This window comes from Arthrobacter sp. LAR12-1-1.1 (assembly GCF_040676555.1).
Lineage (GTDB): Bacteria > Actinomycetota > Actinomycetes > Actinomycetales > Micrococcaceae > Arthrobacter.
On the sequence record NZ_JBEGIG010000012.1, the window covers coordinates 392,791 to 623,476 of the forward strand.

Consider the following 230,686-nt stretch of genomic DNA (forward strand, 5'->3'; position numbering starts at 1 on the left):
AGACCCCGGAACGGAACTCCTGATGCTGATCCTCGCCATCGACACCTCGGCCGTCGCCAGCGCCGCGCTGGTCTCCGATGACGCGCCGGAATCCGTGCTCGCCAGCTTCGCCACCGCAGACACGCGCACCCACGCGGAGGTCCTGGCCCCGGGGATCGACGAGCTCCTGGCCGAGGCCGGCGTCAGCGGCCGCGACGTCGACGCAATCGTCACCGGCGTCGGCCCCGGACCGTTCACGGGACTGCGTTCCGGGATCGTCACCGCCCGCACCCTCGCCTTTGTCTGGGGCAAGCCGCTGTACGGCGTCATGAGCCTGGACGCGATCGCCCTGGAAGTAGCCGAATCCACCGACTCGGCCGCGGAGTTCATTGTCGCCACCGATGCGCGCCGCAAGGAAGTGTACTGGGCCCGGTATACCCTCTCCGATGCCCAGCTGCCGCACCTGGCGGACGGGCCGCACGTGGGATTCGCCGCGGATCTGCCGGACCTGCCCGTCTACGGTGCCGGGGCCGGAATCTACTCCGACGTCGTCAAGGCGGTCACCGAATTCAGCACCCGGCAGCCGGAGGCCCTCTCGCTGGGCCAGTTCGCGCTCGCCCGGCTCGCAGCGGGGGAACAGCTCCTGGACTCCACCCCCCTGTACCTGCGCGAATCCGACGCCCAGGTGCCCGGACCAAGGAAGCGTGCCCTGTGAGCCCGGAACGCGCCGCGCCGCGCAGGCTGCCCGGCGGGGTTACCCTGCGGGACATGGACGCCGCGGACATCCCCGCCGTCCACGCGCTGGAACGCCGGCTCTTTCCCGTGGATGCTTGGCCGCTGCAGATGTTCCACGACGAGCTGGCGCAGACGGACACCCGCCGCTACCTCGTGGCGGAGGTCCACGGAGGGATCGTGGGCTACGCCGGACTCATGTGCATCGAACCGATCTCGGACGTCCAGACCATCGCCGTGGTGCCCGAGCAGGAAGGAAAGGGCATCGGCTCTGCCCTGCTCACCGAGCTGATCGTGGAGAGCCGACGCCGCCGCGCCCAGGACGTGCTGCTGGAGGTCAGGGCGGACAACCCCCGCGCCCAGGAGCTCTACCGACGCTTCGGCTTCGAACAGATCCACGTCCGGCCCCGCTATTACCGCGACGGCGTCGACGCCCTGATCATGCGGCTCCAGCTGCCCCGCGAACCACTTAGCCCCCAGCCAGAGGAAGCAGGCCGACCATGAACCGCACCCAGCCGCTCGTGCTCGGCATCGAGTCCTCCTGTGACGAAACCGGCGTCGGCATCGTCCGGGGGACCGCTCTGCTGACGAACACCGTCTCGTCCTCCATGGACGAACACGTCCGCTTCGGCGGGGTGATTCCCGAGATCGCCTCCCGGGCCCACCTCGACGCGTTCGTCCCCACCCTCGAGGAGGCCCTCGCCGAGGCGGACGTAACGCTCGCGGACATCGACGCGATCGCCGTCACCTCCGGGCCGGGCCTGGCGGGGGCCCTCATGGTGGGGGTGTGCGCGGCCAAGGCGCTCGCCGTCGCCACCGGAAAACCCCTCTACGCCATCAACCACCTGGTCGCGCATGTCGGCGTCGGACTCCTGCAACAGCGCGCCGGCACAATGACGCTGTCCGGCAACGCGACGCCGTCCGGCGCGCCGTCGCCGCAAACCCCGCCGCACGCCCTGCCGGAGAACATGGGCGCGCTGCTGGTGTCCGGCGGCCACACCGAGATCCTGCGGATCCGGAGCATTACGGACGACGTCGAGCTGCTGGGCTCCACGATCGACGACGCAGCCGGCGAAGCGTATGACAAGGTGGCGCGGCTCCTGGGCCTGGGCTACCCGGGCGGTCCGGCGATCGACAAACTCGCGCGCACCGGCAACGCCAAGGCCATCCGGTTCCCGCGCGGCCTCACCCAGCCCAAGTACATGGGGACCGCCGAGGCGCCCGGGCCGCACCGCTACGACTGGTCCTTCAGCGGGCTCAAGACCGCCGTCGCCCGCTGCGTTGAACAGTTCGAGGCCAGCGGCGAGGAGGTCCCCGTGGCGGACATCGCCGCGGCCTTCCAGGAAGCCGTGGTGGACGTCATTACCTCCAAAGCGGTGCTCGCCTGCCGCGAAAACGGGATCACGGAGGTCCTTCTGGGTGGAGGCGTCGCCGCCAACTCGCGGCTGCGCCAGCTCACCGAGCAACGCTGCAGTGCCGCCGGGATCCGGCTGACGGTGCCGCCGCTGCCGCTGTGCACCGACAACGGCGCGATGGTGGCGGCCCTCGGGGCCCAACTGGTCATGGCCGGAGTGGAACCGAGCGGAATCGGTTTTGCCCCGGACTCCTCGATGCCGGTCACCACAGTCTCCGCCTGAGGCCTCGACCGCCTAAAGCCGGGTCCGGCCTAAAGCCTGGTCCGGGCGAATCTGAGTCCGCCTCCGTGGAGGCTGCAACAGTCCGGAGCTAGGCGTCCGGCCCCTGCCGCATCTGCTTGACCAGATCCAGGACGACCGCGCGCAGGTCCCCGCCGTGCTCGGCGGCGACCCGGCGTTGGCGCTCGTAGCCGGCGCCGCGCTCGATGATCTTCTCGACGTCGGCCAGTTCGGCGCTGCAGCCGAGCTTCGCCGCCACGGGCTCAAGCCGCTTGAGTGTCTCGCGCAGGTGCTCGGTGACGAGCTGCTCGTTGCCTTCGGCGTCGAGGATGATGATTGCGTCCAGGCCGTACCGGGCCGCGCGCCACTTGTTTTCCTGGACGTGCCACGGCGGCATGGTGGGAATGGTGCCGCCGTTCTCCAGCGTGGTGGAAAATTCGTCGACCAGGCACTGCGTCAATGCCGCGATCGCCCCGACGTCCTCGAGGGTCGCCAGGCCGTCGCAAATGCGCATCTCGATGGTGCCGAGGGCCGGAACGGGGCGGATGTCCCACCGGATCTCGGAGAGGGTGTCGATCACACCGGTGGTGAACATGTCCTGCACGTAGGACTCGTAGTCCTCCCAGCTGGCGAACTGGAACGGCAGCCCGGCGGTGGGCAGCTGCTGGAACATGAGGGCGCGGTGCGAGGCGTAGCCGGTGTCCTCGCCGCCCCAAAACGGGCTGGACGCGGAGAGCGCCTGGAAGTGCGGGAAGTAATTGACCAGGCCGTCCAGAACCGGAAGGACCTTGTCCCGGCTGTCCAGTCCGACGTGCACGTGGACGCCGTAAATGACCATCTGCCGGCCCCACCACTGGGTCCGGTCAATGAGCTTGGCGTAGCGTTCCTTGTCCGTGACGGGCTGGAGCTGTGGCGGGCTGAAGGGATGGCTTCCGGCACAAAAGATCTCCACGCCCATGGGATCGGTAACGTCCCGGACGGCCGCGAGCGAGCTGCTCAGGTCCGCTTTGGCTTCCGCGACGGTGGTGCAGATGCCCGTGACGAGCTCCACGGTGTTGAGCAGCAGTTCCTGCTTGATGTGCGGGTGCTCGTCGTCCTCATTGAGTTCGGGATGCCGGGCAGCGACTCCGCGGAGCACCTGGTTCGCCACGGAGGCCAGCTCACCGGTTTCGGCGTCGACGAGCGCCAGCTCCCATTCCACGCCAAGAGTCGACTGCCTGGATGAAGCGAACTCGATCTTCATGTGGTCCCTTCACTGTTTTGCTGTCACTGGCCGCGGTCCTGGTGGGAAATGCGCTGGCAAACACCCTCGGACGTGCCACCGGCGGTGGCACGTGACATTTCCCATCAAGGCGCCGGGCGGGCGGCTGACAGGGCTACGGGTGGTCCAAGTCTAGTGCAGGGGCGCCGCCGCGACGCGTGTCATAGTTACCGCTGGTGCGTGAGTGTATTCACAAAGTGGCTGGTCAGCGACGGTTCATGTTACGACATGGGGCCGGCGGCCGGGGGGTGACCGGACCCGTCCTGGCGTTTAATGGAGCTGTGCCCATTCTGAACAAAGACATGACCCTGTGTATCTCGCTCTCGGCCCGGCCCAGCAACAACGGGACGCGCTTCCACAACCACTTGTACGAACAGCTGGGCCTGAACTGGATCTATAAGGCCTTCGCCCCCACCGATCTCGCCCAGGCAATCGCCGGCGTGCGCGGTCTCGGCATCCGGGGCTGCGCGGTGTCCATGCCCTACAAGGAGGACGTGATCGCCCTCGTTGACGTCATGGACCCGTCGGCGAAGGCCATCGATTCGGTCAACACCATCGTCAACGACGGCGGCCGGCTCACGGCCTACAACACCGACTACACGGCCATCGAGCAGCTCCTGCACAGCAACGCCGTCCCCACGGACTACTCGGTGCTGGTCCTGGGCTCCGGCGGCATGGCCAAAGCCACTGTGGCCGCGCTGCGGGATGCCGGCTTCAAAGACGTGACCGTCGTGGCCCGCAACGAAGACTCCGGCCGCGCCCTGGCCGAACAGTACGGCTTCACCTGGAGCGCGGAACTGGGCTCCAGGGAGTCCGGCACCGGCACGGCCGACCTGCTCATCAACGTCACACCGGTCGGCATGGCCGGCGGACCGGACGCGGCGGCGCTGTCCTTCCCGCAGGAGGCCATCGACGCCGCGAAGGTGGTGTTCGACGTCGTCGCCCTCCCGGCCGAGACGCCTCTCATCAAGGCCGCCCGCGCGGCCGGCAAGACCGTGATCACGGGAGCCGAGGTAGCCACGATCCAGGCGCTGGAGCAGTTTGTGCTCTACACCGGGATCCGGCCCACGGACGAACAGATCAGGTCCGCCGAGGAGTTCATGCGGGCCCAGTAGCCCAATACTGCAATAGGCCGGCGGCCCGGCCGCTTAGCCCCGGGATCCTGCTCGGGCGGTGCCTAGACGGGCTCCACCGAGATGGCCACCCGGTCCTCGCCGATCCTGGTGAGGACCAGGGTGGCTGATTTCTTGCCCTTGTGCTTTGCGCTTCCGCCGGCCAGGAGTTGCTTGCGCAGTTCTTCCGGTGTGACGGCCGTGCCGCGCTTCTTGATATCCAGGACGCCGATCCCTTCGTCCTTGACCCATGACTTGAGCGCTTTGACGTTGAACGGCATCACGTCGAGGACCTTGTAGGCCTTGGCGAACGGGGTGTCCCGCAGGTCCGGGGCACAGATGTAGGCGATGTGCTCGTCCACGAGGTGCCCGCCCAGCTGGAGGGCGACGTCGGCCACCAGCCCGGCGCGGATCACCGCTCCATCGGGCTCGTACAGATAGCCCTCCACGGGTCCCACGGGCGCCACCGGGCCGCCGTCGAAGTCCTCGCCGCTGGTGAGTTCGGCCGCACCCTGCGGGCCGAGCAGGAGGGCTGCGCGCCGCACGCCGGGACGCCGCACCGCGTTGAACCACAGGGCCACCTCGGTCACGTCCCCGCCGACGGAGACCCACTGGGCCTCGCAATCCGCGGGCACGGAATCGTGCGGCATGCCCGGCCCCATCTTCACTCCGACGGCGCGGCCGGAGCCGGCCAGCGACGCCACGAAGGACAGGGGAGGGGAGAAATCCTCCGGATCCCAGATCCGTTTGGTGCCCGACGTGGACGTGGTGCGCCGGGCCGGGTCCAGCCAGACGCCGTCGACCCCCTCGAGCGACACCAAGGTGGCATCCGCATGGACCACGGTGGCATTGCGGAACGGGATCAGGTTCATCGTGGCGCAGGCGGCCGTGGCCTCGTCCATTTCCACTGCGGTGACCATCAGGTCCAGGGACGCCAGGGCCATCGCATCCGCTCCGAGCCCGCAGCCGAGATCCGCGACGTGGCCGATCCCGGCCTCCGCGAACCGCTGCGCGTGCCGCGCCGCCACCGTGAGCCGGGTGGCCTGCTCCAGGCCGGCTTTGGTAAAGATCATCTGCCGCGCGAACTCCCCGAACTTGGCCTCGGCCTTGGTCCGCAGCCGGGACTGCGTGAGGACCGCCGAGACCATTTCGGGGGAGTGGCCGGCCTTGCGCAACGCCGCGGTGAGGCGGAAGGCCTCGTCCTCACGGTACGGGCCCAGCGACGCCAGCAGCTCCCAGCCCTCGGGCGTGAGGATCGGGGCAATATGTTCCTGCGGTGCGTCAGTCATGCCATCCAGCGTAGTTGAGCTCCGCGGGCACGCTGTGACCGGACCGCGGGGGCTAGGCTTGACGGCATGGAAGACAGCGGGACAGGCGACAGCATCGCAGAGGACACAGCCGGGCAAGACACAGCCGGGAACGACTACTCCGGGCAGGGGCGCCGGCGCCCGCAGGGTCTCGCAAGCTACGCCCGGCCGGCGCTGATCGCCGGCGCCGTGATCGCCGTCGTGTGCATTGCCCTTTTGGTGATCATTTTCTTCCTCGACTCCTTCAACGCCACCGTGTATTCCGTCGGTGGCAAGAACGTCCAGGACGCCACGGACGAGGCCCGGGCCATCCGCGACACCTACGCCGCTGCCCGGCTCGGCGGCATCATCTTCCTCATCGCAGGCATCCTGCTGGCCGCCGCCGGCGCCGTGCTGATGTACCGACACCGCAACGACGAGGGCCAGGACGTGGACGAAGACGACGGCGAGGACGTGGACTTCGAAGACCTCGCAGGCCAGTAGGCGCGGGCCCGCAAGGCCCGATCGTCCATGGGACATGCCCAGCACCCGGCATCAGGAGTGGGCATGTCCTCCCGGGCAGCCCGCACCCGTGGGGCATGTCCATAGGTCAGCGCCAGGAATGGGCTTGTCCTCCCGGGCAGCCCGCACCCGTGGGGCATGTCCATCGCTCAGCGCGGGCAGAGAGCATGATGCCCAAGTGTCCACCGGACGCCGCGAAAATTGGGCATGTCCCTCTGGCCCGCCCGCACCCGTGGGGTATGTGCAGCGTCCAGCGCCAGGAATGGGCTTGTCCTCCCGGGCAGCCCGCACCCGTGGGGCATGTCCAGCGCTCAGCCCGGGCAGAGAGCGTGATGCCCAAGTGTCCACCGGCCGCCACGAAAATTGGGCATGTCCCTCTGGGCAGCCCGCACCCGTGGGGCATGTCCATCGCTCAGCCTGGGCAGAGAGCATGATCCCCAAGTGCCCACCGGACGCCGCGAAAATTGGGCATGTCCCGCCGTGGAAATGTTCACCCGGAACGAATTTCTGGCACTCGCCTTGACCGAGTGCTAACCATTTACATAGAGTCGTCATTAGCACTCTCCCTAGGAGGGTGCTAACACATGAAGCGCGTTCCGCCAGGCACGCTGCCGGCACCGCGACGACGGTCTGCGCGCCTGGGCATCACCGCTTCATAGTCCACGAATTTGCTGACGAAAAGGAGAGGTCCGAGTGTCGGTCTCTATTAAGCCTCTTGAGGATCGTATTGTTGTCCGCCCGCTCGAAGCCGAGCAGACCACGGCTTCCGGCCTGGTTATCCCGGACTCCGCACAGGAGAAGCCGCAGGAAGGCGAAGTTGTTGCAGTAGGCCCCGGCCGCTTTGATGACAACGGCAACCGCGTTCCCATTGACGTTGCCGTTGGCGACGTCGTCATCTACTCCAAGTACGGTGGAACCGAAGTCAAGACCGGCGGCACCGAGTACCTCGTGCTCTCCGCCCGCGACGTTCTGGCGATCGTCGTAAAGTAACTCTCTTGGACCCCCGCGCAGCCGATCCTTTCGCATTGAATGGATCAGTTGCGCGGGGTTCTGTCTTGAAAGGACAAAACCATGGCAAAGCAGCTTGCGTTTAACGACGCTGCCCGCCGGTCGCTTGAAGCCGGCATCGATAAGCTCGCCAACACCGTCAAGGTCACGCTGGGCCCGCGCGGCCGCAACGTCGTACTGGACAAGAAGTGGGGCGCCCCCACGATCACCAACGATGGCGTGACCATCGCCCGTGAAATCGAGCTGGATGACCCCTACGAGAACCTTGGCGCGCAGCTTGCCAAGGAGGTCGCCACCAAGACCAACGATGTTGCCGGTGACGGCACCACCACCGCCACCGTCCTGGCCCAGGCCCTGGTCAAGGAAGGCCTGCGCAACGTAGCGGCAGGCGCCGCACCGGGCGAGATCAAGCGCGGCATCGAGGTTTCGGTCGAGGCCGTCGCCGCCCGGCTGCTGGAGAACGCGCGCCCGGTTGAGGGCACGCAGGTTGCCAACGTTGCCGCAATCTCCGCCCAGAGCGACGAGGTCGGCGAGCTGCTGGCCGAGGCGTTCGGCAAGGTCGGCAAGGATGGTGTGATCACCATCGAGGAATCCTCCACCACGCAGACCGAGCTGGTCCTCACCGAGGGCATGCAGTTCGACAAGGGCTACCTGTCCCCGTACTTCGTCACCGACGCGGAACGCCAGGAGGCCGTCCTCGAGGACGCCCTGATCCTGATCAACCAGGGCAAGATCTCCTCGGTGCAGGACTTCTTGCCCCTGCTGGAAAAGGCGCTGCAGAGCTCCAAGCCGCTCTTCATCATTGCCGAAGACGTCGAGGGCGAGGCCCTGTCCACGCTCATCGTCAACCGCATCCGCGGCACGCTGAACGTCGTCGCCGTCAAGGCGCCGGGCTTCGGTGACCGCCGCAAGGCCATGCTCCAGGACATCGCGACCCTCACCGGTGCGCAGGTTGTCTCCCCGGAGCTGGGCCTGAGCCTGGACACCGTTGGCCTCGAGGTGCTGGGCACCGCACGCCGCATCACGATCACCAAGGACAACACCACAATCGTCGACGGCGCCGGTTCGGCCGAGGACGTCGCCGCCCGTGTTGCCCAGCTGCGCGCCGAGCTGACCCGCACCGATTCGGACTGGGACAAGGAAAAGCTGCAGGAACGCCTGGCCAAGCTGGCCGGCGGCATCGGCGTGATCAAGGTCGGCGCTGCCACCGAGGTTGAGCTGAAGGAAAAGAAGCACCGCATCGAGGACGCCGTGTCCTCGACCCGCGCTGCCCTCGAAGAAGGCATCGTGGCCGGCGGCGGTTCCGCCCTCATCCACGCGCTGAAGGCGCTCGACGAGGACGCTGCCGTCCAGGCCCTCGAAGGTGACGCGGCTGCGGCCGTCGGCATCGTCCGCCGCGCCCTGGTCCAGCCGCTGCGCTGGATCGCCCAGAACGCCGGCTTCGACGGCTATGTCGTGGCTGCCAAGGTGGCCGAATCCTCCGTGAACCAGGGCTTCAACGCCAAGTCCGGAGAATACGAAGACCTGATCGCGGCCGGCGTCATCGACCCCGTGAAGGTGACGCGTGCGGCTCTGCGCAACGCGGCCTCCATCGCGGCGCTGGTCCTCACCACGGAAACTCTCGTGGTGGAGAAGCCGGCTGACGAAGACGAGCACGCAGGCCACAGGCACTAGGTTCTGCCCGCAAAGGGGACGGCCCGGCATCTTGCCGGGCCGTCTTTTTTCTGCCCTTTTTCTGCCGCCGCCCTACCGCCGCCGGACGCACGTCTGCTGCATACCCGCCGCGGTTCTGCCGGGATTCTGGCGGCAAATTGCCCGGATTCCGGCGCCTTGACCAGGCAGGCGCCGCACCGGCGCCGAGAATTCACTGGAAACTCACACCCTGGCGTGCCTCAATGGAGATCGGTGGCTGCTGCGACGATTGGCCATCAAAATTACGTTTTGGTAACATGGACGCTTTGGTTATCTGGTTGAGGGGTTGTTCTATGACACAGCAAAGAACCTCGCCCCTGCCTGCCCGCAATAGTGCCGCGCACAGGGCCAGCCCCGCCGCACCCAAGGCCGGCCGAAAATCCACGTTCAGGCCAGAAATCCAAGGACTCCGGTCCCTGGCCGTGCTGATGGTCATGAGCTACCACATCTGGCTGGGCCGGGTCTCCGGCGGCGTGGACGTGTTCTTGCTGATCTCGGCCTTCCTCATGACGCTGCAGTTCGTCGGCCGCTACGAGCAGGGCCGGCCCATGGCTTTGCTCAAGCATTGGCTGCACCTTTTCCGGCGCCTGATTCCGGCTGCCGTCACCGTCATGGTGGCCGTACTCGCCGCAAGTATCCTGTTCCTGCCCCGGACCCGCTGGCTGGAAGTCATCAACCAGGGCTGGGCCTCCCTGTTCTACGCCGAGAACTGGCTCCTGCAGTCCGAAGCCACGAACTACTACGCCTCGGACCACAGCCTGGCCAGCCCCTTCCAGCACTTCTGGTCCCTCTCGATCCAAGGGCAGGTCTTTATCCTGTGGCCGCTCATCTTCGCAGGAGCGGCAATCCTCGCCAGGCACTTCAGGCTCCGCTACCGCGTGCTGCTGTGCTACATATTCGCCCTGATCTTCGTTGTTTCGCTCGTCTACTCAATCGTCTTCACCCAGACGTCCCAGACGGTGGCGTACTTCGATACCTGGGCACGGCTGTGGGAGTTCGCGCTCGGCACCCTGGTGGCACTGGCCCTTCCCGGCCTGCGGCTTTCCCGGGGCTGGCGCCTGGCCCTTGGCTGGCTGGGCATTGTGGCCATGCTCAGCTGCGGCCTCCTGCTCAATGTCCAGGCGTCCTTCCCCGGGTTCGTGGCCCTCTGGCCCACCCTGGCGGCGGCCTGCGTCATGGCCGCCGGGCAGTCCGGCAGCAAGCTGGGCGTCGACCGGATCCTCAGTTCAAAGCCATTGGTCCGGCTGGGCGACATCTCGTACGCCCTGTACCTGTGGCACTGGCCGGTCCTGGTCATCTCCCTCGCCGCGACGCACCGGGACCGTGCGGGGCCGATCACCGGCGCCGTCATCGTCACCGTGTCGCTGGTGCTCGCCTATCTCACCACCCGCTTTGTGGAGAAACCCTGGCGGGAATGGAAGTGGCCGGAGGTGCGGCGGCGCCGCGCATTCATTGCCATCGCCGCGGCTGTGGTCACTGCCGTCGTGCCGCTGGCCGGCTGGCAGCTTCAGCTCAACATCGCCACGGCAGCCGCGGCGAGCCAAGCCTGGGCCAACAATCCGGGTGCCCGGTCGTTGGACCCCGCCTACGTCGACGGGGCTGACAAGTCTGCCCCGCTCCTTCCCACCCTCGCCACGGCAGCGGAGGAATGGCCCGAGTACGCGGGCGGCTGTAAAGCGGACGAGAAGGAACTCACCAACGTCTGCAACAACGGCAAGCAGAATCCCACCAAGACCGTGCTGATCATTGGCAACTCGCATGCCCACGTGTGGGCGACCCCCATCCTCACCATGGCCGATAAGTACGGCTGGAGGGTGGAGGCCATCACCAAGGGGTACTGCCCCGTGACGGACCACCAGGCCGCGGGGCTCTCGGAGGGCTGCCTGGACTTCAACAAGGACACCCTCAAGAAGGTGCTCGAGATGAAGCCGGATGTCGTGGTGACAACAAGCACCCGGACTGACCCCGACCCGAGCAACACCGAATTCATGGACCCGGGCTGGGTTCCGCCGATCAAATCCATCAATGACGCCGGCATCCCCGTGGTGGCGCTGCGGGACACCCCGCGCTTGCACGAAGCCGTTCCCGCCTGCCTCGAGAGCAACACCGAAAACTACGCCGCCTGCGGGACGATGACCGCGGAAAACTACCAGGCAGCGTCGCCCGATGCAGCCGTGGCCGGGCAGCTGCCGGCCACCAAGTTTCTGGACTTCAGCCGGTTCTTCTGCCCGGACAAACTCTGCCCGGCCGTAATCGGCAATGTGATGGTCTACAAGGATGACAACCACGTCACCCGGACCTACATGGAGAGCCTCACTCCGTACTTTGAGACCAAGTTCATGGCAGCTACCGGCTGGAAGGCCGGGTAACGACCGTACGGTCCTTTGGGACGGCTGACTGACTGACTGACTGACGGGCTGACTGACTGCCGGCACGCGGCCGGCCGTCAGCGCCGGGCCGTCAGCGCCGTGAACGGTCCGCCCGGCGCCGCAGCCGGATTGCGGCGTCCGGGGGCAGCCGCTTGGTCACCAGCCGGTAGAAGATGAGAACCCCGACGGCGGCCACCACGATTCCCAGCAGGTTCAGGAACAGCTGCAGGGCGGAGCCGGCCGCCTTCTGGTACTCGCCCAGGACCAGTGCCACAGCCACGAACCCCGCCGCCGGCACCGTGGTGACCGAGATGAACACCCCGACCAGCGCCGCTGAACGCCGGCTGATGACCGACAGCATCCCGGCTATGCCGGCCAGCACGGCGACGATCAGGGAATACGGGCCCGGGTGGTAAATGAATTCAACCGCTGAACCGCGGTCCAGCGCGTCACGCGGAAACAGCCCGAGCGGCACGGACAGCCATGCGGCCAGGGCGGCAGCCAGCATCGCGACGGGAAAGCCGACGCCGAGGGCCAGCGCCGCGTCGCGTCCGAGCCGGCGCTGGCGCCGGACCAGGGCCACGGCCAGCGCAGCCAGCGGGCCGAACTCCGGGCCCACGGCCATGGCACCGACGATCGCAATGGTGGAGTCCGTGACGATGCCGATGGCCGCCAGTTGGGTCGCCAGGACCAGGAAGGTCAGAAACGTCCACGTCAGGCGCGAATCTTCGCCGGACTGCCGCGACACCTCGTCCCAGATCACGGCGTCCGCGCCCTCACCCGGTGCCTCCGCCTCCGCCTTGTCGGACCGGTCCGAGAGCACCAGGTCCGGCTCGGTGACCGAAATTGATCCCCGCTGCTGGACATCGAGGACGTGGAGCTTCTCCACGAGCCCCTCCACGGATTCGCGCGCCAGCAGGACCTCGATAACGTCCCCGGGCGGCATGACGGAAGCGCCCTTGGCCAGCGCGACTTCCGAGACGCCGACGTGACTTGTACAACTTTCGACAACAACTCCGGACAACTCACCCGGGACACAAATGCGCAGCTGCACGATCACTTAGCGGCCTCCTCAGACTCGTCCAGCCTAGCTTCCGCGCCACGACCGCGCCGGGGCCGGCGCCGCCGGCCGGCTCCGCGGGTGCGCCGTCCTCCGGGCGCGGGAAGGCTGCCGCCAGGGCCGCGGGAAGGCTTCCCGCGGGCGCCGGCGATTGGCCAAGAAAATTACGTTTCGGTAACATTGATGTTTTGGAAACTGGCCGGAAGGGTTATTTGTGTCGAGCGAGCGAACCATCGTCACCCCGCCAAGGGCAGACGCCGGTTCTCCGTCGAGCCGAAAAACAAGCTACCGACCCGAAGTCCAGGGCCTTCGCGCCCTCGCGGTCCTCATGGTGGTCACCTACCATGTGTGGCTGGGGCGGGTCTCCGGCGGCGTAGACATCTTCCTTCTGATTTCGGCATTCCTGATGACGCTCAGCTTCACGCGGAAGGTCGAGAGCGGCGCGCCGCTCCGGCTGCTGAGCCACTGGATGCATCTGCTCAAGCGCCTGCTGCCCGCCGTCGTCGTCGTGATTCTCGGCGTCCTCGCCGGCACCTGGGCCATCCTGCCGCAAAGCCGCTGGCCCGAGGTCCTTGAGCAGGCCTGGGCCTCCCTGTTGTACCGGCAGAACTGGCTTCTGGCGGATAGCGCCGTGGACTACTACGCCCAGGACCATTCGGGCGCGAGCCCGCTCCAGCACTTCTGGTCACTCTCGATCCAGGGCCAGGTGTTCGTGCTCTGGCCTCTCGTCTTTGCCGGCACGGCACTTCTTTCCAGCCTGCTCCGGCGCGTGTACAGCTGCCGGAACGGAAAGAACCACGTGCTGCTGCGCTACCGGTCCCTGCTGGCAGCGGCCTTCGGCGCCATCTTCGCCGTGTCCCTCGCGTACTCGATTCAACAGACCGCAACGAACCAGGCCCACGCGTACTTCGATACCGGCGCCCGGCTCTGGGAGTTCGCCCTCGGCTCGCTCCTGGCCCTCGCCCTGCCGTACATGAAGCCGGGCAAGATCCTGCGCATCGTACTGGGCTGGGCCGGCCTGGTGGCCATGCTCTCCTGCGGGCTGCTGCTGACCGTGGACCGTTCCTTCCCCGGATTCATCGCGCTGTGGCCCACGCTGGCCGCCGCCGCGATCATCACCGCCGGCCAAAGCGGCAGCCGCTTCGGCGTCGACCGCTTCCTGACCTGGAAACCCCTGGTGGCGCTGGGAGACAACTCCTACGCGCTCTACCTCTGGCACTGGCCGCTGCTGGTCCTGGCCCTCGCCGGGGCGGGCATCACGGCGCCGAACCTGTTTCAGGGGCTGTGCATCGTTGCCGCGTCCGTCGTTTTGGCCGTGCTCACCACCCGCTTCGTCGAGAAGCCGCTGCGCGAATGGCACTGGCCCAAGCGCCGGGCGTGGCGTACCGCCGTCGTGATTGCCGCCTGTGGTGCGCTGCTGGCCGGTCCCGTCGCCGTCTGGCAGAGCCAGCTCGTCGCCGACGAGGCCGAGGCGGCATCCCAGCCCAAGGAGCTGACCCCCGGCGCGGCCGCCCTGGCACCGGAAAACGCCGGCAAACCCACGCCGGAGGCGAGAATCATCCCCGCACCGGCAGCGATGAAGAACGAGTGGGCCGACATTGACGGGCTGTGCACGGACGGAAACGTCCCCAGCGACCCCTTGCTGCAGGGCTGCCTGCAGAACAACAAGTCGGAGAAGGTCACCAAACGGATCGTGGTGCTCGGTGACTCGCATGCCCAGCAGTACATGGCGGCGCTGGGCCCCATTGCGAAGAGCCACGGCTGGGAAGTGGTCACCCTCCTGAAGGGCAACTGCCGCTTCGGCGGGGAATCCCCGGAGCGGGACGCGGACTGCAACGCCTTCAACAGGGCCAGCGCGCAGTACGTACTGGACCACCACCCCGACGCCGTTTTCACGGTTGCGTCCCTGACCCACAAGGAAGCACCGTTCGAGACCGAAGTGCCCCAGTACCTGGAGGGCATCAAACCCTTCACCGACGCCGGCATGGACGTGGTGGGCATCCGCGACAACCCCCGCTTTAACATCAACATGCCCGAGTGCGTCCAGAAGAACGGCGAGGACGCGGCGGAATGCAACGTGCCGGAGCAGGAATCGCTCGCGGGGTCCTCGCCGCTTGACGCCTACCGCGGCCAGGTGCCCAGGCTGCACCTGATGGACATGAGCGATTTCATCTGCGCCAACGGAACCTGCCCCGCTGTGGTGGGCAACGTGTACGTCTACAAGGACGACAACCACCTGACCAAGACCTACGTCCAGACCATGATCCCCATGTTCGAAAAGCGGCTGCTCGCCGCCACCGGCTGGAAATAGGCCGGCCGATCCCGGCGGGGGCGGCCGATCCCGGCTGGGGCGGCCGCAGGGCCGGTTTGGGCGGTCGGGGAGACGTGCGGGCATGGGACGGCTCACATTGAGCCGCACATTACTGCCCCGGAATATGGCTATCGCCGCCAAGGTTCTACTATTTATTCAGGACTTCTGCACAACCTGCTGCACAACCTTCTGCACAGACCAGACCCGTAATGACGGGCTGGTCATCTGTTGCAACCCCTACCCGTGAACCCCGTAACCCAAGGTAAGAGGCGCACTCATGACCCAGCCCGAACACAATCCCTTCGGCTTCATCGGCCTGACGTACGACGACGTCCTGCTCCTGCCCGGCCACACCGACGTGATCCCCTCGGAAGCGGACACGTCCTCCCGGATCTCCAAGCGCATCACGGTCCAGACCCCGCTGCTCTCCGCCGCGATGGACACCGTCACGGAGTCTCGCATGGCCATCGCCATGGCGCGCCAGGGCGGCCTCGGCGTCGTCCACCGCAACCTTTCCATCGCCGACCAGGCCGACCAGGTGGACCGGGTCAAGCGCAGCGAATCCGGCATGATCACCAACCCCCTGACCATCGGCCCCGAGGCCACGCTGGCCGAGCTGGACGACATCTGCGCACGCTACCGCGTCTCCGGTCTCCCGGTGGTGGACGAGGGCAACAGGCTGCTGGGCATCGTCACGAACCGCGACACCCGCTTCGTGCCCGAATCCGACTTCCCGCTGCGGCTGGTCAGCGACGTCATGACCAAGATGCCGCTCGTCACCGGGCACGTCGGCATCAGCCGCGAGGAAGCCTCGCACAAGCTGGCCACGAACAAGATCGAGAAGCTGCCGCTCGTTGACGAGCAGGGCCGGCTCAAGGGCCTGATCACCACCAAGGACTTCACCAAGGCCGAGCAGTACCCGCTCGCCACCAAGGACGACGAAGGCCGCCTGCGCGTCGGCGCGGCGATCGGCTTCTTCGGCGACGGCTGGGAACGCGCCATGACGCTCGTGGACGCCGGCGTGGATGCCCTCTTCGTGGACACCGCTAACGGCCACTCCCAGGGTGTGCTGGAGATGATCCGCCGGCTCAAGTCCGATCCCGTTGCGGCGCACGTGGACATCATCGGCGGCCAGGCAGCCACCCGCGAAGGTGCCCAGGCACTGATCGACGCCGGTGCCGACGGCATCAAGGTCGGCGTCGGTCCCGGGTCCATCTGCACCACCCGCGTGGTTGCCGGTGTGGGCGTCCCGCAGATCACGGCCATCTACGAGTCTGCGAAGGCTGCCATCCCGGCCGGCGTCCCGCTGATCGCCGACGGCGGCCTGCAGTACTCCGGTGACATCGGCAAGGCGCTCGTCGCCGGCGCCGACACCGTGATGCTCGGCTCCCTCCTGGCCGGTTGCGACGAATCACCGGGTGACCTGATTTTCGTCAACGGCAAGCAGTTCAAGAGCTACCGCGGCATGGGCTCCCTTGGGGCCATGCAGACCCGCGGGAAGAACACCTCCTACTCCAAGGACCGCTATTTCCAGGCGGACGTCTCCGGCGACGACAAGCTCATCCCGGAAGGCATCGAGGGCCGGGTCGCGTACCGCGGTCCGTTGTCGTCGGTGGCGTACCAGCTGGTCGGCGGCCTCCGCCAGACCATGTTCTACACGGGCGCACCAACCGTGGCCGAGCTGAAGGCGCGCGGCAAGTTCGTCCGCATCACCCCGGCCGGGCTCAAGGAATCGCACCCGCACGACATCCAGATGACGGTCGAAGCCCCGAACTACGGGTCGCGCTAAGACCCTCTGCCAGAACGGGTGAGCCCGCCGAAACCACAGTTTCGGCGGGCTCACCCCCTTAAGGGGCAGGCTCACCCTTCTTAGGGCGGCTTACGGCGGCCCGTTTCCAGCGGCGGTGCCGCTCACGCCGGCTCCGGGCCGCGGAACTAGGCTGGAGGCATGTCCGAACTCCTGCCGGCACGTGCGCCCAAACGCAAGCTCGCGCTCAAGCCCTACGCCCGCGCCGTGGCGCAGGTGCTGCGGGTCAGCTTCCGGGCCTCGCCCGCCGCCGTCGTCATGAAGGTCCTCGGCTCGCTGATCTCGGCGCTCCTGCCGCTGGTCACGACGTACTTTGCCGCCCTGACCACCACGGCGCTGGCCGCCGCCTACGCGGGCGACGCCGACGCCGGCGGCCAGGCCGTCGTCTACGTCATCATCACCGCGGCACTCGGGCTCTTCTGGGGATCGTTCAGCAGCGTGGACCGCTACATCCAACAGCTCATGAGCTTCCGGGTCGGCGCGATAGTCGGGGATCTCATGTACGAGCGCTTCCTGACCCTGGACTTCTGGCGCTACGACGACAAAGAGACCGTGGACCTGTACGACCGCGCCAAGCGCTTCTCCGATTCCTATGCCCGCGTCCTGGACCGGATCGCCGCCATCTTCACCCAGCTCGTCTCCGTGCTCCTGGCCATCGGCGCGCTGCTGCTGGTCAGCTGGTGGATCGCCGTGATCGTCCTGATCGCGATCGTCCCCAGCGTCTACCTGCAGTTCAAGCTCTCCCGCGAACAGATCGCGCACTGGAACACCCAAGTCGATTCCCGCAGGCAGCGCAGGATGATTGAAACCAACCTCCTGCGCCCGCAGCACATCGCCGAGATGCGGCTCTACGGGATCGTCGGCTACCTCATGGGGCTGCGCTCCCGGCTGCGGGACGCCGACGAAAAGCGCCGGCTGGACTTTCAGAAACGCTACATTCCCAAACAGCTCGCGGCCGATGCCCTGCAGTACGGCGCCGAGGTCGTCTCCCTGATCTGGGTGGTGGGCCAGATCATCGCCCGCGCCCAGCCGGTGGGGCAGTTTCTCTATGTCCAGCAGATTGTCAGCCGCGCCCTGTCCACCGCCAACAACCTCGTCTCCTCGCTCAGCTCGATCGACGAGGACCTGGCGAACCTCAAGGACTACGAGCTCTTCATGGCGCTGCCGGTGCAGTCCGGCCACGCCCCGCCCCTGCTGCAGGCGCCGAAAACGGTGGACCTGCGGGACATCCGCTTCACCTACACCGGCAGCGAACTGGAAGTGATCCGCGGCATTTCGCTGACCATCAGGCAGGGCCAGCACATCGCGATCGTCGGGGAGAACGGTGCCGGCAAGTCCACCCTGATCCGCATCCTGGCCGGGTTGTACCGTCCCGATTCCGGGCAGGTGATGCTCGACGGCGTGGACCTCGCCGCCGTCGACGTCACGTCCTGGCACCGGCACCTGGCGGTGCTCAGCCAGGAGTTCCTCAAATACGAATTCGCCACCGCGGCGGAAAACATCTTCTTCGGCGACGTCGATTCGCCCCGCGATGACGGTCGGGTCCGTCGCTCCGCCGCGGATGCCGAAGCCCTCGAGTTCATCAACAAACTGCCCAACGGCCTGGACAACCATGTCAGCAACTGGATGGAGGACCCGCGCGGTCGGAAGGGTTCCGGCCTTTCCGGCGGGCAGTGGCAGCGCCTGGCGATGGCGCGGAACTTCTACCGCAACGCCTCGTTCATGGTGATGGACGAGCCGACGTCGGCCATCGACGCGCTGGCCGAGCACCGGATCTTCACGAGGCTCTTCGCTGACCGCGCCAGTACCATCATCGCCATCAGCCACCGCCTCGCCACGATCGAGAAGGCTGACGTGGTCTACATGCTCGAGGACGGCAGCATCGTCGAACAGGGCACCCACAAGGAACTCGTGGCGCTCCGCGGCCGCTACTTCCGGATGTTCGAATCCCAGCTGACCGTCCCGGATACCGAGAACGTCAGCGGCGAGTGAGGGGAGGGCCTTCGATGGTGGTCCGCACGCGGGCCAGGCTGGGTCGCGGCGGGACACTGCTGAAACCGAAGCCGACGGCGGGCCGGACGGCGGCGAACGGGGACTGCGCCCACAGCCCCACCACCGCGCGCAGGCCCGAGCCCGTGCCGATCCCGGCAATGTGCCCGTCGAAAATCCACCGCTGCCCGTGGTGCCAAAGCATGACGGACACAGTACGCCGAAGCGGCGCCCCGCGTCGGCTGGGATAACCTAGAGCAGTGACTTACGAGATTGAGATTGGCCGAGGCAAGCGTGGGCGTCGTGCCTACTCCCTGGATGACATTGCGATCGTCCCCAACCGGCGCACACGTGACCCCAAGGACGTCTCCGTCTCCTGGCAGATCGATGCCTACAAGTTCGACATGCCGGTCATCGCGGCGCCGATGGATTCGGCCATGTCGCCGGAAACCGTCATCGCCCTGGGCCGCCTCGGCGGACTCGGCGTGCTCGACCTCGAAGGCCTGTGGACCAGGTACGAGAACCCGCAGTCCGTGCTGGACGAGATCGGGGGCCTCGCGGACGAGACCAACAGTCCCGCCGTTACCCGGCGCATGCAGGAGCTCTACCAGGCGCCGATCCAGCCCGAGCTGATCACCTCGCGCCTCGCCGAGATCCGCGCCGCCGGTGTTACGGTGGCCGGCTCCCTGACCCCGCAGCGGACGCAGGAGCACTATAAGACCGTGGTGGCCGCCGGCGTCGACATCTTCGTCATCCGCGGAACCACCGTCTCGGCAGAGCACGTCTCCAAGGACCACGAGCCGCTGAACCTCAAGCAGTTCATCTACGAGCTCGACGTCCCCGTAATCGTCGGCGGGGCGGCCGGCTACACCCCGGCCCTGCACCTGATGCGCACCGGTGCCGCCGGCGTGCTGGTCGGCTTCGGCGGCGGAGCCACCACCACCACCCGCCGCGCCCTGGGCATCCACTCGCCGATGGCCTCGGCCATCTCCGATGTCGCGGCCGCCCGCCGCGATTACATGGACGAGTCCGGCGGACGCTACGTCCATGTGATCGCCGACGGCGGCATGGGATCCTCCGGTGACATCGTCAAGGCCATCGCCATGGGCGCCGACGCCGTGATGCTGGGCAGCGCCTTGGCCCGCACCGACGAAGCCCCCGGCAAGGGCTGGCACTGGGGCCAGGAAGCCCACCACGTCGAACTGCCCCGCGGCGACAGGGTCAACGTCGGGACAGTGGGGCCGCTCGAAGAGGTCCTGTTTGGGCCGGGCCACCACACCAACGGCACCTCCAACCTCATCGGGGCGCTGCGCCGTTCCATGGCGACCACCGGCTACTCGGACCTGAAGGAATTCCAGCGCGTCGACGTCGTCGTCTCGCCGTACGCCGGAAACTGAACGCCACACCGGCCTTTGTTTGGCCCTGCCCATCCGGGAAACTTGGACGTAGTCTGGTGCCCTACGAGGTTTGACCCGGATGGAGGCGTGACATGAACAGTTTTGCCGGCGGTTCTGCCGTGGCCGGAGGTGCCCTTGGGCCTGCGGAACGCGAGGCTTCAATCACTGTGCTCAGGGGCAGCACCGCCCCCGGCAAAGAGCTCGACATCCTGATCGTGGGCGGAGGCATCGTGGGCGCCGGCGCCGCCCTCGACGCCGTCACCCGCGGGCTCACCGTAGGCATCGTAGAGGCGAATGACTGGGCCGCGGGGACGTCGTCGCGTTCCTCGAAGCTTATCCATGGTGGCCTCCGGTACCTCGAAATGCTCGACTTCGGCCTGGTCAAGGAGGCACTGCACGAACGCGGCCTCATTCTCTCCGTGCTGGCACCGCACCTGGCCCGGCCGGTCCCGTTCCTGTACCCGCTCCACAAGCCGTTCCTGGAACGGCCCTACGTCGGCGCCGGAATCGCCCTGTACGACGCGATGTCCATCACCGGCGGGCACAGCCGCGGCGTCCCCTTCCACAAACACCTGACCCGGCGCGGAACCCTGCGCGCCGCCCCCAGCCTCAAGGACGACGCCTTCGTCGGGTCCATCCGCTACTACGACGGGCAAGTCGACGACGCCAAGTACGTCGCCAACCTCGTGCGCACCGCGGCGCACTACGGCGCCCACGCGGTCAACCAGATGTCGGTGGTGGACTTCGTGCGCGAAGGCGAGCGCGTGGTCGGCGCCAAGGTGGTCAACCACGAGGACGGCTCCAGCTTCAACATCCGGGCCAAGCAGGTCATCAACGCCACCGGAGTCTGGACCGACGAAACGCAGGCCATGGTGACAGACCGCGGGCAGCTCAAGGTGCGGGCCTCCAAAGGCATCCACCTGGTAGTGCCTCGCGACCGGATCCAGTCCACGGTAGGGCTGATCCTGCGGACCGAGAAATCCGTCCTGTTCGTGATCCCCTGGGGCAGGCACTGGATCATCGGGACCACGGATACCGACTGGCACCTCGACAAGGCCCACCCGGCGGCCTCCTCCAAGGACATCGACTACCTGCTGGAGCACGTCAACAAGGTCCTCAAGCGCCCGCTGACCCGCGAGGACGTCGAGGGCGTCTACGCGGGGCTGCGCCCGCTGCTGGCCGGGGAAAGCGATTCCACCGCGAAGCTCTCCCGGGAACACGTGGTGGCCCACCCCGTGCCGGGTCTCGTGGTGGTGGCAGGCGGCAAATGGACCACCTACCGGGTGATGGCCAAGGATGCCGTCGACGAGGCAACGCGCAGCATGGACGAGCGCGTCCCGCCCAGCTGCACGGAGTCCATCCCCCTGCTGGGAGCGAGCGGCTTCAAGGCCGCATGGAACCAGCGGAACCGGATGGCGGAGGAGACCGGCGTCCACGTGGCCCGGATCGAACACCTGCTCAACCGCTACGGTGCCATGGCTCCGGAGGTGCTGGCGATCATCGCCGACAGCCCGGAACTGGCCGAGCCCCTGCCGGGCGCGGACGACTATCTGGCCGCCGAAGCCGTCTACGCGGCCACTCACGAGGGCGCCCGGCATGTCCAGGACGTCCTGACCCGCCGCACCCGGATTTCGATTGAGGCGTGGGACCGCGGTGTGTCCGCCGCCCCGGTAGTCGCTAAACTAATGGGAGACGTTCTCGGCTGGAGTGATGCGCAGCGCGAGGGCGAAATCAAGCACTATCTGGCCCGGGTTGATGCCGAGCGCCTGAGCCAGCAGCAGCCGGACGACGAATCCGCCGACGCCGCACGGCTGGGCGTGGAGGACATCGTGCCCCTGCGCTGAGACGCAGCACCGGCCGGCAGTGGAGATTACAACGCTAGTCATTGGACTGCCGGCCGGCGTGCACTGACGCCACTTCGAAGGGACATCTCTTGGCGGAACCACTGGACCGGTACGACGCCGAGCTCACCACGCCCGAGATGGTGATCCTCGAAATGGATGCCACGGACAAGCTCGACGCCACTTCCCAGCTCGCCGAACGCATGCATGCGGCCGGACGAATTTCCGATCTCGAGGGATTTCTCCAACAGGTCAATGCCAGGGAGCACCAGCTCGCCACCGGCCTGCCCGGCGGCGTGGGGCTGCCGCATGCCCGCAGCGAGCTGGTCTCCCAGACCTCCATCGCTGTCGGCATCACGAAGTACGGCAGGGCGCTGGACTTCGGGGCGGCGGACGGCCCGGCCACTGTGATTCTGCTCATCGCCACTCCGGCGAGTTCCTTTTCCGATCACCTCGAAGTGCTTGCGACGCTGGCACGCTCACTGTCGAAGGAGTCCTTCCGCGAGTCGCTGCGCCGCGCCTACGACGCCGAAGTGATCGCCGAACTCATCAATTCCAGCCTGGTGTTCTTCGACCACTGAGATTGGGGCAGGGCCTTTCGTGTCGACTCCGTCGCCACGCAGGGACCCGGCTGCCCCACTCTGGGCAGGGCCTTTCGTGTCGACTCCGTCGCCACGCAGGGACCCGGCTGCCCCACTCTGGGCAGGCCTTTCGTGTCGACTCCGTCGCCACGCAGGGACCCGGCTGCCCCACTGGTCAGGGCCTTTCGTGTCGACTCCGTCGCCACGCAGGGACCCGGCTGCCCCACTGGTCAGGGCCTTTCGTGTCGACTCCGTCGCCACGCAGGGACCCGGCTGCCCCACTCTGGGCAGGGCCTTTCGTGTCGACTCCGTCGCCACGCAGGGACCCGGCTGCCCCACTCTGGTCAGGCCCAACTGCTGCCCCGTTTCGCTGTTCTACACAGGGACGAAGTACGGTTAAGAGGTGCTGAAAACTGCCCTCAAACCCCGCTGGATCGCAGGACTCGTGTTCGCGATCGCCATTTCCGGGGTCTTTGTGCTGCTCAGCCAGTGGCAGTTTGGCCGTTCAACGCAGGCGGAAGCCCCAGTCTCCACCACAACAGAGGAGACGCGCCCGCTCACCTCGGTCCTGCAACCCGGGGGGTTCTTCCCCGGATCGGTGGCTGACCAGATGGTCTCCGCCACCGGCAGCTACGACCCCCAGAAGCAGGTCTTGGTCCCGGGACGGCTCAACGACGGGGCGAAGGGCTACTGGATCGTTTCCGCTTTCGCCGTCAAGGATGCCCCGGCCCTGTTGGGCCGCGGGGCCACGCCGCAGACCTGGATTCCGGTCGCGCGCGGCTGGGTCGCGGATCCCGCGGACGCCGTGGCGCCGCCGCCGGGCACCATCGAACTGACCGGACGGCTCCTTCCGTCCGAGTCCCCGCTGCCGCAAACCGATCCCGGGCCCGGCCGCGCCAGCGCCGTCTCAGTCGCCGAACTCATCAACGACTGGAACATCAGCAGCTACCCGGGCTTTGTCGCGGCGAGCACCGAACTGGCCGGCGGCACCGACGTCGGGGCCTCAGCCACCGGCGACGTCAAACCCCTCCGGATCGGCCCGCAGCCGCCCGTGCAGCAGGTCAACTGGCTAAACCTCTTCTATTCCGTGGAATGGGTGGTCTTCGCCGGCTTCGCGTTGTTCATCTGGTGGCGGCTCGTCAAGGACGACTACCGCCGGGACCTCGAAGACGAGCTCGACGAGGAACTCGCCGGGGACGAACCACCGGCCCAACACCCACCGGCCCAACACCCCACGGCCCAACACACGGCCGAACAGGCCACCGACCCGCATCCCACAGCCCCCCACCCCACAGACCCGAGAGTGCAATCATGATCGAGCCCCAGCCCGCCATCCAGCCGCAGACAACCAACGGCACGGGGAAAACCGGCAAGAAGCGCCGCTTCGGCGGCACCGAGGCCCAAATCCGGTCCGCCCTGAAGTTCTACAAGGTGCTCGCCTACCTGACAGGTTCGATGCTGCTGCTGCTGTGTGCCGAACTGGTCGCCCGGTACGGCTTCGGGCAGTACCTCTACGCCGGCGGCACCAACGCCATCACCGGCCAGCCGTTCGGCCTCGGATTTGCCGACGCCGAGCCGCCAGGGGTGATCGGGGGCGTCAACCTCTCCGTCGCGGTCCTGATCGTGCACGGCTGGATGTACGTCGTGTACCTCATTTCCAACTTCCGGCTGTGGTCCCTCATGCGCTGGCCGTTCACCAAGCTGGTGGTTATGGCCTTGGGCGGCGTGGTGCCGTTCCTGTCCTTCTTCGTTGAGAAGAAGTTCCACGCGGAGGTCGAGGCCGAACTCGCCGCCAACCCGCAGGCACCCCAGCGGTACTGAACCCCGGCGGCTCTAAACAGCGTCACGACGCCGGCAGCCGCCGTCGGGCGTGTGAGTTCGCTTACCTCCGCCCTCGATTCGGGGCCCGCGCCGGCTTCTCAATGTGCGGGCGGGCAGCGGCGCAAAGTAGGCTAGTGGGGTGACTACTCCCTCTGCATCCCAGACGTCCCACAGGCCCGTTCTGGTCGTTGACTACGGTGCCCAGTACGCGCAGCTGATTGCCCGCCGCGTCCGGGAAGCGAATGTGTATTCGGAAGTGGTTCCGCATACCTACAGCACCGAGCAGCTGCTGGCTAAGAACCCCTCCGCGATCATCCTCTCGGGCGGCCCCTCGAGCGTCTACGCCGACGGCGCGCCCAGCGTCGGCGCTGACCTCTTCGAGGCCGGTGTCCCGGTCTTCGGCATCTGCTACGGCTTCCAGGCCATGGCCAACGCCCTCGGCGGCAAGGTGGCCCAGACGGGGCTCCGCGAATACGGCGCCACCGAGACCACCACCCTGGGGGAGGGCCGCTCCATCCTGGCCGGCATGCCCCAGCACCAGAGCACCTGGATGAGCCACGGCGACTCCGTCCATGAAGCCCCCGAGGGCTTTGAGGTCCTCGCGACGACGGCGGGCGCCGACGTCGCCGCGTTCGCCAACGAGGACAAGCGCCTTTACGGTGTCCAGTGGCACCCCGAGGTCAAGCACTCGGCCTACGGCCAGCAGGTCCTGGAAAACTTCCTCTTCAGGGGCGCCGGGCTGGAACCGAACTGGACCACCGGCAATATTCTGGAAGAACAGGTCCAGCGCATCCGCGAACAGATCGGCGACTCCAAGGTTATCTGCGGCCTTTCCGGCGGCGTCGACTCGGCAGTGGCCGCGGCCCTGGTCCAGCGTGCAGTCGGCGACCAGCTGACCTGCGTTTTCGTAGACCACGGGCTGTTGCGCGAGGGCGAGGCCGAACAGGTCGAACGTGACTTCGTGGCCGCCACCGGCGTCAAGCTCTATGTCGCCAACGAGCAGGAGCGCTTCCTGAGCGCACTTGCCGGCGTCAGCGATCCCGAGACCAAGCGCAAGATCATCGGCCGCGAATTCATCCGCGCCTTCGAGGAAGCCGAACTGGCGATCATCGCCGAAGCCGCGGCGCACGGTGAAAAGATCAAGTTCCTCGTCCAGGGCACCCTGTACCCCGACGTCGTCGAATCCGGCGGCGGCGAAGGTGCGGCCAACATCAAGAGCCACCACAACGTGGGCGGGCTGCCCGAGGACCTGCAGTTTGAACTCGTTGAACCGCTGCGCGCCCTGTTCAAGGACGAGGTCCGCGCGGTCGGTGCGCAGCTCGGCCTGCCGCAGGAAATCGTCGGACGCCAGCCCTTCCCCGGACCGGGCCTCGGCATCAGGATCGTCGGCGACGTCACCAAGGAACGCCTGGACCTGCTCCGCAAGGCCGACGCGATCGCCCGCGCCGAGCTGACCGCCGCCGGACTGGATGACGAAGTGTGGCAGATGCCCGTGGTGCTGCTGGCGGACGTCCGCAGCGTCGGCGTCCAGGGCGACGGCCGCACCTACGGACACCCGATTGTCCTGCGCCCCGTGTCTTCCGAGGACGCCATGACCGCCGACTGGTCGCGGCTGCCCTACGATCTCCTGGCCCGGATTTCCAACCGGATCACGAACGAGGTGGACGGCGTCAACCGCGTGGTGCTGGATGTGACCAGCAAGCCGCCGGGAACCATCGAGTGGGAATAGCAATGTGAATGGCCGGCCTTTCGAGGCCGGCCATTTCATTTTGTTCCTGACAATTCGAGCCGAATTTCGCACCGCCCAGTGTTGCGGCCCCGCACGTGCCGGGGATTCGGGCTACCCTCGAAAGCATGCCGGTATGGTCCAAGGCGTCCCGCGCCAGCCAGACAACCGCGAGCACCCACAACGCGGCCAGGGAAAGCGCGGACGCAACACAGACGAGCGTTGATACGTCGAACGCGCTAGAGTCGAGCCCGCCACGGTCCGGCGCAGAGAAATCGAGCACAGAAAAGAAGGCAGCAGTGTCAGTTGGTCAAGGCCACCCCGAGGGCTCCGAGGAGTTCAGGAAATGGCTGTCGGAGCTCAAGCCCGTCACCGGAGCAGATACCATGCTGCGCTTCACCAAAACGCCTGAAGGCTCGATCGACCTGACCCATGCCCATCCGTCCGGGCTTGCCCAGCTGATGGCAGGCCGGCGCACCCGGCTCTCGACGTTGATCCGCGACCGCCAGCAGTATGTTGTTGCGGCCAGGGCATCGCGGAACCTGCGCTCCAAGATTTTCGAACTCGCCAATGACCGCGGCATCGACGCGGGGTATTTCTCCGCCGGCACGGTCGTCTGGACGTCCGCCGTCGGGGGTAAGCCGCAACGGATCTCGGCCCCGGTCATGCTCACCGCCATTTCCCTCACCGTGCGCCCCGGCGAGGACGACTACGAACTTCAACTCACCGAACAGGCGCAGATCAACCCGGCGCTGGTTCGGCACCTCAAGTCAGTCCACGGGATCGTCTTTGACGTCAACGCGGTCACGCGGATGGCGTACAGCACGGCCCGTTATGACCCCCAGCCGGTTCTGGACCGTCTTGGCACCCTGGTCCAGCCGATCCACGGCGCGGAAGTCGAGCACAACCTGCTCGTCTCCACCTTTGCGGACCTCTCCGGCAACCTGGATGATCCGTGGATCAACCAGAACAACCCCCTTGTCACCGCGCTGGCACGGTCCGGTTCCGGCGAACGGGTCGACGTGCCCGCGCTTGAGCCCGGCCGCTTCCCCAGTACGGATGAGCGGGACCCGGCCGAGGAGCTTTTGCTGCTCGACGCCGACACGGACCAGCAGTATGTCATCGACGCCGTCCGGGCGGGTGACTCGTTGGTGGTCAGCAGCCCGCCGGGCACCGGCCAGACCCAAACCGTCATCAACACCATCGGCGCCCTCGTGGACGAGGGCAAGTCCGTCCTGGTGGTGGGTGACCGGCGTGCCAGCCTCGCCGAGATCTCCGCGCAGCTGGACGGCCTTGGCTTGGATTCGGTGCTCTTGCAGCTCACCGGCAACGCCAGCCCGCTGCAGCTCAAGGGCCAGCTGGTCCGGGCGATCGTCCGCAACGAGAAGTCTCTCCAGCCGCAGCTGAGCAACCTGCACGCCACGCTGACCGGGCACCGCCACGCCCTGATGGACCACGTCGCATCCCTGCACAATGTCCGGGCCCGCTGGGGCTGCTCGCCGTACGAGGCCATGCAGTCGCTGGCAGAACTGACCTCCATCCAGCCGGCGCCGGCCACGACGGTCCGGCTCAAGCGCAGCGTACTGGACAACATCCGGGACCGCGAGGAACTCGCCGGCCGGCTCCGCCGAGCCGCCGAGCTCGGCAGCTTCAGCCGCGCGTCCACCACCAGCCCCTGGCACGGCGCGCGTCTGCTCACCCGCAAGGAAACGCAGGAAGCGCAGAACGTTGCCCAGTCCGTGGCGGAGAAACTGCCGTTGCTGCGCGGGCGCATGGACGCCGTGGCGGAACACGCAGAGATCCGGCTCGGCGGGACGTTCGCCGAATGGGGCGAGCAGATCGAACTTCTCGTGGCCGTCCGCGAAAGCCTGGACAAGTTCACTCCCGACATCTTTGACCGGCCGGTCCATGACCTGATCTCCGCCACGGCGTCCTCCGCCTGGCGCCGGGAACGCGGGATCGAGATGCCGTCCATGCAGCGCTCGCGCCTGCGCCGGGTGGCCAAGGAATACGTCCGGCCCGGCGTGCACATCGCGGACCTGCACAGTTCCCTGGTCCTCGTGCAGGAGCAGCGCGCCGCCTGGTCCGGCTACGCCACCACGCAGCGGCACCCGGCCGTGCCGTCCGGGCTGGGCGAAATCACGGGCCTGTACCGGGAGCTCGCAGCGGAACTGGCTGAACTCGGCCAGGCGGTCAAGCAGACCGCCGCCGGCGGCGATGTGGATCGCGCGCCGTACGATGAACTCCTGCCCCGGGTGCGGCGGCTCGTCGCCGACACCGCGACCCTGGAAACCCTGCCCGAGCGCACCCTGCTGGTCGAAAGCATGCGTGAGCACGGCCTCGGCGAGCTCCTCGCTGACCTTGCAGAGCGCGAGGTTCCGGAGGGGTCGGTGACCGCCGAGCTGGAGCTGGCCTGGTGGCAGTCGGCCCTGGAAGCCATGATCAGCGGCGATGACTACCTCGCCATGTCCGACGGCGACGCCCTGCGCCAGCTTGAGGCGGAGTACCGGCTCGCGGACAATGCCCATATCGCCAGTGGTGCTGCCCGGCTGCGGTGGAACCTGTCCGAGCGGTGGCGTACGGCAATCGCGGCGTACCCCCGCCAGGCCGAGCTGTTGCGCAGCCTGCTCAAGGACGGCCGGGTGACCCTGGCAGCCCTGAGCGGCCAGGCGCAGGAGCTGCTGCCCACCCTTGTCCCGGTATGGTCCGTCAGCCCCTATCTCCTGACGGGCCTCCTGCCGATCGAGCAGACCTTCGACGCCGTCGTGATCCTCGACGCGGAGACGACTTCGCTGCAGGCAGTCCTTCCGGCCATCGCCCGGTCCCGGCAGGTCATCGCCTTCGGCGACGAACAGGTTGCCAGCCCCCGGACCTTTACCGTGGGCGTCGAACGGCTCGCGGCCGGGGAGAGCTCCTCCCAAAGCGTTGAGAGCTCGTACCGGGCACTCTCCGCTGTGCTTCCGGTCTGGAACCTGAGGACCGTGTACCGTGCGGTCGATGAAGACCTGGTGCGCCAGCTCAGCAAGGGTTTCTACGCCGGGGAACTTTCCCGGCTCCCTGAGGGGCAATCCGCCACGGGCCTTGACCGTACCCTCAGCGTGGAGTACCTGCCCGACGGCACGGGGCTGCCCAGCGCTGACCACGACGGCGTTGAATCGGTTGTTGCCGAGGTGAACCGTGCGGTGGAGCTCGTCTTCGAGCACGCCCGGCTCCGGCCGCGGACCTCGCTGGCCGTGGTGACCGGCAGCCTTCGCCACGCCGCCCGAATCGGCGAGGCCATCAGGGCGCAGCTGCCCAACTACCCTATGCTCGGCAGCTTCTTCACGGCGGGGGACGAGTCCTTCCGCGTGGTGGATCTGGAACGGGCCCAGGGCCTGGTCCGCGACCACGTCATTTTTTCCCCGGGCTATGGCCGCACCCCGCATGGGCGCACCCTCCACAGCCTCGGGCCGCTCTCCGCCGACGGCGGCCGGGCCAAATTCGCGCTGGCGATGACGCGAGCCCGCCGGTCCCTGCACGTGCTCAGTTGCTTCCGCCCCGAAGACCTCGATGTCAGCCGCCTCAGCCACGGCGCCGTGGACTTCTATGAACTGCTGGACCGTGAGATCGCGGGCAATACAGATCTTGGCAGCCCCGCGTCCCGGGCCGCGGCCAGCGAGCAGGCGCTCGGCGCCGATCCGCTCGTGGCCGACCTGGGCGACCGGCTCCGGGCACGTGGGGCACGGGTATGGCACCAGTACGACGGCGTCCTGAACATGGTGGCGGCCGCCGATCCGATGACCACGATCGGCCAGGACGATGCTGATATTCCCCGTCCGGTAGCAATCGAGTCAGATGGCACCGGCCACTACCGGCGGATGAGCGTCCGGGAACGCAGCAGGCTCCGGCCGCAGCTCCTGGAGCGGCTTGGCTGGCGCTACATGCCACTATGGACCATAGAGGTCTTCACAGATCCCTCGGCCTGTGCCGATCGGATTGGCGGCTACCTCGGGTTGGAGAAACCTGCCGTGTCCGGCCGGCTCCGGACATCGCACGGGTTCTTCGATGACGACATCGACCACCTGGCGATTGACCAGGCGCGGGCCGCTGAGTACCACGTGGCGGACGAACCCGCGGGGCAGGTATTTCGAGGCCGCGGAACTGCGGGCCAGGACTACCGCCGGCAGGAACCAGCAACAGGAATGACAGGCAATTCAGGCAGTAAGGAGGCCGGCGGCATGAGTGCGGACGGCGACATCCGAGACAACACCGGCGCCAAGAGGGACGACGCGACCAGCGCCACTGAGCCCAAGACCGCTGAGCCCAAGACCGCTGAGCCGAAGTCCGGCGAGTTGACCGGTGACGGGCCGGACCAGGAAACGGCGAAGGAGCCGTCCCGCCGTTCGGAGGCGCCGGCCACGGTCCCCGAAGGCGTGCTGCCGAACAAGGCGGCGGAAGATGACCCCCGGCGCTGGGGTGACCAGCCTGACAATTACGATCACGACGCATGGCTCCAGGAGCAGAAGCCACCGCACTGGGGCTGACGTTGTGTGGCCGGCACCGCGGAGCCTGCGGTGCCGGCATCACCCGGCGGACGGGCTGCCCGGGGCCCAGCGCGGCGCGCTGCCCAGGCCTAGCCCGGCGCGGCCGCCACAAGGACGAAGAACAGCTTGCCTTGGGTAGAGGCGCCCGCCAGTCTGCGTGCCTGGTCGGCCGCCGCTGCCACGACTATCAGCCCGTCCGTCTCCGCGGTGGCGGGCCACGGCGAAGCATTGCCGCCCTGCACTGACGTCCAGAGCACCGGAACGGCTTCGGCCAGGATTTGGCTTTCGCCGGGTTGGTCAAAGCCGTTGCCGCCGGTGAGCACCACGTTGACGAGCTGCCCGGGGGAGACCAGCTGGATGGAGGCCGGATCCGCCATCCTGAGCGGCACGGCCGCAGAGCCGGGCGGGCTTCCCGCGAGCAGGCCCGGGCCAAGGATCTGGGCATCGGTGAGGAGTTGGCCCTGGCGCAGCGGTGCGGCCAGTTGTTTTCCCTCGAACGCGGTCTCGCTGCCGGGGTTGCCGGCAGGCACAAGGCCCGGCGGGACACTGATGCTGCTGACATCGCCGGGTTCCAGGGTCTTTCCGGCGGGAAGATCCGCCGCTGCGGCGAAAGCAACCACCGTGGCAGTGGGCGCGGGAGCTAGCTGCTGAACCGTGAGGCCGGCCGGGATGCAGAACAGGAGGGCCGCGATAAGTCGCCGGTTCCCGTTCATCCAGCCGCGCAGGCGGCGCCGTGACGGACGGCGGCCGGGAGGCCGTTGCCGGCGGGTCTTCGCCGGGCCCCGGCTCCGGAACGGGCGGCCCGCCGCGGACAACGTGGCGGCGGGAAGGTTGGCGGCGCGGATCCCGGCGCGTGCCCAGCGGCCGGAGCCTTCGACGGGCGTGGGGAGGGACGGCAGGGACGACGCCGTGGAGGGTGCCCCGGACGAAGGGGTGGATGACGTCCAGGGCCAAGGCGGGGAAACCGCGCTGAGTGAAAGGGCCATGCCGTCACGCTACGGACCCGGGCGCATCGACGGGAGCCGCAGAACCGCCTATGTGGACAATGGCCACCGGCCCAAGGATTACGCTGACTCAGCCAGCAGAGGCCCACCTGACGGGCCGGCGCCGAACAGGCCGGCGTCTGACGGGCCCGCCCTAAGCAGGCGGGTGTCCTGCTAGAGCGCGGGGGCGGGTGCGGGGGTGGCCGCAGGAGCTGCAGGAGCCGGGGAAACCGTGCTGCCCTTGGCGTCGCGGGAATCGGTCCGGTAGAAGCCGGAGCCCTTGAACACTACGCCGACGCTGTTGAACTTCTTGCGCAGCGTGCCCTGGCACTCGGGGCAGGACGTCAGGGAGTTGTCGCTGAACGACTGCACGATCTCGAAGGCATGGCTGCAGTCCTTGCAGGCGTATGCATACGTGGGCACTGGAAATCCTCACTCTGGGGCAAACGAGCAGGTCCCGTGCTGCCGAGCCGGAATCACTGCCGATATGCCTATCGACCGGTTCCGCCCTTAGCAGTCGCAGGGCCTGAGTGCCAATTCTATCACCTTGGCAGGAACCCACATCAGCCGGGGCGGCATCAGCCGAGCCGGATGATCCCGCCCGGGGTCAGCGCCACGTCGACCTTCCGGTCGAACGACTCGGCGGGAATGCTGCCCGCGGGCAGCACCTCCGTGTCATAGACGACGGCCGCAGTCGGCAACGCGACAGCGTCGGACGCTGCGCCGGACGCGGGGGACATGGCGGCCAGGGCGGCAAGGAACTTGTCGTAGTAGCCGCCGCCTTGTCCGATGCGGTTGCCCGAGAAATCCACGGCGGTGGCCGGGAGGATGACTGCCGTGGCGTCGCGCATTACGGCGGTGCTGTGGCGTTCTCCGACAGGCTCCTGGATGGGGGCGTATCGGCTGCGTACAAACCCGGACTGCGGAGTCCAATACACCCAGCTGAGCGAGATATCGGGTTCGCACACCGGAAGCAGCACCCGGTGCCCGGCAACGGTCATGGCCGTCAACAGCGGCAGCGTGGGCGGTTCGGCGCCCACACCGAGGTACACCGCGAAGATGCCTTGGCGGCCGCGGGCCTGCCCGGAGGCCCACTCGAGCCCGTGGCGGGCGATGCCCGCCGCGGCAGCATCCTGTGCGGCCGGCGGGAGTGCGGAACGCTTCGCCCTGTGGCTGGAGCGTATTTCCTCTTTAGACGCCAAGCTGGCCTGTCCTCTGCCTCTTCCGGCCGCCAGGTGTCGGGAGGGCCTGCCGGGCGGTTCGAATAAAAATTACGCAATGATTGGTCCCTCCGTTAGATTAGTCGAGTGAATACACTGAACGCTTCCGTCCGTAAGGCCGTCATCCCCGCCGCGGGCCTTGGTACCAGGTTTCTTCCGGCCACTAAGGCCATGCCCAAGGAAATGCTGCCTGTAGTTGACAAGCCGGCCATCCAGTACGTCGTTGAGGAGGCCGTGAATGTTGGCCTGAACGACATCCTGATGATCACGGGCCGCAACAAGCGGGCGTTGGAGGACCACTTCGACCGCGTCCCGGCGCTGGAGTCCACCCTCAAGGCGAAGGGTGACACGGCGAAGCTCGAGTCCATCCAGGCCGCCAGCAACCTAGGGGACATTCACTATGTCCGCCAGGGCGATCCCATGGGCCTTGGCCACGCCGTCCTCCGGGCCAAGCAGCACGTCGGGCAGGAGCCGTTCGCCGTCCTCCTGGGCGATGACCTCATCGATGCCCGCGATGAGCTGCTCAGCACCATGATCGAAGTCCAGGCCAAGACCGGCGGGTCGGTGATCGCCCTGATCGAGGTGGATCCGTCCCAGATCAGTGCCTACGGCTGCGCCGACGTTGAGGCAATCGTTGGTGAGGACTACGTCCGCGTCAATCAGCTCGTGGAGAAGCCCGACGTCGAGGACGCCCCGTCCAACCTCGCCGTGATTGGCCGCTACGTGTTGCACCCGGCCGTCTTTGAAGTGCTTGAGCGCACCGCGCCCGGCCGTGGCGGAGAAATCCAGCTCACGGACGCGCTGCAGGAGCTCTCGGCCGGCACCGGCGAGGGCTACGGCGTGTACGGCGTCGTCTTCCGCGGCCGCCGCTACGACACCGGCGACAAGCTCAGCTACCTCAAGGCCTGCGTACAGCTCGCCTGCGACAGTGAGGACCTCGGCCCGGGTCTGCGCGAATGGCTGCCCGGCTTCGCGTCCAGCCTGGCCCCCAGCCTCGCAAAGTAACTCCCGTGGGGGGCAGCTTCACCTGGCCGGTGACCCTGGAGAGTGGCGAGATCGTGTTGCGCCCGATCCGGTACCGGGACCGCAAGGAGTGGACAGCACTCCGGTCCCGTAACTGCGAGTGGCTGGCCCCCTGGGAGGCGTCAAACCCGGTCCCCGGCGGCGGCCTGCCGGACTACCGGCAGATGGTGCGTTCGCTCAAGGCCCAGGCCGCGCAGGCCACTGCCCTGCCCTTCGTGATCGCGGAATGGACGCCCGGCCACCAGGCACCGGTGATCGTGGGGCAGTTGACTGTGTCCTCGATCGTGTGGGGATCGGCCATGATGGCGACGCTTGGCTATTGGGTCGACAAGGAACGGGCCGGGCGGGGAATCGCCCCGACCGCCGTGGCCATGGCAACGGACTATTGCTTTGGCACCCTTGGGCTGCACCGCATGGAGATCAACATCAGGCCGGAGAACGCGCCGAGCCTGCGGGTGGTGGAGAAACTTGGGTTTCGCGACGAGGGATTCCGGCCCAGGTTCCTGCACATCAACGGCGAATGGGCGGACCACCGGACCTTCGCGCTCACGGCTGAGGAAGTGCCGGAAGGCCTCCTCGCACGGTGGCTGAGGACGCGCCAGGCCTGAACCTGTGACGCCGCCTGACCATCCACGGTGCCCCGGCGCCGGCCACTGGCCGGCGCGCGCGACACACCCCTGACAATGCGGGGCAGCACCCCATATACCTCATACGGTTTTGAGTGTGGACTTCCCTCTTAGCAGCTCTGTGATCCTTGTCATTGCTGTTGCGCTCTGGATCGTGTGGGTGGCGCCTTACGTTCTCCGGAACGGGCGCCACCAGCTGCAGCCTGCAGGCGAATTCCTGGCGGACGTCATGGACATGGAACCAGCAGATCCACATGCGGGGAAGGTTATGAAAATGACAGCGCAGCAGGAGAAACCCATGACCAGCACCCAGCGCGCAGTACCGGCCGGCGGCACCGCAGGCCATGGTCCAAGCAGCGGGGCGGCGGCCGGAAGGAACCCGAATTCTGCAGCGACCTCCCCGGCGTTCCGGATTCGGTGGGGACGGCTGGTGCTGGCGGTAGCCGGCCTCCTGGCCCTCCTCACAGGAGTGGTATCCGCGGCCCTTCGACTTTTCGGTATTGGTTCCGGCTGGCTCCCCGTGACGGCCCTGCTGGGCGCCGTCGCCGCCGTGGCGCTGCTCCGCCGCCTCGCTGTCCGCGACCGCCGGCGGAAGATGAACGCCGCATTCCGTGCCGCCATGGGCAGCCCGGAACGCACTACTGCGCGGCCTTCCGCGCCCGAACAGGTCCCCACCCTTCCTGCCGGCCGTCCCGCTGCCCGGCCGGAAAGCCCGCTCTTCGACGCCGAGGCGGACCGGGTCACTCCCAAGCCTGCACCGAAGCCGTTGACCGCACTGGAGCTCCGCCAGGCCGCCCTCGCCGAAGCGGCAGCCTCGGGGGATACCTCGGCGGCTTTGGCAGCCGAAACTGCGGCGGCCGCGGAGGGCTCCAGCTGGGAGCCCGTCGATGTTCCCAAGCCCACCTACGTCGAAGCGGCGAAGGCCGAACGCGCTGCTCCCATGCCGCTCGACCTGCCTGAAGCGCCGAAAGCCGTCGGGAAGCCGTCTCTCAAGCAGGGCGCGCGGCCGGCCGCATCCGATCCGCGGGCCGCGGACGATTCCGAGTCAAAGCAGCTCAGCAAGGCCCAGAGTGCTTTGAGCAACCTGGACGATGTCCTCCAGCGGCGACGCGCCTGATCCGCTCCGTTCCTCCGGAGATTTCGCCCCGGGCAGCCAGCGATGGCTGCCCGGGGTTTTCATTTCCCCGGGGCGTCGCGGGCGGGCTTCGTTGCGGTAGCCTCGGGTCATGACAAGGATCTGTGTCGCCGGCGGAACCGGCCAAGTAGGCCGTGAAGTGGTGCGCAGGGCTGTCGATGCCGGGCACTCGGTGGCCGTCCTCAGCCGCAACCAGCCGGCGGCCGGCACTGCCGCCAACATCAGCGGCGCGGAATACTTCCGCGCGGACGTGACGACGGGAGAAGGTGTCGCGGCCGCCCTGGCCGGTGCCGACGTCGTGATCGATTGCCTGGAGGGACGCTCCGGGACGGCGCGCAAGAACTTCGCCGACGGCGGCGCGCGTCTTCTGGCCGCCGCTCGGGATGGGGGTACGGCGAGGGCCGTCATGCTGTCCATCGTGAACTGTGGTCGCAGTAAGGCAGCCTTCTACCGGTCGAAGGCTGCCAAAGAACACGTCTACGAGCTGTCCGGACTGGAGACAGTGGTGGTCCGGGCCACCCAGTTTCATTCGTTGCTGGCAATGATGTTCGGCGCCGGCTCGAGAGTGCGGATCATCCCCGTGGTGCGAGGCGCCCGGTTCCAGCCGGTGTCGCCGGCCGACGCGGCCGCGGTGCTCCTGGAAACCGCACTGGAACCGGGGCCGGTTCCGGCCGCAGGACCGCGGCACCGGGTGCTGAACCTCGGCGGCCCGGAATCCAAGGACATGGCCGACTTTGCCCGGGAGTGGCAGCGGGCCACGGGCGTCAAGGGCCAACTGGTGCGCCTGCCGCTGCCCGGCGCGACGGGCCGCTATTTGCGCGAGGGGCTGAACCTGGTGCCGGAGGCACGACACGGCAACGAGACATTCCGGGGCTGGCTGGAAAACAGCGCAGATAGTTTGTAGCCTAGGGACACCGGCAACGCCGTTCCCTCAGGACCGGCGTTGCTTCGGGGCTATAGCTCAGTTGGTAGAGCGCTTCGTTCGCATCGAAGAGGTCAGGAGTTCGAATCTCCTTAGCTCCACAGTTTGCAGGGGTTTTTGAACCCTTGAATGATGAAATAAACACTTTGCCAGGTGAAATCACTAAGAGCGCCTCGCCGAAAGGTGCGGTGCCGTCACCGGAACCGAATACGTCAACAAGATATTGTCAAGGAAGCCGCCCCGGGTCGATTTCGCGTGCTAGGTTAGCGGCAAAGCCGCGGCGATTGCCAGCAGCTTCCGTACTCTTGGGGGAGAGTGACGATGATCCCGAACAACAGGCAGCTCATCAATCTCATGGCCGGCGCCGATCCGGTTTTTCTTGCCAGCCGATTCGCTACCGATTTTTCGGCAGCCCTCGGTCTGGAGGGGGAGCGGGGCACTTTCCGGTACTTCGGGGGAGGCTATTGGGACATCAGGATTGACGGAGGCCCTGCGTTCCAGTTGACCCCTCACGGATCGAGAGTCGTCCGGGCCAACGGGTCGGCCGAAGATGGCCCGGTCATGACGAGCCCGCGGCTCCGACCGCCGTGGTCCCTGGTGCTGCCCTGTCATTCGACATCGACCGGACCGAACCCACGGATGAGGACCTGGCGGAGCTGGAATCTTTGAAATCCAGTGTCCAGAACTTTCCCGGAACGACCTGAGCCGGAAGATAAGGGATCGTCATGACGGAAACATCCGCCGAGAACCCCACCACCGCCCGGCGAACGTCGCGACGGACAGGCCCAAACCGACGCATGATTAACGCATGAGAGGGTCAATGATCGACCCGCTCCGGACCGGACTCCGCAGCCCGCATTTCTCTTGGGGGACAACTTGAATTCACGCATCACCGGCCTGCTGTTCACCGCGGCACTGACGGGGGTCCTGCTCACTGCCGCGGCGTGCGCCGTCCCGCAGGCGAGCACGGAGCCGAACGCCACGCCTCTGAGCGCGCCGGCCACTACTGTGGAGCCCTCGCCCAGTGCCGCAGCCACAACAGCGGCAACCCTCACCCCGGCAGTCAGTGAGACGGCGGCGGCGCCTGCTCCGGAGACCCGACAGTCTGCACCGATGCAGACGTTCACGTTTCCGGACGGCCACATTTCCTTCACCCACCCGGCGGGCTGGACCGTCACGGTCAAGCCCGGTCCGGTAAACAACGCTGAAGAGCAGAAGATCTCCTTCGAGGCGACCATCTCGGACGAGTCGGGCGCAGAATTGGCCCGCGTTTACAGCGGTAAGTACGGCGACGGCGCCGCGGGTCCGGCCAAGCGGACCGTTCTGGACCACAGCCCCGTATCAGGAATCACGGACAAGTCAGGGGAAACCGCGCAGTTCGGCTTCGCCTACGATGAGGACCTGGCGGGCGGTCTCCACTACTTCATGGATGTCCGGGAAGCTCACGAGTTCCTGGCACATGACGGCAGCTCCGGGTCCAACCAGATCGCGCTGCCCGACAGGATCATGAACGCTTACGTCGTCCTCACTGATTCACCGTCCACACTGGCCTTCACTTCGCCGGCCGCCGCGAAAGCCTGGATGGAATCCGGACGGTACGCCCAGCTCAAAACGATGCTGCTCAGCCTGAAATACGCGTAGCCGGATAAGATCCCGGCGTTCCGACCTGGCACCGCCGGACCGTCCTGCAAGCCCAGGCGACGCCATGGTGCGTGACTACCCCGTGAAGAGGACCAATATGACAGCTACAGCGATCAGCACCCGGACGGCGTCGGACGTCAATCTGCACGTCGGCGCACCGGGACCCGCCGTGGCCACCGAAGCGGCAGCGCTCCTCAACGAATCCCTCGGCTCTGGATTCATCCGCCCTTCCGAGCTGGCTGAACTCACGGCAGGCCACGGGGGAGTCCTCATCCGCGCCCGCAACCGGCCCGGCCAGCTCTTCGGCGCGGCCACGGCCCGCCTCCTGGGCCGGGAAGACGTCAATGCGCTGCAGGACCTCCTGAGCCGTGCCGGCGTCGAGGCCGGCCTGGACGGGCACCGGATCGGTGAGCTGAAGTCCATTGTCGTCTCGCCCGCAGCCCGGGGGATGGGCCTCGGCACCACCATGCTTGCGGCCAGTCTCGATTTTCTGAAGGCCTGCGGTTGCCGCTATGTTGTGTCCGCGTCGTGGGTCTCGGCCGATCCACAGCAATCTTCTCTCGGGATGCTGGAACGGGCCGGATTCGCGCAGAAGGCGGGCGGTTACCTGTGCCCCGAGTGCGGCGCCGAGTGCGTCTGCGCGGCCATCATCCTCGTGCTGCCACTCGAGGATTGGCCGGTGGGCCCCGGCGGCACGTGACCTAACTCGTGGGGGCTGCCGTGGCGACTGGTTGTCAAGGCCTGCTGGATGATCTGTTGGTCGGCCGTCAGAGCCTCGGGCGGCCGGGCGCCAACGCCGAACAGGGCTAGCGCGGCCGCTAGAGCTCTTCCTCGGCGAGGGCCGTGGTGCCGGGAGGAGTCGGCCGTCCGAGGCGCTTGTCGAGTCTGGCGCGCAGCCTGGCGGCGGTGACCTGAACCCGGTGCTGCGGGATGGCCGCACGGTGGGAAACCTTCGCCGAGACGTGCGGCCCGCCGTCCGTAATTTCCGCAAGCCCGTTCACGGACTTCCACGCGATGTCCAGGAGTTCAAGCTCTTCGTTCCGTGCCAACTCGCTGCCGGCGAGCACATCCAGCGCTGCGAGCCCTAGGGCTTTGATGTCCTCGTCCTCGTCCAGGGCACGTTCCAGTGCCCATTGTGTCCGTTTCCACCACTCGGCCCGGTCGTCGGAGATGGCCTTCTGGCGCAGTGTCTGCCAGGCCATAAACGCTCCAACTGCCGCCGCTATGAGTACCGCAACAGGGGCAAGCGCGGCAACGATCTGCCACCACTCGGCCGGACTTGAGTGGAGAAGGACTTCAACTGGAACTGGAGTCGGGGCAGGCGTTGGCGGCATGCGATCAGCCTAAGCCGCAGCCCGGACAGTGTCAGGCGACGAGGCGGGCGCGGCGTGGTTTCGGCGCTCGCGCGCCATCACCGCGGGACACCGGTGTCCGGCCACCGGTGTCCGTGGTCTCCCGGTGGGCGCCCCGGCGTGGATGCCGCCCTTGACGGTCCGCTCACCGGCTCTTCCAACCGGCAGCTTGCCCACCGGCTGTTGCCGGAGGAGCCGTTCTGAATATCCCCTCGGGCGGCGCGGAACGTCCCGTCGGCGACGCCCTTCTGGTGCTTCCCACCCGTAAGGATGAACAGGACAGCCCGGACAAGTAGCCGCGGTACCCTCCGGTCACAGCGAAGCGTAGAGCCGGCCGAGTGATGTCAGCTGGCCGTTGGTTTTGTAGAGGGCTGACGGGCCCATGGCAGGGTCGCTGGGTTCCCTGGATTTCCACGCAAACCGTTCGACGAAGGGCATCACACGCATGCCGGCTACCGCAACCTGCATGAAGTATGCGATTTCGCGGGTCGTGTATTTGGACGGATGTGCCGGGGTTGCCGACCAGTCCGCAACCGCAAATTCGGTAACCCAGACCGGCCTTCCGTACCTGTGATGCAAGTACCAAACTTTTGCGAGGAAGCTCTCTGGGTTCGGCGAACCGTAGGAATGCATCGTCATGAAATCGACCCGGAGATTCGCCTTCCGCGCCCTGGCCATGAACTGGTCCAACCATGGGCTCCTGACACCGACAGTGGCCGGAGATCCCAGCCGCAGGCCGGTGGACTGAAGGTGGGGCCACAACCGGATGGCCTCATCGACAGACATGCTGGCTTGGCCAGGGTGGTCCGGCTCGTTGAAAGCGAGGAGGTGTCTGGTCCTCGTCTGGGGAAGTTGCCTGGCCACGTCGCCAAGGGCGTCCTTTCGGAGCAAAGCATTCGCGCTCCACACCATCGGGACAAAGGCCGGGTTGGTCGTGACGGTATACGCGGATCCCCAGGAGTAGTACCAGTTGGCGTTGAGGCTCCGGATTTGTCTCAATGCCAACGCATCGTCTCCGCCGTGGGCTGCGCCTTTAAGAGCCCTTGGGGCAGAGATGGCCGTCCGGGCAAGGGATGGTGCGGACGGGGCCGGAACCGGCCCTGGGGGTGGTGTGGCGGCGAAACTGGCCCCGGCCGCAGCCGGGGCAGCCAGCATTGCAGTGAGAAATGTCCGGCGATCCATGGATTCCTTCTTCCGAAGCGAAGCGGGCCGATACCAATCCTCAACCGGATGTGACCAAGATCACGCTACGCCACTCTCTCGGCATTTGGAACAGCCGCAACGTGTCGCAATACCGGCGGCTTCGCGTGCGGGGCAAAAGAGTTTTCATGAGATGGTGTGAACATGCGTGATCGGCGCCGTGGCCGCGCCGGCGCTGCCATCTGCGCGGCGGAACCCAAAACGCAAATCAACGGCAAACCAGCCGAAATCCACTGCAGACATCCACGGCAGAATCCCACAGCAGAATCCCAGTGCAGAAACACAGTGCAGACGAGGCCACCAACCATGAAGAACATGATCGTGATTGCGATTGCCCTGCTGACGCTTCTGCTGACCGCAGCCTGCTCCGCCTCGCCGAATCCCGAGCCGTCCGCCGGGAGCGCGTCCGCGGGCCTGCCGGCGTCGCTTCCCAAACCGGACGCGGCCGAGCAGGAAGCCCTCCTGGCCTCGCTCGCCGCGATTGACCCCCGGCTGCCAAGCGATACGGCAGTCGATAAGGCCCGCAGGCTCTGCGGCCGCCTTCTGGGGCAGTCGCCGGAAGACCAGCTCATCGCCGCCGCAAAAGCGGAGTTCACCGGCGGCGACGTCCCGGCCGTCTCGGACGAGGACGCGCAGCGGGTACTCTCGGCGATCGGGGCCAACGGGTTCTGCCGCTAGCCTTGTTAATAACACGAGGAGAACTATGACCACCCTGAAAGAACGCCTGCACGCCGACGTCGTGAGCCACATGAAGGACCGCAACAAGGTTGCCCTCACCACTGTGCGCAACGTCCTGGGCGAGATCGAAACCCGCGAGAAATCGGGTAAGACGCCAATCGTGCTGGACGACGCACAGGTGACCGCCCTCCTGCAGAAGGAAGCCGCCAAGCGCCGCGACACTGCCCGCATCTACACCGAAGCCGGCGAAGCCGAGCGTGCCGCTGCCGAGATCGCCGAGGCCGAGGTGATCGAAGCCTACCTGCCCAAGCCACTCACCGCAGCCGAAGTCGAGACGATCGTGGACGAGACCATCGCGGCGCTCAAGGCCGACGGGGTCGAGCTGTCCCTGCGTCAGCTGGGAGCAGTGATGAAGCCCGTCACCGCCACGGTGGCCGGACGTTTTGACGGCAAAGCCGTCAGCGAAATCGTCCGCAACCGTCTCGCGCAGCAATGAGCCTGATCCGGCTGCACGACGTCGGCGTCCGTTTCGACAACACACAGATCCTTCGCGAGGCGTTCTTCCGCTTGGAACCCGGGGACCGGGTGGGCCTGATCGGCAAAAACGGCTCGGGGAAGACCTCCATACTCAAGCTCATCCTGGACCAGGTGTCCCCGGACACCGGAACGGTCACCGTGGAGCAGGGAACCAGGGTGGGGTATTTCTCCCAGTTTTCCGAGCTGGACGGCGAGGCGACCATCCTCGAGGTCCTTGACGGACTGTTCGTCCAGATCAAGGCTGCCGAGGCCGAGCTGGCAGGCATCGACGCCGCCATTGCGGCAGACCCCGCCGAAGCAGAGCTGGACCGGCTGATCCGGCGCCAGGCCGAGCTGTTCGAGGACATGGACCGTCTCGACGGATGGGACTACAAGCGGCGCATCGACACCGTCCTGACCACGCTGGGGTTCAGCGAGGCGCACCGCACGTGCGCGATTGACGAACTCTCCGGCGGGTGGCGCAACCGCGCTGCTTTGGCGAAGATCCTGTTGGAGGGTCCGGACGTATTGCTGCTGGATGAACCCACCAACTACCTCGACGTGGCCGGCGTCGAATGGCTGGAAAGCTGGTTCCGCGACTACCGGGGTGCCGCGATCATCGTCTCGCACGACCGGAAGTTCCTCGATGCGGTGGTCAACCGGATTATCGAGGTGGAGAACTTCCATCTGCACGAATACCCGGGAAACTTCGCCGAGTACGTTGTCCAGAAGCAGTTCCGGCTCAAAACACTCGAGGCGCAGTTCGTCCACGAGTCCGAGCTCCTCGCCTTTGAAGCGGAGGGCATCGCCGACCGCCGCGAGGCCGCCAAGGCAGCCAGCCGCGGGCTGGGGAACCAGTTGGCCAAGATCAAGAAGGCGCGCACACCCCGGCCCGTCGACCAGATCGTCACCGAGATCTACGGCGGGCTGCACGTGAAGGATGTCCTCTGCCGGGTCGAGGGGCTGGGCAAATCCTATGGCGACAAAGTGTTGTTCGAGGACCTCAGCTTTGAGATCCGCCGTGGCAACAGGATTGTGGTCCTGGGCTCCAACGGCAGTGGCAAGTCCACGCTGCTGAAAGTGCTGACCGGGGAGGAACCGACTGATTCCGGTGATGTGGTCTGGGCCAAGGGGCCCGGTTTTGTTTCGTACAACAAAATGCTGGAACAGCTCGACGACGCCGACACCGTCTCGCACGCGGTCAACGCGCTGCCGGACAGCCTCGCCTTCAGCGCCACGAAGAAGTCCGTGAACAGGTTCCTCGCGATGTTCCAGTTCTCCGAGGCCGACCTCAAACAGAAGATCGGCAACCTATCCGGCGGACAGAAAGCCCGCGTCGCCATGGCTCAGTGCCTGTTGTCCGGTGCCTCGGTGCTGCTCCTGGACGAGCCCACCAACCACCTGGACATGTCCAGCACCCAGGTGATGGAACGGGCACTGCTCCACTTCCCCGGGGCGGTCGTCGTGGTCAGCCACGACCGGTTCTTCACCGAGAAAATCGCCACTCGTCGGCTGGTCTTCGGCAGCGACGGCGCGGAACCCGGCGAGGTCGACGTGCGCGCGGCCTAGCAAACGCAAGATGAACCTTTGCTCAGCGTTGGCTCAGCATTGGCTCAGGTTGTGGCAGAAGCGCGTGAACGGCCGAAACGTGCTGGGTTCTGTCCGGTAACGTGGCGCTGGCTGCCGATGGGGGACCGGCAGCGGTCTCACTCGCCGCGTTGAAAGGTATCTCTCTCATGGCAGGAATCTTCGGCTGGCTTGGTGCGTTGGGCACCACCGGCAAAGCAGTAGTTGTTGCGTCCGTCGTCGTCACCGGCGGCGCAGGCGCCGCAGCCGCTACCGTGACCCCAGATCTTCCGGCTGACCCGACGTCGACCACGACGTCGACCGGCACCGCGACGGCTGAGCCGGACGATCCGGCTCAGCCTGAGACGCCGGGAGCGGACGACCAGGAGTCCGCCGAGTCGGGCGGTCCGGCTGGGGCCGAAACTCCCGAAGCCGACGACGAGGAAGCCGATGATCGAGAGTCCGCCGAGTCGGGCGATCCGGCCGGGCCGGAGACTCCCGAAGCCGACGGCCAGGACGCGGACGATCAGGGCACGGACCAGGACTCCGACGGCCAGGACGCGGACGATCAGGGCACGGACGAGGACTCCGACGAGAATGGACCTGCTGCCCCCGCCCCCGCCGCTCCCGAGTCTCCAGCACCCGCCGCTCCGGAGTCTCCGGCACCGGCCGAAGATGATGAGCAGGACTCGGCCGATGCGCTGGAATCCGACGGCTCGCACCAGTGGAATGGCAACAGCGGATGGGCGCACCAGAATGCCAACGAGCACCGCGCCGCTGGCCAGGCCAACGCCTCCGAACACCGCGGCGACGCTGAGGACCGCGGAAGCGATCACTCCGGCAAGTCCAAGGAGCACGGCGGCTCCGGCGAACACCGCCACAACAAGTAGCGCGAACAGCTCTGAAACGGCGGCCCGGACCATTGGTCCGGGCCGCCGTCGCTGTGACGGCGCGAAAATGGGATGCCGCGAATAACGTCACGGCCGGCCGCCTTCAGGGGCGCGACGGTCCGGTCCGCGAGATAATAAGAACATGACCAACCAGGAGCAGGACCGCGACCCGTGGGAGGAGTTCGACCAGCTCAAGCCCGCAGGCCCGGACAGGGTCGCCGGCTACCCCGGCGGGGAACCGCAGGGCTTCGGCTTCCGCACGGGCGTCCGCAGCGCCAAGGTTGCCCTCGGATTTGCCGTCTACTCCCTAGCGCTTGGCAGCATTCTGGTTCTCATCGGGGCCATCGTATTCATTGGCAGCGGGAAGTGGCTGCTGCTCGGGCTCATGGTACTGGCCGAGGTCGTCTTTATCCTGGCGTTCCGGCGGCTTATGGCCCAGGTCCGGGACCGCCGCGCTTCCGGCTAGAGCCAGCCCTTCTTCTTGAAGATGGTGTACATCAGCGCCGCCGTGGCGGCCATGAGCGCGACTGCCATCGGGTAGCCGAACGTCCAGTGCAGTTCCGGCATGTGGTCGAAGTTCATGCCGTACAGTCCGGCCACAAATGTCGGTGCGAAGAGGATCGCGGCCCACGACGAGATCTTCTTGACCTGCTCGTTTTGTTCCGCGCTGGCCTCGTTCTGGCGGTTGGCGGTCAGGGTCCCGTCCAGGGTGAGCGCGTTCTGCAGCAGGTCACGGAAGGAATCGGCGCGGGAGATCAGCCGCTCCACGTGGTCCTCGACGTCGCGGAGGCTGTGCTGCAGTTCCGTGTCCACCCGGTACTTCTCGAAGCCCCGCCGGAGCTGTTGCATCATTGCAGGGAGCGGGTGGATGGCGCGCTGGAAATGGATGACTTCCCGGGCGAGTTCGTAGATCCGCCGGGACACCAGCGGGTCGCCGCTGAAGAGCTGGTCCTCTATCTCGTCGATGTCGTTTTCGAGCCCGGCCACCACGGGCCCGTAGTCATCCACCACCTGGTCCATGAGTGCGTACAGGACGGCCTCGGGGCCGTGGCGCAGCAGGTCGGGTCGGTCCTCCAGCCGGCGCCGGACCTGGCCCACGACTTTCGTCTCGGCGTGCCGGACGGTGACCACGAAGTTCCTGCCCGTGAAGATGTGCAGTTCGCCGAACTCCACGGTCTCGGTCTCGTCCAGGTACCGGGCAGGCCGGAGAACAGTGAACAGGTTGTCGTCGTAGCGTTCCAGTTTGGGGCGCTGATGGGCAGAAATTGCATCCTCGACCGCCAGCCCGTGCAGGCCGAATTCCGCCGCCACAGCCGCCATTTCACCGGGCGTGGGCCGGTAGAGCCCGATCCAGGCCATGCCCCCGCGCTCGGTCAGGGTCTCGAAAGTCTGCTCGAGGTTCCGCGGCTCGGCGCTGCGTATTCCGTCCACGTAGACGGCGTTGTCGATGATAGTCACCGGGACATTATCCTTTGTTCATCTGGGGTTCGGCGGGATCGGCCCGCCGCGGCGCGGACCGGCCGGGGGTCAGCGCGTTGCCCTGGGCGAGCCGGCTGATCAAAGGTTCGGTCCGGTAGGGGATATGGGTGTGCAGCGCCAGTACGGTCTCGGTGCGGATGACGCCCTTGATCCGAAGGATCGACCGGAGGGCCGCCTGGAGGTTGTGCGTATCCGTTGCCACCACCCGGCACCAGACGTCGCCGCGCCCGGAGATCTCATGGACTTCCAGGACTTGGGCGATCAGCCGCAGGGCCCCGACGACGCCGTCGAGTTCCCGGTGGTTGACCTCGATCGTCACGAAGGCGACGACGTCGTACCCCACCGCTTCCAGGTCGATTTCGCGGCCGCCGTCGTGCAACACGCCCGAGCGCAGCATGCGCCGCACGCGCGACTGGGCGGTGTTCCGGGCGATGCCCAGGGCATCACTGAGGTCGCCGATCTGGATCCGCGGATCCCGGATCAGCTCCAGCAGAATTTTGAGGTCGGTGGGGTCCAGACTGTTCAAATCATCACTCCAGTTCACTTCAACAGCCAGAGAATGACTGTTTTGCTCAATTTTGACACAGAATTTGGCCATGTAGATCATTGGTATTGCATTCTGTAGGTACGAATCTTTCAACCAGGCCGGGTGTTTCCCCCACAACAGGGAAAGCCCGGCCTGCACTTTGCAAGGGCACGGCCATGACAGTCTTCAGCGAACTTCGCATGCGCCCGGCCACAGCTGACCGCTGGGGCTGGGACGCTTCCACCACCGCACGGCTCGTAATGGCCGGCGTCGTGATCTTTACGCTGCTCGTCGGCGCGAATCTGGCGACTCCGCTGTACCCCTTGCTGCAGGCAAAACTGGGAATTACGGCGCTCGACGTCACGGTGGCGTTCTCGGCCTACGTCCTGGCGCTCGTGGCCACCCTGGTCCTGGCCGGTCACTGGTCCGACCACATCGGACGCCGCGCCGCCCTCGTGCTGGCGGTACTGGTGGGCCTGACCGGCGGCTTTGTCTTCGCCACCGCGGACAGCCTCGTGGCGCTCTGCGCCGGGCGCGCGCTGCAGGGCGTCGCCGTGGCGCTCGCCACCGGCGCCAGCTCGGCTGCCCTGCGCGAACTCCTGCCCAGCCGTCCGGAGTGGGCCTCCCGGTTCACGCTCCTGGCCTCGGCCGGGGGCGTCGCGGCCGGTCCCGCGATCGGCGGATTGCTTTCACTCCTGCCGGGCCCGACGACGACCCCGTACTACCTGCACTCCGTCGTCCTCGCGGCCGTGCTGGTGCCCCTCTACCTGCTCAAGGCGCGGCCCGCCATCAGCCTGCATGCCGGACCCCAGCCGCTGCGTGTCCTGGCGCCGCGGCGGCCTTCGGTCTCCAGCGACGCGCGCGGCGCCTTCTGGCTGGCGTCCTCCGTGGGCTTTCTGAGCTTTACGGTCTTCGGCTTCTGCCTCTCGCTCGCGCCTGGCTATTTCGCCCAGATTGTCCACGCCGACTCACGGCCGCTGATCGGCCTGCTGGCCGGGCTGACGCTGGGTTCCTCGGCCCTGAGCCAGCTGCTGGCCGTCCGGGGCCGGTTTGCCGTGTCCGCCGGTCTGGCTGTCTTGGGCGTCTCCGTCCTGCTGATCGCTGCGGCCGCTGCCTGGAGCAGCCCGTGGCTGCTGATATTGGCCAGCATCACTGCCGGCGTGGGGCAGGGCGTGGCCTTCCGGACCGTCTTCAACGACGTCGCCGGCAAGGTGGAGGCCGCCCGGCACGCCCAGATCATCAGCACCGTCTATGTCATCACGTACCTTGGCAGCGCCTTCCCCGTGATCGGACTGGGGCTCGCGGCCGGTATGGTCGGGCTGCAGGCCGCCGTCGCCGGTTTCGTCACGCTGTGCGCCGCCGCCGCGCTGACGCTGGCGGCCGTAACGCTGCGGACCGCCCTGCGCCAGCCGGTCTATGTGCGCCAGCCGGTCCATGTGCGCCAGCAGGTCTAGTGCGCCGGCAAGTGCGCGGTCGGCAACGGGCGCGCCGTCGCCCCGGTTACGGCAACGGGCCGTGGTTGCCCTGGATGTGGTCAAAGACCAGCGTGGTTTCGGTGTGGCCCACTACGGGGTCGGTGGCCAGGTTGTCCAGCACCCAGTCCCGAAGGTCCTCGGTGGTGGCCACGGCGATGTGCAGCAGATAGTCCACCGACCCGGACGTGTGGAAGGTCGAGAGCACTGCCGGGAGCTTGGGCACCCGGGCTGTGAACCGGTCGATCTGCTCGCGGTCGTGGGCCCGGAGCCGGACCGCAATGAGGGCCTGGACCGAGCGTCCGATCGCGGACAGGCTCAGATTGGCCTCGAAGCCCTCGATGATGCCGCGCTCCGACAGGGCGCGGGTGCGCATCAGCGCGGTCGACGGCGCGATCCCCACGAGCTCTGCCAGCTGCTTGTTCGAGATGCGGGCGTCCGCGACGAGGGCAGCGAGCAGGCGCTCGTCGATCGCGTCCAGCGGCTCGCTGGCTCCCGGCCGAACATTCTTCGCACTGCTGCTCACGGATCCTCCTCGTAGTGTGGTCTATTCATCATAAACGGCACTATCCGACAGTTCCATTCACATGCCCTACAAAAGCTCGAATTATTGCCAGATACTTGCGGAATTCAATGGCGAATATTCGTAAGGAGTAAGGGTGCTCTCTCAAGATTCATTGGCGGTCCACGCAGGCCGGAACGGGCTCACGGAACTGGGCGTCCATGCGGTGCCCATCGATTTGTCCACGACGGCACCCCTGCCGTCCGTGCACGACGGAGGCCTTGCCTACGAGCACATGGCCACGGGCGGGTCGCATGTGGAGGGGCAAAGTACCGTGTACCAGCGGCTGTGGAACCCCACGGTGGCACGCTTCGAAGAAGGCGTCGCCGTCCTGGAAGGGACCCCCGAGTCTGTCGCCTTCGCCACCGGCATGGCGGCGCTGAGCGCGGTGCTCCTCGCAGTTGTGGCGGCAGGCAAGAAGCACGTTGTCGCCGTGCGGCCTCTTTACGGCGGCAGCGACTACCTGCTCGCCTCCGGCGTCCTCGGCAACGAGGTCACCTTTACGACGCCGGAAGGCGTCCGCGCCGCCCTGCGGCCGGACACCGGCCTGGTGATCCTGGAGACGCCGGCGAACCCGACCCTCGAGCTGGTGGACATCGCCCGCGTGGCTGACGCCGCCGACGGCGTGCCGCTCCTGGTGGACAACACCTTCGCCAGCCCGGTGCTGCAGCAGCCCTTCATGCGCGGTGCCGCCATGGTGCTGCACAGCGCCACGAAGTTCCTCGGCGGCCACGGTGACGCCATGGGCGGCGTAGTGGCCGCCGGCTCTGAATGGGCGGTGCGCCTGCGCCAGATCCGGGCCGTGACCGGCGGAATCCTGACACCGTGGCCGGCCTACCTGCTGCACCGCGGGTTGGCGACGCTGCCTGTGCGTGTCCGCGCCCAGCAGGCCAGCGCTGAAAAGGTCGCGGTTGCCCTGGCCGGGCACGGGCTTGTGAAGCAGGTCTACTACCCGGGACTGGCTGAATGCGACCCGCAGGGCCTTGTGGGCACGCAGATGTCCGGGCCGGGGTCGCTGATGGCCTTCGAGCTCGCCAGCGCCGAGCACGCCGAGCGGATCCCGGCCGCCGTCGGCATGATCACGCACGCCGTCTCCCTCGGCGGGATCGATACCCTCATCCAGCACCCGGCCGGCCTGACCCACCGGCCGGTCGAAGCCGCGGCCAAGCCGCACGCGAGCCTGCTGCGGATCTCGGTGGGGCTGGAGGACCCGGCCGACATCGTCGCCGACCTCGTGCAGGCGATCGAGGCAACCCGGTAGCCGGCGGACCCGGCGCCTAGCCGGAAAGGGCATCTAGCCGGTTACTGTGGCTCCGCCGCCGGCGGCTTCGGTTCCGCGCGCCGCTCCGGTTGCGGACGCGGGCGCAGGATGCGCGACGGCGGTGATTGCCGCCGTCGCGCCGGCCAGTCCGATGACTGTCAGGGCAAGGGCCGTCCAGCCGAACCGCTGGAAGATCAGGCCGCCGGCCCAGCCAAGCACACTGGAGCCGAGGTAGTAGGCGAGGTTGTACAGTGAGGCTGCCTGCGCCCGGCCCGTCGTGGCGATCAGTCCGGTCCAGCCGGAACCGATGCTGTGGGCCGCGAAGAAGCCGCCCGTGAACAGCAGCAATCCCACCAGGATCGGGACCAGCAGCTCCGTGAGCGTCAGCGCCAGGCCGCCCGCCATCAGTACGGTGCCGGCGATCAGGACGGTGCGCCGGCCGAACCGTGACGTCAGCCCCGCTGCCCAGCGCGCCGAGACGGTTCCGGAGAGGTAGGCCAGGAAGATCAGGCTGATAGCGGTGGCCGGCAGGCTGAACGGTTCCCCGGACAGCCTGAATCCCAGATAGTTGTAGACAGCCACGAAGCCGCCCATGAGCAGGAAGGCCTGGACGTACAGGGCCAGCAGCCGGGGATTGCGGGCATGGCCGGCCAGCGTGCACCAGGCCCCGCGGATGCCGCCCGCGGCCGCGGCGGTGAACCCCTGGGCCCGCGGCACGAGGACGAGGAACAGGACAGCTGCTCCGGTGGCCAAAACGGAGACGGCCAGGGCCGCGGCCCGCCATCCCCACAGTTCCCCGACCGGTCCGGCGACCAGCCGGCCGGCAAGGCCGCCCAGGGTGGTCCCGGCGACATAACTACCGGCGGCAAGGGCAGCATGGGCCTTGTTGACCTCTTCGTTGAGGTAGGCAATCGCGATGGCGGGGATGCCGCCGAGGGCCATTCCCTCGAGCATCCGCAGACTGAGCAGCACGGGGAAGCTCGGGGCCAGGGGGACCAGCAGTCCCAGGATGGTGGCCGCGGAGATGCCCCACATCATTGCCCGGACGCGGCCGATCCGGTCGGCCAGGAAGGACCACGGGAGCACCGTCAGGGCGAGCCCCACCGTCGCCAGGGAAATCGTCAGCGCGGCCTCGGCGGCCGAGATGTGGAGATCCGCCGCCAGGAGGGGGAGCACCGCCTGGGTGGAGTAAAGCTGGGCGAAGGTCGCGACGCCGGCAAAGGCAAGCCCGGCGAGGATCCGGCGGTAGGCCGCGGAGCCCTTCGGATGGCCAGCCCAGGCAGCAGCGTTAGCTGCAGGATCAGCTGCAGGATTGGACACTGGACTGGGACCGGCGCCGGAGGGTGCGGAAAAGCGTGGCATGCCCTCAGGCTAAAGCCTGCCCGGGGCATGCTTCCAATGCATGATTTCCATAGAATAGATAGCAAATATGGAACAGTGCACGGAGGAAGGGCCCATGGACGTCGAACACAGGCAGCTCGTGCAGCTGCTGCCCCTCCTGCCGCTGCTGGCGGAACTCGGGCGGACGGAGCACATTACCGAGACGGCTGAGCTCCTGGGCCTGCCGCAGTCGACGGTGAGCCGTGCAATAGCGCGCGCCAGCGCCATCGTGGGGACTGAGCTGTTGATCCGGGACGGCCGCGGCGTGCGGCTGACGCCCGCGGCGAAGACGCTCCTGCCCCACATCGAGGCCGCTCTCGACGAATTCCAGACGGGGCTGGATCGTGTCCGGCACGAATCGGAAGTGGTCCGCGGCCGGATTGCTGTGTCGTTCCAGCACACCTTCGGCGAGGCGATGCTGCCGCTGCTCATCAGTGCGTTCCGGAGCCGGCACCCGCAGACCGCCTTTGACCTCAGCCAGGGCGCACGGGACGGCTGCCTCGCGGAACTGGCCGAGGGCTCCGCCGACGTGGCGCTCACCGCACCCGTGGCCGCGCCAAGCAAGAGAATCGGTTCGGCTGCGCTGTACCGGGAACCGCTGCGCCTGGTGGTGCACCACCGGCATCCCCTGGCCGGCCGCCGTCGGGTCCGGGTCGCCGAAATCCGGCAGGAGCCGTTCGTGGCGATGGGGTCCGGCTACGGCATGCGCTCGCTGACCGATGCGCTGTTCCGGGAGGCGGGGTTCCGCCCCCGGATTGCCTTCGAGAGCCAGGACTCGCACACCGTCCGCGGACTTGTCTCGGCCGGGCTCGGCGTCAGCATCCTGCCGCCGGGCGGTTCCGCGCCGGGGCGGCAGCTCCCGTCGCCGGGGGCCGGCGCCGATGACGGCGGGCCCGGGTGGGTGGAGATTCCCCTGGATTCGGCCCTGGCGTTCCGCGAGATCGGCCTCGCGTGGCGGGAGCCGGTTTCGCGGAATGCCGGGGCCGATGCCGAACCTGATCCCGTGCGCTTGTTCCGCGAACTCGTGCTGCGCGACGGGCCCGCACTCCTGGCTGGTTTCGTGCGCGAACGCTCGGGAGGCTGAGCCGGGCCGACGGGCGCGCCGAGGTCGCCGGTTGGCCGCGAGATCGCCGTAAGAGGACCGCGGTTTCGCACGTTTCCGGCGATCTCGGGGTTCAGGGGCCCGCGAGGTTCTGGGGGCCTGCGGCGGTCAGCGGCCGGCGAGCAGCCCGTGCACGACGTCGGCGACGGGTCCGGCCTGCGCTTGGCGCCAACCCGTGCCCGCCCACAGGTTCAGGCGCTCCGCGTCGCCGGCTGCTGCCGCCGCGGCCCGGAGGGGAGCCGTCAGGTGGTGGACCGCCGGGTAGGCCTCAGGTGCCTCGGGGTGGTCGCGGACAAATTCGTTCTCCAAGGCCCGGGCCTGCCGGCCGGTGAAGGCGCGCGTCAGCCGGGTACGCGTGAAATGCGGATCCGCCAGGGCATCCTTGTGCAGCTGCCTGGCGCCGCTTTGGTCCGTACGGAGAAACGCGGTGCCCAGCTGGGCAGCAACAGCCCCGGCGCGCAGCACGGCGTCGAGCCCGGCCGCATCCATAATGCCCCCCGCGGCCACCAGCGGGACGCCGACGACGGACCGCACCTCCGCGAGCAGCTCCGCCGTCGTGCCGCCCGGCACTGCCCCGCCCGGCACTGCCCCCGAGGCCGGAAGGAACGCCGCGCTGTGTCCGCCGGCGCTCGTGTGCTGCACCACCAGGGCATCCACGCCCTGCTCTGCCGCCTGAACGGCCTCGGCCGCGGTGGTGACAGTGGCAAGCACCGCCGATCCCGCCCGCTGCAGAGCGCGGACGACGTCGAGGCCGGGTAGCCCGAAGGCGAAACTGACCAGCTCCACGGGGTCCGCCAGCAGGGCATCGATCTTTGCCTGCCACTCGTCGTCGTCATCCAGCCGCAACTGCGGGAGCTCCACGCCGTATCGCCGGGCATCGGCCCGCAACTGCAGCCGGTAGTCCTCGAGCTCCGCCAACACCGCCGCGGACGGCGGCAGTTGGGCCGGATCCGGGACGAACACATTCATGCCGAAGCGGGCGCCGGACTCCCGGATGGTGCGGACTTCCGCCTGCATGGCCGCCACGCTCTTGTACCCGGTGGCCAGGAAGCCAAGCCCGCCGGCGCGGTGCACGGCCTCGACGAAGGCCGGCGTTGAGGTTCCTCCGGCCATGGGCGCCGCGATGACGGGTGTGCCGAAAAGATCCTGGGGCATTGCGGGCTCCTTGCAGGGGTTCAGTAACCTGTTCCAGTGACTAACACTGACTTCCCGCCGGCGGCGGACTCCGTTCCATCTTCCACCACGCCATCCACCCCGGCAGCGACGACGGGCGCTGTGATCGGCCTGGACATCGGCGGCACCAAAACCAGGGGCGTCCGGTTCGAAGGAGGCACGCCCGTGGCCGACGAATCGGTGGGCAGCTCCAACGTCCAGAACGTCAGCCCTGAGGAAGCCGCCCGCAACCTGGCGGAACTCTTCGGCAGGATCGGCGGGGGAGAAGTGGCCCAGGTCTACGCGGGGGCCGGCGGCATCGACACCGACGACGACGCCGCGGCGCTCGCGGCACTGATCGCCCCCCACGTACCCGGCGCACGGATCACAGTGGTCCATGACTCCCGGCTGCTGCTCGCCGCAGGCGGCGCCAGCACCGGCGTCGCCGTGATCGCCGGCACTGGCTCGGCCGCGTGGGGCAGGAACGGCCGTGGTGAGGAAGCCCGGGCCGGGGGCTGGGGCTACTTGCTCGGCGACGAGGGCAGCGGCTACTGGCTGGGCCGGGAGGCCGTCCGCCACAGCCTGCGGCGGATGAACCAGGGGCTGGAACCGGACGAACTCACCCGGGCCCTGCTGGCCTCCTGCGGGGCGGATGACCCGAACAAGCTGATCGCCATGTTCCACTCGCCCGCGACCGGACGCCGCTTCTGGGCCCAGCAGGCCCGGCTCGTGGTGGAAGCCGCAGACGCCGGCCACGCGCCGAGCCAGGCCCTCATTGATCAGGCTGGGCGCGACCTCGCCGACCTGGCCGCGCAGTCCGTCAGGCAGCTCGGCATCGAGGGTCCCGTCATCCTGGGCAGCGGTCTGGGCATGAACGTGCCGCGGTTGCAGGAGTCCTTCCGCGCGGCACTGGCCGTCGCGGGGATCACCGATGTCCGGGTCCTGGCGCAGGAGCCCGTCTTCGGGGTGCTCCAGCTGGTGGCGGAACAGGACTAGCCGGGGGCAATCCTCCGGCCACTACGCTGGAGGCATGAGCATGCAATTCGACACCCGGCCCGCCGCCTACGCCGTCATCATCCGCGACGCCGAGATCCTCCTGGCGTACTGGAAGCAGGACGGCCGCGAGGGCTGGACGCTGCCCGGCGGCGGCCTGGACCTCGCCGAACACCCTGTTGACGGTTGCCGCCGCGAAATCCACGAGGAAACCGGCTACGACGCCGAGGTTGGCGCCATGCTGGGGATCGACGTCGGGCACTGGCCGTCCGAAGTCCGGCTCGACGGCGGCGAGCGGGACTTCCAGTCGCTCCGGCTGGTCTACGAGGCGGCGATCACGGGCGGGGACCTGCGCCACGAAGTGAACGGGAGCACCACCCACGCGGCCTGGATTCCGCTGCATGCGGTGGCGGAGCTGAACCGGGTCTCGCTGGTGGACGCCGGGCTGCGCCTGTACCGCGAGAGGCCGCTGAACGGAAAACTTTCCGGCTAGATCGCTAGCCAGGCGCAGGCGCCATGGCTATTCTGTAGAAACCGCAGCGCAAAGTAGACGACACAGCGCAGTAGACGGGATCAGCCAGGAGCCGGCCGCAGCAAGCCGGCCGACGATGGGGAGGTGGAAGCAATGAATGCGATATTTCTGAGCGCGCAGCGCACCGATACAAGCCAAATCATTACTCCTGCCCCGTCCCACGGCGCAGCCTAGCCATCCAGCGCTAGTCTCCACGCGCGCGGCGTCCCTTGCCGCCGCAGCGCACCTGCACCGCACCACGGGCCCCATCAAAGGGTTTTCGTTGACCACTCATGCTGCATCGCCCGGCGCCCGTGGCGCCCTCTTCACCGATTCATCTGTTGCCAGTTCATCCGTCCCTACTGCAGCCATCCCCAATTCAGCCACCACTAATTCAGCCACCACTAATTCAGCCCTGCACTCCAATGCGGCTGGCCCCGAGGGGCCGGTCCACTACGGTTACACGGCGGGCATCGCGGAGCGTTTCGCGGCACATCCCGTGCCAGGAGGCCACCGCCGGGGCCGAGTCATCCGGGTGGACCGCAACCTCGTCCTGGTGGCCGACGGCGACGGGGCCGCCCACCTGCCCTACCCCCGCGGCGGGGAGCTTCCCGTCACCGGGGACTGGGTCTGGCTGGGCTCGAACGCGGCGGGGGAGCCCGCCATCGCGGGCATACTGCCGCGCCACTCGGAGCTGAGCCGCAAGCGTGCCTTCGAAGCCTCCTCTGAAGCACAGGTCCTTGGCGCGAACATGGACGTCGTGGGAATCGTCGTTCCGGTGGACCGCCCGCTCACGCACAACCGGCTCGAACGGACGCTGGTCGCGGCTTGGGACTCCGGCGCCACTCCGCTCGTGATCATCACGAAGGCGGACATCGCGGATCTCGCGGACGACGTCGTGGGGACGGTCGTGCGCCAATCGGCCGGCGTCGACGTCGTCACCACCTCTGCCGAGAACGGCGACGGCCTCGACGAACTGCTGGGCCATCTGCCACCCGGCGGCACGCTGGTGCTGCTGGGGCCCTCGGGCGCCGGCAAATCCACGCTCATCAATGCCCTCGCCGGCGTCGCGGCCCAGGAGATCGGGACCGTTCGCGCCGGTGACGGGAAGGGCAGGCACACCACCACGTCCCGCGCGCTCGTTCCCCTGCCCGGCGGCGCCGTCCTGATGGACACGCCCGGGGTGCGCGGCTTCGGGATCTTCGACGCCGACGAAGGAATGGAGGAGATGTTCGGCGACCTAGAAGAGCTCTTCGAGCACTGCCGCTTCTCGGACTGCGCGCATGGCCGGGAGCCCGGCTGCGCCGTGCAGGCCGCGCTCGCCGACGGCGGACTCGACGACCGCCGCTGGGCCAGTTACCTGAAGCTGCAGCGCGAACTCGCCGCCCTGGCCCGCCGCCACGACGCGGCCGCGCGGCGGGCCTACCAGCGCGAATGGCACCAGAAGATCGCGGTGGCGGGCAAGAGCCAGCGGTCGGCCGAACGTGACAACCATGAGAACGCGCGCGACCGGGGCGGCAAAGCCAGCGGCGCCAAGGGCGGCCGGCGGCGGCCCCGCTGAGGCGCACCGCGCGGTGACTCAACGGTCCCGGTGGCGCGCCGGGAGCTCTTCCGGCGCGCCACCCATCCAAAATCGTTGTGCTTCCGAAGCCTTACGGGAGCCGCGCGCCGCTGACATAGGCCGGGGCGCTGGTTAGTCTATGAGCTAACTGCTTTATGGCCAGTACACTGATGAGCAGTTGGCTGGTCCCTGTCGATGTTGCCGCCAACAGTTAGGTAAGCCCGGAAATGGCCGAAGCCATGATCGAGTTCCAGAACGTCACGAAGCAGTACCAGGGTGGCCAGCCCGCCGTTGACGGACTGACCATGTCCATCGACAAAGGCGCCATCACGGTCTTCGTCGGACCTTCCGGCTGCGGAAAGACCACCTCCCTGCGGATGATCAACCGCATGGTGGAACCCACGTCCGGCATCATCACCGTCGGCGGGGCCGACGTCACGTCAGTGCCCGCCGCGCAGCTGCGCCGGTCCATGGGCTACGTCATGCAGTCCTCCGGTTTGATGCCGCACCGCTCCGTGCTGGACAACATCGCCACCGTTCCCCGGCTTAATGGGGTGTCCAAAGGGGACGCCCGCAAGCGCGCGCAGGAACTGCTCGACGTCGTCGGGCTGGCCTCCTCCCTCGGCAAGCGTTACCCCTCCCAGCTTTCGGGCGGCCAGCAGCAGCGCGTCGGCGTGGCCCGGGCGCTCGCGGCCGATCCGCCCGTGCTGCTCATGGACGAGCCCTTCAGTGCCGTGGACCCCGTGGTCCGCGATGAACTCCAGAGGGAGTTGCTGCGGCTCCAGCGAGACCTGGCCAAGACGATCGTCTTCGTCACCCATGACATCGATGAGGCCACTGTCCTGGGCGACAAAGTGGCCGTGTTCGGCATCGGCGGCAAACTGGCGCAGTACGCCGCCCCTGCCGAGATCCTGCGGGCCCCGGCCAACGAGTTCGTGGCGTCCTTCGTGGGCCGCGACCGCGGGTTCCGGCACCTTGCGTTCAGCCCCTCCGACGGCGTCACCATCCACCCCGTCCCCACCATCACGCTCGAACAGCTCCAGGCGGAGGGCAGCTCCGACGACTGGCAGCTGGTGGTCGACGGCGCGCTGCGTCCGCTGGGCTGGGCCGGGCCCGGCAGCGCCAGCGGAGCCGGCGCGGAAATGGTTCCCGGAGGCTCCCTCTTCCGCAAGGGGGACACCCTCCGCCGGGCACTGGACGCGGCCCTGTCCTCGCCGTCAGGGCTTGGCGTCACCGTGGACGACGACGGCCGGGCAGCGGGGGTCATTGTCGCCGCCGAGGTTCTCGAAGTGATCGAATCGGACCGCAACGTCCGTCACGGGGTCCTCTAATGGAGTGGTTCCTGGCCAACAAGGAGCAGGTCTTCACGCTCGCCGGCCAGCATCTTGTCCTCGCCGTCCTGCCGATGATCTTAGGCCTGCTGATCGCCATCCCGCTGGCCCAAGTTGCCCGGCAGAGCCGTGCCCGGCGCTCCGTGGTGCTCACCGGGTCCTCGCTGCTGTACACGATCCCCTCGCTGGCGCTCTTCATCATTCTGCCGACCGTCCTCGGTACCCGGATCCTGGATCCCGTCAACGTGGTGGTCGCCCTGACCATTTACGCGGTGGCACTGCTGGTCCGCGCCGCCCTGGATGCCTTCGATTCGGTGGACGAGGACCTCCGCCAGGCCGCCGTCGCCATGGGCTTCAAACCATTTGCCAGGTTCCTCCAGATTGACCTGCCGCTTTCCCTGCCGGTGATGTTCGCCGGGCTGCGCGTGGTCTCCGTCAGCAACATCTCGCTGGTCAGCGTCGCGGCCCTGCTCGGGATCGGCAACCTCGGGATGCTGTTCACCTCGGGACTGCAGCGGGACTTCGTCACCGAGGTCGTGGTGGGCATCATCGCGATCCTGATCCTCGCGCTCTTCATGGACGCCGTCCTGGTGCTGATGGAACGGCTGCTGACCCCTTGGACCCGCGCCTCGGCGGCCACGGGCGGCAGCACCGATTCAGGCGCCGGCCCGGACAAGACCGGCCCCGCTGCCGCGGCGATGCGGCTTTCGCGTCCCAAGACCGGAGGGGGAAACGCATGAGCAACGTCGTCACGGACACCGCCGACTGGCTCACCGATCCGGCGAACTGGAGCGGCAGCAGCGGAATCCCGGTGCGGCTTCTCGAGCACCTGGCCTACACCGGGCTCGTCATGCTGATCGCCATGGCCATCGCCATTCCGGTGGGACTGTATGTGGGCCACACCGGCCGCGGGCGGGTTGCCGTCGTGGCACTCGCCGGCGCCCTGCGGGCCCTGCCCACCCTCGGCCTGCTGACCCTGTTCGTCCTGATCGCCGGCATCGGGCTGATGCCGCCGATCTGGGCGCTCGTGATCCTGACCGTCCCGCCCCTGCTGGCCGGCACCTACGCCGGGATCTCCAGCGTTGACCGCAACGTGGTGGACGCCGCCCGCGCCATGGGCATGACCGAGTGGCAGGTCCTGTTCCGGGCGGAATTCCCCAACGGGCTGCACGTCATGTACGGCGGGTTCCGGACCGGGGTGCTGCAGGTGATCGCCACCGTCTCGGTGGTCGCGTACATCAACCTGGGCGGTCTGGGCCGCTACCTGTTCGACGGGCTGGTGCTTTCCGATTTCCCGCAGATGCTGGGCGGTTCGCTGCTGATCGCGGGCCTCGCGATCAGCGTCGACCTTGTCCTGGCCCTTATTCAGAGGCTGTTCCTGTCACGGGGTGCCTCGTTCCAGCCGAACCGCAGCCAGAAGGCTGCGGTTGATCTCACAGACTCCGTATACACGGAGACTGCTGTTCAAGGAGGTACGTCATGAACGAATCCCGCCAACGAGCGCTCGGCAGGCGCGCATTCGGCGGCCTGGCCGCCGGCGTGGGCCTGGCCCTGGCACTGTCCGCCTGTGGAGGCTCATCCAACCCGCTGAGCTCGGCACCGGCCAGCAGCGGCGGCGCCTCCGGTTCCGGCGGCGCCCTGGTGATCGGCTCCGCTGATTTCCCCGAGAGCCAGATCCTGGCCGAGGTCTATGCCGGCGCCCTGAACGCCGCGGGCGTTACGGCCAGCACCAAGCCGAACATCGGCTCGCGCGAGGTCTACTTCAAAGCCGTCCAGGACGGCTCGGTGGACGTCGTTCCCGACTACAGCGGCAACCTGCTGCTGTACGTAAACAAGGACGCCACCGAGGTCTCGGCCGATGACATCGCGAAGGCGCTCCCGACCAAGCTCCCGCAGGGCCTGGCCGTGCTGGATGCCTCCAAGGCCGAGAACAAGGACGCCATGGTGGTCACCAAGGCCACTGCCGAGAAGCACCAGCTGAAGTCCATCGAAGACATGGCGAAGGTCTGCAGCGAGCTTGTAATCGGCGCCCCGGCGACCTTCGCCGAACGCGCGTACGGCCTGCCCGGCCTGGCGAAGAACTACAACTGCGTGCCCAAAAAGCTGGAGCCGTTCAGCGACGGCGGCGGCGCCGTCACGCTCAAGGCACTGCTCTCGGACCAGGTCCAGGTCGCGGACATCTACACCACCACCCCGTCCATCCCGGACAACGACCTCGTGGTGCTGGAGGATCCGAAGAACAACTTCATCGCCCAGCAGGTGCTGCCGCTGTACAACTCGGCCAAGATGACGGACAAGGCGAAGGAAGCCCTCAACTCCGTGTCCAAGGTCCTCACCACCGAAGACCTCATCAACCTCAACCGTGCCGTCAGCGGCAGCCAGAAGCAGAACCCGAAGGACGCCGCGGACGTGTGGCTGAAGGAAAAGGGCATCGTCAAGCAGTAGCCGGCAGGGCGGGGGAGCGCGGCGGCTACATGCCGCGGCGAACCCCGCCGGCCAGTGACCACGGCTGACCTGCCGTCGACGCCGGTGCCCGGGCTTGCAGCCCGGGCACCGGCGTCGTTGTTGTTACTGCCGCGTCCGCGTGTGAGTCATGTCTCAGCGGAAGTACATCCTCCATATGGCATATTTGATGAATGGCAGAATTCAAGCAGTCCACCAAGCTTCATAATGTCCTTTACGACATCCGTGGACCGATTCTTCAGGCCGCCCAGCAGATGGAGGCGGAGGGTCATCGCATCCTCAAACTGAACATCGGAAACCCGGCCCCGTTCGGGTTTGAAGCGCCGGACGCGATCCTGGTGGACATGATCCGCCACCTGCCGCATGCCCAGGGCTACAGTGACTCGCGCGGCATTTTCTCGGCCCGCACCGCCGTCTCGCAGTACTACCAGACCCGCGGGATCCAGAACATCCACGTGGATGACATCTATCTCGGCAACGGCGTCAGCGAGCTGATCACGATGTCGCTCATGGCCCTGCTCGACGACGGCGACGAGGTCCTCATCCCCACCCCGGACTACCCCCTGTGGACCGCCTCGGTTGCCCTGGCCGGCGGGAAGCCCGTGCACTACCTCTGCGATGAGGAAACCGGCTGGCAGCCCGACCTCGAGGACATGGAAGCGAAGATCACTCCGCGCACCAAGGGGATCGTGGTCATCAACCCGAACAACCCCACGGGTGCGGTGTACCCCAAAGCGACGCTGAAAAAGATCGTCGCCCTCGCCGAGAAGCACGGCCTCGTGCTCTTCGCCGACGAAATCTACGAGAAGATCCTCTACGAAGATGCGGTGCACGTAAACCTCGCCTCGCTCACCGGCGACGACGTCCTGTGCCTGACCTTCAGCGGGCTCTCCAAGGCCTACCGGGTCTGCGGTTTTCGGGCCGGCTGGATGGCCATCTCCGGGCCGAAAAAAGACGCCGCGGACTACCTCGAGGGCATCAACCTGCTCGCCAACATGCGCCTCTGCGCCAATGTTCCTGCCCAGCACGCCATCCAGACTGCCCTCGGCGGCTACCAGAGCATCAACGACCTGATCCTGCCCGGGGGACGTCTCCTGGAGCAGCGGAACAAGGCCTACGACATGCTCAACGCCATCCCGGGCGTCAGCACGCAGCAGGCCCGCGGGGCGATGTATCTGTTCCCGAAGCTGGACCCCGAGGTTTATCACATCCGCGACGACGAGAAATTCGTCCTGGACCTGCTCCGCGAGCAGAAGATCCTCCTGTCCCACGGCAGGGCGTTCAACTGGGTCCGGCCGGACCACTTCCGGATGGTGACGCTGCCAAACGTCAAGGACCTCGAGGAAGCGATCAACCGCATGGCGGACTTCCTGAGCCGGTACAAGGGGAACTAGGCTTCGGTCAGCAGCGCAACGGGGCTCCTGCTCCGCCTACTGCGGCTGCGTCAACCGGAAAGAGGCATTGATGGCAGACTCTGCGACGTTCGATGACCAACCCTCGAAACTCCTCAAGGTAGGGAAGGGCTTCAGCCTGGAATCGCTGGACCCGGGCTCGACGCCGGGCTACGACGGCGGCAAGGCCGACGGCGAGCAGCTGCTCGGCGAACTCGACGGCAAGCTCACACAGCTGCAGGAGCAGCTGTTCGCCGAGTCCAGGACCGGCGGCAAGAAACGCGTGCTGCTGGTCCTGCAGGCCATGGACACTGCGGGCAAGGGCGGCATCGTCAACCACGTGATGGGCCAGATGAATCCGCAGGGCGTGCAGCTGAAGTCGTTCAAGGCGCCCACGCCCGAGGAACAGTCCTACGACTTCCTATGGCGGATCGAAAAGGAAGTGCCAGCGGCCGGCATGGTTGGGGTCTTCGACCGTTCCCACTATGAGGACGTCCTGATCCACCGGGTGCACCACTGGGCGGACGCCGAGGAACTGGAGCGCCGCTACCGGGCCATCAATGAATTCGAGGCCCGGCAGGCGGCCGCCGGAACGAAGATCGTCAAGGTCATGCTGCACATCAGCCGCGATGAGCAAAAGAACCGGCTGCTGGCCCGTCTGGAGGACCCCGCCAAACAATGGAAGTACAGCAGTGGGGACCTTAAGGAACGGGCCTTCTGGGCCGACTATATGGACGCTTACCAGACGGCCCTGGACAAGACCAGCACGGAGCTGGCGCCGTGGCATGTCGTGCCGGCCAACAAGAAGTGGTACGCCCGCATCGTGGTGCAGCAGCTCCTACTGGAGGCCCTCGAAGGCCTGAATCTCAAATGGCCGGTTCCGGACTTGGACATGGACATGGAACGCGAACTGGTGCAGCGGTCCTGACCGGCGGTCTTTGAAAAGCAGGTGTTTAGTTCTTGTCCGCAGCCTGGTCCCGGGCGGCGGCGAGCCGCTTGCGGGCGCCTTCCAGCCACTGTTCGCAGCGCTTGGCCAGTGCCTCGCCGCGCTCCCACAGCGCGAGTGATTCTTCCAGGCTGGCGCCGCCGGCCTCCAGCTTGCCCACCACCGCGACCAGCTGCTCGCGGGCGTCCTCGTAGCTGAGGGCCTCGATGTCGGCGTTCGGGCTGGATTCTGCTGCCATGTGGATGCTCCTTGGTTGATGCGGTTACTGCGTCCGCGGTGTCTGTTGCGTGCCGTCTGGTGCTGTTGTTTGGTCCGGGCGGGTTATTCCTCGGCCGGCTCCTGGCCGCCGGTGGACTGGGCGGTGAACCGGCCGCCGGCCACCCGTACCGTAAGGTCCGTGCCGGCGGGCGCCTGCGTGGGGTGCCGAACCACGTCCCGGTGCGTCGCGGCGGACGCTCCGGAGCCGGCGAGCTGGACCACCGCGTAGCCGCGGTCCAGCGTCTTTTGCGGTGAGAGCGCGCGCACCTGCGCCTTGAGGTGGACCAGCTGGTCCGCTGCCCGGACGACGGCGGCGCTGATGGCCGAGTGCGAGCGGACTTTGAGCCGTTCGACGTCGTCGTGGCGCTGGGTGATCATGACGTCGGGGGAGAGCAGCACGGGGCGGGAGCGCAGGGCCGCCAGCCGGTCGCCCTCGCGTTCAACGAGTCGGGTGACCCCGCGACGGAGCTGGTCCCGTGCCTGCCGGACCCGGACGAGCTCTTCCGCGACATCCGGAACGATCCTCTTCGCCGCGTCTGTGGGCGTTGAAGCCCTGAGGTCTGCGACGTCGTCGAGGATGGGCCGGTCCGCTTCGTGCCCGATCGCGCTCACCACGGGGGTGGACGCGTTCGCGACAGCCCGGATGAGCTCCTCGCTGCTGAACGGCAACAGGTCCTCGAGGGCGCCTCCGCCGCGGGCGATGACGATGACGTCGACCCCGGGGTGGGCGTCGAGCTCCCGCAATGCCGCGATCATCTGGGCCACGGCGGTGTTGCCCTGGACCGCTACTTCGCGGATCTCGAATTCGACGGCCGGCCAGCGCAGGGCAGCGTTGCGCAGCACATCCTTCTTGGCGTCAGAGTCGCGGCCGGTGATCAGGCCGATCCGGTGCGGGAGCAGGGGGAGGCGTTTTTTGCGGGAATCGGCAAAAAGCCCTTCGGCGGCGAGGGCGTGGCGCAGCCGCTCAATCCTGGCGAGGAGGTCGCCGAGCCCCACGGGCCGGATGTCCTTCACGGACATGTTCAGCCGGCCCGTCTTGAGCCAAAATTCGGCCTTGATCAGGGCAACAACCCGGGAGCCGCGTTCCAGCGGAGCGTCCTGGCGGTCCAGCACGGTGGTCCAGACCGACGCCGGCAGCGAGATTTCGGCGTCGATGTCCCGGAGCGTCAAGTAGGCGTTGCTGCCACGCCGGTTGAGCTCGATCACCTGCCCCTCAACCCATGCCGAGGGCGCGCGGTCGATGTGCATCTTGAGCTTCTGGGACAGCAACTGCAGAGGCCAGGGGTTGTCCGGGCTGGTTTGAGCCGCGGTGGCCGGTAGCGTGGTGGCCGCCGCCGCGTCCTCAGGCATGCGTGGGCTCCATGGCCGAGAGTGCCCTGTGGAGTGCCTTGTGCATATGCGTGCGTGTCCTTTTGCCCGAGGGGACTGCCGGCGGCCCGCTCCCCGGCGGGTGGGCCGGCCGGCAGCCGGAAGTTGTCTCTGTCAACTCTATCCATAGCTCTACCACCGGGGCCCGACTTTATGGCCGCGCCCGGCCCCGCCCTAGGATGGGAGGGACGCCATCAACCTCCTAGGAATCCCTTGCGCACTTTTGTCTCCGCCGCCGCCGTCCTTATCGGGCTTCTGATGGCAGCCGTCGCCGTTCCAGCCATGTGGGTTGACCGCAACATCGTCCAGGAAGACGGCTTCGTAGCCCTGACCGCACCGCTGGGCAAGGACCCGGCGTTCCAGCAACGGCTCGCCACGGCCGCCGTCGATGGCGTGGCTTCCAGCGCCGGCATCCCTCAGGCCCTCACGGAGCTTGCCCGGCCGGTCCTGGACAACGCGGCACAATCGCTCACGGGGCTGCCCGGCTACTCCGAGGCGTGGGCCGAAACCCTTCGCAAGAGCCACCGCCTCACGTTCGCCGACCCCAGCACGCTGCCGCCGGAAATTGACGGCACCTCGTCGCTCACCCTGGATGTCGCACCGCTTGCCGGGCTGGTGGCCAAGCAGGTAACCGAGGCGACCACCCTTCCGCTGGAGGCGCCCGGCCAGGTGCTGATCCATATCGGGCAGTCCAACCAGCGCCAGCTGATCGAACGCGTCACCGTCTACGCCCCGATGGGCTACGCCGTTGCCGTCGGCGCGGGCATCGCCTTCGTGCTGGCGTTCGTTGCGGCCCGACGCCGGTGGACCGTCCTGGTCGGCATGGGCGTCGGCGCGCTGGTGGTCGCCGGTGTGTGGAAGCTGGCCAGCGATGCCGCCAGCACCGCCGTCGCAGGGACCTCGAGCGGCAACGATGTGGCGGAGCTCTTCAAGAACGAGTTCGTCGCGGCGTGCTCTGCCAGCTTCGGCCAGTGGATCGTCGCTGCCGCTGTTGCGGGAGCAGCACTGCTGGCCACAGGCGTGGCTGTCCGCGTCGCCGGGGGCCGCAAACGGGGCAAGATTGAACACCGGTAGCATGGGAGCATGACCTCCACCGCTGTTTCCGTTCCGATGCCATCTGTTCCGCGCCGACGGCGTTCACCGGAAGACGTTCTGGCGGCCGCCCCTGTCGCCGGTCCCAAAAAAGTCCTGCTGGCAGCCCCGCGCGGCTACTGCGCCGGCGTTGACCGTGCGGTCATCGCGGTGGAAAAAGCCCTGGAGCACTACGGCCCCCCGGTCTACGTCCGCAAGCAGATCGTGCACAACGTCCACGTGGTCAGCTCCCTGGAGGAGAAGGGCGCCATCTTCGTCGATGAGACCGACGAGGTCCCGGAAGGTGCCCTCGTGATCTTTTCCGCGCACGGTGTCTCGCCCGCCGTCGTCCAGTCCGCCGAGGACCGCGGGCTGCGCACCATTGACGCGACCTGCCCGCTGGTCACCAAGGTGCACCGCGAAGCCGTCCGGTTCGCCAAGGATGACTTCGACATCCTGTTGATCGGCCACGACGGCCATGAGGAAGTGGAAGGCACCGCCGGCGAGGCTCCCGAGCACATCCAGATCATCAACGGCCCGCACGAGGTCGACAAGGTCACGGTCCGCGACCCGGAGAAGGTCATCTGGCTCTCGCAGACCACCCTCAGCGTGGACGAAACCATGGAGACTGTGCGCCTGCTCAAGGAGCGGTTCCCCACCCTGCAGGATCCGCCCAGCGACGACATCTGCTACGCCACCACCAACCGCCAGGTGGCCATCAAGAAGATCTCGCCCCAGGCGGAACTCGTGATCGTGGTGGGCTCCGCCAACTCCTCGAACTCCGTCCGCCTCGTGGAGGTGGCATTGGAATACGGCGCCAAGGCCTCCTACCGGGTCGACTTCGCGAACGAGGTCGACGAGACCTGGTTCGAGGGCGTCGCCACGGTGGGTGTGACATCGGGGGCCTCCGTCCCTGAAGTCCTCGTCAAGGACGTGCTCCGGCTCCTGGCCGACTACGGCTACGGATCGGTCGAGGAAGTCGTCACGGCCGAGGAAGACCTCCTGTTCTCCCTGCCCAAGGAGCTCCGGGCCACGCTGAAGCAGGCCGGCGACGTCACCCGCGCCCTCGGCGGCCGCGGCACCCGCCCCGAACAGTCCTAGGAACTGGACCGTCCCAGGAGCTGCACAGCCCTGGGAACTGGACCCTCCCAGGAGCTGCACAGCCCTGGGAGCCGCACAGTCCGAGGAACTGGACAGTCCCGGGCACTTAGCCGTCGGAACTGACCCGTCTTAGGCCGCGGACTCTTCGGACTCGTCCCGGGGCTGCAGTTCCGGGGCTGCGACTGCGCGCGGCGCGACCTCGACGGCGGGCGGAGTGGCCAGACCGGCGGATTCCAGGGTGTTCAGCTTCCTGGCGGTGGGCAGGACCCGGGCCTCAAGGGTCCCGACCATGGAGTTGTACCTTTCCACCGAGGTCTTCAGCGAGGACCCCAGCTTGGTGACGTTCTCGCCCAGCGTGCCCATCCGGTCATAGAGCTGCCGCGCGAGCTCGAAGAGTTCCCGGGCGCTGTCCGTCAAGACGTCCTGGCGCCACGTGAACGCCACCGACTTCAGCACCGCAAGCAAGGTCCCGGGGGAGGCCAGGACCACGTTCTTGGACAGGGCATAGTCCAGCAGGGCCGGGTCCGCCGAGAGCGCGGCGGCCAGAATGGACTCCGCCGGCAGGAAACACACCACCAGCTCCGGAGAGTTGCCGGGGATGTCCCAGTACTTCTTGCTGCCCAGCGCGTCCACGTGGGCCTTGAGGGCCTTGGCATGGGCGGCGAGGTGCGCCTGCTGGCTGCCGGGCAGCTGCGAGGACTGCTGGCCTGTCTGGGAGGCGCCGAGGTCCTGGGCGGCGAGGTACGACGCCAGCGGGACCTTTGCGTCGACTACGAGCTGCTTGGCGCCGGGCAGTTGCACCACGAGGTCGGGCCGGAGGCTGCCGTCCGGGCCGGAGCCGTGGGCCTGCCCGCTGTGGACCTGTTCGTGGAAATCCACGTGCCGCAGCATGCCTGCTGCCTCGACCACACGGCGCAGCTGGACCTCGCCCCACTGGCCGCGCGCGCTGTTGGAGCGCAGGGCAGACTCGAGCGCATGTGTGGAGCGCAGCAGCTGCTCATCGGACAGGCGGGCCTCCTGCAGTTGCTGGGCAAGCTGGCCGTACTGCTCCAGCCGGTCGCGTTCGAGTAGGGACACCTGCTGCTGCACGGCAGTGAGCTTCTCCGCCACCGGCGCCAGCGCACGGAGAACACTGCCGTCCTGGTTCCGGGACTCACCCAGCTCCCGGTTCTGGGCCGCGAGAAGGCGCCTCTCGGCGTCGGCCGCGGCGAACTGGGCGCTGACGTCGGACAGCCGGGCCGATACGCCGTCGAAGTCCTGTTCCACGGCAAGGTACCGCCGGTGCAGCAGGAAATAGACGGCGGCGGCCCCGGCGACGGCGCCGGTGAGCAGCATGAGCAGGGCAAGAATCAGTGCAAAAGCATCCATGACTTCACTGTGGCATGCCCCTGTGACAGTTTTGGCTTCGACGCCCGGAACACCGGCGATTTACACCGGTCTTACGGCCGGAACCCCCGCGCGGGCCGCCGCCCAAGCCTTGGCACGGGCCGCCGAAGCAGACCCCGCGCGGGCCCACACGCCGGCCTCCATACGGCCCCAGCACCGGCCGCCGCAACGATCGCCGGCGCGTGCGGGTAGAATATATGCTCGTGGCACTTACTATTGGCATCGTCGGACTGCCCAACGTCGGCAAATCAACCCTTTTCAACGCACTGACCCGCAACCAGGTCCTCGCGGCGAACTACCCGTTCGCCACGATCGAGCCCAACATCGGCGTCGTGAACCTGCCGGATTCCCGGCTTGAAAAGCTGGCCGGCATCTTCGGCTCCGCGCGCCTGCTGCCCGCCGCGGTGTCCTTCGTGGACATCGCCGGCATCGTCAAGGGCGCCTCCGAGGGCGAGGGCCTCGGTAACCAGTTCCTCGCCAACATCCGCGAGGCCGAGGCCATCGCGCAGGTTGTCCGCGTGTTCGATGACCCGGACGTCATCCACGTCGATGGCAAGGTCGATCCCAGCTCCGACATGGAGACGATCAACACCGAGCTGATCCTGGCCGATCTGCAGACCATCGAAAAGGCCATCCCCCGGATCGAAAAAGAAGTAAAGATCAAGAAGCGGGATGCGGCCGAGCTGGCAGCCATCCTGGCGGCGCAGGCGGTGCTGGAGCGCGGCGACACCATCTTCTCCTCCATCAAGAGCGACAAGCTGGAGATGGAGCACCTCAAGGAACTCGGCCTGCTGACGGCCAAGCCCTTCATCTACGTCTTCAACTCCGACGAGGGCATCCTGGGCAGCCCGGAGAAGCAGGCGGAACTGCGTGCCCTGGTGGCTCCGGCCGACGCCATCTTCCTGGACGCCAAGCTTGAGTCCGACCTGGTGGAGCTCGACGAGGCAGAAGCCCGCGAGATGCTGGAAATGAACGGCCAGGATGAATCCGGGCTGGACCAGTTGGCCCGCGTCGGCTTCCACACCCTCGGACTGCAGACCTACCTCACGGCCGGCCCCAAGGAAACCCGCGCGTGGACCATCCGCCAGGGCGACACCGCCCCGCAGGCCGCCGGTGTGATCCACTCCGATTTCCAGCGCGGCTTCATCAAGGCCGAGGTCGTCTCCTTCGAAGACCTCATCGAGGCCGGCTCCATGGCCGAGGCGAAGGCCCGCGGCAAGGTCCGGATCGAAGGCAAGGAATACATCATGGCCGACGGCGACGTCGTCGAATTCCGTTTCAACGTTTGACGGCCGCCGCCCGGCAGCGCGGTAATTCTGCCAAGTAATTAACGATTAACTGGAGGAGCCTCGATTTTCGGATCGGGGCTTTTCCTGTGTGCGGCTCTTTTATCTTTTTGTTACGCCGCCGTCAACGTTTCTGTGGAAAGCTGGCCCTGCGGAACCTGTCCAATGTTGCAGCTCGGTAACGAACTTTACAGTCGGTCAACTTTGGTGGCTCCGAGCGGGCTTTGGGGTTTACGCTTCATGCCATGTGAGACGGGCCACACTGCCGCTGGGGGAGTGTGGACGTCTGTCTGGCGCTTTTGGCGCCGGTCTCACCCACACCACAGAAACAAGGAGGCGGAATGCGCTTGGGTCGTATTTCCAAAGCAGTGGGCGTGGCGGCAGCAGCTGCCATCGCCCTCAGCGCCTGCGCGGGCAACAGCGGCGGGACAACCCCGACCACTGCGGCCGCAGCAAGCAAGCAAGGCGGATCGGCAACCGTAGTAGAGGTCAACGCGTTCAATACGTTCAACCCGAACACGGCCGATGGAAACACTGACATTAACTCAAAGGTCAGCTACGCCACGCACTCAGGGTTCTTCTACATCGACAACAAGCTCAACGTTGTTCGCAATGAGAAGTTCGGCAAGATGGAAAAGGTCTCCGACGATCCGCTGACGGTGAAGTACACCATCAACGACGGCGTGAAGTGGTCGGACGGCACGCCTGTCACCGCGGCCGACCTTGTGCTCCAGTGGGCTGCTTTCTCCGGTTACTACAACGACGCCGATGCGGACGGGAAGACCGGAACGTCCTACTTCTCCTACGCAGGTGACCCGACCGGCATTGCCCTCACCGATTTCCCGGAACTCGGTGACGACGGCCGCAGCATGACGCTGAAGTACTCCAAGCCGTTCGCCGACTGGGAAATCGCCATCGGCGGCCCCGGCATCGACATCCCGGCCCACGTCCTCGCCAAGAAGGCGGGCCTGGCTGACACCAAGGCGTTCATTGACCTGCTGAAGGGCATGCCCCGCGGCGACTCCAAGGCCCCCAAGCCGGCGAACGCGCAGCTCAAGGCCATGTCCGACCTGTGGAACACCGGCTTTGACACCAAGACCCTGCCGGCCGATCCGAGCCTCTACCTCTCCAACGGCCCGTTCATCGTCAAGAGCGTCAATCAGGACCAGTCCCTGACCATGGTCAAGAACAAGGACTACAACTGGGGTCCGGAAGCCCAGCTGGACGAAATCACGGTCCGCTACATCGGTGAGGCACCCGCCCAGGTCCAGGCACTCAAGAACGGCGAGGCGGACATCATCGCCCCGCAGGCATCCGCGGACACCGTGGAGCAGCTCAAGGCACTCGAAAGCCAGGGTGTGAAGGTCGACGTCGGCAACCAGCTCGCGTACGACCACATCGACCTGAACTACTCGGGCCCGTTTGCCGAGAAGAACGTCCGCGAGGCGTTCATGAAGGCCGTCCCGCGTACGGACATCGTCGACAAGATCGTCAAGAAGCTGGATCCGAACGCTGCACCGCTTGACTCCCAGCTCTTCGTTCCGGACCAGGCCCCGTACGCCGAATCGGCCAAGAACAACGGCTCCTCCGCTTACCAGGGTGTGGATATCGAGGGTGCCAAGAAGCTGCTCAACGGCGCCACCCCCGAAGTTCGCATCATGTACAACAAGGACAACCCCAACCGTGTTGACGCCTACTCCCTGATCAGCGAGTCTGCCACCAAGGCCGGCTTCAAGATCGTCGACGGCGGCCTCGGCAAGTCTGACTGGGGCAAGGCCCTCGGTGACGGCAGCTACGACGCCACCATCTTCGGCTGGAGCAACTCGGGTGTAGGTGTGTCCGGCGTTCCGCAGATCTTCAAGTCCGGCAACGACTCCAACTTCAACCAGTTCAGCAACCCTGAAGCCGACAAGCTGATGGACGAACTGATTGTCACCACCGACAAGAGCAAGCAGGACGGCCTCGTTGCGCAGATCGACAAGATGATCTGGGATTCGGCCTACGGCCTTCCGCTCTTCCAGTCGGTTGGCGTGGACGCATACAGCGACCGCATCACCGGTGTGAAGTACATGCCGAACCAGACCGGCGTTTGGTGGAACTTCTGGGAATGGGCACAGAAGTAGCCCGCGACCCTAAGTAACACTGCTGGAAAGGCGTCGGGACCACAGCTTCTTCGGTCCCGACGCCTTTCTGGCGATATCCTGGCGATGCCGTGGTCCCGCCGCCACATCGGCGGGAACCGGCCAAACTCCGCGACCGGTCCGGGCAATCCCTGGGCCCGAATTCCGAGGTTCTATTCCAATGGTGACCTACATCTTCCGGCGGCTCGTGACTGCCGCCCTCATTCTTCTCGGCGCGTCCTACTTCGTGTATCTCCTGACAGCGGCGTCCGGTGATCCCCTGGAGGAATTCCGCGCCAACCCCTCGCCGCAGAAGCAGCAGCTCATGGACGCGAGGACCGAGCTCCTGCAGCTGGACACCCCGGCACCGCTGCGGTACTTCAAATGGTTCGGCGGCGCAGTCCAGTGCCTCGTTCCGTTCGCCAACTCCTGTGACCTCGGGAAAAACATCGCCGGCCAGCCCATCACCGAGGCCCTCGGCAATGCGCTCATCCAGACCTTGACCCTCGTCACCGCGGCGACGGTGCTCGCCATCCTGATCGGCATCACCCTGGGCATCATCACCGCCCTGCGGCAGTACAGCACTTTGGACTACGGCGTCACGTTCATGGCCTTCCTCTTCTTCTCCCTGCCGATCTTCTGGGTGGCCGTCCTGCTCAAGGAATTCGGGGCCATCGGCTTCAACAACTTCCTGAGAAACCCCGACGTGCCGCTGCCAGCGGCGCTTGGCATCGGCGTCGTCGTCGGCGCAGTGACAGCCGTCGCGGCGGGCGGACCCATGCGGCGCCGGCTGCTGGCCGGCGCCGTCGCCTTCGCCTTCGTCACCGCGGTGCTCATCTACTTCTCCGCCACCGAATGGTTCAAAACGCCGGGCCTGGGGCCCGTGGTCATCGCCATCGCCGGTGCGGGCATCGCCTTCGCCGTGACCCTGCTCTCCGCCGGGCTGAAGAACCGCAAGGCCCTTCAGTCGGCCCTCATCGCCGTCGGCGTCGGCGTCGTGCTGTACTTCCTCCTTCAGCCGCTGCTCAACGAGGCCACGTTCGTGATGATCGTGGTGCTGGCGATCGCCTTTATCCTGATCGGCATGGGCATCGGCTACCTGATGGGAGGCTATGACCGCGGGCAGTCCATGCGCGCCGCGGCCATCACCTCGTTCCTGGTCGGTTTCCTGATCCTGCTGGACCGCTACATGCAGGCATGGCCCAGCTACTTCAACAACAGCCGTGTGCGCGGCCGGCCGATCGCGACTATCGGTGCCAGCACGCCGAACATCCAGGGCGACTTCTGGGTCCTGGGCCTCGACTCCTTTACCCACCTGATCCTGCCCACCCTGGCCCTGATCCTCATTTCGCTTGCCAGCTACACGCGGTTCACCCGGGCCTCGATGCTCGAAATCATGAACATGGACTACATCCGCACGGCGCGGGCCAAGGGCCTGAGCGAGCGGACCGTCATCATGCGCCACGCGTTCCGCAACGCCCTGATCCCGATCGCCACGATCGTGGCGTTCGACATAGGGGCACTGATCGGCGGCGCCGTCATCACCGAAACCGTCTTCTCGGTCCGCGGCATGGGATTCCTCTTCCTGGACGGGATCGCGCACGTCGATCCCAACCCCGTCATGGGCGTGTTCATCTGCGTGGCCATCACGGCCATGGTCTTCAACCTCATCGCGGACCTCGCCTACTCCGCACTGGATCCGCGCGTAAGGGTAAAAGCATGAGCCAGCCAAGCCAGCAGGAAGAAATCATGGCCGAAGACGCCTCCCGGATCTCAGCCGCGGCCGGCATCGAGCCGGTCCTCGAAGCCAAGGGCCTCAGCCAGGGCCAAATCGTCCGGAAACGGTTCCTCGGACATTCCGGCGCCATCATCGGCCTCATCGTCTTCGCCTTCATCTTTGTCCTGGCCTTCACCTCCGTGGGCTACCTGGGAATCCCCGGCTGGTGGAAGTACACCCACACGCAAGTCTCGCCCCTGGTCAACGGCGGCGAACCCACCTCCTCGTTGTGGCCGCTGGCGTGGGGCGAACATCCGTTCGGCCAGGACCGGATCGGCCGCGATCTCTTCGCCATGACCATGCGCGGCGCGCAGCAGTCCATCACCATCATGATCGTGATCGGCCTCATCGCCGGCCTGATCGGCGTGGTGGTCGGTGCCATCTCCGGGTACTTCCGCGGCTGGGCCGAGGCCATCCTGATGCGCCTGACCGACGTCATCATCATCATTCCCGCCCTGCTGCTGGCGGCCGTCATGGCGCAGCTCGCCGGCCGCCGGGACCAGGGGAGCTGGTTCGCTTCGTTCGCCAGCACCAACGGCGTCCTGGCCCTCGGAATCTTCCTGGGCCTGATCAGCTGGGTCGCCCTGGCCCGCCTGATGCGCGGCGAATTCCTGTCCCTGCGCGAACGCGAGTTCGTCGATGCAGCCCGGATTTCCGGCGCCAGCAATGCCAGGATCATCTTCAAGCACATCCTGCCCAACGCCGTCGGCGTGCTGATCGTGAACGTGACCCTGACAATGTCCGCCGCGATCCTCACGGAAACGGCGCTGAGCTACCTCGGAGTCGGCGTCAAGGCCCCGGACACGTCCCTGGGCCTGCTCATCTCGCAGAACCAGCAGGCCTTCGCCACCAGGCCCTGGCTCTTCTGGTTCCCGGGCCTGTTCATCGTGCTCATCTGCCTCAGCATCAACTTCATCGGCGACGGCCTGCGGGACGCCTTTGACCCGCGGCAGAAGAAGTTCAATGCCAAGAAGGCCAAGGATTACGGCGGTCCCGCGGTGCAGGCAAGCGCCGCCACCGGCCTCGACAGGCCTGAGCCCGAGGAATTCCGGCCCGACGGACCCGGACACGACGGACCGTGGCACGACGGACCATCCGACGGGACACGGGGCCAGTAATGCCGGCCCCGTGCAGGTGCCGGCTAGCTGGCGGTGACAGCCACGTAGCTGGCCGCCAGGAGCAGTACGACGGCGCCAATCGCCACCCAGCGGACGGTGACGGTTACGGCGGTGGTGGAGGCGTCGCCGGCGGCGAGCTGCCCGCCTTCCACCAGCTCATGCCACCGGCCCCGCACCAGCATGGCGGCCTGGCCGGAGTCCGTGGTCTTCAGATCGCCCGGGCGGACCGACTTGCCGGGACCGTAAGTGGTTGCCGGCAGGCCGTGGAGGTCTTCCGGCCTGGCGTGGCGCCCGCCCCAGATGCCGGGGGCGGGCGCGGCCCAGGACGTGTAGCTCTTCTCGGCGGTGACCAGCGTGAGAGCAAAGCGGGTATCGACGTGCACCAGCGCTGCCCACGGGACCTCAATGGAGCGGAACGGATTCTCCAGGGTGACGCCGGCGTCGTGGACTACAACGGACGGCATCCAGAACAGTTGCCAGCCCATGAAGGCAATGAAGGCCAGCGGGGCGATGCCACCCAGCGCCCCCGGCCCTGCCATGACAACCGTGACCACGACACCGAACGCGGCCACCGCCCAGGACAGCCACGCGAACCATTTGTTAGTTCGTGGTTTGAAGACTTCAACATTTCCGGCGTGCGGCGCAGAGCTCATGCCCCCAATAATTCAGTATTCCGAGCCGCAGCACTAATCCCCGGTGCACCGGCGGCCCGGGCGGAAGGATAGCCCATCATGACTGACTTCATCACCCTCGATCCGCCGGCCTCACCCGTGCCTGGCAAAGGCGAAACCGTCCTGGAAGTCCGGGACCTCAGCGTGGATTTCGGCGTGGACAAAAAATGGGTCCCGGCCGCGATCGGCCTGAACTACGAGGTCCGGGCCGGCGAAGTTCTCGCCATCGTGGGGGAGTCCGGGTCCGGAAAGAGCGCCAGTTCAATGGCGCTGCTGGGCCTGCTGCCCAGTAACAGCCGTGTGACTGGAAGTGTCAAGCTCGGCGGCCGTGAACTGCTGGGGAGCAATGAAACCAATATCCGTGCCGTGCGCGGCAAGGACGTCGCGGTGATCTTCCAGGAGCCGATGACGGCCTTGAACCCGGTCTACACCGTGGGGTCGCAGATCGTGGAAACTGTGCGCCTGCACAATGAGGTTTCGCCGGAAGAAGCCCGACTCCGGGCCCTGCGCATGCTGGATCTTGTCGAACTGCCCGATCCGGAGAAGGCCTTCCGGTCTTACCCGCACCAGCTTTCCGGCGGCCAGCGCCAGCGCGCCATGATCGCCCAGTCGCTCTCCTGCGACCCGAAGCTGCTCATTGCCGATGAGCCGACCACGGCCCTCGACGTGACAGTCCAGGCCGAAATCCTTGACCTCATGCGCAACCTGCGGAACAAACTGGACAGTGCCATTGTGCTCATCACTCACGACATGGGGGTGGTGGCCGACCTCGCCGACCGGATCGCCGTCATGCGCAAGGGCCTCATCGTGGAGACGGGGACGGCAGCGCAGATTTTCCACAACCCGCAGCACGAGTACACCAAGGCGCTGCTGGCTGCGGTCCCGCACCTGGGCCAGGGTGGCGCGGATTCCGCGGCGGACGTAGACGTCACCGCCGCTCTCGCCGCCGCGACCCACGTCGAGATCCTTTCCATTCCGGAAGAGGAGCTGATCCGGCGGGAGCGCGAAAATGCCGCCGCCCTGGCCGCAGCAGAAGCGGCCAAGCCGAAGGGCGAACCGGTCCTGGAGCTCAGCGATGTCGCCATCGATTACCCGAAGCAGGGCCGGGCGCCGGCCTTCCGTGCCGTGGAAGGGGCCAACCTGGTCATCTATCCCGGACAGGTGGTCGGCCTCGTCGGCGAGTCGGGTTCCGGCAAGACCACCATCGGCCGGGCCGCCGTCGGCCTGCTGCCCGTGGCGGCGGGTACCATGCGGGTGGTCGGGCAGGACATTTCCGCTGCCAAGAAGAACGGCCGCCAGCTCCGCGAGATGCGCCGGCACGTTGGCATGGTGTTCCAGGATCCCTCGTCGTCCCTGAACCCCAGGCTGCCCATCGGGGAAAGCATCGGGGAGCCGATGTTCTTGTCGGGGACCGCGAAGGGCGCCGAACTGCAGCGGCGCATTGAGGCGCTCCTGGACCAGGTTGAGCTGCCTCGGGACTACCGCAACCGCTACCCGCACGAGCTCTCCGGCGGGCAGAAGCAGCGCGTGGGGATCGCGCGTGCCCTCTCCCTCAAGCCGAAGCTGATGGTCGCCGACGAGCCCACTTCCGCCCTCGACGTCTCTGTCCAGGCCAAGGTGCTCGATCTGTTCCAGAACCTGCAGAGGGAACTGGGGTTCGCCTGCCTGTTCGTCACCCATGACCTTGCGGTGGTGGACGTGCTCGCGGACCGGATCTGTGTCATGCAGCGCGGCAGGATCGTGGAGCAGGGGACCCGGGACCAGATCCTCCGCAACCCCCAGGAGCCGTACACGCAGCGGCTCCTGGCGGCGGTTCCGCTGCCGGATCCGGACAAGCAGCGCGAGCGTCGCGAACTGCGCGCGCAGCTGCTCTCAGGGGCCAGCTGAAGCTTACCGGAGGGTTCAAACAGGGGCGAAAAGCCGCCGCATTCCAGTTAATCGCGGGTAACCCGGGTCACAAAGCGGGCGAATAATACCAGCCAGTAGCGTGTGACTTGAAATACATCGCGCTTGACGTTAACCGTCATGAGATTGTCGGATCACGGTTTGGCAACGGAGTTCCAACATTTGGACATTTAAGGGCTAGGCTACTTCCATATGTAGGCCACGTCACAGGGGATACCCCTGTGCCTGCTTACGGGGAAGCATAAGTTTTTCCCTCACGAACTCCCACAACTCATAGGAGGCGGAATGCGTTTTTCGCGCACTTCCAAAGCACTGGGCATGGTGGCTATCGCCGCCCTCGCCCTGACCGGATGCGGTGCCAGCGGCTCTGCAACCGGTAGCGGCAGTACCGGCGGAGACACCAGCAAAGTGATCTTCGCCGACGGCTCCGAACCCCAGCGTCCCCTCATGCCGGCCGACACCAACGAAGTTGGCGGCGGCAAGGTCATCGACATGATCTTCGCGGGCTTGGTCAGCTACGACCCCAGCGGCAAGCCGGTCAACGAACTCGCCGAGTCCATCGAGGGCAAGGACGGCCAGCACTTCACCATCAAGGTCAAGAAGGACCAGAAGTTCACGAACGGCGAGGCCATCACGGCCAAGTCCTTCGTCGATTCCTGGAACTTCGGCGCCGCAGCCAAGAACGCCCAGCTCAGCGGCGGCTTCTTCGAAAGCATCAAGGGCTACGACGAAGCCAGCGCAGAAGGCTCCACGGTCGAGACCATGTCCGGCCTGAAGGTCGTTGACGACCAGACGTTCACCGTTGAACTGAAGCAGCCGGAATCTGACTGGCCGCTTCGCCTGGGCTACACCGCGTTTGTTCCGGTTCCCTCCGGCGCCCTGAAGGACCCGAAGGGCTTCGGCGAGAAGCCGGTCGGCAACGGCCCGTACAAGCTGGCGGACGGCGGCTGGCAGCACAATGTGCAGATCCAGCTCGTTCCGAACCCGGACTACAGCGGCCCGCGCAAGGCCAAGAACGCCGGTGTGACCTTCAAGATCTACCAGAACGACGACTCCGCCTACCAGGCCCTGCTGTCCAACGATCTGGACATCCTGCAGACCATCCCGACCAGCGCGCTGAAGAACTTCAAGTCTGACCTTGGCGAGCGCACCATCAACAAGCCGTACGCAGGCAACCAGACCATCGCCATCCCGGAATACCTGCCGGAGTGGAGCGGTGAGGCCGGCAAGCTTCGTCGCCAGGCGATCTCCATGGCGATCAACCGCGAGGAAATCACCAAGGTGATCTTCAACGGCGCACGCCAGCCTGCCAAGGACTTCACGGCCCCCGTGCTTGACGGCTACAGCGATTCGATCGCCGGTGCCGACAACCTCAAGTTCGACGCCGCCAAGGCCAAGGAGGCCTGGACCAAGGCCGACGCGATCCAGAAGTGGGACGCCAACACGACCTTCACCATTGCCTACAACGCCGACAAGGGCGGACACAAGGCCTGGGTTGAGGCAGTAGTCAACCAGCTCAAGAACACGCTCGGCATCAAGGTTGAAGGCAAGCCGTACGCCACCTTCAAGGAAGCCCGCAACGACGCCACCGCCAAGACCCTCACCGGCTCCATCCGTGCCGGCTGGCAGGCAGACTACCCGTCGCTGTACAACTTCCTCGGCCCGATCTACAAGACCGGTGCCGGCTCCAATGACGCTAACTACGCCAACCCGACGTTCGACAAGGCCATCTCCGACGGCCTGAACGCCGCGACGGTCGGCGAGGGCAACAAGGCCATGAACAAGGCCCAGGAGATCCTCCTGACGGACCTGCCGGCCATCCCCCTGTGGTACCAGGTTGCCCAGGGCGGCTGGAGCGACAAGGTCACCAACGTCGACTACGGCTGGGACGGCGTCCCGCTGTACTACAACGTAACCGGTAAGTAACAACAAAACGACGGCGGGGGCCGCCCATACTGGGGCCTCCGCCGTCGTCGTGTTTTCCCACCATTTATTTTCTTGATGCCCGGCTCTTCGGGCGAACTTTTCGCAGCCCTGCCGCCGTGAATGAACCGGCGCCGGCCTGCATCCATAGTGAAAAGGTTCTTTGATGAACAACTCCGCCGCATCCCTGGACAGGATGCCTGCCAACGAGGGTGTGACTCGCTGATGTCGACATACATCCTCAAGCGTTTCCTGCAACTGATTCCCGTCTTCCTGGGCGCAACACTGCTGGTCTACTTCCTGGTCTTCAGCCTGCCCGGCGATCCCATCGTGGCACTGTTCGGCGACAAGCCGGTGAACGAGGCCGTGGCAGCCAAGCTGCGGGCGCAGTACCACCTGGACCAGCCGTTCTGGATGCAATACCTGCTTTACCTCAAGAGCATCTTCACGTTCGACCTCGGCCAGGACTTCTCCGGACGCCCCATCGCCGCCGTGCTCGGTGAGGTCTTCCCCGTCACGGCCCGGCTGGCCATCATGGCGCTGATCTTCGAGGCAGTCTTCGGCATCGTCTTCGGCCTCATCGCCGGCCTGCGCAAAGGCAAGTTCTTTGACGCCACTGTCCTGGTGGCGTCCCTGATCGTGATCGGCATCCCGATCTTCGTCCTGGGCTTCCTGCTGCAGTTCACCATCGGCGTCCAGCTGGGCTGGGCCAAGCCGACCGTCAGCTCCGCGGCGACCGTCCAGGACCTCATCCTGCCGGCGATCGTGCTGGGACTGGGATCCTTCGCCTATGTCCTGCGCCTGACCCGCACGTCGGTCATCGAAAACATGAACGCCGACTATGTGCGCACCGCCACGGCCAAGGGCCTCTCCCGGTTCCAGGTGGTCCGCGTCCACATCCTGCGCAACTCCCTGATTCCCGTCATTACCTTCCTGGGCGCCGACCTCGGTGCCCTGATGGGCGGCGCAATCGTCACGGAAGGCATCTTCAACGTTCCGGGCGTCGGCAACCGGCTCTACCGGGCTGTGCTGTCCGGCGAAGGGCCCACGGTGGTCTCGATCGTCACCGTCCTGGTGCTGATCTACTGCCTCTCCAACCTGCTCGTTGACCTGCTTTACGGCTGGCTTGACCCGAGGATCCGTTATGACTCCTGATAACACCACCACCGCACGGCACACGTCCCTCCGCCCGGCCCGCCGGACCGAGCACTTCGTGGCCGATGTCTCCGAGACCCCGCTCCAGGTGACGGACCGGGTCAAGGACGAAGCCGCACCGCTGAGTCTGTGGGGCGAGGCCTGGAAGAACCTGCGCAAGCAGCCGCTCTTCCTCATCTCCGCACTCCTGATCCTGGTGGTCGTGGCGGTCTCCCTCTTCCCCGGACTCTTCTCCCCGATCGACCCGGGCTCGGAGGCGTGCCAGCTGGCCAACTCCGACGCCGGCCCCGCCGCGGGCCACCCCCTGGGCTTCACCCAGCAGGGCTGCGACGTCTACGCCCGCGTCATCTTCGGCACGCGGTCCTCGGTGACCGTGGGCCTCTTCACCACCATCGGGGTGCTGCTGATCGGCGGCATCATGGGGGCCGTGGCCGGTTATTACGGCGGCTGGATCGACTCCGTCCTGGCCCGCATCAATGACATCTTCTTCGCCCTGCCCCTGATCCTGGGCGCGATCGTGCTCATGCAGCTGCCGATGTTCCGGACGAACCGGACCGTGTGGACGCTGGTGCTCATCCTGGTGGCCTTCGGCTGGCCGCAAATCGCGCGCATCACCCGCGGTGCGGTGATCGAGGTCCGCAACGCCGACTTCGTCACGGCCGCCCGGTCGCTCGGCGTCTCGAAGTTCGGCGCCCTCATGCGGCACGTGATGCCGAACTCGCTGGCCCCAATCATCGTCGTGGCCACCATCTCCCTGGGCACGTTCATCGTGGCCGAATCCACGCTGTCCTTCCTCGGCATCGGGCTGCCGCCCAGCGTCATGTCCTGGGGCAACGACATCCAGGCGGCGCAGGCCTCGCTCCGGTCCAACCCGATGCCGCTGCTCTACCCGGCAATTGCGCTGTCCATCACCGTCCTGAGCTTCATCATGCTGGGCGATGCCCTGCGTGATGCCCTCGATCCCAAAGCCCGCAAGCGATGAAAGGGGACACCATGAGCGCCTCTGTTGACTTCCAGGAAGCTGAGTACGCCACTGAGCGCCCGCTGCTTGAAATCAAGGACCTGGCCATCGGGTTCACCACCAGCAACGGCGAGGTCAACGCCGTCCGCAACGCCCGCCTCACCGTCATGCCGGGCGAAACCGTCGCGATTGTGGGCGAGTCGGGCTCCGGCAAGTCCACCACCGCGCTGGCCGCCATCGGCCTGCTCCCGGGCAACGGGCGCGTCGCTGCAGGCCAGATCCTGTTCGATGGCGAAGACATCTCCAACGCCAGCGAAAAGCGGATGATCGAACTTCGCGGCAACAGCATCGGCATGGTCCCGCAGGACCCGATGTCCAACCTCAACCCGGTGTGGAAGATCGGCGACCAGGTCCGCGAAACGCTCAAGGCCAACGGACTCCCGAGCGGCCCGGACGACGTCGCAAAGGTCCTGTCCCAGGCCGGGCTGCCCGACGCCGGCAGCCGCGCCAAGCAGTACCCCCACGAGTTCTCCGGCGGCATGCGCCAGCGCGCGCTGATCGCGATCGGGCTCGCCTGCCAGCCGCGCCTGCTCATCGCGGACGAGCCCACCTCGGCGCTCGACGTCACCGTGCAGCGCCAGATCCTCGATCACCTGGACAAGATGACCACGGAACTGGGCACCGCGGTGCTGCTGATCACGCACGACCTCGGCCTCGCCGCCGAGCGCGCCGACCAGGTGGTGGTCATGTACCGCGGCCAGGTTGTCGAGTCCGGACCCTCGCTGGAGCTGCTGCAGAACCCGCAGCACCCATACACCCAGCGGCTGGTCGCCTCGGCGCCGTCGCTGGCATCCCGGCGCATCCAGGCCGCCAAGGAACTCGGCGTGGAGACCGACGACATGCTCGCCCCGAGCGAGACCGGCGTGGTTGAGCCGGCCAAGTCCGACGACGTCCTGCAGATCCAGAACCTCAGGAAGGTCTTCAAGCTGCGTTCTGGCCTGGGCAAGTCCACGGACTTCACCGCCGTCGACGACGTCTCCTTCAGCGTCAAGCGGGGAACCACGACGGCGATCGTGGGGGAGTCGGGATCCGGCAAGTCCACGGTGGCGCAGATGGTCCTGAACCTCCTCACGCCGACCTCCGGCAAGATCATCTTCGACGGCGTGGACACCTCCACGCTGAACAGCAAGGAGATCTTCGCCTTCAGGCGCCGGGTGCAGCCGATCTTCCAGGACCCCTACGGTTCACTGGACCCGATGTACAACATCTTCCGGACCATCGAGGAACCGCTGCGGACCCACAAGATCGGGGACAAGGCCAGCCGCGAGAAGAAGGTCCGGGAGCTGCTGGACCAGGTGGCGCTGCCGCAGTCCACCATGCAGCGGTACCCGAATGAGCTCTCCGGCGGCCAGCGCCAGCGTGTCGCGATCGCCCGCGCCCTGGCCCTGGACCCCGAAGTGATCATCTGCGACGAGGCCGTCTCGGCACTGGATGTGCTGGTGCAGGCGCAGGTGCTGAACCTGCTCGCCGAACTGCAGTCCAGGCTCGGCCTGACCTACCTGTTCATCACCCACGACCTCGCGGTGGTCCGGCAGATCGCGGACCACGTGTGCGTCATGGAGAAGGGCAAGCTCGTGGAGACGGGCTCCACGGACGACGTCTTCGAGTCGCCGCAGCAGGACTACACCCGGGCGCTGCTCAACGCCATCCCCGGCGCGGGCCTCATGCTGCCGCCGGAGGTGGAAGTGGCCTGAGCGGCCACTTTACCTAGGGCTTGAACAAGTCCGCCGGTAGCAGCACAGGAGCCGGTGTCCGCCCGTTGGGGCGGGCACCGGCTCCTTTTTGCTGTGGTGTGCAGGGTTGCTGTGGTGTGCTGTCCGCGCTAGCGGGACAAGCCGGCGAGCATGCCGGGCTCTGCGTAGTCGAACCCCATGGACTCCAGCCGCTGGCCGAAAACGGCGCCCAGGGCCGCGTGGCCCTGCCGGTTCAGGTGAACCCCGTCCGCCATTGAACCCGTGAGGTTGTACCGGGTGAGCCAGTCGCCCGCGCTGACGAACGGCAGCCCGTGCCGGTCCGCCACCCTCCCCAGAAGCGCGTCCACCTCGGACCGGCGTCCACCGCCGTAGTGGACGCCGCGGGCGAGCGTGCCGACCATGAGCACCCGGGCCGCCGGATAGCGCTGCTGGATGCTGGCGATCAGCCGCTCGGCGTTGGCGACGATCTGCGCGTTCGAGGCGCCGCGCGCGGCGTCGTTCCCGCCGCCTTCGATCACTACGAGGGGAGGGGTGCCGTACGGGAGTTTCCAATCGCCGCGCTGGAGCGCATCGACGTAGTTGCCGGTCTTGCCGTTCGATGCCACGTAGCCGGTGCCGCCCCGGCCGCAGAAGAAGACCTTGTACCCGGCCGCTGCCAGACCCTGCCTGGGCCAACCGTAGGACGGTTCCGATTGTGAGTCGCCAATAAGCACGGCGACATTGCTGGTGTCCTTGACGATGATCTCGTTGCGGCCGTTGGCAGGGTTGCGGTAGGTCGAGCCGCTCGGCAAATCGGCGGGGTCGATGGTGGACCCGATGCGGGTCTTCGCAGCGGCCCCTGCCGCGACCGGTACGCCGGCGCCGTTAGCCGTTCCGGCCTGGCTGGCGGTCAGTGGCACGCCCGCAGAGCCCGCGTCAGAAGATCCGCCGTCGGACGATCCGCCGTCGGAAGAACCTGCGTCGTACGCAGGTGAAAAAGTGGCCTGCCCACAGCCGCCAAGAACTACGCCTACGGCGATCATCGTTGCGACAAAGCGGGACAGGGCCGAGGCGTTTCGCATGAATGTCTCCGGGCTTGCTTGCTGCTATCAGAGCAATGATGGTGCATGGGCGCCGGAAAATCCAGTGACTTTACTCACAGGTAATAAACCACTTCCGTGCGCCCGTCCCGCTCCTGGGACGGTGCGGCGGCCGGCCGCCGCTTCGCATTTTAGGCCAATAAATGACCTAGCGTTTAGAATGGTAGTAGGTGCCCTGTGCCAAAGGGACTTATCCGTCGTGCGTTCCAGTTGGAAATGTCGCGATACCACAGCTGACTTCACCACTGAATCGAGCAATAACGCATGTCTGAAACCACCACCAACACCGCGGTAGCCACTGCATCGCGCAGTGACCTGCGCAACGTCGCGATCGTGGCCCACGTTGACCACGGCAAGACCACGCTGGTCGACGCCATGCTCAAGCAGACCAACTCCTTTGCCGAGCACAACCACCTCGAAGACCGCGTCATGGACTCCGGTGACCTGGAACGCGAAAAGGGCATCACCATCCTGGCCAAGAACACCACGGTGGCCTACAACGGTCCGTCCTCCAAGGGCGAGACCATCACCATCAACGTCATCGACACCCCCGGCCACGCCGACTTCGGTGGCGAGGTCGAGCGCGGCCTGTCCATGGTCGACGGCGTCGTCCTCCTCGTCGATGCCTCTGAGGGCCCGCTGCCCCAGACCCGCTTCGTGCTGCGCAAGGCCCTCGCCGCGCACCTGCCGGTGATCCTCCTGGTCAACAAGACCGACCGCCCCGACGCGCGGATCGAAGAAGTTGTCCACGAGTCCATGGACCTGCTCCTGGGCCTGGCCTCCGACCTCGCCGACGAAGTTCCGGACCTCGACCTGGACAAGATCCTCAATGTTCCGGTTGTTTACGCCGCAGCCAAGGTCGGCCGCGCGTCCCTCGAACAGCCCGCAGACGGTTCAGCCCCGGAAAACGAGGACCTCGAGCCGCTCTTCCAGGCCATCATCGAGCACATCCCGGCCCCGACCTACAACCCGAACGGTGTCCTGCAGGCGCACGTCACCAACTTGGATGCCTCCCCGTTCCTCGGCCGCCTCGCGCTGCTCCGTATCTACAACGGCACCCTGCGCAAGGGCCAGACCGTCGCCTGGGCACGTGCCAACGGTGAGCTGAAGAACGTCAAGATCACCGAGCTGCTGGCCACGAAGGCACTCGACCGTGTCCCCGCGGAATCCGCCGGCCCCGGCGAAATCGTTGCTGTTGCCGGCATCGAGGAAATCACCATCGGCGAGACTCTCACCGACGCCGAGAACCCGCAGCCGCTGCCGCTGATCACTGTTGACGACCCGGCCATCTCCATGACCATCGGTATCAACACCTCGCCGCTGGCCGGCAAGGTCAAGGGCGCCAAGGTCACGGCCCGCCAGGTCAAGGACCGCCTCGACAAGGAACTGATCGGTAACGTCTCCATCAAGGTTCTCCCCACCGAGCGTCCCGACGCTTGGGAAGTCCAGGGCCGTGGCGAGCTCGCGCTGGCCATCCTGGTCGAGCAGATGCGCCGCGAAGGCTTCGAACTGACCGTCGGCAAGCCGCAGGTCGTCACCCGGACCGTCGACGGCAAGGTCCACGAGCCGATGGAGCACATGACCATCGACGTGCCCGAAGAGTACCTCGGCGCCGTCACCCAGCTGATGGCTGCCCGCAAGGGCCGCATGACCAACATGGCCAACCACGGCACCGGCTGGTGCCGCATGGAGTTCATCGTTCCGGCCCGTGGCCTGATCGGGTTCCGCACCAAGTTCCTCACGGACACCCGCGGCGCCGGCATCGCCGCCTCCATCTCCGAAGGCTACGAGCCGTGGGCCGGCCCGATCGAGTACCGCACCAACGGTTCGATGATCGCCGACCGCGCCGGTGTTGTGACCCCGTTCGCCATGATCAACCTGCAGGAACGTGGCTCCTTCTTCGTCAAGCCCACGTCCGAGGTCTACGAAGGCATGATCGTGGGCGAGAACTCCCGCGCCGACGACATGGACGTCAACATCACGAAGGAAAAGAAGCTCACCAACATGCGTGCAGCCTCCTCGGACACCTTCGAGAACCTGACGCCGCCGCGCGACCTGACCCTCGAAGAGTCCCTCGAATTCGCCCGCGAAGACGAGTGCGTTGAGGTTACCCCGGATTCAATCCGCATCCGCAAGGTCATCCTGGACACCAACGAGCGTGCCAAGGCCAACCGCGCCCGCGCCAAGGTCTAATCCCGGTCTCCGGGCTTCGGCTGCAACGTGACTAAGAGAGCTGCCGGTACGGCAGGCGGCATTGCCGCCGCCGTACCGGCAGCTCTTTTTGTTGCCCTGGCCGGAACCGCCCTGCACCGCCACGATCTGGTCCTGAACGGCGTGGACGTCCCGTGGGGAGCCGTCGCGGCGCTCGTGCTGCTGGGCTCGGTCCAGGTGTGGCTCGGGGCGGCGTTCCGTTCAGTCGTCCCGACGGCAGTATGCGGGGTCCTCTGTTATGCGCTGACCGGGTGGTGGTCCACCCTGGAAACAGGCAAGCGCCTGGTCATCGGCGACACCGCGGGCAATGTCTGGGTCTTCGGCATCGCAGGCATCACCGTGGCCATGCTCGCCTGGTGCCGGCGGTACCGGCGCCCGCCCGGCTAGGACCCGGGCCGCCCTGCCTCCTACGCGGGACATGCCCATTTTTCGTTCGCTCAATTGGGCACAATGGCATCATGTCCGGCGCAGGGCCGGCCCGCGGGACATGTCCAGCGCTCATCTATGGGCCTGTCCACTCCCACCCACGGCCCGGGGACATGCTCGTTTTTTGTTCGCTTGAGTGGGCACAATGGCATCGCTTCCGGCGCAGGGCCCGTGCGCGGGACATGTCCAGCCCTCGCTCCTGCCCGGGTTGCCGCAGCCCTGGCCCCGCCCGCGCAGTTTTCCACATAGCGCGGGATCCGACTGCACGGGCGCATTGTGCGGCTCCACCATGGGTGAATGGCCAACATTATCGAGGTGCTCTCGAAGTACGACGGCGTCGCCCGCGCCAAATACATTGCCGCGGCGGGGGTCTCCGATTTTCAGCTCAAGTCGGCGATGGCCGCGGGATCGGTGTCCCGTGTAGCCCGCGGCGTCTATGCCTTGCCGGGTGCGGACGCACAGCTGATCTCTATTCGCTCACTGCCGGCAGAGCCTGCTTGTATCACCGCTGCCCACTTCAGCGGGCTGTGGGTCCTCGAAGGCCCGGCCCAGCCGCACATAGCCCTCACCCACAGCAGGAGTTACCAGGGCTTCATCTGTCACCGGGCTTCCGTTCCGCCGACGCTCCTGGACACAGTCGTCCAATGCCTGCGCTGCTTGCCTGAACCTGACGGGCTGATCATCGCCGAGTCCGCCGTCGTGCTGAAGGGACTCCCGTTGGGTTTGTTGCGCCAGCGGCTCGATGGCCGGAACGACTCCCGGGAGCGCCGGATCGTGTCGGCGATCGTCCCACAGTCACAGTCGGTCATTGAATGCCTGGCCCGGTTCCTTCTGCGGCGTGCCGGCTTTCATGTTGAATCGCAGGTCAACGTTCCGGGCATGGGACATCTGGACCTGATGGTCGATGGCCGTCTTGGCATTGAGGCTGACGGGGCCGGGTTCCACATGGATAGGACGAGCTTCGAGGAAGACCGGCGGCGTTGGAACGTTACGACGCGCCGAGGAATACCGACACTGATTGTGACCTACCAGCTGGTGAGGGACCATCCTGAGGATTTCATTACCATGGTCCGGGAAGCGCTGAACAGGCTGTCCGCCGCCGCATAGAGTCGGACGCGAATTCCAAATTCGTGCGCCTTTTCCTGCGCCCTTGCACTGCGATTCTGCGCCTCACCCCAGCGCTGTGACCCTGCTCTGCACCCAGCCACCACTGACTCTGCACCGCACGAAGCCACCACTGGACATGTCCCGTGCTCTGTCGATTCGCCACTGGACATGTCCCTCGCTGGCCCGCGGTGATGAGCATAACGGTGGAATGTGCACGGCCGGCAACGAGGGGAGGACATGTCCACAGGTCGTCGAGGGTGCGGGTGGGCATGTGCGCGGCCGGCAATCGGGGGAGGACATGTCCATTGGTCGCGGAGGGTGCGGGTGGGCATGTGCGCGGCTGCGGGCCAGGAGGGGGCATGTGCACGGCCGGCAACGAGGGGAGGGCATGTCCATTGGTCGCGGAGGGTGCGGGAGGGCATGTCCACTGGACGCTAGCAACCACCCGGGAACCGTTGCCCAGGGCCCCCTGCGCCGCGGGTCAGGTGCCCTGCACGCGTGGGGCGCGGCGCGGCGGGGGCGGCGGGACTTCCTTGGCCGCCACTACAAGGGGGAGTGCGATGACGACGTCGGAGCGGCGGGTGCGGACGGTGCACACGCCGTCGGCGCGTTCGACGAGCTCGCCAAGGGCATCCGTCAGGCCGCCGTCGATCCGGTACCGGACCACAACGCGCGTGCCCAGCGGGGCGCCGGAGAGAAACTGCTGGGGCAAGGGCAAAGGCGAGCTCATCAGATCATAGTAAGACGCGGAGCATGTATGACGTTCCCGCTAGGTTCGCGGGAACAGGCTGGGAGATAATAGGCTCGGAAGTCAGAAACCCGGCGCTCAGGCCGGGAAACCATCCGGCCGTTCGCCGGAACCAACGTGGAGAGGCCAGGGACGTGACGTACGTAATCGCGCAGCCGTGTGTAGATGTCAAAGACAAGGCATGCATTGAGGAGTGCCCCGTCGATTGCATCTACGAGGGTGAGCGTTCCCTGTACATCCACCCCGACGAGTGCGTGGACTGCGGTGCCTGCGAGCCGGTCTGCCCCGTGGAGGCGATCTACTACGAGGACGACACCCCCGAAGAATGGGCTGACTACTACAAGGCCAACGTCGAGTTCTTCGACGAACTCGGTTCCCCGGGCGGCGCCGCGAAGGTCGGGAACACCCACACCGACCACCCCATGATCGCCGCCCTGCCGCCGCAGAACCAAGACAACTAGGACGGCGCTACGGTGACATCCGCGGTGCGCACCTTCGGCCTGAGCCTGCCCGACTACCCGTGGGAGGCCATGGCGCCGTATCTCGCCACGGCAGCCCGGCACGCGGAAGGAGCCGTCAACCTTTCCATCGGAACCCCGGTGGACCCGACGCCGGCCCTCATCCAGGACGCGCTGCGCGCCGCCGCGGACGCTCCCGGCTATCCCACCGTCCACGGGACGCCGGCCCTGCGGGAAGCCATCGCCGGCTGGTTTGCGCGCCGTCGCGGCGTCCCCGGACTCGATCCGCAGGATGTGATGCCGACGGTGGGTTCCAAGGAACTCGTCGCGTGGCTGCCGTTCCTGCTCGGCCTGAGGCCGGGCGACGTCGTCGTCCGCCCCACGGTCGCGTACCCCACGTATGACATCGGTGCCACCTTCGCCGGTGCGGAGCAGATCGCCGCCGACGACCTCGACGAGCTCGACGCCGGCACCCGCGCCCGTGTGCGCCTGGTCTGGGTCAATTCACCGGCCAACCCCACCGGCAGCGTCCGGGACATCGCATCGCTGCGGCGGATCGTCCGGCAGGCGCGGGAGCTGGGCGCCGTCGTAGCGTCGGATGAATGCTACGCCGAACTCGGCTGGGGGGAGTGGGACGTCCAGCGCGGCGGCATCCCGGTCCCCAGCATCCTGGACCCGCAGGTCGCAGAAGGCTCCCACGAGGGCCTGCTTGCCGTCTATTCGCTGAGCAAACAGTCCAATGTGGCCGGCTACCGGGCGGCATTCGTCGCCGGTGATCCGGTGATCATGGCGAACCTGGTCAACAGCCGCAAGCACGCCGGGATGATCGTTCCCTATCCGGTCCAGGAAGCCATGCGGGTGGCCCTCGGCGACGACGCCCACGTCCAGGCCCAGAAGGACCTGTACAGGGGCCGGCGGGAACGGATCGTCCCGGCGCTGGAGGGTTTCGGCCTGGCGATCCGTGAGTCCAGTGCGGGCCTTTACCTGTGGGCCACCGCCGGCGAGGCGACGTGGGACACCGTGGGCCGCCTCGCGGACCGCGGAATCGTCGTCGGCCCCGGGGTTTTCTACGGCGACGCCGGAAGCGGGTTCATCCGGGTGGCGCTGACCGCCAGCGACGAGCGGATCGACGCCGCCGTCTCGAGGCTGGCCCCGGACGCGTAACAATGCTGTGACGCGTGCCACATGTGGCGTGTTTTCGGCGTTATGGACGCCTTACGGATTAGTACCACCCGCGAAGTGAAGGTACTTTTTAACTGACGATCAATGGTGGCTTTCCACAAGAAGGCAGCGCAGCCTTTGGAAATCCTGTCCGCACAGGATCCGCGGGCAGCTTCACCAGATGTTGGACCAGCTTTCGACAGAGGCCCCGATGCCTCATGAGGAGACTCCATGACTGAAACCACCAGCGCAACCCTGCGCCATGCCGGCGGCGAGCTCGAACTCCCGCGCATCAAGGTTGTAGAAGGAAACGAAGGCTACGACGTTTCCAAGCTGCTGAAGCAGACCGGCGCCGTCGCCTTCGACCCCGGTTTCATGAACACCGCAGCCACCACCTCGGCCATCACCTACATCGATGGTGACGCTGGCATCCTGCGGTACCGCGGCTACCCGATTGAGCAGTTGGCCCAGCACTCGAGCTTCCTGGAAGTCTCCTACCTGCTGATCTACGGCAACCTGCCGACCCCCACCGAGCTGGAATCCTTCGACCAGAGGATCCGCCACCACACGCTGCTGCACGAGGAGCTCAAGGGCTTCTTCAGCGGCTTCCCCCGTGACGCGCACCCGATGCCCGTATTGTCCTCGGCCGTGTCCGCGCTCTCGACGTTCTACCAGGACTCGCTGGATCCGTTCAACGCGGAACAGGTGGAAGTGTCCACCATCCGTCTCATGGCCAAGATGCCGGTCATCGCCGCCTACGCCCACAAGAAGTCGATCGGGCAGCCGATGCTGTACCCGGACAACTCGATGAACCTGGTGGAGAACTTCCTGCGCCTCAGCTTTGGCCTGCCGGCCGAGCAGTACGAGGTGGACCCGGTTATCGCCAAGGCCCTGGACCTGCTGCTGATCCTGCACGCTGACCACGAGCAGAACTGTTCCACGTCGACTGTCCGCCTGGTCGGCTCCTCGAACGCCAACCTGTTCGCGTCCGTCTCCGCCGGCATCAACGCCCTCTTCGGCCCCGCCCACGGTGGTGCCAACGAGGCAGTCCTGAAGATGCTGCGCCAGATCCAGGCCGACGGCATCAAGCCCGAGGACTACATGGAGAAGGTCAAGAACAAGGAGGACGGCGTCCGCCTCATGGGCTTCGGGCACCGTGTCTACAAGAACTATGACCCGCGCGCCAAGATCATCAAGGCCACCGCCCACGAGGTCCTCAGCAAGCTCGGCGGAAATGACGAGCTCCTGGACATCGCCATGCGCCTTGAAGAGAAGGCCCTGGGCGACGACTACTTCATCCAGCGCAAGCTCTACCCCAACGTGGACTTCTACACCGGCCTGATCTACAAGGCCATGGGCTTCCCCGAAAAGATGTTCACGGTGCTGTTCGCAATCGGACGCCTGCCGGGCTGGATCGCCCAGTGGCGCGAGATGATCAGCGACCCCAACACCAAGATCGGCCGCCCGCGCCAGCTCTACGTCGGCGAGCCGGAACGCAACTACCCGTCGCTGTAGCCCGCCCGCCTGCCACGGCAGGCACGGGACAGCAAGCACGACGCCGGCCGCGCACCTCCTTGAGGCGCGCGGCCGGTGTCTTTCTCAGGTTTCGCTGCGCCGCTGTGACCTGCACCACGTGCCCGGGGGCGCCGGTGTGCCCTCAGGCGGCGGCGGCACGGACGTGCTAAAAAAGACCAGTGCCTAAATTTGTCGACGCCGTAATCCGGCGCCAGGAAGTAGTTGACGCGGTCTTCAGGATCATCGCCGCGGATGGTCTTGAGCGGGCCTCCCTGCGGGAGGTCGCAGATGAAGCGCAGCTGGCCGTCGGCTCGGTGCGGCACTATTTCGCCAGCAGCGACGAGCTCCTGACCCACGCGTTCGCCGTGGTGGTAGACCGGATCGTCGGACGCCTCACGGACGCGGACTCCTTGCTGGGCGACCTGCTGCCAGGGTCGGCGGAGCACCAGGCTGCCCTCATGGCACTGCTGGGTGAGTTTCTTCCGGTGGACGAGGAACGGGCGGTCGACGCCTGCGTCTGGATGGCCTTCAAGAATGCGGCCCGGACCAAGCCGTTCCTGGCCGCCGAGGCCGACCGGAGCCATCGCGCGGTGGCAGCAGTCGTGGGCGGACTTATCCTGGGCCTGGCAGCCGGCGCGATCGACCCCAGCGCCACCGACGCCGATGGCCCCGCCAGAGTCGACCAGCAGGTGCTCGTCACCGAGGCGGAGCTGCTGCTGGCCGTCCTGGACGGTCTGACGATGCACGCCCTCCTGCAGCCCGAGTGGATGACGGCTTTGATGTGCAAGGACGTCCTCGAAGCCCATCTTGAGGGCCTGAACCGCAGGCTGTCGGCAGGGCAGCTTGCCGTTAACGCGTCATAACAACAGGAATAGACTGAGATAGTACGTCTTGCCAAGGGAGGCAATTGGATGCACCACACCGGCGGACCTGGCTGGCGGATCACGATGGATACTTCTGGTCCCATGCTGATTGCCCTTTACGTTCGTGACGCTGCCGGTCTGGACACTGCGGGGCACCCGGCGCTGTGCCACGCGGCCCCGAAGATCCGCGCCGCGGACCACTCTCATCTGATCGCCGAGGTTGGCGGCCCGGCGGCGCTCAAGACCGAATGGGAGGCCTGGTGGGAACAGCTGCTGAAGGCCTATCCGGAAATGTCCCCCGAGCTCTCCCCGCCGGGTTTCCGTGCCTTCGGCAATTCGCCGGCGCTCCGGCGCGTGCTGCAGGCCCACTTCGGGGCGGCCCTGACATGGGCCCGGGAACGCCGCGCGGAATACCTGGCCCTCGAGGCGGAGCGCGAAGCCAACGGCAACAACGAACTGCTGGCCGACATGGTGGAGGACCGCCTGCTTGACGTGGGACGCGCGTCAAAGGATTTCGGCCTGACGATCATCGAACTCCCGCTTGCGGAGCCGCGGGCCTGGTACCTGGAGCCCGACAAGATCATCATGAGCCGCGAGCTGTTGTCCCAGCCGGAGCTGTTCCGCAGCTACGTGCAGCCGGTGGTCGACCTACTGGTCTGAATTCGTGCAGCCCGCCGGGGCTCAGGCGCCGGGCGCGCCGGCGACGGTTACCCGGACCTGGCCGGCCGGGACTGAAGCCGGCTGCCAGCCGTCGCGGGACTGCCGGTTCCAGGCCCGGCCGTCGACCTCGACGTTGGTGATGGCGAGCTCCTTGGCGTTGGCCACTGCCCACTGCCCCACAGCCCAGGCCTGGGTTCCTTCGGCATCGACGAGCAGCGTCCGGCCGTTGGTGGACGTCTGGACGTCCCCAAGCGCAGCGGTCAGCTCTGAGGTGACGGCAGCGGGATCCCCGGCGGTGTCGGCGGACCGCAGCGAGCAGTCCAGGCCTGCGGGCGTCTGGCCGCTCAGGGCGGAGGCGAACGCACGGGCCATCGGCTCATGCTGGGCATAGGCGTCCGGGTATGCCGAGCGTTGGACCTGCTGGGCGGCATCGGTGATCTCCAGCGACTCGTACCCGGAGATCTCGACGAGCGCATCGTAGAAAGCATTGCTGGCGTGGTAAGGGTCCATCACCTGCGCCGTGGTGCCCCAGCCCTGGGACGGCCGCTGCTGGAACAATCCGCGCGAGTCGGGGCCGGCCTGGTCGCCATGGCCGATGTTGCGCAGTTTGGATTCCTGCATCGAGGTGGCCAGCGCGATGCTGGCGGCCCGGGCGGGAAGCCCGCGCCGGACAGCGACGGCGGTGATGAGCGAAGCGTTGGCCGCCTGGTCGGTGGCGAGGTCATCGCCTCCGCTGCCCGCGGCCGTGCAGCGTTCGGTGATCAACGTTTCCGATCGCTGCAGGAACGCCACCGCGGTGTAGATCGCGCCGGCGACCATCACTAGGGTCAGCAGAAGGACGATCCGGCGCCGCCAGCTCCCTCTTCGTGCCACGAACTTACTCCCTCAGGCCCCTGCGGGCTGCGTCTTCGGCTGCTTCATCGTTGGGGGTTGACCCCGCCGGGCGGTCTTCGCCGCCCGCCATACCGTACCAGCCGGTGCGGTCAGTTGGCGTGCAGGGCCTCGTTGAGCTCCACGGTCTGCCCCTTGCGGGGGAGGACCTCAACCTCGCCGGTGGTGGAATTGCGGCGGAAGAGCAGGTTCGGAACCCCGGAAAGCTCCACGGCCTTCACGATCCGGCTGGTGTCTTCACCGTCGGCGTCCTTGGGGCCGATCACACGCACACGGGTGCCGGCGGTGACGTAGAGCCCGGCTTCGACGACGGAATCGTCGCCGATGCTGATGCCCACGCCGGAGTTGGCGCCGAGGAGGACACGCTCGCCGAGGGCGATCTTTTCCTTGCCGCCGCCGGAGAGGGTTCCCATGATCGAGGCCCCGCCGCCGACGTCGGACCCGTCACCGGCGACGACGCCGGCCGAGATCCGGCCCTCGACCATGGAGGTACCCAGCGTTCCGGCATTGAAGTTCACGAAGCCCTCGTGCATGACGGTGGTGCCTTCGGCCAGGTGCGCACCCAGCCGGACCCGGTCGGCGTCGGCGATCCGGACGCCGGAGGGAACCACGTAGTCGACCATGCGCGGGAACTTGTCCACACCGAAGACGGTGACGGCGCCGCGCTTGCGCAGGCGCGCCCGGGTCAGTTCGAAGTCCTCCACGGCGGCGGGGCCGAAGTTGGTCCACACCACGTTGGGGAGCTTGCCGAAAATGCCGTCGAGGTTGATGCTGTTGGGCTGGACGAGCCGGTGGGAGAGCAGGTGCAGGCGAAGGTAGGCGTCCGCCGTGTCCGCGGGTGCTTCGTCCAGGTTGATCTGGGCGAAGACAACCTTCTGCTCGGTGCCCCGGTCCGGGTCGATGCCGCCGGCGGCGATGTCGATCAGCGACTGGTCCGCGTTCTCGAGCTCGCGCAGGTGCTCCTCCGCGATTCCGAGCGCGGGCGCCGGGAACCATACGTCCAGCACGGTGGCATCACCGTTGCGGGTGGACACGGTGGCCACGCCGTAGCCGAAGGCGGAGCGGGCGTCGGTGGGCACAGCGGAAGCAGCAGTCTCAGTCATGGCCCAAGTCTAACGAGAGGGCCCGCGGGCGCTGAAACGTGAGACGCCCAAGTGACAGGAGACGCTCGCCACCTATGCATGGGGACGGCACCTGTTGCGGCCCCGCGGGAAGGCGAACAGATAAAGTGGGACGGTGACCCCCACGAACCCGCGCACCCCTGCCACTGCCAGCGTCCCTGTCCGCACTCCGGTCCACTTGGACCTCCGCCAGGACGTAGCCCTGCTCACAGCCGCCCTGATTGACATCAACAGCGTCTCCGGCAACGAAAAGGTCCTGGCAGACGCCGTGGAACATGCCCTGCGCCTGCTGCCGCAGCTGGAGCTGGTCCGCGACGGCGATTCGATCATCGCCCGCACCAACCTCGGCCGCACCGAGCGCGTCATCCTTGCCGGGCACCTGGACACCGTGCCGCTCCCCATCACCGAGGGCTCGCTCGGGACCGTGCCGGCGTACTGGCCCTCCGGGGCCCCGGGGGAGGGGATCCTCTACGGCCGCGGCGCCACCGACATGAAGGGCGGCGTCGCCGTGCAGCTGGCGCTGGCCGCCACCATGTTCGACGCCGGGGCGGCGCCGGACAAGGACGTCACGTTCGTCTTCTACGACCACGAGGAAGTCGAGGCCGTGAAGAGCGGCCTCGGCCGGCTGGTGCGCAATCACGGATCCCTGCTCGGCGGCGACTTCGCGATCCTGCTCGAGCCAACCGACGGGACGGTGGAGGGCGGCTGCAACGGCACCAGCCGCTTCGAGGTGACCATGCGCGGCGAGGCTGCCCACTCGGCCCGGGCCTGGATGGGCAGCAACGCCATCCACGCCACGGCCCCGATCCTGGCCCGGCTGGCGGCGTATGAGCCGCAGACCGTGACGGTTGACGGCCTGGACTACCGCGAAAGCCTCAACGCCGTGAAGATTAACGGCGGCACGGCCGGCAACGTCATTCCGGACAAGTGCGTGGTGGAAATCAACTACCGCTTCGCGCCGGACAAGACCCCGGACGGGGCCGAGGCCGTCGTGCGCGAACTGCTGGACGGATTCGACGTCGTGCGCACCGACAGCGCCGCCGGGGCGCGGCCGGGACTGCACCACCCCGCCGCCGCGTCGTTCGTCGTCGCCGTGGGCGCGGAGCCGAAGCCCAAGTACGGCTGGACCGACGTCGCACGGTTCAGTGAGCTCGGCATTCCCGCGGTGAACTTCGGACCCGGCGACGCGCTGCTGGCGCACAAGGACAACGAACACGTCGAGGCAGACGCCATCAGGGAATGCCTGCGGGCGCTGCGGATCTGGCTCGGCGCCTAGCAGCGCACAGCGCAAGCCAAGCACGCACGAACGGGGCAACGGCACGCAGGAAGCCCGCAACGCACAAAGGGTCCGGAACCTCCGAGAGGTTCCGGACCCTTTGTGGGTGGACGGGCTTTACTTGGCCGCAGGGATCCCGGCGACCGGCACGTGCGCCACGCCGCCGGCGGCCCGCTTGGAGCCGCGGCGTTCGAGCCAGATGGCCAGGCGGGAGACCGCCAGGTCGATCGCGATGTAAATGGCCGCGGCCACGAAGAACACCGGGAACAAGTACTGCGGGCCCAGGAAGTCGGCCATGACCTGCACGGCCCGGAGCAGCTCGCCGTAGGCGACGATGTAGCCGAGCGAGGTGTCCTTCAGCAGCACCACGAGCTGCGCGACCAGCGAGGGCAGCATGCGCCGAATGGCCTGCGGCAGCTCGATGGTCAGCCGGCACTGGAAACTGGTGAGGCCGATCGCCAGGCCGGCCTCACGCTGGCCCTTGGGCAGCGACTGGACGCCGGCACGGATGATCTCGGCGAAAATCGCCGAGTTGTAAAGGACCAGGCCGGCGACCACGGCGATGAATGAGCTGGTGGCAAAGACGAGCAGCACGAACAGCATCATGAGCACCACGGGCATGCCGCGCAGGAATTCCAGCACGATCCGGGTGGGCACCCTGACCCAGGCGTTGTCCGAGATGCGCAGCAGGCACAGGAGCAGGCCCAGCGGGAAGGCAATCACGGCCGCCACCGCCGCGGCGGCGAGCGTGGCGCCGATGCCGGCGGCGATCAGGGCCCAGACCTCGGGCAGCTGGAAGACCGCCCAGCGTTTGGGGTCGAAGATTCCCTGCTGGGCGAGGGTCATGACTGCCAGGACGAGGAGGCCGCCGATCACGATCACGCCGATGATGGAGCCGATCAGCGAAATCCGACGGGCTTTGGGGCCGGGGACGTCATAGAGAACTGAGCTCATCGTGCGATCGCCACCTTTCGTTCAACGACGCTGGCGAGGTAGCCCAGCGGGATGGTTATCAGCAGGTAGAAGAATGCGACGCCGACCAGAACCCACATGACGGCGTCGCCGTTGGCGTTGGCCAGCTGCTTGCCCTGGCCGAAGAGTTCCAGCACATAGAACGCGCCGGCCACAGAGGAGTTCTTGACCAGGGCGATCAGAATGTTGATCAACGGCGGGATCACGGTGCGAAGGGCCTGCGGCAGAATGATCAGGGAGAGCACCTGGCTGAACTTCATGCCGATGCTGCGGGCGGCCTCCGCCTGGCCCACCGGGACACTGTTAACGCCGGAGCGCACGGCCTCGGCGATGAAGGCAGAGGTGTAGGCGCTCAGGGCGATGATGGCGGCGACCTCGAACTGCTGGAACGTGACGCCGAGGCGCGGCAGAACCACCGCTGCGAAGAAGAACGCGATGGTCAGCGGGGTGTTCCGGACGATCTCGACGTACGTCATGCTGAAGCCGCGCAGCGCGGCGACGGGCGAGACGCGGGCGGCCGCCAGCACGGTGCCGAAGATCAAGGCGATAATCCCCGAGACCACGGACAGGAAGAGGGTTCTGAGAAAACCGTCCCAATACTGGGGGAGGTTTTCAATGATGACGTCCATAAGTTCCTTCAGCTGCGTTGAGGGGATTCCAGGCGAAAGACGGGAGTGGCGGCCGCCGGGCTGCGAAAGATACGCAGTCCCGGCAACCGCCACAGCCGACTAGTAGCGGTCGATCGTGGGAAGCTCGGGCGCGGTCTTGATGACGGTGCCGGCCGTGTCTTCCCAGGCCTTCTTGTAGGACCCGTCCTTGTCGAAGGCCTCCAGCTGGTCATTGATCCACATGCGGAACGCGGTGTCGTCCTTCTTCAGGCCAATGCCGTACGGCTCCTTGGTGAAGGTCTGATCCGATGCCAGCTTGAAGGCGTCCGGCTCCTTGGACACGAAACCGGCAAGGATGACGTTGTCGGTGGTGACCGCTTCAACCTGCTTGTTCCGCAGCGGCTCCAGGCAGGCGGAGTAGGTCGCAGCCGGCACCAGCACTGCTCCGTACTTCTCGACGATCGTCGAGGCCGGGGTGGAACCGGTCACGGAGCAGACGTTCTTGCCCTTGACGTCCTCGGGCTTGGTGATGGAGTTGTTGTCCTTGTTCACCATGAGCGCCTGTCCGGCCTCGTAGTACGGTCCGCCGAAGTCGACTTCGGCCTTGCGCTTGTCATTGATGGTGTAGGTGGCGACGATCATGTCCACCTTGCCCTGCTTGATGAATTGCTCGCGGTTGGCGGAGACAGTTTCAACCCACTCGATCTTGTCGGCGGGGATGCCCAGCTTGGCGGCAATGAGCTTGCCCATTTCGACGTCGAAGCCGATCGGCTTGCCGTCGAGGCCTTTCTGGCCGAAGAGCGGCTGGTCGAACTTGGTACCGATGGTGATCTTGCCCGCGGATGCAAGCTTGGCCATGGTGGAATCGGCGGCAAAGCTCGGCTTCTCTGCTACGGGCGGGTTGGTGGTCGTGGAGGTGCTGCCGCCACAGGCGCTCAGGCTGAGCGCCAGTGCTGCGGAAGCGGCAACCAGAAGGGATTTCCTTCGGGTCAAAAATGCCTTCATGACATTCCTTTCATTGGGCGGCCGCCGTCCGGCGGCCAGGGTGCGAACTCGTAGTCGGTCAGTGTGTCAGCAGCTTGGACAGGAAATCCTTGGCCCGGCTGCTCTTGGGGTTGTTGAAGAACTCCTCCGGGGTCGCGTCCTCGACGATCTGGCCGTCGGCCATGAACACGACGCGGTCCGCCGCCTTGCGGGCGAAGCCCATCTCGTGGGTGACCACGATCATGGTCATACCTTCCTTGGCGAGCTGGATCATGACGTCCAGGACCTCGTTGATCATTTCCGGGTCGAGGGCCGAGGTGGGCTCGTCGAACAGCATCACCTTTGGCTTCATGGCCAGGGCGCGGGCGATTGCAACGCGCTGCTGCTGGCCACCGGAGAGCTGAGCCGGAAGTTTGGGGGCCTGATGCCCGACGCCGACGCGTTCCAGCAGTGCCATGGCGTCCTTGTCTGCCTCGCCCTTGGAGACGCCCTTGACCTTGATGGGGCCGAGGGTCACGTTTTCCAGGATGGTCTTATGGGCGAACAGGTTGAAGGACTGGAAGACCATGCCGACGTCGGCACGCAGTTTCGCCAGTTCCTTGCCCTCCTCGGGCAGTTCCTTGCCATCGATCTTGATGTCGCCGTCGTCGATGGTCTCGAGGCGGTTGATGGCGCGGCAGAGCGTCGACTTGCCGGAACCCGAGGGGCCGATGACAACAACAACCTCACCCTTGCGGACGTTCAGGTTGATGTCCTTCAGGACGTGCAACTGGCCGTAATGCTTGTTCACGGCCTTCAGGGAGACGAGGGCATCGCCGGGCACTTGAGTAGTCATAGAACGAATCTAGCGAAGATTGACGCAATATGACCGCAATCACTCGGTTTAGTGCAGATCGTGATTCAAGAGATACCTGCACGTCAGCGTCGCCTGCGGGGCGTCCGCCGGCCTCCCTGCGGCCTCCCGCCCCGGTCCCCGGCCGCCGCCTGCTGCCGCTCCCGCGTCGACGCGCCGACGCGGCGTCGGCCGAGTTCCGCGCTAGCCTATGGGCATGAGTACCGATCCGCAGCACGGCCCCAAGCAAAACGCAGAACAGCAGCCCGCCGGAAAGCCGGCCCGCGAGGCCCGCACCACCCCGGCGCCCAACGGTATCCGCCACAAGGGCCCGCTTGAGCTGCGCCGCAAGGCCGCGAAGGTCACGATGTCCGATCAGACCTTGCTGGACACCAAGGGACCGGGCCAGTTCATCCACACCGACCCCTGGCGCGTCCTGCGGATCCAGAGTGAGTTCGTGGAAGGATTCGGCGCCTTGGCCGATCTCGGCCCGGCGGTCAGCGTCTTCGGCTCCGCCCGCACCGTGCCGGGGAGCCGGAACTACGAGCTCGGCGTCGAGGTCGGACGCCGGCTGGCCGAGGCCGGACTGGCCGTGATCACGGGCGGCGGACCCGGGTCGATGGAGGCCGCGAACAAGGGCGCCGTGCAGGGCAATGGCGTCTCCGTGGGACTCGGGATCGAACTGCCCTTCGAGCAGGGCATGAACCAGTGGGTGGACCTGGGCATCAACTTCCGGTACTTCTTCGCCCGCAAGACCATGTTCGTCAAGTATGCCCAGGGCTTCATCGTGCTCCCCGGCGGCCTCGGCACCCTGGATGAGCTCTTCGAAGCCATGGTCCTGGTCCAAACCCGCAAGGTCACGTCCTTCCCGATCGTGCTGCTGGGAACGGCTTTCTGGAGCCCTATGCTCGCGTGGGTCCGGGACACACTGGTCGCGGAGGGGATGGTTTCGGCCGAAGACCTGGACCTCGTGCAGGTGGTGGATGACCCCGCGCTGGCCGTCGAGCTGGTCGTGGAGGGCGCCGCCCGACACCGGAACCCGAACAGCGGCTCCACCAACGGCGGCGGCACCGTGAGCACCAAGGGAAACGGCTAAGGAACGCGGGGCTGACCCGTCCGGCCGCCGGCGTCTGGCACGATGGTCTAGTGAGTCTCTTCCTGGTCTTCCTGGCGATTGTGCTGATCGGCGTCGCCGTCCTCCTGGGCACCGGCCTGGCGCCGAAAATCTTCCGCCGACACCGGGACGGCGGTGCCGGCGAGTCCTTTGACGACGGTTTCGATGAGCCGGTCGCATCCCTGCCGCCGGTGCTGCTCCCCGAGCGCGCGGCCGCGGCGGATATCGACCGTCTGCGCTTCGCCGTCGGACTCCGCGGGTACCGGATGGACCAGGTGGATCAGGTCCTCGATGATCTGCGGGACCAGATCATCGCCAAGGACCAGAAGATCGAGGCCCTCGGGGAGGAACTGGAACGCCTCCGTCCGCCGACCGAAGAGCGTCCGTGAGCCACGTGGAAGACCCGGAGACTGTCGCCGAGCCTGAGGCCCTGAAACCGCAGGGATTGAACGCGGCGCTGTGGAGCCGCATCGCGGCCGCGGGCGCCCGTATGGCGCGGTGGCCGTGGTGGGTGCAGGTCGCCGGCCTGTACATCGCCGCCCGGCTGGTGAGCGCCTGCATCTTCATGGCTGCCGCCCTGCACCAGGGCGTGAATCCGTGGTTTCCCGCCAAGCCCGACTATTGGAACTTCATCAATATCTGGGACGCCCGCTGGTATGCCGAAGCGCTCCAGGCAGGGTATCCGGCGCTTCTGCCGACCGACGACGCCGGCACCGTCCAGGAGAACACGTGGGCCTTCTACCCCCTGTTTCCCGTGCTGGGCCGGGTGGTTTCCGGGCTCACAGGCACGGGTCCGGCGTGGTCGCTGACGGCCATTGCCCTGGTCTCCGGGATAGGCGCAGCCCTCGTGGCGTACAGGATTTTCCGGCACCGGGCCACGCACCGCTCAGCGCTCTGGGGGACCGTGTTCCTGGCGACTTTCCCGGTGGCGCCGGTCCTGCAGGTGCCTTACGCCGAATCCCTCAACCTGCTGCTGCTAGGCGCCGCGCTGCTGCTCGTCATGGAGCGCCGGTACCTGTGGGCCATGCCCGTCGTGGTCCTGATGTGCCTTTCCCGGCCAACCGGGGTTCCATTTGCCGTGATGCTGGGGCTGTTGTTGCTCTACCGCTTCTGGCAGCGCCTCGCGGCGCCACGCCTCACTGCGCAGGGCTTCGCCACGCAGGGCCCCACTGCGCAGGGTCTCACAACGCAGCGCCCGGACGGCGTTGCCGTCCCCAGCAACCCGGAGCTCTGGTCCCTGGCCGGCCTCACCGCCGTCAGCGGCATTGGCGCGCTGCTGTGGCCGGCCATCGCCTGGGCCGCGACCGGCGATCCGGGCGCCTACACCAAGACCGAAACCGCATGGCGCGGCGATGACCTGGTGCCGTTCAAGCCGTGGTTCGACGCCGGCATCATGCTGTTCGGGCCGACGCTCGGCGTGCTGGCACCCTTCGTGTTCGTTGCCGCGTTCACCCTGTTGATGATGTCCCGGCCCGTGGCCGCCCTTGGCACTGAACTGAGGCTCTGGTGCTGCTGCTACATGGGGTACCTGCTGGTCTTCCTGCACCCCCAGACCAGCACGTTCAGGATGCTGCTGCCGCTGTTCCCGCTCGCCCTCAGCGCCGCCCTTCTCTCGCGTTCCCGCGCCTACCGCGGTGCCGTGGTGGTCATGTTCGTGCTGTTGCAGATCGTGTGGATTGTGTGGCTGTGGGCGTGGGCGCAGCTGCCGGGCGGAGGGGACTATCCGCCGTGACGCACAGCACCATTTCGCGGTGCCGGACCGGCGTGGCGGGACGCGCTGGAAAGTCCAACGATTAGCTACGTGCGCATTGTTACGCGATAATAGAGGGTAAGCAAGGACAGAAGCACACTGAATAAAAGCAGACTGAGTATTCGGAAGCGATCTATTTGTGAGTTTGCCTGTCACGGCGGCCTGGAGGGCTGCCGGGCGGCTTGATTGGCCAAGCGGACGCAGCCCGGCCGGGCTGGTATGTCAGGGACTAATGGAGGGGATATTCCTTATGGCGGCAATGAAACCACGCACCGGCGACGGCCCAATGGAAGTGACGAAAGAGGGACGAAGCCTGATCATGCGTGTTCCGCTCGAAGGCGGGGGGCGGCTTGTAGTCGAACTCAATGCCGCTGAGGCGACAAACCTCAAGGAATGCCTCGTCGGCGTCACCGAATAGCGTCACGCCAAGAGCTTCGCAAAAGGGCGGGGTCCCGGCCAACAGGCTGCGGACCCCGCCCTTTTCTGTCTGCGCTTGACCTCTGCGTCGTGGCGGCGACTCTTTGGCTGCTGTTTCTTGGGCTGCTACTTCTTGACGGCGATCAGCAGGCCGTCGCCGGTGGGCAGCATCGCGGAGGCAAGGCGGTCGTCGTCGCGGATGGACTTGCCGATCTGGCGCAGCACCACCGTGGTGGCTTCCCGGGCGGCCGGATTCGCGACGCGGTCCTTGTCGAGGGCATCGTTGACGATCAGCAGGCCGCCGGACTTGAGCAGCCGCACGGCCTGTTCCACGTAACTGGGGTAGCTCGGTTTGTCGGCGTCGATGAACACAAGGTCGTAGGCCCCGTCCGTAAGGCGGGGCAGGACATCGCCTGCCCGGCCCGAAATGGTGCGGGTGCGGTTGGCGGGGCTGCCTGCTTCCTGGAACGCTTCGCGGGCGGCCTTGAGGTGTTCGACGTCGACGTCGATGGTGGTCAGGACAGCCTGCGGGCCCAGCCCGCGCAGGATGCACACGCCGGACACTCCCGCGCCGGTGCCGATCTCCACCGCGGTCTGTGCCTTGGACGCCGCCGCCAGCACAGTCAGCACGGCGCCCACGCCGGGACCGATCGGGGTCACGCCAAGCTCGAAAGACCGTTCGCGCGCGTGCAACAGGACCTCATCCTCGGCAGGCAGATCTTCTGCGTAGGACCAGCTCGTGGACTTATCGGCGCTCATGGGATATCGCTTTCTGGGCGGCAGGGGAGTGTTCACTACAGCGTACTGTGTCCGGCGGGACGGGACAGGGAGGCGCCAGCACCGTGGCCCCGGCAGGAGGGGAGCAGTTCTGCCTTCGGCGGAAGACCGCGATGGATCAGGAAATTCCCAGCTTATTTTGAAATGATGGGTATCCGCTCATCCGCGTGGTGATCGGCGTCGAATGAAGGGTGCAGGAACCTGTGCGAGCAGGCACAATTCAGGCGTAGGTACCATCCATGAGGGGAGCGGACGATGTCGATTCTGGCACCTGTCCCGGCAACTGAGGCAACTGATTCAACCGGCCAGTCACGGACCGCGGCGGAAGCCGAATGGGTCCGGCCGACCTGGGAGGAAGTGGTGACGAACCACTCCGCCAAGGTCTACCGCCTTGCGTACCGGCTGACCGGAAACAAGTACGACGCCGAGGACCTCACCCAGGAGGTGTTTGTCCGCGTCTTCCGTTCGCTGGAGAACTTCAAGCCGGGCACGCTGGACGGCTGGCTGCACCGGATCACCACCAACCTGTTCCTGGACCAGGCGCGGCGCAAGAGCAGGATCCGCTTTGACGCCCTGGCCGATGACGCCGAGTCGCGGCTGCCGGGCCGGGAGCCCGGGCCGGAGCAAAGCTTCGAATTCAACAACCTCGACGTCGATGTTCAGGCGGCGCTCGAGGAACTTCCGCCGGACTTCCGCGCCGCCGTCGTGCTGTGCGACCTCGAGGGGTTGTCCTACGACGAGGTCGCCGCCGCGCTGGACATCAAACTCGGGACCGTCCGGTCCCGGATTCACCGCGGCCGGACCATGCTGCGTGAAAAGCTCGCGCACCGCGACCCGCGTCCGGCGCAGACGGCCAAGCAGTCCCTCAAGCCGCGGCTCAAGATGCCGCGCATCGCCGGCCTCCTCTGAACCTGTCAATGGGTTTGCTGAGACGTTTACTGGGAGGCTCTGGCTGCGGGTTCTGGGGCAGGACCGGCCGTGCCAGGATCGGCGCTACGAAATGGGCCGCCGGCCGCCATGATCATGTGGAATCGTGCGCCGAATGCCGTGCCCGGCAACAGCGCGAGCGCCAGTACCTCGAGAAGCTCCGCGGCGCCGCCGTGCCCGAGGCCAGCGAGGACCTGACCGCGCGGCTCCTGGCCCGGACCGGGCAGTTGGCCGCGGAACGCGCGGCGGCAGAACGGAAAGCCCCAGCGGAGCCGGAACGGACAGACGCGGAACAGACGGCCCTGGAACGGGCAGCGCCGGAACGGGCAGACGCGGAACGGACAGACCCCGCAGACACGGCGGCGACGGAACAGGGCGGTACCCCTCGGTGGCCGTCAGGGCAGTTCCCCGCAGAATACTCCGTGCCGGAGCGGGCAGCGACCGCCGGAACGGCAGCCGGTAGCGCCGCCGCCCGCTCACAGGGCGAACGCCGCCGCGGCTCCCGCCTGCCAGTGCTGGCAGTCGGAGGAGCCGTCGCCGCCTTGGCCCTCATGACCGGAACCGCGTACGTCATGGGAGGCGACGACGCAGTCCCCGCCGACGGCGCGGGGGCTTCCGCCCTCGCGAACCCGGACATCGCCGGGCTGCCCGCCAGCCGTGAATCGCTCGGTGCGGGGGAGCTGTTCGACGCCGGCGGATCGGGCAGCCCTGGCGTCCCCGGGGCAGAGGGAACCGAGCCCCGTGTTGCGTTCGGCCTGGGCGGTGAGCCCGACTTCACCCCCGGCGGGACGCTGAGCACCGTGCAGCTTGCCGCGTTCCGCTCGCAGGGATGGACATGTCCGGAGCTGCATGACCTCGGATTCCACCTCATCTGGGCCCGCGCCGGCGCCATCGCCGGCAACGAGGTCCTGGAGCTTCGCCTCACGGACGGCCGGCACTATGCCACGGTCCTCGAACAGCACGCTGCGACCCGGGGCCCGGGTACGGCGCCCGCACCCGCCCGGGGCGAAGTTTCACCCATTAACGTGCTGACCGGACACGCCGCCGTGGCGGACGGCTTCACCCCGGCCAAGGCCGGCACGCCGTCGGGCGTACCCGAAACCGGAAATGGCACCCTTTGGGTCAACCCTGCCCCGCCCTACCGGGCCATCTACCAGACCTCCGCGGCCACGTACACGTACATTTCGGACCTGCCGGCCGAGCAGGCCGACGACGGCGTCGCCGCGCTCACCCGGGTCAGCAGCGGCACTGCGGTGCAGGCATCACGGAACGGAATTCCGGAGCGGATCGAGCGTGGACTGAGCCGAATCCTGGAGCACCTGGCCCCGTGAGGCAGGGACGGGCCGGACATGGTCGGCATTCGGCCTTCGCGAAGTCGTCGCCAGCCCGAACGAGAGGGTAATCTTCCTAAAGTGCTTGGAATCAATGGACCGGAGTTCTTACTTCTGCTGATCATCGGCCTTCTGGTGATTGGTCCCAGCAGGCTGCCCGAATACACCCAGAAACTTGCCAATATCGTCAAGGAAGTGCGCCGGATGGCGTCCGGTGCGCGGGAACAGATCAAGGAAGAAGTCGGCATCGACATCGATGAGGTCGACTGGAAGAAGTACGATCCCCGGCAGTACGATCCCCGCAGGATCATCAAGGAAGCGCTCCTGGACGACGACACCAAGCCGGTGAGCACGGGAGCCCCCACCACGGTGTCCGCGGCCGCCGCCGCCGCGACGGCGGTCGCAGAGCGCCGTCCGGCGCGGGTTATCGAGCGGCTGCCCGAAGGCGAACCGGCACCCTTCGACTCAGAGGCGACCTAGGACCCCCAGAGGCGCCTGTGCCCTGATGGCGGGGTCCAGCCACGACGCCGGGCCCGGGCGGCAGCAGCCACCAGCGGGCGCCGTCAGCGGGGCTGCAGGCCCAGCGGCATACCCTTGAGTCCGCGGGGAACGGACGCCAGCTTGCCGGCGATTCCCGCCAGGGCCACGGCCGCAGGCGTCTCCGGACGGCCCAGCACCAGCGGCACCCCGGAATCCCCTCCTTCACGCAGCAGGACTTCGAGGGGAATCTGGCCCAGCAGGGGCACGTCCTCACCTACGGTGGCCGAGAGGCGCTCGGCGAGCACGGCGCCGCCGCCGCTGCCGAACAGTTCCATCCTGCCGCCGTCGGGCATTTCCAGGTATGACATGTTTTCCACGACGCCGGCCACGGTCTGGCCCGTCTGGGTCGCGATCGCGCCGGCCCGCTCGGCAACATCCGCGGCGGCCGCCTGCGGCGTGGTCACGACGAGGATCTGTGCCTTGGGCAGCAGTTGGGCGACGGAGATCGCGATGTCACCGGTGCCCGGGGGCAGGTCCAGGAAGAGGGCGTCGAGGTCGCCGAAGTAGACGTCCGTGAGGAATTGCTCGAGCGCCCGGTGCAGCATCGGGCCGCGCCAAGCCACGGGCTGGTTCCCGGTGACGAACATGCCGATGGAGATCACCTTGACCCCGTAGGCAACCGGCGGCAGGATCATATCGTCCACCCGCGTGGGGGCCTGCGTGATGCCCATCAGTCCCGGAACGGAGAAGCCGTAGACATCCGCGTCCACGATCCCGACACGGAGGCCCTGGGCAGCCAGGGCGCACGCCAGGTTGACTGTCACCGAAGACTTGCCCACGCCGCCCTTGCCGCTTGCGACGGCGTACACCCGGGTCAGCGAGCCGGGCGCGTTGAACGGGATGCCGCGCTGGCCGCCGGCGCCGCGCAGTCGCTCCTTGAGCGCGTCGCGCTGCTCCTGCGTCATGACTTTCAAGTCCACCTCGACGCCGGTGACGCCCGGGACGGCGGACAGGGCCGCCTCGGTGTCGGCTGTGATGGTGCCGCGTAACGGGCAGCCCGCGATGGTCAGAAGTACCACGATCCGCACGCGGCCGCCGTCGGTGATCTCCACGGACTCCACCATGCCGAGCTCGGTGATGGGGCGGCGGAGTTCAGGGTCGATCACGGTGGCGAGTGCGCCGTGCACGGCCTGGTCCAGGGACGTACGGTCTAGCGGGGTGCTCATGCGGGCGATGCTCAGCTTTCGGGGATGGTGCGGTGTGCGGGCTGGCGGACGGGGTCGGAAATGGCCTCCGAAAGGTTCTCCGGCTTGCCCTGCGGCGGCTTCTCCCGCTTGGCCTCGGAAGGGTTCCCCGGTTTGTCCCCGGCAGGCTCCTTCGCCGGTTCATCCCGCTTGCCGCCCGCCTTAACGCGCGGGATCTGCTGGGTCCGGGGGCTCCGCTGCTTGTCGCGCCGCTCCTTCATCTTCTCCTTGACCTTATCCCGCGGGGTCTCGTGGACGCCGGCGGAAGGATCGTGGTTGCGCAGTTCCTCCTGGGCCTCCAGCATGTCCTCCAGCAGGCTGCGCAGCTCGGCGCGGACGTAGTCGCGGGTGGCGACCTCGCGCAGCGCGATGCGCAGGGAGGCAAGTTCCCGGGTCAGGTATTCGGTGTCGGAGAGGTTGCGTTCGGCCCGCTGGCGGTCCTGCTGGAGCGAGACCTTGTCCCGGTCGTCCTGGCGGTTCTGCGCGAGCAGCAGCAGCGGGGCGGCGTAGGAGGCCTGCAGGGACAGCATGAGGGTCAGCAGCGTGAAGCCGAGTGCCCGTGAGTCGAACTGCCATTCCTCCGGAGCCCACGTGTTCCAGCCCAGCCAGAAGAGGCAGAACACGGTCATGTACATCAGGAACTGGGGCGTGCCCATGAAACGGGCGAACCCTTCCGTGGCATGGCCGAAGGCGTCCGGGTCGGGACGGAAATTGGGCAGGATCCGCTGCCGTCCGCTCAGGGGCGTGTCGAGGCCGCCGGTTGTCCTGTTGCCAGGACGGACATTGGAGGTCCGTGGTGCTGTGGGATCAGCCAATGCGGCCTCCAAGCTTCCTTATCGGGGCGTCGTCATCGTGGGCGCGCCAGTCGTCCGGCAACAGATGATCAAGCACGTCGTCAACAGTCACCGCCCCCACAAGCCGTCCGTCCTCGTTGACAACGGGGAGTGAGTTGAGGTTGTACGTTGCCAGCGTGCGGGCGACCTCGCTGATGTGGGCCTGGTCGGAGACCGGTTCCAGGTTCTTGTCCACCAGGTTCCCCAGCGGTTCCGGCGGCGGAAAGCGCAGGAGCTGCTGGATATGGACGACGCCGAGGAAACGTCCCGTCGGGGTCTCCAGCGGTGGCCTGGCGACGAAGATTGAGGACGCAAGAGCGGGGGAGAGCTCCTCCCGGCGGACGTGCGCGAGTGCCTCGGCGACCGTTGCTTCCGGGGGCAGGATTACCGGCACGGGCGTCATGAGCCCGCCGGCGGTGTCCTCGTCGTATTCGAGCAGGCGGCGGACGTCCTCAGCGCCCTCGGGTTCCATCAGCTGCAGGAGTTCCTCGGCCTGCGCGCTCGGGAGCTCGGCAAGGAGGTCCGCGGCGTCGTCGGGGTCCATTTCCTCGAGGACGTCCGCGGCGCGGTTGACGTCCAGGGCGGAGAGGATCTCCACCTGGTCACCTTCCGGCATCTCCTGCAGGACGTCCGCGAGCCGCTCGTCCTGGAGTTCGCTGGCAACCTCGAAGCGGCGCTTGTCGCTCATTTCCTGCAGGGCTTCGGCGAAGTCGGCCGGCTTGAGGTCCTCGTGCGTGGCCACGAACTGGGTGGCGGCCTGCGGCTCGGTCTTGGCGCCCTGCAGTGCATCGGCCCAGTCGATGATCATGGTTTCGTTGCGGCGCAGCCGGCTCAGCGGCGAGAGGGAGTGGCCGCGGCGGACGAAGAGCTTGCTGACGAACCAGTCGCCGGAGCGATGCCGGTCCATGGCGATGTCCTCGATGGTCGCATCGCCGCTGCCGTCCGCGAGGGTCACCCGGCGGTCGAACATTTCCGCCACCACGAGGGTTTCCGCGCCGCGCTGTTCGAAGCGGCGCAGATTGACCAGACCGGTGCAGATGATCTGGGTTTGGTCGATGGACGTAATCCGGGTCATTGGGACGAACACGCGCTTCTTGCCGGGGACCTCGACGACGATGCCCACCACGTGCGGGGCGCCCCTGGTTCCGCGGGAGAGCACCACGACGTCGCGCAGCCGGCCCAGGCGGTCGCCCAATGGGTCGAAAACGTCCAGTCCGAGGAGGCGCGCGACAAACACTCGCGAAAGATTCGTGCTCACTCCTACAGGCTACCGAGTCTGCTCTCTTTTAGCTGAATTTCCAGCCGCACACCAGCCGGATAGGTGAGAATGGGCTTATGTCAAACATTTTTGGTCCCAGGGCCGGTGCCCCCAACGGTTCGGACGAGGCCCGAGCCGTCCCGAGAGGCGACGTCGTCGGTTCCTACAACTCCTACCTGGATGCCCAGAAGGCGGTGGACTATCTGGCTGACCAGCAGTTCCCCGTGCAGATGGTGTCGATCGTGGGCAACGAACTGAAGATGGTGGAGCGGGTGACTGGCAGGCTGACCTACCCCCGCGTCGCCCTGTCCGGCGCCCTCAGCGGCATGTGGTTCGGCCTGTTCGTCGGCGTCATGCTGTCCTTCTTCTCCACGACCCCCGGCTATTTCTCGATTGTGACGTCCGTGCTGATGGGTGCCGCGTTCTTCATGCTGTTCGGCATCGTCACCTACGCCATGCAGCGCGGCAAGCGTGACTTCACCTCAACGAGCCAGGTGGTGGCGACCAACTACGACGTCGTGGTCTCCTTCGAGGCCGCCGGCGAAGCGCGGCGCCTGCTCCACCAGCTGCCCATGACGCCGCATGACGCGTCCGGTGCAACGGCCGGCGGCTACGCGCAGCACGACTACCGTCACCAGGAACCGCAGCAGCCCAGCCCGCAGCAGTCCGGGCAGCAGGGCCATGCGCCCCAGCGTCCCGCGGGCTGGAACGATCCGTACGGCCAGAGGACGCCGGAGACCGGCGGCGAGCCAGCCGGACAGTATCAGGGCGGTGTGCCCCAGCAGGAGGGTGCCGCAGGCCCGGCCCAGCCGGCACCGGCCACGGAGGAGACAGCCCGGCCCGCTGGCCGGGTCTCGGGTGTGACCTATCCGGACCTTCCGGACGGCCGCCCGCAGTACGGGGTCAGGGTCACGGACAGCGACAAGCCCGCGCCGGGCCAGGATGACCAGCAGCACTGATTCCGGCACTGATTCCAGACGGCACTGATTTCGGGCAGTAAAATCAGGCAGCAAAAGGGGAGGGTCCCGGATGTCCGGGACCCTCCCCTTTTCTGGTCTAAGCCTTTTTCGGAGCTACGCCTTCTTGATTTACGGCGTCTGGCCGTCCACCTCCAGGTAGATGCCCGCCATCCAGGACTCGACGTCGTCCGCCTTGCGCGGCAGTGCAGCGCTGAGGTTGACGGGGCCGCCGGCCGTCATAAGGATGTCGTCCTCGATCCGGACGCCGATGCCGCGATATTCCTCGGGGATCCCGATGTCTTCACTCTTGAAGTACAGGCCGGGTTCGATCGTGAACACCATTCCGGGCGTGAGCACGCCGTCGAGGTAGAGTTCCCGCTTCGCCTGGGCGCAGTCGTGGACGTCGAGGCCGAGGTGGTGGCTGGTGCCGTGCGGCATCCACCGGCGGTGCTGCTGGCCCTCGGTGCTGACGGCTTCCTCCACGGAGACGGGCAGGAGGCCCCATTCGGCGAGCCGTTCCGCCAGGACGGTGGTGGCTGCGGTGTGGATGTCCCGGAACTTGGTGCCCGGCTGGGCAGCGGCAAAGCCGGCGTCGGCGGCGTCGAGCACTGCCTCGTAGACCTTGCGCTGGATCTCGGAGAACTTGCCGTTGGCCGGCAGCGTGCGGGTGACGTCGGCCGTGTACAGGGAGTCGGCCTCGACGCCGGCGTCCAGCAGCAGCAGTTCACCGGCATTGACCTTGCCGGTGTTCCGCGTCCAGTGCAGCACGGTGGCGTTGTTGCCTGAGGCGGCAATGGTGTCGTAGCCGAGCTCGTTGCCTTCCTCGCGGGCCCGGGCGAAGAACGCCCCTTCCACCACGCGCTCGCCGCGGTGGTGGGTCAGCGCCCGGGGAAGAGCCTTCACGACCTCCGTGAAGCCTGCCACGGTGGCGGCGACGGCGGTCTTCATCTGTTCGATTTCCCACTCGTCCTTGAGGAGGCGCAGTTCCGAGAGGGCCTCGGTGAGCTTTTCGTCCAGGGCGTCGAGCACGCTCAGGTCAAGGTTGTCCGGGTCCTTGGCCGTGTTGTAGCGGGCTGTGTCCACGAGGGCGTCGATGTTGTCGTCAACCTTGCGGACCAGCCGGATGGAGATCCCGCCGATTTCGGGCGCACCGACGTTCTTGGTAATGGCGAGTTCGAGTTCGGCTATGTCCGCGGTGGCCAGTCCGAGCTTCGCCTGGAACTCGGCCAGGGTCGGGCGTGCGCCGATCCAGAACTCCCCGGAGCGCGAATCAGCGTAGAACTGCTCGGTGTCGCGGCCGGCCAGTGGGCGGAAGTACAGGGTGGCGTGGTGGTTTCCGCCGTCGTCGCCCGCGCCCTCCGCCACCGGTTCCAGGATCAGGACCGCATCCGGTTCGTGGTCCAGGCCGAGGCCGGTGAGGTGCGCGAAGGCCGAGTGCGGCCGGAAGCGGTAGTCGCAGTCGTTCGAGCGGACCTTCAGCGGGCCGGCGGGGATGACCAGGCGTTCACCTTTGAACTGGCCTGAGATGGAGCGGCGCCGGGCTGCGGCGTGGCCCGCGACGGCGTCCCGTTCGGGGAGCTGTTGCGTGGCCGGCGCCCAGTTGCTGGCCATGAAGGCCTTGAAAGCGTCGGAGCTGGGCCGCTGCGAGCGGTTGTTGACGCGCTCTTCGAGGGGCTCGGAAGCGGAGATTAGGGTGTTATCTGCATCGTTCACCGTCCCATAGTCTCACCAGCGCCGCGGCTTAGGCCAACGGCGCGCTCGCGCTGCAGGGCGGCTGCGGGGCCCTGACACGAAGGAGGCGGGGCTTTGGATCCGGCCATCTACTAGGCTGGTGAGGTGAGGATTGACCTGCATGCGCACTCCAACGTTTCCGACGGCACCCAGGCGCCGGCTGACGTCATGGAGTCCGCAGCCGCTGCCGGCCTCGATGTCATCGCCCTGACCGATCACGATTCCACTGCCGGGTGGGCCGAGGCCGCCGCCGCTGCCCGGAAAACCGGGGTCGCCCTGGTCCCGGGCATGGAGATCTCGTGCCGCACGGCGGAAGGCATCAGTGTCCACTTGCTCAGCTACCTCCACGACCCCGCGCATCCGGGACTGCTTGAGGAAATCACGAAGTCAAAGGATGCCCGGCACACGAGGGCACAGCGGATGGTCACCCTTTTGTCCGAGGACTACCCGCTGACATGGGACGACGTGATCCATCACGTCGCGCCCGGCGCCACCCTGGGCCGCCCGCACATTGCCGACGCGCTCGTCGCCGCCGGCGTGGTGGAGGACCGGGCCGAGGCCTTCGGTTCCATCCTCACCTCACGATCGCGCTACTGGGTCCAGCACTACGCGCCGGAGCCGGCGCTCGCCGTCGAACTCGTCCGTGCAGCAGGCGGCGTCCCGGTGTTCGCCCACCCCGTCGCCTCTGCCCGCGGGCGGATCGTGGGGGAGGAGACCTACCGGGAGATGATCGACGCAGGGCTGGCCGGCCTGGAAATCTACCACCGGGACAATCCCGAGGAAGGCCGTAAGTTCCTGCGCCGCATCGCCGAACGGTACGGCCTGCTGGTCACGGGGTCTTCCGATTATCACGGCGCAGGCAAGCCCAACCTGCTGGGGGAGAACCTGACCTCCGCGGAAGTCTTTGCCCGGATCGAGGAACTGGGTACTGGCTCGTCCGTGGTCCGCTGAAGGCCCGCGACCCGGCGTTGCGCTATCACTTTGCGGCCCCTAGAGGCCGGAATAGCCGCCACAAGTGATAGCGCAACGGGCGGAGTGGCGGGTCAGGCGGGCGGCGGGGTCAGGCCGTCGGGAACGACGTGAACTGCGCCTTCGCGGCCAGGCGCTTGGCCATGACGTCGATGGCCGGCTGGTTCTGGTCCACGCACACGAACCTGCGGTCGAGTTTCGCGGCCACGGATCCGAGCGTGCCGGAACCGGCGAAGAAGTCCAGGCACCAGTCGCCGGGCCGGCTTGAGGCCGCAACCACGCGGCGGATGAGCCCCTCCGGTTTCTGCGTCGGGTAGCCGGTCTTCTCCTTGCCTGTCGGCGAAACGATCGTGTGCCACCACACGTCCGTGGGAAGCTTGCCGAGCTCGCGCTTGGCGGGGGTGACAAGTCCGGGCGCCATGTATGGCTCACGGTCCACCTCGGCGCTGTCGAAGTGGTACTTCGCCGGGTTCTTGACGTAGACAAGGATGTTGTCGTGCTTGGTGGGCCAGCGGTACTTGGCCCGCGCACCGTAGTCGTACGCCCAGATGATCTCGTTCAGGAAGCATTCCCGGCCGAAGATCGCGTCCAGCATGACCTTCGCGTAGTGCACCTCGCGGTAGTCCAGGTGCAGGTACAGCGTGCCGTCGTCGGCCAGGAGCCGCCAGGCCTCCACGAGCCGGGGCTCGAGGAAGGACCAGTAGTCGCTGAACGCGTCGTCGTACTTATGCAGCGCACCCTTGATGGTGTCGTAGGACCGGCCCTTGAACCCGACGCGGTCACCCTCGCCGCCGGCGTTGAGCACCATCTTGGTTTCCTGGCGCCGCTGGACCCTGCCGGTGTTGAAGGGCGGGTCCACGTAAATCAGTGTGAAGGCGCCGTCCGGCAGCGTGGGGAGGTATTCCGCGTTATCCGCGTGAACCACCAGGTTGCTGCCGTCCGGCGCCCAGACGGTGTCAGTCATGGAGGGGATTAGGCCTCGGCGCCGCTCGGCTGTGCGTCGCCGCCGGCCACTACCTCGCCGTTGCGACGGCGGGTGCGGGTCCGGCGCCGGGCACGGGTTGCCCGGTCCACCTCGGTGGGGGCCTTCGCCGTTGCGGCGGCAGCAGTTTCCGGGCCCTGTCCGCTGGCGGTGGACACGGTATCGGCCTCGGCGGGACGGCGACGGCGGTCGCCGGACCGTCCGCCGGCTTCGGCGCCGCTGCGGCGCGAGTCGCGGCCGCCGGTGCGGCTGCCTTCACGTGCACCCTCGCGGCCGCCGGTGCGGCTGCTCTCGCGGGCGCCGTCACGGCTGCCCGTACGGCTGCTTTCCCGGGCGCCGTCCTTTGCGCTGCCGCGCGAGTTCTTCTTGCCGGTCTCGCCGAGGTCCTCGAGGACCTCCGCGTCGACGCCGGCGAGCACTCGCTTGTCGCGGGGGAGCCGGCCCTTGGTGCCCGCAGGGATGTCGAGTTCCTCGAACAGGTGCGGCGAGGAGGAATAGGTCTCCACGGGCTCGGGGTAGCTCAGGCCCAGGGCCTTGTTGATGAGCCCCCAGCGCGGCATGTCATCCCAGTCAACGAAGGTCACAGCGGTGCCCTTGTTGCCCGCGCGGCCGGTGCGGCCGACGCGGTGCAGGTAGATTTTCTCGTCCTCGACGCACTGGTAGTTGATCACGTGCGTGACGTCGTCGACGTCGATGCCGCGGGCGGCGACGTCGGTGGCCACGAGGACGTCCACCTTGTTGTTGCGGAAGGCGCGCAGCGCCTGTTCGCGGGCGCCCTGGCCGAGGTCGCCGTGGATGGCGGCGGCGGCGAAACCGCGGTCCACCAGTTCCTCGGCCACCTTCGCTGCGGTGCGCTTGGTCTTGGTGAAGATGATGGTACGGCCGCGTCCGCGGGCCTGCAGGATGCGGGCTACCACTTCCACCTTGTCCATGCTGTGGGCACGGTAGATCAACTGGCGGATGTCGCGCTTGGTCAGGCCTTCGTCGTCCGGGTCCGCGGCGCGGATGTGGGTCGGCTGGGTCATGTAGCGGCGGGCCATGGCGATGACCGGGCCGGGCATGGTGGCCGAGAACAGGAGCGTCTGGCGGACTGCGGGGGTACCGGCGATCAGGGTCTCGACGTCCGGCAGGAACCCGAGGTCCAGCATTTCGTCGGCCTCGTCGAGGATGACGATCTTGACGTTCTTCAGGCTCAGGTGCTTCTGCTTGTAGAGGTCGATCAGGCGGCCGGGGGTGCCGACAACAACTTCGACGCCGTTCTTCAGCGCCTCGACCTGCGGCTCATAGGCGCGGCCACCGTAAATGGTGGCGATGCGGGCGTTGCGTTTCTTGGCGGCGTTCTCGAGGTCCTTGGCCACCTGGACGGCGAGTTCGCGGGTGGGCACAATCACCAGGGCCTGCGGGGCGCCCGGCACGGCCAGCTTGTCGAAGCCGGCGTCGTCACGGCCGACGACGCGCTGCAGCGCCGGGATGCCGAAGCCGAGGGTTTTGCCCGTGCCGGTCTTGGCCTGGCCGATGATGTCATGCCCCGCCAGTGCGACCGGCAGCGTCATGGCCTGGATCGGGAACGGGTGGGTGATGCCGGCGTCGGCCAGCGACTCCACGATGTCCGCGCGGACGTTGAAGTCGGCGAAGGTCTTTTCGGCAATCTCGTGCGGCTTTTCGTCCGAGATGATTGTTTCTTCGGGCTCGATGGTCTCCGTGCCGGACTCATCGGTCAGAAGCTGGTGCGTGTGCAATTCACTCACAGGGGAGTTTCCTTATTCATTTTGGGCTGCGCTGCTTGCTCAACGGGGCCGGCCGATGTGGCCGTTCCGGAGCACGCTCAGGCGCGCAAGCATTTCCAGTGGAAGCCGATCGCGGGCTATCTAAATGCTGGCACTGGGGACCAGCGGGTGGATCTCAAGATCGCGTAGGGGCGGGCTTGTTGAATTCGAAAATCATGGAAATCAACGACCGGGCATCCATTTCTACTTCTCCAGTCTAGCTGTACAAGGCCCGGATCCTCGACTGGACCCGTCATCACGCCCCGGGAGCGTGCCGGCTGCGGACTGATAAGGGACTGTCAGCCCACGAGCTCCAGCTGGATTTCGCGTGTGGCGATGTCTGAGGACACCACCCGGACCCGGACTTGCGTGCCCGGTTCCAGTTCGCCGGGGCATCGCGCGGTCACGGCGGGCTCGGCGATCTGGACGATCCCGGACGGGCCGTTTCCGTTGCCGTTGGCTTTGCCGCCGTTCCCATTCCCGTTCCCGCTGCCATTGGTGTTGCTCTTCGCCGGTTTGGGGCCGGAGATGACGACGGCGTCGAATTCCTGGCCGACGTGGTTGACGAGCAGCGCCGCCTCCACGGTGTCCAGCGACAGCCGCTCCAGTTTCGCGGCAAGCTGGTCCGAGGTGCCCATGATGGCCGGGAGGGACGGCAGGGCATCCCGGGCCCAGGCCGGAACTTCGGTGCCGTTGCTCAGGGCCTCGCAGATCACCAGCACGAAGCGGTCGACCAGCCGCCGCAACGGCGCCGTGGAATGGGCGTAGGCGGCGCCGATGGCGGACTGGACTGCGGCTCCCGGCACCGTGCCGTCGAAGTGCGTGTACCCGGCACCGCGGAAAAGCATCCCGGCCGAATGCACAATGGCCAGCTGCCGGGGGTCCGTGGGGTCCAGCGTCCGCAGGTACTCGCCGTAGCGCATTTCCCCGTCCCAGGGCTTGCCGAGAGCGTGGGTCTGGCGGTGGAAGTGCCTCAGTGAAGCCTCATCCGGGGCGGGCATGGTGCGCAGGATGCCGACCTTGCCCTGGAGCATGAGCGCGGCGGCGGCCATCCCGGTCATGAGCGAAATCTGGGCGTTCCAGTCCTCCACCGGCAGCGGCGGGGCCGCCACGATCCGGTAGCCGCCGTCGGGCAGCTGCTGGATTTCCTGTTCCGGCATGTTCAGGCTTGCGCCGCCGCGCAGGCGTTCCAGCTCCACCCGCTTGATGCCTACCTCTTTCAGCAACTGCAGCACTGGCGCCGCGGTGCCGGCGTCGAGCTCGGCCTGGACGCCTTTGTAGCTGAGTTTCGCGCGGCTGCGGACCTGTGCCCGGCGCACGAGGACTGAGGTCACCTCTGCCGCGGCGTCGAGCTCGAACTCCCAGACGAACGCCGCGCAGAGCTGCCCGGCGAGCAGGCTGCCGGCGGCCTCGCTGATGATTTCCGGGTGCAGCGGAATCCGGCCGTCCGGAGTGTAGAAGGTCTGGCCGCGGCGCCGGGTCTCGGCGTCGAGCGCGCCGCCCGGGGCGACAAAGGACGGGACGTCGGCGATGGCGTAGAACACCTTGTAGCCGCCGTCGCTCCGTTCGATGAACAGGGCCTGGTCGAGGTCAGTGGACGATGCCGGATCAATGGTCACGAACTCGACATGTGTGAGGTCCAGGTCCGGCAGCTTGTGCTCGGCCACAGCCGCCTCCGCGTCGCGCAACACGTTCTCGGGGAACGGACCGGGAAGTTCCAGCGTGGTGCGCAGCGCCTTGAGAGCCCCGGCAAGCTGGTTCTGCTGCTCGTGGACACTGGGGGTCAGGCGATGATGGGACACGAAAATCAGGGTAGCCCGATTTCCGCTATTAGTCTTGGATGATGAGCGCAACTGCGGACGATCCTGCCCTCTACAACAGCTTCCTGGCGGATCTGCTGGGAGTCATGGCGTACGGCGAGCTTTCTGCCTTCGAACGGCTGTCCTCGAGCGCCCGGTATTCGCCCACGCTGCATGACCGTGCAGTGCTGGGCAGGATGGCCGTGGACGAGTTCCAGCACTACGAACTCGTCCGCGCCCGGCTCGAGCACATGGGCCTGGACACGGAGGCTGCCATGCTGCCGTTCCAGCCCTCAGTGGACCACTTCCACGAGCGCACGCGCCCGGCGGACTGGTACGAGGCGCTCATGAAGGCCTACGTGATCGACACGGTCTCCGCTGACTTTTACAGCGCCGTCGGCCGGTACGTCGACGCCGGGACCCGGGAGCTGATCGGGCAGGTCCGCTCCACGGGCGAGTCTACGGCCGTGCTGCAGGAGCGTCTCAAGGCGGCCCTCGCCGATGACCCCCGGCTCGCGTCGCGCCTGGCGCTGTGGGCCAGGCGCCTGCTGGGTGAGGTCCTGACCCACGCCCAGCGGGTCAGCCTTGAGCACGAGTTCCTCGCCGGGCTCTCGGGGCTGGACGACGCCGACGCCAGGGAGCTGGTCAGCGGCCTGACGGCCGAACTCGCAGCGAACCACGCGCGCAGGATGGCAGGGCTGGGGCTGGCCGGGTAGGTCCAGTACCGAGCGCCAGCCGCGGTGCCGGCGAGGGTGCAGGCCTGGTTGCCGGCCAGGGTGGCCGCGGCCCGGAACGCCGGCGGGCTTGTGGGCCGGGGAACCTGCCTAGGATTCCGCGGCGTCCAGCGCCGCCAGCAGTGCACCCGCGGCGTGGGCCGGATCAGCGGCGTCGGTGATCGCCCGGACCACCACGATCCGCCGGGCGCCGGCCTGGACTACCTGCTCGACGTTGCTGAGGTCGATCCCGCCGATCGCGAACCACGGCACGACCCCGTCGACTTTGCCGGTGCCGTCCGCTTTCGCCCGGCCGATTGCCTGGGCGGCGTAGCGCACCAGGTCGAGGCCGACGGCGGCGCGTCCCGGCTTGGTGGGCGTCGCCCACACGGGTCCCACACAGAAATAGTCGAGTCCTTTACGGCCTGGTGAGGCGGCAATGGCGGCGTCCACCTGTTTCGGGCTGTGGGTGGACAGGCCGATCACGGCATCCTTGCCCAGGAAGCCGCGGGCGGCGTCGAACAAAATGTCCTTTTGGCCGATATGGAACACCGGCGCCCCGGACAAGGAGGCGATGTCAGCCCGGTCATTGACGGCCCACAGCCGTCCGTGGCGCTGTGCTGCCGCGTGAAGGACCTCCAGGAGTTCGAGTTCCTCCGCCGCCTCGAGCGATTTGTCGCGCAGCTGGATGATGTCAACGCCGCCTGCGAAGGCGGCGTCAACGAAGTCCTCGAAGTCGCCGCGGTCCCTGCGGGCGTCGGTGCAGAGGTAGAGGCGGGCGGTGGTGTGGAGGGGGTCCTGGCTCATGGGACCAGCCTAGTTCCTCTAAACTGGGCGCATACCGCGGGAGCCCGCAGCAGCCATGTCGCCGCTGCACGGCTGAGAGGGCGTCAGAGCCGACCGCTTGACCTGATCCGGCTAGTACCGGCGTAGGGAAGGAATTTTTTTATGGGCTCACGAGCCGGCCGCACAGCCGAAGCCGCAAATGACGCCGCTTCCAGAGTTTGTGACACCGGGCCCGGTACCGCAGGGGACATCAGCGCCGAAGGCATCACCACAGACATCACCGCAGACGTTGCCGTGATCGGCGGCGGCGTGATCGGCCACGGCATCGCGTTCGAGGCCAGCCGCGCGGGCCGGTCCGTGGTGCTGATCGATGATGCTCCCGGCAGCGGAGCCAGCTGGGCCGCGGCCGGCATGCTGGCCCCCGTGAGCGAGCTGCACTACCAGGAGGAGCAGCTCCTGGAGCTGATGCTTGAGTCCTCCCGGCTGTGGCCCGGATTCGCTGCCGAAGTGGACGCCGGTGCCGGGATGGACGCCGGTGCCGGGGGCACGGAATCTCGGGCCGGTACCGGCTACCTGACGACGCCGACCCTGGCCGTCGGGGCCGACGCGGCGGACCGGCGCGCGCTCGCGGACCTGAGGGAAGTCCAGCAGGCCTGCGGCCTCACCGTGGAACCGCTGACAGTGCGCGAGGCGCGGAGCCGGGAGCCGCTGCTGAGTCCCGGCATCTCGTGCGCCTTCGACATCCCGGCCGATCACCAGGTGGACCCCCGCCTCCTGATCGCCCGGCTCGCCGGCGTGCTCGGCACGGAGGGCGGGAGCTTGATCCGGCGGCGCGCGGCGGGCCTGCTGTGGCAGGACGGACAGGTTGCGGGCGTACGGCTGGCGGGTGGCGGTTTCGTGCGGGCTGCAGAAACCGTCGTCGCCAACGGGCTCGGCGCCGCCGGGCTCGAGGAGCTGCCCGCCGGACTGGCGCTGCCGCTGCGGCCCGTCTACGGCGACATCCTGCGCCTTCGCGTGCCCCCGCATCTTCAGCCGCTGCTCACCGCAACCGTGCGGGGCATGGTGCGCGGGGTCCCGGTGTACATCGTTCCCCGCCAGGACGGCACCGTGGTGATCGGAGCCACCCAGCGCGAGGACGGACCGTCGAATCCGCATGCCGTATCTGCCGGCGGCATCTACCAGCTGCTGCGGGACGCCCAGCAGCTGGTGCCCGGGGTCGCCGAGCTGGAGCTGCTGGAAGCCACGGCCCGAGCCCGGCCCGGCACCCCGGACAACGCCCCGTTGCTGGGGCGGGTCGCGCGCCCGGGCGGCGGGGACGTCCCGGGACTGATCATCGCCACAGGTTTCTTCCGGCACGGCGTCCTGCTGACCCCCGCCGCTGCCGCCGTATGCCGGCAACTCATGGACGGGACGCCGGACCCGCGCTGGGCCGGGTTCCGCCCCGACCGTTTTTCCCGCATCCCGGATACGTCCGGAGACAGCCCCAACAAGGAAGCAGCATGAACATCAGACTGAACGGAACGGAGCGGAGCGTCGCCGACGGCGCCTCCGTCAGCACACTCGTCAGCCAGCTCACGGGCCGCAGCATCGGCCCCGACGGCCGGGCTGCAGACGGGGGCAAACTCGGTGTCGCCGTGGCCCGCAATGCCGAAGTGGTGCCGCGCAGCCAGTGGCACGCCACGGCGCTCGCCGACGGCGACGACGTCGAACTTGTCACGGCAGTCCAGGGAGGATGACCAGCATGAACGAGACGACGTTGGCAGGAACACCGGCCGTACCGGTGACCGGGGCGGTGGCCGACCCGTTCGTGGTCGACGGCGTGGAGCTCAGCTCCCGCCTCATCATGGGTACCGGAGGTGCGCCGAGCCTGGACGGGCTGGGGGCCGCGCTCGTGGCCTCCGGGACCGAGCTGACCACGGTGGCGATGCGCCGCTATTCGCCGGCCGAGACGGGCTCGCTGTTCCAGCTGCTCGATGACCACCAGATCCGGGTGCTGCCCAACACGGCCGGCTGTTTCACCGCCAAGGATGCTGTCCTCACCGCCGAGCTGGCCCGGGAGGCCCTGGAAACGGACTGGGTCAAGCTCGAAGTCATTGCCGACGAGCACACCCTGCTGCCGGACGCAGTCGAACTCGTGGACGCCACCGAACAGCTCGTGGCCCGCGGCTTCAAGGTCTTCGCCTACACCAACGACGACCCCGTGCTTGCCCTCCGGCTCGAAAACCTCGGCGCGACAGCCGTGATGCCGCTGGGCGCCCCGATCGGCACCGGCCTGGGCATCCTGAACCCGCACAACATCGAGCTGATCGTCTCGCGCGCGTCCGTGCCCGTGGTGCTGGATGCCGGGATCGGCACGGCCTCGGACGCGGCCCTGGCGATGGAACTCGGCTGCGACGCCGTGCTGCTGGCCACGGCCGTGACCCGGGCGCAGAATCCCGTGCTCATGGGCGAGGCCTTCAAACACGCCGTCATCGCCGGTAGGCTGGCAAAAAAGGCTGGCAGGATCCCACGCCGCGAGCACGCGCTGGCGTCCTCGGCGATGGAAGGCCGGGCCGAATTCCTCTGAGTCCGGCCGCTCCCGGTAGGCCGCCAGTCTTGTCGGTCAACCAGTCAAGGAGACTGTCATGGCAGCCACGGACGACATCCTCACCCGCCCCCAGCTCGACGAAGCGCTGGCGGGCCTGCCGGACTGGCGGTACCGCCTCGGCGGGCTGGTGACCGTGTACACGGCGCCGACGGCGGCCGCGGCACTGGAGCTGATCGCCGCCGTCGGGCGCCTCGCCGAAGAGCAGAACCACCACCCGGACCTGGACTGGCGCTACAATCGGGTCTTTCTTCGCTACAGTTCCCATGACGCCGGCACCGAGGTGACGCCGAGGGACGTCAAAGCGGCGACGGCGGCCAGCGTGGCGGCCGCCGCAGTCGGTGCCACCGCGCAACCGGGGTTGTACCGGACGGTGGAAGTGGCCATCGATTCGGACAATCCCGCCGGGATTTCGGAGCTCTGGCGGGTCGCCCTCGGTTACCGCAAGGGCAGGTTCGGGGATCTCACTGACCCCTACGGCCGCGGCCCCTCGCTCTGGTTCCAGGAAACCTCCACCCCGAACGCCAACCGCATCCACCTGGACATCCACAGGAGCAAGGCCGAGTCCGGCTCCGTACTGGAGAAGACCGCGGCTACCGGGGCCTCAATGAACCGTGACCACGCACCCAACTGGGTGGTGGTCACGGATGCGCAGGGAAACCGTCTGTGCCTGTACACCGAAGACGGCCACGGGCCGGACCTGCCGGCGTAGGGCAGCCCCCTTGACGGGGTAATGCCCGGTCAGAGCTTCAGGATGGTTGTGAGCCGCTCGGTGTCCTGCCGGGTCCGGGTCTTGCCGAGGTACACCACGGCCGCGATCGAGGCCGCAGTGCCCAGGACCATCGGCAGGATCCACGGGATCCAGGTCAGGCCCGGCTGGTAGCCGAGCCCGGCGGCAATGAAGATGATCCAGCTCAGCATGCCGACGGTCGCAGCGACTCCGGCTGGGACGCTGACGCCGTATTTCGTGTGCCGCTTGTCGTTGGCCCACACCACGAAGCCCGCAGCAACGGTCACCATGGCAACCACAATCAGAGAAAGCATTCAGGACACCTCACGCTTGTGAAGAAAACGACAGTGAGTAAACGGTAGTGAAGAAAGCGAAGCGGTACCGAAGGATTCAGCCGGGAAGCTGCTCCGACGGCGGCCGCTCGGACGGCGGGGCTAGAGAGCGCCGAAGCCGACGCGGCGGGCCTCTTCTGCTCCGATTTCCACGTAGCCCAGGACATTGGCGGGGACGATCACCAGGCGGCCCTTGTCGTCCTTCAGCCGCAGTTCGCCGCCCTTGGCGATCGCCTCGGCGACTACCTTGGCGACGGTGTCGGCGTCCTGGGTCGATTCGAGGACAAGTTCGCGGCCAATGTTCTGAATACCAATCTTTACTTCCACAGCAAGGCCTCCCAGCCAATCAACGTCCAAAGAATGTCTAAGGTCAATCTCTATTTGTAGTCTAGGTCTCTTTGGGGAAGCGGGAGATTCCGCGCCAAGCTAAACGGTAGATGAGGTCGCTGGCAACATCGAGGTCCAGGTTCCCGTCCGTTTCCAGCCAGTACCGGGCGCTCACGTGGGCCATTCCGGCGAGCCCGCGGCCCAGCAGTTGGGCTTCGAGGTCGGGCAGTTTCGTGTCCTCGGCGATGACGCGCGCGACGGCGTCGGCAAAGGTCTTGTTGAACGTTTCCAGCCGTGCGCTGACGTCGGGATCGTTAATCAGGTCCGATTCGAAGACGAGCCGGTGCGCCTGGTCGTCGTGGGCGATGAAGCGGAAGTAGGCGCGCATGACCGCCTGGACGCGTTCGTCATTGTCTGTGGTGGAATTCAGCGCGCCAAGCAGCAGATCGATCAGCTTGCTGAGGTGGCTGTCCAGCAATGCGAGGTAGAGGTCCCGCTTGGAAGGGAAGTGCTGGTACAGCACCGGCTTGCTGACATGGGCGGTCTCGGCGATCTCATCCATGGCGGCGCCGTGGTAGCCGTTCGCGACGAAGACTTCCTGCGCAGCCGCCAGCAGCTGCGCCCGGCGTTCGTCACGGGGGAGGCGGGCCGAACGCTGTCCGCTCCGCGTCTGTCCGGCCGGCGGCTTGCCGTTCTCGTCCCGCTCCGCCGGTGCCTGATGAACCACTGTCGGCCTTCTTTCCCTTTTCACCCCAATTGCGCGCAATCGCACTCAACTGCACTTGTACTGAACTACCTTGCACTCAATTACACCTTACGCGCGGGTAATATGACCTGGCGGTATCTTGGGGCATAGATTGAAGTATGGCTTCCAAGTTCACCGCTTCCGGTGCCCCCGCAACCCCCCGGCCGCAGCTGGACCCGCGGCCCGGACCGCTGGTTGCTCCGGCAGGGGACCTCAGCCCCGACGAGGTGGAACGCTACTCGCGCCACCTGATCATTCCGGAGATCGGCGCGATCGGCCAGCGGCGCCTCAAGAACGCGAAAGTTCTCGTCATCGGGGCCGGCGGCCTCGGCTCCCCCGCCCTGCTCTATCTCGCCGCCGCCGGGGTCGGCACCCTCGGGATCGTCGATGACGACGACGTCGACCTCAGCAACCTCCAGCGCCAGATCATCCACGGCGTCGCGGATGTGGGCCGGCCCAAAATCGAGTCCGCCCGCGATGCCATCGCCGCCCTGAACCCACTCGTGGATGTCCGGCTCCACAACGTCCGTCTCGACGCATCCAACGCACTGGAACTCTTTGCCGGCTACGACCTCATCCTCGACGGCGCCGATAACTTTGCCACCCGCTACCTCGTCAACGACGCCGCCGCCATCCTCGGCAAGCCCTACATTTGGGGATCGATCTTCCGCTTCGACGGCCAGGTCAGCGTCTTTTGGGAGCAGTTCGGGCCCACCTACCGGGACCTCTACCCGGAGGCGCCGCCGGCTGGATCGGTCCCGTCCTGCGGCGAAGGCGGCGTGTTCGGCATGCTGTGCGCCGCCGTCGGAGCGCTGATGGTGACCGAGGCCGTCAAGCTGATCACCGGCGTCGGCCGGTCCCTGCTGGGCCGGCTGGCGCTCTACGACGCGCTGGGCGGCACCTGGCGCGAAATCAAGGTGGCCCGGGACCCCGAGGCGGCGCGGATCACGGAACTGACCGATTACGAGGCCTTCTGCGGCATCACCCCAACGGCGGATGCGGGTACCGAGCACACAGTGACGGCTGCCCAGCTCGCCACCATGCTGGCCTCGCGCAAGGCCGGCCTCAAGGACTTCCACCTCGTGGACGTGCGGGAACAAGGGGAATACGAGATCGTCCGCATTGACGGGGCGGTGCTGATCCCGCAGGGCCGCATCCTTGCCGGGGAAGCGTGGCAGGAACTGCCCCAGGATGCCGAAATCGTCTTCCACTGCAAGGGCGGAACACGTTCCGCTGCGGTCCTGTCCGCAGCCCGCGCCGCCGGGTACGAGCGCGTCAGCCACCTCGAAGGCGGCATTCTCGCCTGGGTCCGGGACGTGGAACCCGGGAAGCCTGTGTACTGAAGCCTGGACTGAGGCCATCCGGCCGGCCACGTCGCGGCCGCCGATAAACACTCCGCCGAGCGGCGCCCAACGAAAGGCCTGGTCATGAGCGAGGAAACCACCGGGACGTCCCAGCGCAAGATTGGCTCCGGCTTTGGCCGGGATTCGACGGCGGCCGAGGTCATTGCCGGCATCGACCTGGCCGGGAAGACCGCGATCGTCACGGGCGGCTACTCGGGACTGGGCCTGGAGACCGTGCGGGCACTGGCCTGGGCCGGCGCCGCCGTTGTGGTGCCGGCCCGCCGGCCGGAGCATGCCCGGGACGTCCTCGCTGCGGCCGGGCTGACGCCGGCAGTCGAAGGCGGCGATGTCAGCGTTGCTGAACTGGACCTTGCGGACCAGGCCAGCGTGAAGGAGTTCGCCGCCGGTTTCCTGGCCGGTGCTGCGCCCGGCGCTGCGCCTGGCGCAGTCGTCCGTCTGGACATCCTCATCAACAACGCCGCCGTCATGGCAAGTCCGGAGCGGAGGGTGGGTCCAGGCTGGGAATCGCAGTTCGCCACGAACCACCTGGGCCATTTTTCCCTCACCAACCTGCTGTGGCCGGCCCTTGCCGCGGCGCGGGGAGCCCGGGTGGTCTCGCTGTCCTCTACCGGCCACAAGCTCTCGGGGATCCGTTTCGATGACATCAATTTCGACGCCGGCTACGACAAGTGGCGCGCCTACGGCCAGGCCAAGACGGCCAACGCGCTCTTCGCCGTCCAACTCGACGCCCTGGGCCGGGACTTTGGCGTGCGCGCCTTCGCCGTGCATCCGGGCGGGATCATGACCGAACTGCAGCGGCACCTGCCGCGGGAGGAGATGATCGCCGCGGGCTGGATGGACGAGCACGGCACGCTCGACCCCCGGTTCAAAACACCGGCGCAGGGCGCCGCCACCTCGGTCTGGGCCGCGACGGCGCCGGCGCTCGAGGGAATGGGCGGCGTCTACTGCGAGGACTGCGACATCGCCGAAGCCACGGTGCCGGGATCGCCCGAAGCGAGGATCAGGGGCGTGGATGCCCATGCGGTGGACCGGGAGGCTGCCGCACGGCTGTGGCAGGTGTCGGCCGAAATGACCGGGATCAACGCTTTCCCCGGATAAGCCCGCGCGGGGAGGCTACGCGGTTTCGCGGATGTCGCCCGCAGCGGGGCCGAGGTCGCCAGGGTTATGGACAGCGGGGGTGTGGTCCACGGGGCACGCGGCCGCGGAACCGGCAGAACCGGCGGGGGGCTCCACCGTAATGCCGTACAACGCCTCAAGACCGGCAACGTAGGCGTCCTGCTGTCCGTTGGAGGCCAGTTCGCGCGCCCGGACGGTGGGGACGTGCAGCAGTTGTTTCACCATGCGGCGCAGGGCGAATTCGACTTCCTCGGCGGCGGCCGTGCAGCCGTGCCGGGCGCGGACCTTTTCCATTTCCGCGTCCAGGACGTTCATCGTGTGGCGGCGCAAGGCGACGATGGCGGAGTCAACGGACCGTGCCTCGCGCTCCTGCTCGAACGCGCTGGCCGCCCCGGACACGATGCTGCTGGCCTGCTCGAGCGACTCGGCCTGTTCCTGCGGTGCGGCCAGCCGGACGGATTCCAGCGTGAGCAGTTCGACGCCGTCGAGGTCGCCCACCGCGGGATCGAAGTCATGGGTCAATGCGAGGTCGATCGCGATGAGAGCCTGGGGCGAGTTCGCCCGGATCCGGGCGAGGTCGTCCGCTTCGACCCGGCTGTCCGAACCGCTGCAGCCGATCATGACGTCGGCCGCGGCAACTGCGGCCGGAAGAGTGTCCTCGTCCAGGGCCGTGCCGCCCCGGGTGGCGACGAAGCCGGCGGCGCGCCCGGAGGAGGAATAGACGCAGACATCGGTGCAGCCGCGCTCGCGCAGCAGCGACATGGTGGCTCCGGCGTAGGCGCCGGTCCCGAAGACAACGGCTTTCTTGGTGGACCAGTCCGGGTTTTCGGACAGGTCCGTCGCGAGATCGAGCGCCACGGAGACGATGGAAAGGCCGCGCGAACCCAGCGCCGTCTGGGCGCCGACGTCCTTGGCTGTCTTTGATGCGGCCTGGAACAGCCGGACCAGGCCGGAGCTGGCAGTGCCCTCGTGTTGGGCCGTGATCAAGGCCCGGCGTACCTGGCCGGCAATTTCGCGTTCGCCGACCACGGCGGAGTCCAGTCCTGAACTAACCGCGAAGAGGTGCTGGCTGACCTCGGCACCGGTGCGGGTGCTGAAGGCGCGGGAGACAAGTTGATCGTTGAGTCCGCTGGCTCCGCTGATCTGGGTAATGAGGGCTGCCCGGGCGGCGTCGACGGCATCCGGATGCGGGGCTTCGCCGTAGATTTCAAGGCGGTTGCAGGTGGCAAGGACAACGGCACCCGCCACGGCCGGCGATCCGGCGAGGGCGGATGTGGCGAGCCCTGAAGCGCCGGTGCTCAACTGAGCAACGGTTTCGAGGTCGATGTCGGCGTGTGTAGCCACCAATGAAAAAAGAACCACAGCATCACCATCATAGCTTTTTCGTCTCCGTGTAGAACAACTGCCCGGCGTGGGCTCGGGCACGCTGGCCTGTGATTCCCGCCACGGTGCGGCCCAGGATGGGCGTCGTGACAGGCTGTCGTTATCTTTTGGGCACAAATTTGGGCACAATCGAAGGCATGACTCCAAGCGCTGCGGCACGAACCGGCACCACCACATTCAGTATGTCCGAGGGCAGTGCTGCCACCGACGACGCCGTCGTGGATGCCGCCGCCGGCGGCCTCGATGCCGGGCACCCGCTGATGGACGGCCGCACCGCGGGCTCCCCGCTGATCACCGCCTACCGCGGCGGCAAGCCCTCCCGCCGTCCTGTCTGGTTCATGCGCCAGGCCGGCCGCTCGCTGCCCGAATACCTCAAGATCCGCGAGGGCGTCGCGATGCTGGACTCGTGCCTGCGCCCGGAACTGGCGTCCGAGATCACGCTGCAGCCGGTCCGACGCCACGACGTCGATGCCGCCATCTTCTTCTCGGACATTGTGATCCCGCTCAAGCTGGCCGGCGTCGGCGTGGACATCGTCCCCGGCGTCGGACCCGTCCTGGACAAACCGGTCCGCACGGCCGCGGACGTCGCCGCCCTGCCGCAGCTGACCTGGGCGGCCCTGGAGCCTATCCGCGAAGCCGTCCGGCTCACCGTGGCCGAGCTCGGCAGCACCCCGCTGATCGGCTTCGCCGGCGCGCCCTTCACCCTCGCCGCGTACATGGTGGAAGGCAAGCCGTCCCGCGACCACCTCGGTCCGCGCACCATGATGCACGCCGACCCCGAGACCTGGACTGCCCTGGCCAACTGGGCCGCGGACGCCTCCGGAATGTTCCTCCGGGCACAGCTGGAAGCCGGCGCCTCGGCCGGCCAGCTCTTCGACTCCTGGGCCGGTTCGCTGGGACTGGCCGACTACCAGCGCTTTGTTGCGCCGGCGTCGTCCCGTGCCCTGGACCACGTCCGGCACCTTGGCGCCCCGCTGATCCACTTCGGCACCGGCACCTCGGAGCTGCTCGTCGCGATGCGCGACGTCGGCGTCGACGTCGTGGGCGTCGACTACCGGCTGCCGCTGGACGAAGCCAACCGCCGCCTCGGCGGCACCGTTCCGCTGCAGGGCAACATTGACCCAGCCCTGCTCGCGGCACCGTGGGAGGTCCTCGAAGCGCATGTCCGCGACGTGATCGCGGCGGGCTCCGCCGCACCCGGGCACGTCTTGAACCTCGGCCATGGAGTGCCGCCGGAGACGGATCCTGCGGTGCTCACGCGCGTGGTCGAACTCATCCACTCCATCGCTCCGGAGTAAGGGCATGGACGCAGGCGCCACCGGGACTGCCTTGGTGGGCACCGCGGTCGTGATCGGGGGCGGGATCTCCGGCCTGCTTGCGGCCCGGGAGTTTGCCCGGGCAGGCGTCCGCACCACCGTCCTGGAGGCCGGGGAGGCCTGGGGCGGCTGCGTCGGCAGCCATACCGTGGCCGGATTGACCTTGGACAGCGGGGCGGAGTCGTTCGCCACCCGCACCGCTGCCGTAGCCGATCTCGCCGCGGAGCTCGGGCTGGCCGGCGAGATCGTCGCGCCGAACCCCGGCGGCGCCTGGGTCCAGCTGCCCGAAGGCCCGCGGGAACTGCCCAAGACCGGAGTGCTGGGCATCCCGGCCAGCCCGTGGGACCCGGAAGTCCGCCGGTCGCTGGGCTTGCTGGGTTCCCTCCGCGCCTCCATCGATGCCGTGCTGCCGGCCTCGCTGGGCACCGGTGCCGCGGCAACGAGCGTGTCAGCCCTGGTCCGCCGGCGGATGGGCAGTCGGGTCCTGGACCGACTCGTGGCACCGGTTGTCGGCGGCGTCCACTCGGCCGATCCCTCGGTGCTCGACGTCGACATGGTGGCCCCCGGACTGCGGGCCGGCATCCGTCAGCACGGTTCCCTCGCCGCCGCCGTCGCGGCCCAGCGCAGGGGAGCGGCGGCTGCCACAGCCGGGTCTGCGAAGGCCCAGTCCGCAGGGATTGCGAAGGCCGGGTCCGCCGTCGCCGGGCTGCTCGGCGGAATGCACACCCTCGTCGCCGCCCTGCTCGCCGATCTGCGTCAGCGCGGCGTCACCCTGCTCAGCGGCACCCCGGCCCGGTCAGTGCAGCGCACGGCCGGCGGCTGGCGCGTCGCAACAGACCAGGCCACCTTCGACGCCGGGGTCCTCGTGGTTGCGGTGGAGGGTCCCGCCGCCGTCGGGCTGCTTGAGGAAACCCTGCCGGAACTTGCCGGCCTCCGCCCCGACGCCGGACCCGATGTCAGCCTCGTCACCCTTGTGGTGGATCTGCCTGCCCTTGACCGGGCGCCACGCGGCACCGGCGTGCTTGTGGCTCCGCAGAGCGCGGGCGTGCAGGCCAAGGCGCTGACGCACGCCACCGCCAAATGGGCCTGGCTGGCGGAGCGGACAGGCCCGGGACGGCATGTGCTTCGGCTCTCCTACGGGCGCGCCGCTGCCCCAGGGGCGACGCCGGGGTCCGGAGGCGGGGGAGCGGCCGCGGCGCCGCGCTCTGATGATGAACTGTTCCGCGCAGCACTGGCCGACGCCTCGGCCCTGCTGGGCGTTTCCGTCAGCGCCGGGGACGTGGCGGACTGGGACGTGGTCCGCTGGGCCGGTGCACTGCCCTTTGCGTCGCTCGGCCACAGGCAGCGTGTCGCGGCCGTCCGGAGCATCTGTGCCGCTGACGGCACGCTTGCCGTGGTGGGCGGCTGGCTGTCCGGCAACGGCCTGGCCGCGATTGTGGCCGACACCCCGGGGCAGGTCCGCACCCTGTTGTCCTGAAGGCCGCTGCCCTGAAGGCTGTTGCCCTCAACGCGGCCGCACTCAAGGCTGCAGCTGTGGGTGCCCCTGCCCTGAACACGCCTGCCTCAGATCGGCTGCCCTGACCCCGGTCCGGCGAGTCCCAAAAGCACCCTCAGTCACACGAATCACAGCTGCTCCAAGGGCACCCTGAACCCCTCCGATCCCGTGGGTTTCCTGCCGCTAATTCGCGGTTTTTGCAAGTTTTTCCTGCAGGTCGATTCCGGCTAGGGTCGATGACCATGGTTATTTTCAGGTCCAAGGTGTCCACAACGAAGACCGGGCGCCATCGGGGCCTTCGACGCGGTGCGGCGGCAGTCGCACTCGGGGCCCTGCTGGCTGCCACCGCAGGGGTTCCTGCCTCACAGGCGGCCACGGGGTTGTCCGAGGCGGCGTCCACCGTTCCGTCGACGCAGGGCTCGCTGTCGCTCGGCCTCGATGACGTGCTGAACGGGCTGCTGGGCTCCTCGACGACGCCAAGCCCTTCGCCGTCCGCCGGCTCGGGCGAGTCCACCCCGTCGCAGCCGCCGTCGCACGGCAACAGCCCGGAACCCGGCGACCCGGAGCCCAGCGACCCCGAGCCCGACGAGCCCGAACCCACGGCCCCGAACACCAGCACGCCGCCGTCCAGCACCCCGTCCGCGAAAGCTGCGCCGCCGGCCGGCCCGCCGTCCACAGCCCCGGTGCCGGGAGCGCCCGCCACAGGCGGTTCTGCTCCGGCTCTGCCGGCCACCGGGCAGGCTCCCGGCCAGCCGGCCCCGGGCAGCACGGGCGCCGACCCGGCCGCCGAGGCCCAGCCCGGAACCGCTGTGCCGGCCGCGGGCAGCGGTACCGGCACGCAGGCGCCGTCGAAGCCCGCCGCGCCGCGGCCTTCCGCAACCAGTTCAAGCTCGGCCGGTTCGTCCACGGCCCCGGCCAAGGGCCACTCCGGCAACACCTCCCTGCAGGCCACCTCGGCGGTGGAACCCGCCGGGCCGTCCCCGCTGATCGGCTGGGGCATCTGCCTGGTGGCGCTCTCGCTCGGCGCCGGCGTCGCGGTCGTCCGGATGCGCCGGAGCTGACAGGCCCGTCTCCCGCGGACCGGAGCTGACGGACCCGTCCCCGCGGGCCAGCCTCCCGGTGTGAAATAAAGCACTTCTACGCGTTGTAGAAGTGCTTTTTTTCGACTTAGCTGGGGAGAGGAGGCAGACTGGTATGCATGAGCCACACTTCTGCCGAATCTGTCACTAAAACCGGAATGTCAGTCCCCGGAGAATCAGTCGCCGGGGCATCGGCGCCCGAAGATTCAACTGAGCAGTTCTTCACCCTCTGGACCGTTTTCAAACGGTCCGCGGACATCCTGCGCGGCGCGGACGCAGCCGAAGACTTCGAAGCGCTGATGAAGAGTCTCGCCGACGCCGGCGTCGTCCACCGCGGCAGCTACGACGTCTCGGCGATGCGGGCCGACGCAGACATCATGGTCTGGCTGCATGGTCCCCGGCCGGAAGCGCTGCAGCGGGCAGTCCGGGACATCCGGCGCAGCAAGCTGTTCGCCGGCACGGAGATCGTCTGGTCCGCCATGGGCGTGCACCGCGAGGCCGAGTTCGCCAAGAACCACACCCCGGCGTTCTCCCGCGGTGTGGAACCTGCTGAGTGGCTCTGCGTCTACCCCTTCGTCCGCTCCTACGAGTGGTACCTCCTGCCGGACGCCGAGCGCGGCGCCATGCTCCGCGACCACGGCATGCTGGGCCGCGACTTCCCCCAGGTCATCTCCAACACGGTTTCCTCCTTCGCCCTGGGCGACTGGGAATGGATCCTCGGGCTGGAAGCCCCCGAACTCGTGGACCTCGTGGACCTGATGCGGCACCTGCGGGCCACCGAAGCGCGGCACCATGTCCGGGAAGAAATCCCGTTCTACACCGGCCGCCGCGTCACCGCCGCCGAGATTGCCGAGGTCCTGGCATGAGCCCGCTGGATCCCCAGGAATCCGCAGCCTCAGTAACCGCCGTGAACCCTGTCACCGAGGCCGGCCGGATGGCCCCCAAGGAGTACGACGCCGTGCTCCTCGCCTCCTTCGGCGGACCCGAAGGCCAGGAGGACGTCATCCCGTTCCTCCGCAACGTCACCCGCGGCCGCGGCATCCCCGACGAACGGCTCGAAGAGGTCTCGCACCACTACCGCGCCAACGGCGGCATCAGCCCCATCAACGGACAGAACCGTCAGCTCAAGGCCGGCCTCGAGGCCGAACTTGCCCGCCGTGGCATCGGGCTGCCCGTGTTCTGGGGCAACCGCAACTGGGACCCGTACATCCCGCAGACCCTGCAGGAGATCTACGACGCCGGCCACCGCAAGGTCCTCATGCTCACCACGAGCGCCTACTCCTGCTACTCCAGCTGCCGCCAGTACCGCGAGGACATCGGCATGGCGCTGACCGAAACCGGACTCGACGGCAAGCTCGAGGTCGACAAGGTGCGCCAGTACTTCGACCACCCCGGCTTCGTGGAACCCTTCATCGAGGGCACCGCCGCCGGCCTCGCCGACGTCCGCGCCCAGCTGGCCGCGGCCGGCACCCCGGATGCCCCCATGCACATCCTGTTCGCGACGCACTCCATCCCGACCCGCGACGCCGAGGCCGCCGGCCGCTCCGAGGGTGAGCCCCGAGACTTCGAGGAAACCTCCGCCTACGTGGCCCAGCACCTGGCCTCCGGCACCGAGATCATCCGCAGGGTGGAGGCCGAGACGGGCCTGACCGCACCGTGGTCCCTCGTCTACCAGTCCCGCTCCGGCGCCCCGCACGTGCCGTGGCTCGAACCGGACATCAACGACGCCATCGAGGAGCTCGCCGGCCAGGGCGTCAAGGGCATCGTGATTGTGCCGCTGGGCTTTGTCAGCGACCACATGGAAGTGGTCTGGGACCTGGACACCGAGGCGCTGGAGACCTGCGCCAGGCTGGACCTGGCCGCGACCCGCGTCCCCACGCCCGGAACGCACCGCAAGTTTGTCGCCGGGCTCGTGGACCTCATCTGCGAGCGGACCGCCGCGAACAACATCGCGGAGCGGCCGCACCTGACCAAGCTCGGCCCCTGGTATGACGTCTGCCGTCCCGGCTGCTGCGCGAACTTCCGCGGCGACAAGCCCACCATCGCCGGAGCCGACACCACGGTGGGGACCGGACACGTTCCCTACCCGGCCGCACCTGCGGCTTCGGGCACGGCTGCGACGGCGGCGGGCCGGGTGACCCCATGACCGTCCGGATCGGCACCCGCGCCAGCAAACTGGCCCTGACCCAGACCCAGCAGACCGCGGACCAGCTGGCCGCTATCGGCGGGTTCCCTGTCGAGCTCGTCCACATCCGGACCGACGGCGATGTCCTCAAAGGCTCGCTGTCCCAGATGGGCGGCACCGGCGTGTTCGTCGCCGCGCTGCGCGACGCCCTGCTGCAGGACAAATGCGACGTCGCCGTGCATTCGCTCAAGGACCTCCCCACAGGTCCCGCCCTCGGCCTGAGCCTCGCGGCCACACCGAAACGCGTCGACGTCCGGGACGTGCTGTGCGCCCGCGACGGGCTCAAGCTTGCCGATCTGCCCAGCGGGGCGAGCGTCGGCACCGGCTCCCCGCGGCGCGCGGCCCAGCTCCGCGCCGTGCGTCCGGACCTGGACATCCGCGACATCCGCGGCAACGTGGACACCCGGCTGGGGCGCGTCCCCGGCCTGGCGGGCAACACGAACGACGCCGTCGTTGACGGCAAATCCGGCGACCTCGACGCCGTCGTGCTCGCCGCCGCCGGACTGCACCGGATCGGCCGGCTCGACGCGGTCAGCGAGTACCTCGAGACGGACGTCATGCTCCCTGCCGCCGGGCAGGGCGCCCTGGCGATCGAATGCCGCACCGCCGATGCTCCCCGCAGGGCCGGGTCCACGGAGGGCTCCCAGGGCGTGCTGGCGCAGGCCCTCGCGGCCCTCGATGATCAGGACACCCGGCTCGCCGTCACGGCGGAACGCGCTTTGCTGGCCCGTCTGGAGGCCGGATGTGCCGCCCCGGTGGGCGCCTATGCCTACCGCAAGGGCAGCATGCTGTACCTCGAAGCGGTGGTCTGCGCGGTTGACGGCACGGCAACCGTCCGCGACAAGAAGGCCACCGACGGCCTCACCGAGGTCGGGGCAACGCTGCTCGGGATCGAGCTGGCGGAAGTCCTGCTGGCCCGCGGCGCCGCCGACATCGCGGACCTGGCAGCTTCCTGAACAGCGGATTCCACCACTTCATGGGACGGCACAGCGACCATCACCACACGGGCGGAACACCGGGCATGAGGGTGCCGGACGGTGCCCGTGTGCTGGTAGCCCGCAGCCCGGACCGGGCGGGGGAGCTCGTCACGGCCCTCCGCCGTGTCGGTGCCGAGCCCTTGCTCCTGCCGCTGATCGACTTCGAGCAGGCCAGTGACCAGCACTCCCTCGACGTCGCCTTCGACGCCCTCGGCGCCGGGGCCTACACGTGGCTCGTGATCAGCAGTGTGACCACCGTCCAGGCTCTTGAGGCGAAGGCGGCCGAACGCGGCGCCTCCCTCAGCAGCTGGCTGCCCGGCAGCATTCTCGTGGCCACGATCGGCCCGGCGACCCGCAGCTTCCTGGAATCCCGGGGCATCAGCGTCGACCTTGCCCCCACAGGCCAGCAGTCCGGAACGGGTCTGCTCGACATCTGGCCCCAGAACCAAGGCAGCGTGCTCCTGCCCCAGGCGGACATTGCCGACCCGCGGCTGCGCAAGGGCCTCGAGGCCCGCGGTGCGGCTGTCCAGGCCGTCACCGCCTACAACACGGTCGACTATCCGGCCGATCCGCGCCGGGCCCTGCCCGCGTCTGCACCGGCCTCACCGCAGACGTCGCCGCAGACCTCGCCGCACGGGACCGGTCCCGCAGGGCAGGACGCGCCGCCGCCCACCGTGCTCACGGTGGCCGAGGCGAAAGCGGAAATCGGTGCCGGCCGGCTGCACGCCGTCGTCGCCGCCTCGCCCAGCGCAGTCCGCCGCATCCACGCGGACCTCGCCCCGCTGGGCAACTGCCGTTTCGTCGCCATCGGACGCTCGACGGCGGCCGAGGCGGCCTCACTCGGACTCACCGTCGCCGCCGTCGCCCAGGAGCCTACGGCGTCCGGCCTGGTTGCCGCCGTCGTCCGGTCCCTGGACCACCAGCACTCTTCACCTCATCCGTCAGTCGCAGAGCCCTCAGCAAAGGACACCACATGAGCTTCCCGACCCACCGCCCACGCCGGCTCCGCACCACCCCGGCCATGCGCCGGCTGACCGCTGAACACCGGCTCTCGGCCTCGGAGCTCATCCTGCCGGCCTTCATCCGCGAAGGCCTGAGCGAGCCCAACCCGATCGCCTCGATGCCCGGCGTGCAGCAGCACACCACCGATTCGCTCCGGCGCGCCGCGGCCGAGGCCGTGCAGCTGGGCGTCGGCGGCATCATGCTGTTCGGCGTCCCGGCAGTCCGGGACGCGCTCGGCACGGCCTCCCTGGACCCCGACGGTGTGCTGAACAAGGCCATCCGGGACGTCCGCGCCGAGGTCGGCGACGAACTCGTGGTCATGAGTGACGTGTGCCTGGACGAATTCACCGACCACGGCCACTGCGGCGTCCTCGACGCCAACGGCTACGTCGACAACGATGCGACCCTGGAAATCTACGGCCAGATGGCGGTCGCGCAGGCCGAGGCCGGCGCCCACGTCCTGGGCCCCTCGGGCATGATGGACGGCCAGGTCGCCGTGATCCGACAGGCCCTCGAGGACGCCGGGCACGCCAACACCGCCATTGTGGCCTACGCCGCGAAGTATGCCTCCGCGTTCTACGGCCCGTTCCGCGAAGCCGTCGACTCGCAGCTGACCGGCGACCGACGCACCTACCAGATGGACGCCGCGAACCGTCGGGAGGCGATCCTGGAGGTCGACCTGGACCTGGCAGAAGGCGCCGACATGGTCATGGTGAAGCCTGCCATGAGCTACCTGGACATCCTTGCCGACGTCGCCGCCATGAGCCCCGTCCCCGTGGCCGCCTACCAAATTTCCGGCGAGTACTCGATGATCGAGGCCGCCGCCGAGAACGGCTGGATCGACCGCCGTGCCGCCATCACCGAGTCCGTCCTGGGCATCAAGCGCGCCGGTGCCAACATGGTGCTGACCTACTGGGCGAGCGAGCTCGCCGGCTGGCTGAAGGAATCCCGGTGAACACGGCCCCCGAGCCCCGGATCTCGACGCCCACTGCCCCGGTGGGGTCCAACCGCATCCTCCTCGGCCTGAACACCTTCGGTGACGTCGGCGTCTTCCCGGACGGCCACCCCGTTCCGCACGCGCAGGTGCTGCGGCAGCTCCTGGAACAGGCCGAACTTGCGGACGAGATCGGCCTGCACGCCTTCGCGGTGGGGGAGCACCACCGCCGCGATTTCGCGGTTTCGGCCCCGGAGGTCTTCCTGGCCGCGGCGGCCGCCCGCACCAAGAACATCCGGCTCGGCTCCGCCGTGACAGTGCTCAGCTCCGATGACCCCATCCGGGTCTTCCAGCGCTTCGCCACCGTGGACGCCATCTCCGGCGGCCGGGCAGAGGTCATGCTGGGCCGCGGGTCCTTCATCGAATCCTTCCCGCTCTTCGGCCTCGACCTGGCCGACTACGAGGTCCTCTTCGAGGAAAAGCTTGAGCTCTTCGACAAGGTCCGGGCACAGAAACCGGTCCACTGGGAGGGACGCACCCGGCCGGCCATCAACGGCCTGAGCGTCTATCCGCCGCTGGAACACCACCTGCTGCCGACCTGGATCGGCGTGGGCGGCACCCCCGAATCGGTGCTGCGCTGCGCCGAGTACGGCTACCCGATCATCTTCGCGATCATCGGCGGCCAGCCGCGGTCCTTCGCGCCGCTGGCCAACCTCTACCGTGAGGCCATGGGAAAGTACGGGCACCCGATGCAGCAGATGGCCACGCATTCACCCGGCCACGTTGCCGCGACGGATGAGGAAGCCCGGGAGGAGTTCTTCCCGCACTGGCTCGAGCAGCGGAACCGGATCGGGGCCGAACGCGGCTGGGGTCCGGCCAGCCGGGGCGAGTTCGACGCGATGTGCACGCCCGAGGGAGCCCTCTATGTCGGCTCGCCCGAAACCGTGGCCGCGAAGATCGCCCTGCTCAAGAAGAACCTGGGCGTGGACCGCTTTGACCTCAAGTACAGCAACGGCACCCTGCCGCACACGGCGATGATGCGCTCCATCGAACTTTTCGGCACCGACGTGGCGCCCCGCGTGGCCGCGCTGCTGGCCGCGAACTGAAAGAATAGGAACCATGACTTCCAGCATGCCTCGCAACGAGGAACTCTTTGACCGCGCCCGCCAGCTGATGCCGGGCGGCGTGAACTCACCCGTGCGCGCCTTCGGTTCCGTGGGCGGGACGCCGCGGTTCATGGTGTCCGCCAAGGGTGCCTACCTGACCGACGCCGACGGTGCCGACTACGTCGACCTCGTCTGCTCCTGGGGCCCGGCGCTGCTGGGGCACGCCCACCCGGACGTCCTCGCCGCCGTGCACGCCGCCGTCGACCGCGGACTGTCCTTCGGCGCCTCCACGCCGGACGAGGCGAACCTTGCCGCCATCGTCAAGGAGCGCGTCCCTGCCGCCGAGCGCGTCCGGATGGTGTCCACCGGCACGGAGGCGACCATGACGGCCGTCCGGCTGGCCCGCGGCTTCACCGGGCGGAACCTCATCATCAAGTTCGCCGGCTGCTACCACGGCCACCTCGACGGCCTCCTCGCCGCCGCCGGCTCCGGCCTGGCGACCCTCGCGCTGCCCGGCTCGGCCGGCGTCACCGCCGCTACTGCCGCCGAGACCCTCGTGCTGCCTTACAACGACCTCGACGCCGTCGAAGCCGCCTTCGCCAAGCACGGTGACAGCATTGCCGCCGTCATCACCGAAGCCGCTCCCGCCAACATGGGCGTGGTCACCCCCGGCGACGGCTTCAACGCCGGCCTGTCCCGGATCACCCGCGAGCACGGCGCCCTGCTGATCCTCGACGAGGTCCTGACCGGCTTCCGCACCGGCTACTCCGGCTACTGGGGCCTCACCGGCGGGGCCGCCGACGCCGCCGAGCCGTGGACCCCGGACCTGCTGACGTTCGGGAAGGTGATTGGCGGCGGCATGCCGACGGCGGCCCTCGCCGGACGCGCGGAGGTCATGGACTACCTGGCGCCCCTGGGACCCGTCTACCAGGCCGGGACCCTGTCCGGGAACCCGGTCGCCATGGCCGCCGGGGTCGCGACCCTCACGCACGCGACCCCCGAGGTCTATGCGTTCGTGGACGCCCGCTCGCTGGAACTCTCCGCGGCGCTGTCCTCCGCCCTCGACGCGGCCGGCGTGGACCACTCCATCCAGCGCGCGGGCAACCTGTTCTCCGTGGCGTTCGGCACGGGCGCCCGGGGTGTCCACAACTACGAGGACGCCCAGGGCCAGGAAGTGTTCCGCTATGCCCCGTTCTTCCACTCCATGCTGGACTCCGGCGTCTACCTGCCGCCGTCGGTCTTCGAAGCCTGGTTCCTCTCCGCCGCGCACGACGACACTGCGATGAACCGGATCTTCGATGCCCTGCCGGCCGCGGCGAAGGCGGCAGCCGGCGCCACGGCGTAGCCTGAGCCCTTAAACGACTGATGGCACCCGCCGCGGCGGGTGCCATCAGTCGTTAATGCCGCGGCCGGCGAACTACAGAACGTCCGCGAGGAACCCCTGCAGCCGTTCAGTCCGCGGGCTGGTGAAGATTTGTTCCGGCGGACCGGACTCGACAACGACGCCGGCGTCCATGAAGGTCACGGTGTCCGAGACGTTGCGGGAGAAGCCCATCTCGTGGGTCACCACCACCATGGTCATGCCGCCCTTGGCGAGGTCGGCCATCAGCGCCAGCACACCCTTGACGAGCTCCGGATCGAGGGCGGAAGTGGCCTCGTCGAAGAACATCACCTCCGGCTTCATGGCCAGGGCGCGGGCAATGGCGACGCGCTGCTGCTGGCCGCCGGAGAGGTTGGCAGGACGCGCGTCGGCCTTGTGCTTGAGCCCCACCAGGTCGAGCTGCTCGAGCGCCTCGGCCCGGGCCTGCTCGGCCGGCAGCTTGCGCAGCTTCCGCAGCGCCAGCGAGACGTTGTCCACCACGGTCTTGTGCGGGAACAGGTTGAACTGCTGGAACACCATGCCGATCCGCTGGCGCAGCTCGTCCGGGTTGTCCTTCAGGACCGAGCGGCCATCGAGCAGGATGTCGCCCTGGTCCGGTTCGATCAGGCGGTTCATGACCCGCAGCAGCGTGGACTTCCCTGAGCCGGAGGGGCCGATCACCGAGGCGGTGGTGCCCGTCGCGACGTGCAGGTCGATGCCGCGGAGGACATGGTTTGAGCCGAAGGACAGGTGAAGATTCTTGCCGGTCAGTGAGCCGGAGGCGAATTCGCTCATGCCTGAGCTCCCTTCCCGATCAGGGCCGCGGCGTCGTCCGGCTGCCGTTTCTCCGGACGGCCGGTACGCAGGCGCTTGTCGATGTAGTTGACCAAGTGGGTCAGCGGAACGGTCAGGATGAGGTACATGAAGGCCGCGGCAACCAACGGCGACAGGTTCCCCGTGTTGGCGGCGGCATCGTTACCGATCCGGAAGATCTCACGCTCGCTTGCGAGGAGGCCCAGCAGATAGATCAGGGAGGAGTCCTTGATCAGCGTGATGAACTGGTTGACCAGGGCCGGGAGCACCCGCCGGATGCCCTGCGGAATCACCACGAGGCGCATGGATGAGCTGTAGCTGAATCCCAGGGCGCGGGAGGCCTCGAGCTGGCCCTTTTCCACGCTCTGGATGCCCGAGCGGAAGATCTCGCCGATGTAGGCCGCCGCCATGAGGGTCAGGGCGAAGATGGCGAGCGGGAACGGGTTTGTGGATCCGGTCAGTGCCCGGACTATGGGTCCGAGCCCGAGGCCGATCAGCAGGATGACCACAATGGCGGGAACGCCGCGGAACACATCCGTGTAGATTCGGGAGAGCACCCGCAGCGCAGTGCTCCGGGATGTGCCCATGACGGCCAGGACCATGCCCAGGATGCACCCGAGCACACCCGAGGAGACCGCCAGGATCAGGGTGTTCCGCAGGCCGAACATGATCATGTTCGGCAGGACGGCCGCCATCGCCTCCCAGTCAAAGAAGGTCTTTACGAGTTGATCGAGTGCATCCATGGACTAGGACTTCGGAACGGTGACGGCCTTGGAGCCCGGGGACCACGTGGCCGGGGTCTCGCGGTCCGGGTACCATTCCTTGGTCAGCTTGGACCAGGTGCCGTCGGCAATCACGGCGTCGAGGCCGGAGTTCAGCGCGTCAATGAGCGGCTGGTTTTCCTTGTTCACGGCGTACGCGGTGAAGTTCTGGGTGTTCACAACCGACTCGGCGATGACGGTGCCGTCGCCTTCCTTGACCTGGCCGGTGGCCTGCTGCGACGGTGCGACCCAGGCGTCGACCTGGCCGTTCTTCAAGTTGGCGTAGGCGGTGTTGTAGTCCTCGAAGCGGACCGGCTCGATCTGGAGCGTGTTGGTGACGTAGTCATCCTGCACGGTGCCCTGGACTACGGCGATGCGGGTGTCCTTAGTCAGGTCCTTGAAGCCTTTGATGTTGGAGTCCTTCTTCGCCACCACGGCCATGTAGCCGAAGTCGTAGCCGTTGGTGAAGCCCACGGTCTCGCGGCGGGCGTCAGTGGTGGAAATCGAGGAGGACCCGAGGTCGAACTGCTTGTTCTGGACCTGGGCGAGCAGCGACGCGAAGCCGGTCGCCTTGAACTCCACCTTGAGGCCCAGCTTGTCCGCAATGGCACGCAGGAGCTCGTTGTCGTAGCCGGTGAACTTGCCGGACTCGTCGATGTAGATGTTCGGCGGGGCGTCCGAAAGCGTTCCGACAGTCAGGGTTCCCTCACTGATCAGGCCGAGCTTGGACTTGTCAATCTTGTCCAGGGGAGTGACGTCCTTGGTGGTGTATTTGTCCAGGGATTTCTGGTCGCTGCCCTGGAGGGCATCGGAGGGTGAGGCCGTTGTCTGCGCCGACCCGCCGCCGCACGCTGCAAGGGAGACCGCCACGGCGAGGGCCACGGGAACGGTTGTCAGCCACTTCAAGGCTTTGCTTTTCATCACGCAATCACTTTCGTCTGAATTCAGAGGGTCGCGGGAGGCTCATCGGGCCCCCGGCCGCTGATTTGGGCGCCGGGTGGAGCAGGCACACCGCGAAAGATAATTGTGTCATCCGACGTGGACGCCCATTCAATCCGAACGAATCAGGGCTGGCGCAAGCGTTTCACGAAGTATCTTCAGGATTCCGGGTGATCGGCCGTGATCCTGGCAGCGGCGGCACGGGGCTGCGGAATCATCGGCAAAGGAGCACCCGGCAGTTGGAAGCCCCGGGCAGTGTGAGCTCCGTCGCAATTGCTGGATTTACGTGCAGCGGGGGTCTAGTTAAGCCGTTCCAAGGGCGAACGTTTCGTTTTAAGAAGTGCTCCCGCACCCTGCTCCGGACGTCAAGGAGCCCCGGCGTCCAGTTGTCCCGGCGTCCGGAAATCCTAGAAGTCGCCGCGGCTGGCGTCCTCGGGCGGCAGGACGGGCCAGTCGCCTTCGATCACGGCGGCTGGCTTCGTTTTGCGCAGGTAGCTCTGGAAATCCGCGGCCTGGGCCGAGGCCCATTCGACCTGGAGCTGGTGCAGGTGGCTCGCCGGCATCCTGAGCTTGGGGAATTTGCCGGCCATGGCGTCGAGCATGCGCAAGGTTGCCAGGGCGTCGGCAGCGGAGGTGTGGGCATTGTCCAGGCTGACGCCGTATTCCTCACACAGGGCGGTGAGCGTGCGCTTGCCCTTGCGGTAGCGGTCCACCTGCTTGTTCATGATGTAAGGGTCCAGGACCGGGAAGCGGCTCAACTGCGGGACGCCGTACCGGGCCGACTCTGCCGCGAGCACGGTGAAGTCGTAGCTGGCGTTGAAAGCGATGACGGGAACGTCGGCGTCGAACAGCTCCTGCAGCACGGCGGCGAGTTCGCGCGTCACCTCGGCGGCCGGGCGGCCTTCGCGGCGGGCTTGCTCGGTAGTGACGCCGTGGATATCGCTGGCCTCGGTGGGAATCTCAACGCCCGGATCGGCTAGCCATTCGTGTTCCTTGATCACTCCGCCGACGGAGTCCACCACTGTGACCGACGCCGTGACGATCCGTGCCGAGCGGGAGTTGCGGCCCGTTGTTTCGAGGTCGAAGGCTGCGCGGGGAAGGCTGTTCCAAGTGCTCATGCGTCAACGCTACCTGCTGCCTCCGACAGTTCTTGACCGCCGTGCCCGCGTGCCGTCCGGGATCGGGTCCAGCGTCCGGAACGGCTAGGCTGGACCGATGCGGACGGAGTATGTGGAGGCGGTGCTGGAGCTCGTGGCGTTGATCCCGGCCGGTACTGCGGTGGCCTATGGCGACGTTGCGGAACTCCTCGGCTCCGGCGGCCCGCGCCAGGTCGGTTCGGTCATGAGCCACCATGGCAGCAGCGTGCCCTGGTGGCGCGTCCTGAAGTCCAGCGGGGACGCGCCTCCCGGCCTCGAGCACGAGGCCTTGGCCCTCTATCTCCAGGAGGGGACCCCGCTGCTGGGTCGTTATGACGACTTCCTCCGGACCGGCGAGGGACGCTGGCGCGTTGACCTGGCCTCCGGCCGGTGGGCGCCCACCGACGCCGACTTCGACCGGATCGACGCCATCGCGGAGCGGCTCGAGCGGGAGTCGCATAAATTGTCGGTACCCGATGATGAAATGACTGTGTGAGTACCCCCAGCCACGGCCAGAAGTTTGAACAGGCAGAGATTAAACAGGCAGAGTTTGAACAGGCAGAGTCAGAGCAGGCACAGTTTCAGCAGGCAAAGTCTCAGTCTGCAGGACTGCGCCTGCTGCCGCCCCGGACCCACCACAGCGCGGTCCCGGTGCTGTCGCTGGACCAGCTCGGCGCCGTCGAGGTTCCGTCCGGCTCCGGCCCCGTCCTGGTGCCAGGAGCACCCGGCACCGGTAAATCGACGGTCCTCGTCGAGGCTGCCGTCCGCCGCACTCTCCGGGACGGCCTGGACCCGGAGCGGATGCTCATCCTGGCTCCCGGAAGGCTCGCCGCGGACACGCTCCGCGACCGCTTCACGGCCCGCTTGGACCGGAGCCTGAGCACGACGCCGGCGCGGACCTGGGCGTCATATGCCTTCGATCTGATCCGGCGTGCCAAGGCAGAAGGCCTCCTGCCGCTGCCGCGCCAGCCGAAGCTGCTCTCCGGCCCGGAACAGGACCTGATCATCAAGGAGCTGCTGGAGGGCCATGCGCTGCCCGGCCTCGAACTGCCGTGGCCGGAGGACCTGGACGCTGCCCTGCAGACCCGCGGTTTCCGCCAGGAAGTGCGCCAGCTCTTTGACCGGATCATCGAATCCGGGCGGACGGCCGAGGACCTCGTGGCGTTGGCCCGGCAGTGCAACCGGCCCGACTGGATTCCGGCGGCCGCACTCTACTCCGAGTACCGCGACGTCCTGGACCTGCGCATGCCCGAGGCCTTTGACCCCGCCGGCATCATCACTGCCGCACGCCAGATCTTCCAGGACTCACCGGATTTCCTCGCCGCCGAGCGTGACCGCCTGCAACTGATTCTGGTGGACGACATCCAGGAGGCGAACCCCGCGGTCTTCGAATTGCTGGCGGACATCGCCGCCGGCAAGGACGCCATCATCACTGCCTCGCCGGACACTGTGGTTCAGGGCTTCCGCGGGGCGCGCCCGGATCTCGTGGCGGAGCTTCCCCGCCTCCTGGCCCCTGACGCAGTGATCCTGGAGCGTCCCCTGTGGACGGCGCATCGGCATGCCCCGGACGTGGCAGAGGCATGGCTGTCGGTGGCCGGGCGCATCTCCCGCAGGTCCGGCGGACAGTCCGCACGCCGGCTCGAACAACCTGAACCGGTCCCGGCGCCGGGATCTGAGCTCCCGACGCCGGACGGGGCGCCCCGCGCCGCCGGCCGCCCTGGGGCGGTCGAGGCCCACCTGCTGCCGTCCCCGGTCCACGAACTGCGGTACGTGGCGCAGCGGATCCTCGAAGCACAGCTGAACGACGCCCGGGAACTTGGGGACATTGCCGTGATCGTGCGCAACGGCGGCCAGCTCAGCCAGCTGCAGCGGTACTTGGCCGGCCAGGGGATTCCGGTCCGGATTCCCGTCGCCGAATCCGCCGTCCGGGACGAGGTCGCGGTCCGTCCACTGCTGGATGCCTATGCGGTGGCCCTGGACCCCGCCGCGCTCACGCCCGAGTCGGCCGTGTCCTTGCTGACGTCCCGGATAGGGGGCGCCACGTCGATTGAATTGCGGAGGCTGCGGCAGTCGCTGCGCCGGGAGGAACTCCTGGGCGGCGGCGGACGCACCAGCGACGCCCTCCTGGTCGAAGCTCTGCTGGAGCCCGGGGCGCTGGCAACGCTGGGCATCGAGGGGCACTCGGCCCGCCGGATCGCCCGGATGATCCGGGCGGGGCAGGACGCCGCCGAGGCCCCAGGAGGGAACGCCGAGACGGTGCTTTGGGCGCTCTGGCATTCCACCGGCCTTGCCTCCCGCTGGACCGAGGCCGCCCTCGCCGGAGGGTCGGCCGGTGCCAGGGCCGACCGTGACCTCGATGCCATGATGGCGCTTTTCCATACCGCGGAACGCTTTGTCGACCAGCTGCCCGGCTCCGGCCCCGAGCAATTCCTTGAATACCTGCTGAGCCAGGAACTGCCCATGGATACCCTGGCCGCCCGGGCGCAGCTGGAGGACGCGGTGGAACTCATGACCCCTGCCAGCGCCGCCGGCCGGGAGTGGCCTGTGGTGATCGTGCCGGGACTGCAGGAAGGCGTGTGGCCCAACACCCGGCTGCGCGGCGAACTGCTCGGCAGCACTTTGTTCGCCGACGCTGTCGAACACGGTGTGGAATATGCCCTGCGACTGGATCCGCAGAGCCGGCTGCGCGAAATCCGCTATGACGAACTCCGAAGCTTTTCCACCGCGGTGTCCCGCGCCCGCGAGGTGCTGATCTGCACTGCCGTGTCCTCGGAGGATGAGCAGCCGTCCTCGTTCCTGGACTATGTGGCGCCGCTGCGGCCGGGGCAGGACCGCCGGGGCTTTACGCCGGTCGAGCGTCCGCTGACCCTCCGGGCGCTGGTGGCGGAACTGCGCCAGTACGCCCAGCTCGACCCCAAGGCTGCGGAGTCGGCCGAAGCCGCGGCCGTGCTGGGAGCCCTGGCCACAACTGAGCCGCCGGTTCCGGGCGCACACCCCGCGAGCTGGTGGGGACTGGCCGAGTTGTCCTCGGAGGAGCCGGTTGTTCCGCCGGGCGGTACCGTGTTCGTGTCGCCCTCGAAGGTCGAAACCGTGCAGAAATCGCCGCTGGACTGGTTTGTCCAGGCCGCCGGCGGAGAAGCCGCGACGGATTTTGCCCGCAGCCTGGGAACTCTGGTCCACGCCATCGCGCAGGACCTCCCGGACGCCTCGGGAAGCGAATACGTCGCGGAACTCGTCCGGCGCTGGCCCACACTGGGGATGAAGGACAACTGGGAGGGCAAGCTGGACTTCCAGCGTGCCGAGTCCATGGTCCGCAAGCTCGCCCAGTATGTCCTCGTGATGCGCAGCGAGGGCCGGAGCCTGATCGGCGTCGAACAGGACTTTGAAGTCAAACTGCCGGACGTTCCGGCGGAGACCACCGCCGGACCCGCCTCCGAACCCGGCGACGGCGGGAGCCTCGGACCGGCGCGGCCCGCCGTGCTGCGGGGCCAAGTCGACAGGCTCGAGATCGACGCCGAGGGCCGGCTGGTGATCATCGACCTCAAGACCGGCAAGCGCCAGCCCGGCAAGGCGGATCTGGACCGCCACCCGCAGCTGGGCGCCTATCAGGCCGCCGTGCTGGCCGGGGGCTTTGCAGGTCCCGACGACGGGCCGCCGCCGCTGCCAGGCGGGGCCGTCCTGGCCCAGCTGGGCACCACAACCAAGAGCCCCGGCATCCAAGCCCAGGCCCCACTGGACCCGCAGGACAACTGGGCGCTGGAGATGGTCGGCGACGCCGCCCGTGTGATGTCCGGCAGTGTTTTTCAGGCCCGCCACGATCCGTCCAAGGGAGGCCACGGCGGCCACGGCTGCCGGCTCCCTGAAGTGTGCCCGCTGTGCGTGCGGGGAAAGCAGGTTACTGAATGACCCCCGAGGCGCCGGCGACCGGCCCGGCCGGCCTGCATCCGGCACCGAATCCCCTTCCCGCACCGCGGTTCAGCCCGGAGGAGCTGTCGGCACTGCTGGGGGAGAAGAACAGCCCCACTGCCGAACAGTCCCTGATCATTTCCTCGCCCCTCACGCCGCGGCTCGTGATCGCCGGCGCGGGCTCGGGGAAGACCGCCACCATGGCGGACCGGGTGGTCTGGCTCGTTGCCAACGGCTGGGTCCGGCCGGAGGAGGTCCTCGGCGTCACCTTCACGCGTAAGGCCGCCGGTGAACTCGCCTCGCGGATCCGGGCCAAGCTGGCCGCCCTGACGCGCATCGCGGCGGCCGACACCGGGAACACTGTCTTCCCGGCCGGGCTGCTGAGCACGGACGCGCTCGAACCCAAGGTCTCCACCTACCACTCGTACGCGAGCGGCATCGTGTCCGACTATGGCCTCCGCCTCGGCGTCGAACGCGACGTCGTGTTGCTCGGCGGCGCCCAGTCGTTCCAGCTCGCCAGCGAGGTCGTGGAAGCCTTTGACGGGGACTACGAACACTTCCGGTCCGCCAAATCGACGCTCGTCAAGGCCGTGATCCAGCTGGCAGGAGAATGCGCGGAGCACCTGCAGGACCCGGCCGAGGTCCGTGGCTGGCTGCTGGAACGGGTCGCCGCGTACGAATCGCTGCCGTACGTCGCAGAGGCCAAGAAGAACCCCACCCAGGCGGCGGGCGAGCTCAGCGCGATGCTGCGCACCCGCGCCAGCGTCGCGGACATGGTGGGCCGCTACTCCGCGGTGAAGCGCGCCCGCGGCGCCCTGGACTTCGGCGACCTCGTGGCCCTGGCGGCCCGGGTGGCCAACGAGATTCCGGTCGCCGCCCAAACGGAACGGCAACGCTACAAGGTAGTGCTGCTCGATGAGTTCCAGGACACCTCGCACGCCCAGTTGGTGCTGTTCTCCCGGCTCTTCGGTGACGGCCATGCCGTCACCGCGGTGGGGGACCCGAACCAGTCCATCTACGGATTCCGGGGAGCCTCCGCCGGGCAACTTTTCCACTTCGTCCGTGAATTCCCGGTCCTCGTCAGCGGCGACGGCACCGCCCACAGCAGCGGCGGAGACCAGGAAACCGGCGGGGACCAGGAAACCGGCGGGGGCCAGGAAAGCGGTCCGGCCGGCCCGGCCCGGCGCTTCGCCGTGGCGCCGACCTCGTATTTGACCACCGCGTGGCGCAACGGGCGCAACATCCTGGCCACGGCCAACCTCATTTCGGCTCCTCTGAGCAAGGCGGCGGCGAACCTTGGGACCGCCGGTGCCCGGGAAACTGCCGATGCCGTCGAGGTACCGCCATTGCAGCCCAGCCCGGCCGCCGTCGAGGGCAGGGTCGTGATGGGACGGTTCGCCACGGACGAATCCGAGGCCGCGGCGATCGCCGGAGACGTGCTGAAATTCCGCGTGACGGACTTCGACGCCGCGCAGCCCGCCGACCCGGTTCCGCCGGCCATGGCCGTCCTCTGCCGGCGGCGGGCACAAATGGAATGCATTCGCCGCGAATTCGAAGTCCGGGGCATTCCCTATGAAATCGTCGGGCTCGGCGGGCTGTTGGACACACCGGAAATCATCGATCTTGTGGCCACGCTCCGAGTCCTGGCCGACCCCGGCCGCTCGGACTCCCTCATGCGCCTGCTGGCCGGCGCGCGGTGGCGGATCGGCCCGGCGGACCTGATGGCGCTGCGGGACTGGTCCAGTTTCCTGGCCCGCCGTCGGGGCCGCCCTGGCGGCCTGGACGGCGACGACGCCGGGCGTGCCGACGAGGATACGATCGATGACGCAGTGATTGAAGGCGACATCACGGATTCCGCCAGCCTGGTCGAGGCCCTGGACTGGCTGCCCCGCGACGGCTGGACCTCGGCGCACGGCCGCAGGCTGAGCCCGGAGGCCCGCGGCCGGCTGCAGCGGCTCTCTGACGAGCTCCGGCAGCTGCGCAGCTACATGGGCGACGATCTCACCACCTTGCTGGGCGAAGTCGAACGGGCGATGCTCCTGGACATCGAAGTTGCCGCGCGGCCCGGGATCAGCATCCATCAGGCCCGACGCAACCTGGACGCCTTCCAGGACGCAGCGGCCGGGTTCCTGCACACCTCCCACCGGGTCGACGTCCTGGCGTTCCTCGCCTGGCTTGAAGCCGCGGCGGCCGAGGAAAACGGCCTCGATGCCGCAGCGCCGGAGGTGAACCACGAGGCCGTCCAGCTCCTGACCGTGCATGCGTCCAAGGGGCTGGAATGGGATGTCGTGTTCGTTCCCGGGCTCAACGCCGGAGCGTTCCCCAGCAGCCGGGACTCGCGGTGGAGCAGCGGCAGTGCGGCATTGCCGTGGCCGTTGCGCGGCGATCGCGCCGATTTGCCCCAATGGGACCTCGACCAGCCGGACCAGAAAGGCTGGCTCGACGCGGAGAAGGACTTCAAATCTGCCGTCCAGGCGCACGGCGAAGCCGAGGAACGGCGCCTGGCCTACGTGGCGTACACCCGTGCGAAACACGTGCTCTGGATTTCAAGTGCCGCGTGGGTGGGATCCCGGGCCGGTTTGGCCGAGATGTCACCCTTTCTTTCCGGGCTGGAGGGCCTCACCGCCGACGGCGCAGCCGAAATCCACCCGCTGTCCGTCAGCGAGGACGCGCTGCCCGCGGATAGCCCCTTGACCTCTGAACTCGAAGTCGCCGCCTGGCCCTACGATCCCCTCGAGGGGCCGCATGACCCCCGGACAGGGAAACGGCTGCGGCTTGTCCCGGGCCGGCGTGCGGCCATGGAATCCGCCGCAGCCCGCGTCCTGCAGGCAATGGACGCCGGCCCGGACAGCCACGTGGACAGTGACTCGGCTGCGGCCCCGGCGCACGCCGGTGGAGACGGCGGACGGCGGCCAGTCCTGCGCGGCCCTGCGGCCGGATGGGCAAGCGAAGCGGCCACCTTGCTGGAACGCCGCTCCCGGCGTTCAGTGGTCCAGGACGTGCATCTGCCGGGCCATATCTCGGCGTCCACTCTGGTCGACCTGGAAGATGACGCAGGCTCCGTCGTGGCCCGCCTCCGCAGGCCGGTCCCGCGCGAACCGGGGATGTCGGCCCGCAAGGGCACGGCCTTCCACGCCTGGGTGGAGGAATACTTCGGCGCCGCCGGGATGCTGGACTTTGGTGAGGCTGCCGGCGCTGACGACCACATCGACGAGGCCTACGGCCTGGATTCCATGGTGGAAACTTTCCGCCAGTCCGAGTGGGCGCACCGCGCCCCCGCCCATGTCGAAGTCCCGGTCGAGACACGGATCGGCGACGTCGTGGTCCGGGGCAGGATCGACGCCGTGTTCCGTGACGCCGACGGCGGCTGGGACCTTGTGGACTGGAAGACCGGTCGCCGCCCCTCGGCGGCCCAGCTGAAGGTGAAGGCAGTCCAGCTCGCCGTCTACCGCCTGGCCTGGGCCCGGCTCAAAGGGATCCCATTGGAGGACGTCCGGGCCGCCTTCTACTACGTGGCCGACAACCAGGTGGTCCGTCCGCACGACCTCGGATCAGCGGAAAAGCTTGAGGAAATCGTGGCGGCCGCGCTGGGGAGGACAGCAGCGGCGAGGGGCGCCTAGGCGGATTCTTCCGGCCGGATCGCGCTTGCCGGAACTCGCCCAGCAGGGGGTTCTAGCGGGACGTGGTGTCGACCACCGTGATGGCGGCGGTCGACGTGTTGTCACGAGCGCCGGGCTCCACTGCGGATTCCGCCTGGACTGCGGACTTCGGCTGGACTGCGGAATCCGGCTGGACTGCGGAATCCGGCTGCAAGACGGCGATCGATTGCGTCGACGTGTCCTCGGCGGCGGGAACCGCAGTCTCAGCGTCGCTTTGCCCGGCCTCACCTGCGTCGGAATCCGGGACCCCTGCCTGCCGGGCATCGTCCTGCGTGTCATCAGCCTCGTCGGCAGCCGATGCATCGGCTGAGCCGGGGCTCCGGGGGGCCTCGGGGATGCTGGGCGCGGATCCGGCGACCGGCCCGGCGTCGGCGTCCGCGGCTGTGCCCTCGGGTGTTTCCGTGTCTGCGACCGGCTGTACGACGGCCGTCGGGGCGTCAGCCTCCGCCTCCCGCGGGATCGGCGTGACGTGCACGGCGGGCCTGACACTGATTTCAGCAGAAGCATCATCAGCCGGACCGGTACCGGGTACCGGCTCCATGGGCAGCAGCGTGACCTTGCTGACGGCGGGCGGCGCACCGCTGGCCGGATTGGCCGGAAGTGCCGGCGCGGCCGAAGCCGCGGGCGTCGCCGTCGGCGCATCGGCATCGGCACCTGCACTGGCTTGTTCTGCGCCGGGTTCGGGGGCCGCGACCGGCTGCGGCAGCGGTTCCACGCTGATGGGCTGGCCGCCGTGTTCGGCGACGTCGTCGGCCAGAGTGGCGAGCATGGACTCTGCCTCGTCGATCATGTCCTGGTTGCCGGCGGCCATGCCCTTGACCAGATACTGCGCCAGGGCGAATTCGGCGGACAGCGCAGCCCGCCGCAGCAGGTGGGCATCGGGAACATCGCGCCGGCTGGAGGTGTAGTGATCCAGGACCGCGTTCACAAAGTCCAGTTCGTTCGAGGCGACCAGCCAGGCCATGTCATCCGCCGGGTCGCCGATGCGCAGGTCGGTCCAGCCCGTCACGGCGGTCACCCGGTCACCGTCGACCAGCAGGTTGTCCTCGTGGAGGTCGCCGTGAACGACACAGGGATTGAAGCGCCAGAGGGAGACGTCTTCCATGGCGTGTTCCCAGCGCCGCAGCAGCAGCGGCGGGATTTTTCCGGTCGTGGCGGCCTGGTCCAGTTCATTGAGGCGCCGCTGGCGGAATTCGTTGGGCGTGTAGCTGGGCAGATCGGCATTGCTCACAATTGACCGCGGGAGGTCATGGATCGCGGCCAATGCCGCCCCGATTTCGCGGGCCACGGCGGGGGAGCCGCTGCTGAGGTCGTCCAAGGAGCGGGTGGCGCCGGCCAGGTGCGAGTAGACAAACGTGCTGAGCTGGCCCTGCCGGACAGTTCCCGCCACAGTGGGCATCAGGAACGGCAGCTCGGCCCGGATGCCGGGAGCAAAGGCCCGCAGAACCAGGAATTCGGTTTCCAGCCGGGCGCTGGCTTCGGCGTGCCGGGGGGAGCGGACACGCCAACGCTTGCCCTCGGAGTCCAGCAGGAGGGCTGCGTCGAAGTCCGCCGGATCGTCGGGCGCAGAGCTGACGGCGGTCGGGGTCAGGCCGGGCACCGCCGCTGTTGCTACAGCTGCCAGTTCGATAGGTTTCCTTCTCACCCTTCCACGGTAGATTGAGCGGCGCCCAAGACGGCGATGCACTCCGGCGAGTCTTGAGATAGGGACTAAATGAGGGCGAAAACCCCCGCAAACGGCCTGTCCCGCACACGCCGTGGAGCGCGCGGCGGCGTGGGCGGCAAATGTCAATTGTCTGCCCGAGTCAGTACGGTGGGTACATGAGTCTTGCGGAGTCAGCTACATCAGAGCAAACCCCCTCCGAATCCTCGGCACCCGACGCTGCGGCACCGCCGGTGCAGGTTCTGCCGGCAAACCACCTGATGGACACGGTCCTTCCCGTGCGCCCGGCCCTGGTCGACCGCGGATCCGCGGCACGCGTGAAACCCGGAATGCTGGCGGAGCTGGTGGGTTCAGGCTCGGCGCAGGCCATGGTTCTCTCCGGCCGGCAGGCCCTCGTCAGCGACAGCAGCCTCGTTCTCCTGGACGCGGCAGAGCTCGCCGGGCACTTGGCGAACACCCCGTACGCTCCGGAACACGTGATCTACCTCGGTTCCGCCCTGGCAGGTTCGGACCTCGACGCCGGCACCGAACTCGTCCTGTTCGTCCTGCCGCTCCAGTTCGAAGTCCGGGCCGAGGAGTTCGAGGCCCACGTGGCCGGCATCCCCAGCGATGCGCAGTGGGCGGGTTTCCGCGAAGTCGCGGCACGCTTGAACGCCACGGACACGGCACTGTTCGTCGAGGCCAGTGCCATCGCCAACTGGCACGCCACCCACACGCATTGCCCCCGCTGCGGCACCCCCACGCAGCCGGAAGCCGGCGGCTGGGTCCGGCGCTGCCCGGCCGATAACTCCGAGCACTTCCCCCGGACGGATCCGGCCATCATCGTGACCGTGGTGGGTCCCGACGGGAGGCTGCTGCTGGGTGGAGGGGGCCCGCTCGACGCGCGGAACTACTCGACCCTCGCCGGCTTCGTAGAGCCGGGGGAGTCGCTTGAACAGGCGGTGCAGCGCGAGATCGGCGAGGAAGTCGGGGTCCGCGTCACCGCCTCCCAGTACCTCGGATCGCAGTCGTGGCCGTTCCCCGCCTCCCTGATGCTCGGTTTCACGGCCACCACACCGGACACCGAAGTCCGGCCCGACGGCGTCGAGGTCACCAGGGCGCGCTGGTTCAGCCGGAGCGAACTGCAGGACGCGGTCCTCAGCGGCGAGATCGTCATTTCCAGCAGGCTCTCCATCGCCCGGTCCCTCATCGAACACTGGTACGGCGGCGTCATTGAGGACGCCGCGGACAGCGCCTGACCCGGCCTGCCCCCATCCGCAGGACACCCACTACTGACTGAGCAGCAAAAGTGACCACAGAGAAATTGAATTTCAGCACTATCCCCGGCGGGGAGCCGTCCGGCGGCACCACACCCGGCGGTACCACACCCGGCGATGCCCTGTCCGAAGTTGCGAGGGAACCGGACTCCCGATCGCTGGAGGAACGGATCCTCGGCGGACTCGACGCCGAGCAGCGCGAGGTCGCCAGCACCCTCCAGGGGCCCATGTGCGTGCTGGCCGGAGCCGGCACCGGCAAAACCCGCGCCATCACGCACCGGATCGCCTACGGCGTGCACTCAGGGGTGTACAGCCCGCAACGGCTCCTGGCCGTCACCTTCACGGCCCGGGCTGCCGCCGAGATGCGCAGCCGGCTCCGTGACCTCGGAGTCGGCAACGTTCAGGCCCGCACCTTTCACGCCGCGGCGCTGCGCCAGTTGCAGTTCTTCTGGCCGCAGGCGGTCGGCGGCACTTTGCCCAACCTGCTGGACCACAAGGCACAGATGATCGCCGAGGCCGCCAGGCGGCTCCGGCTCAGCACGGACCGCGCCTCCATCCGCGATCTCGCCTCCGAAATCGAGTGGGCCAAGGTGTCCATGCTGACCCCGGCGAACTATCTGGAAAATGCCCAGGGCCGCGGCACTCCGGGCGGCTTCGACCTGACGGCCGTGGCGCGGGTCTTCCAGTCCTATGAGGACGTCAAAACCGACCGCAACGTCATCGACTTCGAGGACGTGCTGCTGATCACCGTAGGCATCCTGCAGGAGGACCCGAAAGTGGCGGCGACCGTCCGCGAACAGTACCGGCACTTCGTCGTCGACGAGTATCAGGACGTCTCGCCGCTGCAGCAGCGGCTCCTGGAGCTGTGGCTCGGCGGCCGCGACGAGCTCTGCGTCGTGGGCGACGCCAGCCAGACCATTTACTCTTTCACCGGCGCCTCCCCGAAGCACCTGCTTGGCTTCAAAGCCATGTATCCCGAGGCCCACGTCGTCAAGCTGATCCGGGATTACCGGTCCACGCCCCAGGTTGTCAGGCTCGCCAACGACCTCCTCGGGGGCCGGCGCAGCGGCGGCCCCGTGGCGGACGCCGCCTGGGCCACACCGCTGCAGCTCGTGGCGCAGCGGCCGGCAGGCCCGGCGCCGCGGTTCACCGAATGTTCGGATGACGAGGCGGAAGCCGCCACGGTCGCCGCGCGGATCCGCGAACTCCTCGACGCCGGAACACCGGCGAGCCAGGTCGCCGTACTCTTCCGCACCAACGGACAGTCTGAAGCCTACGAACAAGCGCTGGCCTCGGCAGGGATCGGGTACCAGCTGCGCGGAGGCGAGCGGTTCTTCGCGCGTAAGGAGGTCCGGGACGCCATCCTTCAGCTCCGGGCCGCCACCCGGGCAGTGGCCGAAACCGCCACGCCCGAGCCACTCGGGCAGCTTGTCCGCGACATCGTCGCCTCCCTGGGCTACACGGACGCGGCGCCGCACAGCGGGGGCGCGACCCGGGAGCGCTGGGAATCGCTGGCCGCCCTCGTGGCGCTGGCCGACGAACTCGTGATCACCAGGGGCCCGCAATTTTCACTCCCGGATTTCGTCAACGAGCTCCAGGAACGGTCTCTGGCCCAGCATGCACCGACCGTCCAGGGCGTCACCCTGGCATCCCTGCACGCCGCCAAGGGACTGGAATGGGACGCCGTGTTCCTGGTCGGGCTGAGCGAGGGACTCGTGCCGATCTCGTTCGCGGACACTCCGGAAGCGGTCGACGAGGAACGCCGGCTCCTGTACGTGGGCATCACCCGCGCCCGCGAACACCTGTTCCTGTCCTGGTCCACTGCCCGGACACCGGGCGGGCGGTCCAACCGGAAGCCCTCACGCTTCCTGGATGGCCTGCGCCCCGACTCGGTGGCCAGCTCCCAGCTGAGGGGCAAGGGGCCGGCGCCGCGCCGGAAGGCGGCCGTCCCGGCGTCGTGCCGGGTCTGCGGCAGCATGCTCTCCAGCGGCGCCGAGCGGAAGGTGGGGCGCTGCAACCAGTGCCCGCCCAGTTACGAGGAACAGACATTCGACGCGCTGAGGCAATGGCGGAAGGACGTGGCCCTCGAGGCGGACGTTCCGGCCTTTGTCGTGTTCACCGATGCCACCCTGACCGCCATCGCCGAGGCTCGCCCCGAATCGCTGGAACAGTTGGCCCAACTCGCCGGCGTGGGCCCGTCCAAACTGGAGAAGTACGGTGAGGCCGTCCTGACGGTCCTGGCCGAAAGCGCGGTTCAGTGATGTCCGGTGCAGGGGGTTCCGGTTCAGTGATGTCCGGTGCCGGGGGTTCCGGCGCGGTTCCGGCGGCCATACCGCTGACCACTGCCGACGGCGCCCCGGTGCTGGTGCGCCGGTCCGCCCGCCGACGACGCACGGTCGCCGCGTTCTGGGAAGACGGCACCGCCGTCGTCGCCATCCCCGCCTCCTTCAGCAGGGCCCAGGAACGGGAATGGGTTCACCGCATGCTTGAAAAACTGCGGCTCCAAGGGGCCCGGGGCGCGCGGGGTTCCGGCCGGCGGCGCCCCCGCAGTGATGCCGAGCTTGCCGCCCACGCCGCCGAGCTGTCGGCGAAGTACCTTGGCGGCAGGGCGGTGCCCTCCTCGGTCCGCTGGGTCACCAATCAGAATTCGCGCTGGGGTTCGGCGACACCGTCCGAAGGAACCATCCGGCTCTCGGCGAAGCTGCAGCCCATGCCGCAATGGGTAATCGACTATGTGCTGCTGCACGAACTCGCTCACCTCCTGGTGGCCGGCCACGATGCCGCATTCTGGCGGCTGCTGGCGGCATACCCGGAGACGGAGCGCGCCAAGGCCTTCCTGGACGGGGTCTCGTTCGCGACCTCGCGCGGCCTGGCGCCCGGCGGATACGACGAAGCCCCGGACGGAATCGAAATCCCGGCCGGGGCCCCTTAGCTTTCGGCTAGGCCTTCGGTTTGCCGCCGTCCTCCGGACGGTCCCCGTCGTTGGCCGGACGGTCGTCGTCGGCCGCCGGTTCCTGGCCGGACCCGGTGGGCTCCGCACCGTCGTCGGACTTAGCGGTGCCCCCGGTGTCGGTGCTCCCGGCGTCCGTGGCCTCGGTGCCCGCGGGTTCGTCAAAGCCTCCGCTGAGCAGCTTCTGCAGGGCGTCATCCACTTCGCTGTCGCTGGCCTCGGCGAGTTTCCGGCGTTCGCTGAAGCCCTGTGGATCTTCCAGGTCCTCTGCCGTGGGCAGCAGGTCGGGGTGCTGCCAAACGGCGTCGCGGCCCTCCACGCCACGCTCGTCCTTGAGCAAAGCCCAGAGCGCGGCGGCCTCGCGGAGCCGGCGCGGCCGCAGTTCGAGGCCCACCAAAGAGGAGAACGCGTGCTCCGCGGGACCGCCTGTGGCCCGGCGCCGCCGGACGGTTTCGCGCAACGCAGCGGCGGAGGGCAGCAGCTTCTCGGTCGCTCCCCAAGAAAGTTCGTCCACCCAGCCCTCCACCAGGGCAAGGGCCGTCTCCAGTTTTTCGAGGGCCTGCTCCTGGGCAGGTGTGCGCTGCGGCATGAAGACACCTTGCGAGAGCGCCTCCTGGATGCCCTCGGGGTTGCTGGGATCGATCTCCCGTGCGAGTTCTTCGATCTTGGACGTGTCGATGTGGATACCGCGGGCGTAGGCCTCGATCGCGCCGAGCAGATGCCCGCGCAGCCAGGGGACCTGGACGAAGAGGCGGGCGTGGGCCGCCTCGCGCACGGCGAGGAACAGGCGGATGTCGTTCTCCGGCAGGCTGAGGCCCTCACCGAACTTCGCCACGTTGGCCGGCAGGAGTGCCATTTCGAGGTCTGCCAGGGGCACACCGATGTCCGTCGAGCTGACCACCTCGGCCGAGAGTGCGCCGATCGCCTGGCCAAGCTGCATGCCGAAGATCGCCCCGCCCATGTTCTGGATCATCGAGGAGGCGCCGCCCATCATGGACTTCATTTCCTCGGGCATCTGCTCGGTCATGGCGGCGGAGAGCGCATTGGCAATGCTGTTGGCGACGGGCTCGGTCAGCCGCTTCCACGTGCCGAGGGTTTCCTCGACCCACTCGGCACGGGACCACGCCCGGCCGATCAGCCCCGTGGCCGGAAGCCCGGTGACCTGGTCGAGCCAGAGTTCGGCCAGCCGGAGGGCCTCATCGACCTCCCGCGACTGCTGGGCGGTGACCGAGGGATCGGATCCGCTCGCCGCAACCCGCCGGGCGTTCTCATGCGCCAGTTGCCAGTTCACGGGCCCCTCCGAGGGGGCGCTCATCATCGCCTGCACTTGGGAGAACATCTGGGCAAGGAGGTTTGGATCGTCCGGGAGGCCGGCGGCCTTGGCGAGTTCGGCGGGGTCGATATTGCCCATGCCCGCCCCGCCCATCAGGTTCTTGAGCATTTCGGCCAAGGGATCCTTGGGTTCCTCGTCGCCATTGGACGGATTGAGTGGGTTGGAGGTCATGATCCCGCCGATCGTCGGTGTGGCTGCTTCTCAACTTCACGGTACCCCTCGGCAAGAGCGGCTGTCTGCCGAAACCGCGCCACGTTCGCTGTAGGCAAAGAGCGGTCCGGGGTGCCAAGCGCGTAGGCTTGGAAGTTGGAATATTTGCACGCGGCAGCCTCGGGTTTGGCTGCGGCCCTGGTGCGTGGTCGCGGTGTCCTTTCAGGCTTGTCCTGCCGGGGCCGCCGGCCCTCGTGCCGGCACGGAGAGGTCGTTCAATGACAGTCACCCAAGGTGAGCAGCCCGCCAGCGACCCAGCGGCCGGCCCTGTCCGGGGCAGGAGGGCGCGGCTGGCCGGCATGGGCGTGCGGCGCAAGCGCAACAACCGGTCATCAGCCATGCTGGTCTCGGGGCTGCTGGCCGTTGCCCTGGGCATCACTGCGGTGAGCCTGCCGGTGCCCTACGTGATCGAGTCTCCCGGACCCACCTTCAACACAATCGGCCAGGACAACGGCAAACCGGTCATCAGCGTCAGCGGCCATGAGACGTTTCCCGCCAAAGGCAGCCTGGACCTCACCACGGTCTATGTCGACGGCGGTCCCAACGGTCCCGTCAGCGTCCTCGAGGCGTTTTCGGCATGGCTCAACGGGACCAAGGCCGTCTACCCGCAGGAGCTGCTGTTCCCGACCGGCGTCACCAAGGAGCAGTCCCAGCAGGAGAGCGCGACGGCGATGACCACCTCCCAGGAGAACGCCGTCGCCTCGGCACTGAAGGAACTGAATATTCCGTTCGGGCAGAAACTGCAGGTGGCCGGCCTCCCGGACGACTCCGCCTCGACGGGGCTGCTGCAGGCAGGGGACGTCCTGGTCTCCATCAATGACAAGCCCATCACGGCCCTCGGCGTCGTCCAGGCGGAACTGGCCGCCGGCAACGGCAAGCCCGTCAAGGTCATTGTGGAACGCGCCGGCGGCCGGGTGCCTGTCACCATCACTCCGGCCAAAAACAGCGCGGGCCGCTTCATCCTCGGCGTCTTGCTGCAGTACAAGTTCACCTTCCCGTTCAACGTCACCATCTCCCTCGACAAAGTCGGCGGCCCCAGCGCGGGCATGATGTTCGCGCTTGGCATCATTGACACCGTCACCCCGGGCGACCTGACCGGCGGCAAGCACGTCGCGGGAACCGGAACCATCACCCCGGACGGTGCCGTGGGACCCATCGGCGGGATCGCCCAGAAAATGCAGGGGGCGCGGTCCGGCGGGGCCACGTTGTTCCTGGCCCCGGCAGCCAACTGCGACGACGTCCTGGGCCACATCCCCGACGGCCTGCAGGTGGTCCGGGTGGAGAACCTCACCGAGGCCCGCAAAGCGGTTGAACTGGCCGCGTCAGGCGGCGACACATCGGGCCTTCCGGTCTGTTCCAGCAACTAGACTGACCGCGGAACTAAGCGCCCTCCCCACTCGTGGCACTAATGACGGCCGCCGCCGTCCCGCGGGGACCCTGCTGCAGGGCCCTGACGGAACGGCAGCGGCGGCCGTTAGAATGCATCAAACCCTGCAATACCGGCACTTAGCCGCCCGACTGAGTCACAGCAGCGACTAATAACTAAAAACCAGCAGTAGACGACCAGCTATGAGGTACCGAGTTTGTCCCGTCCCGCCAGCCCTGCCCCGCCCGGAAGACCCCAGACACGACGCGGCGCCCTGACGCCGACGCTCATCATCGTGGCCCTGATCGTGGTCGGATTCATCTTCTTTGCCAATGTCTGGACGGATGTCCTCTGGTACCAGCAGCTGGGCTTCTTCGAAGTGTTCATGACCGAGAACCTGGCCAGGATCGGGATTTTCATGACAGGTTTCGCCGTCATGTTTACCGCCGTCTTCTTCGCCATCCGGATTGCCTACCATGCGCGGCCGGTGTACGCTCCCGACTCGGAAATCCGGGACAACCTGAACCGCTACCAGGCCCAGCTCGAACCCGTGCGGCGCGTCGTGATGGTGGGCATTCCTATCCTCTTTGGCCTGTTCGCCGGCAGCGCCGCCGCCAGCCAGTGGCAGAAAGTGCTCCTGTTCTTCAACCAGGAGGCCTTCGGCCAGAACGATCCGCAGTTCGGCCTGGACATCAGCTTCTACCTCATGACCCTTCCGTTCCTCGGCTTCGTCACGGGGTTCCTCATCAGCGTCACGGTGGTCGCAGGCCTTGCCGGCATCCTTACGCACTACCTTTACGGCAGCATCCGGATCATGGAACGCGGAATCTTCACCAGCCGCGCCGCCCAGATCCACCTGGCTGTCACGGGCGCTGCCTTCCTGGTGCTGATGGGCGTCAACTTTTGGCTGGACCGCTATTCCACCGTGCAGAACAACGGCGGGCGCTGGGCCGGTGCGCTGTACACGGATGTGAACGCCGTCATTCCGACCAAGGCCATCCTGGCCGTGGCCGCGGCGATCGTGGCCGTGCTGTTCATCGTCGCCGCGGTGATCGGCAAGTGGCGTCTGCCGGTGATCGGCACCGCCATGCTCATCATCACGGCCATCCTCGCCGGCGGCGTCTACCCGTGGGTCATCCAGCAGTTCCAGGTCCGGCCCTCGGAGCAGACGCTGGAGAACGAATTCATCAAGCGGAACATCGCAATGACCCGCGCCGCCTACGGCCTGGACAAGGTTCAGGAGAAGCGGTACAACGCCACCACCGCAGCCACCTCCGGTGCGCTGGCCCCCGATGCGCAGACCACCGCCAACATCCGACTGCTCGATCCGAACCTGATCTCGGATGCGTTCTCGCAGCTTGAACAGTACCGGCCCTATTACCAGTTCCCCAGCGCCCTGAATGTGGACCGCTACGAGATCGACGGCAAAATCCAGGACACGGTCATCGCCGTCCGTGAACTCAACCCGGACGGGCTGGCGACGAACCAGCAGTCCTGGCTGAACCGGCACGTGGTCTACACGCACGGCTATGGCGTCGTCGCGGCCAAGGGCAACAAGTTCACCGTGGACGGCAAACCGGACTTCCTGCAGTCGGGCATCCCGTCCAACGGCGCGCTCGGCAACGACTCGACCTATCAGCCCCGCGTCTACTTCGGCCAGGACTCGCCCGACTACTCGATCGTGGGTGCCCCGGCCGGTGCCGCGCACCGCGAGCAGGACCGGCCGGCGGCCAAGGAAGGCGACGGCGAAACGCAGTACACCTTCACCGGCAACGGCGGCCCGAACGTCGGCAGCTTCTTCAACAAGATCCTCTACGCGATCAAGTTCCAGTCCTCGGACCTGCTGCTTTCCGACGGCGTGAACGCCGAGTCCCAGATCCTCTACGACCGCAACCCGCGGGACCGCGTCGAAAAGGTGGCGCCCTACCTGACCGTGGACGGCAATCCGTATCCCGCCGTCGTCGACGGCAGGGTGAAGTGGATCGTGGACGGGTACACCACGAGCCCGTACTTCCCGTACTCCCAGCAGGAGCAGCTCTCCGCGGCGACGGCCGACTCGCAGACCGCCGCGAATCGGACGGTAGCCCTGCCGAACAGTTCGGTGAACTACATCCGCAACTCGGTCAAGGCCACCGTGGACGCCTATGACGGCTCTGTGACGCTGTATGCCTGGGATGACCAGGACCCGGTACTGAAGTCCTGGCAGAAGGTCTTCCCCACGTCGGTGAAGCCCTATTCCGAGATGTCCGGTGCGCTCATGAGCCATGTGCGGTACCCGGAGGACCTGTTCAAGGTGCAGCGCGAACTTCTTGGCCGCTACCACGTGACCAACCCGGACAGCTTCTACACCAACATTGACGCCTGGTCCGTACCCAACGACCCCACCGTCAAGGACGAGGTCAAGCAGCCGCCGTACTACATGTCGCTGAAGATGCCCGACCAGGACAAGCCGGCGTTCCAGCTGACCTCGTCGTTCATCCCGCAGGTGGTCAACGGCAACGCCCGCAACGTGCTCTACGGCTTCCTGGCCGCGGACTCCGACGCCGGCAACCAGAAGGGCGTCAAGGCGGACAGCTACGGCCAGCTCAGGCTCCTGCAGATCCCGCCGGAGACCCAGGTCCCGGGCCCCGGCCAGGCACAGAACAAGTTCAACTCCGACCCCACCGTTTCGCAGGCACTGAACCTGCTGCGTCAGGGTGCGTCAGCGGTGCTCAACGGCAACCTGCTGACCTTGCCGGTCGGCGGCGGCATGGCGTATGTCCAGCCCGTGTATCTGCGGTCTACCGGTGAAACCTCCTACCCGACGCTGCAGCGCGTCCTCGTGGCGTTCGGCGACAAGATCGGGTTCGCGCCCACGCTGGACGAGGCACTGAACCAGCTGTTCGGCGGAAATTCGGGGGCCGCGGCAGGGGACTCGGCGAACAAGGGTCAAACGCCGGCCACGCCCACCACCCCTGGGGGTACACCGGCAGCGCCTGGCACCACCGACGCGAAGGCAGACCTGAAGGCCGCCCTGGACGAGGCCAACGCCGCGATCAAGGCCGGCCAGGAAGCCCTCGCAAAGGGTGACTTCGCGACCTATGGTGACCAGCAGAAGAAGCTGGCCGCCGCCTTGCAGAAGGCGCTCGAGGCCGAAGCGAAGCTGGAAACCCCGGCCGCCCCGGCGGGCACCGCCTCGCCGTCGGCCACACCGTCGGCCACTCCGTCAGCGACGGCCGGCAGCTAGCGCAGCGCTAGCGACCAACGACAGGCCGGGTTTGCCCTCTCCGGAGAGGCGAACCCGGCCTGTGGTGTAGACGGGCCGGCCGCGGTCTGCGCGGCTTTGGCCGCGGGGCTTCGGGCCCGGGCGGAAGCTCCGGCGGGCGGCGAGATACACATCACGTCACCTCGATTTGGCCTCAAGTTCACCGGCAGGTAGAGTTGATCTTGCGACGCGGGGTGGAGCAGTTCGGTAGCTCGCTGGGCTCATAACCCAGAGGTCACAGGTTCAAATCCTGTCCCCGCAACTGGAGAAAAGGTCCGGAACATTGGAAACAGTGTTCCGGACCTTTTGCTGTAAGCACTGACTAGGCACCGCGACCGCGACCCGGAACCCGCGCGACCGGACCCGACACAACCGGGGGCCGGAGGCGACCCGGACATCCTGGGACTGGGACTGGGGCAGGTTTGGGGTCGTGGTCAGGGCGGCCCGGAAACTAGGGTAGAGTTGATCAAGCGACGCGGGGTGGAGCAGTTCGGTAGCTCGCTGGGCTCATAACCCAGAGGTCACAGGTTCAAATCCTGTCCCCGCAACCAGGAAACACCAGCAGTACACAGAAAGGCCCGGATCTGATGATCCGGGCCTTTCTGTTTCCTCTGCGGGCGGCTACTTCGAGGGCGCCGCCCGGGCCGGTCTTACGGGCCCTCTTACGGGCGCTCAGCCGGCCGTCAGCCGTCCTGGAGCCGCTGATAGGTCGCCAGTGCGCGCGCCCGGGACTCGGCAAGGTCCACGATGGGTGCGGGGTAGCCGGGGGCGGCGCCGTTAGCTTTCCAGGGCTCGTGGACGGCTTTGTCGTCCAGCGCGGCGAGCTCGGGAATGTACCCGCGCAGATATCGCCCGGCGGCGTCGAACTTCTTGCTCTGCGTAACCGGGTTGAAGATCCGGAAATACGGCGAGGCGTCGGCCCCCGAGCCCGCGACCCACTGCCAGTTGGCCGGGTTGCTCGCGGCATCGGCATCCACCAGCGTGTCCCAGAACCAGGCCTCGCCCAGCCGCCAGTCGGCCAGCAGGTTCTTGACCAGGAAGGACGCGGCCGCCATCCGCACGCGGTTGTGCATCCAGCCCGTCTGCCAGAGCTGGCGCATGCCCGCGTCCACCATCGGGTAGCCGGTGCGGCCCTGCTGCCAGGCTTCCAGCTCGGCTCCGGCCGCCGGCTGCCACTCGAAGCGGTCGAACTCCGGCCGGTAATTCCGCGTCGCCAGGTCCGGATTCTCATAGAGCAGCTGCCAACAGAATTCCCGCCAGCCAAGTTCGGAACGGAAGATCCCGACGTCGGCCGGCGCTCCCGGCGCAAAGCTGTCCCGCAGTGTGTGCCAGATCCGGAAGGGGCTGATTTCGCCAAAACGCAGATGCGGAGAGAGCCGGCTGGTACCTTCGACGCCGGGGACGTCGCGGCCGGTGCCATATTCAGCCGCCGGCCCGTCCACGAAATCCGTGAGGCGGCTGTAGGCGCCAGCTTCTCCGGGGGTCCAGGTGGCAGCCAGCCCGGAGCTCCAATCGGGATCACGGGGGAGCAGGCCCCATACGTCGAGTGTTTCGCTTGCCGGCAGGCCGCCGCTGCGGGTGCGTGCCGGGGCCGGCAGCTGGTCCGGGGCCTCCAGAGGGTGCCGGGGCTCGGTGCCGGCCAGGCAGGCCTTCCAGAAGGGCGTGAAGACCTTGTAGGGGCCCCCGCTGCCGGTCCGCACGGTCCACGGCTCGAACATGAGGTTTGCCTGGAAGCTCGTGGCGTTCATGCCCGCGTCAGTGGCCCAGCTCTTCAGGCCGGCGTCGACGGCGCGTTCTGGCCCGCCGTAGCGGCGGTTCCACAGCAGGGTGTCGGCTGACGTCTCCACCGCGAGGTCCTGGATGATCCGGGCGGCCGGGCCGCGGCGGAGCACCAGCCGCGAGCCGGTGGCCTCCAGCGCGGCGGCGAGCCCGGCCAGGGAGTGGTGGAGCCACCACTTCACTGCTCCGCCCAGGGGCCGGACGCCGGGCGACTCCTCGTCCAGGATATAGACGACGGTCAGGGGTGTGCGCAGGGCGGCGGCTTCCGCCAGTGCCGGATTGTCATCCAGCCGGAGGTCGTCACGGAGCCAGACAAGGGTCGCAGACATGGATCCACGGTACACGCGCGGCCGCCGTCACGGCCGGCGGTGCGGTGCAAAAGGGCACAACAAAGGGCCGGGCTCCGGCGGGCGACCCTGAGGTGTCAGGCTCACCCGCCGTAGTCCGGCCCTGGGTCAGGAACGGCCGGCCGGTCAGAGCTTGTCGAAGTCGGCCTCGTCGACCGTGGAACCGGACTCGGTGCTCCGGTCCCCGGTGCCGATGGCGGCGGGGGAGCCGCCGGACTTCAGCGCTGCCAGCCGGGCTTCGATCTCGGTCTGCTCGCCCAGGTCTTCCAGCGAGTTGAACTGGGCGTCCAGGCTCGACTCGGCGAGTTCCTGCTGGCCGCGGACCTTGGCTTCCTCGCGGCGGATCTTCTGTTCGAAGCGGCCCACCTCGGAAGTGGGGTCCATGATGTTGATGCTCTTGAGGGCGTCGTGGACCTGGCTCTGGGCCGCTACGGTCTTGGACCGGGCCACCAGCTCATTGCGCTTGCTGGTCAGCTCGTTGAGCTTGCCCTTCATCTGGTCAAGCCCGTGCTTGAGCTTGTCCACCACCTCGGTCTGGGATGCGATGCTCGGCTCTGCGGCCCGGGCCTCGTTCTCAGAGCCCATCTGGCGCTGCAGTGCAATCTTGGCCAGGTTGTCGAACTTCTCCGCGTCTCCGACGTCGCCCTTGGCGCGGTATTCGTCGGCTTTGCGTGAGGCGGCGAGGGCCTTTTTGCCCCAGTCCTGGGCGTTGCGGACGTCCTCGTTGTAGTCGTCCTGGAGCATGCGCAGGTTGCCGATGGTCTGGGCCACGGCGGACTCGGCCTCCGCGATGTTGTTCGTGTAGTCGCGGACCATCTGGTCCAGCATTTTCTGCGGATCCTCGGCCTGGTCCAGCAACGAGTTGATGTTTGCCTTCGCCAGCTGCGCCATGCGGCCGAAAATGGACTGCTTAACCATGGTGTTACCTTTCGTCCTGCTCCGTTGTCTCACTGATTCCAGTGATCGATGGTGTATCGCATCTATTCGCTGTCCGGTCCGGCCGGCGCGTGGTCTGTACTCTTCCCGTCAGTGTTTCCCGTCCGGGGGCGGCCACAGCCTAGAAACTGCCGGAGTCGCCGCCGCCGAAGTCTCCGCCGCCGCCAAAGTCGCCGCCGCCACCCCAGCCGCCGCCGGAATCGTCGCCGCCCCAGCTGCCTCCGCCGCCGCCCCAGCCTCCGCCGCCTCCGCCGTGGAGGATCGAGTTGATGAGGATTCCACCGAGGATCGCGCCGCCGAGGCCGCCTCCGCCGCTGCCGCCGAACATCCCGCCACGGCCGTAGCCCTGGTTGGCGTAGCCGCCGAATTGGTCAACATCGGACTGGGCCAGCTGGGCGGCCTGCGCCGCCAGGGCGTGGGCCTGCTGCGCGTACTGCAGCGCAGTGACCGGGTCGGTGCGGGAGATCGAGAGCGCATAGTCCAGGTTCCGCTGTGCTTCGGCCAGGCGTGTGCGGGCATCGGTGCCCACGCCTCCGCGGCGGGCAGTGATGTAGTCCGACGTCGCGCTGATCTGGGCCTGGGCCGACATGATGCTCTGATGTAGCGAGGCCTGGGCGCGGCGGGCCTGTTCCTGCTGGTCGCGGATTCCGCCCAGGGACTGGTCCAGTGTCTGGTGCGCCGTTTCGACCCGCTCCAGGGTGGCGATGGGATCGATTTTTCCGCCCTGGATTTCCGCTTTGACCTGCGCCAGCGCCGCTTCGACGGCGGCCACCGGACCGGACAGCTCCGGATGGGCGCCGGACTGGAGCATCGCCTTGGCCTGCGCCAGGTCCTGGGCGGTGTCGACGACGGCGGATTCCAGGCCACTACGGGCCTCATCCAGGCTGCCGGCCACCTTGGTGATGGCCCCGATCAGCACGTTCGTCTGGTGCAGGCTTTCCTCGGCTGCCCGCACGGCCACCGCGGCAAGGCTGTTCTCGCCCGCGGCGAGCTTTTCCTGCGCCGCGGTTGAGGCGTTCTGCACGAATTCGAGGCGTTCCTTGGCCTGGTTGATGTTGTCCGCCACCTGGACCAGGGCGCTTTCGGCGTACTTGGCGCGCAGATCCGTCAGCGATTTTTCGGCGCTGGCAATCTTGGCCTCGGCTTCCGCGGCGCCGGCACCGACGGCGGCGAGGGCCTGCGGGGCGTTCTTCTCGAGCTCCCGGAGGGAATCGAAGTCCGCCTTCTGTTCCTGCAGCGAGGCCAGCGCGGCCTCGGCGCGGCGGATGATTTCGCCGAGCCAGCTCCGTTGCTGCTCCTCGGTGTCGGGAATGTGGTCGTCGAGCTGCTGCTGCAGCTTGAACGACTCCGTCATGTGGCCCTTGGCCTCCTGCAGCGCCTTCGTGAAATTACCCACCGCGGAATCGCCATACTGGGCCTGGGCGAATCCCAGTTCCTGCTCGCTGGACTTGATGGCGTCATCGGCCTCGATCAGCAGCGAATCGCTCTTACGGCGCAGTTCGGTCACGCTGAGACCCGCCAGCGGATCCGCCTGCGCACCTTGTGACCCCTTGGACGCTCCCGCACCCTGGCTGGCCTTCTTCCGGCGGTTGCGGAAGTACAGATAGGCTCCGCCTCCTGCCACGGCCACGACGCCGACCCCCACCAGTACGGCACTGCCCGCCCCGGCGTCGGACGGCACCGAGCCGCTGCCGCCGGACGCCGCGTCGCCCACCGCGGCAGCGGTGTCAATGGCCGCCTGCGCGAAGTCGCGCTTCCCGCCGGCCAGGTTCGGAACTATGGCGTTCTGGGTGATGTTCGACGTCTTGGAGTAGATCGCGCTGGCCGAGTTGGGGGAGAAGTAGTACTTCCCGTCGTCAGACATGGTGAGGATGACGTCGGCCTTGCCCATGCCCTTGTTCGTCGCGACAGCCTGGGCCCACGCCTTGGGGTCGGCCGGATTCTCAAACGTCTTTGCCGTGATGACATACAGGTTGTACTTGTGGTCCTTCAGGAGCTTCTGGATGGCGTCCTGAACTTCGGCCTTGCGGCCGCCGAGCACGTTCGCACTGTCCACGATGTTCTGCCCGGACGGAATGGTCACCGGATCTTCGGCCAGGGCTGGAGCGGCGGGGAGCGCCAGCAATCCAGCCACGCCAAGGACGGCGAGAAAACGATTCAACTTAGACCGCATGTGCAACCCTTCAGCACTTCTGGGACCGGTTCGGTCGAACCAGCCGTCACAGAATGCAGCAGCGCCCCCACGCAGATGTAAAGCCGCAGGTCGCTGTGGCATTTCCATTTGATTCTATGGTGCACCCAAATGGCAGTCCACCTAGGGGAATATGCCACCAGCGAAACGCGCTTAAACTGGGAAGCACGGGCCCGAAGGCAGCAATCCATCCGTTCAGGAACCTCCCAGTAAATGTCCGCTCTAGTGTCAGCCTGAGCGTCCATAGTTATAGGCAGACGAGGATGAAAGGAAGTCTCATGACTGAGAACCCAGTGCCGGGTGCGACACCGGAGCCGACACAACAGAACCAGGAACCGGGAGGACCCCAGGAGGGCTCGCCGGATCAGTCGCATGCCGGCCGCACGCCTGAGGCGGCGCCCGGAAGCCCGGCGCCCGGAAGCCCGGTGTCCGGAAGCCCGGCGCCCGGAAGCCCGACGCCCGAGAACCCGACCCTCCGCCTGGACCGCGCCGAGGACGGCGCGCCGCGGCCGGTCTACCAGCAGCAGCCCTCCGAGGCACAGCGCTCCGCCGCGGACACCCAGCAGTTCGGCGCCCCGGCCCAGCAAACCGGCCAGTACGGCGGGTTCTCCCAGGCCGGCCAGGGTCAGGGCCAGCCCACCCCGCCCGCCCACCCGCCCTACGGCCAGTCCCAGTCAGCCCAGTCCCAGCAAGCCCAGTCCCAGCAAGCCCAGCCCCCGTATGGCCAGGCCCCGTACGGCCAGTCCTCGTATGGCCAGTCCCAGTACGGTGCCCACTCCGGCGGCCAGCCGGCGTCGGGTCCGTCCTATGCTTCCGTCCCGGGCTTTGCGAACGACCCCGCGCACGCCCCGAAGCGCAAGGCGGCGTTCGGCGTCCCGACCCTTGTGGCCAGCATCGTGGCGGCCGGCCTGATCGGCGGCGGCGTGGTGGCCGGCAGTAACGCGCTGCTGTTGGACCGTTCCTCCACGGCGGCCTCGAGCAACACAACCCAGGCCGGTCCGGTGATCGTCAACAACAGGGAAGACGTCAACGCCATCACCGCCGCCGCACTCAAGGCGTCCCCCAGCGTGGTGACCATCAAGGCAACCAGCGGAAGTGACGGCGGTACCGGCAGCGGGATCATCCTGGACACCCAGGGCCACGTGCTGACCAACACCCACGTGGTCACCCTCGACGGCAAGGCTGCGAACGCCACGATGGAGGTCCGGACGAGCGACGGCAAGGTCTTCTCCGCGAAGATCGTCGGTACCGACCCGCTCTCGGACCTCGCCGTGATCAAGATCGACAACCCCTCGGGGCTGGTCCCGGCAACCCTCGGTGACTCGGGCAAACTGAACGTCGGCGACACCGCCGTCGCTATCGGTTCGCCGCTGGGACTCACCGGCACAGTCACGGACGGCATCGTCTCGACCCTGAACCGGACCATCAGCGTGGCATCCTCGGCTGCGCCGAAGGACGGTGCGGATAACTCCCAGGGCGGGGACCAGGGCTTCCAGTTCGCGCCTCCGGGCGGCGGCGAGACCCCGAGCACCGCGGATCAGGGATCCATCTCGATCAACGTCATCCAGACGGACGCGGCCATCAACCCGGGCAACTCCGGCGGCGCGCTGGTGAACACCAAGGGCGAAGTCATCGGCGTGAACGTCGCGATCGCCTCCGCCGGCGGCGACTCGGCCAGCGGCAGCAGCAGCGGCAACATCGGCGTGGGCTTCAGCATCCCCATCAACCACGCCAAGCGCGTGGCCCAGGAGATCATCAGCGGCGGAAAAGCCACACACGCGCAGTTCGGCGTCAGCGTGAAGCCCAAGGCCGCAGGCTCGTCCTCCTCCGGATTCTCGGTGGGCGCGGAGGTCGCGACCGTCGAGTCCGGCTCGGCCGCTGACAAGGCCGGCGTCAAGGTCGGCGACGTCGTGACGAAGTTCCAGAACCTGACCATCAGCGATCCCAACCAGCTGACCGCCGCAGTGCGGGAACAGCCCGCCGGAGCCACGGTCAAGGTGACGGTCCTGCGCGGCGGCCAGCTGAAGGACCTCGACGTGACCCTCGGGACTGCAACCGAGCAGTAAAAGCAGAGCAGTAGAAGCAGAGCAGCAGCAGGAAGGGCTGGGCGGCACCAAACGGTGCGGCCCGGCCTTTTCCGTGCCCGGCCGCATTCGTGCCCGGCCTCCGCTCACGGGGTGGCCCCTGTTGACGAGGACCCCCGGACGCGGCGGGGCGCTGACACAGACGTTAACCGTGGCCGCGCTGCCCGGCAGCTATATGGTTAGCTAGGAACAGCCCGGCTGCCGGGCGTTCCGTGGCCATGTCCCCGCAGGGGCGGCTATCCACCCGCATGGAAGGCTGCTGTAGACACAGTGGAAGAAACTCTGAAAATCATTGTGCTGGTCAAGCACGTGCCGGATGCGCAGTTCGACCGCCACCTCACCGGTGCGGCCAACACGGTGGACCGCTCCGAGAGCATCCTGTCCGAACTGGACGAATACGCCCTGGAGGCGGCGCTGCAGCTGAGCGAGGCCCGCGGCGGCGAAGCGGCCGGCAACAAGGTCATCGCCCTGAGCATGGGGCCGGCCGGGGCCGTCAACGCGGTGAAGAAATCCCTCCAGATCGGCGCCTCTGAAGGCGTGCACCTCAGCGACGAGGCCCTTGCCGGTTCCGACGCCGCGGCCACGTCGCTGGCGCTGGCCGCCGCGATCCGCCACCTGGGCGCGGACGCCCCCGCAGACCTCATCCTCACCGGCATGGCCTCCACGGACGGCGAGACCTCGCTGGTGCCGGCACAGCTCGCTGAGCGGCTGGGGCTCCCGCAGGTAACTTTCGCCGCGTCCCTGGAGCTCGACGCCGGCAAGCTCACCGCCCGGCGCGACGGCGACACCCACGCGGACACCATCGAGGCCGACCTGCCGGCCGTCGTTTCGGTCACCGACCAGATCAATGATCCCCGCTACCCGAACTTCAAGGGCATCATGGCGGCGAAGAAGAAAACCATCACCACGTTGAGCCTGGCCGACATCGGCGTCGACGCGGCCCAGGTGGGCAAGTCCGGTTCCTGGACCGCCGTCGAGACCGCAGAGGTCCGTCCGCCGCGCACGGCCGGCACCATCATCACCGACGAAGGCGACGCCGGCATCCAGCTGGTCGAGTTCCTGGCCGCCCAGAAGCTGCTCTAAAGGGGATTATCCGAACATGGCAAAAGTACTCGTTTTCATCGACAACCCCGGCCGGGCGCTGAAGAAGTCGAGCCTGGAACTGCTCACGATCGCCCGCTCCCTCGGCGAACCGGCCGTCGCCTTCAATGGCGAACTGCACGATGATGCCGCTGCGGCCCTTGCTGAGTACGGCGTCCAGGCACTCTACCGCCCGTCCGCGGCCGACCTCGACGACTATCTTGTGGGCCCCAAGGCCTCCTACCTCGCCGCCGCGGTCCAGGCTTCCGGTGCCACCGTGGTCCTGACCGAAAACTCGGCCGAGGGCAAAGAAATCGCCGCCCGGCTCAGCATCAAGCTCGGCGCCGGTGTCATCACCGACGTCGTGGCCGTGGACCCCGACGGAACGGCCCACAAGTCCGTGCTGGCTGGTTCGTACACCACAACGGCCAAGGCCACGACGCCCGTGGCCGTTCTCACTGTCAAAGCCAACAGCATCACTCCCGAGCCTGCCGTCTCCGGTACGGCACCGGAGACTGTCACGATTGAGGTCCCGGAGACGGCCACCGCCGCCTCCGCACGCATCACCGCACGCAACGAAAAGCCCGCCAGCGGTCGCCCCGACCTGACCGAGGCGCGGATCGTCGTGGCCGGCGGCCGTGGCGTGGACGGCAACTTTGGTCCGCTGGAAGAACTCGCCGACGCCCTGGGCGCGGCCATCGGCGCCTCGCGGGCCGCCACGGACGCGGGCTGGATCGGGCATGACGCGCAGGTCGGCCAGACCGGCAAGACCGTCTCGCCGCAGCTCTACATCTCCGCGGGCATTTCCGGAGCCATCCAGCAGAAGGCCGGCATGCAGACCGCCAAGGTGATCGTGGCCGTGAACAAGGACGCCGAATCGCCGGTTTTCGAGATCGCGGACTTCGGCGTTGTCGGCGACCTCTTCCAGGTTCTGCCGCAGGCAACCGCGGAAATCAAGAAGCGCAAAGGCTGACAGCGTGAGCACCAACGCCGTTCCGGCGCAAAGCCCGTTCGACCCGGAGACCTCCCGGATCGAGCGGGTGCTTTGTTTCACCGCCCACCCCGACGACATCGATTTCGGCGCCGCCGGCACAGTGGCCGCATGGACCGCCGCAGGAGTCCAGGTGAGCTACTGCATCATGACCGACGGCGACGCCGGCGGCTTTGATCCCGCGCAGCGCGAAGAAATCGTGCGGCTGCGCGTTGCGGAGCAGCAGCGCGCCGCCGCGCTGGTCGGCGTCACGGACATCCACTACCTGCACCAGCGTGACGGCTACCTCGAACCCTCGCATGAGGTGATGCGCGAGGTGGTGCGCCTGATCCGGCAGCTCCGGCCCGACGTCGTGGTGTCCATGCATCCGGAACGGAACTGGAACAGGATCCAGAAGAGCCACCCGGATCACCTGGCCGTGGGGGAGGCCGTGACCCGTGCCGTGTATCCCGCGCTGGAAAACCCGTTCGCGTACCCGGAACTGGCCGAGTCCGGTCTGGAGGCCTACAAATTGCCCTGGTTGTGGCTCTTCGCCGGGCCGGAAGAGCGCGAGAACCACTTCGTGGACGTCACCGGGCACGTGGACAGCAAGCTTGCCGCCATCCACATCCACGTCAGCCAGCATCCCGACGTCGACGCCATGGAGCGCACGGTCCGCGGCCTCATGCTCGGCACCGGGGCCCGCGCCGGACTTCCCGCCGGACGCAGTGCCGAGGCCTTCCATGTCGTAACAGTCAACGGCCAGGGGACCATCGCCGGCTTCTAGTGTTGCCGCAGCACAACCTCTGCCATAAGCTGGCCTCTGTTTAAATCATATTTAATTGATGGAAGGCAGACTTTGATGGCGAAGACTGCGCAACACCCCGTTCTTGTGATCATGGGCGTCTCCGGATCCGGCAAATCAACTGTCGCGGGACTCCTGGCCGGCAGGCTGGGCTGGGACCTTGCCGAGGGCGACGACCTCCACCCCGAATCAAACGTGGCAAAGATGCACGCAGGACAGCCGCTGACCGACGAGGACCGGTGGCCCTGGCTCGAAAGCATTGCCGACTGGATCCGGTCCCGCACCGAAGCCGGGAATCCCGGCGTCGTAACCTGTTCGGCGCTGAAGAAGCGCTACCGGGACATTCTGCGCGGCGAAGGGGTGGTCTTCGTGTTCCTCGAGGGATCACGGGACAAGATCTCCGACCGGCTGGCCTCCCGTCACGGGCACTTCATGCCCCCGGCCCTGCTGGAGTCCCAGTTCGACGCGCTCGAAGCGCCCACAGCGGACGAAAACTTCATTTCCCTGTCCGTCTCCGCAACGCCGGCGGAAGAAGCGCAGGAAATCATCACCCGACTTAATCTCGACGCTGCCGACGCCAGGCCCTGAGCCTTCCCGCGTTCCGCCGCCACCAAGGAATTTTTTGTGAAATCACTGATAGCAACGCAGCTTCCGGCTGCCGTTGAGGCCGGGTCCGGCATCAACACCCAATTACTCATCATCGCGGGCCTGGGCATCGCCCTGCTCGTGGTGCTGATCGCCAAATTCAAGTTCCACCCCTTCCTGGCCCTGATTCTGGGGTCCGGATTCGTCGGCCTTGCCGCAGGCGTGGAACCGGCCAAGGTGATCATCAACTTCGAAGACGGTGTGGGCGGCGTCCTGAAGGAAGTGGGCCTGCTGGTTGCGCTCGGCGCGATGCTGGGCAAGCTGCTCGCCGACTCCGGCGGCGCCAACCGGGTGGTCGACACTCTTCTGGCCAAGGCCACCGGAAACAAGCTGGTCTGGTCCATCACGCTCGTCGCCGTGATCATCGGCCTGCCGATGTTCTTCGAGATCGGGCTCGTCCTGCTGCTGCCGGTGATCGTCCTGGTCACGCAGCGCTCGAAGATGCCGCTGATGCGCATCGCGATCCCGGCGCTGGCCGGCCTGTCCGTGCTGCACGGCCTGGTGCCGCCGCACCCGGGACCGCTCATCGCGATCAGCGCCGTCAAGGCGGAACTGGGCACCACCCTGGCCCTCGGCATCCTTGTCGCCATCCCCACGGTGATCATCTGCGGCCCGCTCTTCTCCCGCCTGGCAGCCCGGTGGGTGCCCGTGGGCGCCCCCGCCGTCGCCGGCGGCGTCGACACCGTGCACGGCGCGGACACGGAGGGCGTCAAGCGCCCGCCGAGCTTTATCGTGACGCTGTCGACCATCCTCTTCCCGGTGGTGCTCATGCTGCTCAGGGCTGTCGTGGACATCATCTGGCCCGATCCCAAGACCGCCCCGGCCATCCGGATGTTCTTCGACTTCGTCGGGCAGCCGCTGGTGGCGATGACCCTGGCCGTCCTGCTGGCCATGGTGACCTTTGGCTACGCCGTGGGCCTGAACGGCGCCAAGATTACGAGCAAGATTGCTGCCAGCCTGGGCCCGATCGCGGGGATCATCCTGATCGTCGGCGCGGGCGGCGGCTTCAAGCAGACGCTGATTGGCGCTGGCGTGGGTGACTCCGTGAAGGCCTGGGCCGAGGGGACCAACATGTCCGTCCTGCTGCTCGGCTTCATCGTGGCCGTTGCCCTGCGCCTGGCGACAGGCTCCGCCACCGTCGCGACCGTGACGGCCGCCGGCATCGTGGCGCCGCTCGCCAGTTCGCTGACGCCGACGCACGCCGCCCTGCTGGCCCTCGCGATCGGCGCCGGCTCGCTGTTCTTCTCGCACGTGAACGACGCCGGGTTCTGGCTCGTCAAGGAGCTGTTCGGACTCACGGTGGGCCAGACGTTCAAGACCTGGTCGGTCATGGAAACGTTGATCTCCGTGGTGAGCTTCGGCCTGGTCATGCTGCTCTCGCTGGTCATTTAGCCGGGTCACGAAGTCAGCCGGACAAGCCGTTAGCGCGCCAACGCAGAAGCCGCCCGAGCCTTGGCTCCTTCCTCGGAAGGAGCCAAGGCCCGGGCGGCTTTCTGCGTCCGGGCGGCCTGTGTGAACCGCGCATGGCTGGGTCCTGCGGTGGCTAAGCGTTCAGCGGCGCCGCGGCGACGGTCGGCAGGGTTGGTGTCGCGGATCCGCCTTCGGGTTCCACGGTGATGCCCAGGGCGGCGGCGGAGCCGATGCCCTTGACCACCGCGGGCTTGGACAAAGCTTCAGCGTCCATGAGCCCCTGCGACACCGGGGCCGAGCCGTCCTTCGGGATCAGCCACATCTGGTACACCTTGCCCGCGGGCGGAGCCGGGACGCCGTTCATTTTGACGACGGCGGCGTCCTTGGACGGGGAAATCGACACGGTGGCCGTGCCGCCGCCGTTGACGTCGACAGTGGCCTGCCGGACGTCGCTGGCCTGCATTACCTGGTTCAGCGGATCATTCTGGTTTGCCACATACGCGCCCACGCCGACGCCGCCCAGGGCGATCACGGCTGCAGCGGCGACGCCGACAAGCCAGTTCCGCATGCCCTGCGGACGGCGGCGTTCTTCCCTGCGCTTGCGGGCCGCGCCGAGCTCGTCAGCGGCGGCTATTCCCGAGCTCTCGCGTACCGGATGTGGCATCACAGGTGTCGTTTGCGGACCCGTGCCGGGCAGGGGCGTTGCCGCGGGGGACGGCTGGGCCGCCGGCGCCGGCAGGGAGGCCATGATCCGGTCCAGCAGCCCGGGCGGAGGCTCTTCCTCGGCCGTGAAGCTGGTGGCCAGGGTCTCCCTGGCCTGCCGGACGCGGTCATTGAAGGCATCGCGGTCTGCGGCCGGTGCGGAGGCGAGGAACTGCTCGATCGCGGCGCGTTCGGCGTCGTCCACGGCGTTGAGGGCGTAGACCTCGGCAAGGTCCACGACACGGCCGGAAGCCAGGTCGGTGGCGATCTCGGCAGTGAAGCCGCCCGGGAGGCGGTTGTCGTTCTCATGTGGGTTCATGTCGGTCAATTCAGCTCACCCCCAGGCAGGTCTTCAGTCGGATCAGTCCATCGCGGATGCGGGACTTGATGGTAGGAACCGCGGCGTTCAGCCGCTCGGCCACTTCCCGGTAGGTGAGGCCGCCGTAGTATGCCAGCCGCACGGACTCCTGCTGCGTATCGGTCAGCGTCTCCAGGCACCGGACCACGGTCTCGGCCTCAAGCCGGCTGCCGACCTCGTCTGAGACGGAATCGTGGTCGATCTCCTGGCTGCTGGCCCCGTATTTGGCTTCGCGGTCCGTGGCGGACTGCGAGGACCGGACCTTGTCAACGGCACGGCGGTGCGAGATGGTCATGAGCCAGGCGAGCGGGCTGCCGGCCGCGGGATTGAACTTGGCAGCGTTCTGCCAAACCTGCAGGAAGACTTCCTGCGTGGTGTCCTCGCTGAGTTCGGTATCGATCAGGACCCGGCGTGCCATGCCGAAGACGCGCCTGGAAGTGAGGCTGTAGAACTCTGCGAACGCCGCCTGGTCGCCCTGGGCAATCAGTTCCAGCAGGCTGCCGAGCCGGCCGTTGATGTCGGCTGAGGTACCCGCAGGTGCTGCGGCCTCGGGGTTCGGGGCATTCGGAGTATCCATCACTCCCAAGCATAAGGCGCCCAGCGGCGCAAGAGGGCCAAGGCGTGCTGCATGCGGCGGGAGGCCGGCCCCTGCCTCCCGGGCGGGGTGTCTATACAGATGTACTGTTCTCACCCGCCTCTCCTCGCTCCCTTCCGCTTCTCCCAAAACGCTGAGTCGACGGTTTCGTGTGCCCGCCTTCAGAAGTGATTCGGCGCAGCCCGGAACCCGGATGGGCGCGATCTGCGGGATTCTTTCCCGCGGGCTCCCTAGGGGGCAGCCGCCGGTTCAACCGGCCGTACGCGGCGGACTCGCTACAGCTTGGCCCCAGCGAACCCGTTCTGGCGCCATGCCTCATAGACGGCGATGGACGCCGCGTTGGCCAAGTTGAGCGACCGGAGGGAGGGCAGCATCGGCAGGCGGACGCGGGACGTCACCCGGGGGCTGTGCTTGATGTCCTCGGGCAAACCCACGGATTCAGGACCAAACAGCAGGACGTCGCCGGCGCGGTATCTGATGTCTGTGTAGGTGGTCTCGCCGTCGGAGGTGAAGGCAAATACCCGTTCCGGCTCCAGCGCCGCCCAGGCTGCGTCGATGTCCGGGTGGACGGTCACGACGGCGAGGTCGTGGTAGTCCAGGCCCGCCCGCCGGAGCTTGGCGTCGGAAAAATCAAAGCCCAGGGGCTCCACCAGGTGCAGTTCGGCGCCCGTGATGGCAGCAAGCCTGATGGCGTTTCCGGTATTGCCGGGGATTTCGGGGGTGTGGAAGAGGATGCGGAACACCGTTCCATCCTAGCGAGCCGCCGGCGTCGGCCGTGCCGCGGATCCTCCGTCCCGGAGCCCCGTGGGGGAGGGCCAGCGGCGGAACCTAGTGCATTCCGCGCAGCAGGCGGGCCAGCACGGGCACGTTGACGGTGTTGGGGGCCGGCCCCGAGCCGAGGAACTGCTTGAGGCCGCGGGCCAGGCCCGCGGCGTTGACCACCTCGACCAGCCCCGAACCTTCCCCGTACCCGCTGCCCTGGCCGCCGGGTGCGCGGCGGTGCCGGTCGATGACCGGTTGATGCAGGTTGCCGTCCGTGCTGTGGACAACAATCCAGCCCGTGACGTTGAGCTCGGGAAAAATGTCCTGCATCCGGCGCACGACATGGGCCAGTTGGGGCGGGGCGACGGAGCGTCCGCCGTGTGTCAACGTGCTGCCGTTCCACGCGTAGGCGCCCGGCGGCAGCAGCATGGACCCGATGATTGCGAGCCGGTACCCGGCAAGGACTGCGTGGTCGATGTGGCTGTTGTCCGCCGGGGACTGCAGCCCGTTGACAAGGCGCGCCGACGGGATGGCGGTCAGGATCTGCCTGCTGATGAGCTGCACAGTCCGCATCTCCCGTTGGATCCGGGCCTCGGCCCCGAAGATCCCGCGCTTGCGCGGCATGCCGTGGACCTGCTGTCGGGCTACACCGGCGGGAATCAGCGGCACCGCCGTCCCGTCGCCAAACTGCTCGAACGGGGGAACATAGACGGGCGGGTCGGCAGCCGTATTCCGCGGCGTGTTCGGGCGGCGCACGTTGGCGGATGCCCTGCTGCCTGCGGCCGGGGCGTCGAAGTGGGCGCCGTCGTCGGCGGCGGTTGAGGAATATGCGCTGCCGTAGGAGCGGTCATAGTCCGCGCGGCGCTTTGCGTCGATGAGTGTCTCGTACGCGAGGGTGACACGCCGGAAGGCTGCGGGATCGCCGCCGTGATCCGGGTGCGCGAGCCGGGCGGCCTTGCGGTACGCCACTTTGATGTCCTTCTCCGTCGCCGTCACGGGGATCCCGAGGACCTGGTAATGCGAGCTGCTGCCCTGCGTCAAACAGAGATCCTTTTCATCGATGGTGCCGGCGTTGAGAATGCCGGACCGTTCGTGGGCGCCCGGCAGGCCCAGTTTAACCGGCTGGGGGAATAACGTGCGCGCGTACCGGGATGGTTCCCGGCGGCTGGCATAATTGCGCGCATGCTGATCGCCGTCGCCGTCGACCCGCGCGCATCCTTTGGCCGGGCGCGGCACGCCGGGAAGGAAGCGGCGTCGCATTTCCGCGCAGCCGGGGCGGAGGTCCTGTTGCTGTGCGCGGACAACTATGCCGGGCTCGCGCAGGCGGTTGAGGACGCGCTGGAGTCGGGCGTGGACGCCCTCGTGATGGTGGGCGGCGACGGCATGGTCCACCTTGGGTTCAATGCGCTTGCCGGTGCCGCTGCACGTGCCGGCGCCGGCGCCGGCGCCGGGGACGGCGGCCGGGTTCCGCTGGGCATCATTCCCACCGGGACGGGCAACGACACGGCCCGGGCGCTGGGCCTGCCGCTGCACAACCTCCCGGCGGCCTGCGAACGGGTGCTGGAGTCTTTGGCCGACGGCGGCCGGATGATCGACGCCGGCAGGATCACCGCTGGAGGAACCTCCCGCTGGTTCGCGGGCGTGGTCTCGGCCGGGTTCGATGCCGCCGTCAATGAGCGGGCCAACCACTGGCGTTGGCCTCGCGGCAAGATCCGCTACCAGCTCGCCATGCTTCGCGAACTGGCCTCGTTCCGGGCCATCAATTACACGGTGACGGCCGACGGCGTGCGGTGGCAGCAGGACGCCATACTGATTTCCGTCGCCAACGGCCAGTCGATCGGCGGCGGGATGAGGATCGTCCCGGAGGCCGTCCTTGATGACGGCCGCCTGGACCTGTTCATTGTCAGCCGGTTGTCCCGGACCGGGTTGCTGGCCGTGTTCCCGAAAGTGTTCGCCGGCAAGCACGTGGGCCACCCCGCCGTGCAGCTTCGCCGGGTCCGCACCGTGGAACTGGCGGCCAGCAACATCGTGGCCTACGCCGACGGCGAGCGGATCGGGCCGCTCCCGATGACCATCGAGGTCGTTCCGCGGGCCGTCTGTGTTCTCGCGTAGTGGCCCGGCGTAGCGGCTTGGCCTAGGCGCTAGGCGCTAGGCGTCGTGGCCGGCGCGGCCTTGCGCGGCCTTGCGCGGGGACAGCCTGTTCAGTGCCAGGGCGCCCACGAGTAGTCCGAAATCACGCAGTGCGACGTCATAGAAGCCGCCGAGGACGATCAGGTTGATGATGATGCCCAGCAGCCAGGCGGCCACGAGTGCCGATCCGAAGCGCGGGCGCAGCGCCACCATTACGCCGGCGATGATTTCCACCACGCCAACGATGTACATGATGGTCTGGGCCGGCAGCGGGACTACCGAGGTCACCACGGGGGCCAGGTACATGGTCCAGTCGGTCAGCAGATTCGTGAACTTGTCCAGACCGAACAGGATGGGCGCAACCGTAAAGACGGTCCGCAACAAGAGAAATGCCTGGCGGTGCGGGTCCGCCGCGAGCTGCTGTGCGTCAGTGGCGAGGGCTGGGGAAACTTTCATGGCATGCTCCTTCTAAAAATGGATAATTCGATTTTAGAACGCTGCAGGAGGATTAAGCAATGATTCTTGTTTTTAGAGATATTCTTGTTCCATGACCAAACTTCCGTGGAACCGCAGGCTTGCGGCGGTCGCGTCCCTGGGCGACGAGAGCCGCAGGATGTTGTTTGACTACGTCGCCTCAGCGGCAGACGCCGTCGGCCGGGACGACGCCGCCAAGGCGGTGGGCCTGGCACGGAGCACAGCCTCGTTCCATCTGGACCGGCTGGTGAAAGACGGGCTGCTGGCCGTGGAGTTCCGCAAGCTCGGAGGGCGGGAAGGCCCCGGTTCGGGCCGGCCCGCCAAGCTGTACCGGGCCGCCGTGGATGAGGTGGAGGCCTCCGTCCCCGACCGCCACTATGATCTCGCCGGCGAGTTGCTGGTTTCCGCGATCGAAGCTGCAACCAGCGACGGCGGATCGCCGCAGGATGCCCTGCTCCGGGCCGCACGCGCTAAGGGGCAGTCAGCGGCTGAGTCGGCAGCCCGTGCACCCGGGCGCGAGCCGGCAGGGGCCATCGTGGCGGGGGATGCGGAAACCGCCGGCGGGCCCGAAGGTGCCGGCCCGTTCGCTGACTTCCTGACGGGGCAGGGCTACTGCCCGGCGGACGACGGCGGCGGGGGACTGGTGCTGATGAATTGCCCGTTCCATCGCCTCGCCGCCGGGCATGCAGATGTGGTCTGTGCCATGAACGGAGCCTACCTGGGCGGGGCATCCGCGGCCCTGGGGATCGACCCGGGGCGGATCGAGGCGCTCGCCATCGAAGATCTCAGGGAGCAGGGGAGCGCGCAGCCCGGGCAGTGCTGTGCCCGCATCCTGCCTGCATGACAGGGCTGCCTGGCGTGGCCGTACTGCCGGCATGGCCGGACCGCCTGTGGGACCCGGACCGCCCGGCATCGCGGCTACCGGCCCCGCGCCCCCGCCGTTGAGGCGGCCGGCGCTCCGAGCCTGGGCCGGCCCTTGATCCCGGTCAGCAGGACGCCTCCGATCACCGTTAGGCCGCCGACGATCTGCACGGGAGTGAGCGGCGTCCCCAGCAGCACGGTGATGATCGCCGTGAAGACAACCATCAGGTTGAGGTAGTTGCCCGCGGTCCCCGGCGGCGTGTTCCTCAGCGCCAGGTTCCAGAGGAGGTAGGAACCAAGGGAGGGGAACAGGGCGATGTACGCCAGTGACCAGCCTTCGCCCGCGGTGTCGGGAAACTGGACGTTCATGGCCAGGGCGAGCGGCGCCAGCGTCACGGTCGCAATCGCCACCTGTACGGCCGTGGCGGAGATGGCCGGCACCTTCAGCCGGCGGGCAATGATCGTGTAGAAGCCCCAGACGATGATCGCACCGGTCATCAGGAGTTCGCCGGTATTGATGGAGAGGCTGAACACGCGTGCCAGCTCACCCTGGGTCAGGACGAGCAGCACACCCAGCAGGCCAAGGCAGATGCCGAGCCAGCCCAATCGGGTGGTCCTCTCGCCGAGCAGGACGATCGCCATGACCACAATCAGGGCCGGGTTGGCCGCCGTAATGAGGGAGGCGTTCATCGCGGACGTGTATCCGAGCGCGCTGTAGAGCAGCAGAGTGTAGCCGCTCATGCCCAGGACGCTCAGCGCCAGGAGCACGGGCCAGCGGCGCAGCACCGCGCGCCAGTCCGGTTTCTCAACGAAGTGGGCCAGGAGCAGCAGCGGCATGGCGGCCAGGCTCCAGCGCCAGAAGGTCAGCTCCGGCGGCGTCATGGAGGCGACGGCGGCCTGTCCGACGACGTAATTGCCGGACCAGAACAAGGTGGCCAGCATAAGGTAGAGGGGCGATTTCACCGCTTGAATGTACACCAGCCCCGCGCCCTTCCCCGGCGTCTTCGCCCACCGCCGCCGAGGGGGGCGCAGGCGCCACCGCAGGTAGAATTGGGCTGTGCCTGTATACCTCGACCACGCCGCCACCACCACCCTCGCCCCGGAGGCGCTGGCTGCACTGACGCGCGAACTGGCCCGGACCGGCAACCCTTCCTCGCTGCACGGATCGGGCCGCCGTGCCCGGCGCTCCGTAGAGGACGCGAGGGAAGTGCTGGCGGCGGCCGCCGGTGCCCATCCCTCGGAAGTCATCTTTACCTCCGGCGGGACCGAGGCGGACAACCTTGCAGTCAAGGGCCTGTACTGGGCGCGGCGCGCCGAGGACCCTGCGCGTACCCGCATCCTGTGTTCCGCCGTCGAACATCACGCGGTGCTGGACACCGTCGAGTGGCTCGAACGGCATGAAGGTGCCGAAGTCTGTTGGCTCCCGGTGGACGCCGAGGGCCTCGTGGACCTGGCGGTGCTCGAGGCCGAGCTGTCCCGGGATCCGGCGTCGATCGCCCTGGTGACCGTCATGTGGGCCAACAACGAGGTCGGCACCATCCAGCCCGTCGCCCGCGTTGTGGAACTGGCCCACGCTGCCGGCGTGCCCGTCCACTCCGACGCTGTCCAGGCTTTCGGCTCCATACCCGTTGACTTCCGCGGGACGGGCCTGGACGCGATGTCCGTCTCCGGGCACAAGATCGGGGGACCGGTTGGCGTCGGCGCACTCATCCTGGGCCGGGCGGTGAAGCTGACACCGGTCCAGCATGGCGGCGGCCAGGAACGCGACGTCCGCTCAGGGACCCTGGACACTGCGTCGATCGCCGCCTTTGCCGCGGCCGCCGAGGCAGCCGCCGCGAAACTCCCCGAGGAGGCCGCCAGGATCGCGGCCCTTCGGGACCGGCTGATCGACGGCGTCCATGAGGCCGTCCCCGAAGCCGTGCTCCGGGGCGCCCCGGGCCCCGGGAGGTTGCCAGGCAACGCGCATTTCACGTTCCCCGGCTGCGAGGGAGACTCGCTGCTGTTCCTGCTGGACCTCGCCGGCGTCGAATCCTCCACGGGCTCCGCCTGCACTGCAGGTGTTCCGAGGCCCTCACATGTGCTGCTGGCCATGGGCCTGGATGAGGACACGGCGAGGGGTGCGCAGCGTTTCACGCTGGGGCATTCCTCGACCGACGCCGACGTCGATGCCCTGCTCGCCGCGCTGCCGGGCGCCTACGCGCGGGCCCGCCAGGCCGGCATGGCCGGGCATGAGTCCAGCATCCAGACGGCGGGAACGGTGGCCCGTGAATCTGCCCGTCAGGCTTCCGCGGGGAGCTAATTCAGGAGCTAATTCAGGAGTTGATCCAGCGGTGCCGAGGAATCGGCTAGCAGGTCCGGGCTCACGGGGGTGCGTGCGCTGATCAGCGCCTTGATCGCTTTCTGCGGCTTGGCGGAGCGGGGCCAGTTGACGTTCATTCCGGCCACCACCTCGCCGCCCCGCTGCCAGAAGGCAATGAACTCCTTGTCCGCAAGCGAGCCGCGGATGACCGGTGGCCCGCCTACCAGCGTGGGGAAGCCCGAGTACTCCATGCTGACGTCGTACTGGTCCGTGTAGAAGTACGGGATGGTGTCCAGTGCGGCGTCGAGGCCGAGCATCGCCTTGGCGGCCACCTTGCCGCCACCCAGGGCATTGGACCAGTGCTCGCTGCGGTGGTGCTCTCCGGTGAACGGGTGCAGGGCATTGGCGACGTCGCCGGCGGCGAAGATCCCGGGCATCGAGGTCCGCAGCGACGCGTCGGTGAGTATGCCGTTGCGGATCCCGATGCCGGCCGCCTCGGCCAGGCTGAGCTCCGGCACCACGCCCACGGCGATGACCACGACGTCGGCGGGCAGGACCTCGCCTGCGTCGGTGACCACCCCGGTGACCCGTCCTGACCGCCCCTGAATCTCGGCAGCGGCCGCCGGAAGCCGGAACCGCACGCCGTGGGCCTCGTGCAGCTCGCGGAAGAAGCCACCCAGGTCCGGGCCGATCGCCGCCCCGAGCGGCACCTCCTCCAGCCCCAGCAGGGTGACGGAATTTCCGTAGGTGCTGGCGGCGGCGGCCAGTTCCATCCCGATCCAGCCGGACCCGATCATGACCACGTTCAGGCCGCCGTCGGCGAGGCGGGCGTGGAGGCGCCGGCTGTCCTCCACCGTCCGGAACGTGCTGACGCCGTCGAGCCCGATGCCTTGCAGGGGGATGCTTCTGGGCCGCGCTCCCGTGGCGAGCAGCAGGGAGGCGTACTCCAGCCGCCCGCCGCCGTCCAGAACCACGGCCCGGGCAGCCGGGTCCAGAGCCGTGACCTGGACGCCGAGCCGGAGGTCGACGTCGTTCGCGTCGTACCAGTCTTCGGGCACCACCGGCAGGGCGTCGTCGCCGGCCTTGCCCAGCAGGTACTCCTTGGACAGCGGCGGGCGTAGGTACGGCTGGTGGGACTCGGCGGCCACCAGCACCACCGGGCCGCTGAATCCCTCCCCCCGCAATGTCTTGGCTGCGGTGGCACCGGCCAGTCCGCCGCCCACGATCACGATGTTTTCAACAGCCATGTCCGCTCGATTCCCGCGTCTGCGCGCTTCCGATTCTAAAACCGCTAGTCCTGACGCTAGAAGCGGGAAGCGGCCCCGTCAAGGCTTTTTGGGGAGGATTCGGCGTGGCGATAGAATGGCGTCGCAGGCATTGTGCTATTTCCCCGGACTTTCAGCGAGCCACAGCCCGGTGCCTGCGACACCCTGAACCCTATAGAAAGCCAGTATGCGAGTTCTTGCAGCAATGAGCGGCGGCGTTGATTCCGCCGTTGCCGCCGCCCGCGCCGTCGAGGCGGGGCACGACGTCGTCGGCGTCCACCTCGCGCTGTCCCGGATGCCGGGCACCCTGCGAACCGGCAGCCGCGGCTGCTGCACGATCGAGGACTCCCGTGACGCCTGGCGTGCCTGCGATATCCTCGGGATCCCCTACTACGTCTGGGACTTTTCCGAGCGGTTCAAGGAAGATGTGGTCCAGGATTTCATCGATGAATACGCCGCCGGCCGCACTCCCAATCCGTGCATGCGCTGCAACGAGCGCATCAAGTTCGCCGCCCTGCTGGAGAAGGCCATCGCCCTGGGCTTCGATGCCGTCTGCACCGGCCACTACGCCAAGGTCATCACCGACGCCGACGGCAACCCCGAGCTGCACCGTGCTGCGGACTGGGCCAAGGACCAGAGCTATGTGCTGGGCGTGCTGACCCACGAACAGCTCAAGCACTCGATGTTCCCGCTCGCGGAGACGCCGTCCAAAGCCGAGGTGCGCGCGGAGGCGGAGCGCCGCGGCCTCTCGGTGGCGAACAAGCCCGACAGCCACGACATCTGTTTCATCCCCGACGGCGACACCGCCGGCTGGCTCGCCGAGAAGATCGAAATGACCACGGGCGACATCGTGGACGAGTCCGGGGCGAAGGTCGGCGAGCACCCGGGCGCCAACGCGTTCACCGTGGGCCAGCGCCGGGGCCTGAAGCTGGGCACCCCGGCCGCGGACGGCAAGCCACGGTTCGTACTGGAGATCCGGCCCAAGGAAAACAAGGTGGTCGTGGGCCCGGAGGCGCTGCTCGCCATCGACGAAATCCGCGGCATCAAGGTCTCCTGGGCGGGGCTGCCCATCGCCGAAGTGGCCACTGGCGAGGAGTTCGACTGCTACGCCCAGGTCCGTGCCCACGGCGACCCCGTCCCGGCCCGCGCCCACATGGCGGGGGACGAGCTTGTGGTCACCCTCACCGAGCCGCTGCGCGGCGTGGCTCCCGGCCAGACCGTGGTGCTCTACCAGGGCAGCCGCGTGCTGGGCCAGGCCACAATCGATGCCGCGCGCTCGCTGCAGCGGGCAGCGCTTTAGGCGCCCGCCACACCGAATCCAGCGAAGGGCCCCGCCACGTGGCGGGGCCCTTTGTCGTGTGGCCTCGGCCGTCCAGGCGTCCGGAGCGCAGGACCCTGCCGAAGATCCGGGCGGAATCCTGAAGAAAATGAGAGAAACCTTCGAATCGTGTAAATTTTGTGTCTCAACTCACAAAATGCAACGTTTCACCGAATGATTGTCTGGTTGAATCTAGGGATCAGCAAAGCGTGCCGCCCGACGAGTCACTCGTTTCACTTCGGGCTGCGCTAGAACGCATCGAACAGAAAGTTCACAGATGGCAATGAACAAAAAGGCCTGGCAGAGCGTCATCGCGCTGGCCGGGGTTTCCGCCTTTGCACTGACGGCCTGCACCGGGCCGACCGGCGGCGCTGGCGGGTCATCAGCCGCAGCTAGCGGTCCGATCGCCTACGGCACCACGGACAAGGTCACTGCCTTGGATCCGGCGGGCGCGTATGACAACGGTTCGTTCATGGTGATGAACCAGATCTACTCCTTCCTCCTCAACTCGAAGCCCGGCAGCGCAGATCCCGTGCCGGACCTGGCCGAGTCCGCGTCCTTCACCTCGCCGACCGAGTACACGGTCAAGCTCAAGCCGGGCCTCAAGTGGGCCAACGGCCACACGCTCGACTCCAAGGACGTCAAGTTCTCCTTCGACCGGCAGACCAAGATCAACGATCCTGCCGGTCCCGCAAGCCTGCTGACCAACATCGAAAGCATCACCGCCCCCGATGCCAACACCGTGGTCTTCAAGCTGAAGCAGGCGAACGACCAGACCTTCGCTCAGATCCTCAGCAGCCCCGCCGCGCCGATCGTAGACGATGAAGTCTTCCCGGCCGACAAACTGCTTGACGACGACTCGATCGTCAAGGCCAAGGCGTTCTACGGCCAGTACGTGATCGACACGTACAAGAAGAACGAGCTGGTCAGCTTCAAGGCATTCCCTGACTACCAGGGAGTCCTCGGCAAGCCGGCCAACGATGCCGCCACGATCAAGTACTACGCCGACCCCACCAACATGAAGCTGGACATCCAGCAGGGGAACATCGACGTCGCGAACCGCAGCCTGAGCGCCACGGACGTCGATGACCTGAAGAAGGACTCCAAGGTCAAGATCAACGTTGGCCCCGGCGGCGAAATCCGCTACATCACGTTCAACTACGACACCATGCCGTTCGGCGCCAAGGCTCCGGATGCAGATCCGGCCAAGGCGCTCGCCGTCCGCCAGGCCATCGCGAACCTCGTTGACCGCCAGTCCATCGCGGACCAGGTCTACAAGGGCACGTACCTGCCGCTGTACTCCAACGTTCCCAGCGGTTTCCTCGGTGCCAACGAATCGTTCAAGGACGCATACGGCGACGCCGGCAAGCCGAGTCTGGACAAGGCCAAGAAGGTCCTGGCCGACGCCGGTGTGACGACCCCCGTCTCGATGAACCTGCAGTACAACCCGGACCATTACGGCAAGTCCTCCGGCGACGAGTACGCCATGATCAAGGACCAGCTGGAGAAGTCCGGTTTGTTCAAGGTCAACCTGCAGTCCACGGAATGGGTCACCTACAGCAAGGCCAGCCGCGCCGATGAATACCCGCTGTTCCAGTTTGGCTGGTTCCCGGACTTCAGCGACGCCGACAACTACCTGACCCCGTTCTTCCCGGAGGGCGGCTTCCTGAAGAACCACTACAACAACCCGACCGTCAACGACCTGATCAGCAAGCAGCTCACCACCGTTGATAAGACTGAACGCGAGTCCACGATCAAGGATGCGCAGAATGCCCTCGCCAAGGACATCTCCACGCTTCCGTTGCTCCAGGGCGCGCAGGTTGCCATTTCCGGCAGCGGTGTCAAGGGTGTCGATTCCACCCTCGATGCCTCCTTCAAGTTCCGTTTGGGAACTATTTCCAAGTAAGGCTGCATCCTTGCTGTCCTGACCAGCCTGCGAGGCGGGGCGCCCTCAAGGCGCCCCGCCTTTGCTGGTCATTGCCGCACCCCGCAGTTCACGCCGGCCCGCCCAAGGCCGCGACAGCACAATCTTAGGTACCAATGACAACATTGACTGAGGCGCCGCTAAACGACGCCGACGGACTTCTTCCGTCCAAGAAAAAATCCTCGGGTGGGGGCTTGGGGACCTACATCCTGGTCCGGTTCTTCCTGATCATTCCGACCATTTTCATTTTGGTGACTTTGGTCTTCTTCCTGATGCGGGTCATCGGCGACCCCATCACCGCAGCCCAGGGCGGCAGGCTTCCCCCGGAGGCGCTCGCGCAGCGCATCCACGAGGCCGGCTACGACCGCCCGATCCTCGTGCAGTACCTCGAATACGTTGGCCAGGTGGCGACCGGCAATTTCGGCACCACCATCACCGACCGCCGGCCCGTTGTCGAAATGATCATCACCTTTGGCACGGCAACCCTGGAACTGGCCATCAATGCCCTCATCGTGGCGCTCTTGGTCGGCATCCCGCTCGGGCTCATCTCCGCCTACAAGCGCGATAAGGCGCCCGACGCCGTCCTGCGGTTCTTCGCCATCCTCTGCTATGCCACCCCGGTATTCTTCGCTGGCCTGCTGATGAAGCTGGCCTTCTCCGTCTGGCTCGGCTGGCTGCCCGTCGCAGGACGGGCCTCCACCAGGACCGAACTGGCCATGGGAAGCCTGGCCGCACCGACCGGGATCTATTGGCTGGATGCCTTGCGCAGCGGCAACATGGCCGCGTTCGGCGACGTCGCGGCCCATTCAGTCCTCCCCGCACTCACCCTGGGGCTGCTGACGGCAGGGGTCTTCCTGCGGCTGGTCCGCACCAACGTCATCGGCACACTCGGCAAGGACTACGTCGAGGCCGGCAGGTCCCGTGGCGTTAGTAATTACCGCCTCGTGACCAAGCATGCCTACAAACCGGCCCTCATCCCGATCATCACGGTCATGGGGCTCCAGATTGCCCTCCTGCTAGGCGGCGCCGTCCTCACGGAGTCCACCTTCGAGTGGAAGGGCCTCGGCTACCAGCTGGTGCAATACCTGAACGCCCGCGACTTCGTCGCCGTCCAGGGAATCGTTGTAATGCTGGCGGTCATCGTTGCCGTCACGAACTTCATCGTGGACGTCGTCGCAGCCCTGATCGACCCGCGAGTGAGGTACTAGCCATGAATGCAACCAAAGTAAGCGGGCGCAAGCAGCCCCTCTTCTACCGGCTGCCGGTGATCTCGCATTTCCGCTCGAGCGTCGGGCTTCAGCGCGGCATGCTCGTCACCGGCCTGGTCCTGTCCGTCGTCTTCCTGCTCGTCGCCGTGTTTGCGCCGTGGATCGCGCCCTACGGGTTTGCCCAGCTCAGCGACGCCGCGGGTCCCTTCCCGACACAGCAGCCCCCCAGCCCGGCGCACATCTGGGGCACCACGGTGGGTGGCTATGACGTCTATTCCCGAGTGCTCTGGGGTGCCCAGACCGCCGCGGTGGTCATCATCGTCGCCGTGGCCATGTCGATTTTCCTCGGCGTAGCCCTCGGCCTTGTCAGCGGGTACTTCGGCGGCTGGCTCGACCGGGTGTTCGTGGTGATCGCCGATGCGATCTACGCTTTCCCGTCCCTGCTGCTGGCCATCGTGATGTCAATCGTCATCAGCCACGGCCAGTCCAGTTTCTGGGGAGGCATTGTTGCCTGCTCCATCTCCATCTCGGTGGTGTTCGTCCCGCAGTACTTCCGCGTCATCCGGGCCGAGACCATACGGCTAAAGGCGGAGCCGTACGTCGAGTCAGCCAAGGTGGTGGGTGCCTCAAGCATTCGCATCATGGGTCGGCACATCTTCAAGAACGCAACGCGCACGCTGCCATTGATTTTCACGTTGAATGCGTCCGAGGCCATCCTGACCCTGGCGGGCCTCGGCTTCCTGGGGTTCGGCATCGAACCGACGTCCGCCGCCGAGTGGGGTTACGACCTGAACAAGGCCATAGCAGACGCCTCCTCGGGCATCTGGTGGACCGGTGTTTACCCCGGTACGGCGATCGTCCTGACCGTGCTTGGGCTGACCCTCGTCGGTGAGAGCATCAACGACCTCAACGATCCCCGCCTGCGGGGCCGCAAGAAGGCTGTGGCAGGCAAGGGCGGACCTGACTCCACCGCCGGTGCCCAGGCTGCACTCGAAGCAGAATCGAGAGTTCTATGACCATCAACATCGACAAGCCCGGCCAGGGCGCAGGCCCGGTCCTGGACATCGACCGCCTCAAGGTCACGTTCGCCACTGATGCCGGGGATGTGTACGCCGTCAAAGACGTCAGCCTCCAGGTCAACCCCGGCGAGGTCGTGGCCATCGTTGGCGAATCGGGATCCGGCAAGACTGTGACGGCCAAGACCATCCTGGGGCTCTTGCCGGAGACGGCCATCAGCCAGGGCGCGGTTCTGATCAACGGCAACAACGTCATCAGCGTCAGCGAGGCGAAACTGCGGGAGATCCGGGGCCGCGATGTGGCCATGGTGTTTCAGGAACCATCCACCGCCCTTAACCCGGTCTTCACCGTGGGCTGGCAGATCGCCGAAGGAATCCGCGCACACGCCGGCACCGGCGGCCGCAGCAAGGTCTCGGCCAAGGAAGCCAAGGCGCGGGCAATTGAAGCCCTCCGCAAAGTGGGCATCCCGGACCCGGAAACGCGGGTCAACTACTACCCGCACCAGTTCTCGGGCGGCCAGAAACAGCGCGTTGTGATTGCCGCAGCGCTGGCCCTGAACCCTGGCCTCATCGTGGCGGACGAGCCGACGACTGCCCTGGACGTCACCGTGCAGGCCGAGATCCTTGAACTGCTGCGGGACCTGCGCGACAACTACGGAACGTCCATCGTGCTGATCACGCACAATATGGGCGTTGTCGCCGACCTCGCCGACCGCGTCGTGGTCATGTACCAGGGCGACGTCGTGGAGGAGGCATCCTCACGGGTGCTCTTCGCCCAGCCCAAGGAGGACTACACCAAGAAGCTCCTCGCCGCTGTGCCGCACCTGGGCCGCAACTCCGCGTCGGAGGGCATGGTGGAACGCGCCCACCAGGGCGGCAAAGTGCTGGTTGAGGCCAAGAACCTGACCATCGAGTACCCTGGGCGGCTGGGCAGTCCGGCCTTCAAGGCCGTCGACGGCGTCAGCTTCACCGTGTCTGAAGGCGAAGTTTTCGGTCTCGTGGGGGAGTCGGGTTCCGGCAAAACCACCATCGGCCGGGCGATCGCGGGTCTCAATCGGACCACGGGGGGCAGCCTGAACGTGCTGGGTTACGAAATGCTGAACTTCAAGGAGCGCACCTTCAAGCCGCTCCGCAAGGAGATCGGCTTCGTGTTCCAGGACCCGGCGGCCTCGTTCAACCCGCAGCTGACCATCGGCGACTGCGTGGCGGAACCGCTGATCATCCACTCCAAACCGACCGCGGCTGAGGCGCGCAAGCGGGTCGGCGAGCTGCTCGAGTCCGTGCAGCTGCCGGCGTCGTACGCTGACCGGTTCCCGCACGAACTCTCCGGCGGGCAGCGCCAGCGCGCCTCGCTGGCGCGGGCGCTCATCCTGAACCCGAAGCTGCTCATCGCCGATGAGCCGACGTCGGCCCTGGACGTGTCCGTGCAGGCCGTGGTGCTGGAGCTGTTCAAGGAGATCCAGCAGGAGTTCGGCTTCGCGTGCCTGTTCATCAGCCACGACCTCGCCGTGGTGGACATGCTCTCCCACTGGGTCGGCGTGCTCTACAAGGGAAAGATGGTGGAGCAGGGCCTCGGCAATCAGGTGATGGGCAACCCGCAGCACGACTACACGAAGAAACTCATCGCCTCGCTGCCTGTTCCGGATCCCGACGAACAGGCCAGGCGCCGCGAGGCGTTCAAGGCCGTGCTCCACAGCTAACTGACACGACCGAGTCTGGGCCGATGCAGCACCGGGCCTGGTTCGTGCAGGGCCACTGCCAAATGGGCATGCCCACCGTTCACCATGAACGGTGGCATGCCCATTTGATGTCTCCGACGGGGGCCTGCAACGGCGCTTAACAGCGGGAGGCATTGGCCGCCGTGCCCCTAGACTGGACCAATGACCGAGCAGAACCTCAATCTTCCTGAAACCGATTCCTACGACCCGGCGGCAAGCTCCCTGGCCGGTTCCGTGGATCCCGCGGTAATGGCGGAGCTGTTGTCGATCCGCTCAAGCATCGACAACATCGATGCCACCCTCGTCTTCCTCCTCGCCGAACGCTTCAAGGCCACCCAGAAGGTCGGCTTCCTCAAGGCCGCGCACAAGCTTCCCGCAGGGGACCCGGGCCGCGAAACGGCGCAGATCGCCCGGCTGCGGCATCTCGCGGCCGAGGCCCACCTGGACCCGGCGTTCGCGGAGAAATTCCTGAACTTCATCATCGGTGAGGTCATCCGCCACCATGAGGCCATCGCCGAAGACCATCAGGCCGCCCAGGCCTACGGCTCCGCGGACGCGGCCCGCGCCGCAGACGCCTAGCCATGGCCGGAACAGACTCGCCCGCACCGGGCCAAGTGACCGCGACGGGCCTGGGCCCGTGGCCCGGCGAGGACCCGGCCGAGGCCGCCCGCATCATCCGCGGAGAACTGGGCAGCCCGCATCTGCCGTTCCTTGCCGAACTTCCCGACCGCGGCGTCGGCTCAGATGCCTTAGGCCGGACCGCGTCCCTGCTCGTGGAGCTGGCCGTCGACGTCCAGCCGCATGGCTGGAGGTTCGTGGACCGTCCCGGCAAGGACCTGCAGCGGGCGAAATCCGCCCTGTCCACCGACATCAACATCCTGGCGGACGTGATCGGGGTCGAGGAAGTGCCGTCGGAGGATATCAAGATCCAGCTGCGCGGGCCGCTCAGCCTTGCCGCCGGCCTGCACCTGCACAACGGGGAACGGGCCCTGATCGACTATGGCGCCCGCCGCGAGATTGCGGCTTCGCTGGCAGCGGGTGTGGAAGGCTATCTCAAACGGGTGGCAGAGGCTGCCCCCGGTGCCCGGATCGTGGTGCAAATCGACGAACCGGAGATTGCCTCCGTGCTGGCCGGCACGATTCCCACCTCCAGCGGTTACCGGACCTTGCGCTCGGTGCCGGGCCGGGAAGTCACCGAGTCCTGGCAATTGGTCATCGACGCGCTCCGGGCCGCGGGCGCCGTCGAAACCGTCGTGGCCGTCTCCGAAGTCGAGGCGCCCTTCGAGCGGATCCTGGCGGCGGGCGCCGACGGAATCGCCGTGCCGCTCCGGGCCCTGACCTCGCGCCAGTGGGAACAACTCGCGGGCGCGGTGGAGGCCGGCAAACGGCTCTGGGCCGGCGCGCTGGACGTGTCTGATCCCACCGCGAGGTTGCCCAGGGTTGGCGACGTCGTGGAAAACGTGTGGCGCCCGTGGCGGCAGCTGGGTCTTCCCGCGTCCACGCTGGGGGCACTGCGCGTCACGCCGTCGGAGGGCCTGGCGGGGCACTCACCGGCCGCGGCGACGGCGGTCCTGACCCGGCTGACCCAGGTGGCGGACGGCCTCAACCAGCTGGCCCTCGGCTAGCGCAGCCGCAGGGACTGCCGGCGCCGCAGGGCCTGCCGGGGCCGCCGGATGCTCCCGTCAGATCCTGCTCTCCCAGCCGTCCGGACGGGCGTGCGCTGGCAGGTAGCCCGGCGTCGCAACTCCACCGGGGTAGGGCTCGAGCCGGTAGTCGAAATGGCCGGCGTACACCAGTACCAGGCCGAGCTGGGGCTGGATCACCTTGACCTGGATCCGGTGCCGCCCGCCGTCCTGGGGCTCCCACCACTGCTCGGCATAGGCCTTGGCATCGACGGCGGCCGGCAGCGGAATCCGCAGCGGGCCCAGGAACAGCCGGGACGCCTCGGACACGCCCCGGAGCCGGCCCTCCGGCGTGACGCTGAGATTGAGGTCCGTGACGAGCCGCCGGAAACGCCCTACATAGTCGACCAGCCCCGGCGTGTGCCCGCCGTCATCAAACCCGGAGTCATCAAAACTGGTGGTGTCCTGAAACAGCCGGGTGGTACCGGGGAAGAAGATTTCCCGCCGGGCCGTCAGGCTTGACCTGCCGAACGGGTCCAGGTGGGCGTGGTTCTCGATCCGGAAGCGAATGCCCTCGCCGTACTCGGGAAAGAAGGCCTGCTCGCCGGTGGTGAGCCGGAGCAGGGGACGCAGCCAGGCCTGACGGCAGCCGACGACGTCGAACACCCCTTCGCCGACGCCGTAGTGGCCCGACCCCGGTGCCAAGGCGAAGTAGTCTTGGAGCTCAGGCTGTAGTCGGGCAAAGTCGCTGCCCAGGGCGCGCTCGTAGATGGGGGTGTTCACGGGTTCCTCCTGCGGTCCGGGCCGGTTCACTTGGCCTGTCCACAGCATGCAGGACAACGCGGCGATTGTCACCGCGTCCCGTGCATCGGCGGGGTCCGGCGTCGGTGGCAGGCCCGCCTGCGCCATGCCGGTGGGCCGCCCGATACGACAAAGCCAATTCAATGGGGGAATATATAACTATGAAGGCACGCATTCTGGTAGTGGATGATGACGAGGCGCTCGCCGAGATGATCGGTATTGTGCTGCGCAATGACGGCTTTGAACCCGTCTTCTGCGCGGACGGCGGACAGGCGCTGGACGTGTTCCGCGCCTCCAAGCCGGACCTCGTCCTGCTCGACCTCATGCTTCCGGGAATGGACGGCATTGAGGTTTGCCGGCAGGTCCGTGCCGAGTCTGACGTCCCGATCGTGATGCTGACCGCCAAGGCGGATACCTCGGATGTGGTCCGCGGCCTCGAGTCCGGGGCCGATGATTACGTGCCCAAGCCGTTCAAACCCGCCGAGCTTGTCGCCCGGGTCCGGGCCCGGCTCCGTCCGGGTGACCAGAAGGCTCCGGAAACCCTGCGGATCGCCGACGTTACGATCGACGTCGCCGGCCACCTGGTCAGCCGCGGCAATGACCGGATTTCCTTGACCCCGCTGGAGTTCGACCTCCTCGTCGCCCTGGCCCGCAAGCCGTGGCAGGTGTTCACCCGTGAGCTGCTCCTGGAGCAGGTCTGGGGCTACCGGCACGCCGCAGACACCCGGCTGGTCAACGTCCATGTCCAGCGGCTGAGGTCGAAGATCGAACGTGACCCCGAAGCTCCCGAAGTTGTATTGACGGTCCGTGGTGTCGGCTATAAAGCAGGTTCCTGAGCCTGCGGACCGCGGTGTCCGGCAGGCCATAGACACGGACACAGCGCCGGACACGACGACGGCAGAGCCATCCGCGGCATCATCCGCAAAGTCATCCGCGTCGTCAACCGCAGGGCCGTCCACCCCACCCGGGCACGGAACGCCGCCTGCCGGCAGCGGGCCGGGACTTCGGCGCGGACTCGCCTTCCGGACCCGGTTGTGGGCAAAACGCGCGAGGATCGTTGGCGTCAGGGTCGCGCGGTTGGTCCGTACCGCGATGCAGCGTCTCTTGCCCGGTATCAGGTACCTGCTCCGGGCCGTGCAGCGGAAGTGGCGGCGTTCGCTGCAGTTCCGCACCGTCCTGACCACGCTGATGCTGGCCATTGGTTCATTCGCGGTAGTGGGCGCGTACCTGTCCAACCAGATCGCCAACAACCTGTTCCAGGAACGGCTCGCCCAGGCCGAATCCGAGACGCGCTACAACGTCAAGCAGGTCCAGGACACGTTCGACGGCGCCCAGGTCACGGACCAGTCCAGCGTCATCACCCTGGTCTATGACACCCTGAACGCGGTCGAAGGCCGCGGATCCGTGATCCAGAGGCGCTACGTCTTCGAGGCAATGCCGGAGCAGACCAAGCCGCGCAACCGTTGGGTTGAATCCCGGGCCTCGGACCAACTCACCATCGGCGTCATCCCCCCGGACCTGCGCAAGGCCGTGCAGAACTCGGGCAAGGACCAGTACTGGGCGTCCACGCAGTTCCCCGTGGGGACCGAAGACCGGCCCGGCATCGCCGTCGGCAACAAGGTGACCTTCAACGGCACCGTCTACGAGCTCTACCTCATCTATGACCTCAACACGGCGCAGAAGACGCTGGACGAGATCCAGAACGTCCTGCTGGCCGGCGGTGCCGTGCTGGTGCTCATGATCGGCGGCGTCGCCTGGTATGTCACCCGCAACGTGGTCAGCCCGGTCAGCCACGCTGCCGTCGTCTCCGAGAAGCTCGCGGCCGGACAGCTGCAGGAGCGCATGGTGGTCAAGGGCGAGGACGAGGTCGCCCGGCTTGGTGCCTCGTTCAACCACATGGCCGCAAGCCTTCAGGAACAAATCACGCAGCTGGCCACGCTCTCGCAAATGCAGCAGCGGTTCGTCTCCGATGTCTCCCACGAGCTCCGCACGCCGCTCACCACCGTGCGCATGGCCGCGGAAGTCCTCTATGACGCCCGCGAGGACTTCGACCCCATCAACAAGCGGTCCGCGGAGCTGCTCTACAACCAGGTGGAACGCTTCCAGTCGCTCCTGGCGGACCTGCTGGAAATCTCCCGCTTCGACGCCGGCGCAGCCACCCTCGACGCCGAACCCACGGACATTGTGCAGCTCGTCGCGCACGTCATTGAGGGAGTGGCACCCGTCGCCGCCGAATACGGCTCCGCCGTTACCCTCAACGCCCCGGCCGGGAGCGTCATTGTCGACATGGACGACCGCAGGATCGACCGAATCCTCCGCAACCTGATCCTGAACGCCCTCGAACACGGCGAGGGCCGCCCGGTGAACATCTCGGTGGCCGCAAGCGACACAGCAGTGGCCGTGGCCGTACGGGATCACGGAATCGGCATGACACCGGCTGAGGCGGCCCGCGTCTTCGACCGCTTCTGGCGCGCCGATCCCGCCCGTGCCCGCACCACCGGCGGCAGCGGGCTGGGGCTGTCCATCGCCGCCGAGGACACCAAGCTCCACGACGGCTGGCTGCAGGCCTGGGGGAGCAAGGGCCACGGGTCGAACTTCCGCCTGACCCTTCCGCTGCGCCGGCATGAGCCGATCACCAGGTCCCCGCTCCACCTCGAACCCGTCAACGTCGGGCTCCCGGAGACAGGCCGCCAGCGGACCATGGTCTTGCTGGACCCGCAACGGGCCGCGGAGACCCCGGCCGGGACACCAGGGGCCGGGACACGAGGGGCCGCGGCCCGCGGGACCATGGCTGACGGGTTCACTGGGGGATTTAGTGGCGACTTTTCTGGCGACGGCGGCGGCGGCGCCGTCGGCGGGGCAACCCCGGACGGCGGCTCGGCCGGCCCCCGGGAAACCGGGATGGAGGGCAGGGCATGAACGGGGTTTCGGGCAAGTTCACCCGCGTGGGAGCTGCGCTGCTGGCTCTCCTCCTGCTCCTGTTGACCTCGTGCGCCCAGATTCCGCGCTCGGGGCCGGTCGGCAAGAGCACGGACGAGAGTGCGGGAAACCCCAACGCCCCGGTCTTCTTCCCGGCCGCGCCCCGTCCCGGCGCCGGACCCGAAGCAGTGATCGAGGACTTCTACCTCGCCGGCAGCGGTTACGAGGACGACTACGCCGTGGCCCGGCAGTACCTCACGCAGGCTTCATCGGTGGCGTGGAAGCCGGACCAGCGGGCGCTCGTTTTCCGGAAGGCCGCTGTGGTGGCCACCGGCGTCGAAAACGTCTTCAACTACCAGCTCGACGTCGCCTATTCGGTGGACGCCGACGGCGTGGCCACGCAGCTTCCCGAGGGCACTACCGAAAACATCCCCGTCACCCTGACCCAGGTGGACGGCGAGTGGCGAATCTCCGATCTCCCGGACGGCACGGCCATTCCGGAAGAGACCTTCAAGGTCATCTACGGTGCCTACCCGATCTACTTCTACGACCCCACATTCACGTACGCCGTACCCGATGTCCGGTGGTTCATCCGGAAGAAGACCGTCAAGGCGATGACGAGCGCCCTCCTGGGCGGCCCCGCCCCCTATCTCAAGGGCGCCGTCGTCAGCGCGTTCCCCTCGGGCATCAAGCTGGCCCGTGAGTCTGTGCCCGTCGTGTCCGGTGCCGCCCAAGTGGATCTCACCGCCAAGGACCTGGTGGAGGCCTCCAACGAGGACCGGCTGCGGATGCAGACACAGCTGGCCCTGACGTTCCGCAGCCAGCCGGATGTCGTCAATGTTGAGCTCCGTGCCAATCAGGACCTGGTGCGCGTCGAGGACAACGGCACGGTCCTGCCTCCGGTCCGGGACGAAAGCGTCCCCGCTTACCAGATCGCCGTCAGCAACAATGACCTGGTCCGGTACGAGAACAACAGGCTCTCACCGCTGCCGGACATCCAGTCCGTCGCGGCACTGTCACCACGGGCCCCGGCGGAGTCGACCGAGTCCCAGGCCGCCGCGTTCCTCAACGCCGCCCGCACCACGATGTACTCGATCGTTCCGGGCCAGCCCGCCAGGGCACTGTCCACGCGGGCTACGCTGTCCCGGCCTTCGTTCGGCCGCTACGACTGGGTCTGGACCGCCGGGCCGGGTGCTGCCGGCGCCACCGAGGTAGTGGCCTACCGGCCGGTCGGTGTGGCGGAGAACGCCAGCGTGCCCACCGTGACCCTGTCGCCGGGATGGCTCGCCGGCCGGACCGTCAAGGAGTTTCGGATTTCCCGGGACGGTACGCGTGCACTGGTCATTTCGGAGCAGAACGGCAAGAGCAAGGTCCAGATCACCGGGATCATCCGGAACGCGGACGGCACCCCGAGGGATCTGACCACGCCCCTGACTCTCCTGACTCCCCGGGATCCGGATCAAGGGGTCTGGGTGGATGACACCACGGTCGCGGTCATGAAGGCTTCCGGCAGCGATGCCGTCTCGCCGGAACTGTTGTCCCTGACCTCGGCGCAGCCGCAGCAGCTGGCACCGTGGCCCGGACTGACGGCCCTCAGCGCAGGCAACGGGACATCCGAGCTCTACGGCCAGTCCGCCGAGGGGATCTTCCAGCGGCTGGGCAACGGCTGGTCACCGCAGCTCAAGGGCCCTATCGACCCGTCCTTCCCCGGCTGACCCAGCGCCTTCTGAGCCAGCGCCTTCTGACCCAGCGCCTTCGGGCGGCGGCGCCTTCCGAGCCAGCGCCTTCGGGCCGCGGCGCTGGGCCGCTATCCGTGGGCCGCTATTGGTGGGCGGCTACCCGCCAGGGCCGGTGAGGGCGCCGGACGGCGTGTTGTCCACATAGCGGGCCGCGGGGCTATAACCGGGGGCGCCCACGGTCCAGGATCGAAGGATGAACAGCCACACGGGCCAGGGCGCCGGCCAGGGGCGGCCGGCCGCGGACCCGGACCTTGCCCCGCCCGCACCGACAGCGGCGCGACACCGCGGCAGCTACGCGCGGCCGCTGGCGAGGCTGTGCGACCTGACGGCCGAGGCAGCGGCGGAGGTGCTCGCCCTGGCCCTTCCAGTGGACTGCGCCTGCTGCGGGGCGGAGGACTTGGCACTCTGCGGCGCGTGCTCCCGGAAGCTCCGCCTGCTGACGCTGAGGCCTTTCCGGGCAGAGGCCCAGGCTCCGGCCCTGATGGATATGGACGGGTCCGTGCTGCTGCCCGTGGTGGCGGCCGGGGCGTACCGGGCCGAGCTGGCGCAGTGCCTGCTGTCCTTCAAAAGCCACGGGCAGGCCCGGCTGGGCGCCGAGCTGGCCCGGGGCCTGGCGCGGGCGCTCCATGCCGCGGCCGGGCCGGCGCAGGGACTCGTCCTCGTCCCCGTGCCCACGAGCACCGCCGCATTCCGCAAGCGGGGATTCAGTCCCGTCCACCTCCTGCTCCGTCGGCTGGTCCGCGGCCATGCAATCCCAGGATTCACCGTCGCGGACGCGCTTCGGAAAACCATGCCGCCCGCGCGGAGCCGGATGCCCCCCGCCTTGCCACTGTTGGACTGGTTGCGGGCCGGCCGGAAAGCGGACGGCTACCTGTCCGGCGGACAGAAAGGACTGGGCCGGGGTGCCCGCGCCCGGCGCGTACGCGGATCCATGCGGACCAGGTCCGGCCCATGGCCTGCCCGAGTCGTGGGACGTTCCTGCATCATCGTCGATGACGTGCTGACCACCGGTGCCACCTTGGCGGAGGCGGCCCGTGCGCTTCGGGCCGCAGGGGCCATTGTCAGCGGCGCCGTCGTGGTGGCCGCGACACGCCCGCCGGCCACCGCCGACGTCGGCGCCGCCAGCCCCGCGGTGGCGCAGGGGAACGGCGGGACGCAAAAAAATAAACCGTAAAAGGATGAATAACAGGTGTCTATGAACTAACGTCGAAGATGGGTACCAAGAACAGATGTACCTGTCGATAGCGGCTCGGAAAGGGGCTCGACTGTCAGTCAGATCGGCCCCGGGAAGTACCGCCGTCGTGTCACCGAAGTCATTTGGAGGGCACCATGGAGTTCATGATCAGCGGACGCAACTTGACGGTCTCAGACCGGTTCCGCGAATATGCCGACGACAAGATCTCAAAGATCGCGTCGTTGGGAGACAAGGTCCAGAGGGTAGACGCGAAGGTCACCAAAGAGACCAAAGCCCGCCAGACCGCCGAATCGCTCACGGTTGAGTTGACAGTTCTGGGGCGCGGCCCAGTAATCCGCGCAGAAGCGAGTGCCGCCGACAAGTTCGCTGCGTTCGATCTCGCTTACAACAAGCTTCTTGAACGCCTGCGCAGGGCCAGGGACCGCAGAAAGGTCCACCACGGCCGGCACACGCCGAAGTCCGTCACCGAGGCCACGGCAGCCCTGGAGCCGGCGAGCCCCAGCGAACCGCTCTACGTGGAGGCGGCGCAACAGCTTCAGGCCCAGGCGCCGGCGGCAGAGAAGTCGCCGTACGATGTCGAAAACGATATTCCGGCCGGCGATTCGCCCGTGCTGATCCGCAGGAAAGTGTTCGCCGCGGCCCAACTCACCCTCGATGACGCCGTCGACAACATGGAACTTGTGGGTCACGACTTCTACCTTTTCGTGGACAAGGAGACCAAGGCGCCGTCGGTCGTGTATCGCCGTGACGGCTGGACCTACGGGGTCATCTCCCTTGACCAGACGTGCGAGCCCGGACATTCGAGTCTGGAAGAGAAAATCCTGGCCTACCGTTCAGAGGATGAGCCCGCCAGCGCATAAGCTGGTGCAGACTTTTCCGACGAAGGGACTAACGTGCAAGCATCGCTGAGCCTGGCACAGGCACGGCGGATCGCATTGGCAGCCCAGGGATTGGAGAAGGAACGGCCCGCCGGACCCGTGAGCGCACGGGCGGTGGGCCGTACCTTTGCCCGGCTGCACCTGGTCCAGATCGACTCCGTCAATGTGGTGTCCCGCAGCCACTTCCTGCCCTTCTTCTCGCGGCTCGGCAACTACGACCGAGCGATCCTGGCGCGGATGGCGGGGACCCACCCGCCCCGGATGATGGAGTACTGGGCCCACGAAGCCTGCTTCATCCGGCCGGACCACTTCCACGACCTCGTGCAGTGGCAGAACCGCAAATGGGTGGGCGCGCACAGCATGGACCCCGAACTGCGCAACGGGGTGGCGGCCAAGGTGCTGGAAACCCTGGCCGCCGGGAAACCGATGACCGCCGCCGAACTCACAGCCCGGCTCGGCCACGTGGAGGATCAGCAGCGGGAGAACTGGGGCTGGAACTGGAACGCCGTCAAAAGGGTGCTGGAACATCTCTTCGAAGAGGGCGTGGTCTCCGCCTCCTCCCGGACCGAATCCTTCGAACGGCGCTACACCCTCACCGCCAGGCTGCTCCCCGGCCCGGGCGTGGAAGCGGCGGCGCCAGAACCGGACGCGGCTGCCGCGATGGACCGGCTGATCGACGCCGCGGCCCGGGCCCACGGTATTGGGACCGTGCGGTGCTTCGCGGACTATTTCCGGACCCCGCAGAAGGCAGCCGCCGTGGCAGTGCGGAACCTCGTGGACAGCGGCAGGCTGGAACCGGTCGCAGTGGCCGGCTGGGACCGGCCCCTGTACCGCCACGCGGAGGCGAAGCTTCCGCGCTCAGCCACCGGCCGGGCGCTCCTGAGCCCCTTCGACTCCCTGGTGTTCGAACGCCGGCGGCTCGAGGAGCTGTTCGGGTTCCACTACCGGATCGAGATCTACACGCCCGAGCCGAAGCGGAAGTACGGCTACTACGTTTTGCCGTTCCTGCTCCGCGACGCGATCGTCGCCCGGGTGGACCTCAAAGCGGACCGGGCCGGCGGCCTGCTCCTGGTAAGGACCGCCCATGCGGAAGCCGGCGCGCCGGCGGACACCGCCGTCGAACTCGCCGCGGAACTGCAGCTCATGGCAGAGTGGCTGGGACTGGACGGGGTAGTTGTCTCGCCAACGGGGAACCTCGCGCCGGCGCTCGCCGAAGCCGTCGCTGCCCGGTAAATCGCACTATCCGCTGTGAGGGAACAGGCGCCACCGGCCCTGCGTCTCTCCCGTAGACTAAACACGCCAGAATTCGGCAGCTTGAGACTGGGAGCAACTTCACGTGGCATCACTTATCGAAAAACTTCTCCGCACAGGTGACAAAAGAACCCTGCGGCAACTGCGGAACTATGCCGATTCCATAAATGCCCTGGAGAGCTCCTTCCAGACCTTCACGGATGCCGAGCTCCGTGAAGAAACTGACCGCCTGCGCGAACGCCACCAGGCCGGCGAGAAGCTGGACGATCTGCTGCCCGAAGCCTTCGCGGCTGTCCGCGAAGCTTCATCCCGTACCCTTGGCATGCGCCACTTCGATGTCCAGCTCATGGGCGGCGCCGCCCTGCACCTGGGCAACATCGCCGAAATGAAGACCGGTGAAGGCAAGACCCTGGTGGCCACCGCTCCGGCCTACCTCAACGCCCTCGCCGGCAACGGCGTCCACGTCATCACCGTGAACGACTACCTCGCCGAATACCAGTCCGACCTCATGGGCCGTGTCTACCGCTTCCTCGGCCTGACCAGCGGCTGCATCCTGTCCAACCAGGATCCCGCGGTGCGCCGCGAACAGTACGCCGCGGACATCACCTACGGCACCAACAACGAATTCGGCTTCGACTACCTGCGCGACAACATGGCGTGGGACAAGTCCGAGCTCGTCCAGCGCGGCCACCACTTCGCCGTCGTCGACGAAGTGGACTCGATCCTCATCGACGAGGCCCGCACCCCGCTCATCATCTCCGGCCCGGCCCAGGGGGACACCAACCGCTGGTACAGCGAATTCGCCAAGGTGGTCACGCGCCTGCACGCCGAGACCGACTACGAGGTCGATGAGAAGAAGCGCACCGTCGGTGTCCTCGAGGCCGGCATTGAAAAGGTCGAGGACTACCTCGGCATCCACAACCTCTACGAGTCCGCCAACACCCCGCTGATCGGCTTCCTGAACAACGCCATCAAGGCCAAGGAACTGTTCAAGCGCGACAAGGACTACGTCATCCTCGACGGCGAGGTGCTGATCGTCGATGAGCACACCGGCCGCATCCTCGCCGGCCGCCGCTACAACGAGGGCATGCACCAGGCCATCGAAGCCAAGGAAGGCGTCGAGATCAAGGCCGAGAACCAGACGCTCGCCACGGTCACGCTGCAGAACTACTTCCGCATGTACGACAAGCTCGCCGGCATGACCGGCACGGCCGAGACCGAGGCTGCCGAGTTCATGAGCACCTACAAGCTCGGCGTCGTTGCCATCCCCACCAACCGCGACATGACCCGGATCGACCAGGCCGACCTCGTCTACAAGAACGAGACGGTCAAGTTCGACGCCGTCGTCAAGGACATCACCGAACGCCACGAAAAGGGCCAGCCGGTCCTCGTCGGCACCACCAGCGTCGAGAAGAGCGAATACCTCTCCCGTCTGCTGGCCAAGGAAGGCGTCCGGCACGAGGTCCTGAACGCCAAGAACCATGCCCGGGAAGCGTCCATCGTGGCCCAGGCCGGCCGCAAGGGCGCCGTCACGGTCGCGACCAACATGGCCGGCCGCGGTACCGACATCATGCTCGGCGGCAACGCCGAGTTCACCGCCGTCGCCGAACTGGCCAAGCGGGGCCTGGACCCGGAGGATAACTCCGAGGAATACGAGGCCGCCTGGCCCGAGGCGTTCGAATCTGCCAAGCAGGCCGTCAAGGACGAGCACGAGGAAGTCCTGAACCTGGGCGGACTCTACGTGCTCGGCACCGAACGCCACGAGTCCCGCCGCATCGACAACCAGCTCCGCGGCCGCTCCGGACGCCAGGGCGACCCAGGCGAGTCCCGGTTCTACCTCTCGCTGACCGATGACCTGATGCGCCTGTTCAACTCCGGCGCGGCAGAACGGCTCATGAACAGCTCGGTGCCGGACGACGTCGCCCTCGAATCCAAGCTCGTCTCGCGCGCCATCGCCTCGGCCCAGGGGCAGGTGGAAGGCCGCAACGCCGAACAGCGCAAGAACGTCCTGAAGTACGACGACGTCCTGAACCGCCAGCGCGAGGCAATCTACGGTGACCGGCGGCGCATCCTCGAAGGCGATGACCTCCACGAGAAGGTCCAGTACTTCCTCGAAGACACCATCAACGCCTTCATCGACGAGGCCACGGCCGAGGGCACCGGCGATGACTGGGACTTCAACCTCCTGTGGTCCAATCTCAAGACCCTGTACCCCGTGAGCTTCACCCCGCGCGACGTCATTGACGAGGCCGGCGGCAAGTCCCGCGTCACGGTCGACTTCCTCCGGGAAGAGATCCTCTCCGATGCCCGCCTGGTTTACCAGGCCAGGGAGCAGGCGATCGGCTCCGAGAGCATGCGCGAACTGGAGCGCCGGGTGGTCCTGTCCGTCATCGGGCGGAAGTGGCAGGAACACCTCTATGAGATGGACTACCTCAAGGAGGGCATCGGGCTGCGCGCCATGGCCCAGCGCGACCCCCTGGTGGAGTACCAGCGCGAGGGCTTCATCATGTTCCAGGCCATGATGGAGGCCATCCGCGAGGAGAGCGTCGGCTTCCTGTTCAACCTCGACGTCGAAGTGACGCCGGCCGAGGACGTTGTGGTGGCCGATGCCGAGGGCCAGCACACCGAACACCACGAGCCGCAGATCCATGCCGCCGGACTCGAGGCCCCCGAGAAGCCCGCGCAGCTGCAGTACACCGCCCCTGGCGAAGACGGTGCCGCCCAGACCCGGATCGAGGCGAAGGGCACCGGACGCTCCGGAAACCCGGCCAAGGCCGCGGCGCAGGACATCGGCCGCCGCACGGCAAAGAAGAAGCGGCGCTAGGCACGACGCCAACATGGGGGAGGACCGGAGCCACCGCTCCGGTCCTCCCGTGTTTTGTGCCTCCTTTCCCTGACAGGCCGGGGCCCGGTTTTTTTGACCGCTTCTGCCGGCTTCTGCCTGCGTCCCCGCCGTTCAGCCGATCTCCAGCACGGTGACACGCCAGGCCGCCGTGCCGCGCTCCAGCCTCAGCGCCACCGCGCGGACCCGTGATTCCTCGACCACGACCGCGCTGGCCTCGTAGACGTCATCCGAAACGCGGCAGGCCCGGACGGACCGGACAGACGGGTTGCGGTGCAGCCGGCCGGCCGTGGGCGAGCTGCCGGAGGCCACCCGGCGGGTCAGTGCGGCGCGGTGCTGCAGGGCCGCCAGGCAGCGCGGGTCCAGGCGGCGGGAGAGCTGCTGTGCGGGCCGCGTTCCGGCCAGCACTTCGATGGCCGCCTGCACGGTGCTGCGGGAAATCGCGCAAATCTCGCGTGCCTCGTCAACAACGCACAGGGGCGGCGGGGCCGGGGCGGCGCGCACGGCCGGCGCCGCCGTGCCGGACACAACCCGGAGGGCGGGGGCGTGCGGGGCTGTGGTCGCCGCGACTGAGCGGATCCCGGTGACTGCATTCATGACGGTTCCTTTGCTGATGGCTGATGGCTGGCGATGCTGGTGCTGGCTGAACTTCCTGCTCCTGAACTTCCCGCTCCTGAAATTCCGTCGGGCCCTGGTTTTCGTTCTGGCTGCGGCCTTGGCTGTGGTTCCGGCCACGGCCGCAGTGCGGCGCGTCCCTAGTTTGGCGGCGGCAGGACGAGGACCTGTCCGGGACGCAGAAAGTGCGGGTTGGCTCCGATGGTGTCGCGGTTGCCCGCATAAAGCCGGGGCCACTCTCTTGCGATGTCGGCGTCGGAAGCGAACGGCCCCAGCGCGGCCGCGGCGATGCTCCACAGCGAATCACCGGACCGGACCGTGACCTCCCTGCGGGCGCCGGGTGTGTCCGGCGAGCGTACCTGGCGCGCGGCCAGGGGGCCGGCATCCACGGCCGGACTCACTGGCTTCCACCGCGGATCTACCGCGGAACCGGCGGCCGGATCGTGCGGCCCCGGCGCCGCGGCCCACCCGGGTGGCGGCGTCCACGATGCCGACACCGCTGCCTGGCCAGGCAGGCCCGGCCCGGGCCCGTCGGAGACAGTCGCCGCGGTGGCCAGCGGCGCGGTCAGCAACTGCAGGCCGACGGCGGCGAGAAGAAGCCGTCGCATGAAGGCCGGGCTGAACCGGCCTGTGACGGCCGCTGCACGGGTCCGGCCGAGACGGTCAAGCAGCGCAGCTGCGGCGGCGATGGCGAGCGTCATCACCCACCAGGTGATGACGATTAGTCCGGCGGTATTTGCCACGATCCCCAGCTGGTCCTCGAAGGAAAGTGACTGCCGGCGTGCCGAGCCTGACTGCCAGCGCTGGACGAGGAAGCCGCCGGCAGTCGTGAGGAAGATCCCCAGCAGCAGGATGGCAGTGGCCATGGCCGCGTCGGCCCGAACCGTCTGCCTGGGGGCGGGCAAGGGCAGCCTCTGGGTCCGGGTCTGCGGTGCTGCTGTCCGGTCCATGGCTGCTTCCCTCACTCGATCCGAATATTGTTTGATGCTGTTTGATGTCATTTGAGGACTTTTAAGGCTGTTGATTGAAGTCTGGGCCTGGAGGAACCGGTTTGTCTAGATGCAGTTCGGTGCCTGTGGATGACTGGAGCCCGTTGATTCACGGTGCCTGTGGATTGACCGGTGCGAGAGGCGCGCCTACGCTGGCGCCATGCGGTGGGACGCCCTGTTTGACGACATGGAGGCGCAGCTGGCGGCGCGCCAGCGGCTGGATTTTGAGGCAGAAGTAGCGGAGCGCGCACTGGTGGACTCTGCGGGCGTGGAGCTCGCGGACCGGCTCCGCGGATCCCTCGGGCTCAGTATCCGCGTGCACGTGTCCTCAGGGGCGGCGTTCGAGGGGGTGCTGAGCCACGCGGGCAGCGAAGCCCTGGTCCTTGATGAGCCCCAACACCAGGTGCTGATTCCCTATGCCGCTGCCGCGCAGTATGTGGGCCTTTCGCGGATGGCGGTCTCCGAACCGTCAGCCGTCCGCCGGCGGCTCGGTTTGGGCAGCGCACTCCGGGGACTCGCCAGGAACCGGACGCGGGTGGCAATATTTGTCTCTCCCGGCCGGGCAGAGGCCGCGCTCCACGGCGTCATTGACACAGTTGGCCGGGATTTCCTGGATCTGGCCGTGACGCGGGAGGGCGGGGACCGGCCTCCGGCGACCGACCGGCAGGTGGTGGCCATTCCATTTCGCGCCCTGGCGGGCATCAGATCCGTCAGCGCCGCGGGCCGATAGTCAGAACGCCGAGTTCAATTTCCGGCAGACTTCGACCTGGCCTCTTCGATCATGCGGCTGGCCTCGGCGTAGCGTTCCTGGATGTACTGCTCAAGCATCTTCTCCTCGACACGCCACTGGCCGCGGCCGCCCACCTGGATTGCCTTGAGCTGGCCGCTGCGAACGAGCGCGTAGGCAGCCGGAGAGTTGATCTGGAGCTGCTCGGCAACGTCAGCGAGAGTCAGGAATCGGGGCATGAGTCCATTTTGCCACCGTTGATGCCTACTGGTGCGGTTATCCACAGTTTGCGGCTGTTTGGCCCTGGATCTTCCGCGCGGGCCGCCCGGGCGCAACAATGGGGGTGCCCGGCATCGAGGGAACGGGCGGCGACGACAGGGGGAGCGGACGCATGAGTGGAAGCGCGGCAGCCGAAGGGGCCCGTTTGAAGAAGCCGTCCTGGAAAGACCCCCGGCTCCTCGTCGGAATCCTGCTGGTCCTGGCATCCGTGGTGGGTGTGGTCTCGCTGGTCGGTGCCGCGGACCAGACCACCGAAGCGTACGCGGCGCGGGAGCCGATCGCCGTCGGCGAGACGCTGACCGTCGACAAGCTGCACCGGGTCAAAGTACGGCTCGGCGAGGTGGAACGGCACTACCTGACCCCGGAGTCAGGTCTGGATGCCGGCCTCGTGGCCGTACAGCGGATCGGCAAGGACCAGCTGCTGCCGCGCGAGAGCACAGGCCGGCTCGACGGGCTGGACCGCAAGCCCGTCGCGGTCACGGTTGAGGAAAATCTTCCCGCGCAGGCCGTGGCGGGCTCCCGCGTGGACGTCTGGGTGGCCCTGCCGGATACCCGCAACGGCTTCAGCGAGCCCACGCTGCTCCTCTCCGGCGCCGAAATTGCCCAGATCACCTCGGGCAGCACTGCTCTGGGGTCCTCCCGGTCGATGGTGGTCATGGTGCTGGTCCCGGACGCCCAGATGCCGAAGCTGCTGGGAGCCCAGGCCAACAAGGCAAAGATCGCGGTCGTGTGGAACCCGGGCGGTACCGCGCGATGAGCATTCCCGTGGTGACGGTGGGGGACTCCCGCGATGACCTGGTGGGCGGCCTGGAGCGTCTGCACGGACCCGTGTCCGTTGTCCGGCGGTGCACCGAACTGGCGGAACTGCTGGCCGCCTGCCAGAGCGGGCTGGCCCGCGCCGCTGTCGTCGCGGCGGGCAGCGAAGAACTGACGGCCTCGCTGGTGGACCGGCTGTCCGCCGTCGGCGTCGTCGTCATCGCCCTCACTGATAATCCGGAGGAAACGGCCCGCCTGCGGACCATTGGCGTGGCGGCGGAAGCCCGCGCTGTTGATGCCGCGGCCCTTGCGGCGCGGATTTCCGCAGCGGTGGCGCAGCTCAGTGGCACCGGACTCCGGCCCGGGCTCGCTGGGACCGACGATGCTTCCGCCGTCGCCGTGACGGCCGCCGGGCAGGTGCCGCGGTCTTCCGGGGCGCACCCAACCGCCCCAGGCACTGCCGCGAAGGGCCGGATCATCGCGGTCTGGGGTCCGGCTGGCGCGCCGGGCCGGACCCTGGTGGCCGCCAACATGGCGGGGGAGCTGGCCGCGGACGGGCAATCGGTGCTGCTGGTCGACGCCGACAGTTACGGTGCCAGCGTGGCCGCCCTCCTGGGTCTGCTCGATGAGGCTGCCGGGCTGGCCCAGGCCTGCCGGCTGGCAGACCAGGGACTGCTCGACGCCGACGCCCTGCTCAGGATCGCCACGACGGTGGCGACCAAGGCCGGGACGTTTCGTGTGCTCACCGGGATCACGCGGGCGGACCGCTGGACGGAACTGCGCCCCGCGGCGCTCACGCTGGTGCTGGAGCGGGCCCGGGAGATCGCAGAAGTCACCGTGGTGGACACCGGGTTCTGCCTGGAGGCCGATGACGAGCTGGGCTTTGAAGGCGGGGCGCCGCGCCGCAACGCCGCGACCTTGAGGAGCCTGGAGCTGGCCGACACGGTCTTTGCCGTCGGGGCGGCCGATTCCATTGGCGTGCCGAGGCTGGTCCGCGGTCTGGCCGAGCTCCAGGCGGCCGTCCCGCAGGCAGCGCCCCAGGTGGTCATGAACAAAGTCAGGTCCTCCGCCGTCGGGCGGTCGCCCGAACGCCAGCTCCGGGCCGCGTGGGAGCGGTACGGCCCCTCGGCGCCGTTGTCGGCGTTCCTGCCGTCCGACCCCGCAGCGAGCGACGCCGCCCTGCTGTCCGGGGCACTTTTGCTTGAATCCGCCCCCGAATCTGAGTTGCGGCGTGCGATCGCCGGATTGGTTTGTGCACCTGCCCAGCGAAACAAGAAATCCTTTGTCTTTTCTTCCACAGCAGAGCGCCGGGCAAAGGGTTAGGGTCAACATAAGGGCCGCAAAGAAGCGGCTGTGAACTTCTTTTATGGAGGCGTTTCGATGTCGTCTGGGTCCAGCGTGGAGGATCAGCCCGTTTCGATCGGTAGTAGCGAAAGCTACCTCGGGGATTACTACGAGCACCTCGCGGAGGAGGATTTCCGGGCCTATCCCCAGGAAGTCCTGACGGCAAGGGCCGATACCCACCGCCAGATCGCGGCGACGCGGAGGCCAGGCATCGCGAACATCGCCGTCCGTGACGAGGCCGATTGCAGTGTCCTCTACATCGTCACCGATGACATGCCCTTCCTCGTGGACTCGGTGAACGCCGAACTGGTCCGCCAGAACGCACCCATCCACCTCGTGCTGCACCCGCTTTTCGTGGTGACCCGCAACCGCGCTACCGGCGACCTGGTCAAGGTGGCACGCGTACCCTCCCACCTGGGCATCTCCAGCGGCGACACGGCGGCCATGCCGAACCTCTCCCACCTGATCGCCGAGGGCGACAACGCCTCGCACATGGAATCCTGGATCGCCGTCGAGATCGACCTCGTGGGCGAGGGCAAGCGCGCCGAGCTGGTCAAGGGCATCACCCGGGTGCTCGGCGACGTCCGCGCCGCCGTCGAAGACTGGCCGAAGATGCGGACGAAGGCCCTTGAGATCTCCGCGGATTTGGACAGGGTGGCCAACCGGGCACAGATTGCCGAGCTGCGGCAGGCGCAGGACCTGCTCCGCTGGCTCGATGACGGGAACTTCACTTTCCTCGGCTACCGCGAATACGACCTCGTGAACGTATCCGGCGAGGATGTGCTGGAACTGCGCGAGGAAAGCGGCCTCGGCCTGCTCCGCGCCGGCGCGGACAGCCGCCAGGTCCAGCACCTCACCGACGCCGGCAGGAGAAAGGCGCGCGAGAAGCGCGCGCTGGTGATCACGAAAGCAAACTCCCGCTCTACCGTGCACCGCTCGGCGTACCTGGACTACATCGGCGTCAAGAGCTTCGACGCCGCCGGCAACGTCAACGGGGAACGCCGCTTCATCGGCCTCTTCGCCACGACCGCCTACGCCGGCTCCGTCCGCGACATCCCCGTGGTCCGGGAAAAAGTTGCCGCTGTCCTCCATGACGCCGGCTTCCCGCCGGACTCGCACTCGGGCAAGGACCTGTTGGGCATCCTCGAGACCTACCCGCGCGATGAGCTGTTCCAGATCGAAATCCCGGACCTCGCCGCCATCGCCACCGGCATCCAGCGTCTGCAGGAACGCCGCAGGACGCGGCTCTTCCTCCGTCCCGACATCTACGGCCGGTTCATGTCCGCCGTCGTCTACCTGCCGCGCGACCGCTACACCACCAACGTCCGCCTGCGCATTGAGCAGGAACTGCGGGAGACCTTCAACGCCGTGTCCATCGACTACGAGGCGCGCATGACAGAGTCCGCTCTGGCCCGCCTCTTCTTCCGGATCCGGCTGCCCAAGGACGCCGATGTCAGCAACGTCAATAGCGACGAGCTGGAGAAGCGCCTGGTCCGGGCCGCCCGCTCCTGGGGCGAAGGCATTTCCGAAGTTCTGCGCGCCCGCGGCGACGGCGGGGGCGCCGGCGTCCGGGAGAACGGCGCCAAGGAACTGGCCGCCGTCTGGGCGGAGGCGTTCCCGGCGGGCTACCGTGTGGACTACGAGATCGAAGACGCGCTGCAGGACATCGACCGCTTCGAAAAGTACGGTGCCGCGGCCGAACGGGCCGGTGAAGGCGTCAAGGAGCAGCCCGGCGTCCACGTTTACCTGCCCGACGGCGCCGGCGCCACGCTGGAAGAGGACGCCCGTGTCAAGCTCTACATGCTGGAGCCGAAGAGCCTGAGCCAGATCCTGCCGTACTTCCACAACCTGGGCCTCGAGGTCCTGGACGAACGCCCGTTCGAGATCGAGACCGCGGATCACCGGGATTTCTTCCTTTACGACCTCGGCCTCAAGTACCCCGCCGGCGTGGATCCCCAAGCCACCGGGCAGCTGCTGGGCGAGTCCTTCGGCGCTGCCGTGACCGGCGCCGTGGAGTCCGACAGCTTCGACCGGCTGGTGCTGCGGGAGGGCATGCACTGGCGCCAGGTGGTCGTACTGCGCGCCTATGCCAAGTACATGCGGCAAATGGGCAACACCAACTCCTTCGGATTCCTGGCCGACACCCTGCTGGCGAACGCGGATGTCACGCGGGGACTCAGCGCCCTGTTCGCGGCACGCTTTGACCCGGCGCTCAGCGACGCTGACCGCGTGCTCAGGGAAGTCGAGGTCCTCGCCGGACTCGACGCTGCGATCGAGCAGGTCGCGACCCTCGACGCCGACCGGCTGCTGCGCACGTTCAAGAACCTGATCCAAGCCACGCTCCGGACGAACTACTACCAGAACAAGCCCCACCTGAGCTTCAAACTGGATCCGTCCCTCATCGGGGGCCTGCCGTTCCCGCGGCCCATGTTCGAGATCTGGGTCTACTCGCCCCGGGTCGAGGGCGTGCACCTCCGCTTCGGCAAGGTGGCCCGCGGCGGCCTGCGCTGGTCGGACCGGCGCGAGGACTTCCGCACCGAAATCCTGGGCCTGGTGAAGGCGCAGACCGTCAAGAACGCCGTCATCGTCCCGACAGGCGCCAAGGGCGGCTTCTACGCCAAGCAGCTCCCGGACCCCGCGGCCGACCGCAGCGCCTGGATGGCCGAGGGCGTCGAGAGCTACAAGACGTTCATCCGCGGACTCCTGGACATCACGGACAACCTGATCGTGACGGCCGAGGGCGAAACCGTCAGGCCGCCGGCCGACGTCGTGCGCCATGACGACGACGACTCCTACCTGGTGGTCGCGGCCGACAAGGGCACCGCGTCCTTCTCCGACATCGCCAACGGACTGGCCGGCGAATACGGCTTCTGGCTCGGCGACGCCTTCGCGTCCGGCGGCTCCGTCGGCTATGACCACAAGGCCATGGGCATCACGGCCCGCGGCGCCTGGGAATCGGTCAAGCGCCACTTCAGCGAGCTGGACCTCGACACCCAGGCCGAGCCCTTCACCGTGGTGGGCGTCGGCGACATGTCCGGCGACGTGTTCGGCAACGGCATGCTGCTCTCCAAGCACATCCGCCTGCTGGCCGCCTTCGACCACCGGCACATCTTCCTCGACCCCACTCCGGATGAGGCAACGTCCTACGCGGAGCGCCAACGGCTCTTCGAACTGCCCCGGTCCTCGTGGGATGACTACAACAAGGCGCTCATCAGCGAAGGCGGCGGCGTCTTTGCCCGGCAGGCCAAGTCGATCCCCGTGTCCGCACAGGTCCGCGCCGCCCTCGGCCTCCCGGAGGGCACCACGGAGCTGAGCCCGCCGGAGCTCCTGCGCGCCATCCTCCTCGCCCCGGCGGACCTGCTCTACAACGGCGGCATCGGCACCTACGTCAAGGCCAGCACCGAAACGAATGCCGAGGTTGGCGACAAGGCCAACGACTCCATCCGCGTGGACGGCCGCGAACTGCGGGTCAAGGTGGTCGGTGAAGGCGGAAACCTGGGGATGACCCAGCGCGGACGCATTGAGGCCGCGCTGCAGGGCGTCATCCTCAACACGGATGCGATCGACAACTCGGCCGGTGTGGACTGCTCGGACCACGAAGTCAACATCAAGATCTTCGTGGACCGGATGGTCGCGGCGGGCAAGCTTGAGCCCGCCGAGCGTGCGGACTTCCTGGCCTCGATGACCGACGAGGTCGGCCGGCTGGTGCTCGAGGACAACATCGACCAGAACATCCTGCTCCTCAACGACCGGATGCGGGTCTCCGAATGGAGCCCCAGCTACGAACGGCTCATGGACTGGCTGGAAAAGTCGGCGGACCTCAAACGGGACCTCGAGGCGTTGCCCACCACGGCCACGTTGCAGGAGCGCCTGGAACAGGGCCAGGGGCTGACCTCCCCGGAACTTTCGGTCTTGGCCGCCTACGCCAAGATCGAACTTGCCACCGCGCTGCGCGACAGCGACCTCGCCGATGACCCGTGGTTCCGCACGACGCTGCGGGCCTACTTCCCGGAGCAGTTGCGGGAGAGGTTCGACGCCGAACTGGATACCCACCCGCTGCGTCGCGAGATCATCGCGACCGTGGTTGCCAACGACATGATCAACCTCGGCGGCATCACCTTCGCGTTCCGCGCCATTGAGGAAACCTCGGCCACGGAAGCGGCCCTCGCCAAGGCGTTCGTTGCCCTCCGCGAGGTCTACGAGCTGGACATCATGGTCAAGGAACTCAACGAACTGCCGGCGTCGTTCCCGACCGAACACTGGAGCACCGTCCACCTTGACATCCGGCGGCTGCTGGACCGCGCCGTCCGGTGGCTCCTCGGCCAGGGTTCCGCGTCCCGTCCCATCGCCGAGATCGTGGCCGAATTCAAGCCGCTGATGGATCCCATGCGGGCCCGATTGCTCGATTACCTCCGGGGCGACGACCGCGCCCGTGTGGCCGAATGGCTTCAGAAGGCGCGCAGCTGGGACCTTCCGGAAGACCTGGCACACCGCTGGGCGGAACTGTTCGAGAGCTTCGTGCTCCTGGACATCGCCAAGATCGTCCATGTCAGCAAGGAATCCGTGGCCGATATTGCCCACGTCTACTACACGGTCTTCAACCGCTTCCATGCAGATTCCCTCCTCGAACGCATCACCAAGCTGCCGAGGGCGGACCGCTGGCAGGCACTGGCCCGTGCAGCCCTGCGCGATGACCTCTACTCCACGGTCTCGGACATGACGACGGCGGTGCTGGAGAACACTCCGGCCGGGGCTCCGGCCGAAGAGCGGCTGCTGGCCTGGGAGGGCCAGAACGCGGAGCAGCTGGGCCGGGCGAAGTCCATGTTTGATGAGGTCAATGCGCTCGAGGCCGATGACATGGCCTCACTGTCGGTAGCATTGAGGCTCTTGAGGTCAATCGTCCGACGCTAAGGGACTGCCGTCCCTGGTGTCGCAAATGGAGGTGCTGTGGCAATCTTTACGGACCCAATCAGGGAACATGCTGATTTTGGCCCGGGGGACGCCGAATGGCTGCACCTCCTGGTCGGCGACTGGCAGATGGTCGCCGACCTCGCGTTCGCCGATCTCGCCCTGTGGTTTCCGCATCCTGAGTTCGGCTATGTGGCCCTCGCCCACGTCCGCCCCTCCACCACGCACACGGTGTTCCACGCCGACTTCGTGGGGGAGGGGATCAGGTCGGACCTGCAACCGCTGGTCGACAAGGCGTGGGAGAGCCGCGCGATCGAGCGCTCCAACGAGACCAACTGGAGCAGCGATATGGCGCTGCGGGTCGAGGCCGTGCCGATGGTCCGCAACGGCCGCACCCTGGCGATCGTGACCTCCCATATGGACCTCTCCAGTTCACGGATGCCCTCCCGGCTCGAGCTCACCTATCGGCAATGCGCCTACGATCTGCTGCGCATGGGAACCCTGGGGCTGTGGCCGGACTTCGCGTCGCCCACAGGCTCGCGCCGCGGCGCCCCGCGTGTGGGCGACGGCCTGATCAGGCTCGACGCCGAGGGGATCGTGCAGTACGCCAGCCCCAACGGGGTCTCTGCGTTCCGCCGCCTCGGCGACGGCGAGTCCCTCGAGGGCCGGTCCCTCGCCGAGGTGACGGCGGGACTTTTGCGGGACCGGCGCATGGTCGATGAAACCCTGCCGCTCGTCGTCACGGGCCGCATGCCGTGGCGCAGCGAAATCGAGTCACGCGGTGTGAGTCTTTCCCTGCGTGCCATCCCGCTGCGCGACGAGCAGCAGCGGTTTGGTGCCTTGGTCCTGTGCCGGGACGTCTCGGAGCTGCGCCGCCGGGAGATGGAGCTTGTCACCAAGGACGCCACCATCCGCGAGATCCATCACCGGGTGAAGAACAACCTGCAGACCGTCGCGGCTCTTTTGCGGATGCAGTCGCGGCGCATGGTCAGCGACGAGGCCAAGCAGGGGCTCGAGCAGGCCATGCGGCGGGTGGCGACCATTGCCCTGGTGCATGAGACGCTCTCGCAGGGCCTGACCCAGAGCGTCGATTTTGACGAACTCATCGGCCGCCAGTTCCGCCTCTCGGCCGAGGTCGCCTCGCCCTCACAGCAGGTCAAAACCCAGCGTTCGGGCCTCTTCGGGGAACTGCCGAGCGACTTCGCCACCCCATTGGCACTCGTCATCAACGAACTGGTCACGAACGCCGTCGAGCACGGGCTGGAGGGACGGACCGGTACTGTCTCGCTGCTCGCCGACCGCTCGGAGACCGAGGACGGGGACGAACTTCTCACCGTGACGGTGGAGGACGACGGCGTCGGACTGCCGGACACGCCGTATGTCGAGGGCCTCGGCCTGCAGATTGTCCGCACACTGGTCATGAGTGAACTCGGCGGCACCATCCACTGGCAGGCCAGGGAGGGCGGGGGAACCGCAGTCCAGATTGTCCTGAGCCTCACGTCGCGCTGACGTTGCACCCGGCGGCTTAAACGGGCAATGGCCGCGGACCTTAGGGTCCGCGGCCATTGCTGCAGGGTCGTTCGGTGGCTGCCGGTGCTTGGGCAGCGGGATCAGGAAGCGCGTCGTGCCCGTGCAGCGCGGCGTTTCAGGGCGCGGCGCTCGTCCTCGCTCATGCCGCCCCACACTCCGGCGTCCTGGCCGGACTCCAAAGCCCATTGCAGGCAGGTATCCACAACGGGGCAGCGGCGGCAAACACTTTTCGCTTCCTCGATCTGCAGGAGGGCAGGGCCCGTGTTTCCAACGGGGAAGAACAGCTCCGGGTCCTTGTCAAGGCAGGCTGCGCGGTTACGCCAATCCATGCTGATCAGTCACTCCATTCCTGGGAACTCGTTAAACGCCTTTGTGAAATTATTCACTAGAGGCTTCATAAGAAAAGGGCCCATTGGGGCCCCCTCGGTCATCTGGATTAAGCGTGTCATGTTAACGCTGTGTAAACAAGGGGTAATAGAGGTCAAGATGCCTCGAGACCGTGAGCGATGCATCACATTCAGTGGCGGCGTCCTCACATCTAGACGACTATGTCCGGTAGTGTGCCAGTGTGTCAAGGCCCCCTGTGAACCCTGAAGACCCCCGTGAAAACCCCGGTGAAAATCCCAGCGAACGCCCCGGTGAAGATCCCGGAGAGAGCCGCCGCGACGAGAATCCCGAAGAGAGCCGCCGCGACGAGAATCCCGGAGAGAGCCGCGGCGACGAGAATCCCGGAGAGAGCCGCGGCGACAGTGACGGCGAGCATCCCGGCGAAAGTTCGCGCCGGCATCCGGACGGAACCCCTGCCGGAGCCGCTGCCGGAGACTCTGTGCGGCCAAGAGGAATTGTTGTCATCGCCGTCGTCGTCGCGCTGGAGGCCTTGGCGCTGCTCGTGGCCGGCGGCTGGTACGGGACCCAACTCCTGACCGGAGCCCCGGTGCTTTCCTTCTGGGGTGCCGTCTTCACGCTGTGCCTGCTGCTGGCGTTCTCCGCATGGCTCTTTGCCGTGGCACGCTTCCTGCTGCGGGGCTTCCGTTGGCCGCGGGCAGGTGCCCTGGTGGCCCAGCTCTTCGTGCTGACCATTGGCTTCCCGACGCTGACCGGAGGCTATCCGCTGGCCGGACTGGCCATGCTGATCCCCGCCGTGACGGCGATCGTGCTCCTGTTCGACAAGCGGGTCATAGCGTTCGCGTCACGGGCAGCAGGGGCCCCGCCCGCCCTGTAACGGGCCGTCCCGCGCGGCGTGCTGCCCGGGGGAGAGCCGGACCTGCCCGGGGGAGACCCGGTCCGGTCCGCCGGCAGGCCGGATCGGAGCCAGCGGGAGGGCAGCCCCCAGCTGAACAGGAGAGCACGGGGCAGCCAGCTGGACCGGCGTAGCTTGGCCGTCGGAAATGACGACGGCGCGTCCCGGCGGAGGACTGTGCTCTGGTTCGATCCGGACCCCGAACGGCTCGCCGTCCAGGAGCCCCCGCGGGCGAATCAGGACCGCCCGTCCCTGGCTGCGCGCGACGGCAGCGAGATCCACCCGTTGCCCAAAGCCCGGGCCGAATCCTGCCGTGAGGATCACTCTCCAGCCCAGACTGTTCAGGGCCGCCAGGGCGCTGTTGGCTTCGTGTGCCAGCAGGTCGGCGTCGTCTGCGAGCGCAATCGCTGTCCGGTCCAGGGTGCCCGCGAGTGCGCTGGCGCGGAGCCGGGACCAGTACTGGCCGGGTTCGGACCCCGGCCGGGGCGCGAGCCAGGTGCACGTCGGGTTCATTCCCGGGAGCGCGGCCAGCAGCGTGCTTTTTCCGGAACCCGGGCCGCCGAGGACCGCGAGGACGCTGCCTGCCGGTAGCCGAATCCCGTGCGGCCGGAGTTCGTCTCCGCCGAGCCCGAGCAGCAGTGCCGCCGCTGGGACGGGGGAGTGCGCGGCGCCAGGCATGGCTGCGGGCAAGCCAGCGGGCGGCGGAATCCGTTGCCCTGGCCCGGGGGTGCCGCAGTGGGCCAGCACCTCGTCCACTCTCACGAACACAGGCAACGCGTCCACCCGGAAGGGCCTCGTCGTGACGGCTCCGCCTATGGGGCACTGCCCGCCCGCGGCCGTCGGTTCGAACAGTTGGGCCGCGTGCCCGGTCGCCAGAGGGGCCGGCACAAAAACACCGAACACGGCCACGCGGCCGGGGACCGGCTCCAACGCCGGAAGCCGGGGCCACGCAAGGCGGCCCTCGTCGGTAGAGCCTGCGGGAAAGAAGATCCGGTTGGGCAGGCCCCCGAAAAACCTGGCGGTCACCAGCTCGCGCTCGCCAGAGACGATGACCGTTATCCCTGCCCGGGGGCCGTCCCGCACAATGTCATGAACGAGTTCTTCGGCCCATGCCTGCGGTCCGGAACGAAAAGCCGAAACCCAGGCGCCCCAGCCACTGAGCACCAGGACCAGCCGGGTCCGCGACCAGGCCGCGGGCGCACTCAGCCGTGACGTGACTTCTTCGGCCACCCGCCTCAGCACCCTGGCGGCCCGGCGCAATTCATGCAGGCCGGCCACCGCGCCGACCCGGGGCGCCGTCGCGGCGGCGTTGAAAACACCGGCGGCGTCGAGAATGTAGAGGTGCGACTCCACACGGCCGGCCAGGAGCTGATCGACAGCGAGGGCCAGGGCGGCGTCGCTGGCGCCGGCTTCAGCGCCGACAAGGCCCAGATGCCCGTGCCCGGCAGGACTCCAGCCCAGCTCCTTGACGCGTTGGAGTTCCGGCAGGTCCACCAGCCCCAGCCGGACCGTGTCCCGGTCGGAGGGCCCGGGACCCGGATCCGGCAGCAGGGCCGGCAGGGGATCTGCCACCGGCCGGCGGGGCGGCCGGCCGCCGAGTTCCTGCCACAGGCCCACGGCGGCGTCGATGAGCGGCGCCGCCCCGTGTGCCGGCGTCAGGGCCGCGCCGCTGTCGTGGGCTTCATCGTTGCAGGAGCCGCCGGTCAGGCGATCGGCTACTGCCGGCGGCCCCGTGAGATGGTCCGTGACCGTGCGCACCGTGACCGCTCCGTCTGACCGCACGGCGGTCCGGGGCGTCAGGGTGGCCGTCTGGAACTCCTCCGGGGCTTGTGCGCCGCGGATCAGGAACGCGCGCCCGGGACGTGCGATGGGGATGGCGGCCGCCTGCCCGGAGCCCATGATGTCGAACGATTCGGGGCCGGACTGGACGCGGAGGGCGATGCGGGTGGTGACGTTGGCCCTGATATCGGCGTTCAGGGCTCCCTGCGGGCGCTGCGTGGCCATGATGAGATGGATTCCCAGTGACCGGCCGATGGCGGCAATCCGCATGAGCTCTGAGAGGGCGCCGGGCACTTCGTCCACGAGGATCCTGAACTCGTCCACGACGATGACCAGATAGGGGACTTGCGGGCCTGCCGCCGGCGACGACTCATAAGCCGCGAGATCCGGGGCATTCACCCGGGCGAGCAGTTCCTCCCTCCGCCGGACCTCTGCCCGCAATGAAACGAGCGTCCGCTCCACCTGCGCAGCGCCCAGATCCGTCAGCATGCCCACGCAGTGCGGGAGCCCGGTCAGCGGGCCCAGGCCCGAGCCGCCCTTGAAATCGATGAAGAGCAGGTTGACCCGGTCCGGCGGATGGCCAGCCGCGAGGCCGGCGGCAAGAGTCCGCAAAAACTCCGACTTCCCGGAACCGGTGGTCCCTGCAACCAGGAAGTGCGGACCGTCCGCCTTCAGGTCGATCTGCAGGGTCCCCTGGCTCCCCGTGCCGACCGCTGTGCCCAGTCCGGACTCGGCGCCGGTCCGGGACCACCGCCGGGAGATGTCCGGCGCCGCGAGGGGAAGGACATCGGCCAGGCTGCAGTGCCGTGGGATGGACGGCGGGGGAGCCTTCGGAGTGCGCCGTGTGGCATTGATGCCTCGGCAAAAGCGGTCAAAGACCACCGCCGGGACCAGATCCGGGACGAAGTCCTGGGGCGGGGCCCCGGCGGTGATGAGGGTGCTGCGCCGGCCGAGGACAATGCCGGGGTGTTCTGCGGGACCCTGCTCCGGCGAGCACTCGATCACGCTCCACCCGTGTGCCGCGGCCAGGGTCCGGAACGCCGGCCCGGCATCAGCGTTGTCCGGCCCGGGCGAGGCCCCTGACTGGCCGGGAGTGTCCCAAAGGATGAGGACTCCGCGGTCGAATCCCTTGCCCGGACCGTCCGGCTCGCCCGGACCGCCATTCAATCCGCCGGGACCGGCAGCCAACAGGGTCGCGGTGGTGGCGTCATTTGCGGACAACGTGACCCGGGGCAGGAAACGCGCTGACAACGGCACCGTGTCCGCCGGGCCATGCAGCACCAGGCGGGTGCTGCCGCCGAGGGGATAGGCAGCCAGCTGCAGGATGAACGAGCGCACCAGCCCGGCCACGGCCGGCGCCGGGCCGTGGATGGTCACCACCGCCGGCGGCGGGTCCAAGGTCAGGGGCACCTGGCCGAGCGGCGGCGGCCGGAAGCCGGAGTCGGGTGGTTCCAGCCGGATGTTCGCCGCCTGTTCCGCCAGCCCGAGCCGCAGGCAGACGTCCGCTGGCTCCCCGTGAGGTGCACAGGCAGCCGGGGGTGCCCCGGCCACGCAACCGATGAACAGGTCCGCCACGGAAGGAGCCGCACGCCGGCGTCGTTCCCTGTCCTGAAGGGCGGCCTCCGCCACAGCTGCGTTGAGCTCGCGGCGCTGGCGGCGGCCCGACAGGAACGGGACGAGGACGGTCACGCCTGAGACTGCGGTGAAGGCCAGGAACATCCACATGCCGGTGAGAAGCGCCAGGCCGATGCCGACCAGGAGCGGCAGCACCGCCGCCAGCGCCACGGCGGCCCGGTGGCCGGGGGCGGCGTTGCCCCGGACGACCAACGGCGCGGCGACGCTGGAGCCCGCAAGCGCCGTCACGGGGTCCGCGGCAGCGTTGGGCACCACCGGCGGGCCGAGCCGGAGCGAGATGGTGGAGTCGCCGCAGCGGATCGCGGACGCCGTGGTCACCGGGGCCATTCGCACTTTCCGGCCGTCGACGCTGGTTCCGTTCGCACTGCCGAGGTCCACGATCGTGACGTCCGAGTCCGAGACGTCCAGGCGCGCGTGCTCCCGGGAAAGTGCGGCATCCGGGATCACGAACTCGGTACCGCTGCGTCCGATCCGGAGCTGGCCCCGGCGCAGCGCGACAAGCGTGCCCGCGCCGGGACCGCTGTCCACTGCGAGCAGCAAAGTGGCTGTTTCGGGGTGGCCGGGTCCGGGGCGGGATGCTGCGCCCGACGTATTAACGACCCCTGCTCCGTCGGCCAACGCACCGTCAACCAATACGGCACCTTGGACCAGGGGAGGCACGCCAACCGTCAGAGCGGTGACCGGGGCTCCCCGGACGAACAGCCCGCCGGTCCCGTAGCGCCGGGCGATGGCGGCCTCCAGGTCCGCGCCCGGGCAGGGCTCCGGGACCTCGACGGACAGCTCAATGAGCTGCCCGTCTGGCGTCGAACCTGCCATGAGGGTGCAAGGTGCGAGAGTGCAGTGGAAGATCATCCGGGGCATCCTTTCCTGCGTGGCGGCCCGGGTTCCACGTTAGGGATGCCTCGGCCCGGCTGCGCGCCAGAAATTAGGCCATGTGGATAAACGGGGGCAGGCCCGGCGACGGGCCAGACGGCTCCCAGCGCGCTCCTTACGCGCTCCGTACGCGCCCCGTGCGCCCTCCGTACGCGCCCCGTACGCGCCCCGGACACGGGCCGGACACGGGCCGGACGCGGGCCGCGCGGCGGGGGCCGGGCGCCGACTGCAATGGAGCCTCGGGTAGGCTAGTGCAGCAGACAATGCGCAACATTGGGCTGCCCGCATTCGAATCAGGAGAGTTTGTGACCGCTGACCTCGTCATCGTAGGGTCGGGCTTCTTTGGCCTGACAATCGCAGAACAGGCCGCCACGGAGCTGGGCTTGAAGGTAGTCGTCATCGACCGCCGCCACCACATCGGCGGCAATGCCTACAGCGAAAAGGAAGAGCAGACCGGCATCGAGGTGCACCGCTACGGTGCGCACCTTTTCCACACTTCCAACGACCGTGTGTGGGAGTACGTGAACCGCTTCACCACGTTTACGAACTACGTCCACAAGGTGTACGGCGTGCACAAGGGCGAGGTCTACTCCCTGCCCATCAACCTGGCCACGATCAACCAGTTCTTCCGGGCCAACCTCACCCCCGGCCAGGCGCAGGAACTGATCAAGGAACAGTCCGGCGAACTGGCAGGCACCGATCCGCAGAACCTGAACGACAAGGGCATCCAGCTCATCGGACGGCCGCTCTACGAGGCGTTCATCAAGCACTACACCGGCAAGCAGTGGCAGACGGATCCCAAGGACCTGCCCGCGGGCATCATTTCGCGCCTTCCTGTCCGTTACAACTATGACAACCGGTACTTCAACGACAAGTACGAGGGCCTGCCGACCAACGGCTACACGGCCTGGATCGAGAAGATGGCCGAGCACCCGAACATCGAGGTCCGGCTGAACACGGACTTCTTCGACGAGTCGCATGAGTACAGCAAAAACAAGGTGGTCGGCAACATCCCGGTCATCTACACGGGGCCCGTTGACCGGTACTTCGACTACGCCGAAGGCGATCTCTCCTGGCGAACCATCGACTTCGAGGAAGAAGTCCTCGACGTCGGCGATTTCCAGGGCACCTCAGTGATCAACTACAACGACGACGACGTGCCGTTCACGCGCATCATCGAACCGCGCCACTTCCACCCGGAACGCGACTACCAGACGGAGAAGACCGTCATCATGCGCGAATTCTCCCGTGCGGCGGAGAAGGGCGACGAGCCCTATTACCCGATTAATACCGCCGCGGACCGGGATCGCCTGCTCAAGTACCGGGACCTCGCGGCAGCCGAGAAGGATGTCCTCTTCGGCGGACGACTCGGCACGTACAAATACCTGGACATGCACATGGCCATCGGCTCTGCCCTGACCATGTTCGAGAACAAGATCCGGCCGCATTTCGAGGCCGGCGCCACGATTGAAAGCGGAGGAGTGGACGCATGAGCGCCGCTGAAACGACACCCGGCTGGAACCCGATTCAGCGGGTCATCCTGCCATCGACCGACCAGACCGACACCGTACCCCTCTACGTTGACGCTGGCACAGCCAGCGGCATCCGGCTCCGGGAGAACGACGAATTCGCCCGCACCCCGAAACTGCTCGAGGACAAGCTGCAGATGTTCAGCTCCGAGAGCCGGGTAGCGCACTTCGAGGACCTCCTCGGAAGGCACTCCATGCGGGTGCGCTCCGGCGAACAGCTCTCGTTCGGCACCTACTTCAACGCCTTCCCGGCGAGTTACTGGCGCCGGTGGACCTCGGTTCGGGACGTCCGCCTGGTCGTGGAGACCAGCGGTCCGGGAACGGTCACGGTCTACAAGTCGAACGCCCGCGGATCGGTCCAGCGCGTCGACGGCAAGCACGTCGACGGCGACGCCACCTCCACGTTCGAACTCTCGCTCAAGCCCTTCGGCGACGGCGGCTGGTACTGGTTTGACCTGGCCGCCAGCACCGGGGACCTGGTCCTGAACAACGGTGCGTGGGAGGCCACGGGCGGTCCCGCGGCCAAGGGCCAGGTGACCCTCGAAATCACCACCATGAACAAGCCCGACTTCTGCCTGAACAACGCCCGGATCCTGGCCGATAACCCGGACGTCCTTGAAAACGTCAAGGAAATCCTGATCGTGGACCAGGGCACGCAGAAGGTCGAGGACCAGGAGGGCTTCGCCGCCGTCCGGGACGCCCTCGGCGGCAAGCTCCGGGTCATCAACCAGGCAAACCTGGGCGGCTCCGGAGGCTTCGCGCGCGGCATGTTCGAGGCTGTCGAAAACGGCAGCGACTACGCCCTGCTGCTCGACGACGACATCGTCGTCGAACCCGAAAGCATCGTGCGGCTCCTGACGTTCGCCGACCACTGCCGCAAGCCGACAATTGTCGGCGGCCACATGTTCGACCTCTACAACCGCAGCGTCCTGCACACCTTCGGCGAGGTCGTGGACCCGTACCGGATCGTCCCGGCCCTGCCCCACGCCGACATGGAAACGCGGCACGATTTCAGCGTCGCGAACCTGCGCCAGACGCCGTGGCTGCACCGCCGCGTGGACGTTGACTACAACGGCTGGTGGATGTGCCTGATCCCCACGAAGGTGATCCAGGAAATCGGGCTGTCCCTGCCGCTGTTCATCAAATGGGACGACGCCGAATACGGGCTGCGCGCCCGGGAAGCCGGCTTTGCCACGGTCTCAATGCCGGGTGCCGCCGTCTGGCACGTGTCCTGGATCGACAAGGACGACCTCGTCGGCTGGCAGGCCTACTTCCACGCACGCAACCGGCTGATCACGACGCTGATCCACAGCCCGTACCCCAAGGGCGGCCGCGTGCTGCGCGAATCTTTCCAGTCCGACGTCAAGCACCTCGTCTCGATGCAGTACTTCACCGAACACGGCCGGATCGACGCGCTGCGCGACCTCTTGAACGGACCAGACGACCTCCACAAGGTGCTCGGCACCAAGCTGCCGGAAATCAACGCGCTGAAGGCACAGTACCCGGACGCCCAGCTGAAGGAAGACGTCGATGACTTCCCGGCGCCAAAGATCGGCCGCGGTCCGATGGGCGGGACCGTTGTGGGGCTGCCCAGCAAGAAGCAGCTCATTCCGTGGGGCATCAAGACCGTTGCGCGCCAGCTCATCAAGGCGCCGGGACCGGAAAGCGCCGAACGGCCCCAAGGCTACCTGGCCCACCGGGACAACCGGTGGTACCGGGTGGCGCACTACGACAGCGTTGTGGTCTCCAACGCGGAGGGCACCGGTGCCTCGTGGTACCAGCGCGACCCGAAGAAGCTGAAGGCGATGCTGACCGAGGCGACCATGCTGCACGCGAAGCTGTTCCGGGAATGGGACAGCCTTGCTGAACAGTACCGCCGCGCGGTGGCCGAGATCAGCTCGATCGACGCGTGGAAGAAGACGTTCGAGGCGAATTCCGAGGACGGCAGGTAGATGGCTGGTCAAACCGACCAGCTGATCAAGCCCGGAACCGGGCACGGGCTGCTGGACGTCTACGGCGACCGCTTCCTGCTGAAGCTGCTGGTGCGCAAGGAAATCAAGGTGCGCTACCGCGGCTCGGTGCTGGGCCTGCTGTGGTCCTACGTGAAGCCGCTCGTGCAGTTCCTGATCTACTTCGTGGCGCTGGGCATCTTCCTGAACCTGCAGCGGGGAACGCCGAACTATGCGATCTACCTGTTCTCCGGCATTGTACTGGTCAACTTCTTCACGGAATCGCTGTCCAACGCCACCCGCTCGATCGTGGACAACCGTGACCTGATCCGGAAGATCTACCTGCCCCGGGAACTGTTCCCGGTGGCCACCGTGTGGGTGTCGGCAGCGCACTTCCTGCCCCAGCTGCTGGTGCTGGTCGGCGCGTGCCTGGTGGTGGGGTGGGCCCCGACGCTGCTGCAGCTCGCCGCGGTGGTCCTGATCTTCGTCATGGTGGCAGTGCTGGGCACGGGCCTTGGCCTGCTGTTCGGCGCCGTCAACGTCTATTTCCGGGACTCCGAAAATATCGTGGACATGATCGTCATGGTGGTCACGTGGGCTTCCCCGGTTCTCTACCTCTGGTCAATGGTCCAAAAGGTGATGGGCGATTGGTTCTGGATCTACCAGCTGAACCCGATGACGGTCGCCGTCGAGGTCTTCCACTGGGCCTTCTGGGAACCGACACTCAAGGCGGACCAGCTGGTCAACGACGCCTCGCCGCCGGGCATGCTGACATTCTGGCTGCCCGTCGCCCTGCTGATCACGCTGGCCGTGCTTTTCCTCGGGCAGTGGACGTTCCGCCGGCTTGCCGTTCACTTCGCACAGGAGCTCTGACATGACCGCGCACGGCCACGTCGCCATCATCTGCACCGATATCCGGAAGCAGTTCGTACTCCGCCACACCCGTTCCCTGAAGGAAGCCCTCGTCTGGCTCGTGAAGGGACGCAAGGGCGACCTCTCGAAGAAGTTCCTGGCCCTGAAGGATGTCTCGCTTGAGGTTAAACAGGGCGAAACGGTTGCACTCATGGGGCTCAACGGTTCCGGAAAATCGACGCTCCTGAAGCTCATTTCCGGGGTCCTGCAGCCCGACGGCGGCACGGTGCGCACGCGCGGCCGCGTCGCCGGGCTGATCGAAGTGGGCGCAGGCTTCCACCATGACCTCAGCGGCCGGGACAACGTCTACCTCAACGGCGCCATCCTCGGCATGACCGAAAAGCAGATCGACGAGAAGTTCGACTCGATCGTGGAATTCTCCGAAATCGGCGAGTTCATCGACACCGAGGTGAAGTTCTATTCCTCCGGCATGTACCTGCGCCTGGCGTTTTCCATCGCCGTGCATACGGACCCCGAGGTCTTCCTGATCGACGAGATCCTCGCGGTGGGCGACGAGCCCTTCCAGCGCAAGTGCATCGCGAAGATCAAGGAGCTCTCCGAGATGGGGAAGACCCTGTTTGTCGTGAGTCATGACCTGGACCTGGTGGCCACCGTGTGTGAGCGCGGCGTCCTGCTCGAACACGGCAAGATTGTTATGGACGGCGAAGTGCACGACGTCGTCAACGAGCTCCGGCGCAGGTCCCTCGCTCTGTAACGGCCCGCCCTGCAGCGGCCCGCCCTCTAGCGGCGTGCCCGGCCGGCTCCCGGCCCGGCCGTCCGTTAGGATGGGCCCGAAACGGGGGCTCAGCCCCGTACCGGGGGATGCGGGGAGCAAAAATGACAGCTGTGGGGTCCAGGGAGCGGCGAGACCGGCGGCGGAGGCCCTCGTGGCCCGGCCGGCTGCGGACAATGACAAGGGCCGTGGCGATCGCGGCCGCCACCGGAATCGTGGCGGCAAGCCTCGCCCAGGGAGCCGCCGCGGATAGCTCCCCGGCACCTCAACCGGCCCAGCAGTTGTCCCGGCCGGCAACGAGCCAACCGGGCCCGTCGAGCCCGTCGCCGGCCGCGGCCACGGCCGCGGCCGCGCCCGGCACCGCCGCTTCGGCGAAACCGACACCTTCGGCCACGGCTTCGGCGAAACCGACACCAGCGCCCACGCCCACGCCCACGCCGAAAACGACTGCGTCGCCGACGTCCGGAGCTGCTACGGCAGCCGGACCCACAGCAAAGGCAGCGACCGCGGCACCGACACCGGCCGCGGCGGAGGCGGCCATCCGCGTCCCCGGCGCCATCGGCGTCGAATACGAACGCCTCGGCGGCGCCACGGGCCCCGTGGGCCCGGCCACGGCAGGGCAGAAGTGCGGGCTTGCCGGCGGCGGCTGCCAGCAGAGCTTCGCACACGGAACGATTGTCTGGAGCGAAGCCACCGGCGCCCGCCTGCTGTCCGCGGGCATCGAAAATGCCTGGCTCAAGGCCGGCGGTGTCACGGGCCATCTCGCCTACCCGCTCGGGGCTGCCCGCTGTGGCGGGGCGCCTGTAGTCTGCCAGCAGGCGTTCCAACACGGCAGCCTGTACAGCGTGACCGGGAAGGGAACCTACCCTGTCTGGGGTGCCATCAACGCCACCTATGAATCCCTCGGCGGCCTCGAGGGGTACCTGGGCTACCCGATAGCGGTCGAGACGTGCGGGCTGACCGGCGGGGCTTGCACGCAGCGCTTCCAACGCGGCGCTGTGTACTTCGCTCCCGGCGCCGGTACCTTCCCGGTGTGGGGCGCCATCAATGCCCGCTACCTCGCCCTTGGCGGCAGCCGCGGCTACCTGGGCTACCCGACGGGCCAGGAAAAATGCGGACTCCGTGGCGGCGGCTGCTCCCAGGCCTTCCAGCGCGGACGGATCTACTACGCGGCCGGTGCCGGCACCCAGGCGGTGTGGGGAGGTCTCGGACAGTTCTATACGGCCCGCAAGGCCCAGGCCGGCGCCCTCGGATATCCCGTCACGGCCGAGGCCTGCAACCGGAGCGGTTACTGCAGCCAGTCTTTCCAATACGGCCGGCTCGAATGGATTCCCGGAACTGGGGTCCGCTACCGGCTGACCCCGGCCGCGTACTGCCCGGCCATCAGTTCCGGGGCCGTGAAGTACCGCACAGGCGGAGCCTCACGCGTGTCCTTCGCGATCGCTGACACCTACCGGTCCACCCGGATCACCTTCATCACGTGCGTCCGGCAGCCGGACGGAAGCTACGCGAAGGAGTGGGGCGCGCTGGGCCATGCCGGCGAGTCCGGCTTCGCCGCGCCTGGCGTCGCGACAGGACCCACCTGGCAGATGTTCTCCCCGACGGGATCGTTCACCGTCACCCAGGCCTTCGGCCTGGGCAACCCCGGAACGGCCCTTTCCTACCGGACCCTCAATCCCTATTCGCGCTGGGGCGGCCGGCTCAACGGGAACTACAATAAGTACTTCGAATCGAGCTCGGACGTCTTCCCGGACGAGAACATGTGGTACTTCGCGACCCGACCGTCGCATGACTACCGCCAGGGAGTCGTCATCAATTACAACCGGCCACCGGATGCGCCCATCACCATGAATGCGGGTTTCGCGATTTTCCTCCACGGCAACAACCTCCCCACCTGGGGCTGTATTTCGCTCAACGACGGCGACCTCCTGCAGTATCTGAGGACGGCGCATCCCGGCGACCGGTTTGTCATGGGGGTCGCGTATGACATCTTCAATTAGCTCCGCCGGCATTAGTTCAGCCAACCCAGTCCCTCTACATGAGGTCCCGGCCCGGCAGGGCGCTCCGGGCCGCCGGCGTCCGGTGCGCTACTGCGGCCTGCTCGCCCTCGCGGCGAGCCTGGCCCTGGGCGCCTGCACTGCAGCCCCGGCGCCCGGGCCGGGGCCTTCAGCCGCGGGTACGACGCCGGCCCCGTCGGCCCCGACGCCGACGGGGACGTCCGGCGTCGCCCCCGGAAACGAACCGCTGACCCACGACGGCCGTACGGTGGTGCCGGCCCCGGGGGCCGAGTGCGCGCAGCCGGCGCTGACGGACATCCGTCGGGTGCTGGGTGCCGTGGCCGGGAACGTTCAGCCGGCCGACGTTCAGGCGTCGTCGAAGGACGGCGTGGCCGAGCTCGCCTGCACGTTTGCCCTGGCCCCCGTCGCTGCCGGGCAGGCCGCGGACCTGGGGAATGCGCTGATCGTGTCGAAGACCACCGCGCCGGACCAGGCAGGCCTGGACGGGCTCGGGCTGCCCCGGCTGATGATGTCGCCCGAGCCCGTCCCGGACCTCGGCGCCAAGGCATGGTATTCCGCCAACCGCCTGACCGGGACCACGGAGTACGTCGTGGAGATGGTGGACGGTTTGACCGTGGTGAGGGTGACGCTTGCCCTCCCGGCGGACACGGCCGAGCCCGAAGCGGTGAAAGCCAAACTGGCCGAACTGGCCCGGCTCAGCTAGCCGGAACTGCGCTTGGGGCGCTCATTGCCCAGTCCTCATTTCCCAGTCCTCAAGTCTCCCGGCAGGCCGTCACTTCGTACAGCCGGGCGCCGCCCTCTGCCAGCACCAGCCGGACGGCCAGCGAGTTGTTCAGGTTCTCCAGTCCCGGGAAGGGATGTTCGCCGAAGTGGACTTCATTGGGGCCGAAGTCCAGGACATAGCGGACACGGGTGGCTTTCAGCGCGGCGCAGACCGCCGGATCGTTGTCCGCATTGCGGAGGTTCCGGTTGAGTGTTTCGACGGCGGCCGTGTTGGCCGTCAGGATGTGCTTGGCCGTGGTCTCCCGATGGGCGATCGCATAAGCCAGCGCCCCGCCCGTCCACGGGTTCACCGCGATGGCGGCGTCCGCGGGAACGATCTCGTCCAGCCGGTCGATGACCTTCTGTTCGTCCGTTGAGACGAGCAGCGAATGGTCCGTCTCGAGGTAGTTCTTCCGGGCCGAACCGATCGCGGTCCTCATTGAGGGGATCTGGGACGCGGCGACCGCCAGGGCGAGCACGCCGCAGATGACAAGGTAAGCGGCGTTGGTGCCGCGGCCGGCGCTCTGTGGCGACCCTGCCAGCCGGTCAAGCCAGCGGCGGAGCCAGACGGCGACGGCGTCGACGCCGACGGCGGCGAACGGCAAGGCCGTCAGCGGCAGGAGCGCCGCGATCCTGTTGCTGTCGTTGTACCAGATCCCGGTCAGCGCGGCGCGCACATCGCCCTTCAGGGTGCCGGAAACAATGACGTACAGCACGCCGGTGATGACAAAACCGGCGATCATCCACGTCCTGCCGCCGCGCCGCCAGCACAGGAAGAGGCCAATCAGCATCAGCACGCTGACGCCGATCGCAGCGGGGCGGTCAATGGCGCCGTTCGCCAGGACATCCCACGCAGCACCGCGGGGCGTCTGCACGGGTTCCCAGAACGCGGCATCTTCCGGCGGCCGGATGTTGGTCCACAGCACATACAGGGCCACGGCCCCGACGCCGAGCCCCAGGCTGGCGAGGATCCAGGCGGTGCGGTGCCGGGACCGGTGTTCGCGGTTGCCGGCAAGGCGTGCGTAGGCCTGCAGGATGATCGGCACCGAGAGCGCCACGAGCGACATGAATCCGTTCGGGTGGGCCAGGGCAAGTCCCGGAAGGATCAGCAGCGGCAGCGTGAACCGGGGCGCGGGCGGCCACTGAAGGTGGCGCGCCACCTGGCACAAGAGGGCAATGCTGGCCAGGGCGGCCGGCAGCATGCTGATCGCCAGGAAGTTCGGATACAGCACGCCGAAATCCAGCAGCAGGATCGGGAACGGCGCGAACATTGCGGCCAGGATCGCTGCGGCGCCGACGGCCACGGGCCGGTTGCCGGCCACCGTCCGGGTCAGCATCATGCAGCCCAACGGCCACACGACTGCCGCCACGGTCATGTTCAGGACGTTCACGGCCACCGTAATCGGCAGCCCGGTCAGCTGGACGAGGGCCGCGGCGAGGCCATGCCAGGCTGCCGGATAGAAGTAGGGCGCCGCGTCGCCGCTGGTCATCTTGGACATCCACAGCGAAGAGGCGTTGCCCGTATCCAGAACGTACCGCACACCGTTCAGATGGAACACGTTGTCGAAGGTCTGGGAA

Annotated in this window: 193 protein-coding genes, 3 tRNA genes, 1 pseudogene and 1 riboswitch (2 of these 198 running past the window's edge); of the genes and pseudogenes, 134 read left to right on the forward strand and 63 right to left on the reverse strand. The window is 67.4% G+C overall.

The genetic code is table 11. The annotated features are described in order from the left end of the window. The 4 genes in view from tsaE to tsaD are tightly spaced (at most 53 nt apart) and all read left to right on the forward strand, a layout consistent with a single transcriptional unit that may run on beyond the window. On the forward strand, positions 1-23 hold the end of the coding sequence (gene tsaE / locus MRBLAR12_RS09930; RefSeq protein ID WP_414645484.1) for a tRNA (adenosine(37)-N6)-threonylcarbamoyltransferase complex ATPase subunit type 1 TsaE. Its footprint begins 751 nt before the window's first position; only the last 23 of its 774 coding nucleotides appear in the window; its start codon lies off the left edge, out of view; its stop codon occupies positions 21-23. Continuing rightward, on the forward strand, positions 23-694 hold the full coding sequence (gene tsaB, locus MRBLAR12_RS09935) for a tRNA (adenosine(37)-N6)-threonylcarbamoyltransferase complex dimerization subunit type 1 TsaB (protein ID WP_229994806.1): 672 nt from the start codon (positions 23-25) through the stop codon (positions 692-694). Before tsaE ends, tsaB begins: the two co-directional genes overlap by 1 nt. 53 nt (positions 695-747) lie before the next feature. Then, positions 748-1,215 carry a ribosomal protein S18-alanine N-acetyltransferase gene (gene rimI, locus MRBLAR12_RS09940; RefSeq protein WP_229994817.1) on the forward strand — a complete coding sequence of 156 codons (468 nt, stop codon included), beginning with the start codon at positions 748-750 and terminating at the stop codon, positions 1,213-1,215. Beyond that, positions 1,212-2,348, forward strand: a complete 1,137-nt coding sequence (gene tsaD / locus MRBLAR12_RS09945) for a tRNA (adenosine(37)-N6)-threonylcarbamoyltransferase complex transferase subunit TsaD (RefSeq protein WP_229994805.1) — start codon at positions 1,212-1,214, stop codon at positions 2,346-2,348. The genes rimI and tsaD overlap by 4 nt, the downstream gene beginning before the upstream one ends. Before the next feature lie 88 nt (positions 2,349-2,436). Here tsaD and MRBLAR12_RS09950 read toward each other — a convergent pair whose 3' ends face one another. Continuing rightward, the gene (locus tag MRBLAR12_RS09950; RefSeq protein WP_229994804.1) at positions 2,437-3,588 is read right to left on the reverse strand and encodes a glutamate--cysteine ligase; all 1,152 of its coding nucleotides are present in this window, start codon (positions 3,586-3,588) and stop codon (positions 2,437-2,439) included. Between the two features lie 299 nt (positions 3,589-3,887). Here MRBLAR12_RS09950 and MRBLAR12_RS09955 point away from each other — a divergent pair, with 299 nt between their 5' ends. Then, positions 3,888-4,721 carry a shikimate 5-dehydrogenase gene (locus tag MRBLAR12_RS09955; protein WP_364745616.1) on the forward strand — a complete coding sequence of 278 codons (834 nt, stop codon included), beginning with the start codon at positions 3,888-3,890 and terminating at the stop codon, positions 4,719-4,721. A gap of 62 nt (positions 4,722-4,783) precedes the next feature. Here the strand turns inward: MRBLAR12_RS09955 and MRBLAR12_RS09960 are convergent, their stop codons facing one another. Further along, complete coding sequence (locus MRBLAR12_RS09960) at positions 4,784-6,007, reverse strand: class I SAM-dependent methyltransferase (protein ID WP_364745619.1); 1,224 nt, start codon at positions 6,005-6,007, stop codon at positions 4,784-4,786. 66 nt (positions 6,008-6,073) lie between these two features. Here MRBLAR12_RS09960 and MRBLAR12_RS09965 point away from each other — a divergent pair, with 66 nt between their 5' ends. The 4 genes from MRBLAR12_RS09965 to MRBLAR12_RS09980 all read left to right on the forward strand — a co-directional run bounded on the left by MRBLAR12_RS09965 (position 6,074) and on the right by MRBLAR12_RS09980 (position 11,595). Continuing rightward, the gene (locus MRBLAR12_RS09965; RefSeq protein WP_229994802.1) at positions 6,074-6,508 is read left to right on the forward strand and encodes a hypothetical protein; all 435 of its coding nucleotides are present in this window, start codon (positions 6,074-6,076) and stop codon (positions 6,506-6,508) included. 711 nt (positions 6,509-7,219) lie between these two features. Beyond that, positions 7,220-7,516: a co-chaperone GroES gene (groES, locus tag MRBLAR12_RS09970; RefSeq protein WP_018773735.1), complete on the forward strand. Its 297-nt coding sequence runs from the start codon at positions 7,220-7,222 to the stop codon at positions 7,514-7,516. 81 nt (positions 7,517-7,597) lie between these two features. Next, positions 7,598-9,208 carry a chaperonin GroEL gene (gene groL, locus MRBLAR12_RS09975; protein ID WP_229994801.1) on the forward strand — a complete coding sequence of 537 codons (1,611 nt, stop codon included), beginning with the start codon at positions 7,598-7,600 and terminating at the stop codon, positions 9,206-9,208. A gap of 311 nt (positions 9,209-9,519) precedes the next feature. Continuing rightward, on the forward strand, positions 9,520-11,595 hold the full coding sequence (locus tag MRBLAR12_RS09980) for an acyltransferase family protein (RefSeq protein WP_364745623.1): 2,076 nt from the start codon (positions 9,520-9,522) through the stop codon (positions 11,593-11,595). Between the two features lie 91 nt (positions 11,596-11,686). Here the strand turns inward: MRBLAR12_RS09980 and MRBLAR12_RS09985 are convergent, their stop codons facing one another. Further along, positions 11,687-12,655, reverse strand: a complete 969-nt coding sequence (locus MRBLAR12_RS09985) for a DUF389 domain-containing protein (RefSeq protein WP_229994799.1) — start codon at positions 12,653-12,655, stop codon at positions 11,687-11,689. A 214-nt stretch (positions 12,656-12,869) separates the two neighbouring features. On the opposite strand from MRBLAR12_RS09985, the gene MRBLAR12_RS09990 reads away from it, so the two are divergent. From MRBLAR12_RS09990 to MRBLAR12_RS10000, 3 genes are all read left to right on the forward strand, one after another. Next, positions 12,870-14,966, forward strand: coding sequence for an acyltransferase family protein (locus MRBLAR12_RS09990; RefSeq protein WP_414645486.1), 2,097 nt, complete (start codon positions 12,870-12,872; stop codon positions 14,964-14,966). Between the two features lie 277 nt (positions 14,967-15,243). Continuing rightward, positions 15,244-16,755, forward strand: coding sequence for an IMP dehydrogenase (guaB, locus tag MRBLAR12_RS09995; RefSeq protein ID WP_229994798.1), 1,512 nt, complete (start codon positions 15,244-15,246; stop codon positions 16,753-16,755). A 159-nt stretch (positions 16,756-16,914) separates the two neighbouring features. Continuing rightward, complete coding sequence (locus MRBLAR12_RS10000; protein WP_229994797.1) at positions 16,915-18,765, forward strand: ABC transporter ATP-binding protein; 1,851 nt, start codon at positions 16,915-16,917, stop codon at positions 18,763-18,765. Here MRBLAR12_RS10000 and MRBLAR12_RS10005 read toward each other — a convergent pair. Beyond that, positions 18,752-18,967 carry a hypothetical protein gene (locus MRBLAR12_RS10005; protein WP_229994796.1) on the reverse strand — a complete coding sequence of 72 codons (216 nt, stop codon included), beginning with the start codon at positions 18,965-18,967 and terminating at the stop codon, positions 18,752-18,754. The genes MRBLAR12_RS10000 and MRBLAR12_RS10005 overlap by 14 nt on opposite strands. A gap of 55 nt (positions 18,968-19,022) precedes the next feature. Between MRBLAR12_RS10005 and MRBLAR12_RS10010 the strand changes: the two genes are divergently transcribed. The 7 genes from MRBLAR12_RS10010 to MRBLAR12_RS10040 all read left to right on the forward strand — a co-directional run bounded on the left by MRBLAR12_RS10010 (position 19,023) and on the right by MRBLAR12_RS10040 (position 30,651). After that, positions 19,023-20,159, forward strand: coding sequence for a GuaB3 family IMP dehydrogenase-related protein (locus tag MRBLAR12_RS10010; protein ID WP_229994795.1), 1,137 nt, complete (start codon positions 19,023-19,025; stop codon positions 20,157-20,159). A gap of 92 nt (positions 20,160-20,251) precedes the next feature. After that, positions 20,252-22,003, forward strand: a complete 1,752-nt coding sequence (locus tag MRBLAR12_RS10015; protein WP_229994794.1) for a glycerol-3-phosphate dehydrogenase/oxidase — start codon at positions 20,252-20,254, stop codon at positions 22,001-22,003. 89 nt (positions 22,004-22,092) lie between these two features. Further along, positions 22,093-22,581: a PTS sugar transporter subunit IIA gene (locus MRBLAR12_RS10020; RefSeq protein ID WP_229994793.1), complete on the forward strand. Its 489-nt coding sequence runs from the start codon at positions 22,093-22,095 to the stop codon at positions 22,579-22,581. A 403-nt stretch (positions 22,582-22,984) separates the two neighbouring features. After that, a complete protein-coding gene (locus MRBLAR12_RS10025; protein WP_364745629.1) occupies positions 22,985-23,896 on the forward strand; it encodes an SURF1 family protein in 912 nt (303 codons plus the stop codon). Further along, complete coding sequence (locus MRBLAR12_RS10030) at positions 23,893-24,402, forward strand: DUF3817 domain-containing protein (RefSeq protein ID WP_229995993.1); 510 nt, start codon at positions 23,893-23,895, stop codon at positions 24,400-24,402. The genes MRBLAR12_RS10025 and MRBLAR12_RS10030 overlap by 4 nt, the downstream gene beginning before the upstream one ends. A 139-nt stretch (positions 24,403-24,541) precedes the next feature. Further along, on the forward strand, positions 24,542-26,131 hold the full coding sequence (guaA, locus tag MRBLAR12_RS10035) for a glutamine-hydrolyzing GMP synthase (protein WP_364745632.1): 1,590 nt from the start codon (positions 24,542-24,544) through the stop codon (positions 26,129-26,131). Between the two features lie 296 nt (positions 26,132-26,427). Next, a complete protein-coding gene (locus tag MRBLAR12_RS10040; RefSeq protein ID WP_364745635.1) occupies positions 26,428-30,651 on the forward strand; it encodes an AAA family ATPase in 4,224 nt (1,407 codons plus the stop codon). Between the two features lie 89 nt (positions 30,652-30,740). On the opposite strand, the gene MRBLAR12_RS10045 is transcribed toward MRBLAR12_RS10040, so the two are convergent. From MRBLAR12_RS10045 to MRBLAR12_RS10055, 3 genes are all read right to left on the reverse strand, one after another. Then, complete coding sequence (locus tag MRBLAR12_RS10045) at positions 30,741-31,637, reverse strand: RcpC/CpaB family pilus assembly protein (protein ID WP_364745637.1); 897 nt, start codon at positions 31,635-31,637, stop codon at positions 30,741-30,743. Between the two features lie 171 nt (positions 31,638-31,808). Further along, positions 31,809-32,057 carry an FmdB family zinc ribbon protein gene (locus MRBLAR12_RS10050; protein WP_364745640.1) on the reverse strand — a complete coding sequence of 83 codons (249 nt, stop codon included), beginning with the start codon at positions 32,055-32,057 and terminating at the stop codon, positions 31,809-31,811. Between the two features lie 155 nt (positions 32,058-32,212). Then, positions 32,213-32,836, reverse strand: a complete 624-nt coding sequence (locus tag MRBLAR12_RS10055; RefSeq protein WP_364745643.1) for a 5-formyltetrahydrofolate cyclo-ligase — start codon at positions 32,834-32,836, stop codon at positions 32,213-32,215. Between the two features lie 105 nt (positions 32,837-32,941). On the opposite strand from MRBLAR12_RS10055, the gene galU reads away from it, so the two are divergent. The 7 genes from galU to MRBLAR12_RS10090 all read left to right on the forward strand — a co-directional run bounded on the left by galU (position 32,942) and on the right by MRBLAR12_RS10090 (position 38,901). After that, on the forward strand, positions 32,942-33,859 hold the full coding sequence (galU, locus tag MRBLAR12_RS10060) for a UTP--glucose-1-phosphate uridylyltransferase GalU (protein WP_364745646.1): 918 nt from the start codon (positions 32,942-32,944) through the stop codon (positions 33,857-33,859). Between the two features lie 5 nt (positions 33,860-33,864). After that, positions 33,865-34,485 carry a GNAT family N-acetyltransferase gene (locus tag MRBLAR12_RS10065; protein ID WP_229995396.1) on the forward strand — a complete coding sequence of 207 codons (621 nt, stop codon included), beginning with the start codon at positions 33,865-33,867 and terminating at the stop codon, positions 34,483-34,485. A 139-nt stretch (positions 34,486-34,624) separates the two neighbouring features. Beyond that, positions 34,625-35,620: a hypothetical protein gene (locus tag MRBLAR12_RS10070; protein WP_364745991.1), complete on the forward strand. Its 996-nt coding sequence runs from the start codon at positions 34,625-34,627 to the stop codon at positions 35,618-35,620. Positions 35,621-35,729: 109 nt separating this feature from the next. Next, the gene (locus MRBLAR12_RS10075) at positions 35,730-36,542 is read left to right on the forward strand and encodes an SDR family oxidoreductase (RefSeq protein ID WP_364745649.1); all 813 of its coding nucleotides are present in this window, start codon (positions 35,730-35,732) and stop codon (positions 36,540-36,542) included. A gap of 46 nt (positions 36,543-36,588) precedes the next feature. After that, positions 36,589-36,661, forward strand: a tRNA-Ala gene (locus tag MRBLAR12_RS10080). A gap of 775 nt (positions 36,662-37,436) precedes the next feature. Further along, entirely contained in the window at positions 37,437-38,201 is a 765-nt protein-coding gene (locus MRBLAR12_RS10085; RefSeq protein ID WP_229995398.1) for a hypothetical protein, read from the forward strand. A 97-nt stretch (positions 38,202-38,298) separates the two neighbouring features. Beyond that, positions 38,299-38,901: a GNAT family N-acetyltransferase gene (locus MRBLAR12_RS10090; RefSeq protein ID WP_229995399.1), complete on the forward strand. Its 603-nt coding sequence runs from the start codon at positions 38,299-38,301 to the stop codon at positions 38,899-38,901. Positions 38,902-39,019: 118 nt separating this feature from the next. On the opposite strand, the gene MRBLAR12_RS10095 is transcribed toward MRBLAR12_RS10090, so the two are convergent. Then, positions 39,020-39,403: a hypothetical protein gene (locus tag MRBLAR12_RS10095; RefSeq protein ID WP_364745652.1), complete on the reverse strand. Its 384-nt coding sequence runs from the start codon at positions 39,401-39,403 to the stop codon at positions 39,020-39,022. A gap of 462 nt (positions 39,404-39,865) precedes the next feature. After that, on the reverse strand, positions 39,866-40,735 hold the full coding sequence (locus MRBLAR12_RS10100) for a glycosyl hydrolase (protein WP_356815824.1): 870 nt from the start codon (positions 40,733-40,735) through the stop codon (positions 39,866-39,868). Positions 40,736-41,059: 324 nt separating this feature from the next. Here MRBLAR12_RS10100 and MRBLAR12_RS10105 point away from each other — a divergent pair, with 324 nt between their 5' ends. The 5 genes from MRBLAR12_RS10105 to MRBLAR12_RS10125 all read left to right on the forward strand — a co-directional run bounded on the left by MRBLAR12_RS10105 (position 41,060) and on the right by MRBLAR12_RS10125 (position 44,869). Then, positions 41,060-41,431: a hypothetical protein gene (locus tag MRBLAR12_RS10105; RefSeq protein ID WP_364745655.1), complete on the forward strand. Its 372-nt coding sequence runs from the start codon at positions 41,060-41,062 to the stop codon at positions 41,429-41,431. A 25-nt stretch (positions 41,432-41,456) separates the two neighbouring features. Further along, a complete protein-coding gene (locus MRBLAR12_RS10110; RefSeq protein WP_229995402.1) occupies positions 41,457-41,927 on the forward strand; it encodes a GatB/YqeY domain-containing protein in 471 nt (156 codons plus the stop codon). Beyond that, complete coding sequence (locus MRBLAR12_RS10115; RefSeq protein WP_229995403.1) at positions 41,924-43,516, forward strand: ABC-F family ATP-binding cassette domain-containing protein; 1,593 nt, start codon at positions 41,924-41,926, stop codon at positions 43,514-43,516. The genes MRBLAR12_RS10110 and MRBLAR12_RS10115 overlap by 4 nt, the downstream gene beginning before the upstream one ends. 167 nt (positions 43,517-43,683) lie before the next feature. Then, positions 43,684-44,403 (forward strand): hypothetical protein, encoded by a 720-nt coding sequence (locus MRBLAR12_RS10120; RefSeq protein WP_229995404.1) that lies wholly within the window; start codon positions 43,684-43,686, stop codon positions 44,401-44,403. Positions 44,404-44,545: 142 nt separating this feature from the next. Continuing rightward, positions 44,546-44,869: a hypothetical protein gene (locus MRBLAR12_RS10125; RefSeq protein ID WP_364745659.1), complete on the forward strand. Its 324-nt coding sequence runs from the start codon at positions 44,546-44,548 to the stop codon at positions 44,867-44,869. Here the strand turns inward: MRBLAR12_RS10125 and corA are convergent. After that, positions 44,866-45,861, reverse strand: a complete 996-nt coding sequence (gene corA, locus MRBLAR12_RS10130; RefSeq protein WP_229995406.1) for a magnesium/cobalt transporter CorA — start codon at positions 45,859-45,861, stop codon at positions 44,866-44,868. The two genes, MRBLAR12_RS10125 and corA, sit on opposite strands and share 4 nt — an antisense overlap. A 7-nt stretch (positions 45,862-45,868) precedes the next feature. Then, the gene (locus tag MRBLAR12_RS10135) at positions 45,869-46,408 is read right to left on the reverse strand and encodes an Lrp/AsnC family transcriptional regulator (protein ID WP_229995407.1); all 540 of its coding nucleotides are present in this window, start codon (positions 46,406-46,408) and stop codon (positions 45,869-45,871) included. Between the two features lie 176 nt (positions 46,409-46,584). On the opposite strand from MRBLAR12_RS10135, the gene MRBLAR12_RS10140 reads away from it, so the two are divergent. After that, the gene (locus MRBLAR12_RS10140) at positions 46,585-47,862 is read left to right on the forward strand and encodes an MFS transporter (RefSeq protein ID WP_364745662.1); all 1,278 of its coding nucleotides are present in this window, start codon (positions 46,585-46,587) and stop codon (positions 47,860-47,862) included. A 46-nt stretch (positions 47,863-47,908) separates the two neighbouring features. Here the strand turns inward: MRBLAR12_RS10140 and MRBLAR12_RS10145 are convergent, their stop codons facing one another. Continuing rightward, the gene (locus tag MRBLAR12_RS10145) at positions 47,909-48,406 is read right to left on the reverse strand and encodes an Lrp/AsnC family transcriptional regulator (protein WP_229995409.1); all 498 of its coding nucleotides are present in this window, start codon (positions 48,404-48,406) and stop codon (positions 47,909-47,911) included. Positions 48,407-48,539: 133 nt separating this feature from the next. On the opposite strand from MRBLAR12_RS10145, the gene MRBLAR12_RS10150 reads away from it, so the two are divergent. Beyond that, a complete protein-coding gene (locus MRBLAR12_RS10150; protein WP_364745664.1) occupies positions 48,540-49,703 on the forward strand; it encodes a trans-sulfuration enzyme family protein in 1,164 nt (387 codons plus the stop codon). 33 nt (positions 49,704-49,736) lie between these two features. Here MRBLAR12_RS10150 and MRBLAR12_RS10155 read toward each other — a convergent pair whose 3' ends face one another. After that, positions 49,737-51,065 (reverse strand): MFS transporter, encoded by a 1,329-nt coding sequence (locus MRBLAR12_RS10155; protein WP_229995411.1) that lies wholly within the window; start codon positions 51,063-51,065, stop codon positions 49,737-49,739. A 94-nt stretch (positions 51,066-51,159) separates the two neighbouring features. Between MRBLAR12_RS10155 and MRBLAR12_RS10160 the strand changes: the two genes are divergently transcribed. Continuing rightward, entirely contained in the window at positions 51,160-52,167 is a 1,008-nt protein-coding gene (locus MRBLAR12_RS10160) for a LysR family transcriptional regulator (protein WP_364745667.1), read from the forward strand. 126 nt (positions 52,168-52,293) lie between these two features. Here MRBLAR12_RS10160 and MRBLAR12_RS10165 read toward each other — a convergent pair whose 3' ends face one another. Further along, on the reverse strand, positions 52,294-53,340 hold the full coding sequence (locus tag MRBLAR12_RS10165; protein WP_364745670.1) for a nitronate monooxygenase: 1,047 nt from the start codon (positions 53,338-53,340) through the stop codon (positions 52,294-52,296). A gap of 36 nt (positions 53,341-53,376) precedes the next feature. On the opposite strand from MRBLAR12_RS10165, the gene MRBLAR12_RS10170 reads away from it, so the two are divergent. From MRBLAR12_RS10170 to MRBLAR12_RS10210, 9 genes are all read left to right on the forward strand, one after another. Then, entirely contained in the window at positions 53,377-54,333 is a 957-nt protein-coding gene (locus MRBLAR12_RS10170) for an N-acetylglucosamine kinase (RefSeq protein ID WP_414645487.1), read from the forward strand. Positions 54,334-54,367: 34 nt separating this feature from the next. Further along, entirely contained in the window at positions 54,368-54,823 is a 456-nt protein-coding gene (locus MRBLAR12_RS10175) for an NUDIX hydrolase (RefSeq protein ID WP_229994666.1), read from the forward strand. Between the two features lie 433 nt (positions 54,824-55,256). Then, positions 55,257-56,402 (forward strand): ribosome small subunit-dependent GTPase A, encoded by a 1,146-nt coding sequence (gene rsgA, locus MRBLAR12_RS10180; RefSeq protein WP_364745994.1) that lies wholly within the window; start codon positions 55,257-55,259, stop codon positions 56,400-56,402. A gap of 227 nt (positions 56,403-56,629) precedes the next feature. Beyond that, a complete protein-coding gene (locus tag MRBLAR12_RS10185; RefSeq protein WP_290369382.1) occupies positions 56,630-57,733 on the forward strand; it encodes an ABC transporter ATP-binding protein in 1,104 nt (367 codons plus the stop codon). Continuing rightward, entirely contained in the window at positions 57,733-58,473 is a 741-nt protein-coding gene (locus MRBLAR12_RS10190) for an ABC transporter permease (protein WP_229994665.1), read from the forward strand. Before MRBLAR12_RS10185 ends, MRBLAR12_RS10190 begins: the two co-directional genes overlap by 1 nt. Continuing rightward, the gene (locus MRBLAR12_RS10195; protein WP_229994664.1) at positions 58,470-59,216 is read left to right on the forward strand and encodes an ABC transporter permease; all 747 of its coding nucleotides are present in this window, start codon (positions 58,470-58,472) and stop codon (positions 59,214-59,216) included. Before MRBLAR12_RS10190 ends, MRBLAR12_RS10195 begins: the two co-directional genes overlap by 4 nt. Further along, positions 59,213-60,178, forward strand: a complete 966-nt coding sequence (locus tag MRBLAR12_RS10200; protein WP_364745675.1) for an ABC transporter substrate-binding protein — start codon at positions 59,213-59,215, stop codon at positions 60,176-60,178. Before MRBLAR12_RS10195 ends, MRBLAR12_RS10200 begins: the two co-directional genes overlap by 4 nt. 191 nt (positions 60,179-60,369) lie before the next feature. Next, positions 60,370-61,590, forward strand: a complete 1,221-nt coding sequence (locus MRBLAR12_RS10205; protein ID WP_018773782.1) for a pyridoxal phosphate-dependent aminotransferase — start codon at positions 60,370-60,372, stop codon at positions 61,588-61,590. A gap of 70 nt (positions 61,591-61,660) precedes the next feature. Then, positions 61,661-62,515 (forward strand): polyphosphate kinase 2 family protein, encoded by an 855-nt coding sequence (locus MRBLAR12_RS10210; protein WP_229994662.1) that lies wholly within the window; start codon positions 61,661-61,663, stop codon positions 62,513-62,515. Positions 62,516-62,540: 25 nt separating this feature from the next. Here the strand turns inward: MRBLAR12_RS10210 and MRBLAR12_RS10215 are convergent, their stop codons facing one another. Together MRBLAR12_RS10215 and xseA are read right to left on the reverse strand one after the other, a co-directional pair. Then, positions 62,541-62,771 (reverse strand): exodeoxyribonuclease VII small subunit, encoded by a 231-nt coding sequence (locus MRBLAR12_RS10215; RefSeq protein ID WP_229994661.1) that lies wholly within the window; start codon positions 62,769-62,771, stop codon positions 62,541-62,543. An 83-nt stretch (positions 62,772-62,854) separates the two neighbouring features. After that, positions 62,855-64,141, reverse strand: coding sequence for an exodeoxyribonuclease VII large subunit (gene xseA, locus MRBLAR12_RS10220; RefSeq protein WP_364745680.1), 1,287 nt, complete (start codon positions 64,139-64,141; stop codon positions 62,855-62,857). A gap of 231 nt (positions 64,142-64,372) precedes the next feature. On the opposite strand from xseA, the gene MRBLAR12_RS10225 reads away from it, so the two are divergent. Beyond that, on the forward strand, positions 64,373-65,233 hold the full coding sequence (locus MRBLAR12_RS10225) for a hypothetical protein (RefSeq protein WP_364745683.1): 861 nt from the start codon (positions 64,373-64,375) through the stop codon (positions 65,231-65,233). Between the two features lie 9 nt (positions 65,234-65,242). Beyond that, positions 65,243-66,331 carry a 4-hydroxy-3-methylbut-2-enyl diphosphate reductase gene (locus tag MRBLAR12_RS10230; protein WP_277522563.1) on the forward strand — a complete coding sequence of 363 codons (1,089 nt, stop codon included), beginning with the start codon at positions 65,243-65,245 and terminating at the stop codon, positions 66,329-66,331. Between the two features lie 129 nt (positions 66,332-66,460). Here MRBLAR12_RS10230 and MRBLAR12_RS10235 read toward each other — a convergent pair whose 3' ends face one another. Further along, complete coding sequence (locus MRBLAR12_RS10235; RefSeq protein WP_364745686.1) at positions 66,461-67,699, reverse strand: DNA recombination protein RmuC; 1,239 nt, start codon at positions 67,697-67,699, stop codon at positions 66,461-66,463. 221 nt (positions 67,700-67,920) lie between these two features. Between MRBLAR12_RS10235 and ychF the strand changes: the two genes are divergently transcribed. From ychF to MRBLAR12_RS10255, 4 genes are all read left to right on the forward strand, one after another. Continuing rightward, positions 67,921-69,006, forward strand: coding sequence for a redox-regulated ATPase YchF (gene ychF / locus MRBLAR12_RS10240; protein ID WP_229994656.1), 1,086 nt, complete (start codon positions 67,921-67,923; stop codon positions 69,004-69,006). Positions 69,007-69,344: 338 nt separating this feature from the next. After that, the gene (locus MRBLAR12_RS10245; protein WP_229994655.1) at positions 69,345-71,126 is read left to right on the forward strand and encodes an ABC transporter family substrate-binding protein; all 1,782 of its coding nucleotides are present in this window, start codon (positions 69,345-69,347) and stop codon (positions 71,124-71,126) included. Positions 71,127-71,304: 178 nt separating this feature from the next. Beyond that, complete coding sequence (locus MRBLAR12_RS10250; protein ID WP_364745690.1) at positions 71,305-72,846, forward strand: ABC transporter permease; 1,542 nt, start codon at positions 71,305-71,307, stop codon at positions 72,844-72,846. A gap of 26 nt (positions 72,847-72,872) precedes the next feature. Beyond that, complete coding sequence (locus MRBLAR12_RS10255; protein WP_364745997.1) at positions 72,873-74,018, forward strand: ABC transporter permease; 1,146 nt, start codon at positions 72,873-72,875, stop codon at positions 74,016-74,018. A gap of 23 nt (positions 74,019-74,041) precedes the next feature. On the opposite strand, the gene MRBLAR12_RS10260 is transcribed toward MRBLAR12_RS10255, so the two are convergent. Beyond that, the gene (locus MRBLAR12_RS10260; RefSeq protein WP_229994653.1) at positions 74,042-74,671 is read right to left on the reverse strand and encodes a PH domain-containing protein; all 630 of its coding nucleotides are present in this window, start codon (positions 74,669-74,671) and stop codon (positions 74,042-74,044) included. Positions 74,672-74,749: 78 nt separating this feature from the next. Here MRBLAR12_RS10260 and MRBLAR12_RS10265 point away from each other — a divergent pair, with 78 nt between their 5' ends. From MRBLAR12_RS10265 to MRBLAR12_RS10285, 5 genes are all read left to right on the forward strand, one after another. Further along, a complete protein-coding gene (locus MRBLAR12_RS10265) occupies positions 74,750-76,576 on the forward strand; it encodes an ABC transporter ATP-binding protein (RefSeq protein ID WP_364745693.1) in 1,827 nt (608 codons plus the stop codon). A 303-nt stretch (positions 76,577-76,879) separates the two neighbouring features. Then, positions 76,880-78,520, forward strand: a complete 1,641-nt coding sequence (locus MRBLAR12_RS10270) for a peptide ABC transporter substrate-binding protein (RefSeq protein WP_229994651.1) — start codon at positions 76,880-76,882, stop codon at positions 78,518-78,520. Between the two features lie 222 nt (positions 78,521-78,742). Next, positions 78,743-79,672 carry an ABC transporter permease gene (locus MRBLAR12_RS10275; protein WP_229994650.1) on the forward strand — a complete coding sequence of 310 codons (930 nt, stop codon included), beginning with the start codon at positions 78,743-78,745 and terminating at the stop codon, positions 79,670-79,672. Beyond that, positions 79,662-80,654 (forward strand): ABC transporter permease, encoded by a 993-nt coding sequence (locus MRBLAR12_RS10280; RefSeq protein ID WP_229994649.1) that lies wholly within the window; start codon positions 79,662-79,664, stop codon positions 80,652-80,654. The genes MRBLAR12_RS10275 and MRBLAR12_RS10280 overlap by 11 nt, the downstream gene beginning before the upstream one ends. Before the next feature lie 11 nt (positions 80,655-80,665). Next, the gene (locus MRBLAR12_RS10285) at positions 80,666-82,387 is read left to right on the forward strand and encodes an ABC transporter ATP-binding protein (protein WP_364745697.1); all 1,722 of its coding nucleotides are present in this window, start codon (positions 80,666-80,668) and stop codon (positions 82,385-82,387) included. Positions 82,388-82,515: 128 nt separating this feature from the next. Here the strand turns inward: MRBLAR12_RS10285 and MRBLAR12_RS10290 are convergent, their stop codons facing one another. After that, positions 82,516-83,448, reverse strand: a complete 933-nt coding sequence (locus tag MRBLAR12_RS10290) for an SGNH/GDSL hydrolase family protein (protein WP_229994647.1) — start codon at positions 83,446-83,448, stop codon at positions 82,516-82,518. A gap of 282 nt (positions 83,449-83,730) precedes the next feature. Between MRBLAR12_RS10290 and typA the strand changes: the two genes are divergently transcribed. The 3 genes from typA to MRBLAR12_RS10305 all read left to right on the forward strand — a co-directional run bounded on the left by typA (position 83,731) and on the right by MRBLAR12_RS10305 (position 87,210). Beyond that, the gene (gene typA, locus MRBLAR12_RS10295) at positions 83,731-85,659 is read left to right on the forward strand and encodes a translational GTPase TypA (protein WP_229994646.1); all 1,929 of its coding nucleotides are present in this window, start codon (positions 83,731-83,733) and stop codon (positions 85,657-85,659) included. 27 nt (positions 85,660-85,686) lie between these two features. Further along, entirely contained in the window at positions 85,687-86,064 is a 378-nt protein-coding gene (locus MRBLAR12_RS10300; protein WP_364745702.1) for a hypothetical protein, read from the forward strand. 336 nt (positions 86,065-86,400) lie between these two features. After that, complete coding sequence (locus tag MRBLAR12_RS10305) at positions 86,401-87,210, forward strand: type IV toxin-antitoxin system AbiEi family antitoxin domain-containing protein (RefSeq protein ID WP_229994644.1); 810 nt, start codon at positions 86,401-86,403, stop codon at positions 87,208-87,210. A 481-nt stretch (positions 87,211-87,691) separates the two neighbouring features. Here the strand turns inward: MRBLAR12_RS10305 and MRBLAR12_RS10310 are convergent, their stop codons facing one another. Next, entirely contained in the window at positions 87,692-87,922 is a 231-nt protein-coding gene (locus MRBLAR12_RS10310) for a hypothetical protein (RefSeq protein WP_364745705.1), read from the reverse strand. 170 nt (positions 87,923-88,092) lie between these two features. Between MRBLAR12_RS10310 and fdxA the strand changes: the two genes are divergently transcribed. The 5 genes from fdxA (at position 88,093) to MRBLAR12_RS10335 (ending at position 92,615) form a co-directional block, all read left to right on the forward strand. Then, a complete protein-coding gene (fdxA, locus tag MRBLAR12_RS10315; protein ID WP_026266493.1) occupies positions 88,093-88,419 on the forward strand; it encodes a ferredoxin in 327 nt (108 codons plus the stop codon). Between the two features lie 12 nt (positions 88,420-88,431). Next, positions 88,432-89,580 (forward strand): succinyldiaminopimelate transaminase, encoded by a 1,149-nt coding sequence (dapC, locus tag MRBLAR12_RS10320; protein ID WP_364745708.1) that lies wholly within the window; start codon positions 88,432-88,434, stop codon positions 89,578-89,580. 228 nt (positions 89,581-89,808) lie between these two features. After that, positions 89,809-91,092: a citrate synthase gene (locus tag MRBLAR12_RS10325; RefSeq protein ID WP_028275687.1), complete on the forward strand. Its 1,284-nt coding sequence runs from the start codon at positions 89,809-89,811 to the stop codon at positions 91,090-91,092. 179 nt (positions 91,093-91,271) lie between these two features. Continuing rightward, complete coding sequence (locus tag MRBLAR12_RS10330; protein ID WP_229995012.1) at positions 91,272-91,955, forward strand: TetR/AcrR family transcriptional regulator; 684 nt, start codon at positions 91,272-91,274, stop codon at positions 91,953-91,955. A 48-nt stretch (positions 91,956-92,003) separates the two neighbouring features. Beyond that, positions 92,004-92,615: a hypothetical protein gene (locus MRBLAR12_RS10335; RefSeq protein ID WP_364745712.1), complete on the forward strand. Its 612-nt coding sequence runs from the start codon at positions 92,004-92,006 to the stop codon at positions 92,613-92,615. Positions 92,616-92,636: 21 nt separating this feature from the next. Here MRBLAR12_RS10335 and MRBLAR12_RS10340 read toward each other — a convergent pair whose 3' ends face one another. Together MRBLAR12_RS10340 and dapD are read right to left on the reverse strand one after the other, a co-directional pair. After that, the gene (locus MRBLAR12_RS10340; RefSeq protein WP_414645488.1) at positions 92,637-93,488 is read right to left on the reverse strand and encodes a hypothetical protein; all 852 of its coding nucleotides are present in this window, start codon (positions 93,486-93,488) and stop codon (positions 92,637-92,639) included. A 110-nt stretch (positions 93,489-93,598) separates the two neighbouring features. Next, positions 93,599-94,609, reverse strand: coding sequence for a 2,3,4,5-tetrahydropyridine-2,6-dicarboxylate N-succinyltransferase (gene dapD, locus MRBLAR12_RS10345; protein WP_229995010.1), 1,011 nt, complete (start codon positions 94,607-94,609; stop codon positions 93,599-93,601). A 133-nt stretch (positions 94,610-94,742) separates the two neighbouring features. On the opposite strand from dapD, the gene dapE reads away from it, so the two are divergent. Continuing rightward, positions 94,743-95,903 carry a succinyl-diaminopimelate desuccinylase gene (gene dapE / locus MRBLAR12_RS10350; RefSeq protein ID WP_414645489.1) on the forward strand — a complete coding sequence of 387 codons (1,161 nt, stop codon included), beginning with the start codon at positions 94,743-94,745 and terminating at the stop codon, positions 95,901-95,903. Positions 95,904-96,020: 117 nt separating this feature from the next. Here dapE and MRBLAR12_RS10355 read toward each other — a convergent pair whose 3' ends face one another. The 4 genes from MRBLAR12_RS10355 to MRBLAR12_RS10370 all read right to left on the reverse strand — a co-directional run bounded on the left by MRBLAR12_RS10355 (position 96,021) and on the right by MRBLAR12_RS10370 (position 99,302). Continuing rightward, a complete protein-coding gene (locus MRBLAR12_RS10355) occupies positions 96,021-96,857 on the reverse strand; it encodes an amino acid ABC transporter permease (RefSeq protein ID WP_229995009.1) in 837 nt (278 codons plus the stop codon). Next, complete coding sequence (locus MRBLAR12_RS10360) at positions 96,854-97,504, reverse strand: amino acid ABC transporter permease (RefSeq protein ID WP_364745716.1); 651 nt, start codon at positions 97,502-97,504, stop codon at positions 96,854-96,856. The genes MRBLAR12_RS10355 and MRBLAR12_RS10360 overlap by 4 nt, the downstream gene beginning before the upstream one ends. 99 nt (positions 97,505-97,603) lie before the next feature. Then, positions 97,604-98,488 carry a glutamate ABC transporter substrate-binding protein gene (locus tag MRBLAR12_RS10365; protein WP_364745719.1) on the reverse strand — a complete coding sequence of 295 codons (885 nt, stop codon included), beginning with the start codon at positions 98,486-98,488 and terminating at the stop codon, positions 97,604-97,606. Between the two features lie 58 nt (positions 98,489-98,546). Next, entirely contained in the window at positions 98,547-99,302 is a 756-nt protein-coding gene (locus tag MRBLAR12_RS10370; RefSeq protein WP_364745722.1) for an amino acid ABC transporter ATP-binding protein, read from the reverse strand. 208 nt (positions 99,303-99,510) lie between these two features. Here MRBLAR12_RS10370 and MRBLAR12_RS10375 point away from each other — a divergent pair, with 208 nt between their 5' ends. The 4 genes from MRBLAR12_RS10375 (at position 99,511) to MRBLAR12_RS10390 (ending at position 102,581) form a co-directional block, all read left to right on the forward strand. Beyond that, complete coding sequence (locus tag MRBLAR12_RS10375) at positions 99,511-100,395, forward strand: TIGR00730 family Rossman fold protein (RefSeq protein ID WP_229995005.1); 885 nt, start codon at positions 99,511-99,513, stop codon at positions 100,393-100,395. A gap of 50 nt (positions 100,396-100,445) precedes the next feature. Then, entirely contained in the window at positions 100,446-100,802 is a 357-nt protein-coding gene (locus MRBLAR12_RS10380; protein WP_364745725.1) for a DivIVA domain-containing protein, read from the forward strand. 101 nt (positions 100,803-100,903) lie between these two features. Beyond that, complete coding sequence (locus tag MRBLAR12_RS10385; protein WP_229995015.1) at positions 100,904-102,145, forward strand: hypothetical protein; 1,242 nt, start codon at positions 100,904-100,906, stop codon at positions 102,143-102,145. A gap of 268 nt (positions 102,146-102,413) precedes the next feature. Further along, complete coding sequence (locus MRBLAR12_RS10390; protein WP_079550332.1) at positions 102,414-102,581, forward strand: DUF3117 domain-containing protein; 168 nt, start codon at positions 102,414-102,416, stop codon at positions 102,579-102,581. Between the two features lie 125 nt (positions 102,582-102,706). Here the strand turns inward: MRBLAR12_RS10390 and MRBLAR12_RS10395 are convergent, their stop codons facing one another. Then, entirely contained in the window at positions 102,707-103,339 is a 633-nt protein-coding gene (locus tag MRBLAR12_RS10395; RefSeq protein WP_229995003.1) for an O-methyltransferase, read from the reverse strand. A 273-nt stretch (positions 103,340-103,612) separates the two neighbouring features. Between MRBLAR12_RS10395 and sigE the strand changes: the two genes are divergently transcribed. From sigE to MRBLAR12_RS10410, 3 genes are all read left to right on the forward strand, one after another. Further along, positions 103,613-104,266 (forward strand): RNA polymerase sigma factor SigE, encoded by a 654-nt coding sequence (sigE, locus tag MRBLAR12_RS10400; protein ID WP_229995002.1) that lies wholly within the window; start codon positions 103,613-103,615, stop codon positions 104,264-104,266. Positions 104,267-104,382: 116 nt separating this feature from the next. Continuing rightward, positions 104,383-105,615 (forward strand): hypothetical protein, encoded by a 1,233-nt coding sequence (locus MRBLAR12_RS10405; protein ID WP_364745730.1) that lies wholly within the window; start codon positions 104,383-104,385, stop codon positions 105,613-105,615. Between the two features lie 81 nt (positions 105,616-105,696). After that, positions 105,697-106,095, forward strand: coding sequence for a Sec-independent protein translocase TatB (locus MRBLAR12_RS10410; RefSeq protein WP_229995000.1), 399 nt, complete (start codon positions 105,697-105,699; stop codon positions 106,093-106,095). A gap of 83 nt (positions 106,096-106,178) precedes the next feature. Here the strand turns inward: MRBLAR12_RS10410 and MRBLAR12_RS10415 are convergent, their stop codons facing one another. From MRBLAR12_RS10415 to MRBLAR12_RS10425, 3 genes are read right to left on the reverse strand one after another with little or no spacing between them, the layout of a single operon-like run. Then, positions 106,179-107,321 (reverse strand): Mrp/NBP35 family ATP-binding protein, encoded by a 1,143-nt coding sequence (locus MRBLAR12_RS10415; RefSeq protein ID WP_229994999.1) that lies wholly within the window; start codon positions 107,319-107,321, stop codon positions 106,179-106,181. A gap of 11 nt (positions 107,322-107,332) precedes the next feature. Then, complete coding sequence (locus MRBLAR12_RS10420; RefSeq protein ID WP_414645490.1) at positions 107,333-108,166, reverse strand: DUF1003 domain-containing protein; 834 nt, start codon at positions 108,164-108,166, stop codon at positions 107,333-107,335. Then, complete coding sequence (locus MRBLAR12_RS10425; RefSeq protein ID WP_229994998.1) at positions 108,147-109,430, reverse strand: magnesium transporter MgtE N-terminal domain-containing protein; 1,284 nt, start codon at positions 109,428-109,430, stop codon at positions 108,147-108,149. The genes MRBLAR12_RS10420 and MRBLAR12_RS10425 overlap by 20 nt, the downstream gene beginning before the upstream one ends. Before the next feature lie 77 nt (positions 109,431-109,507). On the opposite strand from MRBLAR12_RS10425, the gene MRBLAR12_RS10430 reads away from it, so the two are divergent. Beyond that, the gene (locus MRBLAR12_RS10430; RefSeq protein ID WP_364745734.1) at positions 109,508-110,389 is read left to right on the forward strand and encodes a general stress protein; all 882 of its coding nucleotides are present in this window, start codon (positions 109,508-109,510) and stop codon (positions 110,387-110,389) included. A 129-nt stretch (positions 110,390-110,518) separates the two neighbouring features. Here MRBLAR12_RS10430 and MRBLAR12_RS10435 read toward each other — a convergent pair whose 3' ends face one another. Then, positions 110,519-112,102: an aminopeptidase P family protein gene (locus tag MRBLAR12_RS10435; RefSeq protein ID WP_364745737.1), complete on the reverse strand. Its 1,584-nt coding sequence runs from the start codon at positions 112,100-112,102 to the stop codon at positions 110,519-110,521. Between the two features lie 123 nt (positions 112,103-112,225). Between MRBLAR12_RS10435 and MRBLAR12_RS10440 the strand changes: the two genes are divergently transcribed. Beyond that, complete coding sequence (locus MRBLAR12_RS10440) at positions 112,226-113,071, forward strand: PHP domain-containing protein (protein ID WP_364745740.1); 846 nt, start codon at positions 112,226-112,228, stop codon at positions 113,069-113,071. A gap of 109 nt (positions 113,072-113,180) precedes the next feature. On the opposite strand, the gene MRBLAR12_RS10445 is transcribed toward MRBLAR12_RS10440, so the two are convergent. From MRBLAR12_RS10445 to MRBLAR12_RS10455, 3 genes are all read right to left on the reverse strand, one after another. After that, a complete protein-coding gene (locus MRBLAR12_RS10445; RefSeq protein ID WP_229994994.1) occupies positions 113,181-114,053 on the reverse strand; it encodes a DNA-methyltransferase in 873 nt (290 codons plus the stop codon). An 8-nt stretch (positions 114,054-114,061) separates the two neighbouring features. Continuing rightward, a complete protein-coding gene (locus tag MRBLAR12_RS10450) occupies positions 114,062-115,819 on the reverse strand; it encodes a DEAD/DEAH box helicase (protein ID WP_229994993.1) in 1,758 nt (585 codons plus the stop codon). Positions 115,820-116,136: 317 nt separating this feature from the next. Then, positions 116,137-117,639 carry an RNB domain-containing ribonuclease gene (locus tag MRBLAR12_RS10455; protein ID WP_364745744.1) on the reverse strand — a complete coding sequence of 501 codons (1,503 nt, stop codon included), beginning with the start codon at positions 117,637-117,639 and terminating at the stop codon, positions 116,137-116,139. Positions 117,640-117,677: 38 nt separating this feature from the next. Here MRBLAR12_RS10455 and MRBLAR12_RS10460 point away from each other — a divergent pair, with 38 nt between their 5' ends. After that, entirely contained in the window at positions 117,678-118,352 is a 675-nt protein-coding gene (locus MRBLAR12_RS10460) for a ferritin-like fold-containing protein (protein WP_414645491.1), read from the forward strand. Between the two features lie 108 nt (positions 118,353-118,460). Here the strand turns inward: MRBLAR12_RS10460 and thiE are convergent, their stop codons facing one another. Then, entirely contained in the window at positions 118,461-119,156 is a 696-nt protein-coding gene (gene thiE / locus MRBLAR12_RS10465) for a thiamine phosphate synthase (protein WP_364745746.1), read from the reverse strand. A 26-nt stretch (positions 119,157-119,182) separates the two neighbouring features. Next, positions 119,183-119,303: riboswitch (TPP riboswitch) on the forward strand. Between thiE and thiO the strand changes: the two genes are divergently transcribed. The 4 genes from thiO (at position 119,298) to MRBLAR12_RS10485 (ending at position 122,431) form a co-directional block, all read left to right on the forward strand. Next, the gene (thiO, locus tag MRBLAR12_RS10470; RefSeq protein WP_364745749.1) at positions 119,298-120,638 is read left to right on the forward strand and encodes a glycine oxidase ThiO; all 1,341 of its coding nucleotides are present in this window, start codon (positions 119,298-119,300) and stop codon (positions 120,636-120,638) included. It overlaps the preceding riboswitch by 6 nt. Next, complete coding sequence (thiS, locus tag MRBLAR12_RS10475; protein ID WP_229994168.1) at positions 120,635-120,871, forward strand: sulfur carrier protein ThiS; 237 nt, start codon at positions 120,635-120,637, stop codon at positions 120,869-120,871. The genes thiO and thiS overlap by 4 nt, the downstream gene beginning before the upstream one ends. Positions 120,872-120,876: 5 nt before the next feature. Beyond that, entirely contained in the window at positions 120,877-121,701 is an 825-nt protein-coding gene (locus tag MRBLAR12_RS10480) for a thiazole synthase (RefSeq protein WP_364745752.1), read from the forward strand. Between the two features lie 58 nt (positions 121,702-121,759). Further along, positions 121,760-122,431 (forward strand): 4a-hydroxytetrahydrobiopterin dehydratase, encoded by a 672-nt coding sequence (locus MRBLAR12_RS10485; protein ID WP_364745754.1) that lies wholly within the window; start codon positions 121,760-121,762, stop codon positions 122,429-122,431. A 29-nt stretch (positions 122,432-122,460) separates the two neighbouring features. Here MRBLAR12_RS10485 and MRBLAR12_RS10490 read toward each other — a convergent pair whose 3' ends face one another. From MRBLAR12_RS10490 to MRBLAR12_RS10500, 3 genes are all read right to left on the reverse strand, one after another. Beyond that, complete coding sequence (locus MRBLAR12_RS10490) at positions 122,461-122,763, reverse strand: hypothetical protein (RefSeq protein ID WP_229994166.1); 303 nt, start codon at positions 122,761-122,763, stop codon at positions 122,461-122,463. A gap of 120 nt (positions 122,764-122,883) precedes the next feature. Continuing rightward, positions 122,884-123,108, reverse strand: coding sequence for a DUF3107 domain-containing protein (locus MRBLAR12_RS10495; RefSeq protein ID WP_229994165.1), 225 nt, complete (start codon positions 123,106-123,108; stop codon positions 122,884-122,886). 61 nt (positions 123,109-123,169) lie between these two features. After that, positions 123,170-123,835, reverse strand: a complete 666-nt coding sequence (locus MRBLAR12_RS10500; RefSeq protein WP_414645492.1) for a TetR/AcrR family transcriptional regulator — start codon at positions 123,833-123,835, stop codon at positions 123,170-123,172. A gap of 137 nt (positions 123,836-123,972) precedes the next feature. On the opposite strand from MRBLAR12_RS10500, the gene moeB reads away from it, so the two are divergent. Together moeB and MRBLAR12_RS10510 are read left to right on the forward strand one after the other, a co-directional pair. Then, complete coding sequence (gene moeB / locus MRBLAR12_RS10505) at positions 123,973-125,196, forward strand: molybdopterin-synthase adenylyltransferase MoeB (protein WP_364745758.1); 1,224 nt, start codon at positions 123,973-123,975, stop codon at positions 125,194-125,196. Between the two features lie 84 nt (positions 125,197-125,280). Continuing rightward, on the forward strand, positions 125,281-126,315 hold the full coding sequence (locus MRBLAR12_RS10510; RefSeq protein WP_364745761.1) for an SDR family NAD(P)-dependent oxidoreductase: 1,035 nt from the start codon (positions 125,281-125,283) through the stop codon (positions 126,313-126,315). A gap of 15 nt (positions 126,316-126,330) precedes the next feature. On the opposite strand, the gene MRBLAR12_RS10515 is transcribed toward MRBLAR12_RS10510, so the two are convergent. Then, positions 126,331-127,695: a glutamyl-tRNA reductase gene (locus MRBLAR12_RS10515; RefSeq protein ID WP_364745764.1), complete on the reverse strand. Its 1,365-nt coding sequence runs from the start codon at positions 127,693-127,695 to the stop codon at positions 126,331-126,333. A gap of 203 nt (positions 127,696-127,898) precedes the next feature. Here MRBLAR12_RS10515 and hemE point away from each other — a divergent pair, with 203 nt between their 5' ends. From hemE to hemL, 10 genes are all read left to right on the forward strand, one after another. Beyond that, positions 127,899-129,014 (forward strand): uroporphyrinogen decarboxylase, encoded by a 1,116-nt coding sequence (gene hemE / locus MRBLAR12_RS10520; RefSeq protein ID WP_229994177.1) that lies wholly within the window; start codon positions 127,899-127,901, stop codon positions 129,012-129,014. A gap of 4 nt (positions 129,015-129,018) precedes the next feature. Further along, complete coding sequence (gene hemG / locus MRBLAR12_RS10525) at positions 129,019-130,509, forward strand: protoporphyrinogen oxidase (RefSeq protein ID WP_364745767.1); 1,491 nt, start codon at positions 129,019-129,021, stop codon at positions 130,507-130,509. Between the two features lie 260 nt (positions 130,510-130,769). Continuing rightward, a complete protein-coding gene (locus MRBLAR12_RS10530; protein WP_364745770.1) occupies positions 130,770-131,588 on the forward strand; it encodes a hypothetical protein in 819 nt (272 codons plus the stop codon). Between the two features lie 137 nt (positions 131,589-131,725). Next, on the forward strand, positions 131,726-132,472 hold the full coding sequence (gene hemQ, locus MRBLAR12_RS10535; RefSeq protein WP_364745773.1) for a hydrogen peroxide-dependent heme synthase: 747 nt from the start codon (positions 131,726-131,728) through the stop codon (positions 132,470-132,472). Then, positions 132,469-133,752 carry a ferrochelatase gene (locus MRBLAR12_RS10540; protein WP_364745776.1) on the forward strand — a complete coding sequence of 428 codons (1,284 nt, stop codon included), beginning with the start codon at positions 132,469-132,471 and terminating at the stop codon, positions 133,750-133,752. The genes hemQ and MRBLAR12_RS10540 overlap by 4 nt, the downstream gene beginning before the upstream one ends. Then, the gene (hemC, locus tag MRBLAR12_RS10545) at positions 133,749-134,747 is read left to right on the forward strand and encodes a hydroxymethylbilane synthase (RefSeq protein WP_364745779.1); all 999 of its coding nucleotides are present in this window, start codon (positions 133,749-133,751) and stop codon (positions 134,745-134,747) included. Before MRBLAR12_RS10540 ends, hemC begins: the two co-directional genes overlap by 4 nt. Before the next feature lie 20 nt (positions 134,748-134,767). Next, on the forward strand, positions 134,768-135,745 hold the full coding sequence (locus MRBLAR12_RS10550; RefSeq protein WP_364745782.1) for a uroporphyrinogen-III synthase: 978 nt from the start codon (positions 134,768-134,770) through the stop codon (positions 135,743-135,745). Then, the gene (gene hemB, locus MRBLAR12_RS10555) at positions 135,742-136,725 is read left to right on the forward strand and encodes a porphobilinogen synthase (RefSeq protein WP_364745785.1); all 984 of its coding nucleotides are present in this window, start codon (positions 135,742-135,744) and stop codon (positions 136,723-136,725) included. Before MRBLAR12_RS10550 ends, hemB begins: the two co-directional genes overlap by 4 nt. Beyond that, on the forward strand, positions 136,722-137,810 hold the full coding sequence (locus MRBLAR12_RS10560; protein ID WP_364745787.1) for an LLM class flavin-dependent oxidoreductase: 1,089 nt from the start codon (positions 136,722-136,724) through the stop codon (positions 137,808-137,810). The genes hemB and MRBLAR12_RS10560 overlap by 4 nt, the downstream gene beginning before the upstream one ends. Positions 137,811-137,823: 13 nt before the next feature. Then, positions 137,824-139,155 carry a glutamate-1-semialdehyde 2,1-aminomutase gene (gene hemL, locus MRBLAR12_RS10565; protein WP_229994153.1) on the forward strand — a complete coding sequence of 444 codons (1,332 nt, stop codon included), beginning with the start codon at positions 137,824-137,826 and terminating at the stop codon, positions 139,153-139,155. Positions 139,156-139,227: 72 nt separating this feature from the next. On the opposite strand, the gene MRBLAR12_RS10570 is transcribed toward hemL, so the two are convergent. The 4 genes from MRBLAR12_RS10570 to MRBLAR12_RS10585 all read right to left on the reverse strand — a co-directional run bounded on the left by MRBLAR12_RS10570 (position 139,228) and on the right by MRBLAR12_RS10585 (position 142,801). After that, positions 139,228-139,965, reverse strand: a complete 738-nt coding sequence (locus MRBLAR12_RS10570) for an amino acid ABC transporter ATP-binding protein (RefSeq protein WP_364745790.1) — start codon at positions 139,963-139,965, stop codon at positions 139,228-139,230. Then, a complete protein-coding gene (locus MRBLAR12_RS10575; protein WP_229994151.1) occupies positions 139,962-140,726 on the reverse strand; it encodes an amino acid ABC transporter permease in 765 nt (254 codons plus the stop codon). Before MRBLAR12_RS10575 ends, MRBLAR12_RS10570 begins: the two co-directional genes overlap by 4 nt. Positions 140,727-140,729: 3 nt before the next feature. Beyond that, positions 140,730-141,665, reverse strand: coding sequence for an ABC transporter substrate-binding protein (locus tag MRBLAR12_RS10580; protein WP_229994176.1), 936 nt, complete (start codon positions 141,663-141,665; stop codon positions 140,730-140,732). Positions 141,666-142,090: 425 nt separating this feature from the next. After that, a complete protein-coding gene (locus tag MRBLAR12_RS10585; RefSeq protein WP_229994150.1) occupies positions 142,091-142,801 on the reverse strand; it encodes a 3'-5' exonuclease in 711 nt (236 codons plus the stop codon). Between the two features lie 97 nt (positions 142,802-142,898). Here MRBLAR12_RS10585 and MRBLAR12_RS10590 point away from each other — a divergent pair, with 97 nt between their 5' ends. The 3 genes from MRBLAR12_RS10590 (at position 142,899) to MRBLAR12_RS10600 (ending at position 150,345) form a co-directional block, all read left to right on the forward strand. After that, a complete protein-coding gene (locus MRBLAR12_RS10590) occupies positions 142,899-143,315 on the forward strand; it encodes an MGMT family protein (RefSeq protein ID WP_229994149.1) in 417 nt (138 codons plus the stop codon). A 113-nt stretch (positions 143,316-143,428) separates the two neighbouring features. Then, on the forward strand, positions 143,429-146,725 hold the full coding sequence (locus tag MRBLAR12_RS10595) for an ATP-dependent helicase (protein ID WP_229994175.1): 3,297 nt from the start codon (positions 143,429-143,431) through the stop codon (positions 146,723-146,725). Next, positions 146,722-150,345 (forward strand): ATP-dependent helicase, encoded by a 3,624-nt coding sequence (locus MRBLAR12_RS10600; RefSeq protein ID WP_364745794.1) that lies wholly within the window; start codon positions 146,722-146,724, stop codon positions 150,343-150,345. Before MRBLAR12_RS10595 ends, MRBLAR12_RS10600 begins: the two co-directional genes overlap by 4 nt. 732 nt (positions 150,346-151,077) lie before the next feature. Here the strand turns inward: MRBLAR12_RS10600 and MRBLAR12_RS10605 are convergent. Then, positions 151,078-152,029 (reverse strand): annotated as a pseudogene (locus MRBLAR12_RS10605) (macrolide 2'-phosphotransferase); the annotation flags it as partial. 176 nt (positions 152,030-152,205) lie between these two features. On the opposite strand from MRBLAR12_RS10605, the gene nudC reads away from it, so the two are divergent. The 3 genes from nudC (at position 152,206) to MRBLAR12_RS10620 (ending at position 156,235) form a co-directional block, all read left to right on the forward strand. Continuing rightward, positions 152,206-153,285 (forward strand): NAD(+) diphosphatase, encoded by a 1,080-nt coding sequence (gene nudC, locus MRBLAR12_RS10610; protein WP_414645493.1) that lies wholly within the window; start codon positions 152,206-152,208, stop codon positions 153,283-153,285. Positions 153,286-153,425: 140 nt separating this feature from the next. Then, the gene (locus tag MRBLAR12_RS10615; RefSeq protein ID WP_364746008.1) at positions 153,426-155,564 is read left to right on the forward strand and encodes an ATP-dependent DNA helicase UvrD2; all 2,139 of its coding nucleotides are present in this window, start codon (positions 153,426-153,428) and stop codon (positions 155,562-155,564) included. Between the two features lie 29 nt (positions 155,565-155,593). Further along, positions 155,594-156,235 (forward strand): M48 family metallopeptidase, encoded by a 642-nt coding sequence (locus MRBLAR12_RS10620; RefSeq protein WP_229994147.1) that lies wholly within the window; start codon positions 155,594-155,596, stop codon positions 156,233-156,235. A 7-nt stretch (positions 156,236-156,242) separates the two neighbouring features. Here MRBLAR12_RS10620 and MRBLAR12_RS10625 read toward each other — a convergent pair whose 3' ends face one another. Beyond that, on the reverse strand, positions 156,243-157,757 hold the full coding sequence (locus MRBLAR12_RS10625) for a zinc-dependent metalloprotease (protein ID WP_364745797.1): 1,515 nt from the start codon (positions 157,755-157,757) through the stop codon (positions 156,243-156,245). Between the two features lie 257 nt (positions 157,758-158,014). Here MRBLAR12_RS10625 and MRBLAR12_RS10630 point away from each other — a divergent pair, with 257 nt between their 5' ends. From MRBLAR12_RS10630 to MRBLAR12_RS10645, 4 genes are all read left to right on the forward strand, one after another. Beyond that, entirely contained in the window at positions 158,015-159,163 is a 1,149-nt protein-coding gene (locus MRBLAR12_RS10630; protein WP_229995989.1) for a YlbL family protein, read from the forward strand. 216 nt (positions 159,164-159,379) lie between these two features. Next, positions 159,380-162,388, forward strand: a complete 3,009-nt coding sequence (locus tag MRBLAR12_RS10635; protein ID WP_364745800.1) for a UPF0182 family protein — start codon at positions 159,380-159,382, stop codon at positions 162,386-162,388. 206 nt (positions 162,389-162,594) lie between these two features. Continuing rightward, positions 162,595-162,668: transfer RNA gene (locus MRBLAR12_RS10640), tRNA-Met, on the forward strand. A 212-nt stretch (positions 162,669-162,880) separates the two neighbouring features. After that, positions 162,881-162,957 (forward strand) — tRNA-Met (locus MRBLAR12_RS10645). A 132-nt stretch (positions 162,958-163,089) separates the two neighbouring features. On the opposite strand, the gene MRBLAR12_RS10650 is transcribed toward MRBLAR12_RS10645, so the two are convergent. The 3 genes from MRBLAR12_RS10650 to MRBLAR12_RS10660 form a co-directional block, all read right to left on the reverse strand. Further along, positions 163,090-164,514 (reverse strand): cryptochrome/photolyase family protein, encoded by a 1,425-nt coding sequence (locus MRBLAR12_RS10650; protein ID WP_229995991.1) that lies wholly within the window; start codon positions 164,512-164,514, stop codon positions 163,090-163,092. A 144-nt stretch (positions 164,515-164,658) separates the two neighbouring features. Beyond that, positions 164,659-165,450, reverse strand: a complete 792-nt coding sequence (locus tag MRBLAR12_RS10655; protein WP_229995992.1) for a PspA/IM30 family protein — start codon at positions 165,448-165,450, stop codon at positions 164,659-164,661. A gap of 139 nt (positions 165,451-165,589) precedes the next feature. After that, the gene (locus MRBLAR12_RS10660; RefSeq protein WP_364745803.1) at positions 165,590-167,641 is read right to left on the reverse strand and encodes a TPM domain-containing protein; all 2,052 of its coding nucleotides are present in this window, start codon (positions 167,639-167,641) and stop codon (positions 165,590-165,592) included. Positions 167,642-167,937: 296 nt separating this feature from the next. On the opposite strand from MRBLAR12_RS10660, the gene MRBLAR12_RS10665 reads away from it, so the two are divergent. From MRBLAR12_RS10665 to MRBLAR12_RS10690, 6 genes are all read left to right on the forward strand, one after another. Then, positions 167,938-169,725, forward strand: coding sequence for a S1C family serine protease (locus MRBLAR12_RS10665; protein WP_364745805.1), 1,788 nt, complete (start codon positions 167,938-167,940; stop codon positions 169,723-169,725). A gap of 300 nt (positions 169,726-170,025) precedes the next feature. Next, the gene (locus MRBLAR12_RS10670) at positions 170,026-170,826 is read left to right on the forward strand and encodes an electron transfer flavoprotein subunit beta/FixA family protein (protein WP_229993195.1); all 801 of its coding nucleotides are present in this window, start codon (positions 170,026-170,028) and stop codon (positions 170,824-170,826) included. A gap of 16 nt (positions 170,827-170,842) precedes the next feature. Then, complete coding sequence (locus MRBLAR12_RS10675) at positions 170,843-171,796, forward strand: electron transfer flavoprotein subunit alpha/FixB family protein (protein ID WP_229993192.1); 954 nt, start codon at positions 170,843-170,845, stop codon at positions 171,794-171,796. A 4-nt stretch (positions 171,797-171,800) separates the two neighbouring features. Beyond that, positions 171,801-172,580 (forward strand): PIG-L deacetylase family protein, encoded by a 780-nt coding sequence (locus MRBLAR12_RS10680; protein ID WP_229993191.1) that lies wholly within the window; start codon positions 171,801-171,803, stop codon positions 172,578-172,580. A gap of 75 nt (positions 172,581-172,655) precedes the next feature. Continuing rightward, positions 172,656-173,186: a gluconokinase gene (locus tag MRBLAR12_RS10685; protein ID WP_229993190.1), complete on the forward strand. Its 531-nt coding sequence runs from the start codon at positions 172,656-172,658 to the stop codon at positions 173,184-173,186. Positions 173,187-173,231: 45 nt separating this feature from the next. Continuing rightward, the gene (locus tag MRBLAR12_RS10690) at positions 173,232-174,635 is read left to right on the forward strand and encodes a gluconate:H+ symporter (protein WP_229993194.1); all 1,404 of its coding nucleotides are present in this window, start codon (positions 173,232-173,234) and stop codon (positions 174,633-174,635) included. 151 nt (positions 174,636-174,786) lie between these two features. Here the strand turns inward: MRBLAR12_RS10690 and MRBLAR12_RS10695 are convergent, their stop codons facing one another. From MRBLAR12_RS10695 to MRBLAR12_RS10710, 4 genes are all read right to left on the reverse strand, one after another. Then, a complete protein-coding gene (locus MRBLAR12_RS10695) occupies positions 174,787-175,674 on the reverse strand; it encodes an anti-sigma factor (RefSeq protein ID WP_229993189.1) in 888 nt (295 codons plus the stop codon). Between the two features lie 10 nt (positions 175,675-175,684). Beyond that, positions 175,685-176,290 carry an ECF RNA polymerase sigma factor SigK gene (sigK, locus tag MRBLAR12_RS10700; RefSeq protein ID WP_229993188.1) on the reverse strand — a complete coding sequence of 202 codons (606 nt, stop codon included), beginning with the start codon at positions 176,288-176,290 and terminating at the stop codon, positions 175,685-175,687. 293 nt (positions 176,291-176,583) lie between these two features. Next, positions 176,584-177,051 carry a tRNA (cytidine(34)-2'-O)-methyltransferase gene (locus MRBLAR12_RS10705; protein ID WP_229993187.1) on the reverse strand — a complete coding sequence of 156 codons (468 nt, stop codon included), beginning with the start codon at positions 177,049-177,051 and terminating at the stop codon, positions 176,584-176,586. 85 nt (positions 177,052-177,136) lie between these two features. Beyond that, on the reverse strand, positions 177,137-178,111 hold the full coding sequence (locus MRBLAR12_RS10710; RefSeq protein WP_364745812.1) for a J domain-containing protein: 975 nt from the start codon (positions 178,109-178,111) through the stop codon (positions 177,137-177,139). Between the two features lie 141 nt (positions 178,112-178,252). On the opposite strand from MRBLAR12_RS10710, the gene MRBLAR12_RS10715 reads away from it, so the two are divergent. Then, positions 178,253-179,182 carry a diacylglycerol/lipid kinase family protein gene (locus MRBLAR12_RS10715; RefSeq protein ID WP_364745815.1) on the forward strand — a complete coding sequence of 310 codons (930 nt, stop codon included), beginning with the start codon at positions 178,253-178,255 and terminating at the stop codon, positions 179,180-179,182. Between the two features lie 36 nt (positions 179,183-179,218). Here MRBLAR12_RS10715 and MRBLAR12_RS10720 read toward each other — a convergent pair whose 3' ends face one another. Next, positions 179,219-179,656 carry a hypothetical protein gene (locus MRBLAR12_RS10720; protein WP_229993184.1) on the reverse strand — a complete coding sequence of 146 codons (438 nt, stop codon included), beginning with the start codon at positions 179,654-179,656 and terminating at the stop codon, positions 179,219-179,221. Positions 179,657-179,747: 91 nt separating this feature from the next. Here MRBLAR12_RS10720 and MRBLAR12_RS10725 point away from each other — a divergent pair, with 91 nt between their 5' ends. Continuing rightward, complete coding sequence (locus MRBLAR12_RS10725; RefSeq protein ID WP_229993183.1) at positions 179,748-180,518, forward strand: helix-turn-helix transcriptional regulator; 771 nt, start codon at positions 179,748-179,750, stop codon at positions 180,516-180,518. Between the two features lie 74 nt (positions 180,519-180,592). Here MRBLAR12_RS10725 and MRBLAR12_RS10730 read toward each other — a convergent pair whose 3' ends face one another. Beyond that, a complete protein-coding gene (locus tag MRBLAR12_RS10730; RefSeq protein WP_364745817.1) occupies positions 180,593-181,498 on the reverse strand; it encodes a DMT family transporter in 906 nt (301 codons plus the stop codon). A gap of 94 nt (positions 181,499-181,592) precedes the next feature. Here MRBLAR12_RS10730 and MRBLAR12_RS10735 point away from each other — a divergent pair, with 94 nt between their 5' ends. Further along, on the forward strand, positions 181,593-182,834 hold the full coding sequence (locus MRBLAR12_RS10735) for a cysteine desulfurase family protein (RefSeq protein ID WP_229993181.1): 1,242 nt from the start codon (positions 181,593-181,595) through the stop codon (positions 182,832-182,834). Positions 182,835-182,842: 8 nt separating this feature from the next. On the opposite strand, the gene MRBLAR12_RS10740 is transcribed toward MRBLAR12_RS10735, so the two are convergent. After that, on the reverse strand, positions 182,843-184,081 hold the full coding sequence (locus tag MRBLAR12_RS10740) for an NAD(P)/FAD-dependent oxidoreductase (RefSeq protein WP_364745821.1): 1,239 nt from the start codon (positions 184,079-184,081) through the stop codon (positions 182,843-182,845). Between the two features lie 205 nt (positions 184,082-184,286). Between MRBLAR12_RS10740 and mnmA the strand changes: the two genes are divergently transcribed. From mnmA to MRBLAR12_RS10775, 7 genes are all read left to right on the forward strand, one after another. Then, positions 184,287-185,399 carry a tRNA 2-thiouridine(34) synthase MnmA gene (gene mnmA, locus MRBLAR12_RS10745; protein WP_081801692.1) on the forward strand — a complete coding sequence of 371 codons (1,113 nt, stop codon included), beginning with the start codon at positions 184,287-184,289 and terminating at the stop codon, positions 185,397-185,399. Positions 185,400-185,694: 295 nt separating this feature from the next. Next, positions 185,695-187,323, forward strand: coding sequence for an ABC transporter substrate-binding protein (locus MRBLAR12_RS10750; RefSeq protein ID WP_364745824.1), 1,629 nt, complete (start codon positions 185,695-185,697; stop codon positions 187,321-187,323). Positions 187,324-187,457: 134 nt separating this feature from the next. Continuing rightward, positions 187,458-188,549 carry an ABC transporter permease gene (locus tag MRBLAR12_RS10755; protein WP_229993178.1) on the forward strand — a complete coding sequence of 364 codons (1,092 nt, stop codon included), beginning with the start codon at positions 187,458-187,460 and terminating at the stop codon, positions 188,547-188,549. Between the two features lie 2 nt (positions 188,550-188,551). Further along, a complete protein-coding gene (locus MRBLAR12_RS10760) occupies positions 188,552-189,565 on the forward strand; it encodes an ABC transporter permease (protein ID WP_229993177.1) in 1,014 nt (337 codons plus the stop codon). Next, positions 189,562-191,265: an ABC transporter ATP-binding protein gene (locus MRBLAR12_RS10765; protein ID WP_229993176.1), complete on the forward strand. Its 1,704-nt coding sequence runs from the start codon at positions 189,562-189,564 to the stop codon at positions 191,263-191,265. The genes MRBLAR12_RS10760 and MRBLAR12_RS10765 overlap by 4 nt, the downstream gene beginning before the upstream one ends. A 180-nt stretch (positions 191,266-191,445) precedes the next feature. Beyond that, on the forward strand, positions 191,446-191,862 hold the full coding sequence (locus MRBLAR12_RS10770; RefSeq protein ID WP_364745828.1) for a chorismate mutase: 417 nt from the start codon (positions 191,446-191,448) through the stop codon (positions 191,860-191,862). Positions 191,863-191,864: 2 nt separating this feature from the next. Then, entirely contained in the window at positions 191,865-192,908 is a 1,044-nt protein-coding gene (locus MRBLAR12_RS10775; RefSeq protein WP_364745831.1) for a hypothetical protein, read from the forward strand. 57 nt (positions 192,909-192,965) lie between these two features. Here the strand turns inward: MRBLAR12_RS10775 and MRBLAR12_RS10780 are convergent, their stop codons facing one another. Next, positions 192,966-193,688 (reverse strand): DUF4166 domain-containing protein, encoded by a 723-nt coding sequence (locus MRBLAR12_RS10780; RefSeq protein WP_229993173.1) that lies wholly within the window; start codon positions 193,686-193,688, stop codon positions 192,966-192,968. 179 nt (positions 193,689-193,867) lie between these two features. Here MRBLAR12_RS10780 and mtrA point away from each other — a divergent pair, with 179 nt between their 5' ends. The 7 genes from mtrA (at position 193,868) to secA (ending at position 204,512) form a co-directional block, all read left to right on the forward strand. Next, entirely contained in the window at positions 193,868-194,542 is a 675-nt protein-coding gene (gene mtrA / locus MRBLAR12_RS10785) for an MtrAB system response regulator MtrA (protein ID WP_090583650.1), read from the forward strand. A gap of 196 nt (positions 194,543-194,738) precedes the next feature. Beyond that, positions 194,739-196,625 (forward strand): MtrAB system histidine kinase MtrB, encoded by a 1,887-nt coding sequence (gene mtrB / locus MRBLAR12_RS10790; RefSeq protein ID WP_364745836.1) that lies wholly within the window; start codon positions 194,739-194,741, stop codon positions 196,623-196,625. Beyond that, positions 196,622-198,340, forward strand: a complete 1,719-nt coding sequence (locus MRBLAR12_RS10795; protein ID WP_229993171.1) for an LpqB family beta-propeller domain-containing protein — start codon at positions 196,622-196,624, stop codon at positions 198,338-198,340. The genes mtrB and MRBLAR12_RS10795 overlap by 4 nt, the downstream gene beginning before the upstream one ends. Before the next feature lie 217 nt (positions 198,341-198,557). Then, positions 198,558-199,538, forward strand: coding sequence for a ComF family protein (locus MRBLAR12_RS10800; protein ID WP_229993170.1), 981 nt, complete (start codon positions 198,558-198,560; stop codon positions 199,536-199,538). A 155-nt stretch (positions 199,539-199,693) separates the two neighbouring features. Then, a complete protein-coding gene (gene hpf / locus MRBLAR12_RS10805; protein ID WP_229993169.1) occupies positions 199,694-200,419 on the forward strand; it encodes a ribosome hibernation-promoting factor, HPF/YfiA family in 726 nt (241 codons plus the stop codon). A 33-nt stretch (positions 200,420-200,452) separates the two neighbouring features. Further along, complete coding sequence (locus tag MRBLAR12_RS10810; protein ID WP_364745840.1) at positions 200,453-201,670, forward strand: winged helix-turn-helix domain-containing protein; 1,218 nt, start codon at positions 200,453-200,455, stop codon at positions 201,668-201,670. A gap of 103 nt (positions 201,671-201,773) precedes the next feature. Then, a complete protein-coding gene (gene secA, locus MRBLAR12_RS10815) occupies positions 201,774-204,512 on the forward strand; it encodes a preprotein translocase subunit SecA (protein WP_229993167.1) in 2,739 nt (912 codons plus the stop codon). A 132-nt stretch (positions 204,513-204,644) separates the two neighbouring features. On the opposite strand, the gene MRBLAR12_RS10820 is transcribed toward secA, so the two are convergent. Continuing rightward, entirely contained in the window at positions 204,645-205,127 is a 483-nt protein-coding gene (locus MRBLAR12_RS10820) for an Rv3235 family protein (protein WP_364745845.1), read from the reverse strand. A 158-nt stretch (positions 205,128-205,285) separates the two neighbouring features. Then, the gene (locus MRBLAR12_RS10825; protein ID WP_364745847.1) at positions 205,286-206,095 is read right to left on the reverse strand and encodes a LysM peptidoglycan-binding domain-containing protein; all 810 of its coding nucleotides are present in this window, start codon (positions 206,093-206,095) and stop codon (positions 205,286-205,288) included. Between the two features lie 199 nt (positions 206,096-206,294). Between MRBLAR12_RS10825 and MRBLAR12_RS10830 the strand changes: the two genes are divergently transcribed. Further along, positions 206,295-206,864, forward strand: a complete 570-nt coding sequence (locus MRBLAR12_RS10830) for a hypothetical protein (RefSeq protein WP_364745850.1) — start codon at positions 206,295-206,297, stop codon at positions 206,862-206,864. A gap of 14 nt (positions 206,865-206,878) precedes the next feature. Here MRBLAR12_RS10830 and MRBLAR12_RS10835 read toward each other — a convergent pair whose 3' ends face one another. Then, positions 206,879-207,100: a helix-turn-helix domain-containing protein gene (locus MRBLAR12_RS10835; protein WP_229993163.1), complete on the reverse strand. Its 222-nt coding sequence runs from the start codon at positions 207,098-207,100 to the stop codon at positions 206,879-206,881. Between the two features lie 152 nt (positions 207,101-207,252). Here MRBLAR12_RS10835 and MRBLAR12_RS10840 point away from each other — a divergent pair, with 152 nt between their 5' ends. From MRBLAR12_RS10840 to MRBLAR12_RS10855, 4 genes are read left to right on the forward strand one after another with little or no spacing between them, the layout of a single operon-like run. Beyond that, positions 207,253-207,897: a hypothetical protein gene (locus tag MRBLAR12_RS10840; protein WP_229993162.1), complete on the forward strand. Its 645-nt coding sequence runs from the start codon at positions 207,253-207,255 to the stop codon at positions 207,895-207,897. Beyond that, the gene (locus MRBLAR12_RS10845; RefSeq protein WP_364745853.1) at positions 207,894-209,219 is read left to right on the forward strand and encodes an AAA family ATPase; all 1,326 of its coding nucleotides are present in this window, start codon (positions 207,894-207,896) and stop codon (positions 209,217-209,219) included. The genes MRBLAR12_RS10840 and MRBLAR12_RS10845 overlap by 4 nt, the downstream gene beginning before the upstream one ends. Before the next feature lie 57 nt (positions 209,220-209,276). Continuing rightward, positions 209,277-214,151 carry an NAD-glutamate dehydrogenase gene (locus MRBLAR12_RS10850; protein WP_229993160.1) on the forward strand — a complete coding sequence of 1,625 codons (4,875 nt, stop codon included), beginning with the start codon at positions 209,277-209,279 and terminating at the stop codon, positions 214,149-214,151. 36 nt (positions 214,152-214,187) lie between these two features. Beyond that, on the forward strand, positions 214,188-215,657 hold the full coding sequence (locus MRBLAR12_RS10855) for a sensor histidine kinase (RefSeq protein ID WP_229993159.1): 1,470 nt from the start codon (positions 214,188-214,190) through the stop codon (positions 215,655-215,657). A 101-nt stretch (positions 215,658-215,758) separates the two neighbouring features. Here MRBLAR12_RS10855 and MRBLAR12_RS10860 read toward each other — a convergent pair whose 3' ends face one another. Both MRBLAR12_RS10860 and MRBLAR12_RS10865 read right to left on the reverse strand, forming a co-directional pair. Next, the gene (locus MRBLAR12_RS10860) at positions 215,759-216,007 is read right to left on the reverse strand and encodes a WhiB family transcriptional regulator (protein ID WP_003804966.1); all 249 of its coding nucleotides are present in this window, start codon (positions 216,005-216,007) and stop codon (positions 215,759-215,761) included. A gap of 242 nt (positions 216,008-216,249) precedes the next feature. Next, positions 216,250-216,441, reverse strand: a complete 192-nt coding sequence (locus MRBLAR12_RS10865; RefSeq protein WP_364745857.1) for a hypothetical protein — start codon at positions 216,439-216,441, stop codon at positions 216,250-216,252. 63 nt (positions 216,442-216,504) lie between these two features. Here MRBLAR12_RS10865 and MRBLAR12_RS10870 point away from each other — a divergent pair, with 63 nt between their 5' ends. Beyond that, positions 216,505-216,900: a hypothetical protein gene (locus MRBLAR12_RS10870; protein WP_229993157.1), complete on the forward strand. Its 396-nt coding sequence runs from the start codon at positions 216,505-216,507 to the stop codon at positions 216,898-216,900. On the opposite strand, the gene MRBLAR12_RS10875 is transcribed toward MRBLAR12_RS10870, so the two are convergent. Continuing rightward, on the reverse strand, positions 216,868-221,184 hold the full coding sequence (locus tag MRBLAR12_RS10875) for an FtsK/SpoIIIE domain-containing protein (protein ID WP_364745860.1): 4,317 nt from the start codon (positions 221,182-221,184) through the stop codon (positions 216,868-216,870). The genes MRBLAR12_RS10870 and MRBLAR12_RS10875 overlap by 33 nt on opposite strands. 326 nt (positions 221,185-221,510) lie before the next feature. Here MRBLAR12_RS10875 and glf point away from each other — a divergent pair, with 326 nt between their 5' ends. The 6 genes from glf to MRBLAR12_RS10905 all read left to right on the forward strand — a co-directional run bounded on the left by glf (position 221,511) and on the right by MRBLAR12_RS10905 (position 229,049). Continuing rightward, positions 221,511-222,698: a UDP-galactopyranose mutase gene (gene glf / locus MRBLAR12_RS10880; protein ID WP_229993155.1), complete on the forward strand. Its 1,188-nt coding sequence runs from the start codon at positions 221,511-221,513 to the stop codon at positions 222,696-222,698. After that, complete coding sequence (locus tag MRBLAR12_RS10885; RefSeq protein ID WP_229993154.1) at positions 222,695-224,686, forward strand: glycosyltransferase; 1,992 nt, start codon at positions 222,695-222,697, stop codon at positions 224,684-224,686. Before glf ends, MRBLAR12_RS10885 begins: the two co-directional genes overlap by 4 nt. After that, positions 224,687-225,556: an ABC transporter permease gene (locus MRBLAR12_RS10890; protein ID WP_229993153.1), complete on the forward strand. Its 870-nt coding sequence runs from the start codon at positions 224,687-224,689 to the stop codon at positions 225,554-225,556. A gap of 1 nt (position 225,557) precedes the next feature. Further along, a complete protein-coding gene (locus MRBLAR12_RS10895; protein WP_229993152.1) occupies positions 225,558-226,310 on the forward strand; it encodes an ABC transporter ATP-binding protein in 753 nt (250 codons plus the stop codon). A 194-nt stretch (positions 226,311-226,504) separates the two neighbouring features. Further along, positions 226,505-228,328, forward strand: a complete 1,824-nt coding sequence (locus tag MRBLAR12_RS10900) for a L,D-transpeptidase family protein (protein ID WP_364745865.1) — start codon at positions 226,505-226,507, stop codon at positions 228,326-228,328. After that, positions 228,312-229,049: a hypothetical protein gene (locus MRBLAR12_RS10905; protein ID WP_229993150.1), complete on the forward strand. Its 738-nt coding sequence runs from the start codon at positions 228,312-228,314 to the stop codon at positions 229,047-229,049. The genes MRBLAR12_RS10900 and MRBLAR12_RS10905 overlap by 17 nt, the downstream gene beginning before the upstream one ends. Positions 229,050-229,098: 49 nt before the next feature. Here MRBLAR12_RS10905 and MRBLAR12_RS10910 read toward each other — a convergent pair whose 3' ends face one another. Further along, a protein-coding gene (locus MRBLAR12_RS10910) for a DUF6541 family protein (RefSeq protein ID WP_364745869.1) crosses the window boundary here: on the reverse strand, positions 229,099-230,686 show its 3' portion. The gene runs 428 nt beyond the window's last position; 1,588 of the gene's 2,016 nt are visible here — the last part of the coding sequence; its start codon lies off the right edge, out of view — the gene reads right to left on this strand; its stop codon occupies positions 229,099-229,101.

What these genes read in the sequence shown, in the direction of transcription:
- tsaB (WP_229994806.1), top strand. Translation starts at nt 23, where the DNA reads ATGCTGATCCTCGCCATCGACACCTCGGCCGTCGCCAGCGCCGCGCTG.
- rimI (WP_229994817.1), top strand. Translation starts at nt 748, where the DNA reads ATGGACGCCGCGGACATCCCCGCCGTCCACGCGCTGGAACGCCGGCTC.
- tsaD (WP_229994805.1), top strand. Translation starts at nt 1,212, where the DNA reads ATGAACCGCACCCAGCCGCTCGTGCTCGGCATCGAGTCCTCCTGTGAC.
- MRBLAR12_RS09950 (WP_229994804.1), bottom strand. Translation starts at nt 3,588, where the DNA reads ATGAAGATCGAGTTCGCTTCATCCAGGCAGTCGACTCTTGGCGTGGAA.
- MRBLAR12_RS09960 (WP_364745619.1), bottom strand. Translation starts at nt 6,007, where the DNA reads ATGACTGACGCACCGCAGGAACATATTGCCCCGATCCTCACGCCCGAG.
- MRBLAR12_RS09965 (WP_229994802.1), top strand. Translation starts at nt 6,074, where the DNA reads ATGGAAGACAGCGGGACAGGCGACAGCATCGCAGAGGACACAGCCGGG.
- groL (WP_229994801.1), top strand. Translation starts at nt 7,598, where the DNA reads ATGGCAAAGCAGCTTGCGTTTAACGACGCTGCCCGCCGGTCGCTTGAA.
- MRBLAR12_RS09980 (WP_364745623.1), top strand. Translation starts at nt 9,520, where the DNA reads ATGACACAGCAAAGAACCTCGCCCCTGCCTGCCCGCAATAGTGCCGCG.
- guaB (WP_229994798.1), top strand. Translation starts at nt 15,244, where the DNA reads ATGACCCAGCCCGAACACAATCCCTTCGGCTTCATCGGCCTGACGTAC.
- MRBLAR12_RS10000 (WP_229994797.1), top strand. Translation starts at nt 16,915, where the DNA reads ATGTCCGAACTCCTGCCGGCACGTGCGCCCAAACGCAAGCTCGCGCTC.
- MRBLAR12_RS10005 (WP_229994796.1), bottom strand. Translation starts at nt 18,967, where the DNA reads ATGCTTTGGCACCACGGGCAGCGGTGGATTTTCGACGGGCACATTGCC.
- MRBLAR12_RS10015 (WP_229994794.1), top strand. Translation starts at nt 20,252, where the DNA reads ATGAACAGTTTTGCCGGCGGTTCTGCCGTGGCCGGAGGTGCCCTTGGG.
- MRBLAR12_RS10030 (WP_229995993.1), top strand. Translation starts at nt 23,893, where the DNA reads ATGATCGAGCCCCAGCCCGCCATCCAGCCGCAGACAACCAACGGCACG.
- MRBLAR12_RS10045 (WP_364745637.1), bottom strand. Translation starts at nt 31,637, where the DNA reads ATGGCCCTTTCACTCAGCGCGGTTTCCCCGCCTTGGCCCTGGACGTCA.
- MRBLAR12_RS10075 (WP_364745649.1), top strand. Translation starts at nt 35,730, where the DNA reads ATGACAAGGATCTGTGTCGCCGGCGGAACCGGCCAAGTAGGCCGTGAA.
- MRBLAR12_RS10090 (WP_229995399.1), top strand. Translation starts at nt 38,299, where the DNA reads ATGACAGCTACAGCGATCAGCACCCGGACGGCGTCGGACGTCAATCTG.
- MRBLAR12_RS10095 (WP_364745652.1), bottom strand. Translation starts at nt 39,403, where the DNA reads ATGGCCTGGCAGACACTGCGCCAGAAGGCCATCTCCGACGACCGGGCC.
- MRBLAR12_RS10100 (WP_356815824.1), bottom strand. Translation starts at nt 40,735, where the DNA reads ATGGATCGCCGGACATTTCTCACTGCAATGCTGGCTGCCCCGGCTGCG.
- MRBLAR12_RS10105 (WP_364745655.1), top strand. Translation starts at nt 41,060, where the DNA reads ATGAAGAACATGATCGTGATTGCGATTGCCCTGCTGACGCTTCTGCTG.
- MRBLAR12_RS10110 (WP_229995402.1), top strand. Translation starts at nt 41,457, where the DNA reads ATGACCACCCTGAAAGAACGCCTGCACGCCGACGTCGTGAGCCACATG.
- MRBLAR12_RS10115 (WP_229995403.1), top strand. Translation starts at nt 41,924, where the DNA reads ATGAGCCTGATCCGGCTGCACGACGTCGGCGTCCGTTTCGACAACACA.
- MRBLAR12_RS10120 (WP_229995404.1), top strand. Translation starts at nt 43,684, where the DNA reads ATGGCAGGAATCTTCGGCTGGCTTGGTGCGTTGGGCACCACCGGCAAA.
- MRBLAR12_RS10125 (WP_364745659.1), top strand. Translation starts at nt 44,546, where the DNA reads ATGACCAACCAGGAGCAGGACCGCGACCCGTGGGAGGAGTTCGACCAG.
- MRBLAR12_RS10140 (WP_364745662.1), top strand. Translation starts at nt 46,585, where the DNA reads ATGACAGTCTTCAGCGAACTTCGCATGCGCCCGGCCACAGCTGACCGC.
- MRBLAR12_RS10155 (WP_229995411.1), bottom strand. Translation starts at nt 51,065, where the DNA reads ATGCCACGCTTTTCCGCACCCTCCGGCGCCGGTCCCAGTCCAGTGTCC.
- MRBLAR12_RS10160 (WP_364745667.1), top strand. Translation starts at nt 51,160, where the DNA reads ATGGACGTCGAACACAGGCAGCTCGTGCAGCTGCTGCCCCTCCTGCCG.
- MRBLAR12_RS10165 (WP_364745670.1), bottom strand. Translation starts at nt 53,340, where the DNA reads ATGCCCCAGGATCTTTTCGGCACACCCGTCATCGCGGCGCCCATGGCC.
- MRBLAR12_RS10175 (WP_229994666.1), top strand. Translation starts at nt 54,368, where the DNA reads ATGAGCATGCAATTCGACACCCGGCCCGCCGCCTACGCCGTCATCATC.
- MRBLAR12_RS10185 (WP_290369382.1), top strand. Translation starts at nt 56,630, where the DNA reads ATGGCCGAAGCCATGATCGAGTTCCAGAACGTCACGAAGCAGTACCAG.
- MRBLAR12_RS10190 (WP_229994665.1), top strand. Translation starts at nt 57,733, where the DNA reads ATGGAGTGGTTCCTGGCCAACAAGGAGCAGGTCTTCACGCTCGCCGGC.
- MRBLAR12_RS10195 (WP_229994664.1), top strand. Translation starts at nt 58,470, where the DNA reads ATGAGCAACGTCGTCACGGACACCGCCGACTGGCTCACCGATCCGGCG.
- MRBLAR12_RS10200 (WP_364745675.1), top strand. Translation starts at nt 59,213, where the DNA reads ATGAACGAATCCCGCCAACGAGCGCTCGGCAGGCGCGCATTCGGCGGC.
- MRBLAR12_RS10205 (WP_018773782.1), top strand. Translation starts at nt 60,370, where the DNA reads ATGGCAGAATTCAAGCAGTCCACCAAGCTTCATAATGTCCTTTACGAC.
- MRBLAR12_RS10210 (WP_229994662.1), top strand. Translation starts at nt 61,661, where the DNA reads ATGGCAGACTCTGCGACGTTCGATGACCAACCCTCGAAACTCCTCAAG.
- MRBLAR12_RS10215 (WP_229994661.1), bottom strand. Translation starts at nt 62,771, where the DNA reads ATGGCAGCAGAATCCAGCCCGAACGCCGACATCGAGGCCCTCAGCTAC.
- xseA (WP_364745680.1), bottom strand. Translation starts at nt 64,141, where the DNA reads ATGCCTGAGGACGCGGCGGCGGCCACCACGCTACCGGCCACCGCGGCT.
- MRBLAR12_RS10230 (WP_277522563.1), top strand. Translation starts at nt 65,243, where the DNA reads ATGACCTCCACCGCTGTTTCCGTTCCGATGCCATCTGTTCCGCGCCGA.
- MRBLAR12_RS10235 (WP_364745686.1), bottom strand. Translation starts at nt 67,699, where the DNA reads ATGGATGCTTTTGCACTGATTCTTGCCCTGCTCATGCTGCTCACCGGC.
- MRBLAR12_RS10245 (WP_229994655.1), top strand. Translation starts at nt 69,345, where the DNA reads ATGCGCTTGGGTCGTATTTCCAAAGCAGTGGGCGTGGCGGCAGCAGCT.
- MRBLAR12_RS10250 (WP_364745690.1), top strand. Translation starts at nt 71,305, where the DNA reads ATGGTGACCTACATCTTCCGGCGGCTCGTGACTGCCGCCCTCATTCTT.
- MRBLAR12_RS10255 (WP_364745997.1), top strand. Translation starts at nt 72,873, where the DNA reads ATGGCCGAAGACGCCTCCCGGATCTCAGCCGCGGCCGGCATCGAGCCG.
- MRBLAR12_RS10260 (WP_229994653.1), bottom strand. Translation starts at nt 74,671, where the DNA reads ATGAGCTCTGCGCCGCACGCCGGAAATGTTGAAGTCTTCAAACCACGA.
- MRBLAR12_RS10265 (WP_364745693.1), top strand. Translation starts at nt 74,750, where the DNA reads ATGACTGACTTCATCACCCTCGATCCGCCGGCCTCACCCGTGCCTGGC.
- MRBLAR12_RS10270 (WP_229994651.1), top strand. Translation starts at nt 76,880, where the DNA reads ATGCGTTTTTCGCGCACTTCCAAAGCACTGGGCATGGTGGCTATCGCC.
- MRBLAR12_RS10275 (WP_229994650.1), top strand. Translation starts at nt 78,743, where the DNA reads ATGTCGACATACATCCTCAAGCGTTTCCTGCAACTGATTCCCGTCTTC.
- MRBLAR12_RS10280 (WP_229994649.1), top strand. Translation starts at nt 79,662, where the DNA reads ATGACTCCTGATAACACCACCACCGCACGGCACACGTCCCTCCGCCCG.
- MRBLAR12_RS10285 (WP_364745697.1), top strand. Translation starts at nt 80,666, where the DNA reads ATGAGCGCCTCTGTTGACTTCCAGGAAGCTGAGTACGCCACTGAGCGC.
- MRBLAR12_RS10290 (WP_229994647.1), bottom strand. Translation starts at nt 83,448, where the DNA reads ATGCGAAACGCCTCGGCCCTGTCCCGCTTTGTCGCAACGATGATCGCC.
- typA (WP_229994646.1), top strand. Translation starts at nt 83,731, where the DNA reads ATGTCTGAAACCACCACCAACACCGCGGTAGCCACTGCATCGCGCAGT.
- MRBLAR12_RS10305 (WP_229994644.1), top strand. Translation starts at nt 86,401, where the DNA reads ATGGCCAACATTATCGAGGTGCTCTCGAAGTACGACGGCGTCGCCCGC.
- MRBLAR12_RS10325 (WP_028275687.1), top strand. Translation starts at nt 89,809, where the DNA reads ATGACTGAAACCACCAGCGCAACCCTGCGCCATGCCGGCGGCGAGCTC.
- MRBLAR12_RS10335 (WP_364745712.1), top strand. Translation starts at nt 92,004, where the DNA reads ATGCACCACACCGGCGGACCTGGCTGGCGGATCACGATGGATACTTCT.
- dapD (WP_229995010.1), bottom strand. Translation starts at nt 94,609, where the DNA reads ATGACTGAGACTGCTGCTTCCGCTGTGCCCACCGACGCCCGCTCCGCC.
- MRBLAR12_RS10355 (WP_229995009.1), bottom strand. Translation starts at nt 96,857, where the DNA reads ATGAGCTCAGTTCTCTATGACGTCCCCGGCCCCAAAGCCCGTCGGATT.
- MRBLAR12_RS10360 (WP_364745716.1), bottom strand. Translation starts at nt 97,504, where the DNA reads ATGGACGTCATCATTGAAAACCTCCCCCAGTATTGGGACGGTTTTCTC.
- MRBLAR12_RS10365 (WP_364745719.1), bottom strand. Translation starts at nt 98,488, where the DNA reads ATGAAGGCATTTTTGACCCGAAGGAAATCCCTTCTGGTTGCCGCTTCC.
- MRBLAR12_RS10370 (WP_364745722.1), bottom strand. Translation starts at nt 99,302, where the DNA reads ATGACTACTCAAGTGCCCGGCGATGCCCTCGTCTCCCTGAAGGCCGTG.
- MRBLAR12_RS10375 (WP_229995005.1), top strand. Translation starts at nt 99,511, where the DNA reads ATGGGCATGAGTACCGATCCGCAGCACGGCCCCAAGCAAAACGCAGAA.
- MRBLAR12_RS10385 (WP_229995015.1), top strand. Translation starts at nt 100,904, where the DNA reads ATGGCGCGGTGGCCGTGGTGGGTGCAGGTCGCCGGCCTGTACATCGCC.
- MRBLAR12_RS10390 (WP_079550332.1), top strand. Translation starts at nt 102,414, where the DNA reads ATGGCGGCAATGAAACCACGCACCGGCGACGGCCCAATGGAAGTGACG.
- MRBLAR12_RS10395 (WP_229995003.1), bottom strand. Translation starts at nt 103,339, where the DNA reads ATGAGCGCCGATAAGTCCACGAGCTGGTCCTACGCAGAAGATCTGCCT.
- sigE (WP_229995002.1), top strand. Translation starts at nt 103,613, where the DNA reads ATGTCGATTCTGGCACCTGTCCCGGCAACTGAGGCAACTGATTCAACC.
- MRBLAR12_RS10415 (WP_229994999.1), bottom strand. Translation starts at nt 107,321, where the DNA reads ATGAGCACCCCGCTAGACCGTACGTCCCTGGACCAGGCCGTGCACGGC.
- MRBLAR12_RS10430 (WP_364745734.1), top strand. Translation starts at nt 109,508, where the DNA reads ATGTCAAACATTTTTGGTCCCAGGGCCGGTGCCCCCAACGGTTCGGAC.
- MRBLAR12_RS10445 (WP_229994994.1), bottom strand. Translation starts at nt 114,053, where the DNA reads ATGACTGACACCGTCTGGGCGCCGGACGGCAGCAACCTGGTGGTTCAC.
- MRBLAR12_RS10460 (WP_414645491.1), top strand. Translation starts at nt 117,678, where the DNA reads ATGATGAGCGCAACTGCGGACGATCCTGCCCTCTACAACAGCTTCCTG.
- thiE (WP_364745746.1), bottom strand. Translation starts at nt 119,156, where the DNA reads ATGAGCCAGGACCCCCTCCACACCACCGCCCGCCTCTACCTCTGCACC.
- thiO (WP_364745749.1), top strand. Translation starts at nt 119,298, where the DNA reads ATGGGCTCACGAGCCGGCCGCACAGCCGAAGCCGCAAATGACGCCGCT.
- thiS (WP_229994168.1), top strand. Translation starts at nt 120,635, where the DNA reads ATGAACATCAGACTGAACGGAACGGAGCGGAGCGTCGCCGACGGCGCC.
- MRBLAR12_RS10480 (WP_364745752.1), top strand. Translation starts at nt 120,877, where the DNA reads ATGAACGAGACGACGTTGGCAGGAACACCGGCCGTACCGGTGACCGGG.
- MRBLAR12_RS10485 (WP_364745754.1), top strand. Translation starts at nt 121,760, where the DNA reads ATGGCAGCCACGGACGACATCCTCACCCGCCCCCAGCTCGACGAAGCG.
- MRBLAR12_RS10490 (WP_229994166.1), bottom strand. Translation starts at nt 122,763, where the DNA reads ATGCTTTCTCTGATTGTGGTTGCCATGGTGACCGTTGCTGCGGGCTTC.
- moeB (WP_364745758.1), top strand. Translation starts at nt 123,973, where the DNA reads ATGGCTTCCAAGTTCACCGCTTCCGGTGCCCCCGCAACCCCCCGGCCG.
- MRBLAR12_RS10510 (WP_364745761.1), top strand. Translation starts at nt 125,281, where the DNA reads ATGAGCGAGGAAACCACCGGGACGTCCCAGCGCAAGATTGGCTCCGGC.
- hemE (WP_229994177.1), top strand. Translation starts at nt 127,899, where the DNA reads ATGTCCGAGGGCAGTGCTGCCACCGACGACGCCGTCGTGGATGCCGCC.
- hemG (WP_364745767.1), top strand. Translation starts at nt 129,019, where the DNA reads ATGGACGCAGGCGCCACCGGGACTGCCTTGGTGGGCACCGCGGTCGTG.
- MRBLAR12_RS10530 (WP_364745770.1), top strand. Translation starts at nt 130,770, where the DNA reads ATGGTTATTTTCAGGTCCAAGGTGTCCACAACGAAGACCGGGCGCCAT.
- hemQ (WP_364745773.1), top strand. Translation starts at nt 131,726, where the DNA reads ATGAGCCACACTTCTGCCGAATCTGTCACTAAAACCGGAATGTCAGTC.
- MRBLAR12_RS10540 (WP_364745776.1), top strand. Translation starts at nt 132,469, where the DNA reads ATGAGCCCGCTGGATCCCCAGGAATCCGCAGCCTCAGTAACCGCCGTG.
- hemC (WP_364745779.1), top strand. Translation starts at nt 133,749, where the DNA reads ATGACCGTCCGGATCGGCACCCGCGCCAGCAAACTGGCCCTGACCCAG.
- MRBLAR12_RS10550 (WP_364745782.1), top strand. Translation starts at nt 134,768, where the DNA reads ATGGGACGGCACAGCGACCATCACCACACGGGCGGAACACCGGGCATG.
- hemB (WP_364745785.1), top strand. Translation starts at nt 135,742, where the DNA reads ATGAGCTTCCCGACCCACCGCCCACGCCGGCTCCGCACCACCCCGGCC.
- hemL (WP_229994153.1), top strand. Translation starts at nt 137,824, where the DNA reads ATGACTTCCAGCATGCCTCGCAACGAGGAACTCTTTGACCGCGCCCGC.
- MRBLAR12_RS10570 (WP_364745790.1), bottom strand. Translation starts at nt 139,965, where the DNA reads ATGAGCGAATTCGCCTCCGGCTCACTGACCGGCAAGAATCTTCACCTG.
- MRBLAR12_RS10575 (WP_229994151.1), bottom strand. Translation starts at nt 140,726, where the DNA reads ATGGATGCACTCGATCAACTCGTAAAGACCTTCTTTGACTGGGAGGCG.
- MRBLAR12_RS10580 (WP_229994176.1), bottom strand. Translation starts at nt 141,665, where the DNA reads ATGAAAAGCAAAGCCTTGAAGTGGCTGACAACCGTTCCCGTGGCCCTC.
- MRBLAR12_RS10585 (WP_229994150.1), bottom strand. Translation starts at nt 142,801, where the DNA reads ATGAGCACTTGGAACAGCCTTCCCCGCGCAGCCTTCGACCTCGAAACA.
- MRBLAR12_RS10590 (WP_229994149.1), top strand. Translation starts at nt 142,899, where the DNA reads ATGCGGACGGAGTATGTGGAGGCGGTGCTGGAGCTCGTGGCGTTGATC.
- MRBLAR12_RS10600 (WP_364745794.1), top strand. Translation starts at nt 146,722, where the DNA reads ATGACCCCCGAGGCGCCGGCGACCGGCCCGGCCGGCCTGCATCCGGCA.
- nudC (WP_414645493.1), top strand. Translation starts at nt 152,206, where the DNA reads ATGAGTCTTGCGGAGTCAGCTACATCAGAGCAAACCCCCTCCGAATCC.
- MRBLAR12_RS10620 (WP_229994147.1), top strand. Translation starts at nt 155,594, where the DNA reads ATGTCCGGTGCCGGGGGTTCCGGCGCGGTTCCGGCGGCCATACCGCTG.
- MRBLAR12_RS10625 (WP_364745797.1), bottom strand. Translation starts at nt 157,757, where the DNA reads ATGACCTCCAACCCACTCAATCCGTCCAATGGCGACGAGGAACCCAAG.
- MRBLAR12_RS10630 (WP_229995989.1), top strand. Translation starts at nt 158,015, where the DNA reads ATGACAGTCACCCAAGGTGAGCAGCCCGCCAGCGACCCAGCGGCCGGC.
- MRBLAR12_RS10650 (WP_229995991.1), bottom strand. Translation starts at nt 164,514, where the DNA reads ATGTCTGCGACCCTTGTCTGGCTCCGTGACGACCTCCGGCTGGATGAC.
- MRBLAR12_RS10655 (WP_229995992.1), bottom strand. Translation starts at nt 165,450, where the DNA reads ATGGTTAAGCAGTCCATTTTCGGCCGCATGGCGCAGCTGGCGAAGGCA.
- MRBLAR12_RS10660 (WP_364745803.1), bottom strand. Translation starts at nt 167,641, where the DNA reads ATGCGGTCTAAGTTGAATCGTTTTCTCGCCGTCCTTGGCGTGGCTGGA.
- MRBLAR12_RS10665 (WP_364745805.1), top strand. Translation starts at nt 167,938, where the DNA reads ATGACTGAGAACCCAGTGCCGGGTGCGACACCGGAGCCGACACAACAG.
- MRBLAR12_RS10675 (WP_229993192.1), top strand. Translation starts at nt 170,843, where the DNA reads ATGGCAAAAGTACTCGTTTTCATCGACAACCCCGGCCGGGCGCTGAAG.
- MRBLAR12_RS10685 (WP_229993190.1), top strand. Translation starts at nt 172,656, where the DNA reads ATGGCGAAGACTGCGCAACACCCCGTTCTTGTGATCATGGGCGTCTCC.
- MRBLAR12_RS10695 (WP_229993189.1), bottom strand. Translation starts at nt 175,674, where the DNA reads ATGAACCCACATGAGAACGACAACCGCCTCCCGGGCGGCTTCACTGCC.
- sigK (WP_229993188.1), bottom strand. Translation starts at nt 176,290, where the DNA reads ATGGATACTCCGAATGCCCCGAACCCCGAGGCCGCAGCACCTGCGGGT.
- MRBLAR12_RS10715 (WP_364745815.1), top strand. Translation starts at nt 178,253, where the DNA reads ATGCTGATCGCCGTCGCCGTCGACCCGCGCGCATCCTTTGGCCGGGCG.
- MRBLAR12_RS10720 (WP_229993184.1), bottom strand. Translation starts at nt 179,656, where the DNA reads ATGAAAGTTTCCCCAGCCCTCGCCACTGACGCACAGCAGCTCGCGGCG.
- MRBLAR12_RS10725 (WP_229993183.1), top strand. Translation starts at nt 179,748, where the DNA reads ATGACCAAACTTCCGTGGAACCGCAGGCTTGCGGCGGTCGCGTCCCTG.
- MRBLAR12_RS10740 (WP_364745821.1), bottom strand. Translation starts at nt 184,081, where the DNA reads ATGGCTGTTGAAAACATCGTGATCGTGGGCGGCGGACTGGCCGGTGCC.
- mnmA (WP_081801692.1), top strand. Translation starts at nt 184,287, where the DNA reads ATGCGAGTTCTTGCAGCAATGAGCGGCGGCGTTGATTCCGCCGTTGCC.
- MRBLAR12_RS10750 (WP_364745824.1), top strand. Translation starts at nt 185,695, where the DNA reads ATGGCAATGAACAAAAAGGCCTGGCAGAGCGTCATCGCGCTGGCCGGG.
- MRBLAR12_RS10755 (WP_229993178.1), top strand. Translation starts at nt 187,458, where the DNA reads ATGACAACATTGACTGAGGCGCCGCTAAACGACGCCGACGGACTTCTT.
- MRBLAR12_RS10760 (WP_229993177.1), top strand. Translation starts at nt 188,552, where the DNA reads ATGAATGCAACCAAAGTAAGCGGGCGCAAGCAGCCCCTCTTCTACCGG.
- MRBLAR12_RS10765 (WP_229993176.1), top strand. Translation starts at nt 189,562, where the DNA reads ATGACCATCAACATCGACAAGCCCGGCCAGGGCGCAGGCCCGGTCCTG.
- MRBLAR12_RS10770 (WP_364745828.1), top strand. Translation starts at nt 191,446, where the DNA reads ATGACCGAGCAGAACCTCAATCTTCCTGAAACCGATTCCTACGACCCG.
- MRBLAR12_RS10775 (WP_364745831.1), top strand. Translation starts at nt 191,865, where the DNA reads ATGGCCGGAACAGACTCGCCCGCACCGGGCCAAGTGACCGCGACGGGC.
- mtrA (WP_090583650.1), top strand. Translation starts at nt 193,868, where the DNA reads ATGAAGGCACGCATTCTGGTAGTGGATGATGACGAGGCGCTCGCCGAG.
- MRBLAR12_RS10795 (WP_229993171.1), top strand. Translation starts at nt 196,622, where the DNA reads ATGAACGGGGTTTCGGGCAAGTTCACCCGCGTGGGAGCTGCGCTGCTG.
- MRBLAR12_RS10800 (WP_229993170.1), top strand. Translation starts at nt 198,558, where the DNA reads ATGAACAGCCACACGGGCCAGGGCGCCGGCCAGGGGCGGCCGGCCGCG.
- hpf (WP_229993169.1), top strand. Translation starts at nt 199,694, where the DNA reads ATGGAGTTCATGATCAGCGGACGCAACTTGACGGTCTCAGACCGGTTC.
- MRBLAR12_RS10820 (WP_364745845.1), bottom strand. Translation starts at nt 205,127, where the DNA reads ATGAATGCAGTCACCGGGATCCGCTCAGTCGCGGCGACCACAGCCCCG.
- MRBLAR12_RS10825 (WP_364745847.1), bottom strand. Translation starts at nt 206,095, where the DNA reads ATGGACCGGACAGCAGCACCGCAGACCCGGACCCAGAGGCTGCCCTTG.
- MRBLAR12_RS10830 (WP_364745850.1), top strand. Translation starts at nt 206,295, where the DNA reads ATGCGGTGGGACGCCCTGTTTGACGACATGGAGGCGCAGCTGGCGGCG.
- MRBLAR12_RS10835 (WP_229993163.1), bottom strand. Translation starts at nt 207,100, where the DNA reads ATGCCCCGATTCCTGACTCTCGCTGACGTTGCCGAGCAGCTCCAGATC.
- MRBLAR12_RS10840 (WP_229993162.1), top strand. Translation starts at nt 207,253, where the DNA reads ATGAGTGGAAGCGCGGCAGCCGAAGGGGCCCGTTTGAAGAAGCCGTCC.
- MRBLAR12_RS10845 (WP_364745853.1), top strand. Translation starts at nt 207,894, where the DNA reads ATGAGCATTCCCGTGGTGACGGTGGGGGACTCCCGCGATGACCTGGTG.
- MRBLAR12_RS10850 (WP_229993160.1), top strand. Translation starts at nt 209,277, where the DNA reads ATGTCGTCTGGGTCCAGCGTGGAGGATCAGCCCGTTTCGATCGGTAGT.
- MRBLAR12_RS10860 (WP_003804966.1), bottom strand. Translation starts at nt 216,007, where the DNA reads ATGGATTGGCGTAACCGCGCAGCCTGCCTTGACAAGGACCCGGAGCTG.
- MRBLAR12_RS10865 (WP_364745857.1), bottom strand. Translation starts at nt 216,441, where the DNA reads ATGCTCGCCGTCACTGTCGCCGCGGCTCTCTCCGGGATTCTCGTCGCC.
- MRBLAR12_RS10875 (WP_364745860.1), bottom strand. Translation starts at nt 221,184, where the DNA reads ATGATCTTCCACTGCACTCTCGCACCTTGCACCCTCATGGCAGGTTCG.
- MRBLAR12_RS10885 (WP_229993154.1), top strand. Translation starts at nt 222,695, where the DNA reads ATGAGCGCCGCTGAAACGACACCCGGCTGGAACCCGATTCAGCGGGTC.
- MRBLAR12_RS10890 (WP_229993153.1), top strand. Translation starts at nt 224,687, where the DNA reads ATGGCTGGTCAAACCGACCAGCTGATCAAGCCCGGAACCGGGCACGGG.
- MRBLAR12_RS10895 (WP_229993152.1), top strand. Translation starts at nt 225,558, where the DNA reads ATGACCGCGCACGGCCACGTCGCCATCATCTGCACCGATATCCGGAAG.
- MRBLAR12_RS10900 (WP_364745865.1), top strand. Translation starts at nt 226,505, where the DNA reads ATGACAAGGGCCGTGGCGATCGCGGCCGCCACCGGAATCGTGGCGGCA.
- MRBLAR12_RS10905 (WP_229993150.1), top strand. Translation starts at nt 228,312, where the DNA reads ATGACATCTTCAATTAGCTCCGCCGGCATTAGTTCAGCCAACCCAGTC.